This is a genomic window from Rhizobium sp. S163 (genome assembly GCF_030380805.1).
Classification (GTDB): domain Bacteria; phylum Pseudomonadota; class Alphaproteobacteria; order Rhizobiales; family Rhizobiaceae; genus Rhizobium.
Map to the genome: position 1 here is coordinate 1 of NZ_JAUDSA010000034.1, position 169459 is coordinate 169459.

General features: G+C 61.4%; 172 protein-coding genes and 4 tRNA genes. 75 read left to right on the top strand and 101 right to left on the bottom strand.

Annotated features, from left to right (window positions below):
- Positions 1 to 2076 (bottom strand): lytic transglycosylase domain-containing protein, encoded by a 2076-nt coding sequence (locus tag QTL96_RS23365; RefSeq protein WP_289729399.1) that lies wholly within the window; start codon positions 2074 to 2076, stop codon positions 1 to 3.
- Between the two features lie 216 nt (positions 2077 to 2292).
- Between QTL96_RS23365 and dapA the strand changes: the two genes are divergently transcribed.
- The gene (dapA, locus tag QTL96_RS23370) at positions 2293 to 3177 is read left to right on the top strand and encodes a 4-hydroxy-tetrahydrodipicolinate synthase (RefSeq protein ID WP_289729400.1); all 885 of its coding nucleotides are present in this window, start codon (positions 2293 to 2295) and stop codon (positions 3175 to 3177) included.
- 112 nt (positions 3178 to 3289) lie between these two features.
- Positions 3290 to 3769, top strand: coding sequence for an SsrA-binding protein SmpB (gene smpB, locus QTL96_RS23375; protein WP_018898818.1), 480 nt, complete (start codon positions 3290 to 3292; stop codon positions 3767 to 3769).
- Between the two features lie 69 nt (positions 3770 to 3838).
- Here the strand turns inward: smpB and QTL96_RS23380 are convergent, their stop codons facing one another.
- Positions 3839 to 4420, bottom strand: a complete 582-nt coding sequence (locus QTL96_RS23380; protein ID WP_018898817.1) for an NYN domain-containing protein — start codon at positions 4418 to 4420, stop codon at positions 3839 to 3841.
- 281 nt (positions 4421 to 4701) lie between these two features.
- On the opposite strand from QTL96_RS23380, the gene rpoZ reads away from it, so the two are divergent.
- The 11 genes from rpoZ (at position 4702) to recO (ending at position 13735) form a co-directional block, all read left to right on the top strand.
- Positions 4702 to 5100, top strand: coding sequence for a DNA-directed RNA polymerase subunit omega (gene rpoZ, locus QTL96_RS23385; protein WP_018898816.1), 399 nt, complete (start codon positions 4702 to 4704; stop codon positions 5098 to 5100).
- A 100-nt stretch (positions 5101 to 5200) separates the two neighbouring features.
- Complete coding sequence (locus QTL96_RS23390) at positions 5201 to 7447, top strand: bifunctional (p)ppGpp synthetase/guanosine-3',5'-bis(diphosphate) 3'-pyrophosphohydrolase (protein ID WP_289729401.1); 2247 nt, start codon at positions 5201 to 5203, stop codon at positions 7445 to 7447.
- 181 nt (positions 7448 to 7628) lie between these two features.
- On the top strand, positions 7629 to 7778 hold the full coding sequence (locus QTL96_RS23395) for a DUF3563 family protein (protein WP_112941369.1): 150 nt from the start codon (positions 7629 to 7631) through the stop codon (positions 7776 to 7778).
- A gap of 136 nt (positions 7779 to 7914) precedes the next feature.
- Entirely contained in the window at positions 7915 to 8505 is a 591-nt protein-coding gene (locus tag QTL96_RS23400; RefSeq protein ID WP_026283062.1) for a DUF2062 domain-containing protein, read from the top strand.
- The gene (gene acpS, locus QTL96_RS23405; RefSeq protein ID WP_289729402.1) at positions 8502 to 8906 is read left to right on the top strand and encodes a holo-ACP synthase; all 405 of its coding nucleotides are present in this window, start codon (positions 8502 to 8504) and stop codon (positions 8904 to 8906) included. Before QTL96_RS23400 ends, acpS begins: the two co-directional genes overlap by 4 nt.
- 127 nt (positions 8907 to 9033) lie before the next feature.
- Positions 9034 to 9777: a signal peptidase I gene (gene lepB / locus QTL96_RS23410; protein ID WP_289729403.1), complete on the top strand. Its 744-nt coding sequence runs from the start codon at positions 9034 to 9036 to the stop codon at positions 9775 to 9777.
- A complete protein-coding gene (rnc, locus tag QTL96_RS23415) occupies positions 9774 to 10493 on the top strand; it encodes a ribonuclease III (protein ID WP_113199063.1) in 720 nt (239 codons plus the stop codon). The genes lepB and rnc overlap by 4 nt, the downstream gene beginning before the upstream one ends.
- 8 nt (positions 10494 to 10501) lie before the next feature.
- Entirely contained in the window at positions 10502 to 11443 is a 942-nt protein-coding gene (gene era, locus QTL96_RS23420) for a GTPase Era (protein WP_018898809.1), read from the top strand.
- A 138-nt stretch (positions 11444 to 11581) separates the two neighbouring features.
- The gene (locus QTL96_RS23425) at positions 11582 to 12334 is read left to right on the top strand and encodes a Crp/Fnr family transcriptional regulator (RefSeq protein WP_026283061.1); all 753 of its coding nucleotides are present in this window, start codon (positions 11582 to 11584) and stop codon (positions 12332 to 12334) included.
- Between the two features lie 232 nt (positions 12335 to 12566).
- The gene (locus tag QTL96_RS23430; RefSeq protein ID WP_113008531.1) at positions 12567 to 12929 is read left to right on the top strand and encodes a response regulator; all 363 of its coding nucleotides are present in this window, start codon (positions 12567 to 12569) and stop codon (positions 12927 to 12929) included.
- 65 nt (positions 12930 to 12994) lie between these two features.
- Positions 12995 to 13735 carry a DNA repair protein RecO gene (gene recO / locus QTL96_RS23435; protein WP_289729404.1) on the top strand — a complete coding sequence of 247 codons (741 nt, stop codon included), beginning with the start codon at positions 12995 to 12997 and terminating at the stop codon, positions 13733 to 13735.
- Positions 13736 to 13743: 8 nt separating this feature from the next.
- On the opposite strand, the gene QTL96_RS23440 is transcribed toward recO, so the two are convergent.
- The 3 genes from QTL96_RS23440 to QTL96_RS23450 all read right to left on the bottom strand — a co-directional run bounded on the left by QTL96_RS23440 (position 13744) and on the right by QTL96_RS23450 (position 17110).
- On the bottom strand, positions 13744 to 14598 hold the full coding sequence (locus tag QTL96_RS23440) for an MOSC domain-containing protein (protein WP_289729405.1): 855 nt from the start codon (positions 14596 to 14598) through the stop codon (positions 13744 to 13746).
- Positions 14599 to 14608: 10 nt separating this feature from the next.
- The gene (locus QTL96_RS23445) at positions 14609 to 15253 is read right to left on the bottom strand and encodes an HD domain-containing protein (protein WP_289729406.1); all 645 of its coding nucleotides are present in this window, start codon (positions 15251 to 15253) and stop codon (positions 14609 to 14611) included.
- Positions 15254 to 15319: 66 nt separating this feature from the next.
- A complete protein-coding gene (locus QTL96_RS23450; protein ID WP_289729407.1) occupies positions 15320 to 17110 on the bottom strand; it encodes an EAL domain-containing protein in 1791 nt (596 codons plus the stop codon).
- A 452-nt stretch (positions 17111 to 17562) separates the two neighbouring features.
- Here QTL96_RS23450 and QTL96_RS23455 point away from each other — a divergent pair, with 452 nt between their 5' ends.
- Both QTL96_RS23455 and QTL96_RS23460 read left to right on the top strand, forming a co-directional pair.
- Positions 17563 to 17874: a hypothetical protein gene (locus QTL96_RS23455; RefSeq protein ID WP_112941360.1), complete on the top strand. Its 312-nt coding sequence runs from the start codon at positions 17563 to 17565 to the stop codon at positions 17872 to 17874.
- Between the two features lie 142 nt (positions 17875 to 18016).
- On the top strand, positions 18017 to 18532 hold the full coding sequence (locus QTL96_RS23460) for a superoxide dismutase family protein (protein ID WP_289729408.1): 516 nt from the start codon (positions 18017 to 18019) through the stop codon (positions 18530 to 18532).
- Positions 18533 to 18590: 58 nt separating this feature from the next.
- Here QTL96_RS23460 and QTL96_RS23465 read toward each other — a convergent pair whose 3' ends face one another.
- The 8 genes from QTL96_RS23465 to QTL96_RS23500 all read right to left on the bottom strand — a co-directional run bounded on the left by QTL96_RS23465 (position 18591) and on the right by QTL96_RS23500 (position 23530).
- Positions 18591 to 19400: a mechanosensitive ion channel domain-containing protein gene (locus QTL96_RS23465; RefSeq protein WP_289729409.1), complete on the bottom strand. Its 810-nt coding sequence runs from the start codon at positions 19398 to 19400 to the stop codon at positions 18591 to 18593.
- A gap of 82 nt (positions 19401 to 19482) precedes the next feature.
- Positions 19483 to 20004: a tyrosine phosphatase family protein gene (locus QTL96_RS23470; RefSeq protein WP_289729410.1), complete on the bottom strand. Its 522-nt coding sequence runs from the start codon at positions 20002 to 20004 to the stop codon at positions 19483 to 19485.
- Positions 20001 to 20570 (bottom strand): HD family hydrolase, encoded by a 570-nt coding sequence (locus QTL96_RS23475; protein ID WP_289729503.1) that lies wholly within the window; start codon positions 20568 to 20570, stop codon positions 20001 to 20003. The genes QTL96_RS23470 and QTL96_RS23475 overlap by 4 nt, the downstream gene beginning before the upstream one ends.
- 29 nt (positions 20571 to 20599) lie before the next feature.
- On the bottom strand, positions 20600 to 21436 hold the full coding sequence (locus tag QTL96_RS23480) for a folate-binding protein YgfZ (RefSeq protein WP_289729411.1): 837 nt from the start codon (positions 21434 to 21436) through the stop codon (positions 20600 to 20602).
- A gap of 60 nt (positions 21437 to 21496) precedes the next feature.
- A complete protein-coding gene (locus QTL96_RS23485) occupies positions 21497 to 22234 on the bottom strand; it encodes a hypothetical protein (RefSeq protein WP_018898796.1) in 738 nt (245 codons plus the stop codon).
- A gap of 13 nt (positions 22235 to 22247) precedes the next feature.
- Positions 22248 to 22505: a hypothetical protein gene (locus tag QTL96_RS23490; RefSeq protein WP_018898795.1), complete on the bottom strand. Its 258-nt coding sequence runs from the start codon at positions 22503 to 22505 to the stop codon at positions 22248 to 22250.
- Between the two features lie 100 nt (positions 22506 to 22605).
- Positions 22606 to 23037, bottom strand: a complete 432-nt coding sequence (locus QTL96_RS23495; protein WP_289729412.1) for a TIGR02301 family protein — start codon at positions 23035 to 23037, stop codon at positions 22606 to 22608.
- 73 nt (positions 23038 to 23110) lie between these two features.
- Positions 23111 to 23530: an NUDIX domain-containing protein gene (locus QTL96_RS23500; RefSeq protein WP_289729413.1), complete on the bottom strand. Its 420-nt coding sequence runs from the start codon at positions 23528 to 23530 to the stop codon at positions 23111 to 23113.
- 94 nt (positions 23531 to 23624) lie between these two features.
- Between QTL96_RS23500 and QTL96_RS23505 the strand changes: the two genes are divergently transcribed.
- From QTL96_RS23505 to QTL96_RS23515, 3 genes are all read left to right on the top strand, one after another.
- Positions 23625 to 23945, top strand: a complete 321-nt coding sequence (locus tag QTL96_RS23505) for a YnfA family protein (RefSeq protein WP_289729414.1) — start codon at positions 23625 to 23627, stop codon at positions 23943 to 23945.
- Positions 23946 to 24008: 63 nt separating this feature from the next.
- Positions 24009 to 24773, top strand: coding sequence for an SOS response-associated peptidase (locus tag QTL96_RS23510; RefSeq protein WP_113199076.1), 765 nt, complete (start codon positions 24009 to 24011; stop codon positions 24771 to 24773).
- Positions 24774 to 24810: 37 nt separating this feature from the next.
- On the top strand, positions 24811 to 25431 hold the full coding sequence (locus QTL96_RS23515; protein ID WP_113008443.1) for a LysE/ArgO family amino acid transporter: 621 nt from the start codon (positions 24811 to 24813) through the stop codon (positions 25429 to 25431).
- Here QTL96_RS23515 and QTL96_RS23520 read toward each other — a convergent pair whose 3' ends face one another.
- The 5 genes from QTL96_RS23520 to QTL96_RS23540 form a co-directional block, all read right to left on the bottom strand.
- Positions 25432 to 25569, bottom strand: a complete 138-nt coding sequence (locus QTL96_RS23520) for a hypothetical protein (RefSeq protein WP_018898789.1) — start codon at positions 25567 to 25569, stop codon at positions 25432 to 25434.
- Between the two features lie 159 nt (positions 25570 to 25728).
- Positions 25729 to 26577, bottom strand: a complete 849-nt coding sequence (gene pssA / locus QTL96_RS23525; RefSeq protein WP_018898788.1) for a CDP-diacylglycerol--serine O-phosphatidyltransferase — start codon at positions 26575 to 26577, stop codon at positions 25729 to 25731.
- A gap of 20 nt (positions 26578 to 26597) precedes the next feature.
- Positions 26598 to 27380 (bottom strand): phosphatidylserine decarboxylase, encoded by a 783-nt coding sequence (locus tag QTL96_RS23530; protein WP_354669143.1) that lies wholly within the window; start codon positions 27378 to 27380, stop codon positions 26598 to 26600.
- Positions 27381 to 27415: 35 nt separating this feature from the next.
- The gene (locus QTL96_RS23535) at positions 27416 to 29293 is read right to left on the bottom strand and encodes an ABC transporter ATP-binding protein/permease (protein WP_018898786.1); all 1878 of its coding nucleotides are present in this window, start codon (positions 29291 to 29293) and stop codon (positions 27416 to 27418) included.
- A gap of 201 nt (positions 29294 to 29494) precedes the next feature.
- Positions 29495 to 31480: an Ig-like domain-containing protein gene (locus QTL96_RS23540; protein WP_289729416.1), complete on the bottom strand. Its 1986-nt coding sequence runs from the start codon at positions 31478 to 31480 to the stop codon at positions 29495 to 29497.
- Positions 31481 to 31635: 155 nt separating this feature from the next.
- Here QTL96_RS23540 and QTL96_RS23545 point away from each other — a divergent pair, with 155 nt between their 5' ends.
- Entirely contained in the window at positions 31636 to 32259 is a 624-nt protein-coding gene (locus QTL96_RS23545) for a TIGR00730 family Rossman fold protein (protein WP_289729417.1), read from the top strand.
- Between the two features lie 11 nt (positions 32260 to 32270).
- Here the strand turns inward: QTL96_RS23545 and rarD are convergent, their stop codons facing one another.
- The gene (rarD, locus tag QTL96_RS23550) at positions 32271 to 33185 is read right to left on the bottom strand and encodes an EamA family transporter RarD (RefSeq protein WP_289729418.1); all 915 of its coding nucleotides are present in this window, start codon (positions 33183 to 33185) and stop codon (positions 32271 to 32273) included.
- Between the two features lie 114 nt (positions 33186 to 33299).
- Here rarD and QTL96_RS23555 point away from each other — a divergent pair, with 114 nt between their 5' ends.
- Positions 33300 to 34175 carry a methyltransferase domain-containing protein gene (locus QTL96_RS23555; RefSeq protein ID WP_289729419.1) on the top strand — a complete coding sequence of 292 codons (876 nt, stop codon included), beginning with the start codon at positions 33300 to 33302 and terminating at the stop codon, positions 34173 to 34175.
- A 6-nt stretch (positions 34176 to 34181) separates the two neighbouring features.
- Here the strand turns inward: QTL96_RS23555 and cimA are convergent, their stop codons facing one another.
- The 7 genes from cimA to cysS all read right to left on the bottom strand — a co-directional run bounded on the left by cimA (position 34182) and on the right by cysS (position 40389).
- Positions 34182 to 35795 carry a citramalate synthase gene (cimA, locus tag QTL96_RS23560; protein ID WP_289729420.1) on the bottom strand — a complete coding sequence of 538 codons (1614 nt, stop codon included), beginning with the start codon at positions 35793 to 35795 and terminating at the stop codon, positions 34182 to 34184.
- Between the two features lie 198 nt (positions 35796 to 35993).
- Entirely contained in the window at positions 35994 to 36950 is a 957-nt protein-coding gene (gene pip / locus QTL96_RS23565) for a prolyl aminopeptidase (RefSeq protein WP_289729421.1), read from the bottom strand.
- Complete coding sequence (locus tag QTL96_RS23570) at positions 36947 to 37423, bottom strand: GFA family protein (protein WP_018898779.1); 477 nt, start codon at positions 37421 to 37423, stop codon at positions 36947 to 36949. Before QTL96_RS23570 ends, pip begins: the two co-directional genes overlap by 4 nt.
- Complete coding sequence (locus QTL96_RS23575; RefSeq protein ID WP_289729504.1) at positions 37420 to 37890, bottom strand: GFA family protein; 471 nt, start codon at positions 37888 to 37890, stop codon at positions 37420 to 37422. Before QTL96_RS23575 ends, QTL96_RS23570 begins: the two co-directional genes overlap by 4 nt.
- 14 nt (positions 37891 to 37904) lie before the next feature.
- Positions 37905 to 38384, bottom strand: a complete 480-nt coding sequence (locus QTL96_RS23580) for a GFA family protein (RefSeq protein ID WP_289729422.1) — start codon at positions 38382 to 38384, stop codon at positions 37905 to 37907.
- Entirely contained in the window at positions 38384 to 38749 is a 366-nt protein-coding gene (locus tag QTL96_RS23585; protein ID WP_289729423.1) for an endonuclease domain-containing protein, read from the bottom strand. Before QTL96_RS23585 ends, QTL96_RS23580 begins: the two co-directional genes overlap by 1 nt.
- A 233-nt stretch (positions 38750 to 38982) precedes the next feature.
- Positions 38983 to 40389: a cysteine--tRNA ligase gene (gene cysS / locus QTL96_RS23590; RefSeq protein ID WP_289729424.1), complete on the bottom strand. Its 1407-nt coding sequence runs from the start codon at positions 40387 to 40389 to the stop codon at positions 38983 to 38985.
- A 351-nt stretch (positions 40390 to 40740) separates the two neighbouring features.
- Here cysS and QTL96_RS23595 point away from each other — a divergent pair, with 351 nt between their 5' ends.
- Positions 40741 to 41493 (top strand): GH25 family lysozyme, encoded by a 753-nt coding sequence (locus QTL96_RS23595; RefSeq protein ID WP_289729425.1) that lies wholly within the window; start codon positions 40741 to 40743, stop codon positions 41491 to 41493.
- A gap of 10 nt (positions 41494 to 41503) precedes the next feature.
- Here QTL96_RS23595 and QTL96_RS23600 read toward each other — a convergent pair whose 3' ends face one another.
- From QTL96_RS23600 to QTL96_RS23630, 7 genes are all read right to left on the bottom strand, one after another.
- On the bottom strand, positions 41504 to 42244 hold the full coding sequence (locus QTL96_RS23600; RefSeq protein WP_047513388.1) for an SDR family NAD(P)-dependent oxidoreductase: 741 nt from the start codon (positions 42242 to 42244) through the stop codon (positions 41504 to 41506).
- A 70-nt stretch (positions 42245 to 42314) separates the two neighbouring features.
- Complete coding sequence (gene purF, locus QTL96_RS23605) at positions 42315 to 43805, bottom strand: amidophosphoribosyltransferase (protein ID WP_289729426.1); 1491 nt, start codon at positions 43803 to 43805, stop codon at positions 42315 to 42317.
- A gap of 147 nt (positions 43806 to 43952) precedes the next feature.
- Positions 43953 to 44579, bottom strand: coding sequence for a CvpA family protein (locus tag QTL96_RS23610; protein ID WP_018898772.1), 627 nt, complete (start codon positions 44577 to 44579; stop codon positions 43953 to 43955).
- A 93-nt stretch (positions 44580 to 44672) separates the two neighbouring features.
- Complete coding sequence (gene radA, locus QTL96_RS23615) at positions 44673 to 46076, bottom strand: DNA repair protein RadA (RefSeq protein ID WP_018898771.1); 1404 nt, start codon at positions 46074 to 46076, stop codon at positions 44673 to 44675.
- Positions 46077 to 46252: 176 nt separating this feature from the next.
- Entirely contained in the window at positions 46253 to 46567 is a 315-nt protein-coding gene (locus QTL96_RS23620; RefSeq protein ID WP_289729427.1) for a type II toxin-antitoxin system ParD family antitoxin, read from the bottom strand.
- Between the two features lie 73 nt (positions 46568 to 46640).
- On the bottom strand, positions 46641 to 47810 hold the full coding sequence (gene alr, locus QTL96_RS23625; RefSeq protein ID WP_289729428.1) for an alanine racemase: 1170 nt from the start codon (positions 47808 to 47810) through the stop codon (positions 46641 to 46643).
- A 97-nt stretch (positions 47811 to 47907) separates the two neighbouring features.
- Complete coding sequence (locus QTL96_RS23630; RefSeq protein ID WP_018898765.1) at positions 47908 to 49401, bottom strand: replicative DNA helicase; 1494 nt, start codon at positions 49399 to 49401, stop codon at positions 47908 to 47910.
- Between the two features lie 329 nt (positions 49402 to 49730).
- On the opposite strand from QTL96_RS23630, the gene QTL96_RS23635 reads away from it, so the two are divergent.
- From QTL96_RS23635 to QTL96_RS23645, 3 genes are read left to right on the top strand one after another with little or no spacing between them, the layout of a single operon-like run.
- Complete coding sequence (locus QTL96_RS23635; RefSeq protein ID WP_026283054.1) at positions 49731 to 50174, top strand: MarR family winged helix-turn-helix transcriptional regulator; 444 nt, start codon at positions 49731 to 49733, stop codon at positions 50172 to 50174.
- 10 nt (positions 50175 to 50184) lie between these two features.
- On the top strand, positions 50185 to 51861 hold the full coding sequence (locus tag QTL96_RS23640) for an MFS transporter (protein WP_289729429.1): 1677 nt from the start codon (positions 50185 to 50187) through the stop codon (positions 51859 to 51861).
- A 15-nt stretch (positions 51862 to 51876) separates the two neighbouring features.
- Positions 51877 to 52941, top strand: a complete 1065-nt coding sequence (locus QTL96_RS23645) for an HlyD family secretion protein (RefSeq protein ID WP_289729430.1) — start codon at positions 51877 to 51879, stop codon at positions 52939 to 52941.
- Between the two features lie 75 nt (positions 52942 to 53016).
- Here the strand turns inward: QTL96_RS23645 and rplI are convergent, their stop codons facing one another.
- The 6 genes from rplI to QTL96_RS23675 all read right to left on the bottom strand — a co-directional run bounded on the left by rplI (position 53017) and on the right by QTL96_RS23675 (position 57942).
- Positions 53017 to 53592, bottom strand: a complete 576-nt coding sequence (gene rplI / locus QTL96_RS23650) for a 50S ribosomal protein L9 (RefSeq protein WP_018898761.1) — start codon at positions 53590 to 53592, stop codon at positions 53017 to 53019.
- 21 nt (positions 53593 to 53613) lie between these two features.
- Positions 53614 to 54600 carry a DUF2232 domain-containing protein gene (locus tag QTL96_RS23655; protein WP_112941330.1) on the bottom strand — a complete coding sequence of 329 codons (987 nt, stop codon included), beginning with the start codon at positions 54598 to 54600 and terminating at the stop codon, positions 53614 to 53616.
- A gap of 156 nt (positions 54601 to 54756) precedes the next feature.
- Complete coding sequence (rpsR, locus tag QTL96_RS23660; protein ID WP_113236586.1) at positions 54757 to 55005, bottom strand: 30S ribosomal protein S18; 249 nt, start codon at positions 55003 to 55005, stop codon at positions 54757 to 54759.
- 12 nt (positions 55006 to 55017) lie between these two features.
- Positions 55018 to 55476, bottom strand: coding sequence for a 30S ribosomal protein S6 (gene rpsF, locus QTL96_RS23665; RefSeq protein WP_018898759.1), 459 nt, complete (start codon positions 55474 to 55476; stop codon positions 55018 to 55020).
- Between the two features lie 287 nt (positions 55477 to 55763).
- Entirely contained in the window at positions 55764 to 56714 is a 951-nt protein-coding gene (locus QTL96_RS23670; protein ID WP_289729431.1) for a PHB depolymerase family esterase, read from the bottom strand.
- A gap of 184 nt (positions 56715 to 56898) precedes the next feature.
- A complete protein-coding gene (locus QTL96_RS23675; RefSeq protein ID WP_289729432.1) occupies positions 56899 to 57942 on the bottom strand; it encodes an aldo/keto reductase in 1044 nt (347 codons plus the stop codon).
- Between the two features lie 207 nt (positions 57943 to 58149).
- Between QTL96_RS23675 and fabD the strand changes: the two genes are divergently transcribed.
- The 7 genes from fabD (at position 58150) to gmk (ending at position 64687) form a co-directional block, all read left to right on the top strand.
- A complete protein-coding gene (fabD, locus tag QTL96_RS23680) occupies positions 58150 to 59094 on the top strand; it encodes an ACP S-malonyltransferase (protein WP_289729433.1) in 945 nt (314 codons plus the stop codon).
- 29 nt (positions 59095 to 59123) lie between these two features.
- Positions 59124 to 59861 (top strand): 3-oxoacyl-[acyl-carrier-protein] reductase, encoded by a 738-nt coding sequence (fabG, locus tag QTL96_RS23685; RefSeq protein ID WP_018898755.1) that lies wholly within the window; start codon positions 59124 to 59126, stop codon positions 59859 to 59861.
- 291 nt (positions 59862 to 60152) lie between these two features.
- Positions 60153 to 60389: an acyl carrier protein gene (locus QTL96_RS23690; RefSeq protein WP_003502080.1), complete on the top strand. Its 237-nt coding sequence runs from the start codon at positions 60153 to 60155 to the stop codon at positions 60387 to 60389.
- Between the two features lie 93 nt (positions 60390 to 60482).
- Positions 60483 to 61745 carry a beta-ketoacyl-ACP synthase II gene (fabF, locus tag QTL96_RS23695; RefSeq protein WP_112941326.1) on the top strand — a complete coding sequence of 421 codons (1263 nt, stop codon included), beginning with the start codon at positions 60483 to 60485 and terminating at the stop codon, positions 61743 to 61745.
- 117 nt (positions 61746 to 61862) lie between these two features.
- Positions 61863 to 63098, top strand: coding sequence for an endolytic transglycosylase MltG (gene mltG, locus QTL96_RS23700; protein WP_289729434.1), 1236 nt, complete (start codon positions 61863 to 61865; stop codon positions 63096 to 63098).
- 17 nt (positions 63099 to 63115) lie between these two features.
- On the top strand, positions 63116 to 64003 hold the full coding sequence (locus tag QTL96_RS23705; protein ID WP_289729435.1) for a YicC/YloC family endoribonuclease: 888 nt from the start codon (positions 63116 to 63118) through the stop codon (positions 64001 to 64003).
- A gap of 3 nt (positions 64004 to 64006) precedes the next feature.
- Entirely contained in the window at positions 64007 to 64687 is a 681-nt protein-coding gene (gene gmk, locus QTL96_RS23710; RefSeq protein ID WP_289729436.1) for a guanylate kinase, read from the top strand.
- Between the two features lie 44 nt (positions 64688 to 64731).
- On the opposite strand, the gene pstB is transcribed toward gmk, so the two are convergent.
- The 11 genes from pstB to QTL96_RS23765 form a co-directional block, all read right to left on the bottom strand.
- Positions 64732 to 65538, bottom strand: coding sequence for a phosphate ABC transporter ATP-binding protein PstB (gene pstB / locus QTL96_RS23715; protein ID WP_289729437.1), 807 nt, complete (start codon positions 65536 to 65538; stop codon positions 64732 to 64734).
- A complete protein-coding gene (gene pstA, locus QTL96_RS23720; RefSeq protein WP_289729438.1) occupies positions 65538 to 66386 on the bottom strand; it encodes a phosphate ABC transporter permease PstA in 849 nt (282 codons plus the stop codon). The genes pstB and pstA overlap by 1 nt, the downstream gene beginning before the upstream one ends.
- Before the next feature lie 2 nt (positions 66387 to 66388).
- On the bottom strand, positions 66389 to 67366 hold the full coding sequence (gene pstC, locus QTL96_RS23725) for a phosphate ABC transporter permease subunit PstC (RefSeq protein ID WP_289729439.1): 978 nt from the start codon (positions 67364 to 67366) through the stop codon (positions 66389 to 66391).
- An 84-nt stretch (positions 67367 to 67450) separates the two neighbouring features.
- Positions 67451 to 68473 (bottom strand): phosphate ABC transporter substrate-binding protein PstS, encoded by a 1023-nt coding sequence (pstS, locus tag QTL96_RS23730; RefSeq protein WP_289729440.1) that lies wholly within the window; start codon positions 68471 to 68473, stop codon positions 67451 to 67453.
- A gap of 297 nt (positions 68474 to 68770) precedes the next feature.
- Positions 68771 to 69598: a 16S rRNA (adenine(1518)-N(6)/adenine(1519)-N(6))-dimethyltransferase RsmA gene (gene rsmA / locus QTL96_RS23735; protein WP_112941319.1), complete on the bottom strand. Its 828-nt coding sequence runs from the start codon at positions 69596 to 69598 to the stop codon at positions 68771 to 68773.
- A complete protein-coding gene (gene pdxA / locus QTL96_RS23740) occupies positions 69598 to 70623 on the bottom strand; it encodes a 4-hydroxythreonine-4-phosphate dehydrogenase PdxA (RefSeq protein ID WP_289729505.1) in 1026 nt (341 codons plus the stop codon). Before pdxA ends, rsmA begins: the two co-directional genes overlap by 1 nt.
- A 5-nt stretch (positions 70624 to 70628) precedes the next feature.
- Positions 70629 to 71579: a peptidylprolyl isomerase gene (locus tag QTL96_RS23745; protein ID WP_289729441.1), complete on the bottom strand. Its 951-nt coding sequence runs from the start codon at positions 71577 to 71579 to the stop codon at positions 70629 to 70631.
- Positions 71580 to 71762: 183 nt separating this feature from the next.
- Positions 71763 to 74108 (bottom strand): LPS-assembly protein LptD, encoded by a 2346-nt coding sequence (locus QTL96_RS23750; protein ID WP_289729442.1) that lies wholly within the window; start codon positions 74106 to 74108, stop codon positions 71763 to 71765.
- A complete protein-coding gene (gene lptG, locus QTL96_RS23755; protein WP_112973534.1) occupies positions 74108 to 75196 on the bottom strand; it encodes an LPS export ABC transporter permease LptG in 1089 nt (362 codons plus the stop codon). Before lptG ends, QTL96_RS23750 begins: the two co-directional genes overlap by 1 nt.
- The gene (locus tag QTL96_RS23760; protein WP_289729443.1) at positions 75193 to 76359 is read right to left on the bottom strand and encodes an LptF/LptG family permease; all 1167 of its coding nucleotides are present in this window, start codon (positions 76357 to 76359) and stop codon (positions 75193 to 75195) included. Before QTL96_RS23760 ends, lptG begins: the two co-directional genes overlap by 4 nt.
- 97 nt (positions 76360 to 76456) lie before the next feature.
- Positions 76457 to 77233, bottom strand: a complete 777-nt coding sequence (locus QTL96_RS23765; RefSeq protein ID WP_289729444.1) for a phosphatase PAP2 family protein — start codon at positions 77231 to 77233, stop codon at positions 76457 to 76459.
- Positions 77234 to 77404: 171 nt separating this feature from the next.
- Between QTL96_RS23765 and QTL96_RS23770 the strand changes: the two genes are divergently transcribed.
- Positions 77405 to 78904 carry a leucyl aminopeptidase gene (locus QTL96_RS23770; RefSeq protein WP_289729445.1) on the top strand — a complete coding sequence of 500 codons (1500 nt, stop codon included), beginning with the start codon at positions 77405 to 77407 and terminating at the stop codon, positions 78902 to 78904.
- Positions 78901 to 79350, top strand: a complete 450-nt coding sequence (locus QTL96_RS23775) for a DNA polymerase III subunit chi (RefSeq protein WP_047513301.1) — start codon at positions 78901 to 78903, stop codon at positions 79348 to 79350. The genes QTL96_RS23770 and QTL96_RS23775 overlap by 4 nt, the downstream gene beginning before the upstream one ends.
- 21 nt (positions 79351 to 79371) lie before the next feature.
- Here QTL96_RS23775 and QTL96_RS23780 read toward each other — a convergent pair whose 3' ends face one another.
- From QTL96_RS23780 to QTL96_RS23805, 6 genes are all read right to left on the bottom strand, one after another.
- Positions 79372 to 79917, bottom strand: a complete 546-nt coding sequence (locus QTL96_RS23780; protein WP_112980259.1) for a GrpB family protein — start codon at positions 79915 to 79917, stop codon at positions 79372 to 79374.
- 60 nt (positions 79918 to 79977) lie between these two features.
- Positions 79978 to 80904: a Gfo/Idh/MocA family oxidoreductase gene (locus QTL96_RS23785; protein WP_289729446.1), complete on the bottom strand. Its 927-nt coding sequence runs from the start codon at positions 80902 to 80904 to the stop codon at positions 79978 to 79980.
- A gap of 119 nt (positions 80905 to 81023) precedes the next feature.
- On the bottom strand, positions 81024 to 81863 hold the full coding sequence (locus tag QTL96_RS23790) for a polysaccharide deacetylase family protein (protein ID WP_289729447.1): 840 nt from the start codon (positions 81861 to 81863) through the stop codon (positions 81024 to 81026).
- A 129-nt stretch (positions 81864 to 81992) separates the two neighbouring features.
- The gene (locus QTL96_RS23795; protein ID WP_289729448.1) at positions 81993 to 83876 is read right to left on the bottom strand and encodes an ABC-F family ATP-binding cassette domain-containing protein; all 1884 of its coding nucleotides are present in this window, start codon (positions 83874 to 83876) and stop codon (positions 81993 to 81995) included.
- A 53-nt stretch (positions 83877 to 83929) separates the two neighbouring features.
- Complete coding sequence (locus QTL96_RS23800) at positions 83930 to 84979, bottom strand: GGDEF domain-containing protein (RefSeq protein ID WP_289729449.1); 1050 nt, start codon at positions 84977 to 84979, stop codon at positions 83930 to 83932.
- A 141-nt stretch (positions 84980 to 85120) separates the two neighbouring features.
- On the bottom strand, positions 85121 to 85636 hold the full coding sequence (locus QTL96_RS23805; protein ID WP_289729450.1) for a DinB family protein: 516 nt from the start codon (positions 85634 to 85636) through the stop codon (positions 85121 to 85123).
- A 203-nt stretch (positions 85637 to 85839) separates the two neighbouring features.
- On the opposite strand from QTL96_RS23805, the gene ndk reads away from it, so the two are divergent.
- Positions 85840 to 86262, top strand: a complete 423-nt coding sequence (gene ndk / locus QTL96_RS23810; protein WP_289729451.1) for a nucleoside-diphosphate kinase — start codon at positions 85840 to 85842, stop codon at positions 86260 to 86262.
- Between the two features lie 71 nt (positions 86263 to 86333).
- Here the strand turns inward: ndk and QTL96_RS23815 are convergent, their stop codons facing one another.
- Together QTL96_RS23815 and QTL96_RS23820 are read right to left on the bottom strand one after the other, a co-directional pair.
- Positions 86334 to 86837 (bottom strand): hypothetical protein, encoded by a 504-nt coding sequence (locus tag QTL96_RS23815; RefSeq protein ID WP_289729452.1) that lies wholly within the window; start codon positions 86835 to 86837, stop codon positions 86334 to 86336.
- On the bottom strand, positions 86834 to 87385 hold the full coding sequence (locus tag QTL96_RS23820) for a CGNR zinc finger domain-containing protein (protein WP_289729453.1): 552 nt from the start codon (positions 87383 to 87385) through the stop codon (positions 86834 to 86836). Before QTL96_RS23820 ends, QTL96_RS23815 begins: the two co-directional genes overlap by 4 nt.
- A 64-nt stretch (positions 87386 to 87449) precedes the next feature.
- Between QTL96_RS23820 and QTL96_RS23825 the strand changes: the two genes are divergently transcribed.
- Positions 87450 to 88346 (top strand): branched-chain amino acid ABC transporter permease, encoded by an 897-nt coding sequence (locus QTL96_RS23825; RefSeq protein WP_289729454.1) that lies wholly within the window; start codon positions 87450 to 87452, stop codon positions 88344 to 88346.
- On the opposite strand, the gene QTL96_RS23830 is transcribed toward QTL96_RS23825, so the two are convergent.
- The 5 genes from QTL96_RS23830 to QTL96_RS23850 all read right to left on the bottom strand — a co-directional run bounded on the left by QTL96_RS23830 (position 88347) and on the right by QTL96_RS23850 (position 92572).
- Complete coding sequence (locus QTL96_RS23830) at positions 88347 to 88808, bottom strand: molybdenum cofactor biosynthesis protein MoaE (RefSeq protein ID WP_289729455.1); 462 nt, start codon at positions 88806 to 88808, stop codon at positions 88347 to 88349.
- Positions 88805 to 89059 (bottom strand): molybdopterin converting factor subunit 1, encoded by a 255-nt coding sequence (moaD, locus tag QTL96_RS23835; RefSeq protein ID WP_289729456.1) that lies wholly within the window; start codon positions 89057 to 89059, stop codon positions 88805 to 88807. The genes QTL96_RS23830 and moaD overlap by 4 nt, the downstream gene beginning before the upstream one ends.
- Positions 89056 to 89646 (bottom strand): CDP-diacylglycerol--glycerol-3-phosphate 3-phosphatidyltransferase, encoded by a 591-nt coding sequence (gene pgsA, locus QTL96_RS23840; protein ID WP_018898724.1) that lies wholly within the window; start codon positions 89644 to 89646, stop codon positions 89056 to 89058. The genes moaD and pgsA overlap by 4 nt, the downstream gene beginning before the upstream one ends.
- A 110-nt stretch (positions 89647 to 89756) precedes the next feature.
- The gene (uvrC, locus tag QTL96_RS23845; protein WP_289729457.1) at positions 89757 to 91808 is read right to left on the bottom strand and encodes an excinuclease ABC subunit UvrC; all 2052 of its coding nucleotides are present in this window, start codon (positions 91806 to 91808) and stop codon (positions 89757 to 89759) included.
- Positions 91805 to 92572, bottom strand: coding sequence for an SDR family oxidoreductase (locus QTL96_RS23850; RefSeq protein WP_209233132.1), 768 nt, complete (start codon positions 92570 to 92572; stop codon positions 91805 to 91807). Before QTL96_RS23850 ends, uvrC begins: the two co-directional genes overlap by 4 nt.
- Before the next feature lie 363 nt (positions 92573 to 92935).
- On the opposite strand from QTL96_RS23850, the gene QTL96_RS23855 reads away from it, so the two are divergent.
- Entirely contained in the window at positions 92936 to 93568 is a 633-nt protein-coding gene (locus tag QTL96_RS23855; RefSeq protein WP_026283045.1) for an outer membrane protein, read from the top strand.
- Positions 93569 to 93644: 76 nt separating this feature from the next.
- On the opposite strand, the gene QTL96_RS23860 is transcribed toward QTL96_RS23855, so the two are convergent.
- A complete protein-coding gene (locus QTL96_RS23860; protein ID WP_289729458.1) occupies positions 93645 to 94484 on the bottom strand; it encodes an oxidoreductase in 840 nt (279 codons plus the stop codon).
- 107 nt (positions 94485 to 94591) lie between these two features.
- Between QTL96_RS23860 and QTL96_RS23865 the strand changes: the two genes are divergently transcribed.
- A complete protein-coding gene (locus QTL96_RS23865; protein WP_289729459.1) occupies positions 94592 to 95497 on the top strand; it encodes a LysR family transcriptional regulator in 906 nt (301 codons plus the stop codon).
- Here the strand turns inward: QTL96_RS23865 and QTL96_RS23870 are convergent.
- Positions 95488 to 96084, bottom strand: coding sequence for a glutathione S-transferase family protein (locus QTL96_RS23870; protein WP_018898719.1), 597 nt, complete (start codon positions 96082 to 96084; stop codon positions 95488 to 95490). The two genes, QTL96_RS23865 and QTL96_RS23870, sit on opposite strands and share 10 nt — an antisense overlap.
- A gap of 73 nt (positions 96085 to 96157) precedes the next feature.
- Entirely contained in the window at positions 96158 to 97030 is an 873-nt protein-coding gene (locus QTL96_RS23875; protein ID WP_289729460.1) for a 23S rRNA (adenine(2030)-N(6))-methyltransferase RlmJ, read from the bottom strand.
- Positions 97031 to 97046: 16 nt separating this feature from the next.
- On the opposite strand from QTL96_RS23875, the gene QTL96_RS23880 reads away from it, so the two are divergent.
- The 3 genes from QTL96_RS23880 to QTL96_RS23890 all read left to right on the top strand — a co-directional run bounded on the left by QTL96_RS23880 (position 97047) and on the right by QTL96_RS23890 (position 101087).
- Positions 97047 to 99251, top strand: a complete 2205-nt coding sequence (locus tag QTL96_RS23880) for a molybdopterin oxidoreductase family protein (RefSeq protein ID WP_289729461.1) — start codon at positions 97047 to 97049, stop codon at positions 99249 to 99251.
- Entirely contained in the window at positions 99248 to 99847 is a 600-nt protein-coding gene (locus tag QTL96_RS23885) for an NUDIX domain-containing protein (protein WP_289729462.1), read from the top strand. Before QTL96_RS23880 ends, QTL96_RS23885 begins: the two co-directional genes overlap by 4 nt.
- Positions 99848 to 99923: 76 nt before the next feature.
- Positions 99924 to 101087, top strand: coding sequence for an alpha-D-ribose 1-methylphosphonate 5-triphosphate diphosphatase (locus QTL96_RS23890; RefSeq protein ID WP_289729463.1), 1164 nt, complete (start codon positions 99924 to 99926; stop codon positions 101085 to 101087).
- 13 nt (positions 101088 to 101100) lie between these two features.
- On the opposite strand, the gene QTL96_RS23895 is transcribed toward QTL96_RS23890, so the two are convergent.
- The 4 genes from QTL96_RS23895 to purM all read right to left on the bottom strand — a co-directional run bounded on the left by QTL96_RS23895 (position 101101) and on the right by purM (position 103536).
- Positions 101101 to 101502 (bottom strand): type II toxin-antitoxin system VapC family toxin, encoded by a 402-nt coding sequence (locus tag QTL96_RS23895; protein ID WP_289729464.1) that lies wholly within the window; start codon positions 101500 to 101502, stop codon positions 101101 to 101103.
- The gene (locus QTL96_RS23900) at positions 101502 to 101735 is read right to left on the bottom strand and encodes a type II toxin-antitoxin system prevent-host-death family antitoxin (RefSeq protein ID WP_289729465.1); all 234 of its coding nucleotides are present in this window, start codon (positions 101733 to 101735) and stop codon (positions 101502 to 101504) included. The genes QTL96_RS23895 and QTL96_RS23900 overlap by 1 nt, the downstream gene beginning before the upstream one ends.
- Before the next feature lie 71 nt (positions 101736 to 101806).
- Positions 101807 to 102466, bottom strand: a complete 660-nt coding sequence (gene purN, locus QTL96_RS23905) for a phosphoribosylglycinamide formyltransferase (protein ID WP_289729466.1) — start codon at positions 102464 to 102466, stop codon at positions 101807 to 101809.
- On the bottom strand, positions 102463 to 103536 hold the full coding sequence (gene purM, locus QTL96_RS23910) for a phosphoribosylformylglycinamidine cyclo-ligase (protein ID WP_289729467.1): 1074 nt from the start codon (positions 103534 to 103536) through the stop codon (positions 102463 to 102465). The genes purN and purM overlap by 4 nt, the downstream gene beginning before the upstream one ends.
- A gap of 245 nt (positions 103537 to 103781) precedes the next feature.
- On the opposite strand from purM, the gene QTL96_RS23915 reads away from it, so the two are divergent.
- The 4 genes from QTL96_RS23915 (at position 103782) to ppx (ending at position 109421) form a co-directional block, all read left to right on the top strand.
- The gene (locus QTL96_RS23915) at positions 103782 to 104903 is read left to right on the top strand and encodes an AI-2E family transporter (RefSeq protein ID WP_289729468.1); all 1122 of its coding nucleotides are present in this window, start codon (positions 103782 to 103784) and stop codon (positions 104901 to 104903) included.
- Entirely contained in the window at positions 104900 to 105613 is a 714-nt protein-coding gene (gene hdaA, locus QTL96_RS23920; RefSeq protein WP_047513239.1) for a DnaA regulatory inactivator HdaA, read from the top strand. Before QTL96_RS23915 ends, hdaA begins: the two co-directional genes overlap by 4 nt.
- A 67-nt stretch (positions 105614 to 105680) precedes the next feature.
- Entirely contained in the window at positions 105681 to 107885 is a 2205-nt protein-coding gene (locus QTL96_RS23925) for an RNA degradosome polyphosphate kinase (protein WP_047513236.1), read from the top strand.
- A 12-nt stretch (positions 107886 to 107897) separates the two neighbouring features.
- A complete protein-coding gene (ppx, locus tag QTL96_RS23930; protein WP_289729469.1) occupies positions 107898 to 109421 on the top strand; it encodes an exopolyphosphatase in 1524 nt (507 codons plus the stop codon).
- Between the two features lie 80 nt (positions 109422 to 109501).
- On the opposite strand, the gene QTL96_RS23935 is transcribed toward ppx, so the two are convergent.
- The 4 genes from QTL96_RS23935 to QTL96_RS23950 form a co-directional block, all read right to left on the bottom strand.
- Positions 109502 to 110860 carry an esterase-like activity of phytase family protein gene (locus tag QTL96_RS23935; protein ID WP_289729470.1) on the bottom strand — a complete coding sequence of 453 codons (1359 nt, stop codon included), beginning with the start codon at positions 110858 to 110860 and terminating at the stop codon, positions 109502 to 109504.
- A gap of 45 nt (positions 110861 to 110905) precedes the next feature.
- On the bottom strand, positions 110906 to 111976 hold the full coding sequence (locus QTL96_RS23940) for an adenylate/guanylate cyclase domain-containing protein (RefSeq protein WP_289729471.1): 1071 nt from the start codon (positions 111974 to 111976) through the stop codon (positions 110906 to 110908).
- A 162-nt stretch (positions 111977 to 112138) separates the two neighbouring features.
- Complete coding sequence (gene rnd / locus QTL96_RS23945) at positions 112139 to 113284, bottom strand: ribonuclease D (RefSeq protein ID WP_289729472.1); 1146 nt, start codon at positions 113282 to 113284, stop codon at positions 112139 to 112141.
- 84 nt (positions 113285 to 113368) lie between these two features.
- Positions 113369 to 114784, bottom strand: a complete 1416-nt coding sequence (locus tag QTL96_RS23950) for a multicopper oxidase family protein (protein WP_289729473.1) — start codon at positions 114782 to 114784, stop codon at positions 113369 to 113371.
- A gap of 268 nt (positions 114785 to 115052) precedes the next feature.
- Between QTL96_RS23950 and aspS the strand changes: the two genes are divergently transcribed.
- Complete coding sequence (gene aspS, locus QTL96_RS23955) at positions 115053 to 116843, top strand: aspartate--tRNA ligase (RefSeq protein WP_289729506.1); 1791 nt, start codon at positions 115053 to 115055, stop codon at positions 116841 to 116843.
- Positions 116844 to 116906: 63 nt separating this feature from the next.
- Here the strand turns inward: aspS and QTL96_RS23960 are convergent, their stop codons facing one another.
- Positions 116907 to 118073, bottom strand: a complete 1167-nt coding sequence (locus QTL96_RS23960; RefSeq protein ID WP_289729474.1) for a serine hydrolase domain-containing protein — start codon at positions 118071 to 118073, stop codon at positions 116907 to 116909.
- Between the two features lie 75 nt (positions 118074 to 118148).
- Between QTL96_RS23960 and QTL96_RS23965 the strand changes: the two genes are divergently transcribed.
- Positions 118149 to 118787: a TetR/AcrR family transcriptional regulator gene (locus QTL96_RS23965; RefSeq protein WP_289729475.1), complete on the top strand. Its 639-nt coding sequence runs from the start codon at positions 118149 to 118151 to the stop codon at positions 118785 to 118787.
- A 55-nt stretch (positions 118788 to 118842) separates the two neighbouring features.
- On the opposite strand, the gene QTL96_RS23970 is transcribed toward QTL96_RS23965, so the two are convergent.
- Positions 118843 to 120030 carry a hypothetical protein gene (locus QTL96_RS23970; RefSeq protein WP_113196827.1) on the bottom strand — a complete coding sequence of 396 codons (1188 nt, stop codon included), beginning with the start codon at positions 120028 to 120030 and terminating at the stop codon, positions 118843 to 118845.
- A gap of 224 nt (positions 120031 to 120254) precedes the next feature.
- On the opposite strand from QTL96_RS23970, the gene parC reads away from it, so the two are divergent.
- Positions 120255 to 122513, top strand: coding sequence for a DNA topoisomerase IV subunit A (gene parC / locus QTL96_RS23975; RefSeq protein ID WP_113008505.1), 2259 nt, complete (start codon positions 120255 to 120257; stop codon positions 122511 to 122513).
- Positions 122514 to 122680: 167 nt separating this feature from the next.
- Positions 122681 to 123193: an SRPBCC domain-containing protein gene (locus QTL96_RS23980; RefSeq protein WP_047513216.1), complete on the top strand. Its 513-nt coding sequence runs from the start codon at positions 122681 to 122683 to the stop codon at positions 123191 to 123193.
- Here QTL96_RS23980 and QTL96_RS23985 read toward each other — a convergent pair.
- The 4 genes from QTL96_RS23985 to hemB form a co-directional block, all read right to left on the bottom strand.
- Positions 123129 to 124019, bottom strand: a complete 891-nt coding sequence (locus QTL96_RS23985; RefSeq protein ID WP_289729476.1) for a DMT family transporter — start codon at positions 124017 to 124019, stop codon at positions 123129 to 123131. The genes QTL96_RS23980 and QTL96_RS23985 overlap by 65 nt on opposite strands.
- Positions 124020 to 124796, bottom strand: a complete 777-nt coding sequence (locus tag QTL96_RS23990) for an arginyltransferase (RefSeq protein WP_289729477.1) — start codon at positions 124794 to 124796, stop codon at positions 124020 to 124022. It abuts the gene before it with no gap.
- A gap of 176 nt (positions 124797 to 124972) precedes the next feature.
- A complete protein-coding gene (locus tag QTL96_RS23995) occupies positions 124973 to 125431 on the bottom strand; it encodes an RDD family protein (RefSeq protein ID WP_112941282.1) in 459 nt (152 codons plus the stop codon).
- 77 nt (positions 125432 to 125508) lie between these two features.
- Complete coding sequence (gene hemB, locus QTL96_RS24000) at positions 125509 to 126522, bottom strand: porphobilinogen synthase (protein ID WP_289729478.1); 1014 nt, start codon at positions 126520 to 126522, stop codon at positions 125509 to 125511.
- A gap of 148 nt (positions 126523 to 126670) precedes the next feature.
- Here hemB and QTL96_RS24005 point away from each other — a divergent pair, with 148 nt between their 5' ends.
- The 7 genes from QTL96_RS24005 to QTL96_RS24035 all read left to right on the top strand — a co-directional run bounded on the left by QTL96_RS24005 (position 126671) and on the right by QTL96_RS24035 (position 133373).
- The gene (locus QTL96_RS24005; protein ID WP_289729479.1) at positions 126671 to 127108 is read left to right on the top strand and encodes a DUF6163 family protein; all 438 of its coding nucleotides are present in this window, start codon (positions 126671 to 126673) and stop codon (positions 127106 to 127108) included.
- 130 nt (positions 127109 to 127238) lie between these two features.
- Entirely contained in the window at positions 127239 to 127754 is a 516-nt protein-coding gene (locus tag QTL96_RS24010) for a MarR family winged helix-turn-helix transcriptional regulator (protein ID WP_018898693.1), read from the top strand.
- A 459-nt stretch (positions 127755 to 128213) separates the two neighbouring features.
- Entirely contained in the window at positions 128214 to 129518 is a 1305-nt protein-coding gene (locus QTL96_RS24015; protein WP_112973538.1) for a L,D-transpeptidase family protein, read from the top strand.
- 154 nt (positions 129519 to 129672) lie between these two features.
- Positions 129673 to 130971, top strand: coding sequence for a serine hydroxymethyltransferase (gene glyA / locus QTL96_RS24020; protein WP_289729480.1), 1299 nt, complete (start codon positions 129673 to 129675; stop codon positions 130969 to 130971).
- A 9-nt stretch (positions 130972 to 130980) separates the two neighbouring features.
- Positions 130981 to 131457, top strand: coding sequence for a transcriptional regulator NrdR (gene nrdR, locus QTL96_RS24025; RefSeq protein WP_047513200.1), 477 nt, complete (start codon positions 130981 to 130983; stop codon positions 131455 to 131457).
- A 3-nt stretch (positions 131458 to 131460) separates the two neighbouring features.
- On the top strand, positions 131461 to 132753 hold the full coding sequence (ribD, locus tag QTL96_RS24030) for a bifunctional diaminohydroxyphosphoribosylaminopyrimidine deaminase/5-amino-6-(5-phosphoribosylamino)uracil reductase RibD (RefSeq protein ID WP_289729481.1): 1293 nt from the start codon (positions 131461 to 131463) through the stop codon (positions 132751 to 132753).
- Positions 132753 to 133373, top strand: coding sequence for a riboflavin synthase (locus QTL96_RS24035; protein WP_289729482.1), 621 nt, complete (start codon positions 132753 to 132755; stop codon positions 133371 to 133373). The genes ribD and QTL96_RS24035 overlap by 1 nt, the downstream gene beginning before the upstream one ends.
- On the opposite strand, the gene QTL96_RS24040 is transcribed toward QTL96_RS24035, so the two are convergent.
- A complete protein-coding gene (locus QTL96_RS24040) occupies positions 133336 to 133872 on the bottom strand; it encodes a GNAT family N-acetyltransferase (protein WP_289729483.1) in 537 nt (178 codons plus the stop codon). The two genes, QTL96_RS24035 and QTL96_RS24040, sit on opposite strands and share 38 nt — an antisense overlap.
- Before the next feature lie 17 nt (positions 133873 to 133889).
- Positions 133890 to 134393 (bottom strand): cupin domain-containing protein, encoded by a 504-nt coding sequence (locus tag QTL96_RS24045; protein WP_289729484.1) that lies wholly within the window; start codon positions 134391 to 134393, stop codon positions 133890 to 133892.
- A gap of 230 nt (positions 134394 to 134623) precedes the next feature.
- Between QTL96_RS24045 and ribH the strand changes: the two genes are divergently transcribed.
- From ribH to QTL96_RS24060, 3 genes are all read left to right on the top strand, one after another.
- Positions 134624 to 135079, top strand: coding sequence for a 6,7-dimethyl-8-ribityllumazine synthase (ribH, locus tag QTL96_RS24050; RefSeq protein ID WP_018898685.1), 456 nt, complete (start codon positions 134624 to 134626; stop codon positions 135077 to 135079).
- A gap of 3 nt (positions 135080 to 135082) precedes the next feature.
- Positions 135083 to 135565 (top strand): transcription antitermination factor NusB, encoded by a 483-nt coding sequence (gene nusB / locus QTL96_RS24055; protein ID WP_289729485.1) that lies wholly within the window; start codon positions 135083 to 135085, stop codon positions 135563 to 135565.
- 215 nt (positions 135566 to 135780) lie between these two features.
- The gene (locus QTL96_RS24060) at positions 135781 to 137919 is read left to right on the top strand and encodes a sodium-translocating pyrophosphatase (RefSeq protein ID WP_289729486.1); all 2139 of its coding nucleotides are present in this window, start codon (positions 135781 to 135783) and stop codon (positions 137917 to 137919) included.
- Between the two features lie 77 nt (positions 137920 to 137996).
- Here QTL96_RS24060 and QTL96_RS24065 read toward each other — a convergent pair whose 3' ends face one another.
- Positions 137997 to 138527, bottom strand: coding sequence for an outer membrane protein assembly factor BamE (locus QTL96_RS24065; RefSeq protein WP_111561165.1), 531 nt, complete (start codon positions 138525 to 138527; stop codon positions 137997 to 137999).
- Positions 138528 to 138714: 187 nt separating this feature from the next.
- Between QTL96_RS24065 and QTL96_RS24070 the strand changes: the two genes are divergently transcribed.
- From QTL96_RS24070 to QTL96_RS24100, 7 genes are all read left to right on the top strand, one after another.
- Entirely contained in the window at positions 138715 to 139305 is a 591-nt protein-coding gene (locus tag QTL96_RS24070; RefSeq protein WP_289729487.1) for a ubiquinol-cytochrome C chaperone family protein, read from the top strand.
- A gap of 10 nt (positions 139306 to 139315) precedes the next feature.
- A complete protein-coding gene (locus QTL96_RS24075) occupies positions 139316 to 139870 on the top strand; it encodes a DUF177 domain-containing protein (protein ID WP_289729488.1) in 555 nt (184 codons plus the stop codon).
- Positions 139871 to 139973: 103 nt separating this feature from the next.
- Positions 139974 to 141020 carry a phosphate acyltransferase PlsX gene (gene plsX, locus QTL96_RS24080; RefSeq protein ID WP_026283034.1) on the top strand — a complete coding sequence of 349 codons (1047 nt, stop codon included), beginning with the start codon at positions 139974 to 139976 and terminating at the stop codon, positions 141018 to 141020.
- Positions 141021 to 141039: 19 nt separating this feature from the next.
- Positions 141040 to 142011 carry a beta-ketoacyl-ACP synthase III gene (locus QTL96_RS24085; protein WP_047513177.1) on the top strand — a complete coding sequence of 324 codons (972 nt, stop codon included), beginning with the start codon at positions 141040 to 141042 and terminating at the stop codon, positions 142009 to 142011.
- Between the two features lie 109 nt (positions 142012 to 142120).
- The gene (locus QTL96_RS24090; RefSeq protein ID WP_018898677.1) at positions 142121 to 142459 is read left to right on the top strand and encodes an integration host factor subunit alpha; all 339 of its coding nucleotides are present in this window, start codon (positions 142121 to 142123) and stop codon (positions 142457 to 142459) included.
- 230 nt (positions 142460 to 142689) lie between these two features.
- On the top strand, positions 142690 to 143223 hold the full coding sequence (locus QTL96_RS24095; RefSeq protein ID WP_018898676.1) for a MerR family transcriptional regulator: 534 nt from the start codon (positions 142690 to 142692) through the stop codon (positions 143221 to 143223).
- 71 nt (positions 143224 to 143294) lie between these two features.
- Complete coding sequence (locus QTL96_RS24100; protein ID WP_289729507.1) at positions 143295 to 143933, top strand: HAD family hydrolase; 639 nt, start codon at positions 143295 to 143297, stop codon at positions 143931 to 143933.
- Positions 143934 to 143936: 3 nt separating this feature from the next.
- Here the strand turns inward: QTL96_RS24100 and QTL96_RS24105 are convergent, their stop codons facing one another.
- Entirely contained in the window at positions 143937 to 144086 is a 150-nt protein-coding gene (locus QTL96_RS24105; protein WP_018898674.1) for a hypothetical protein, read from the bottom strand.
- A 232-nt stretch (positions 144087 to 144318) separates the two neighbouring features.
- Between QTL96_RS24105 and QTL96_RS24110 the strand changes: the two genes are divergently transcribed.
- Positions 144319 to 144395, top strand: a tRNA-Pro gene (locus QTL96_RS24110).
- Between the two features lie 254 nt (positions 144396 to 144649).
- The gene (locus QTL96_RS24115; protein ID WP_289729489.1) at positions 144650 to 144862 is read left to right on the top strand and encodes a hypothetical protein; all 213 of its coding nucleotides are present in this window, start codon (positions 144650 to 144652) and stop codon (positions 144860 to 144862) included.
- Positions 144863 to 144895: 33 nt separating this feature from the next.
- On the opposite strand, the gene QTL96_RS24120 is transcribed toward QTL96_RS24115, so the two are convergent.
- The 6 genes from QTL96_RS24120 to QTL96_RS24145 form a co-directional block, all read right to left on the bottom strand.
- Positions 144896 to 145045, bottom strand: coding sequence for a hypothetical protein (locus tag QTL96_RS24120; protein ID WP_018898672.1), 150 nt, complete (start codon positions 145043 to 145045; stop codon positions 144896 to 144898).
- Between the two features lie 66 nt (positions 145046 to 145111).
- On the bottom strand, positions 145112 to 145405 hold the full coding sequence (locus QTL96_RS24125; RefSeq protein WP_047513165.1) for a helix-turn-helix transcriptional regulator: 294 nt from the start codon (positions 145403 to 145405) through the stop codon (positions 145112 to 145114).
- A gap of 38 nt (positions 145406 to 145443) precedes the next feature.
- Positions 145444 to 146688 carry an O-antigen ligase family protein gene (locus QTL96_RS24130; RefSeq protein ID WP_289729490.1) on the bottom strand — a complete coding sequence of 415 codons (1245 nt, stop codon included), beginning with the start codon at positions 146686 to 146688 and terminating at the stop codon, positions 145444 to 145446.
- Positions 146685 to 148238, bottom strand: coding sequence for an undecaprenyl-phosphate glucose phosphotransferase (locus QTL96_RS24135; protein ID WP_289729491.1), 1554 nt, complete (start codon positions 148236 to 148238; stop codon positions 146685 to 146687). Before QTL96_RS24135 ends, QTL96_RS24130 begins: the two co-directional genes overlap by 4 nt.
- Positions 148239 to 148295: 57 nt before the next feature.
- Complete coding sequence (locus tag QTL96_RS24140; protein ID WP_289729492.1) at positions 148296 to 149465, bottom strand: glycosyltransferase family 4 protein; 1170 nt, start codon at positions 149463 to 149465, stop codon at positions 148296 to 148298.
- A gap of 6 nt (positions 149466 to 149471) precedes the next feature.
- Complete coding sequence (locus tag QTL96_RS24145; RefSeq protein ID WP_018898667.1) at positions 149472 to 150047, bottom strand: polysaccharide biosynthesis/export family protein; 576 nt, start codon at positions 150045 to 150047, stop codon at positions 149472 to 149474.
- A 188-nt stretch (positions 150048 to 150235) separates the two neighbouring features.
- Here QTL96_RS24145 and QTL96_RS24150 point away from each other — a divergent pair, with 188 nt between their 5' ends.
- On the top strand, positions 150236 to 152398 hold the full coding sequence (locus QTL96_RS24150; protein ID WP_289729493.1) for a Wzz/FepE/Etk N-terminal domain-containing protein: 2163 nt from the start codon (positions 150236 to 150238) through the stop codon (positions 152396 to 152398).
- On the opposite strand, the gene QTL96_RS24155 is transcribed toward QTL96_RS24150, so the two are convergent.
- Both QTL96_RS24155 and QTL96_RS24160 read right to left on the bottom strand, forming a co-directional pair.
- On the bottom strand, positions 152399 to 153643 hold the full coding sequence (locus tag QTL96_RS24155) for a GNAT family N-acetyltransferase (RefSeq protein ID WP_289729494.1): 1245 nt from the start codon (positions 153641 to 153643) through the stop codon (positions 152399 to 152401).
- Positions 153644 to 153760: 117 nt separating this feature from the next.
- Positions 153761 to 153970: a DUF2842 domain-containing protein gene (locus QTL96_RS24160; protein ID WP_018898664.1), complete on the bottom strand. Its 210-nt coding sequence runs from the start codon at positions 153968 to 153970 to the stop codon at positions 153761 to 153763.
- Positions 153971 to 154090: 120 nt separating this feature from the next.
- Between QTL96_RS24160 and QTL96_RS24165 the strand changes: the two genes are divergently transcribed.
- The gene (locus QTL96_RS24165; RefSeq protein WP_289729495.1) at positions 154091 to 155194 is read left to right on the top strand and encodes a COX15/CtaA family protein; all 1104 of its coding nucleotides are present in this window, start codon (positions 154091 to 154093) and stop codon (positions 155192 to 155194) included.
- Positions 155195 to 155647: 453 nt separating this feature from the next.
- On the opposite strand, the gene QTL96_RS24170 is transcribed toward QTL96_RS24165, so the two are convergent.
- Positions 155648 to 158545, bottom strand: coding sequence for a ribonuclease E/G (locus tag QTL96_RS24170; protein ID WP_289729496.1), 2898 nt, complete (start codon positions 158543 to 158545; stop codon positions 155648 to 155650).
- A 711-nt stretch (positions 158546 to 159256) separates the two neighbouring features.
- On the opposite strand from QTL96_RS24170, the gene QTL96_RS24175 reads away from it, so the two are divergent.
- The 3 genes from QTL96_RS24175 (at position 159257) to prfB (ending at position 164362) form a co-directional block, all read left to right on the top strand.
- The gene (locus QTL96_RS24175; protein ID WP_289729508.1) at positions 159257 to 160438 is read left to right on the top strand and encodes an N-acetylmuramoyl-L-alanine amidase; all 1182 of its coding nucleotides are present in this window, start codon (positions 159257 to 159259) and stop codon (positions 160436 to 160438) included.
- Between the two features lie 243 nt (positions 160439 to 160681).
- On the top strand, positions 160682 to 163129 hold the full coding sequence (locus QTL96_RS24180) for a penicillin-binding protein 1A (protein WP_289729497.1): 2448 nt from the start codon (positions 160682 to 160684) through the stop codon (positions 163127 to 163129).
- 101 nt (positions 163130 to 163230) lie between these two features.
- Positions 163231 to 164362 (top strand): peptide chain release factor 2 gene (gene prfB / locus QTL96_RS24185; protein WP_111561177.1). Its coding sequence is split into 2 segments (ribosomal slippage): positions 163231 to 163299 and positions 163301 to 164362, totalling 1131 coding nucleotides; the frame shifts between segments, so codons are not numbered across the junction.
- 86 nt (positions 164363 to 164448) lie between these two features.
- Here the strand turns inward: prfB and QTL96_RS24190 are convergent.
- The 7 genes from QTL96_RS24190 to rlmB all read right to left on the bottom strand — a co-directional run bounded on the left by QTL96_RS24190 (position 164449) and on the right by rlmB (position 167963).
- Positions 164449 to 164976 carry a hypothetical protein gene (locus QTL96_RS24190; RefSeq protein ID WP_289729498.1) on the bottom strand — a complete coding sequence of 176 codons (528 nt, stop codon included), beginning with the start codon at positions 164974 to 164976 and terminating at the stop codon, positions 164449 to 164451.
- A gap of 4 nt (positions 164977 to 164980) precedes the next feature.
- Positions 164981 to 165754, bottom strand: a complete 774-nt coding sequence (locus tag QTL96_RS24195; RefSeq protein WP_018898657.1) for an NAD kinase — start codon at positions 165752 to 165754, stop codon at positions 164981 to 164983.
- A gap of 212 nt (positions 165755 to 165966) precedes the next feature.
- Positions 165967 to 166254, bottom strand: coding sequence for a hypothetical protein (locus tag QTL96_RS24200; RefSeq protein WP_289729499.1), 288 nt, complete (start codon positions 166252 to 166254; stop codon positions 165967 to 165969).
- 151 nt (positions 166255 to 166405) lie between these two features.
- A tRNA-Thr gene (locus tag QTL96_RS24205) sits at positions 166406 to 166481 on the bottom strand.
- A gap of 92 nt (positions 166482 to 166573) precedes the next feature.
- Positions 166574 to 166711, bottom strand: a complete 138-nt coding sequence (locus QTL96_RS24210; RefSeq protein WP_181459189.1) for a hypothetical protein — start codon at positions 166709 to 166711, stop codon at positions 166574 to 166576.
- A gap of 68 nt (positions 166712 to 166779) precedes the next feature.
- Positions 166780 to 166950, bottom strand: a complete 171-nt coding sequence (locus tag QTL96_RS24215) for a hypothetical protein (RefSeq protein ID WP_289729500.1) — start codon at positions 166948 to 166950, stop codon at positions 166780 to 166782.
- 122 nt (positions 166951 to 167072) lie between these two features.
- Positions 167073 to 167963 carry a 23S rRNA (guanosine(2251)-2'-O)-methyltransferase RlmB gene (gene rlmB, locus QTL96_RS24220; RefSeq protein ID WP_289729501.1) on the bottom strand — a complete coding sequence of 297 codons (891 nt, stop codon included), beginning with the start codon at positions 167961 to 167963 and terminating at the stop codon, positions 167073 to 167075.
- Between the two features lie 205 nt (positions 167964 to 168168).
- Here rlmB and QTL96_RS24225 point away from each other — a divergent pair.
- Together QTL96_RS24225 and QTL96_RS24230 are read left to right on the top strand one after the other, a co-directional pair.
- Positions 168169 to 168253: transfer RNA gene (locus tag QTL96_RS24225), tRNA-Tyr, on the top strand.
- A gap of 26 nt (positions 168254 to 168279) precedes the next feature.
- Positions 168280 to 168353: transfer RNA gene (locus QTL96_RS24230), tRNA-Gly, on the top strand.
- 83 nt (positions 168354 to 168436) lie between these two features.
- Here the strand turns inward: QTL96_RS24230 and QTL96_RS24235 are convergent.
- A complete protein-coding gene (locus QTL96_RS24235) occupies positions 168437 to 168946 on the bottom strand; it encodes a hypothetical protein (protein WP_289729502.1) in 510 nt (169 codons plus the stop codon).
- Between the two features lie 264 nt (positions 168947 to 169210).
- On the opposite strand from QTL96_RS24235, the gene QTL96_RS24240 reads away from it, so the two are divergent.
- Positions 169211 to 169459 (top strand): GTP-binding protein (locus QTL96_RS24240; protein WP_289727192.1); only part of this gene is annotated, 249 nt, incomplete at its 3' end.

A 169459-nucleotide genomic window follows, 5' to 3' on the forward strand; every position in this document is an offset into this window, starting at 1 on the left:
TTACGACGCGTTGCGTCCGCCGATCAGGTCCTGCTGGATGCTAACGGGCTGACCCAACCGGGCCTTGTAGACCTCGTAGTTCTCTATCACCCGCTGCACATAGTTACGCGTCTCGGGGAACGGGATGCGCTCGATCCAATCGACGACGGCGTCGATCGATTTGCCACGCGGATCGCCATAGCGGCCGATCCATTCCGGAACGCGCTTCGGCCCGGCATTGTAAGCGATGAAAGTCATGATGTAGGAGCCGCCGAACGCGTCGATCTGTTCGCCGAGATAATGCGCGCCGAGCGTCGCGTTGTAGCCGGCGTCTGCGGTCAGCTTGTCCTTGGAATAGGCGATGTTGTGGCGCTTGGCGACTGCCATCGCCGTCCCGGGCAGGATCTGTAGCAGGCCGCGCGCGTCGGCGATGGAGACAGCCGTCGGATTGAAGGCGCTCTCCTGCCGGGCGATTGCATAGGCGAGCGCCTTGCCGGAGCCGGAGATGTTGGCGGTGCCGGGAATGACGCCGATCGGGAAGGCCAGCGCCGCGACATCGACGCCGCGCGCATAGGCGCTCTTGCCGATCTGCAGCGACAGATGGTGATCGCCGGAGCGCTCAGCCTGCGCCGAGAGGATGGCGAGTTCGCCCGGGCTCTGCATCTGTTCGCCGAGAGCGAGATAGAGAGCATTCGCCCGCCATCCGTGGCCGGCGGCGTCAAGCCGGGCGATCGCCTGCACGGCCTCGCGCGCCTGATAGCGCTGACGATCCGCCGGGCTTGGCGAGGGGTAGCTGACATTTATCGTCTTGCGGCCGAGCTTCTCGCCCGCAAGCTGGCCGTAGAAGGTCGTCGGATAGCTCGCAGCCTTGGCGTAGAACTCCGCCGCCTTGCCGGCACCACCGGCCTCGGCCGAGCGTCCCATCCAGTAGTAGGCGCGCGACACGGAAATCGGGCCGTTTGAGAAGTCGAGAATCTTGCGGAAATGCGTCTGGGCCGTTGTCGGGTCTTGCAGCCCGCGCAGCGCGTACCAGCCCGCATGGAATTCCGCCTCGACGATATCGGTCGGCGTCGTCGCCGCGTACTTCGAGACGATGCCGTAGGCGAGCTTGAACTGCCCCTGGTCGACCAGCCCACGGCTGACGATCCGCTGCTCGTTCCACCATTCGCCGGCATTGACGAGTTCGTCGCGGTCGCGCGGCATCTGCTGCAGAAGCTTGGCGGCCTCGGGATACTTCTCCTGCTTGCGCAGATATTCGATGCGCGCGAAGAGATAGCCTGGATCACCGTTCCACTTGCCGTCGACGCCGGCAAGAAGCGCGCCTGCATTCGGCGCCTTGCTGGCGACGGCTTCCCACGCCTTGTAGAGTGATTGCGCCTGCCCGAGATCGCCGAAACGCTTGGCCTGCGCCGTGCGGTTGCGATACATCAGGTATTCCATGCGCGCCTTGTGATCGGCAACGGTGAGCAAGCCCGCGAATTCGGCCAGGATCTTGTCTTCCGTCGCCTTGTCCAGCGTCTCGCCACGCCAGACTTTGCGCATGTATTTCGCCGCCTGCTGCTGCTTGCCGGTGGCGACCAGCGCGCGCGACAGGATCATCGCGCCGGAAGTCGTCTCCGGAGCGGTTTCGCCGAAGGCCGCGAGAACGGCCGAGGGCGAGGGGTTTTCGTCATAGAGCGCACGTTCGGAGTATATCCTGAGCTTTGCCAGCCCAGGCCAGCCCTTCAATTCCTGGGCAGCGGTGGCGATCTCGACAGAGGGTACGCCCTTCTGCCCGGAGACGGCGATCGCCCAGGTCAGGATGTGACGGTCGAGCGTGCCTTGCGCCATGCCGTCGCGGATGGAGATCGCCTGCATCGGATCCTTTGCGGATAGCGCGTCGAGGCCGGTCTTCAGGTCGCTGTTGACGGGCGCGATTGCCTGGCTTCGCGGTATGGCCCCCGTGGTCATCGATTCCGGCAGCGAGGTCTGCGGCATGTAGCCGATTGGACGAACGTCGGGAACGGGCGCGTCTTCGCCTGGGAGCTGCGCGGCAAATGTGCCCCATGCGGCGGCCGTGAGGCCGAGCGCGGACAGGATCAGAACAGCTCTCTTCATCAGGGATACTCGCAATGGAAACGCGTCCCTACATTTGCTGGGACGCATATTAACGAAACCTTACCGAAGCCCTTCAATTTCATTCACATTTGCGATCGGAATTTGTTGCAACAAAGCTCTGTACGCTTGTCGGACCCTTTGTGGCGCACTATGGTGCGCTCCTTCGTATTCAAGGAATGCGGCCGAAGCATGGATTGCGGTCGTAAGGAGTTCTGCATGTTCCAGGGATCCATTCCCGCACTCGTCACGCCTTTCACCGATGCTGGCCTTGTGGATGAAGCGGCCTTCGCCGCCCATGTCGATTGGCAGATCAAGGAAGGCAGCAGCGGTCTCGTTCCAGTCGGAACGACCGGCGAATCCCCGACCCTGTCGCATGCCGAACACAAACGCGTGGTCGAACTCTGTATCGAGGCCGCCGCCAAGCGCGTTCCCGTCATGGCTGGTGCCGGCTCCAACAACACCCGCGAAGCCGTCGAGCTCGCGCAGCACGCCGAAAAGGCCGGTGCCGATGCGGTTCTCGTCGTCACGCCCTATTACAACAAGCCGACGCAGAAGGGCCTCTACGCCCACTTTGCAGCGGTCGCGGAAGCCATCAAGCTGCCGATCTACATCTACAACATTCCGGGCCGTTCGGTCATCGACATGACGCCAGAAACCATGGGCGCGCTTACGAAGGCATACGGCAACATCGTCGGCGTCAAGGATGCCACCGGCAAGATCGAACGCGTCTCCGAACAGCGCATCACTTGCGGCAAGGATTTCCGCCAGCTCTCCGGCGAAGACGCAACCGCGCTCGGCTTCAACGCCCATGGCGGCGTCGGCTGCATCTCGGTCACGGCCAATGTTGCCCCGCGCCTCTGTGCCGAGTTCCAGGCCGCGACGCTGGCTGGCGATTTCGCGAAAGCGCTCGAATATCAGGACCGCCTGATGCCGCTGCACAAGGCGATCTTCCTGGAGCCAGGCCTCTGTGGCGCCAAGTACGGCCTCTCGAAGATCCGCGGCATGAACCGCACGGTTCGCTCTCCGCTCGTCTCCTCGCTGGAGGCAAGCACGGAAGCCGCACTCGACGCAGCGCTGCGCCAAGCCGGCCTTTTGAACTGATAGCCTGCTGAACCGATAAAACGCGCGGCCTTCACAAAGATGGGCCGCGCCTCTACATAAAGCCGAGAAGTGCGGGCGCGGATATCGCGCCCCCGAGCAATTGGAATTTGTCATGGCCCCCAAAGGCAGCCAGCGCGTCGTCAAGAAGATCGTCGCCGAAAACCGCAAGGCGCGCTACAACTACGAGATCGTCGATACCTACGAGGCTGGCTTGGTGCTGATGGGCACCGAGGTCAAGTCGCTGCGCGAGGGCAAGGCCAATATCGCCGAATCCTACGCCTCGGACGAAGGTGGCGAGATCTGGCTGATCAATTCCTATCTTCCGGAATATCTGCAGGCCAACCGCTTCAACCACGAGCCGCGCCGCCGCCGCAAGCTCCTGCTGTCGGGCCGCGAGATCAACCGTCTGCGTGCCGGTATCAACCGCGAAGGCATGACGCTCATCCCGTTGAAGATCTACTTTAACGATCGCGGCCGCGCGAAGATGGAACTTGCTTTGGCGAAGGGCAAGAAGCTGCACGACAAACGCGAGTCTGAAAAAGAACGCGATTGGAACCGGCAGAAGAGCCGGCTTCTCAAGGATAATGGCTGATCAAATAGCGGCCTGAATCAAAACCGCGGCAAGTGCCGCGGTTTTCTTTTGGAGCATTGGTTGCTCGCGTCAGCTTTCGAAGTCGCTGGATGCCGCTGGCTCAACCGGACGGGCAGGGCGCTCGGACGGGTCGCGGCCTATTTCGCTCTTCAGGGACAAGAGGTCGATGAAGTGATCCGCCTGACGGCGCAGGTCGTCGGCGATCATCGGCGGCTGGGTTGCCATCGTCGAGATGATCGAGACCTTGCGGCCCTTGCGCTGCAGCGCCTCGACCAGCGTCGTGAAGTCGCCGTCGCCGGAGAAGATCACCAGGTGGTCGACGGTTTCGGATTGCTCCATCGCATCGATCGCGAGCTCGATATCCATGTTGCCCTTGATCTTGCGGCGGCCCATGGAGTCGGTGAATTCCTTGGCGGGCTTGGTCACGACCTTGTAGCCGTTGTAATCCAGCCAGTCGATCAGCGGGCGGATCGAGGAATATTCCTGGTCCTCGATCAGGGCCGTGTAATAATAGGCGCGCAGCAGATAACCGCGCTTCTGGAAGGCTTTCAGAAGTTTTCTGTAGTCGATATCAAAGCCGAGACTCTTGGACGCCGCGTAGAGATTGGCGCCATCAATGAAAAGTGCAATTTTTTCTCGCGGGTCGAACATCGCGTACCAATCCACTTTGAGTAATCTATTATGCGGCTGCAGATAGCCCACGAAAACAATGGGTTATCTGAAAAATTCAGAACAATTCTTACTTTATGAACTATTCATATAAGTCAGATTTAGGACAGGATTCGGCATATTCCAAGCAACTTTTAGTGGAAACCTCTAAAATTAGAAAGTTCCCACAGGCTCGAACGGCTCCTTCACTAAAAACTTGAATTCGCCTGCTTTTAATTGTATCGCCGTGCTAATCCCGAGATCCCGACCGTAAAGGACAGGCAATGGCCCGTGTCACAGTAGAAGATTGCATTGACAAAGTTGAGAACCGCTTCGAGCTGGTTCTGCTTGCCAGCCACCGTGCCCGGCTGATTTCCCAGGGCGCCTCGATCACCATCGATCGCGACAACGACAAGAACCCGGTCGTCGCCCTTCGCGAGATCGCCGACGAGATGCTGTCTCCCGACGACCTGAAGGAAGACCTGATCCATTCGCTGCAGAAGCACGTCGAAGTCGACGAGCCCGAGCCCGATCCGGCAAGCCTCATCACCACCGCGGCTGCTGCCGATGGCGAAGAGCAGGAAGACGCTCCGGAGACGATCACCTTCGACCAGATGTCGGAAGAAGAGCTTCTGGCCGGTATCGAAGGCCTCGTGCCGCCGGAAAAGAGCGACGATTACTAATCGTCAATCTTGCGCCATTATTGCTTCGGCATATGATTGAGTATCACGTGCGCCAATCTGTGATTGGCGCGCTTTTCTTTTGTGATGGAGTGGTTTCGGCATGATGCGGCAGTACGAGCTCGTGGAGCGGGTTCAGAAATACAAGCCCGACGCCAACGAAGCCCTGCTCAACAAAGCCTATGTCTATGCCATGCAGAAGCATGGGCAGCAGAAGCGGGCAAGCGGCGATCCCTATATCTCCCACCCCCTCGAAGTCGCCGCCATCCTCACGGACATGCATCTCGACGAGTCGACGATCGCCGTCGCCCTGCTGCACGACACCATCGAAGACACGACCGCGACCCGCGCCGAGATCGATGAACTCTTCGGCGAAGACATCGGCCGCCTCGTCGAAGGCCTGACGAAGATCAAGAAGCTCGATCTCGTCACCAAGAAGGCCAAGCAGGCCGAAAACCTGCGCAAGCTGCTGCTTGCGATCTCCGACGACGTGCGCGTCCTCTTGGTCAAGCTGGCCGACCGCCTGCACAACATGCGCACCCTCGACCACATGTCGCCGGAAAAGCGCGCGCGCATTTCCGAAGAGACGATGGATATCTACGCGCCGCTCGCCGGCCGCATGGGTATGCAGGATATGCGCGAGGAGCTGGAGGACCTGTCCTTCCGCCACATCAACCCCGAGGCTTACGACACTGTCACCAAGCGCCTCGAGGAGCTGTCGCGACGCAACGAAGGTCTGGTCAAGAAGATCGAGACCGAGCTGCGCGATCTTCTGGTCGCCAACGGCCTGACCAATGCCTACGTCAAAGGTCGTCAGAAGAAGCCTTATTCGGTCTTCCGCAAGATGCAGTCGAAGTCGCTCTCCTTCGAACAGCTGTCGGATGTCTATGGCTTCCGCATCATCGTCGACGATATTCCGTCCTGCTATCGCGGCCTTGGCATCGTCCACACCCGCTGGCGCGTCGTACCCGGCCGCTTCAAGGATTACATCTCGACGCCGAAGCAGAACGACTATCGTTCGCTGCACACCACCATCGTCGGCCCATCCAGCCAGCGCATCGAGCTGCAGATCCGCACCAAGCGCATGCACGAGATCGCCGAGTTCGGTATCGCCGCCCACACGCTCTACAAGGACGGCGCCACCAACGCCGATAGCGACATCCTCTCGCGCGAATCCAACGCCTATTCCTGGCTCCGCCACACGATCGAGGCGCTGGCCGAGGGTGATAGCCCGGAAGAGTTCCTGGAGCACACTAAGCTCGAGCTCTTTCAGGACCAGGTCTTCTGTTTCACGCCGAAGGGCAAGCTGATTGCGCTTCCGCGCGGCGCCACCCCGATCGACTTTGCCTACGCCGTTCACACCAACATCGGCGACACCACCGTTGGCGCCAAGATCAACGGCCGCATCATGCCGCTCGTCACCCGCCTTGCGAATGGCGATGAGGTCGAGATCATCCGCTCCGGCGTGCAGGTGCCGCCGGCGGCCTGGGAAGAGATCGTCGTGACCGGTAAGGCACGCGCCGCCATCCGCCGTGCCACGCGCATGGCCATCCGCAAGCAATATGCCGGCCTTGGTCACCGCATTCTCGAGCGCACTTTCGATCGCGCCGGCAAGGTGTTCTCCCGTGAAGCGATGAAGCCGGCGCTGCACCGCCTCGGCCAGAAGGATGTCGAGGACGCGATTGCCTCCGTCGGCCGCGGCGAGATGTCGTCGCTCGACGTCTTGCGCGCCGTCTATCCCGATCACCAGGAAGAGCGCATCACCTCCAAGCCCTCGGGCGACGATGGATGGTTCAATGTTCGCAGCGCTACCGGCATGATCTTCAAGATCCCGGATAAGGGCAAGGCGACCGAGCATGCACCAAACGGCCCGGAGGCCTTGGGTGATGCCGAGGCCGTGCCGATCCGTGGCATCTCGAGCAATATCGACGTGCAGTTCGCCCCGACGGGCGCTGTCCCCGGCGACCGCATCGTCGGCATCACTAACACGACCGAAAACGCCAAGGGCATCACGATCTATCCGATCCAGTCCCCCGTGCTGCAGCGGTTTGACGAGCAGCCCGATCGCTGGATCGATGTGCGCTGGGATCTCGATGAGGCCAACAAGTCGCGCTTCATGGCCCGCATCCTGGTCAACGCGCTGAACGAGCCCGGTACGCTCGCAAAGCTTGCCCGCACAGTCGCCGATGTCGACGTCAACATCCGCGTCTTCAACACGGTTCGCGTCGCCACCGACTTCACGGAGATGGCGCTCGATGTCGAAGTTTGGGATCTTCGCCAGCTGAATCAATTGCTTGCACAGCTGAATGAGCTGGATTGTGTTGCGACTGTGCGCCGGCTTTACGAGTAAAGCGGGCGCATCTGCACCCGGTTTGCACAATATGTGATCGTTTTATGGTCAAATTGTCGCAGATGAGGGGCCAGATATGCGTTTGGCGCATGGCTGACTGAGAGTTAGAGCGTTGGTAAAAACGCTCGTCTCCGCCTATCTTCTGGTCATCAACAAGTGACCGAAAGAAGGAGGCATCCAAATGTTTACACCGATCAAGAAGTTCGCTCGTGCCCTGCGCGCTCCGAGCGCTGAAGAACGCGAAACCGCATACCTGAACGGCTCGTTCGACCGTATCGATCTCGAATACCGCCAGCGTCAGGTTGACCGTGGTCTGTTCCGTACCCGTTAATCGGTTACTGGATTTGCAAGTGGGAAGGGGCGTTTGAGTTACGCCCCGGTAGATACTCAGTCGGCGCACATCAAATAGCGACTGAGGAGGTCTGGCGCTCTTGTCAGGCCTGTGCGGCATGCACTACATACGCGCCATGTTATTTCGTCGTCGGAAACCCGCTGGATTTCGTGAAAAGCTGCGTGAGCTGCTTTGGCCACGAAAGGGATTCCTGAGGCCTCCGCGCTATCTCGTGATGCGCGTGCTTCGCCTGAGGGCATCGCCACATGCGGTGGCCGTTGGCGTTGCGGCCGGGATCTTCGTGTCCTGGACCCCGTTCATCGGCGTCCATTTCATCATGGCCTTCGTCATCACCTATCTGTTGTCAGGCAATATGGTCGCCGCCGCTCTTGGCTGCGCGGCCTTCGGCAATCCGCTGACCTATCCCTTCATCTGGGGAACGACCTGGGAAATCGGGCACCTGCTCCTGAGCCGCAAGGATACGATGCAGGGCAATGCGGTCGATCTTCCCGCACTCTTCCACGAGCTGCATTTCAGCGAGCTTTGGCGCCCGGTGTTGGAGCCGATGCTGATCGGTTCGCTGCCGCCGGCAGCCGTCACCGCCGTGGCCATCTACTTCGCGACATTCTACACGGTGAGGGGCTTCCAGGGACGCCGCCGTGCCCGCCTGCTTGAGCGTGCGCGCCTGCGCGTCGCTGAGCCAGTTTCGCTTGAGGAAACAGTATGATCATCGGTATCGGCAGCGATCTCATCGATATCAGGCGCGTGGAGAAATCGCTGGAGCGATTTGGCGAGCGCTTTACCAATCGCTGCTTCACCGAGATCGAACAGCAGAAATCCGACCGCCGCGCCAACCGCGCCGCCTCCTACGCCAAGCGCTTCGCCGCCAAGGAGGCCTGCTCAAAAGCTTTGGGCACGGGTATCGCCCAGGGTGTCTTCTGGAAGGATATGGGCGTCGTCAACCTCCCGAGCGGCAAGCCGACGATGAAACTGACAGGCGGCGCTGGCGAGATTTTGCAGAGGATGTTGCCGGCGGGGCATCGCGCCGCCATCCATTTGACAATTACCGATGATTATCCCTTGGCTCAGGCCTTCGTCATCATCGAGGCTCTGCCGCTGGGCAGCTGACCGCCCAGCAACTGACCGTTACCTGTCTGGCTTTTAATGTTCGTGGCATTGCCGCAATCAGCCGAAGCCGCTACACAGAACCGATTAAAGACTTGCGCCGTTTTGGCGCTCTGAAGGAATAGACTGCGTGTCCGAAAAAGTTCAAGCCAAGCCGAACGCCCTCTGGGAGAACATCAAGGTCATCGTCCAGGCATTGGTCTTGGCGATGGTCATCCGCACGGTCCTGTTCCAGCCATTCACCATTCCCTCGGGCTCGATGATGCCGACGCTTCTTGTTGGCGACTATATCTTCGTCAACAAATTTTCTTACGGCTACTCGAAGTATTCCCTGCCGTTCTCGCCAAACCTGTTCAGCGGTCGTATCTTCGCAAGCGAGCCGAAGCGCGGCGACGTTGTCGTCTTCCGCTTCCCGCCGAATCCCGATGTCGATTACATCAAGCGTCTCGTCGGTCTTCCCGGCGACCATATCCAGGTCACCGATGGCGTGCTTTACGTCAACGGCAAGGCTGTTCCGAAGGTGCCGGATGGCACGTTCAACTCCGATTACGCGCAGGACCCGGGCCAGGACGTTCCGGTTTTCCGCGAAACCCTCGATAACGGTGTGACCTACGACACGCTCGACCAGTCTCCGGTATCGCGTGGCGACAACACTCGCGAGTTCATCGTTCCCGAAGGTCACTACTTCATGATGGGCGACAACCGCGACAACTCACTCGACAGCCGCTTCGACGTCGGTTTCGTACCGGCCGAAAATCTGGTTGGCCGCGCCAGCGTCATCTTCTTCTCGCTTGGCAACGACACCTCCTTCCGCGAAATCTGGAAGTGGCCTTCCAACATGCGTTGGGATCGACTGTTCAAGGGCGTTGAATGAGCAAGTCGCCGACGCTTTCGGCGGCTGACCGAACAAAGCTCGAGGCGCTGATCGGCCATGTCTTTGCCGAGAAGGAGCGCCTCGATCGTGCACTGACGCATGCAAGCGCCCGCACCCAGAAGGGTGCGAACTATGAACGGCTTGAGTTTCTTGGCGACCGGGTTCTTGGCCTGTGTGTCGCCGAGATGCTTTTCAGGACCTTCGGCGCCGCCACGGAAGGCGAGCTGTCTGTCCGCCTGAACCAGCTGGTCAGCGCCGACACCTGCGCCGAAGTTGCCGACGAGCTCGGCCTGCATCTCTACATTCGCACCGGTGCCGACGTGAAAAAGCTCACCGGCAAGCGCATGATGAATGTCCGCGCCGACGTCGTCGAAAGCCTGATCGCCGCGATCTATCTCGACGCCGGCCTCGAGGTCGCGCGCCACTTCATCGTGAAGTATTGGGAGAAGCGGGCGGTGCGCGCCGATGGCGCCCGACGCGACGCCAAGACGGAACTACAGGAATGGTCGCATGCCAAATTCGGCGTGACGCCAAACTACCGGGTTGAAGAGCGCACCGGACCGGATCATGATCCGCGCTTCACGGTGACGGTCGAAGTCGCCGGCGTGAAGCCGGAAACGGGCGTCGAGCGCTCCAAGCGTGCCGCCGAGCAGGTGGCCGCGACGAAGATGCTCGAACGCGAAGGCATTTGGCAGAAATCGTCTGCCGGAAATTGACGGGAACAATGACCGAAGAACACGACATCGCGGATAGCGCCGCTGAACCCGCTGGCCCGACGCATTCCGGCTTCGTCGCCCTGATCGGGCCGACCAATGCCGGCAAGTCGACCTTGCTGAACCGCCTGGTTGGCGCCAAGGTCTCGATCGTCAGCCACAAGGTGCAGACGACGCGCGCGGTCATCCGCGGCATCGCCACCCATGACAACGCCCAGATCGTCTTCATGGACACGCCTGGTATCTTCAAGCCGCGTCGCCGGCTCGATCGCGCCATGGTAACCTCCGCCTGGGGCGGCGCCAAGGATGCCGATATCATCATGCTCCTGATCGACAGCGAGCGTGGCCTGCGCGGCGATGCCGAGAAGATCCTTGAGAGCCTGAAGGACGTGCCCCAGCGCAAGATCCTCGCTCTTAACAAGATCGACCGCGTCAAGCGCGAGGATCTGCTGGCTCTGGCCTCCGCCGCCAACGAATACGTCGCTTTCGACCAGACCTTCATGATCTCGGCCGAAAACGGTTCGGGCTGTGACGACGTCATGGACTATCTCGCCAAGACGCTTCCCGAGGGGCCGTGGTATTATCCGGAAGACCAGATCTCCGATCTGCCGATGCGCCAGCTGGCCGCCGAAATCACCCGCGAGAAGTTGTTCCTGCGCCTGCATCAGGAGCTACCCTACGCATCGCATGTCGAGACGGAAAAGTGGGAAGAGCGCAAGGATGGATCCGTTCGCATCGAGCAGGTGATCTACGTCGAGCGCGATAGCCAGAAGAAGATCGCTCTCGGCAAGAACGGCGAAGCGATCAAGGCGATCTCCACCGCATCGCGCAAGGAACTGTCGGAAATCCTTGAGCAGACCGTGCACCTCTTCCTCTTCGTGAAGGTGCGCGAGAACTGGGGCGACGACCCCGAGCGTTTCCGCGAGATGGGCCTGGAATTCCCGCGCCAGTAAGCGGCCCCGGTTATGGCGCAAGTCCCTCGTTTCCTTGGAAAAATCCAAGGGTCGGCGGAACAAAGTTGCAAGTGATGAGTTCTTAGAAAGCGGCGTCCCGATTTCGGGGCGCCGCTTTTTCTGGATTATGGGACACGCATGGCGACATCACGGCCGACGCATTCGTTCAAGACACCCTGCGAACAGTGTCCCTTGCGGCCGCTGCCGCATTTCCGCGAGTTCACCGGCGACGAGCTGGGCTTCATTTCCAAGTTCAAGAAGGGTGAACTGGCGGCCGATGCAGGCGCCACGATCCTGGTCGAAGGCGCCCACAGCGCCCACCTGTTCACGGTGCTGTCCGGCTGGGGCTTTCGCTACAAGACGCTCGAAGACGGCCGCCGCCAGATCCTGAACTACATCATGCCCGGCGATCTGATCGGCCTCCAGGGCACCATCATGGGCGAGATGCAGCACTCGATCGAGGCGCTGTCGCCGGTATCGCTCTGCGTATTCGAGCGCGACAAGCTGATGACGTTGTATAACAAGCATCCGTCGCTCGCCTTCGACATCACCTGGATGGCGGCGCAGGAAGAGCGGATACTCGACGAACACCTGCTGAGCATCGGCCGGCGAACGGCGCTGGAGCGCGCCGCCTACCTGATCGCCTTCCTCTATCAGCGCGGCAAGCAGCTCAATCTCTTCAACGGCCATAGCGCCATCCCGATCACCCAGCAGCACATAGCCGACACGCTCGGCCTCTCGATCGTGCACACCAACAAGACCTTGAAAAAGCTTGCTTCGCGCAATCTTATCCGCTGGCAGGAGCGCGCCTGCGAGGTGCTGGATGGCGAAACGCTCGCCAAAATTGCTGCCTGGGATGGGCTCGACGAAAGGGTGCGCCCCTTCCTCTAAGCGGTTCTATCTATGTCTTTTTTAAATGCAAATTCCAGGGCCGGACCCTAATGTCCAGCACGAGTCATTCTTGTGTCGAGATTCGCTAATATCGACCGGGAGTGAAAAAGCCGCTATGCAAGCATAGGCGGCGTGAACTTTTCGGCTGAGGCCGTGGGTTGTCAGGGGTAGAGATGCGATTTTGGGATATATGGTGCGTCGATGGCGGCGCCCGGAAGAGGGCTTTCTGATCATGGTCGCGAGACGTGTTCTGGTTCTCGAGGATAGCTTGATCATCGCGATGGAGGCGGAAGACATTCTGCGCGCCGTCGGTGTCGAGACCATCGATATTTGCAATAGCGTCGAGCAGGCCAACGAGGCGATCCAGGCCGACAGCTATGATTTCGCCCTGCTTGACGTCAATCTCGGCGAGGTCATGAGCTTCGACTTCGCCCGCCGGCTGGTCGCCGCCGAAATCCCCTTCGGCTTCGTCAGCGGCTACTCCGACACGCTGGATTTCCCAGAAGACCTGCAAAACAGGCCGCTTCTCGTCAAGCCGTTCGACGAGGACGCGATGCGGGACTTCCTGCGCCGGCTTTTCCCCTCCGAGTCCTGATAGGCTTTCATGACAGGGCTTGCGCCATGCGCTAGGATAGCGCGTGGTCGGAAGGTCGATTTGTAATGCAGTGGCAAGGTCGTGCAATTATTCTTGGCGTTCGGCGCCATGGCGAGACAAGCGTCATCACAGAGGTGATGACGCCGGATCGTGGCCGTCACTTGGGCATGGTGCGATCCGGGCGTTCGCGCGCCATGCAGCCGGTGCTGCAGCCCGGCAATGAGGTCGAGGTCACCTGGCGCGCGCGTCTCGATGAGCATATGGGTGAGTTCAAGATCGAGCCCCTTACGCTGCGCGCCGCCCGGCTGATGGAAACGGCGACCGCGGCTTACGGCGTGCAGGCCATGGGTGCCTTGCTCAGGCTTCTGCCCGAGCGCGATCCGCATCCACATCTCTTCGAAGCCCTGGAAGTCATTCTCGACAATCTCGATAACCCAGCCGATGCGGGCGAATTGTTCGTTCGCTTCGAACTCGCCGTGCTCAACGATCTCGGTTTCGGTCTCGACCTCAACGAATGTGCTGCAACTGGCACCCGCGCAGATCTTGCCTATGTCTCGCCGAAGTCGGGTCGCGCGGTCAGCCGCGACGCCGGCGCACCCTGGGCCGACAGGATGTTCGCCTTGCCGGCGTTTCTATCCGTGGAGAAGCGACAGGCCGCCGATTTCGACAGCCTGTCTGAGGCATTTCGCCTGACGGCTTTCTTCCTGCATCGCCATGTCTATGAGCCGCGCGGTCTGGAGCCGTCGACAGCCCGCGAGGGCTTCGTGCAGGCCGCGCTCAAGGCGCTGAAGCCCGCCGCTGCTTAGCCCACCGTTCAGGCGCGCTTGCGCACCTTGAACGCCCATCCATCCGGCCGCTCGTCGAGCACTTTCACCGTATCGCCGATTGCGATAGCGCCAGCCGCGCGCGGCGTGACGTTCCAGCCAAACAGCGGGCCGGGGACACGGCGGTCTGCCGACATGCGGATGCGGCCCATGGCCGGCATCGGGTTCGCAACCTCGCGCGAACCGGTCTGCTGGTCCTGCGTGGTCATGATGCAGCGCGCGCACGGCTTCACCAGATCGAAGCGGATGCCGCCGATCTCGATGGCCGCCCAGCGATCCTCCGGCCAGGCTTCGTCCGTGTCGATGACGATGTTCGGCCGGAACCGCTCCATCCCGACGCTGCCTTCGCCGTGCGCCTCGATATCGGCGTTGAGTGCCTTCAGCGACCCCGTCGTGGTCACCAGGATCTGGTAACCATCCGCGAAGGTCACCGGCGTGTCGTCACCCGCCCATTCCGGGCTCGCGATGCGATTGGCGTCCTCGTCGAAGAACACGAATTTCAGGTCCCGGCCGAACCAGCGCGAGAGCACTTGGTTGGAGTGGTCGTCGGCGACAGCGGCATTGACGATCGACTTCCAGATCGAGACATCGATGCGCTTGTTGCCATCGGGCAGGGGGACGAACAGGGTCTCTCCGTTCATGCCGAGATGAAAGCCGTTGGGTTCTTGGCGAACGTCGAGCCGCGCCAGATCCGTCATTTCGCGCTGGGTGATGAAGCTGCCATCCGGATTGATCAGCATCGCGCGCCGGTCTCCGGGCAGGCCGAAGGCGTTGATCTCGGTGCTTTGAAGCGCGATGCCACGGGCGCTCTTGAGCGGATAGATGAAGAGATCGCTGACGCGCATGTAAGTCCTCCTAGATTTCGTCCATGAAGGCGTCGAGAAAATCTCGCAGCCTCTTGTCGCGCTCCGCAGCGAGCGCCCGGCCAGCGACCGTCTTGAACCCATCGGCCAGCTTGAACAGTTTCGTCTGGAAATGGTCGATGACATAACGCCGATCGTCAAGCGGTCGTTCGTTTCCAGCCGGGTCGAGCGGGTCGTAAAGCGACGACGCCATGCGCCCGCCGATATAAAAACAGCGGCCCGCGCCGACCATGCCGATCGCATCCAGCCGGTCTGCATCCTGCAGGATCTTTGCCTCAAGCGTCTCGGGCTCGATATTCGCCGAGAAACTGTGCGTCAGGATCGCGTGGGCGACGGCGGCAATGTCGTCCTTCGACCATCCAAGGTCTGCCAGCACCCCAGAGGCCTTCTCGGCAGCAAGCGCGGACGCCTGTGCTCTGAGCGGCGAGCTCTTCTCTACGGCCACGCAATCATGCAGCAAGACTGCAGCGGCAAGAATGCGGCCATCTCCGCCTTCGCTTGCCTGGATGCGCATGGCGTTCTTGAAGACGCGCAGGATATGCGCGAGATCATGCGAACCATCGTCGCCTTCGTGGGAATGCGGGATAAGCGCTTCAGCAAGCGTTTCGTATGGACGGAAGGCCTGAGCCTCTTTCATGTGCGCACCAAGAGTAGACGGAGACCGCCTCTCTTAGAGCGGGCGGTGACGAGTCGCAATGCAGTGTCACACCGCCTGGGCTTTGCCATCTGCGTGGGCGCCTGCGAGCATCTTGGGCACGTCGAAGGCGGGGCGAGGGGAACTGATGTGATAACCCTGAATCTCGTCGCATGCTTCTTGAGCGAGCAGATCCTGCTGCTGCGCCGTTTCCACGCCTTCGACGGTGACCCGCATGCCGAGCGCGTCGCCGAGCAGAATGATGGCGCGCATGATCGCGAAGGCTTCCTTGTTGTCCACAATGTCGTTGACGAAGGACTTGTCGATCTTGATCTTGTCGAAGGGGAAGCTGCTCAGATAGCTCAGCGACGAATAACCGGTGCCGAAGTCGTCCATGGAGATGTGAACGCCGCGCTGACGAAGCGCATGCAATACCGGCAGCGCCTCGTCGCGGTTCTCCATCAGCACGCTCTCGGTGATCTCGATTTCCAACCGTCCCGGTGAGAGTTCGGATACGGCAAGCGCTGCGGAAACGTCGTCTTCCAGGTTGCTGGAGATAAATTGAATGGCCGAAACGTTGACGGCAACCTTGATCTCGGCGGGCCATGTCGCGGCGTCCATGCAGGCGCGCTTGAGCACCCATCGCCCGATATCGACGATAAGCCCCACCTCTTCGGCCAGTGGGATGAACTCCAACGGTGCGATCCGGCCGCGTGTTGGGTGGTTCCAGCGAAGCAGGGCCTCGAAACCGCAGATGCGCCGTTCGGCCATATCATAGAGCGGTTGGTAGTGAAGCTCGAATTCCTCGTTGTGGATGGCCCTGCGCAAATCCGCTTCAAGCGCTCGCCTCGATTCGAGCTGCGCTTCCATCTCCGAGGTGAAGAAGCGCTCGCCGCGTCTGCCGCCGCTCTTGGCATGTGACAGTGCGACGCCGGCATGTTTCAGCAGCAGTTCGGTCTCCGTGCCGTCCTTGGGGCATATGGCGATCCCCATGGACACGCTGAGTTCGACGGCTTTGTCGCCGCGGAAGAAGGGCGCCGAGAGCTCACGCCTGATCTGGTCGGCAAGCGCCATGACATTCCACGGCTGCTCGCGCCCATGTTGCAGGATGGCGAATTCGTCGGATCCCAGGCGTGCGAGAATGTTGTTCTTGCCTGCAAGGGCACGCAAACGATCGGCGACCTGCCGCAGGATCTTGTCGCCCGCCGAAACGCCGAGCGTGTTGTTGACGGACTTGAAGCGATCGAGATTGAGATGGATGAGCGCGATCTGATCGTCGGCCTTGCGCGCGGCAAGTGCCGTATCCAGCTGTTCACGGAACCGGATGCGGTTGGGCAGGCCGGTGAGGGGGTCGTGATGCGCCAGGAACGCGATGCGATCGGCTGCCTTTCGGTCTTCGGTGATATCGGCGTGAATGGAGATGTTGCTGCCATCGGGAAGCACGGTGACGACGCTTTGAATGATACGGCCGTCATTCATCTCCCATTCGCGGCGGCGGATACGCCCCGCATCGGGCCGGCTTTCGTGGCTGGCGGCTTTGACGTCCTGCTTCTCCAGTCCGTCGATCTTCGCTATCAGTGAACTGATCGATGTCCCGGCTTGCGTGTCCTCTCCCGTCAGCCCGAACAATTGCTGGAAGCGAATGTTGGATACGACAAGTCTCTGGCTCGAATCGAAAATGCACAGGCCAAGCGGCAGGTGGTTGAGGACGATTTCAAGAAGTCGGCTCTGTTCGGCAAGGTTCCGGTTTGCTTTTCGGTAGGTGTCCAGAACGAGTTTGATCAGGCGCTGCCCGTCGGCCGTGCCGTCTTCATTCAGAGATGCCGCGCATTGGCGCTTGAAGAGCGCTTCAGCTTCCATGGACGCCGCTCTCCGTCGCGCACGAAAGCGCGAACAGGCTAAAATGAACTGACTGCCTTGATGTTGAGATCCCGTGTGGCACACGCGACATGCGAAGACATTCCTGAAGCATTTAGAGCAATATAAAATTGCAATCGAAGGTTGATTTTGTGTGGCAAATCCAGCGGGCATAATCCTTTGGTCGCATTAATATTTGGTTCCCTCGAAAAAAGATATATCAATAGCGCTATATTTATTAGCTGGCGTGCACCCTCGCGCCCAGCGTCTTGCGGTGGATCGAAGTCGAGCGTCGGCAGCGATCAAAAGGTCAGATTTTGTCAATCATGGTTAATGCGGCATTAACAACTTATTGACCGGCCTCGCAAATCAGTTTAACCACCGGCTTAGTTCCGATTTTTCCCTATTCGTATTGCGTACAAACATCATCGGTAATGCGGTGAACGGAGGTTTGTATGAACCGTATTTCGTCTGCAGTTGATACGTCCTATGCGTATCTCGGCACTCTTTCGAGATTGGATTCCAACAGTGACGGCGTGTTGAGCCGGAGTGAGCGTGCGGCTGATGAGAAGCCGGGAATCCTGTCCGTTGCGAGCCAGTCCCAGAATACCCAGGAAGCGCCCAAGCTGTCGAATGGCGTGCTCGCATTCATGATGAGTGCACGTCAGTCCGGCGCGTTGAGCTCCGGTTATGAAAGCCAGGCAAATTCGGCCAATGTTCTCTATCAGAACACCTATGGCCAGTACGATCTCGACATCGCGTCCTGATCGCTTATCTTGGATTAATCGAAGATGAAGCCGGCCGGTTGGCCGGCTTTTTCTTTGTCTGCTCTTACCCGGAGCACCAGCCGCTTGGAACACCGACACGCGGGATGCGTTTGTCAGAGAGGGCCAATAGGAGGGAAACACGATGAGACGACTTCTATCCATGACATTCGCGACCGTCGCGGCCTTGGCAACCGTTGCCTTCGCGCAAGACAAGCAGACTGCGCAGGCGAATTTCGTCGGTGCCGATGGCAAGGACGATGGGCGCGCCACATTGACGGCGGCCGCCGCCGGTGGCGTCTTGATCGAGCTTGAAGTATCCGGTCTACCGGCAAACAAGTGGGTCGCATTCCACGTCCACGAAACCGGCAAGTGCGACGCCGCCAGTCATCACGAATCGGCCGGCAAGCACTTCAACCCGACCAAGGCCGAGCACGGTCTGCTCGCCGCCAAGGGTCCGCATGCCGGCGATATGCCGAACCAGTATGTCGGGCAGGACGGTGTCTTGAGGGCGCAGGTCTTCGATGGGATGGTGACCCTCGATGGCAAGGATAACGGCATTCGCGGCCGTGCCCTGATGATCCACGAATACTCGGATGACTATCGTAGCCAGCCAGCCGGCGATGCCGGCGCTAGGCTCGCATGCGCCGTCATCAAGTAGCATTGACCCCTGCCATGGCAGAAACAAAGGTGGCCGCCAGCTTGGCGGCCACCTTTTTTTACAGAATAGGCAGGCCCTTCTCGTCGAAGCTGGCCTTCACCCGGCCGAGAATCTCGCGGCGGGCATCGTCCCAGTCGCCGGTCTTTGCCCAGTAGCGCAGCGTCAGCGTGATCTTGTCCGACGTCACCGCATCGATATAGGTCTTCGGCTGCGGCGACTTCTCCACCCGCGAATCGGCCTTGGCAATATCCGTCAGCGTCTTCATCGCCAGATCGACATCGTCGCCCGCCCGCACATTGATGGTGAGATCGTTCTTGCGCGTCTTCTCGCGGCTGTAATTGGTGATCGGCGTATTCCAGAGCGTCGAATTCGGCGCCAGCAGATAGAGCCCGTCGGCAGTGCGGAACTCGGTCGCGAACAGCCCGATCTCACGCACGGTGCCGGCGACGCTGCCCGTCGCGATATATTCGCCGACCCGGAAAGGCCGCAGGATCAGCAGCATGATTCCCGCGGCGATATTCTGCAGCGTACCTTGCAATGCCAGGCCGATGGCCAAACCGGCCGCACCAAGAGCCGCGATGATCGACGCCGTCTGTACCCCGAACTGCCCGAGCACGGTGATGAAGACAAGAATTAGCAACGCGTAGTGCAGGACATTGGTGAAGAAACGGGCCAGCGTCTCGTCGATCCCACGCACCCGCGAGATGCCCTCGAACGCCCAGCGGCTGACGAAGCTCGCCATCAACCAGCCCAGCACCAGCAGGATGAGCGCGCCAAGGATAGAGAATGAATATTGGACCGCAAGCGCGCTTGCCTGGCTCAAAGCCGTTCGGGTTGCCACGATTACGTCGGTTGCCTGTTGTTCCATGATCTCGCCAAATATCTGAAATGATTATCGGTTGACCTGCGTAGATGGGACAGAAGGCAGGCGCGTCAACCGTTTAAAACGGTCACGCTTTGTCAAGCGCAAGCACGAAGGGCGCGTTTCCATCCGCATCGGCGCCGCGGCCGATCGCCTTGATCGCCTTGACCAGCCGCCCATCGCGGCCAAGCAGTTGGTCGCCGATCTCGATGACCCGCATGTTCGGCGTGGCATAGGGCGAGGCCGCACGAAGACGCTGCGCCAGTGCCTCTTCGCTCTGGTCCGGCCTCAGCGACAAGGCCGCGATCACGGCAGCAGCCGGCGAGCGCGATACGCCCATCCAGCAATGAACGATGAGCGGTGCCGTCTGATCCCACTCAGCGGCAAAGTCGATAATCTCCCGCACATGCGTTTCATCGGGCGCCACGAGATTGCCCGTGCCCTTGAAGGCGATGTCGTTCATGTGGAGCAGCAGATGCCGGTGCGCCTGAATGACCGCCGGGCGATGGAAGCTCTGCTCCTTCGCCATCAGGCTGATCATTTCGCGGGCACGGTGCCGCACGGCCATTTCGGCGATGCGGGCAAGCGGGGTCACGACGATCGATGTCATGACTTTCCTCGCAGGCCGTCGATAACGGCGAAGCGCTCGCAGAACAGCCGCTGCGCCTCGACCGCCGGCAACGGCGTCAGCAAGAGCATCTCCTTGGTGATCCCGCGCGGTTGCCCGAAAAGCTTCTGCGCCTCGCTGGCGCTGAAGCCGGCCAGTTGCGACGCCTCGAAATAGGCCGCGATCGTGTCGGCCTTCTTGATGTTGTCCTTGAGCTCGCGGGACGCATGCGGCGGCAGCCCGAACCGCAGGTGGATCGCCGCTTCAAGCCGTTTCTCGACGGTCTTGTAGCCACCCCCGACCACGGATTTGAAAGGCGAGATCATATCGCCGATGACGTACTCGGGCGCATCGTGAAGCAGCGCCATCAGGCACTGATCCGGCGTCGCCTCGTTCAGCCGCCGGAAGATGTCCTCGACCACGAGACTGTGCTGCGCGACCGAAAAGGCGTGATCGCCCGATGTCTGCCCGTTCCAGCGGGCAACGCGCGCCAGGCCGTGGGCAATGTCGCTCACCTCGACATCGAGAGGCGAGGGGTCGAGCAGATCGAGCCTGCGCCCGGAAAGCATGCGCTGCCAGGCGCGAGGAGCCTTCGTGGTCAAGCGCTGGCCTCATCGGAGGCGGCCGGAAAGACGAGCGCCGACCATGCGGGCAGCGCAACCGTCACGGCAACGTCGCCGGCAAGCAGCGGCGTGCCAGAAGACATGGCCTCACCGGCGCGATCGATTCGGACGATAGCCAGCCCGCCATGTCCCGAGACCGAGCCAAGTGTGCCGACAGGCTTGCCGTTAGCGGTGATTTCGGTGCCGGAGGCGGGAAGCGGCTCGGTGCTGCTCACGGTCACGACGCGACGGCGCGCCGTTCCCCGGTGCTGCATGCGTGAAACCACTTCCTGGCCGACATAGCAGCCCTTCTTGAATGAGAGCCCGCCATTCAGGTCCATCAGCACGTCATGCGGAAAGGCGTCCTGAAGCGCATAGTCCGATCCGGAAACGGCAACGCCATGGGTGGCGCGCAGCGCGTCGTAAAGTGCGACATCGTCGCTGCCGTACTCGCCCGGACGGCGGAAAACGTCGATGCCCGCCTTGGCGAATCGGCTGTCCTTGAAGCCATTGGTCGACGCTTCATCCCACGAGACGGTCACGCCATTGCCCTCAGTGGCGAGCGCCACGGCGGCGCGCAGCTTGTACATCGTCAGGCGCTTCGTCAGGGCCTCGCGTTGGCTTTCGTCGGTCTCGATGATGAAGTCGTCGCCATCGCGCCAGATCATGAAGTCGAACAGGATCTTGCCCTGCGGGGTCAGCAAGGCACCGGGTCGCGCCTCGGCTGCATCCAGAGACACGATATCGGTGGTGATGAGGTTCTGCAGAAAGGACTGAGCCTCTGCGCCGCTCACCCGAATGAGCGCGCGGTCTTTCAGAAATACGGCTGGCATGGCGCACCTGTCGCGTTGTTATCGCTCAGAAGTATGTCGTCGGAGCGGGGATCGCAAGCATCAGTCGCCGGCGGTGAAGAACTTCCACTTTCCATCGGCAGTGATGCCGAGGCGATAGAAATTGTAGCCGCCGAACTCCTGCATGTCGGCGAGATCGCCTGCGGTGACGATGCGCAACAGCTCGACACGCTCGGGCGGCGTCAGCTTCTTCAGGTCCTTCTCAGCAAAGTAAGGCCAGACATACATCTCATCAGGGGTACCCTGGCCGACATGGACGAAGCCCGTCGAGATGATGTCGAGAATGATCGCCAGGATCTCGTCGCCATCGGGATCGCCAGAGAGATCCTTCAGCGCGCCGATCGGATCGTCGGTTGCCTCGCCCACGCTGACCTGCGTCTGCGTCGCGCCAGTGCCGAACAGCGGCCGCAGCCGCTCGAGATCGCCGGAGGCGGCGGCTTCGACGATCTGCTCGCGCATGTGGCGAACCGGTTCCGGCACCTTGCTGATGTCGTAGAGAACCTCGACCGGCTTCGAGCTGTCCTGTGCGCCAGGCGTCGTGTCGGGACTCTGGCCAGCCGGCTTGCTGATGACGGGGCCGGGCGCGGGCACGCCCGACGATGCGTCGGGCGCGCTTGGCGGCTTGTCGGTGGATGTGCCGTCGGAAGCGGTGGGGGTCTTTTGCAGCTCAGACAGCGCAAACGCCGATGGGGCGCTCATCAGGCTGCTGGCACCGAGGCTGATTGCAAGCAAAAGCGGCGCGATCGCGGGCCGCGAAGCATTGTTCATATCGGTGCGCATGGAACTCTCTGTGTTATTGCAGGGTGCGGGTCGGAGAAAACTCACCGGCCAGCATGCGTTCTCGCAACGATTCCAGCAAGGCTTCCGCGTTCTTTTCGCCGTGCAGGCGAATGGTTTCGCGAAGCGCGTGAATGATCGCCGTGTCGGCGATAATCTCGGGTTCGATACCGTCGGCCATGCCGTCGGCCCAGGCTTCGTTATGGTACTCCAGCGCCGCCTGCATCTTTTCGTGGACGATCATGTCGTCGATGTCGTTGAGGCTCGGTTCCATTAGCTTTTCCTCGAACTGCATGCCTTACTGTCTGGTTAACAACACTATCAGCCTTTTCCCAAAACGACACGTCCCCCTGTAAAAAGAGGTTAATTTATCGTTAATTTCCAAAGCGTGACGTAATTTCCGTGGCGAGTGTTGCGCCTTCGTTACGGTAGCGTTCTTCTGCCATGATCGCCGCCGGTGTGCAATCGGTATAAACGGAGGCAAAGGCGCGGTATCCGCGATTGAAGGCCGCCGTCAGTTTCTCTTTCCATGCGGGCTCATCTTTCGCTTCAGAATCAAGCAGTTGCTGCATGCGCACCCGCCATTCCTCGCCGTTCTGAGCCTTGCAAAGCGTTCTCAGGTAATGCACCGACCCGAGCACCTCGGCCAACCGGCCAAGCTTGTCGTCGTAGGGAACGGTGACATCCTTCGGCGCAACCGGTTCGTCCGGCGCAACCGCTGTCGGCCCCTGCGCCGAGACAAATGTCGGTATCGCCGTGGAGACGCCAAGAACAACACACAACAAAACGCGGCGAAAGGGAATCATGTGCGTATTGGACACCCTGAAGATGACGGGGACAAGGTGCGGGGTTGCCTTTCCCCTTGCTTATTCCCCTTCCTCATTTCTGGGCGGCTGCCAGCCGTTCGGCGCACTCAAGCACGCTTTGCGGCGTCGGCAGGCGGCGAATCTCGTCCACTGTGAACCAGCCGAGCGCCGCCGCATCGTCTGCCGCGACGGCAACCGAATCGGCATCGGCCTCGACGCGGAAAACCGAGAGAAAGAAGTGGCTGGTGAGCCGCCCGTCCGTGCCATGCTGCTTCAGATCGTAGGTGGCGAAGATCTCGGGGTTGCGGGCACGGATACCTGTCTCCTCCTCGAACTCGCGCAATGCGGTCTGGTCAGGCGTTTCCCCAGGCTCCGCCCTGCCGCCCGGAAAGGCGTACATGTCCGCCGATGGCGGATTGCGCCGGAGCACCAGCAGGAACCGCCCGTCGCGCTCGAGAATCGCGGAAGATGCAGCTGTCGGATTGGAAGTCATCAGAAATGCCGTTTGTTGCTTGCCGGTGATTGCCGTCGCGTGCCTATCTCAATCAGGAAAACAATCTGATCCAAGCGATTCGAAGGCACGTGCCGTGACTTATATCATCTACGCCGCCGCGGCCCTCTTCGAGATTGCCGGTTGCTTCGCTTTCTGGGCGTGGCTGCGCATGGCAAAACCGATCTGGTGGCTGGCGCCCGGTATGGTGTCGCTAGCCCTGTTCGCCTGGCTCCTGACGCTGGTGCCGAGCGAAGCGGCGGGCCGCACCTTCGCGGCCTATGGCGGCATCTACATCGTCGCGTCGTTGATCTGGCTGTGGCTTGTCGAGCACCGCGTTCCTGACCGGTGGGATATCAGCGGCGCTATTGTCTGCCTTGCCGGCACTGCGATCATCCTCTTCGCGCCGAGAAGCTGATCCGACGGGACCATACCTGGCCGGTCCCTTGACCCTGAAAGGGCAGGGTGCAAATAGATTGGCATGTGTGGACGCTACGCCCTGACCATATCCCCCGAGGAGTTGAAGGAAGTTCTGGGTATCCTCGACCTCGAGGATTTTCCCGCGCGCTTCAACATCGCGCCGACTCAGCCGATCCTGGTGGTCGTCTCGGGTGAGGGACAGGAGAGGGGTAGCAATCTGCCGGACCGCCGTGCGCTTCTCGTTCGCTGGGGCTTTACGCCGGGTTGGGTGAAAGACCCCAAGGCGTTTCCGCTTCTCATCAACGCCCGCTCGGAAACAGCGATCGGCAAGGCATCGTTCCGCGCCGCCATGCGCCATCGCCGCGTGCTCATTCCAGCCTCCGGCTTCTATGAATGGCACCGCCCTTCCAAGCAGAGCGGCGAGAAATCGCAGGCCTACTGGATCAAGCCGCGCCACGGCGGCGTGGTCGCCTTCGCCGGGCTGATGGAAACATGGTCCTCGGCCGACGGTTCCGAAGTGGATACCGGCGCGATCCTCACCACATCAGCCAACGCCGCGATCTCCCCGATCCACGACCGCATGCCTGTGGTGATCAAGCCCGAGGATTTCGCCCGTTGGCTCGATTGCAAGACGCAGGAACCGCGCGAGGTGGCCGATCTCATGCGGCCGGTCGAGGAGGATTTCTTCGAGGCGATCCCGGTCTCCGACAAGGTCAACAAGGTGGCCAATATGGGGGAGGACCTGCAGACCCCGGTGCCGCTGGAAAAGCCGCTGCCGCCCGCTGACAAGAAAAAGCCGGATGACGGCCAGCTCAGCTTCTTCTGATTCTGTATTCCCACCGCAGTCACATCCGGAAAATCACATGTTCTCCATCTCGGCCGCGCTCTCCGGTCTCTTCCTCGGCGCTTCCCTCATCATCGCCATCGGTGCCCAGAATGCCTTCATTCTGAGGCAGGGGCTGCTGCGCTCGCATGTCTTCATCCTGTGCCTGATCTGCGCGCTGTCGGATGCGCTGCTGATTGCAGCAGGGGTCGCCGGTCTCGGCACGCTCGTCTCGCAATCGCCGACGCTGATCACCGTCGTCAGCCTCGGCGGCATGCTGTTTCTCGGCACCTATTCATTCATGGCATTCCGGCGCGCGCTTCATCCCGGCGCGATCGAGGCGGGAACGCCGGAGCCGTTGGGGCTGAAGGCCGCGGTGGCCACGTGCCTCGCCTTCACCTTCCTCAACCCGCACGTCTATCTCGACACGGTCGTGCTGCTCGGCAGCTTGTCGGCCGCCTATCACGGCGCGGATCGCCTGGCTTACGGCCTTGGGGCCGCGGCTGCGTCATTCATCTGGTTTTTCGGTCTGGGCTACGGTGCGCGTCTGCTGCAACCGGTCTTTGCCAAACCCGCCGCATGGCGGGTTCTCGACGTGCTCATCGGCATCGTCATGGCGCTTCTGGCCATCAGCCTCGGCGCCCGTGTCCTGACGTCGTGATCAGGCGATCTTCTTGGCGAGCGCCGGCTTCTTCAGCATCAGCGCTGCGGCCAGAACGGCCTTCAGGCCGAGCGGGCGGTAGTGCGCGCTGAGATCGGTCTTTGCAGGCTGTTCCACATTCGTCTTCTTCGGGGTCACGTTACTCTCCTTAACTTCTGTCCCTAGACTCTTATATTTATTGCTCTTTTGCCCGAAATAGCGACAAAATGGAGGCAAGACACATCATGATTTGTGTCGGCAAACCATAATTCGCGAGGCTTGAGCGGAGCGGGATAGATTAGGATTGTCTGGAGAAACTCAGATGTGACGGCCGATATCGTCTTCGCCGACACCCGGCTCTTCGATCGTCAGCGTCCCGTACTTGCGCTTCCATTTGCGCGCACCGAACGGCAGCGTGCAGAGGTAGACCACGGCGGTGAGCGACATGACTTCCCAGGTGAAGCTCGACAGCATGGCGACATAAAGCACCACGCCAAGCATCATCGGCAGCACCAGATCACGCCGAAGCTTCGTGCCTTCCGATTTGCCCGACCAGACCGGCAGGCGGCTGATCAGCAGGAAGGCGATGAGCACCGTGTAGGCGGCGGAGAGATAGCCGAAGGTTTTGTCCGTGGTCATCCCGAGGAAGCCGAGATAGACGGGCAGAAGCACCAGCATGGCGCCGGCAGGAGCCGGCACGCCGACGAAATATTCCGACTGCCAGCTCGCCTTGTTTTCGCGCTCCGACATGACATTGAAGCGCGCCAGCCGCAGGCCGGCGGCGATGGCATAGATGAGAGCCGCGATCCAGCCGAGCGAACGCGCCTGATCGAGCGCGAAGACATAGACGACCAGCGCCGGCGCCACGCCGAAATTGACGATGTCGGCCAGCGAATCCATCTGCGCGCCGAACTTCGACGTCGCCTTCATCAGCCGCGCGACGCGCCCATCGATGCCATCGAGGAAGGCGGCGACGAGAACCATGCCGACGGCAAGCTCGTATCGGTTTTCGAAAGCAAGTCGAATGCCCGTCAGGCCGGCGCAGATTGCCAGGATAGTGATCAGATTGGGAACGACCAGCCGCAACGGAATCTCACGAAGCCGTGGACCGCGACCCGAATCATCGGGTGGGCCATTGGGTTCGAAAGGCGGGAAGGGCGTTTCCATGATCGCGCTCCTAGTGGTTCTCAGGCGCGGCGGCTGACGACGGGGCCCTTGGCGGAGCCGAATTCGGCCAGCACCGTTTCACCCGCGATTGCCGTCTGGCCGAGCGTGACGCGCGGCTGCGCGCCCTCGGGAAGGAAGACGTCGAGGCGCGAGCCGAAGCGGATCAGGCCGAAGCGCTCGCCGGCATCCAGCGGCTCGTTGGCATTGGCCCAGCAGAGAATGCGGCGCGCCACGAGGCCGGCGATCTGCACGACGCCGATCTGGCCATGGGCGGTCTCGATGACGAGGCCGTTGCGCTCATTGTCTTCGCTGGCCTTGTCGAGCTCGGCGTTGACGAAGCTCCCCGAGCGGTAATTGACGCTGACGATGCGGCCGCGCATCGGCGCGCGGTTCACATGGCAGTTGAAGACGTTCATGAAGACGGAGATGCGCAGCATCGGCGACGAGCCGAGATTGAGCTCCGCCGGCGGCACGACCAACTGCACGGACGACACCTTGCCGTCCGCGGGCGAGATCACCAGATCGTCGTCCTGCGGCGTCATGCGCTCCGGATCACGGAAGAAATAGGCGCACCACAGCGTCAGGATCAGGCCGATCCAGAACAGCGGCTTGAAGATCCAGCCGAGAATGAGGGAGGCCACGAAGAAGGCCGCGATGAAGGGATAACCTTCCTTGTGCACCGGAACGATCGTGTTGCGTACCGTATTGAACAAGCTCATGTATGCCGCTCTCCTAGCGTTTTCGTCTCCGCTGGTTACAGGGAAACACTCCTGGGGGCAATGCCGATGCCCTCTCATGCACATCTAAGCGTGCTGATGGACAGCAAGCGTTTGCAGGCTCAGGTGGCCGGCGCCAGCCGGTTGACCACGCCGAGATCGTCGTTCTCGCGCACCTGCTTCAGATGCTCCTCGGCCTGCGTTGCCTCGCGCTGGCGGCTCCACATCGAGGCGTAGAGGCCGTTCTTCAACAAGAGCTCCGCATGCGTCCCGCGCTCGGCGATCTCGCCGGCCTTCAAGACGATGATCTCGTCCGCGCCGATCACGGTCGAAAGGCGGTGCGCGATGACAAGCGTCGTGCGGTTCTTGGAGACGACGTCGAGCGCGGTCTGGATCTCGCGTTCCGTGGTCGTGTCGAGCGCCGACGTCGCCTCGTCGAGAATGAGGATCGGCGGCGCCTTCAGGATCGTGCGGGCAATCGCCACGCGCTGCTTCTCGCCACCCGAAAGCTTCAATCCGCGCTCGCCGACCATGGTGTTGAACCCTTCAGGCAGAAGGTCGATGAAGTGGGCGATCTGCGCGATCTCGGCCGCGGTCTTCACTTCAGCCTCAGTGGCCGATGGCCGACCATAGCGGATGTTGTAGGCAACCGTGTCGTTGAAGAGTACGGTATCCTGCGGCACCATGCCGATCGCGGTGCGCAGGCTCTTCTGCGTGACCCCACGCACATCCTGGCCATCGACGGTGATCGACCCGCTCTGGATATCGTAGAAGCGATAGAGCAGCCGCGACATGGTCGACTTGCCGGCCCCTGAGGGCCCGACGATCGCCACCGTCTTTCCAGCCGGCACGTCGAACGAGATGCCCTTCAGGATCGGGCGCGCCGGGTCGTAGGCAAAATGCACGTCCTTGAACGAGATGGCGCCCTGCTCGATGTTCAGCGGCTTGGCATCGGGTGCATCCTTCACCTCGGCCTGCACTTCGAGCAGGTCGAACATCTGCTCGATATCGGTCAGGCCTTGGCGGATTTCACGGTAGACGAAGCCGATGAAGTTGAGCGGCACGGAAAGCTGCAGCAGCATCGCGTTGACGAAGACGAAGTCGCCAACGGTCTGCTCGCCGCGCTGCACGGCCAGCGCCGAAAGAATGAGCATCACTGTCGTGCCGAGGCCGAAGATCACGCCCTGGCCGAAGTTCAGCCAGCCGAGCGACGTCCAGACGCTGGTCGCAGCCTTCTCGTAACGCTCCATAGAGGTATCGAAGCGCTTGGCTTCCATGTCCTCGTTGCCGAAATATTTGACCGTTTCGAAGTTCAGAAGCGAATCGATCGCCTTGGTGTTGGCGTCGGTATCGCTGTCGTTCATCGTCTTGCGGATGGAGATGCGCCAGTCGCTGGCCCGGATGGTGAACCAGATATAGGCCCAGACGGTGAAGGCGGTCACCGCGAGGTAGGAAAAGCCGTAGCCCCACCAGAAGATGATGGCGGTCAGCAGGAACTCGATCAGCGTCGGCACGGAGTTCAGGATCGTGAAGCGCACGATCGTCTCGATGCCCTTCGTACCGCGCTCGATGATGCGCGACAGGCCGCCCGTCTTGCGCTCCAGGTGAAAGCGCAGCGACAACTCGTGCATGTGTACGAAGGTCTTGTAAGCAAGCTGGCGCACCGCATACTGGCCGACGCTGGCAAACAGCGCGTCGCGCAGCTGGTTCAGGCCGAGCTGGATCAGCCGCGTCAGGTTATAGGCGATGACGAGCGCGATGGCGCCGACGAGAAGATCCGGCACCTTGCCCGCAAGGTCGGACTTGCCGTTCAGCGCATCCGTCGACCACTTGAAGAAATAGGGCACGAGCAGCAGCACGAACTTCGATATGAGCAGGTAGACCGACGCCCAGACGACCCGCATCTTCAGATCACCACGCCCCGTCGGCCACATGTAGGGCCAGAGATTGAAGAGGGTCCGCAACAGATTGGAGTCTGAAACTGTCTTGCCGTTTGCCATGCATGTCTCCGGCCTGCGTCAGGCTCTGGAAGTGTCGCGTTGTCGGCAAAGAGGGGAAGGGCGCAGCGTAAGGGCCGCCGCCTGACATGATCGCCGTCAACGCCAAATAGGGTTGCGGGCGGAGCAATACAACATAAGAAGATCAAAGGAAAAGAGAGGCCGGCAATCATATCGATGCCGGCCCCTGTATTATTGTATGTTCTAGAGATGCTCGCCCGACATGCGCTTGCGGTGCATCTCTTCAGCGTTGGGCAAAGCGTCCTTCGGAAGGCCGAAAACCTGGCCTGGCAGGATGCGATCCGGATTGACGATCTTGTCTTCGTTGGCGACGTAGATCGTCGTGTAGCGCACGCCCGCGCCATAGATGCGGCGTGAGATCTGCCACAGCGTATCGCCACGGCGGATGATCACGGTTTCCTTGCTTTCCTGCAGCGGCGCCTGCTCGATGGTCGCGGGACCGGCGTCGCCGCTCGCAACCTCGTTCGCGGGGGCAGCCGGTGCCGCGGGTGCAGCCGGCGGTGCCGTCAGATCGGCCACCATCTGGCCGAGCTTTGCGAGTGCGGCGCCGACCGAGCTGGCGTCGCGCGGCAGCGATTGCAGCAGCTTCAGCGCATCGCTGGCCTTCATCGAAGCGGTGGTGACCCGCTCCTTGAAGTCGGCGGTCGCATCGGCAGCGGCGCGGAAATCGACGATCGATTTTAGCGCGAACTCGTTGGCCGAGCGGGCGGCCGCGAGCTGCTCGTTGCCGGGCACCTTGCCGTCGCTGAACAGGCCGCTCAGAAGCGCGAATGCCTTGGCCGCGTCGTTCTTCAGCTTGCCGAGCGCGCCTTCGTCGAGCGAGATCATCGGCGTCGCCGCGTTGCCCGTGGGCGTGCCGGACTGCGCGGCCACCGTGACCTGGTTGCCTTCGGGGCGGTTGAAGTTGACCGAAGCGCGAACCAGAACCTTGCCGGCCGCATCGACGACGTCGACGCGGATCTTGTGGTCGCCGACGGCAAGCGGCATCACGCCGTCGATGACGAAGTGGCCATCCTCGCCGGCCTTGGCCTTGCCGATCAGCTTGTCGTCGGCATAGCCGAAGACGTTGGCCTGAGGCTTCGCGGTGCCGGCGACGAAGATCTTGTCGCCTTCGATTTCGACGGCATTGACCCGGACGTCAGCCGGTGCGGCTGCGGTTGCCGGCGCGGTTGCCGTGTCTGATGCCGCGGGAGCCTGTGCCTGTGGCGCTGCAGAGGCCTGGTCGGTCGGGGTGGCGTTGTTGGCGGTATCAGGAGGCGTCACGCCAGGCGCGGTGATAATGCGGCTGGCGGCGCCCGGCTTGGAGACCATGGCGAGCAGCTGCGATGCATTGCCGTCCTTGGGGATCGAGATCGTGGCGATCTCTTCCGAAGTCGTCACCTTGCCGTCCTTGGCAGTCGCGCGCAGCTGCAGCTGGTGGTCGCCGGCGGCAAGCGGATTGTCGAGAACCGCGACGAAATCGCCATTGTCGCCGACATCGGTCCCCATCAGCACCTTGTCGCCGTCGAGGATTTCAAGCTTGCTGTTCGGCTCGGCGGAACCTGCGATGACCGTGGAGCCGTCGGGCTCGACACGCAGCACGTCGAATGTCGGCAGCTTCGGGCCTTCGGCAACCGGTGCGGCTGGGTTGTCCCGCGTCTGAGGTGCCGCTGGCTCCGGCGCGCCCGTCAGGGCTGCTTCGGCGCGTGCAATCGCGGCGGCTGCGTCGGCGATGTTTTCGGGCAGCGACTGGATGATGGAGAGCGCCTTGGCGGCGCCGGCCTTGGCCTTGTCGATCGCGGCCGTGGTGATCGGGTTGGTGCCCTCGGGGGTCGCGAAATCGGCGAGTGCCTGAAGCGCTCCGATCGTCTTCGTCTTGGCGCTTGCGAAAACGTCGTCTGTCGGGCCCTTGCCGTCGGCAAACAGCGCCTTAAGTTCGCCAAGTGCCTGTCCGGCTGCCGTCGTCAGGCCGCCGAGCTTCTGCGCGGTCGCGGCATCGTCGGGTGCCGACGGACGCGAGGTCTTGGCGGATTCGGTTACGGTTTTCTTGACCTCGGAGCTTGCCTGATTGATTGCGTCACCAACCTTGCCGGCATCGCCACCGATACGGGGCATGACGACAAAGACCATCAACAGAATTGCGATTACAAGCACTGCAAGGGCCAGCAAGCCGGCACGGTTTTTCATCATCAGGTCTCCCCAAGCGGCAATCTTGCCAGACTTCCTGAAATTGCTAGCGATTCCCGTTGCTTTGCACAAGCAGTCAAAGTAGCCGGGCAAATGTAAGATGTATGTTTTCCGTCATTTTTCTTGACTGGACCCAGAGAGAATAGTTGTTTGCTCCCATGACAGATCAATCTCATTCCATTCGCTCCATCTGTGTCTATTGCGGTTCGCGCCCCGGCAGCGACCCGAGCCACATGGCCGCCGGCCGTGCGCTGGGCAAGGAGATCGCCGATTACGGCCTGCGCCTGATCTATGGCGGCGGCACCAAGGGGATCATGGGGGCGGTTGCGAGCGGTACGCTTTCGAACGGCGGTCAGGTGACCGGCATCATTCCCGAATTCCTGATCGACATGGAGGCGACCCGCCACTCCCTCGGCCAGCTCAACGAGCTGATTGTAACGCCTGACATGCATGCGCGCAAACACACGATGTTTGAACGCTCGGATGCCTTCGTGGCGCTTCCCGGCGGTATTGGTACGCTGGAGGAAATCATCGAGATCATGACCTGGGCGCAGCTCGGCCGTCATGAAAAGCCGATGATCTTCGCCAATATCAACGGCTTCTGGGACCCGATGATGGAGCTCTTGCGCCACATGACGGACGAGGGCTTTATCCACACTGCTCACCGGGTGCAGCCGCTGGTGATCGACATGATCGAGGAGATTATCCCTGCGATCATGGCGCAGGCCGCCGAATTTGCCAGCGACCGCGACGGCGAGGAAGCCGTTATCTCGAAATTGTAATAAGCGGGGGCTTATCGCCCCCGACTGCCTCTCAGCATCGACCATGTGTAGAGGAAAAGCCCCGCCCATATCAGCGGGAAAGCAATCATGCGCGCGGTGCCAAGCGGCTCCTTGAAGATGAAGACGGCGATGAGAAAGATCATCGTCGGCGCGATATACTGCATGATGCCTATCGTCGACAGCTTCAGGAGCTTGGCGCCGTTGGCATAGATCATCAACGGGACAGCTGTGATCAAACCGCAGCCGAGAAGGAGCGCCGTATCGCTCCAGCCGGTACGATAGAAATGCCCGTCTCCGGTGCCGAGCTCCAGATAGAGAACATAAAAGAAGGCCGGGATGCTGAGGATCAGCACCTCGAGAAAGAACCCCTGGTTCGGGCCGAGCGGCAGCGTCTTGCGAAATAGCGCGTAGAGGCCCCAGGTAATCGTTAGCGTCAGCGAAACCCACGGAATACCGCCGCTGTCGACTGCGAGCACCACGACGGCGAGACCCGCCAGCACGATCGCGCCGATCTGCGCCGGCCGCAGCTTTTCTTTCAGCACGACGGCGCCGAGGAAGATGCTGAAGAGCGGATTGATGAAATAGCCGAGTGCGGCATCCAGCGAATGGCCGGCACCGATCGCCCAGACATAGGTTCCCCAGTTGACCGTGATCAGCGATGCCGTGAGTGCGGCCATCGCCAGCATACGCGGAGAGCGCAGAGCGATGTGGATGTCCTGCGTGCGCCCGAGCACGATGAGCACGATGCCGGCCAGCGGCAGCGACCAGAGGATGCGATGCGCGATAACCTCGGCCGGCGAAATATGCGCGACCGCCTTCATGTAAATCGGCAGAAAGCCCCAGAGCAGATAGGCCGTTAGCGCAAAGGCGAAGCCACGCGGACTGTCCTCGTTTTTCACGAGGGGAATGCTTGCATCGGCGGACATTGGGTGTTTCCATTGGTTCTTATGATTGGCACCCGATTAGCGCAAAGGCCGTGAATAGGCCAATTCATTTCATTGAAGCGATATTCGCTATTGCTGAATTATCAGGATCAGACCGTGGATGAAGCCGAGCTGAAAATCTGCCGCCGTGCATACGCCGCGCAAATGCTGGCCAAAGCCGGCGTCGATCGGGATGATGAACTGCTGAACGCGTTCTCCACTGTGCCGCGCGAGGATTTCCTGGGGCCGCCCCCTTGGAAGATGCGGGACTGGAAGCGTTACGTCGAGGTGCCGTCAAGCGACCCGGTCGTTCTCTACCAGGACCTGCTCTTCGCGCTCCAGGCTGATCGCCAGGTCAACAATGGCAGCCCGAGCCTGCACGCGGGCGCCTTGCACCGTCTCGCGCTGCGCAAGGGCGAGACGGTCTGCCACATCGGCGCCGGCAGCGGCTATTACACCGCGATCATCGCCGAAATCGTCGGCGAGACCGGCCGCGTCGTGGCCGTCGAGTTCGATGCGGAGTTGGCGCAACAGGCCAGGCGCAATCTCGCGCGCTACGCAAATGTCGAGGTCATCAACGGAGACGGTCTCGAATGGCCCCACGAGCCGGCGGATGCCATCTATGTGAATTTTGCGCTGCACCACCCGGCCGAACCTTGGATCGACAAGCTCGCGACCGGCGGGCGCCTGCTGTTTCCGCTCGGCACGCCCGCCATGGGCGCCGAAGGCCGGCTGCTTGGGGTGACCTCGCAGGCCGCCTTCTTCCTCATCGGCAGGCAAGGGGATGAATTGAGTGCCCGCTTCCTGCAGCCGGTCAATTTCGTCTGGGGCGAGGGGATCTCAGGCGAACTCTCCACCTACGCCGCGCTTGATCGCGCCTTCCACGCAGGAGGGCTCAACCGCATTCACGCGCTGCGCTGGAATGCGGTCAAGACGGAGCAGGAGTGGTACTCGCAGGAGCGCTGGGGCCTCGTCATGGCCGCGCTTCATTGAGCGTTCCTATTCCGCCGCGATCTTTCCCGCCAGCTGCCGGTTCTTCATCAGCTTGTAGATGACCGAATCCATCAGCGCCTGGAACGAAGCGTCGATGATGTTCTCCGACACGCCGACCGTCCACCACCGCACGCCGTCGCTGTCGGTGGATTCGATGAGCACGCGGGTGATCGCTTCCGTGCCGCCATTGAGGATACGCACCTTGAAGTCGGCCAGAACCAGATCGTCGATCTCGTGCTGGTACTTGCCGAAATCCTTGCGCAGCGCGAGGTCGAGCGCGTTGACTGGGCCATCGCCCTCCGCCACGGACATGATTGTCTGGCCATCGACGCTGAGCTTCACGACGGCCTCGGAAACGATCTTCACCTTGCCGTGCGAATCGAAGCGGCGCTCGACCATCACCCTGAAGCCCTCGACCGAAAAGAACTCGGGGATTGTGCCGAGCGTGCGCCGTGCCAACAACTCGAAGCTGGCATCCGCACCCTCATAGGCATAGCCGGATGCTTCGCGCTCCTTCACCAGCGAGATCAGCCGGTCGAGCTTCGGATCGTCCTTGCCCACCTCGATACCGCGCCGCTTCAGCGCGTTGATGAAGTTCGCCTTGCCACCCTGGTCCGACACCATGACCTTGCGGAAGTTACCGACGCTCTCGGGCGTCACATGCTCGTAAGTCCGCGGGTCTTTCAGAAGCGCCGAGGCATGGATGCCGGCCTTTGTCGCGAAGGCGGAGGCGCCCACATAGGGCATCTGGTGATCGGGCGAACGGTTCAGAAGCTCGTCGAAGGCATGCGACAGCCGCGTCAGGTTGAGGAGACGATCAGGGTCGATGGCGGTCGTGAAGCGTGAAGAGTAAGTCTCCTTCAGCGCCAGCGTCGGGATCAGCGTCACCAGATTGGCATTGCCGCAGCGCTCGCCGATGCCGTTGAGCGTGCCCTGGATTTGCCGCACGCCGGCCTCGACGGCGGCAAGCGAATTGGCGACCGCCTGGCCGGTGTCGTTATGCGCATGGATGCCAAGACAGTGACCGGGAACGCCCGATGCGATCACCGCCTCGACGATCTCGCGGATTTCGGGCGGCTGCGTGCCGCCATTGGTGTCGCAAAGCACGACCCACCGCGCGCCGGCATCATGGGCCGCCCTGGCGCAGGCCATCGCATACTGAGGATTGGCCTTGTAGCCGTCGAAGAAATGCTCACAATCGACCATCGCCTCCTTGCCCGCCGCGACCACGGCCTTGACGCTCTCCGAGATGCTCTCGAGGTTCTCTTCGTTGGAACAGCCGAGTGCCACCTTGACGTGATAGTCCCAGCTCTTGGCGACCAGACAGACCGCATCGCTCTTCGCCTGCAACAGGCTGGTGAGCCCCGGATCGTTGGAAGCCGAAACGCCGGCGCGCTTGGTCATCCCGAAGGCGACGAAGGAAGCGTTGCGGGTGCGCTTCTCGTTGAAGAACGCCGTATCTGTCGGGTTCGCACCCGGATAGCCGCCCTCGATATAATCCAGCCCGAACTCGTCGAGCATGGTGGCGATGGCGATCTTGTCCTCGACGGAAAAATCGATGCCCGGCGTCTGCTGTCCGTCGCGCAGCGTGGTGTCGAAGAGATAGATACGGTCTTTCATTGCCAAGCCTCCCAGGCCTCGAATGCTTTCATGTGGGGCCACCCCCCTGTGTCCTGCCGGACATCTCCCCCACAAGGGGGGAGATCGATTTGTGGCGAGCGCGTGCGCCCAGCCAATCTCCCCACCTGTGGGGGAGATGCCCGGCAGGGCAGAGGGGGGCGTCCACCCACCAGCGCCAGCTCACTCGCTCCGGAGAACTTACTTCCCCGCAAACATATCCGTCGCCCGGATCAGCCTGTCGAGGATTCCCGGCTCCGAATAGGCATGCCCCGCACCCTCGATCAGGTGGAAATCCGCCTTCGGCCAGGCCTTGTGCAGCGCCCAGGCATATTTGGCCGGGCAGGGCATGTCGTATCGGCCGTGGACGATGAGGCCGGGAATGTCCTTTAGCTTGTGCGCGTCGCGCAGAAGCTGGCCTTCCTCCATCCAGCCGGCATTGACGAAGAAGTGGTTCTCGATGCGCGCGAAGGCATAGGCGAACTCGGCGTCCTCGAACTTGCCGCTGGTAGAAGGCTCCGGCATCAGCGTGATCGTCTCGCCTTCCCAGATGCTCCAGGCCTTGGCGGCTTCGAGCCGCACCGCCTTGTCCTCATGGGTCAACCGGCGATGATAGGCGTGCATCATCTCATGCCGCTCGTTCTCAGGAATCGGCGCGATGAAGCGCTCCCATTTGTCCGGAAACATCTCGGAGACGCCGAACTGATAGTACCAGTCGAGCTCGGCCTTCGTCAGCGTGTAGATCCCGCGCACGATCAGCTCCGATACGCGCTCCGGATACTTCTCTGCATAGGCGAGCGCCAGCGTCGATCCCCAGGAGCCGCCGAAGACCTGCCATTTCTCGGCGCCCGCCATCTCGCGCAGCCGCTCTATGTCGGCAACGAGATACCAGGTGGTGTTGGCGTTGAGATCGGCATGCGGCGTAGAGCGGCCGCAGCCGCGCTGGTCGAACAGCGTCACGTCGTAGAGCGCGGGATCGAACAACCGGCGATGGCTCGGCGCGATGCCGCCGCCGGGACCGCCATGCAGGAAGACTGCCGGCTTCGCGCCCGGCGTGCCCGAGCGTTCCCAATAGATCACATGCCCATCGCCGACATCGAGATGGCCCGATGCATAGGGTTCGATTTCGGGATAGAGCGTTCTCAGAACTTCGGTCATATTTTCACGCCTTGGGCTGGCCAGATATTGGTATCGTGATCGGGATGCTGGAAGGAGATGATCGCCTCCTGCCGCGCGTAGAAATCGGGGTCGGTATGAACCGGCTGGTCGAAGATCGTCTCGACCCAGGGGATGCGCGCCTCGTAGTTCACCTGGACCTGCGGCGCGAGATCGCTGCGGTCGTCGAAGGTGCCGATCGCAAGCTCGAGCCCGCCGGGATGCCGGTAGATCATCGGCGTGCCGCAATCCTTGCAGAAGCCGCGCTCGATGTTGACGGAAGACTGGAAATAGCTCGGCGCCCCACGCGTCCACTCCATGCCTTCCTCCGGCGTCGTCACCAGCGCCGAGAAGAACCCGCCGAACTGCTTCTGGCACATGCGGCAATGGCAGATCGACGGTCGCCCGAGCTTGCCCGAGATACGAAAACGCACTGCGCCGCATTGGCATCCGCCGGTTCGGATGGGTTCGCTCATGATGATGCTCCAGATGGCCATTCGGCCGTGTCGTGGTCGGGATGTTGATGATTGCTCGCGGCAATCGCATTTTCGCGATCGGGCGTCTCTTCGTCGGGTTCGATGGGCAAATTGTCGAGGTCATGAAACCAACGCATCTTGCGCCCGGTATTCGATTGCGCCACCGGCTTGACCGCCTGCGGATCGTCGAGCGTGCCGAGAACGAGGTTGACGAAGTCAGCCTCGGGTATGTCGTAGAACAGCGGCGTCCCGCAGGCCGCGCAAAAGCCGCGCCGCACGAGGCCAGAGGATTGGAACCACGCCGGCTCCCCGCGCGTCAGTGTAAACTCGGATCGTTTCGCGGCCGCCAGCGGCATGAAGTAGTTGCCGGACGCCTTCTGGCACATGCGGCAATGGCACAGATGCGGATAGCCGAGTTCGCCTGCCGCGTGATATCGAACCGCGCCGCACTGGCATCCTCCACTCATCGCCGCTGTTGTCGTCACGGACGCGTTCCCTCGGGCCAGGTTGCGGTGTCGTGGTCGGGGTGTTGGTAGGAAACGAGATCGAGCACGAAGGGTGCCGCCTCGGCATCGTCCTCGGTCACACGGGCCGGCAGTTCGTGCAGGTGGTCGACGAAATCGATCTTGCGCTCGGTGCCGAACTGGATAACGGGCGGCAGCGCCGAGGGATCGTCGAAGGCACCGGCAGCAATCGCGATCCCATCCGGCGCCTCATAGGTGAGCGGCGTACCGCAATCGGCGCAGAAGCCGCGCTCGACGACGTTGGACGACTGAAACCGCTTCCGCTCGCCCCGCGTCCATTCAAGCTCCGCGCCACGCACCGATACCAGCGGCGCATAATAGGCGCCGAATGCCTTCTGACACATGCGGCAATGACAGATCGAGGAGTCCTTGAGCGTCCCCCGGACCCGGAAACGGATCGCGCCGCACTGGCAGCCGCCGGTGTAGGTTGAGGTCATCAGCTGTGCCTTCCTATGATTGTCAGGATATGCAGGCAGACATTGTCGATATCGCGCAGGACGTCGTCGTTCCAGAAGCGCAGGACTGTCCAGTTATCGGCCTCGAGGCGACGGGTCCTTGCTTCGTCATAGACAGCATTCGGCTCGCGCGCGTGCTGCGAGCCATCGATCTCGACGATCAGCCGATGCTGGGGGCAGGCGAAATCGACGATGAAGCCGGCGACCGGGACCTGTCTGCGAAAGCCGAGACCCATCAGCCGATGGGCGCGCAGTTCGTTCCCAAGTTTGAGTTCTGCTTCGGTCAGGGCCTTGCGCATGCGCTTGGCATTGGCGCGGCGACGCGGGGGAACGGGGGCATGGGTCATTGCATGCTCCTTCGTTAGCGCAGCGGGCGTGTTACCCCCCTCTGTCCTGCCGGACATCTCCCCCACAAGGGGGGAGATCGGATAGTAGCGATGGCGCTGCCCCACGCAACGTTGCATGGATTTGAAACGCTGGTAAGGGAGCGATGCGGCCACGCCCAGCCGATCTCCCCCCTTGTGGGGGAGATGCCCGGCAGGGCAGAGGGGGGTATCGCGAGCCGCAGCGCTGACCATGGCTACCGCTTCACCTCCCACGTCGTCACCCGCTCGCCGGTTGCCGCATCCTTGCCGTCCTTCAGCTGCACGCCCTCGGCCAGCAGCGTGTCGCGGATCTTGTCGGCTTCGGCGAAGTTCTTGGCCTTCAGCAGTTCCAGCCGCGCCTTTACGCGCCGGTCGATCTCGATCGCCACCGCCTCGTCGATCTCCGCCATTTCAGGCAGAAGACCGAGCAGGGCGGCGCTGGCGGCGTAGGCCGGCAGCAGCGATTTGTCGGCGTTGGCTTCCTGTGCCAGCGCATGCAGCGCCTGCACGGCCGCGACCGTGTTGAGATCGTCGCGGAGCGCGCCGAGGACCGCCTCGGAAGGGGCGGCATCGGCGGCTTCCGCCGCCGGCCACTTTGCCAGCAGGCGTTCAGCCTCTTCCAGACGCTTGACCGAGAAATCGATCGGCTCGCGGTAGTGCGTCATCAGCATGGCAAGGCGCAGCACCGCGCCCGGCCACTTGCGACCACCGAATTTCTCCGTCGCCAGCAATTCGTTGATGGTGATGAAGTTGCCTTCCGACTTCGACATCTTGCGGCCTTCGACCTGCACGAAGCCGTTGTGCATCCACACATTCGCCATCACCTCGGTGCCATGCGCGCAGCGCGACTGGGCGATCTCGTTTTCATGGTGCGGGAAGATCAGGTCGAGCCCGCCGCCATGGATATCGAAGACGTCGCCGAGGTAGCGCTGGCTCATTGCCGAGCACTCGATGTGCCAGCCCGGACGGCCGCGGCCCCAGGGGCTTTCCCAGCCGGGCTCGCTGTCGCTGGAGGCCTTCCAGAGAACGAAGTCGCCGGGGTTCTTCTTGTGCGCGTCGACCGCGATGCGGGCTCCCGCCTGCTGTTCGTCGAGCGGCCGCTTCGAAAGTTGCCCGTAATCGGCCATCGACTTGGTGTCGAACAACACCTCGCCCTCGGCCTCATAGGCGTGGCCACGCGCAATCAGCCGCCCGATGATCTCGATCATCTGCGCAATGTTATCTGTCGCGCGCGGCTCCACCGATGGCTCAAGGCAGCCGAGTGCGGCTACATCCTCGTGGAACTGCCGCGCCGTCTTCTCGGTCACGGCATGGATCGCGTCGTTGAGTGAGAGGCTCGGATGATCGCGCAGCGCCCGTGCGTTGATCTTGTCGTCGACGTCGGTGATGTTGCGCGCATAGGTGACGTGATCGTCGCCATAGACATGCTTCAGCAGCCGGAAGAGAACGTCGAAGACGATGACGGGGCGGGCATTGCCGATATGGGCGAAGTCATAGACGGTCGGGCCGCAGACATACATGCGCACGTTGTCGGCGTCGATCGGTGCGAAAACCGTCCGTTCGCGCGTGAGCGTGTTGTACAGCTTGAGTTCCGGCGTCTTCGATCGCGACTGGCCGTCCATGTCTATTCTCCCAAAATGCCATAATCCGAAAAACAACGTATCGCGACCGGCGGGCCGGGGCGTTTGTCATCTTGGCGTATTGGGAGACGAAAACGGCCAGGCCAGCGAGCGCGCTAGCGAATAATCTTCCGGCAGATGATGCAGGTAACCGTCTTCATGGCGGGTTTTATGGCCCGGCTTCGGGCATTGGTCAAGGGGGGTGAGACGCGGTCGGGCTGAGCCCGAGCAATCGATCCGGCGAATCGATTGCAGCGTCGAACGCCCGGAGCGCAAGCGAAGGGCCGGGCGGTCACGACATCGCTCAAGTCCGCCCTATATCAGGCAACAACGAAGGGCAAAGCGGAGCCACCATTGAAGCGAATATGTCAGGCATTGCTTGCCGCCATCCTTCTGGCTGTCGCTTCAGCCGCCTATCTGGCATACGATCGCGCCATGGCCCCTTTCTCATCTCCCTCGCTCACCGATTATCCGATCCAGGGCATCGATATCAGCCACCATCAGGGCGCGATCGACTGGAACGCTCTGGCGACGCAGCCGAATGTCCGTTTTGCGATCATGAAAGCGACGGAAGGCGGGGATCACCGCGATACCCGCTTTGCCGAGAACTGGCAGGCGGCGAAGGATGCCGGCATCGTCAGGGGCGCCTACCACTTCTTCACCTTCTGCCGCCCGGGTCGCGAGCAGGCGCAGAACGTGCTGGCGACGGTCCCCTTAGAACAGGGAACGCTGCCGCTCGCCATCGATCTCGAATTCACCGGCAATTGCGGCAAGGTGCCGACACGCGAGGAACTGAGCGCCGAGCTCCAGGCATTCTTTGATGAGTTGAACGGCGCCTATCCCGGCAAGCCGATCTTCTACGTCGATCAGCCCTTCTTCGATCAATATCTGAAAGGGCACGAGGAGATGTTTCCCGCGCACCATCTCTGGCTACGCAGCATAGCGGAGGAGCCGTCGGCGGGCGATTGCTCGATATGGTCGATCTGGCAGTTCGCCGACACCGGCAGCCTTGCCGGCATCCAAGGGCCTGTCGATCTCAACGCGCTCTGCCCGGACGAGCCCGACCTATCGGGTCTCTTCGAGGCAGCAGCGCAAACGTCGCGCTAGCCGAAACGGCTTAGCCAGGCATCTGGTAGCCGACGAGCTTGTTTTCGCGCACGATGAACAGCTTGCCAGTCTCGGTGTAGTCGGGAGCGAGAAGCGGCATCATAGCCTTGGCAACCTCGGACGGATGCGGCAGCGTTTCCGGATCTTCGCCCGGCACGGCCTGCGCGCGCATTGCGGTGCGCGTGGCGCCCGGATCGACGCTGGTGACGCGAAGCGCTGTACTCTGCGTTTCGCCAGCCCAGGTGCGCGCCAAAGCCTCAACCGCAGCCTTGGACGCCGAATAGGCTCCCCAGAACGGACGACAGCGATGGGCGGCGGCGGAAGACAGAATGACGGCGCGTCCGCCTTCGGAGCGCGTCAGCAGCGGATCGACCGAGCGGATCAGCCGCCACGTCGCCGTGACGTTGATGGTCATCACCTTCTCGAACACCTTCGCCTCGATATGGCCGATCGGCGAGATCACCCCGAGCACGCCGGCATTGGCGACGAGAATGTCGAGCTTGCCCCAGCGTTCGAAGATCGAGGCGCCGAGCGCATCGATGGCGTTCATGTCGGCGAGGTCGAAGGGCACCAGCGTCGCCGAGCCGCCGACAGCCTTGATCGCGTCATCGAGATCCTCGAGACCGCCGACCGTGCGTGCGCAGGCGACGACATGGGCGCCGGCCTTGGCCAATTCGAGTGCGGTGAAATAACCGATCCCGCGCGATGCGCCGGTGACGAGTGCGACCTTGCCGGTGAGATTGACGCTCATTGTAGCCTTATCCGTATGCGCGGGGAGGCGAGGGGCGCGATCGGCCCCTCGATCGAAAGGTCAGTCGAGATCAGCCGTTGCTCGCCATGACGGCCAGCTTGCGGACATTGCTGGTGCTGTCGTTGTCGAGAAGGCGGGTCGGGTAGTCACCGGTGAAGTAGTGGTCGGTGAACTGCGGATTGGCCGCATCGCGGTTCTCGCCGCCGACGGCGCGGTAGAGGCCGTCGATCGACAGGAACTCGAGCGAGTCCGCGCCGATATAGTCGCACATCGCCTGCAGGCTCGAATACTGGTTGGCGAGCAGCTTGTCGGCATCGGGCGTGTCGATGCCATAGAAATCGGGGAAGTAGATCATCGGGCTGGCGACGCGGATATGCACTTCCTTGGCGCCGGCATCGCGGATCATCTGCACGATCTTCAGCGAGGTCGTGCCGCGAACGATCGAATCGTCGACGAGCACGACGCGCTTGCCTTCGATCATCGCGCGGTTGGCGGAATGCTTCAGCTTCACGCCGAAGGCGCGGATCTGCTGCGTCGGCTCGATGAAGGTGCGGCCGACATAGTGGTTGCGGATGATGCCGTATTCGAACGGAATGCCGCTCGCCTGGGCAAAGCCGAGCGCTGCCGGCGTGCCGCCATCCGGCACCGGCACGACGACGTCGGCCTCGACGGGAGCTTCCTTGGCGAGGTTGATGCCCATGTTCTTGCGCGCCGTGTAGACGCTGCGGCCGCCGACGATGGAATCGGGACGAGCGAAGTAGACATACTCGAACAGGCAGAGGCGTTCCGGCTTCGGCTGGTCGGCCTTGCGGCTGTCGATGGTGATCGAACCGTCGGGCTGGATTTCACAGATGATGACTTCGCCGTTCTCGACGTCGCGAATATATTTCGCGCCGATGATGTCGAGCGCACAGGTCTCGGAACAGAAGATCGGCTTGCCGTCGAGCTCGCCCATGACAAGCGGGCGGATACCGATCGGGTCGCGCGCGGCGATAAGCTTCGTGCGAGTCATCGCCAGCATCGAGTAGCCGCCTTCCATCTGGCGGATGGCGTCGATGAAGCGGTCGGAGGACGAGGTCTGCTTGGAGCGGGCGATCAGGTGCAGCACCACTTCTGTGTCCGACGTCGCCTGGAAGATGGCGCCATCGGCGATCAGCATGCGCCGCATCGTCAGGCCGTTGGTGAAGTTGCCGTTATGGGCAACGGCGATGCCGCCGACTTCGAGTTCGGCAAACAGCGGCTGCACGTTGCGCAACGCCACTTCGCCCGTCGTGGAGTAGCGCGTATGGCCGATCGAGATGAAGCCCGGAAGCTTCGCCAGCGTTGCCGGATCGGTGTAGTGGTCGCCGACGAGGCCCATGCGCTTTTCGGTATGGAACTGCTTGCCGTCGAATGTGACGATACCGGCCGCCTCCTGTCCACGATGCTGCAGGGCATGCAGCCCGAGCGCTGTCAGCGTTGCGCCATCGGGATGGCCGAGAACGCCGAAGACACCGCATTCCTCATGCAGCGTATCGCCATCGAGTTCGTCGTTGAGCGTGGAGGAATGGGACTGGTTCATTGCTGCGGGCCTTTGCTCTCACAAGAATGGTATGGCACTTCCGAAAACGGCGTAAGCCCGGCGGAGCGTGTGCCCGGCCGGACCTTTATTCGCGTCCCCCTCAAATGGCAACTGCCACAGGCTGGGTCAAGCTGTTGAACACTGCGTTCAATTAGACGGCTGCTGTGCACCATTGGCCGGGGCGGGCGCGGCATCCTCGGCCGGCGCCTGATCGGAAGCCGGCGCATTGTCGCCTTCCGCATTGCCGCCCTGCGGCTGTAGTTTCTCCATCACGCTCGCGCGGATCACCTGGGCGAATTCAGCAGGCAGAACCGACTGCAGCTTCGTCACCATCGAATCCAGGAACGGCTTGGACTTGGCGTTGTTCACCCAGTTCGGGCGGTGATCGACATCGACGAGCCAGTTCCAGAAAGCGGTGGCGACGACGAGCAGAAGTATGCCTCTTGCCGCGCCAAACAGGAAGCCCAAAGTACGATCGAGCGCGCCGATACGGCTGTCGATGATGAAATCGGCAATCTTCATGGTGATGAAGGAAATGACGATCAGCGCGATCAGGAACACGACCGCGGCCGAGCCGACGAGCGCGATGCGGTCATCGTCGGTGTACTTCTTGGCGTAGGGCACGAGATAGGGGTAGAAATAATAGGCTGCGGCAGCCGAGCCGCCCCAGCTTGCGATCGAGAGCACTTCGCGGGAGAAGCCGCGCACCATGGCGAGCACGGCGGAAAAAAGCACGACGCCGATGACAATACCGTCGAAAATCGTAATGGGCATATAAATCCAACTCCAGGACGGCCGCCAATTCGCAGCTCAGTCGCGCCTCATTGCGTGCATCCTATATCATCACCTGTTGCGGCGATGAAAGGATCAAACCTCTTCTTCCACACGTCTCAAAGCGCCCTTCGAGCCGGCGATCCGGGCGACCAGATCCGGCAGGCTTTCGATCTCGCTCCAGCGCCCGCCCGTGCCCTTTGGCAGTTCGGCGGACCCCGATGGAAGCAGCGCTGCAGAAAATCCGAGCTTCTCGGCTTCTTTGAGGCGCTGGTTCGTGTGCGCAACCGGCCGGACGGCGCCCGACAGGCTGACTTCGCCGAAATAGACACAATCGGCGGGAAGGGCAATACCAGCAAGCGACGAAACCAGCGCCGAAGCGACCGCCACATCCGCTGCCGGCTCTGAAATCCTGTAGCCGCCGGCGATGTTGAGATAGACGTCGTGTTGACCGAGTTTGACCCCGCAATGCGCTTCGAGCACTGCAAGGATCATCGACAGTCGCGCCGAATCCCAGCCCACGATCGCCCGTCGCGGCGTGCCGAGCGATGTCGGCGCCACCAGCGCCTGCACTTCGACGAGGATCGGCCGCGTGCCCTCGATGCCGGCGAAGACGGCGGCTCCCGGCGATTTCTCGTTGCGCTCGCCGAGGAAGAGCTCGGACGGGTTCGCCACTTCGCGCAGGCCCTTGTCCGACATCTCGAACACGCCGATCTCGTCGGTTGGCCCGAAGCGATTTTTGACCGTGCGCAGGATGCGATAGTGGTGACCCCGGTCGCCCTCGAAGTAGAGAACGGCATCGACCATGTGCTCGACCACGCGCGGACCGGCGATCTGCCCGTCCTTGGTGACGTGGCCGACGAGCACCATGGCGGCACCCGTCTGCTTGGCGAACTTGATCATCGCCTGCACACCGGTGCGCACCTGTGTTACCGTGCCCGGCGCGGATTCGGCCAGATCGCTCCACAGCGTCTGAATGGAATCGATGATGACGAGATCGGGCCGCTTGCCTTCGGCGAGCGTCGCCAGGATGTCCTCGACATTGGTCTCCGCCGCGAGCAGCACATCCGTATCCGCTGCCCCAAGACGCTGCGCCCTGAGCCGCACCTGCGCAACGGCCTCTTCGCCCGAGACATAGATGATCCGGTGCCCGCGCCGCGAAAGCGCCGCCGCTCCCTGCATGAGCAGCGTCGACTTGCCGATGCCGGGATCACCGCCGATCAGCACCGCCGAACCGCGCACGAAGCCGCCGCCCAGCGCCCGGTCAAGCTCGGAAATGCCGGTATGGATGCGCGGCGCTTCCTCGATCTCGCCCGACAGCGCGGTCAGCGCCACCGGACGGCCTTTCTTCGGCGTCTTCGCCGGCCCGCCGCCGATCCCGCCCATCGGGTCTTCCTCGACGATGGTGTTCCACGCGCCGCAACCCTCGCATTTGCCGGCCCAGCGGCTGTGGATGGTGCCGCAGCCCTGACAGATGAATTGTGTTCTTGCTTTTGCCATGAGGAAGGATCAGTCTTCTTGTTCTGTCTGATAAAAACGCAGGAAATGTGAGAGCTCGATCTTCTGCCGTCCATGCAGCACGCGCACGACGGAAAGCGTCTCATCATCAATGAAGAAATAGATACAGCGATTACGATAAGGGAAAGCCCGCAACCCGGGAATGAAGTCGCGCGGACTTATACATGCCGAGAAGATCGTCCAGCGCCTCGAACGACATTTTCAGCTGACGCGGCCGCATTCTTCCGTTCCTCCGCCATCATGAGAATGTGCTTTGTCAGATCTTCGGCGTTTTCGAATGTGACGGCGCGTCCGGCATCGATGTCATCGATGCCCTGTTGGATCAGATGGCGCAGTTCCTGTATCTCGCCTTCTTCGCTGCCAAGCAGTCTCAACCCGGCCGCAATAACGTCTTCGGCGTTTCGGTATCGTCCGTCTGCTATCTGCTCCTCGATGAAGGTGAGGTCTTGCTCGCTGAGATGGATCTCGGTCATTTCGATCTCCTTTTGTTCTCTTTTAGCACGAAGATTTCCGGCTTCCAAGAGGCGCAGGCAGGGATTCCAAGCCCTAGCCGTCGTCCTCGCTCAGATACCGCCGCTCATGGCGCAACCCCATGCTGGTCAGCACTTCGTAGCCGATCGTGCCGGCCGCGCGCGCGACCTCGTCCACCGAGATGTTCTTCCCGAAGAGCTCGACATAATCGCCGGCGCTCACCGCGTTTTCGGGCAGGTCAGTGACGTCGAAGATGGTCATGTCCATGGTCACCCGCCCGGCAATCGGCACCTTGCGTCCGGCAATAAAGCCATGACCGCCCTGCGGCGCCACTTGGCGCAGGGGGACACCGCCGCTGGACTGGCTGCGCAGATAGCCGTCGGCGTAGCCGGCCGAGACGATGGCGAGCCGGCTGTCGCGGGTAAGTTCCAGCGCGCGGCCATAGCCGACGCCTAGGCCGGCCTTGGCATCACGCACCTGAATGACACGCGCCTCCGCCGTGACCACCGGGCGCATCGGATTGGCCATGCCGTTGACCGCCTCGCCGCCATAGAGAGCGATGCCGGGGCGCGTCAGGTCGAAGTGATAATCGCTGCCGAGGAAGATGCCGGCGGAGGCCGAAAGGCTTGAATCGATACCTTCATAGGCGGCGCTAACCTTGCGGAATGATTCAAGCTGTTGCCGGTTCATCGCCGAGTTCGGGTCGTCGCCGCAGGCAAGGTGGCTCATGACCAGCACGGGCGCGAAACTCGCCGGACGCGACACGTCGTCGGCGAGCGCGATCGCCTCGTTCATATCGAGGCCCAGCCGGTTGAAGCCGGTATCGACATGCAGCGCGCAAGGGTAGTCGCCATACTCGGCCAGCACCGCCATCCAGAAGGCAAGCTGTTCCTCGGACGATATGACCGGCACGAGATCGTTCTCGAAAAAGCGCCGCTCGGTCCCCGGCCAGATGCCTGCGAGCACGAAGATACGGGCGTCGGGAGCATATAGCCTAAGCGTTACGCCTTCATCGACGGTCGCCACGAAGAAATCCCGCGCGCCCGCCAGATAAAGCGCCTCTCCGGCGTCCTCCATCCCGGTACCGTAAGCGTCGGCCTTGACCACGGCTGCGGTGCGCGCCTTGCCGGAACGCCGCGCCATGTCACGCCAATTGTCGGTCAGCGCGGCAAGATCCACCGTCAGGCGCAATCCGGCAGAGGCAAAACGGTCTTCTTCTTCGTAGTCGTCGGCAAAATCGGTCATGGTTCACATCAAGAAAGTTGGCCGGCAGATGCAATCTCCGGCCAGTTTAGAGAGCAAGTGTGATGAGTGGAAGACCAGTCGGGCGCGTGCTCAGCCCTTACTGCTCTTCGTAATGCGTGAAGCTCGGCTCGGCCAGATCGGCGAAGCGGGTGAACTCCGACTGGAAGGCGAGCTTGACAGTGCCGGTCGGTCCGTGGCGCTGCTTGGCGATGATGACGTCGGCGGTGCCCTTCACCTTGTCGAACAGCGCTTCCCACTCCGGATATTTCGGATCGTGGATGTCGCGCGGCTCGAGGTTCTTGACGTAATACTCCTCGCGGAACACGAAGAGCACGACGTCGGCGTCCTGCTCGATCGAGCCCGATTCACGAAGGTCGGAGAGCTGCGGGCGCTTGTCCTCGCGGCTTTCGACCTGACGCGACAGCTGCGACAGCGCGATGATCGGCACGTTCAGTTCCTTGCCGAGTGCCTTGAGGCCCGTCGTGATCTGGGTGATTTCCTGCACGCGGTTGTCGCCCTTGCCGGCGCCCGTCATCAGCTGGATGTAGTCCACCACGAGGCAATCGAGGCCGCGCTGGCGCTTAAGGCGGCGCGCGCGGGCGGATAGCTGGGCGATCGAGATGCCACCGGTCTGGTCGATATAGAGCGGCACTTTCTGCATCATCATCGAGCAGGCGACGAGCTTTTCGAAATCGGCGTCGTTGATGTCGCCGCGGCGGATTTTCGACGAGGAAACCTCGGTCTGCTCGGAGATGATACGGGTGGCCAGCTGTTCGGACGACATTTCGAGCGAGTAGAAGCCGACGACGCCGCCTTGCTTCGCCTTCATGCTGCCGTCGGACTGCACTTCGCCTTCATAGGCGGCGGCGATGTTGTAGGCGATGTTGGTCGCAAGCGAGGTCTTGCCCATGCCCGGGCGTCCGGCAAGCACGATCAAGTCGGACCGCTGCAGGCCGCCCATCTTGCCGTCGAGCGACATGATGCCGGTCGAGATACCGGAAAGGCCGCCATCGCGCTCCTTGGCGACAGCCGCCATGTCGATCGCCAGCGCTACCGCGTCGTTGAACGCCTGGAAGCCACCGTCGTAGCGCCCGTTTTCGGCAAGCTCGAACAGGCGGCGCTCGGTGTCTTCGATCTGCGCCTGTGGCGGCATGTCGAGCGGCGCGTCATAGGCGATGTTGACGACGTCCTCGCCGATGGTGATCAGCGCCCGGCGCAGCGCCAGATCGTAGATCGCGCGGCCGTAGTCCTCGGCATTGATGATGGTCACGGCTTCGCGCGCCAGACGGGCGAGGTACTCGGAGACCGTCATGTCGCCGACCTTCTCGTCGGCCTTCAGGAAGGTCTTGATCGTCACGGGATTGGCGATCTTGCCCATGCGGATGATATCGCCCGCAACCTCGAAGATCTTGCGGTGGAGCGGCTCGTAAAGATGCGGCGGCTTGAGGAAGTCCGACACCCGGTAATAGGCGTCGTTGTTCATCAGGATCGCGCCGAGAAGCGCCTGCTCGGCCTCGATGTTGTTGGGTGCTTCGCGGTAGTGCTGCTCCGGCTGGGCAACAGCGGCGATCTTTCGGGCGGCGTCGTTCATCTTGATCCGTTCTGTCTTATTCAGCTTCGGGTTTGCAATTCACCAACGGCAAAATCAAGTGCTGAACATGGCGAGCGGCCAAAACGCTTTGGCTTTGGCACGTTGTTCGACTTCTCCACAGCGCATCTTGCCATCACGCGAAAATACCGGCGGTGTAGCCTTCCGGACACGGTACAAAGCGACTCACGCGAATCAACGCGTTCGTGGTATTTTAGGCATTGATAGGGGAGTGTGCATTGAGACTCTCGTCATCACCGCTTGAAAAACGCGGAAAATGACTGTAGGTATAAAACAAATAATAAGCACGCTAATTAAATGGACTGATAAATATGACAAATGCGCCTCTCGGACGAGAGTTGATTGAAGATTTGGCGGCTTTCAACCGGAAGCTTAGAGCGGTTTTCGACAAGATCGTCCGGGAACGGAACATGACGCTGCCGCGGGCGCGGGTGTTTTTCACGCTGAACAAGAAGGACGGCATCAACCAGCGGGAGCTTGCCGATCGGCTGGAGCTGGAAACGCCGACATTGGTCCGTATCCTGGACGCGATGGAAGGGCAGGGGTTCGTCGAGCGCCGTGTCGCAGGCTCCGATCGCCGCGCCAAGGAGATCTATATTACCGAGACAGGCAAGGTCGTCGCCGGCGAGATCGACGACATCGCCGTCAGCGTGCGTGCCCAGGTGATCGCAGGTATTCCCGAACGCGATCTGAGAACTACCTTGGATACGATACGGGCCATGCAGGCGAATTTGCAGGGCATCCGCGGAGTGTGAGGAAATAGTAATGAGCCTCGTCCAGGCGTCCAGCGAAGGTGTTGCGCCAAAAGCCGCGGACGAGGCGGCGGCACAGGAACCGCAGCCTGCGCCCCCGCCCGTCGTGGCGATGGCCGGCTGGAAGAAGCCCTTCTACATGGCCGCATCGGTCCTGCTCTTCGTCACGCAGGGTCTCGGCATGAACCTCGTGAATGCCAATATCTACCAGCTCCAGGGGTCGTTTTCGGCGACGACGGCTGAGGTCTCGTGGCTGTCGGCGGCCTATATGGCGCCATATGCCAGCCTGTCGATCGCGCTGTTCAAGATCCGCACGCAATATGGCCTGAGACGTTTCGCCGAGTTCAGCATCATCTGCTTCGTCTTTGCGGCGGTGCTGAACCTTCTCGTGACCGATCTGCACTCCGCCATCGTCGTCCGGGCGCTGAGCGGCATCGCGGCGGCGCCGATCTCCACGCTCGGCTTTCTCTACATGCTCGAGCTGTTCCCACCGGAGCGCAAGCTTACGACAGGCATCAGCCTTGCACTGATGTGCACGCTATTTGCCGCGCCGATCGCACGTATCATCTCGCCGCCGCTGCTTGATCTCGGCGGTTACCACGCGCTCTATACGCTGGAAATGGGGCTGGCGCTGCTGGCCTTCGCCATCATCTACACCATGCCTTTGACCTCGCCGCCACGCGCGGTCGTCATCCAGCGCATGGATATTCTGAGTTATCTCCTGCTGGCCACCGGTTTCGGCTGTCTCGCGGTCGTCCTCACACTCGGGCGTCTCTACTGGTGGTTCGAAGCGCCGTGGATCGGCGTTCTGCTTGCGGTCGCTGCAGGCTGTCTGGCGCTCGTGGTGGCGATCGAGCTACCGCGCGAAAATCCGATGCTGGATATCCGCTGGGTATTGTCTGGTCCCAATCTGAGGATGGCGGGCGTGCTTCTGATGTTCCGCTTCGTCTCGTCAGAACAATCCTCGACCGCTGCCAATTTCTATCAGCAGCTTGGCCTGCTCAACGATCAGACGACGAAGCTGTACGCCATCGTTCTGGTCGCCTCGGTGCTCGGCGGATTGTTCTGCACGCTCTTGATGACCACGCGCTACGTCAGCACCGCGCACTTGATATCGCTGGTGCTCATCGCGGCCGGCGCCTATCTCGACAGCCAGTCAACCAGCCTCACACGGCCGGAGCAGATGTATCTCAGCCAAGCCTTGGTCTCTGCTGGCGCGGCGATGTTCCTGCCGCCGGTGATGGCGAGCGGCTTCAAGGCGGCCATGGCCCGTGGAATGCCCTTCATCGTCAATTTCCTGGCGATCTTCCTCTTTACCCAGAGTATCGGCTCGCTCTTCGGCTCGGCCATGCTCGGCACCTTCGTCACCATCCGCGAGAAGTTCCACTCGAACGTGCTGGTCGAGCATATCCTGCTGCAGGATCCGCTGGTGGCCCAACGCGTCTCGCAGCTGTCCGCCGGCTACGGCAAGGTCATCACCGACCAGACATTGCTGAATGCCGAAGGGCTGGCATTGCTGTCCCAGCAGGTCACGCGCGAAGCCTATACGCTTGCCTATAACGACACCTTCCTCGCAATTTGCGTGGCATCTCTTCTCGGTCTCCTGGTCATGCTTCTTCATCAGGCATGGCTGCGCCTCTCCGAGCGCGGGGCCGCCGAGCCGAATGCCTCCGCAGCCGTTCAATCCTGATCACGAGTTCACCGCATGTCGAAATTCTTCCGGTCGCCTGCCAGCCTCATCGCCATTATCTCCGGTATCGCGGGCATCCTGCTCGTGCTTTACGCCTGGCGCCTGCCGCCCTTCGTCACATCGGTCGAAACGACCGATAACGCCTACATCAGGGGTTACGTGACGATCATGAGCCCGCAGGTGAACGGCTATATCGTCGATGTTCCGGTGAAGGACTACCAGCAGGTCAAGCAGGGTGACGTGCTGGCTAAGATCGACGACCGCATCTACACGCAAAAGCTCGCCCAGGCCCGCTCGGCACTTGAGGGCCAGAAGGCGTCGCTGGAGAACTCCCGCCAGTCGGAACTGTCGGCAAAGGCGACCATCGCCTCCAGCCAGGCGCAGATCGATAGCGCAAATGCGTCGCTGAAGCGCGCGCAACTCGCCTGGGATCGCATCAGCAACCTCAACGACAGGGGCATCGCCTCGGCAAGCGAATCCGAGCAGGCGCAGGCAACGCTTGAGGAGGCGAAGGCCGCGTTGAACCAGGCGCAGTCGGCGCTGGAGGTGTCGAAGCAGAATCTGGCGACCATCATCGTCAATCGCTCGCTGCTGGAGGCCAATGTCGCAAGCGCGGAAGCCACCGTGCATCTGGCCGAGATCGATCTCCAGAACACGTCGATCCTGGCGCCGCGCGACGGCCACCTCGGCGAGATCGGCGTTCGCCTCGGCCAGTACGTCGCCGTAGGCACGCAATTGATGGCGGTGGTGCCCGAAGAGATCTGGGTTGTCGCCAATTTCAAGGAGACGCAGCTTGAGGGCATGCAGGTCGGTCAGCCCGTCTCGATCGTGGTCGATGCCCTGGGGCGCCAGCGGCTCACCGGCCGCATTGAACGCTTTTCGCCAGCTGCCGGCTCCGAATTCGCCGTGATCAAGGCCGACAACGCCACCGGCAATTTCGTCAAGATCGCCCAGCGCGTCGGCGTTCGCATCAGCATCGATCCGGATCAGCCGGCCGCCAAGAACCTTGGACCAGGTCTCTCGGTTGTCGTCAGCGTCGACAAGAGCGCTGAGCCCGAGCAGAACACGGCGGCCAATTAGTCTTCAAAATAGCGGACAGCAAAAAGCCGGGCGCGAGGCCCGGCTTTCGCATTCTGGAGATTGCTCTCCCGAACCTTATTCGTCTTCGGCGTTGCCGTCGGCTTCCGGATCGAAGAAGTCTTCCGGACGCAGAGCGTCTTCGTCGACGCCGTAGATGGCGTCAACCGACGTCAGGGTTTCGCCCTTGGCCTGGCGCTCAGCTTCGTCAGCCGAACGAGCAACGTTGAGCTCGATCTTGATCTCGACTTCAGCATGCAGCTGCAGTTCGACCTGGTGCAGACCGATCGTCTTGATCGGGGTGTTCAGGTGAACCTGGTTGCGGCCGATGTTGAAGCCTTCGGCAGCTAGGATTTCAACGACGTCGCGAGCAGCGACCGAGCCGTACATCTGGCCGGTTTCGCCAGCCGAACGAACGACGATGAAGGACTTGCCTTCGAGAGCGTCGGCAACGGTCTGTGCTTCCGACTTGCGCTCGAGGTTGCGGGCTTCGAGCGTTGCACGCTCGGATTCGAAGCGCTTCTTGTTGGCGTCGTTGGCGCGCAGAGCCTTGCCGAGCGGCAGCAGGTAGTTACGGGCAAAGCCGTCCTTGACCTTTACCACTTCGCCCATCTGGCCGAGCTTGGAGATGCGTTCGAGAAGAATGACGTCCATGTCAGTTTTCCTTTCGTGTTCCTAGAGTTTCGAATCTGTCTGTTTGGGGGCATCAGCATCCTTGTTCGGGGTGAGCGCGATCGCCTTGCGGGTATCGCTGAGCCCCAGAACGAGGATGAAAAAGGCTGGCAGCATCAACATGAGAGATGCCAGGTAGCAGAGGATAAGCGCCGGCAGGCGCCATTCCTTGCCGCGCGTGCGAAAATGCAGCGCGGCGAAACCGGAGAGAAGGAAGCCGGCACCGAACGTGCCGACGACGGTTGCTCCGACCATCGCTGGGATGCCGCCCAGAAAGGTAGCGGCAAGCCCGAGAAGGAAGATGAAGATCGTGTTGCGGTTCATCCGGAGCGACGAGGGGATATCCTCGCGCGGCCGAAGGCCGCCGCCGGATGCAGCAACGATGCGCGTCGCGATGTAATAGGCGGCAAACAGCATCACCACCCACATACCGCCCTGGATGGCCGGCAGGAGCAGGAGAACGAGCGACTTGGTCTGCGCGATCACGGCCGCGTCGGGCGCGAAGTCGGACTGCTGCTGCGCCACCGAGGTGAAGAGCACGTCGACCAGACGGTCGATCAGTTCGGGGCCGTAGCCGATCATCACGCCGACGACGATGACGGCGAACGTCACGAGGCCGCAAAGATGCAGCAGGATATCCGACAGCGGATACCACGCCATCAGATGATCGGGACCACCGAGTTCGGAAGCGGGGCGCGCGAGATTGGCGAGGTGGCTGATCCAGCCTGCCGGCAGAAGCGTGACCAGCGTCATCATCAGCGCGAAGGACGGCGAGATGGCGATCGCGCCGAGGACGGCAGCGGTAACGACGGCCGAGATCGCCGCCATGTTGCCCCAGCCGAGGCCGACAAGAAGAATGGGAAGCGCGGAAGCCGCGTAGAGAACAGCACTGAAAGACGACGGCTGCCGGCCAGCGCCCAGCACCAGAAGTGCGGCGACGAACCCGGCGAGGGCTCCAACGCCCAGCATTTTTGCATTCAGTGGTTTCACGGTCGCTGTCCTGCTTCATCAAGCAGTTAGAGGGCGTTTCCTGAATCAGTTTCAGAAAGGCCTCAACATGGGTTTTAAGGGTTCCGATCCGCGCCCATCGCGAAAGGGAGAAGGGAAGGCATTGCTGCCTTCCCTCGATTTGGTCTCGTCAGCTGATTAAGCGACGACGTACGGCAGCAGGCCGAGGAAACGAGCGCGCTTGATCGCCTGAGCGAGTTCGCGCTGCTTCTTCTGCGAAACAGCCGTGATACGGGAAGGAACGATCTTGCCGCGCTCGGAAATGTAGCGCTGCAGGAGACGAACGTCCTTGTAGTCGATCTTCGGAGCGTTTGCGCCGGAGAACGGGCAAGTCTTGCGACGACGGTGGAACGGACGACGTACCGGTGCGGAGGAAGATTCAGACATTCTCAGTTCTCCTTATGCACGGTCTTCGCGCGGGGCGCGATCAGGACGCGGGCCACGCTGGAAGTCGCCATCACGACGCGGCGGACGATCGCCGAATTCGCGACGCGGGCCACGGTCGGCGCCATCACGCGGGCCGCGGTCGTCGCGGTCGCGCTTCTGCATCATGGCAGACGGGCCTTCTTCGTGAGCTTCAACAGCGATGGTCATGTAGCGAAGGACGTCTTCGCTGATGCGCATCTGACGTTCCATTTCCTGCACGGCAGCAGCCGGGGCGTCGATGTCGACGAGAACGTAGTGAGCCTTGCGGTTCTTCTTGATGCGGTAGGTCAGGGACTTGAGGCCCCAGTTTTCTACGCGCCCGACCTTACCGCCGTTAGCTTCGAGTACGCCCTTGTACTGTTCTACGAGGGCTTCTACCTGCTGAGCGGAAATATCCTGTCGGGCAAGGAATACATGTTCATAAAGAGCCATGACAGCTTTGCCTTTCTTGCGTTTATTCAACCCGATATTCGGCGGCTAAGCCTCAACGACTGCTCCTGATTGGGTAGACCCAGGCAAGAAAAGCGTTCCGAGACGGTCGAGAGCGGAGACACGGGAGGCTGGAACGCTTCCGTTCCGAACGATTTCCCGCGGGAAACCGGCCCTCCGTTCAGCCACCAGCCAGAAGACCGGGTTTTGCGAACAGGGCGGCTTATACGGATTTCTGACGAAAACGCAAGGCCGCCCCGGAAAACATATCGCCACCGGCAAAAACGTACTTACCGCGGCGGTTGCGACAGGAAGAAGTCGGCGATCGAGCGGCTGGCATCGATTTGCCGGCTGGTCACGCCAACGAACAGACGTCGGGCATATTGCACGCCACCTGGCCAAGTATGGCCGCCACCGGTAACCGTCAGCACCTCCACGGCGCCCGATGGTCGGCATCCGTCGTATCGCGTGGCGACGACGCGCGTGCGGTCGAGTCGAGCGGTCGGAGCGAGCGGCGCCGATTTCCCTGGCAGAGCGCATCCATTGGTTCTGGCCCAGAACGCCGCCGTGTCGCGGACGGACAAGACCTTGCCTCCTTCGCCCGCGCCCCCGAAATCGGCGACATCACCGCCCTTGAACGGCATGATTGGATCGGCAGTGCCGTCGATCTGCAATACGGCGACCGGACGTTCGGGGCTGCATTTCGCGGCTATGTCGCTTGGCAGTGTTCCAGCGACCGGCGCAATCGCGGCGATGCGTCGGGAGAGGTCGCAGCCGAGCCGTTCGGCAAAGAGTGCGCCGTTCGAAATGCCCGTCGCGTAGACGCGCTTGCTGTCGATATCATAGCTCCGCTGCAGCTGATCGATCAGCGCGGAAACGAAGCCGACGTCGTCTTGAGGATTGCGGATAGTCGAACGTCCGTCGTTCCAGTGCTTGTCGATGCCGTTGGGATAGGCAACGATAAAGCGTCGGCTGTCGGCGACGGCATCAAGACCGCTCAGCCGGCGCATGGCCGGTCCCTGCTGGCCGCCGCCGTGAAAGGCAAGCACCAGGGGAAAGCCACCTGGCGGGCGCGGGCCATCAGGCACATGCAGGGTGAAGCTGCGAACGGTGCTGCCGACCGTCACCTGACCAGAAGGATCCGCCGCCGAGGCAGCGGACGCGACGGCGACACCGGCCAGAAGCGCGGCAAATCCAAGAATGATCCTGTGAGTGAGGGACCTGTAAAGCGAACCAGTCATCTGAGTTTCCATAAAGTATTGAAATATAAGCAATATGAAATGATCGCAGGCCGAAATTCTGGTGCTGCGGTCAGTGCCGTCAGGCAAAAACGAAGTGAGCCGCCATTGCGGGTAAACAATGACGGCTCCTGTTAAATTCGGGTGATTTCGCACATTCGCGACAGACTGCCGCGGCGGGCCGATATCAGATCGGCATCGGATACTCGCGATGCACCTTGTCGATCTCGGCGAGGATATCGCTCGAAAGCTTGATGCCGGCCGCGTCTATATCGGTTGTCAGTTGCGCCATGGTCGTGGCACCGATGATGGCCGACGTCATGAAGCGGCGCGTCAGGCAGAACGCGATGGCCATGGCCGATGGGTCCAGCCCGTGGCGCTTGGCGATCTCGACGTAAGCCTTGGTCGGCGCTTCCTGCAGCGGCTGCAGACGTCCGCCGATGTCGCCGTTGATCGAGCCGCGCGAGCCACCGGGTACGGCGCCGCCGATATACTTGCCGCTGAGGATGCCGCCGGCGAGCGGCGAGTAGGCGAGCAGGCCCACATCCTCATGGTGCGACATCTCCGCCATGTCGAGATCGTAGTGGCGATAGAGCAGGTTATACTCGTTCTGGATGCTGACGACGCGCGGCAGGCCGAGCTGCTCGGCGATCGTAAGATACTTCTGCGTGCCCCAGGTCGTCTCGTTGGAGAGGCCGATCGTCCGGATCTTGCCTTCCTTCACCAGTTCGCCAGCCGTTTCCAGGATGCCGGTAATGTTGGCGACGGCCTTGGCGCGATCCTGCTTGAAGGGGTCGTAGTGCCAGTTCTGGCGGAAGTGGAAATGACCGCGAACCGGCCAATGGATCTGGTAGAGATCGATATAGTCGGTCTTCAGCCGCTTCAGGCTGGCCTCGATCGCCAGTCGCATGTTCTTGGCATCGGCGCCTTCGCCGCCACGGATATAGGAACGACCGGGGCCGGCAACCTTGGAGGCGAGGACGATATCCTTGCGCTTGCCCGTCTTCTCAAGCCAGGTGCCGATATAGTCTTCGGTCAGGCCCTGGGTCTCGGGGCCAACGGGCGTGGTCGGATAAAGCTCGGCGGTGTCGAAGAAGTTGACGCCCTTTTCGAACGCATAGTCCATCTGCGCGTGCGCTTCCGCCTCGGTGTTCTGCGTGCCCCAGGTCATGGTGCCAAGGCAGATTTCGGACACCGAAATATCGGTGCGGCCAAGTTTCTTATGCTTCATTGGGGAGCCTTAATCGTGATCTTAAAAGAAAGAGGTCTTGGAAGGACGGCGCGAATTTAGGCCGGAATTGAGCAAGCGCAAGAGCAAAAGTGCTGCTTTGTTGCAGTCGCGAAAGCCTTGGAACGCAGGCCTCCGGTACTTGACTCTCAGGGAAAGAATGTCAATTGGAGGCGAAATGACCGCGGGTCCATATAAAAAGGACATAGGATGACCATCGCTTTCACGTTCCCTGGCCAGGGCAGTCAGGCCGTCGGCATGGGCAAGGATCTTGCCGAGAATTTTGCCGAAGCGCGCGCCGTTTTTGCAGAGGTCGATGACGCTCTCGGCGAGAAGCTGTCCGAGACCATGTTCAACGGTCCGGAAGAGACGCTGACGCTGACCGCCAATGCGCAGCCGGCGCTGATGGCCGTGTCGATGGCCGTCATCCGTGTGCTCGAAGCCAAGGGCGTCGATCTCAAGGCCAAGGTTTCCTACGTCGCCGGCCACTCGCTCGGCGAATACTCCGCTCTCTGTGCCGCCGGCATGTTCTCGATCGCCGATACCGCGCGCCTCCTGCGCATTCGCGGCAACGCGATGCAGGCGGCCGTGCCCGTCGGCGTCGGCGCCATGGCCGCCATCATCGGCCTCGAACATGCCGACGTGATCGCCGTCTGCGAGGAAGCCTCGGCACTCGGCGCCTGCCAGATCGCCAACGACAACGGCGGTGGCCAGATCGTGATTTCGGGCGAGAAGGCACCGGTCGAAAAGGCTGCTGCTCTCGCCACCGAAAAGGGCGCCAAGCGCGCGATCCTGCTGCCGGTCTCCGCACCCTTCCATTCCGCGCTGATGGCGCCGGCCGCCGATGCGATGCGCGAAGCGCTGGCAGGCGTCGTGAAGTCGAACCCGGTCGTGCCTGTTATCGCAAACGTGCGCGCCGCGCCCGTCACCGACGCCGAGGAAATCGCCAAGCTGCTCGTCGAGCAGGTCACCGGCCAGGTTCGCTGGCGCGAGACGGTTGAATGGTTCGCGGCAAACGGCGTGACCACGCTTTACGAACTCGGCGCCGGCAAGGTTTTGACCGGCCTCGCGCGCCGCATCGACAAGAACGTGACCGGCGTCTCGGTCAACACACCGGCTGATATCGACGCGGCGGTTGCCGCTCTTCTGGCCTGATTGATTTAACGATTACAAGGAATTCTTCCATGCTCGATCTTTCCGGCCGCAAGGCTCTGGTAACCGGTGCCTCTGGCGGCATCGGCGAAGAAATCGCCCGTATCCTGCACAAGCAGGGCGCCATCGTCGGCCTGCACGGCACCCGCGTCGAAAAGCTCGAGGCGCTGGCGAACGAACTCGGCGACCGCGTCAAGATCTTCCCGGCGAACCTTGCCGATCGCGACGAAGTCAAGGCGCTCGGCGTCAAGGCTGAAGCCGAACTCGACGGCGTCGATATCCTCGTCAACAACGCCGGTATCACCAAGGACGGCCTCTTCGTGCGCATGTCGGACGAGGACTGGGACAGCGTCATCGAAGTCAACCTGACCTCGATGTTCCGCCTGACCCGCGAGCTGACGCACCCGATGATGCGCCGCCGCTATGGCCGCATCATCAACATCACCTCGATCGTCGGTGTCACCGGCAATCCGGGCCAGGCCAACTACTGCGCCTCCAAGGCCGGCATGATCGGCTTCACCAAGTCGCTGGCGCAGGAGATCGCGACCCGCAACGTGACGGTCAACTGCGTGGCTCCGGGCTTCATCGAAAGCGCGATGACGGGCAAGCTGAACGACAAGCAGAAGGACGCGATCATGGGCGCGATCCCGATGAAGCGCATGGGCACCGGCGCCGAAGTGGCCTCCGCGGTTGCTTACCTGGCTTCGTCGGAAGCGGCCTACATGACGGGCCAGACTTTGCACGTAAATGGCGGCATGGCCATGATCTGAAACGGAAAACTGGCTTTCGGGCCGTTTTTCCCCGCAATAGCCTGTTCACCAACGCTATGGGGTTGATTTTCTGGCTTTGCGGCAGACATAAACCGTGTTAATCGGGCCATGACTGTGAACAGTCTCCCGAGAAAGAAGACGGACCGGCGGGCTTTCCAAGCAAGCCTGGGACATCTCTGGTAGCCGGGTACAACGAGTTTGCCGAAGGTGGCTTTAGGGCGCCGCAGGCTGAAACAGGGTAGGGTGCCATAAAGGCTCTCTGATCAGGATTATAAGGTCGAGGAAACCGACATGAGCGATATCGCAGAACGCGTAAAGAAAATTGTTATTGATCATCTTGGCGTCGACGCCGACAAGGTTGTCGAAGGCGCAAGCTTCATCGACGATCTGGGCGCTGACTCGCTCGACACCGTCGAACTGGTCATGGCGTTCGAAGAAGAATTCGGCGTTGAAATTCCTGACGACGCTGCGGACTCGATCCTGACGGTCGGCGACGCCGTTAAGTTTATCGAAAAGGCCCAGGCTTAATCCTGAGCACTTTAGAAAGGGCGGACCCGGAGTCCGCCCTTTTTATTTCTGGCATGGTCTCCATAGAACACAAAAGGCGGGGGAATGCAGTCGATGAGACGGGTGGTTATTACGGGCACTGGCATGGTGTCTCCCTTGGGATGCGGCACGGAAGTGACCTGGGCTCGCCTGCTGGCGGGCGAAAACGGCGCACGCCTCGTGACCGAGTTCGAAGTCGATGACCTTCCGGCCAAGATCGCATGCCGTATTCCCGTCGGCGATGGCACCGGCGGCACCTTCAATCAGGATGATTGGATGGAGCCCAAGGAACAGCGCAAGGTCGATCCCTTCATCATCTATGGAATGGCCGCGGCCGACATGGCGCTCAACGATGCCAACTGGCATCCCGAGAGCGACGAAGACCAGATTGCCACCGGCGTCCTCATCGGCTCCGGCATTGGCGGCATCGAGGGTATCGTTGAGGCGGGCTATACGCTGCGCGACAAGGGCCCGCGCCGCATTTCTCCATTCTTCATTCCCGGCCGTCTGATCAACCTCGTATCCGGCCAGGTATCGATCCGTCACAAGCTGCGCGGACCGAACCACTCCGTCGTCACTGCCTGCTCGACCGGTGCGCACGCCATTGGCGATGCTGCCCGTCTGATCGCTTTCGGCGATGCTGATGTGATGGTCGCCGGTGGCACCGAATCGCCGGTCAGCCGCATCTCGCTCGCCGGCTTCGCGGCCTGCAAGGCGCTCTCCACGCAGCACAACGACGATCCGACGAAGGCCTCGCGCCCCTACGACAAGGACCGTGACGGCTTCGTCATGGGCGAGGGCGCCGGCATCGTCGTTCTCGAAGAGCTCGAACATGCCCTGGCGCGCGGCGCACGGATTTACGCCGAAGTCGTCGGCTATGGCCTGTCGGGCGACGCCTACCACATCACCGCGCCGTCGGAAGACGGCGAGGGCGCCGGCCGTTGCATGGCGATGGCGCTGAAGCGCGCTGGCCTGACGCCTGCCGATATCGATTACATCAACGCGCACGGCACATCGACCATGGCCGACACGATCGAGCTCGGCGCCGTCGAGCGCCTGGTCGGCGACGCCGCGTCGAAGATCTCCATGTCCTCGACCAAGTCCGCCACCGGCCACCTGCTGGGCGCTGCCGGTGCAATCGAGGCGATCTTCGCGACGCTGTCGATCCGCGATAACGTCGTGCCGCCGACGCTCAATCTCGACAACCCAGAGCGCGAGACGAAGATCGATCTCGTCCCGCACAAGGCGCGTCAACGGGAAGTGAACGTGGCGCTGTCGAATTCCTTCGGATTCGGCGGTACAAACGCATCGCTGGTGCTGCGCCGCTACGTCGCCTGAGACTGACCCACGACGTCCGCAACGGGCAGGGCAGTCCAATCCGATGGCTGCCCACCCGCATTTCGCCGCATTGCTTCGCAAGAAGCAGCTTTTGGGGCCAAATTTAGAGGATTGCCGGTGAGCGATACGAACCAGAGCAACGACACGACCGGCCAGCAGGGCCAGCAGTCGCAGAGTGGCCCGATCATTCCGAAATCGCCAACCGAAGCGCTGCGCCCGGAGCGCGTGCCGGAGCCGCCGAAGCGCTCCAAGAAGGCCAGAAGCCAGGTCGTCATCTTCCTGAACTTCCTGATGACGCTGGTCGTGCTCGGCTGCGCCGCCGCGGTCGTCGTCTTCTACTATGCGATTTCCACCTACCAGAGCCCCGGTCCGCTGGAGGCCAACACCAATTTCATCGTGCGCAACGGCGCAGGGATCACCGAGATCGCGTTCAATCTCGAGCGCAACAACATCATCTCCGATGGCCGCGTCTTCCGCTATCTCACCGCCACCCATCTGAACGATGGCGAAAGCCTCAAGGCCGGTGAATACGAGATCAAGGCGCATGCCTCGATGAACGAGATCATGGAACTGCTGAAATCCGGCAAGTCCATCCTCTATTCGATCTCCTTCCCCGAGGGCTTGAGCGTCCGCCAGATGTTCAACCGCATGAACGAGGATCAGGTACTTGAGGGCGATCTGCCGACCGTCCTGCCGTCGGAGGGCAGCCTGCGCCCTGATACCTACAAGTTCTCGCGCGGCACCAAGCGCGCCGAGATCATCGAGCAGATGGCCGCTGCCCAGCAGAAGCTTGTGGACCAGATCTGGGACAAGCGCGATCCTTCGCTGCCCTTCAAGTCGAAGGACGAGATGATCGTTCTCGCCTCCATCGTCGAAAAGGAAACCGGCGTTCCAGACGAGCGCGCCCATGTGGCCTCGGTCTTCCTGAATCGTCTCGGCAAGGGCATGCGCCTGCAGTCGGACCCGACGATTATCTATGGATTGTTCGGTGGCGACGGCAAGCCGGCCGACCGGCCGATCTACCAGTCGGACCTCAAGAAAGAGACGCCCTTCAACACCTATGTGATCAAGGGCCTTCCGCCGACGCCGATCGCCAATCCCGGTCGCGATGCGCTGGAGGCCGTTGCCAATCCCTGGAAGACGCAGGACCTTTACTTCGTGGCCGACGGCACGGGTGGCCATGTCTTCGCCGCCACGCTTGAGGACCACAACGCCAATGTCCGGCGCTGGCGCAAGCTGGAAGCCGACAAGGGCGCCGATCCGAATATCGCGGTCGACGGGCAGCCCGATGCGGCAACGCCCGCCGATGCGCCGGCAGCGCCTGCTCCGGCTCCGAAGAAAAAGAGAAACTGATAATATCGGAGGCTTCCATGGCTTTGCAGTCCATGACGGGTTTTGCGCGGCGCGAAGGCACGACCGATCGCTGGCGCTGGGCCTGGGAACTGCGCTCGGTAAACGGCAAGGGCTTGGATATCCGCCTGCGCCTGCCGCCGGGCCTCGAGCGACTGGAAAACGATGTCAAGCGGCTTGCCGGCGAGCAGTTCAGCCGCGGCAACATGCAGGTGTCGCTGTCCGTCTCGTCTCCCGAGAGCCGCGTCGAGACCGTCCTCAACCAGGAAGCGCTTGCCGCCGTTCTGTCGCTGCGTGATCAGCTGGCTGATATCATCGATCCGGCGCCGTTGAAGCTCGATACGCTTCTCGGCATCCGTGGCATCGTCGATTTCCGCGAGACCGAGGATAGCCCCGAAGCCATCGCCGCGCGCGATGCCGAGATCATGAATGGCCTTGCGCTGGCACTTACCGACCTCAGGCATATGCGCGAGCAGGAGGGGGCGGCTCTGTCCCGCGTGCTCCTCGACCAGGTGGCGATCATCGAGCGTCTGACTGGTGTCGTGGAAAACGACCCGTCGCGTTCGCCGCGCGAGATTGCGGCACGTCTTGCGGCCCAGGTTGCAATGCTGATGGATGCATCCGGCAAGTTCGATCAGGACAGGCTCCATGCCGAGGCGGCGATCCTGGCGACCAAGGCGGACCTGCGCGAAGAGATCGACCGCCTGAAGGCGCACGTGGCCGCTGCCCGGGACCTGCTCGCCAAGGGCGGCCCTATCGGCCGCAAGCTCGATTTCCTTGCACAGGAATTTAACCGGGAATCGAATACAATATGCTCGAAGTCCAATGCGGCCGCGGTGACAGCGGCCGGTATTGAGTTGAAAGTGGTCATCGACCAGTTCCGCGAGCAAGTTCAGAATTTGGAGTGAACCATGAGCCCGACCCCGTCGAGCCCCCCAACGTCGAGCAGCCCCACCGTGATCCCCCGTCGCGGGCTGATGCTTGTCCTGTCCTCGCCCTCGGGCGCCGGCAAGTCGACCATCGCGCGCAATCTCCTGGAGCGCGATCGCAGCCTTGAAATCTCGGTGAGCGTGACGACGCGTCAGCGTCGCCCGAGTGAGATTGCCGGCACGCACTACCATTTCATCACCATCCCGCAATTCGAGCGTATGCGCGACAGCGGCGAGCTGCTCGAATGGGCGGAAGTGCATGGCAATTTCTACGGCACGCCGCGCGAGCCGGTGGAGGCCGCCATGGCCGATGGCCGCGACATGCTGTTCGATATCGATTGGCAGGGGGCGCTGCAGCTGCAGGAAAAGATGAAGGCCGATATCGTATCGATCTTCGTGCTGCCGCCGACCATGACCGAGCTTCAGTCGCGCCTGCATCGCCGCGCCGAGGACGCCGAAGAGGTGATCGCGACGCGTCTGGCCAACTCCCGCGCCGAGATCGCTCACTGGCGTGAATATGACTACGTCATCGTCAACGACGACCTGAACACCGCCTTCGAGGCCGTGCAGTCGATCGTCCGCGCCGAACGCCTGCGCCGCGACCGCCGCCATGGCATGTTCGACTTCGTGACCGGCCTGATCGAAGAGACGCCGGTTCTCTGATCCATCCGCCGGCGCCTTTGCGCCGGCGTCATTCCTTGAAATGATCAGCCGTAGCGACCGGTGATGTAGTCTTCGGTCCGCTTGTTCTTCGGCGCTTCGAATATCTGCGATGTCGGGCCATGCTCGACAAGCTCGCCCAGATACATGAAGGCGGTATTGTCCGAGATACGGCCCGCCTGCTGCATGTTGTGCGTCACGATCACGATCGTGAAATTCGCCTTCAGCTGCGCGATCAATTCCTCGACCTTGGCGGTCGAGATCGGGTCGAGCGCCGATGTCGGCTCGTCGAGCAGCAGAACCTCCGGCCGCAACGCCACGCCGCGCGCGATGCACAGACGCTGCTGCTGACCGCCGGATAGGCCGAGACCGCTCTGCTTCAGTTTGTCCTTGACCTCGTCCCACAGAGCCGCCTGCCGAAGCGCTTCCTCGACACGCCCATCCATCTCCGTCTTCGACAGCCGCTCATGATGGCGAATGCCATAGGCGACGTTGTCGTAGATCGACATGGGGAAGGGGACCGGCTTCTGGAACACCATGCCGACGCGGGCGCGCAGTTCGTTCATCGGATAGCGGGGGTCGAGAATGTTGTCGCCATCGAGCTTCACGGCACCCGTTGCCCGCATGCCCGGATAGAGCGCGTAGATGCGGTTGAGGATACGCAGCAGCGTCGACTTGCCGCAGCCGGACGGGCCGATCAGGGCCGAGACTTGCCGCTCCGGAAAGCTGATGCTGACATCGCGGATCGCCTGCGTCTTCCCGTAGAAGAAGTTGACGTTTTCGAGCGTGATCTTGTCGGTCTTCATGGTATTCGCGGTCCTGCCGGTATCGAGTGTGCTGGAAGATTGCAGCATTATTTCCCCCGTCTGCTCAGGATTACTCGTGATCCGACACTGAGCAGCAGCACGATGGCGGTCATGACGAAGGCGCCGGCCCAGGCGAGCGTATGCCACTCGTCATAGGGGCTCATCGCGTACTGGAAGATGACGACCGGAATGTTGGCCATCGGCCCGGACATGTCCGTGCTCCAGTACTGGTTGTTGAGGGCGGTGAAGAGAAGCGGTGCGGTCTCGCCCGAGATGCGGGCGACAGCAAGCAGCACGCCGGTCAGGATACCCGCGGACGCTGCGCGATAAAGCACATGCACCGTCACCTTCCAGCGTGGGATGCCGAGCGACAGTGCCGCCTCTCGCATCACGTCCGGCACCAGCCGGAGCATCTCGTCCGTGGTACGCACCACCACCGGAAGGAAGATGAAGCCGAGCGCGATACCACCGGCATAGCCCGAGAAGCGCCCCGTCTGGCGCACCACCAGCTCGTAGATGAACAGGCCGATGATGATCGACGGCGCGCTGAGCAGGATGTCGTTCACGAAACGAACGAGATCGCCGATCTTCTTGCCGCGGCTGTATTCCGAAAGATAGGTGCCGGCGAGGATCCCGATCGGCGTGCCGAGAACGACGGCCATCAGGACGATCATCAGGCTGCCCATGAAGGCATTCGCCAGGCCGCCGTCTTCGCCGGGTGGCGGGGTCATTTCGGTCAGCAGGCGAGGGCTGAGCGCCGTGATGCCGTTGATCAGCGTCGTCCACAGGATCCAGACGAGGAAGATGAGGCCGATGACCGTTGCGACGGTCGCGAGAGACAAGGCGATGGCGCTCTTGATCTGCCGGTAGCGGTAAAGGGAGTTGGACGTCGTCATGATTATTCTCCCTTCTGCCTGGCGATCCGGAGCAGCATCAGCTTGGCGGCGGCCAGCACGATGAAGGTGACCACGAAGAGGATGAAGCCGAGGCCGATCAGCGACGACAGATAGAGATCAGTGTCGGCTTCGGTGAACTCGTTGGCGATGGCCGCGGCGATCGAGTTGCCGGGCTCCATCAGCGAGATCGCGATATTATGCGTATTCCCGAGCACGAAGGTCACGGCCATGGTCTCGCCGAGCGCGCGGCCAAGGCCGAGGAAGATGCCGCCGACGACGGCGGTGCGCGTATGCGGGATGACGATATCGCGTACGACTTCCCATTTGGTCGAGCCAAGCGCGTAGGCCGATTCCTTCAGCTGCGCCGGGACGACGAGGAAGACGTCGCGCATGACCGAAGCGATATAGGGGATGATCATGATGGCGAGCACGATGCCCGACGTCAGCATGCCGATCCCCATCGGTATGCCTGAGAACAGCGCTCCGATGACAGGCAGCGGACCGAGCCAGTCGATCAGGACCGGCTGGATATAGTCGGACATGAACGGCGCGAAGGTGAAGAGACCCCACATGCCGTAGATGATGCTTGGAATGCCGGCGAGCAGCTCGATGGCGCCGCCGATCGGTCCGCGCGCCCAGCGTGGCGCCACCTCGGTGACGAACACCGCGATGCCGAGGCTGACGGGAACGCCGATGATCATCGCGAGCGCTGAGGTGACCAACGTTCCGTAGATCGGCACGAGGCCGGCGAATTTCTGTGCGACGGGGTCCCATTCGGTGCCGTAGATGAATTCGAGGCCGAAGGTGCGGAACGCCAGCAGGCCGCCCCAACCCATGGAAAAGGTCGCTGCCAGAAGTGCAATCAGTACGAACATGCCGCAGCACAGCACGATTGCGGAAAATACCATGTCGCCGGTCGCGCCATGGCGACGCTTCACGCCGACACTCTCGGCGCGCTGCGATGCCAAAACTTGGCTCATTGTCTGTTCTCTAATCTTTGAGGGGCAATCAAAGTTAAGCCGGCCGGAAAGCAGAGCTCTCCGGCCGTTTCGACAGTGTGGGGATCAACCCTTGAACTGGGCGGTCCAGTAGGCTTCGATCTGCTTCACGAGGCTATCGGGAAGCGGAACGTAGTCGAGCGAGGAAGCCTGCTTCTGGCCGTTCTCGAGCGCCCACTTGAAGAACTCGAAGGCAGCCTTGGAGCGAGCCTCGTCCTTGGCCTGCTTGTACATGATCGCCCAGGTCGTAGCCGTGACCGGCCATGCCTTCTCACCAGGTGCGTTCGTCAGGATCAGGTTGAAGTCTTGGGCCTTGTCCCACTCGGCGCTTGCTGCGGCAGCAGCGAAGCTTTCCGCATTCGGCTTCGGATACTTGCCGGCGGCGTTCTCCATAAGCACGTAGGGCAGCTTGTTCTGAAGCGCGTAGGCGTATTCGACGTAACCGATCGAGTCCTTCACGCGCGTTACGTAGGCGGCGACGCCTTCGTTGCCCTTGCCACCGATGCCGACAGGCCAGTTGACGGCGGTGCCTTCGCCAACCTTGGACTTCCAGTCAGCATTGACCTTCGAGAAGTAGTTGGTCCAGTTGAAGCTGGTGCCAGAACCGTCCGAGCGGTGAACGACGGCGATCTGCGAATCCGGCAGCTTGACGCCCGGGTTCAGGTCGGCGATGGCCTTGTCGTTCCACTTGGTGACGTTGCCGAGGTAGATGTCGGCCAGAACCTTGCCGGTCAGCTTCAGTTCGCCCGACTTGATGCCCTTGACGTTGATAACCGGAACGATGCCGCCGACAACCAGCGGAAACTGGCCGAAGCCGGCATCCGTCAGTTCCTTGGATTCGAGCGGCTTGTCTGATGCGCCGAAATCGACCGTTGCGGCCTTGATCTGGGCGATACCGCCGCCGGAGCCGATCGACTGATAGTTCAGCTTGTCGCCGGTCTTCTTGTTGTAGTCAGCCGACCACTTGGAGAGAACCGGGTAAACGAAGGTGGAACCGGCGCCGGTGATATCGGCGGCGGAGGCGGAAGCGGCCATCACGGCCGCGAGGCCGATGCCGAAACAGGTCGATAAAAATGTGTTGGTACGCATAGGAGTTCGCTTTCCTAAAAGCTGAAGGATGGCGACGAGCCGTATGGGGGATACGGTTTTGCGGATGCAAAGAAACCTCGTCGCGGAACGGGCTATTCTCCCTGGATAACAGTTTCATGACAGTTGCCAGCCGAATCGCAGCCGGGCGGCTCCGAACCACAAAGGTGTCGGGCTTCATGTCGGAGCAACGCGAGAAAGAACGAAGATTTTCGCGCAGGCGGATGTCTCCACGCGCGGCGCGATAAGCAACACGGTAGTCGTTTGAGAAAAGCGCGCTGTTTGCCCGAAAGCAGGGCGTCAGAGGCTGTTTGCCAGACGGCAGAACTCTTCGACGGAAAGCGTCTCAGCGCGTCTCTGCGGATCGATGCCGGCCTTTTCGAGCAGCTTCTCGCCGCCGATCGGCTTCAGGCTCTGTCGCAGCATCTTGCGGCGCTGTCCGAATGCTGCCTGGGTCACTTTTTCGAGATTGGCAACGGAGCAGGGGATCGGGTTCTCGTTCGGCGTCAGATGCACCACCGTCGAGGTGACCTTCGGCGGAGGCGTGAAGGCCTGCGGCGGGATGTCGAACGCCATGTGCGCGTTCGTACGCCAACCACAGAGCACACCGAGACGGCCATAGTGATCGTCTTCCTGATCGGCGACGATACGCAAGCCCACTTCCTTCTGGAACATCAGCGTCAGCGATTGCCAGAACGGCGGCCACTGCTTCGGCAGCAACCAGTTCACCAGGAGTTGGGTTCCGACATTATACGGAAGGTTGGCGATGATCTTCACCGGCCCCTCAGGCGCCAGCGCCTCGAAGTCAGTGGTCAAGGCGTCGCCTTCGATCACCTCGAGCCTGCCGGGATAGTGCGCGGCCACTTCGGCAAGCGCCGGTAGACAACGCGGATCGCGCTCGACGGCGATAACCTTCTTGGCCCCGAGCGCCAGGATCGCCCGCGTCAGGCCGCCGGGACCGGGGCCGACCTCGAACACCGTCGCGTCTTCGAGAGGGCCTGCGTTGCGCGCCACCTTCTGCGTGAGGTTGAGGTCGAGAATGAAGTTCTGCCCGAGCGCCTTGCGCGCATCGAGACCATGCCGCCTGATGACGTCGCTCAGCGGCGGCAATCCGTCGAGTGCGGCCATCAGGAATTGCTCTTGGAGGCGCGACCGAGATGCCCGGCAAGCTTCAAGGCGGCAACCAGGCTGCTCTCGCGCGCCAGCCCCTTGCCGGCGATGCCGAAGGCGGTGCCGTGGTCGGGCGATGTGCGGATGAAGGGCAGGCCAAGCGTCACGTTGACGGCATCGTCGAAGCCGAGCGCCTTGGCCGGGATCAAAGCCTGATCGTGATACATGCAGACCGCGACGTCGTAGCGCGCACGCGCTTCGTCATGGAACATGGTGTCTGCGGGCAGGGGGCCGATTGCATCGATACCCTCGGCGCGCAGGAACTGGATCGCGGGGTGGATGACGCTGGCGTCTTCCTTGCCGATGGCGCCGTCTTCGCCGGCGTGCGGATTGAGCCCCGCAACGGCAAGGCGCGGGTTGGCGATGCCGAAACGCTCTACGAGATCGGCATGTGCGATTCGGCAGGTCTCAACGATGAGCTCTGCCGTCAGCGCCTGCGGCACATCCTTGATCGGGATGTGGATTGTAACAGGGATCGCCCGCAGCTTCGGCCCGGCGAGCATCATGACGGGCGTCACAGGCGTGCCGGTTGCACGTTTCGCAAGCTCGGCCAGAAACTCGGTATGGCCAGGAAAACGGAAGCCGCTCTCGTAGAGGACGGACTTGGCGATCGGGTTGGTGACGACGCCGAGCGCTTCACCGCCGATCGTCAGCGACACAGCCTGCTCGATTGCGGCGATCGTTCCTCTGGCTGTGGCCACGTGGGCTTCGCCGGCGGTGACCTCGACGCCTGCGGGGATCGGCAGAACGGGAAGGGCATCGGCGAAGACGTCGATCGCGCCGGCGCAATCCGTCTCGCGGATGGCAACGGTCAAATCCAGCATCCGTGCGCGGGTGGCAAGGACATCAGGATCACCGATGAAAATAAAAGGCGGCAGGCCAAGCTCGCGGCGGCGCAGCCAAGCCATCAATGTGACGTCAGGGCCGATCCCGGCGGGATCGCCCTGGCTCAAAGCAAGCGGGCGGGAGAACGCGAGCGTCATCGACATCAGCGGCGAACGATCTGCGCTTTCTTGCGCAGTTCGTCGAGATACTTGGTAGCGTTGGCGTTTTCCGGCGGAGCGTTCTTGTCCTTTGCCTTGTTCAGGTCTTCTTCGCGGAAGACCATTTCGGCCGCCTGGTCATCGGAAACCTGACGCTGGCTGCAGATCGCCAGATACTCGACACCCTTTTCGGTGACGCGCGTCGCGGTCGTGTTGCCCTTGGCCTGTTCGACAAGCGGCTTCCACTCAGGCGGCAGTTCCGGCGCCAGCATGCGGCCGAGGTCGCGAACGGAAACGTCACGCATCGTGGCGGCGAAAACCTTGGCCTGTTCGCAGCCCGGATACTTCGAGCGCGAGGCTTCCGCTTCGCTCTTGCGCTTACCGACGATACCCTTCTTGCTGGCGGGCACGACGAAGATCATCTGCTGCAGAATATATTCGGTTGTCTCAGGCTTCTGCTTGTTGTTTTCCATCATGCGGGCAACGAGGTCGGCGTTCGACATCTTGTTGCTGTTGCCATAACGGGCGTTCACAAGGCGCGGCCAGCTCATCTGCACGGCAATGAATGCCTTGAAGTGATCGACGCCGACGCCGGCCTGGTTGAGGATCTGCGTCATCTGCGCAGGCGTCAGCTTGTTGCCGGTGGCGAAGCGCGCGAAGGAAGCATCGACGTCGTCCTTGGACACCGACATGCGAACGCGCGAGATTTCCTGTTCCTTCAACGTCTGCTCGATAAGCTGGTCTTCAGCAGCCTTGGCATCCGCCTTTTGGTGCTGCAGGCGCAGGAAGGCCTGACGCTTGGCCACGTCACCGCTGGTCAGAGCCGTGCCGTTGACGACCACTCGGACTTCGCTCGCGGCATAGGCCATGTTGGCCTTCGGCAGTGCCAAGCCCGCGACAGTGGCGAACGCCAAGCCTGCGATCATCGTTCTTACGGTGTTCTTCGCGCCAATCATCTGTCGACCCTTCCCATTAACGCCGCGCTTCGCGTCGCGGCGCGCCTATCTTACCGAGATAACGTCAGCGTTGCTGCCTTCGAGACGCAGCAGCATATGCCGCATATATCCAATGGCCACAATGTCCTGCATAGCGTTACGGCGAAAGAAAGGCTCCTTTCTTTCGCCGTGCTACAAAATCGATCAGTTGTTGTAGATGTTACCGTATCCGAGATCGCTGGCATCACCGAGATTGATGTCGCCAAGCGTACGGAATGTCAGCCTCGCGCCGATCGTCCAATCGCTTGCCGACTGGTCGCTGGTGTCGCGCTTGTCGGAGTAGGCGATGGTGAAGATCGTGCACTCGTCCTCATAGGTAAGGCCGATGGTCTGGCGCGTGAACGTGTTGTTGTTCAGATCGTATGCGATACCGCCGAAGATCGACCAGTAGTCCTTGAACTTGATCTGAGCGCGCGTCTGGAGTTCGTCATTATCCGTGTCGTAGCCATATTCCGGCTGCGCGGAGAGATGCGTGTAGAGAAGCTGGCTCTGGAACGTGTCGGTCTGGAAGCCGGCCGTCAGGTCGCCGCGGCGAAGCTCGAGGCTTTTCTCGTCGAGACGGTACGAAGCGGCAAAGGAAAAGCCCTGCGGCGTTTCGATGCCACCGAGACCGACATAGTCGGACCGCGTGTTTTCAAGGCCGGAATCGGCGCCGACGTTCACGAGGTCAGCCGTGTCGAACGAATTCTGGCCGGCCAACTGGAAGGACTGTCCGAAGATGCCATGCAGCTTGTAGCCGTTGTCGAACGTGCCGGTGTACTGGAAGCCGATATTCGCGCGCGTACCGCCTTCGATACGGTCGTAACCGGAGAACTTGTCGCGTTCGAACAGATTGGTCGCGTCGAAGACCATGCTCTGCGCGTCTTCGTTCGGCAGTCTGCCGGCCAGCGATTCGTTCGGACGGGCGTAGATCTGCATGATCGGCTCGAACACGTGCGTGCTGTTGTCGGTCGTGGCCAGGATCGGATATCGCATCTCGAGGCCAGCCGTCACCATGCCGCGTGTTGCAGCATCGCTCGTGTCGTAGTTGCCGCCGTAGCCGGCCGGGTCGTCCATGTTGAGCGACAGCGCGTCGCCACGGGCCGAAAGCAGCGGCGTGATCAGAACGCCTGCAGGCGTCACGAACGTACGCTTCCACGTCAGTTCACCCGTCAGGCGCGACGTCTGGCCGCTAAGGCCACGATAGCGATCAAAGCCGGCGACATCGTAGAAGTCGTCATGCCCGCGCGAGAGGTTGGTGAAGTTCACGTCGGCCGAGACCTCGCCGCCGGCGAGCGGCTGAGGCGCCACGTAGTGGTAGTCCATCACCGGATAGACGATCGCCTGCTTCTTCTCGGCGGTGTTCGACGGATCGGCGTCCTGTACATCGAAATAGAAGGAGCGCAGGTCGAAGTAGTTCCGCTTCCCGAGACCGGTCAGGTAGATCTGGTTGGTCTGCGTCGAGTTGTCGTAGCCCTTGAGTTTGTAGGTGCGCGCAAAGTTGTTGTCGCTCTGCACCATTACATCCCAGCCGAAAGCCCAACGAGGGTTGATCTGGAACGCTCCCTTCGAGGCGATCATGCCGCGAGCATCGTTCTGCGCGTCGCTGGTTCCTTCAGTGAACTGGCTGGAATTCATCTGGTTGATGCCAGCCATACGCAAGGTGTGCGTACCGTTCTCGAAGCGCTGGCGGAATTCGGCGTCGGCTAGGAAGCCTTGCGTCGTATACCCGGTACCCGTCACCGTCGCGTCCATGCTGGGCGAGATCACGTAGTAGTAGGGGACGGACAGGCCGAATCCAAGATTCTGCGCGCTCACGAAGCTCGGGAACAGGAAGCCCGATTTGCGCTTTACGGTATTGTCGGGAACGACGAGCCACGGAACATAGGCGATCGGATGGCCCAAAAGCTCCATGCGTGCGTGCTCGAGGCGGATAGTGTGCTTCTCGCCGTTCTGGATGACGCGTTCGGCCTTCACCTGCCAGAAAGGCGGCTTCTCGGGCTTTTCCGCGCAGGGCAGACAGGCGGTGTAGACGCCCTTGTTGAGAATCATCTCGGTCCCACCGACCCGCTCGCCGGTTTCGGCGACGATGCGCGTGTTGTCGGGTGTCTCGATTCGGAGCGAATTGATGAAACCGTTCGCGAAGTCATCGGTGACGTCGAGCTTGTCGGAATACATGCGCGTGCCGTCGGGGCTGACGAGCTCGACATTGCCGAGCGCCATCATCCGGCCGGTCTTCTGATTGTACTCGACCCGCTGCGAGACCATCTTGTAGCCGGCGTAATTGATCTGCACGCCACCTACGGCCGAAACGACCTCAGCGTCTTTGTTATAGACGAGCTCATTGGCCAAAAGAAGCATCTTGGCTTCCTTCGAAACATTGGGCTTCATGTTTTGCAAAGCGTCTTGAGCGATAGCAACGGGCACGTTGCCGGTATAGCCGCACAGGGCTACGCCTGCGAACAGGGCAACCAACTGCTTACGAACACTTTTGCGGTTGCCTGCCGCCACTAGCCATCCTCCTGATGAAGCAGAATTGTTGCACCCAAAGCCAAGGCGACGATGACCGGAATCCACGTCGCCACGAAAGGCGGGACAACCCCACTGCTTCCGAATGCTTTCACAAGCACGGTGACCACATAAAGCACGAAGCCTGCCAGGATGCCACCCAGAATCACGGACCTCGATTGGTTGAACCGGCTAAATTTTAGGGACACTGTTGCAGCAATGAGAGTCATCGCCACGAGCAACAATGGTTGGGACAACAAAGAGTGGAATTGAGTCTCAAGAGCCTTGGTCGGAATCCCGAAGGATTTGGCAATGTTGATTCGGTTCGAGAGATCAAAAAATGCAATGGTTTCAGGGGCGGTAAGCCTCTGTTCCACGAAATCCCGTTTCAAATTGGTACGGACCTGTACCTCATCCTTACGCTGAGCGATTTCGCCGGGGCGACGCTCGATAACGTTCTTAAGAAGCCAGTAACCATCTTCCAATTTTGCGGACGCCGCGTCCTGTCTGAGCGCGATGTGATTGCTCGAATCGAAGTGCACCAGCACCGCGTCGACGAGCAGCGTTCCGTCCTCGAGAACGCTTCGCGCACCGATGATGACATCGTCCTGACCACTAATCTGGCGGATCCACGGCACCTGAGGGCCGCCCTTCGAGGCGCCTGCATCGCCGCGCCAATTGCTTTCGACGCTGGCTGCCTGCCTCTGACCCCATGCCGCAAGCGGATTGAGGATCGTCATCACGCCGATGCCGAGCAGAAACGCACCAGCGATGAAAGGCGACATGAACTGCCAAGCGGAAATGCCGGCGGCGCGCGTCACGACCAGTTCGTATTTGCGATTGAGGCCGATCAGCACGGTCATGCCGACGAAAAGTGCGATGAAGGGAACCGTCTGCTGCAGGATGAGCGGCAGACGCACGGCGGTCATCAGCAATCCGCCGGTGACAGTATAGCCGGGCAGGCCGGACATGCGGCTCGCGGTCTCGCTGAAATCGACGAGGTAGACGATGCCGATGACACCGAGGAAGAACCACATCGCCGTCGTTGCATAACGGCGGAAGAAGTAGCGGCCAAGCGTACCGAAAATCATGCGTCACCTCCGGCCGAGCGGGGGAAGCGCTGCTGCAGCTTGCGCCAGCCGATGGCGATCCAGTTGCCGATGAAGCCAAGCAGCGAGATTCGTTTATGCGAAACCAGCGAAACAATCGCCAACGCGCTGATCCCAAGCGGCAGGGCGTAGAGGATGCCGATGAATATCGGTTTCGTTTCGATCTGGTTGGCGGCGTAGAATGTCGCCCATCGAACCGCAAACGCGAGAACCAGTGCCGATACCATCGGGTGCAGCCGTGCCTCGCGATGCGAGCGCGCATCGCCGGCAATCGCAAGCGAAATCAGCGAAAAGACAAGCGGAAGCATCCAGTCGGTCAGGCGCCTGTGAAGCTCTGCAGTGTAGCTGCCGGGTTTGGCGATATAATCCTTGTCCGCAGGATCGGGATTGAGCAGGAACGGCAGCTCGCGGTCGGACGCGCGCAGCGTCGACTGGCCGCGGTTCTGCGTGAGGTCGGAGAGGTCGAACGAATAAGAATCGAAGCGGATGATGGATACGTCGCCGGTCGTGGTTTTCCGGTGGACCTCGCCATCATGCATGATCAGCGACGTGCCCTTTTCGTCCACAGCGCCTTCGCGGGCATAGTAGATCAGCTGGAACGCCGGGTCGCGTTCGTCCACGACGAACAGGCCCTTGAGCACGCGTCCGGCGAGGCGCTCGGATATCTGCACATAGAGGCCGGTATCGATCTGGCGGAAGTTCTTCTCTTCAATCACGGTTGAGAGCAGATCGGCGTAAGCCGCTGCAATCATTTGCCTTGCACCGGTCTTTGCTTTCGGTTCGACGACGTTGTCGACCAAGAAGGAGAAGGCGCTGATGACGGCGGCGAGAATGATGATCGGGCGCCAGATGATGCTGCGGCGCGCGCCGGCGGCATCGATAACGGCTAGCTCCGAATCGTTGTTCATCGTCGTCAGCGTCTGCGTGACGCCGATAACCAGCGCGAAGGGCAGGACGACGGGAATGATCGAAGGCAGGATAAGCGTGGCGAGCTTGGCGAACGAGCCGACCGACTGGCCGCTATCCGTCACCAGATTGATGCGCTGAAGCACCTGCGTCGTCCAGATGATCGCGAGCACGGGCAACAGGGCGACGAGAAACATCTGGCCCACGCGCCGCAATATGTATGTTTCAAGCAGTTTCATGCACGCCCTTGAACGCTCTTCGCGAATTCTTGCCGCCACGCAGCGAAAACCATCTACGCTTTTTGGTTTGCTTTTGCGACAAGCTACCGTCGAAAATTCATTCAATTTTCAGTTTTTTTTCCCGCTGTGGCGAATCGGTCAGCGCCAGGATGCCGGCAAAAACAACGAAGGATGACAACCATCCAAGAATGACGTCGGACAGATAGTGCGCGCCGAAGGCCAGACGCAATGCCGGCGCCAGTAACGAAATCGTGGCCAGCGGCAAAAATAGCGCGCGTCGCGACGCGCGCGGCATGATGAAGAGAAGACAGAGCAGCCAGCCCGCTCCGGCCGCTTCGCCTGAAACGAAAGAACAGTTGGACAGGCATTTGCCCGCTGTCGACCCCGCCGGAACGAAGTCGAGCGCGCCGCCGAAATCGGTTGTGGAAAATGGACGAGGGCGCCCCCAATGGTCCTTGAGGATGAAGTTGACGAGAACGATCGGACCGGCGATCAACGAACCGAGGGCGATCTTCAGCCTGCGCGCGCGCTCGGCGTCGAAGGTGGCGCCGAAATGGCCATAGCAATCGATGAGCTTCCACAGCAGCACAAACGCGGCGATGTAGGGAAGACGCAGGAAAAGCGTACGCAGGACCTGCAGCGTGAATTCCTGGCGATAGGGAAAGTGCCCGCAGACCTCGCGAAGCGAAACGCCGACATTGCAGGCTTCACGGGTGAAGAAATGCGCTGAGATTTCTTGGTCGATCTGTGGAAACAGATTGAAAATGACGAGCAGCGCGAACCAGGTGATGAGAAGGACTTTGAAGATGTCGGGGGCGCTGTAATCCGCGCCGCGTATGGCAGTCGGACTGAAAGCCTTCAATATGGAGTTCAAGACCGATCCTCATCCTGTCAATTCGCTGGGATCAATAGTCGTCATCCATGACGCTTTGTTGACGCAACTCCCGCGATCCTGAACGTGATGGCCGCGACAAAGACTTGTCTTCAGTGGTGAAAACCTGAATGATCGGGCAAGAGGATTTAAAACGATCCCACTGGAGAAGACATGTCAGCCAAATTCGATATCTCGTTTGAAAACTCTGCCGAAATTGCCGGTGGATACGCCATTCTGTTGCAGGCCAAGGGGCAGGATCTAGCCGCCGGCGCAAGTGTCGCCGACCCATCGGGCGTGGTGGCCAAGGCCGCCAAGATCGCCGCCTTCTCGGCCAAGCTCGCCGGCGCGCTCGATATCGTGGCGCCCGAGGGATCGAAGGCCGAGCGCATCTTCGTCATCGGTCTCGGCAAGGCCGACGCCCTGGTTTCGTTCGATTGGCTGAAGGCTGGTGGTGCTGCCGCCTCGAAGATCAAGAACACGACGGATGTGACGATCTTTGTGGACGCGCCCGGCGTGTATGTCACCGCCACGCAGGCCGCCGACTTCGCGCTCGGCATGATGTTGCGCGCCTATGGCTTCGATAGCTATAAGACGAAGAAGTCGGACGACGACAGCAACAGCAAGGACGGCAGCGCGCCCATCAAGGTCCGCATCGTAACCGCAAAGGCATCTGAGGCCGCCAAGGCTTTCGAGGTCTCGCAGGCGGTTGCCGATGGCGTGAATCTGGCGCGCGACCTCGTCAACGAGCCGGCCAACGTGCTTGGCCCGGTCGAGTTCGCCGCCAAGGCCAAGGAACTCGAGAAGCTTGGCGTCGAGGTCGAGATCCTGACGGAAAAGGAAATGGGCAAGCTCGGCATGGGCGCGCTTCTCGGCGTCGCTCAGGGCTCCGTACGCCCGCCGCGCTTGGCTGTCATGCAGTGGAAGGGCGGCAAGAGCGGCGATGCGCCGCTGGCCTTCATCGGCAAGGGCGTCGTCTTCGATACCGGCGGCATCTCCATCAAGCCCGCCGGCGGCATGGAAGACATGAAGGGCGACATGGGCGGTGCTGCCGCCGTCACCGGCCTCATGCATGTCCTGGCCGCCCGCAAGGCCAAGGCGAACGTCGTCGGCATCATCGGCCTGGTCGAGAATATGCCTGATGGCAACGCACAGCGGCCCGGCGATATCGTCACCTCCATGTCCGGCCAGACCATCGAGGTCATCAACACCGATGCCGAAGGCCGCCTCGTGCTCTGCGACGCCGTCTGGTATTGCAACGATCGCTTCAAGCCCAAGTTCATGATCGATCTCGCGACGCTCACGGGTGCGATTCTCGTGGCGCTGGGCAATATCCAAGCCGGCCTGTTTTCCAACGACGACAAGCTGTCGGGTGAGTTGATCGCGGCTGGAACCGAGACCCACGAGCGCCTCTGGCGCATGCCGCTGGGCAAGGAATACGACAAGATGATCGACAGCAAGTTCGCTGACATGAAGAACACCGGCGGTCGCCATGCCGGCTCGACCACGGCGGCGCATTTCATCGGCCGCTTCGTCGGCGAGACGCCCTGGGCGCATCTCGATATCGCCGGCACCGCCATGGGCTCGCCGCTCGACGAGATCAACCAGTCCTGGGGTTCCGGCTATGGCGTGCGGCTGCTCGATCAGCTGGTGCGCGCCAACTACGAATCATGACCGAGGTCCTGTTCTACCATCTGACTGAATCCAAGTTGGAAGACGCGCTTCCGCCACTGCTCGACAAAAGCGTCGAGCGCGGTTGGCGCGTTGCGGTTCAGATGAAGGAAGCGACTCACAGGGATGCGCTCGATGCGCATCTCTGGACCTTTCGCGAAGACAGCTTCCTGCCGCATGGCACGGATGAGGGCGAGCTCGCCGGCAATCAGCCGGTTCTCCTGACCGTCGCTGACGACAACATCAACGGCGCCACTGTCCGGTTCATCGTCGCCGGCGCCGAACCGCCTCCGCTCGATCCCTATGAGCGAGTCGTCTTCATGTTCGATGGCTATGACCAGGAGCAGCTCGAAGGTGCACGCGCGCAGTGGAAGAAGCTGAAAGGCGAGGGGCATAGCCTCACATATTGGCAGCAGACGCCCGAAGGGCGCTGGGAAAAGAAGGCCTAGCCGAGACAGACGCTGGCGGGATCAGCCGATGCCCGCATCCTTGACCACCTTCTCGATGAAATCGTGCTTGGCTCGGGTATACTCCGCCCGGCTTGCCGCATGCGTGCCGGCGAGGTCGATTTTCAGCTGTTCATAGGCGCGGGCGAGATCGGGGTCGGCGCGCAGCGCATCGCGAAACGCCAGCATGCGGTTCCAGTTCTCGCCGCGATATTCCACGACATGCACCAGATGCGTCCTTGTCTCGCCCTTGATGCCGCGCCCGAAGATGTGGTCATCAGGAACGAGATCGGTGCCGGCATAATCGTAGCCGATGCTCTCCATCGCGCCGACGCAGGCGGGGCCATCGGCGAAGTAGCGAATGCCGACCATGATGTCGATGATCGGCTTGGCCTTGATAGCGGGAATCGATGTGCTGCCGACATGCTGGATGTCGATAACGGTGTCGCCGAGCGCCTGGCGGATCGCCTCGGCCTCTTCTTCATAGGCCTCATGCCATAAGGCATTTGCGTCGGAGAGCGATACCGTCAGGTTTTTCAAGCCTAGACCGAAAGCTTCATCGTCGCGCATGCCGAACCTCTGAGATACCCAAGATGACCTTACTGTATCACGAGGTTCGGCAATTTCGAATCAATCGTGGAAGGCTTCCACGAACTTGCGGCGGCCGAGCATGAAGGCATCGGCGACGTGGCGCAGCGGTGCGAGGTCGACGTCGGACTTGCCGGCTTTGACGATCTCCGCGAAGCGGCGATAGAGCGAAGGATATTCCTCTTCCGGCGCCTCGAATTTCAGTTCGCCGTTGATCGACAGCTTCGAGCCGCCTTCGGCAAGAACCATCTTGCCTGCTGACGTCTCGGCGAAGATATCCCAGCTCTGCTTGCCGGTCTGGCGCCAGTCGAATTCGACATGCGCGGGCACGTTATCGGCGTTCTTGAAGTGCAGATCGGCTGCGATCGGCGCGTCGCGGTTCTCGGGGAACTCCAGCGTTGCGCTCGTCAGGAAGATCGCCTTCGGCAGGATGTGCGTGACGATCGACAGAGCGTTGATGCCGGGATCGAACACGCCAAGGCCGCCGGCCTGCCAGATCCAATCCTGATTCGGGTGCCACTGGCGCACGTCTTCCTTCCAGACGACGTGAACGCTTTCGATGGTCGTTGACGCGAGGAAGGACTTGGCAGCCTCTACGGCCGCCGCATAGCGCGAATGCCAGCTGGCAAATAGCGAGACACCCTTGGAGGCTGCCAGCGCCTCGAGATCGGCCACTTCGCTCAGCGTCGCGCCCGGGGGCTTTTCAAGGAACACGTGCTTGCCGGCCGAAAGCGCCTTGTGCGCGGCCTCATAGCGATACTGCGGCGGCATGCACAGCGACACCGCGTCGATCTCGGGCACGGCGTCGAGCATCGCGTCGATCGCTGTAAAGCTCTGGACGCCATCGACGGTGCCGTGACGGCTCGCCGTGGCGATCAGGTTGAAATCCGGATTCTTGGCGATGGAGGGAAGGTGCTGGTCGCGGACGATCTTGCCGACGCCGACGATGGCGAGGTTGATGGGTGACATGCTGTTGGCTCGCTTCGGTGTTTCGCTCAAAAGTATGATTATTGGGCGCTTGTTTTAACAGAAAGACGCCGGCGGGCAAGCGCCGGCGTCTGCCGTGAACCTCGAATTCCGCAGTCGATTTAAAGCGACGCCATAACGGTCGGCGCGGCCGGCTTCTTGAATTTCAGCGTCACCACCTTGTAGCCCTCGGCCTCGAGCTTGGTGAGCAGGGTGGGGAGCATGGTTGCCGTGCGATTGTGGATGTCGTGCATCAGGATGATGCCGCGTCCGCGCTTGTGGAGAAGGTCGAGCGTGCGTTTTGTCACGGCGACGGGCGTCGTGTTGAAATAGTCCTTGCTGTCGACATCCACGTCCATCACGATCATATCCCGCATGGCGATCGCGGCGCGCAGTTTGTGGCTGTCGGCGAGGTAGGGGAAGCGGAAGAAGTTGACCTCGACACCCGTGGCCTTCGTCACCGCCGCTTCGCCGCGCATGACTTCCGCCATCGCCATGTCGAAGGTCAGCGAGGCCAAGTTGTCGTGCTTGTAGGTGTGGCTGCCGATCGCATTTCCGTCCATCGCAACCTTGCGGGCGAGTTCGGGATGCAGCGCCGCCATCTCGCCGACCATCATGAAGGCGCCCTTGACGCCAAACTCGTCGAGCGTCGCCAGCACGCGGTCGGTGCGGCCGGGGATCGGGCCGTCGTCGAAGCTGAGAATGACTTCCTTGTCTTGCAGCCGGATATCGTGGATCGACGAAACGGTCATGGTGCGGCCGGCGAGATGGTGCTGTTTGCCGAACCCACGTGCGCGCGGCTGCTCGGCCGCATCGCTACCGATCGTGTCCTGCTTGCCTTCGGGCGCCACGATCGACGAGGTCTTGATCGTCTTGTCGGGCGCGGGCTGCTTTGTAGTCTGGCAGCCGGCGAGGGCGGCGGCGCACAGAATAAGACCGGAGTAAAAAGCGAAACGATGCATGAAGAGTGTCTCAACAAATCAGTAATGAATGTTGAGACAACCTTGATGATTATGGTTAACGATCGGTTTCTTTCGACCGTTCGCGCGCTAACAAATGTTAATTTCGAAGCGCTCGAATAAAGACTGTGGCTATCCGGCTATAGCCTCTTCGTATTCGGACGAAAGCTCCAGCCATTGCTCTTCGGCGGCGGCCAGCTTGGCGGCCGCTTCGCCGCGCTGCTTTGCCTTCTCCGCGGCCTTCGCCGGCGCCTTTTCGTAGAGCACCGGATCCGCAAGTTCCGCATCAAGCCCCTGAATCAGTTTCTCCAGCTTCCCCGTCAAGGATTCGATTTCGTTGATCTTTTTCTTGAGAGGGGCGAGCGAGGCGCGCCGGTCGGCGTTGAGCTTGCGCTGGTCCGCCTTGGTCGCCGTCTCCTCAGTCACTTGCGGCTTTTCGTCTTTTTTTTTGCCGGAGGCGACGATCAGGTCGCGGTACTCGTCCATGTCGCCTTCGAAGGTGGTGACCGTGCCATTGTTGACCAGCCACAGCCGGTCGACGGTGGCCTCGATCAGGTAGCGATCGTGCGAGATCAGGATCACGGCGCCGTCATAGTCGTTCAGAGCCTCGATCAGCGCCCGGCGGCTGTCGATGTCGAGATGGTTGGTCGGTTCGTCGAGAATGAGCAGGTTCGGCGCATGGAAGGCGGCAAGACCCATCAGCAGGCGTGCCTTTTCGCCACCGGACAGATCCTTGGCGGCCGTCGCCATCTTTTCCGTCGCCAGCCCCATCTGCGCGACGCGGGCCCGCACCTTGGCCTCCGGCGCTTCCGGCATCAGCCGGCGCACATGCTCGACCGGCGATTGGTCGGGGATCAGATCGTCGAGCTGGTGCTGGGCGAAAAAGCCGATCTTCAGGCTCGGCGCCAGCTTCACTTCGCCGCTTTCGGCCGAAAGTCTGCCGGAGATGAACTTCGCGAAGGTCGATTTGCCGTTGCCGTTCGAGCCGAGAAGCGCGATGCGGTCGTCATTGTCGATGCGAAGGTTGAGCCCCTTGAGGATCGGCTTGCCCGGCTCATAGCCGACAGCGCCGCCCGAGATGGCGACGATCGGGGAGGCGGGCTGCTTTTCCGGTTCGGGGAATGTGATCGGCTGCACGTGATCCTCGATGACCGAGGCCACCGTGCCCATGCGCTCCAGCGCCTTGACACGGCTCTGCGCCTGCCGGGCCTTGGAGGCCTTCGCCTTGAAACGATCGATGAAGCTCTGCAGATGCTTGCGCGCCGCGTCGTTCTTCGCCTTGGCCTTGGTCTGCAGCTCGTCGGCTTCCGCCTTCTGCCGCTCGAACTGATCGTAGCCGCCGCGATAGAAGGTCAGCTTCTTCTGGTCGAGATGCACGATCGAGTTGACGGCATTGTTCAGGAGGTCGCGATCGTGGCTGATGATCAGCACCGTGTGCGGATAGCGTCGGACATAATCCTCGAGCCAGAGCGTGCCTTCGAGATCGAGATAGTTGGTCGGCTCGTCAAGCAGGAGCAGGTCGGGCTCGGTAAAGAGCACCGAGGCCAGCGCCACGCGCATGCGCCATCCGCCTGAGAATGACGATGCCGGCCGCGCCTGCGCTTCCTGGCTGAAGCCGAGGCCGGACAGGATGCTGGCTGCGCGCGCTTCGGCCGAATGCGCGTCGATATCGACAAGGCGCATCTGGATCTCGGCGATGCGGTGCGGATCGCTGGCCGTCTCCGCTTCCGCCATTAATGCGGCGCGTTCCTTGTCGGCGGACAGCACGATTTCGATCAGCGAATCTTCCGTGCCCGGCGCCTCCTGGGCGACCTGGCCGATCCGCGCATTCTTGGGGATCGTGATCGAGCCGGTCTCAGCCCCGAGATCGCCGGTGATGATGCGAAAGAGAGTGGACTTGCCGGCGCCGTTGCGGCCGACAAGGCCAGCCTTCGTGCCCGCGGGCAGCGAGACGCTGGCATGGTCGAGGAGCAGGCGGCCGGCAATGCGGGCGGAGATATCGCTAATCGTGATCATGCCCGGCGTTTTGGCCGAAAGCCGCGATCAGCGCAAGAGCTTGAAGAGGCCTCTCAGCGCCCGAATGCCTGTACCGGCAGGCGTCGGTTCGATTGGGCGGCATGCAGCGCGATACGGGCATTGGCCTGCAGCTGCGAGGCGGTCGCGGCATCGGCACTCAGGGCAACGCCGAGCGACACCGTCAGCTTGGCGTTCTGTCCGGCTTCCGAGGTCGCGAAGACCACGTTTTCTTCCACGGAATTGCGCAGGCGTTCGGCGATCGCCATCGCCTCCTGCATGCCGACATTGGCGAACAGGAAGGTGAACTCGTCGCCATCGGTGCGGGCCACGAAGTCGTGCTTCTTGATCGACTTGCGAAACAGGTCGGCAAGCTTCTTCAAAAGACGGCTGCCGGTCTGCGTGCCGTAGCGGCTGTTCAGCGCCTTGAAGTCGTCGATATCCATCATGATCAGCGCGCTTCCGGCCGAGCCTTCCTCGCGCTCATAGAGATCGAGCACGGTCTTGTTCAGCGCGGTGCGGTTGGGAAGGCCGGTGAGGCGGTCGGTCGAGGACGCCGTTTGAGCAGCGGCAACGCCGCGCTCGAGCGCTTCCATCCGGTCGACGTCGTGGCGCAGCTTGGTCTCAAGATCGGTCTCGGCAGTCAGGAGGCCGGCGAGCGACGTCGACAGGAACTCCATCTCGCTCATGAAAGAGGAGAGGCTCTGGTCCGGGCTACCGGTGATCGATTTAAGCGCGGCTTCCGCCGCCCGCATGAAACTCTGCTTCTGCTTTACGCCCGATGTCAGGCGCTCGACGGCATCGCGCATCATCTTGCTCATCTCGGCCTGCGAGGTCTCTCCGACCAGTCCGCAATGGCTGACGAGGCGATATTTGAGGCCGAGTTCATCGAGCGATGGCTGCCGGGGTGCAGCGCCGAGCGAGGCGATATCCTGGGCAAGGGCGGCGTTCTGGCCGACGATGGCCTCATGAAAAAGTTCGTAATTGCGTGGCAGGCCGGAAACGCCGAGGCGCGTCATGTGCTGGCTGATCCGCTGGATATCCGTGACCGGAGCCGGACGGGATGTCTCGCGTTGAGCCTGCGGGCTTGATGCTGAACTTGCCATGTTGCACTCCTCGCTCGTCGGCCCTGTCCGGCCTCGTTCTCTCCCCTATGCACCGGACTATTTAAGATGGGCTGAATTTGCACCTTTGCCGAGTAAAACCATTTCCGGTATTTCGCCAACGCGGTTAATGCCGCGTTTCCGTCATGCGCTCAGCCAGCGCTTGCCGTCGCTGTGCAGGAAATAGCTGAGATCGAGCGACAGGCTGGGCTTGCCGAGCGAGGTCAGCGTCATGTGGCACTGGCCGCGATGATGCGTCTGGTGGTTGAACAAATGCGACAGCGCCGGCCACAGAGGCTGGGTGATCGCGCCGGGGCGGGTGACAGGGGTATAGGTGAACGTACCCGCGAGCGCCTCGGCATTAAGCGTATCGACCCAGTCGCTGATCCTGCGATCCTCCCGCTCACGCGCGGCACGCAGGCCAGCGAGGTCGTCATAGAGGATACTGTCGAGCGTCGTCGGCGCGTCGCCGGACCCGGTGAAGCGCTTCATCCAGATGCGGTCGGCCGACAGGATGTGGTTCAGCGTTGCGTTGAGCGAGCCGAAGAAGGCGCCGCGGTTTTCGCGGTATTCGGCATCCGTCAGTTCCGAGGCCGCCGCATAGACCAGCCCGTTGGCCCAGCGGTTGTAATCCGCAAACATCGCATATTGCTTCTGCATTTTGCCCTCCATCTCGTTATCCGTTCTATCCTATGGAGCTTTGCCAGCAATGGTGCTGATGGCTTCATGAATTTCCGTCATCGCCTCGCACCAAACTGTCCCGCTCTGTGACGGACGCGTGAAATTCGCGCAGCCCCCTTGTTTTCAGCCTATCGGACGGGTAAACACCGCCCACTTTTCCCCGATGAATGAGGATTATTACAATGGCGATTGAACGCACCTTCTCGATGATCAAGCCGGACGCAACGAAGCGCAACCTGACCGGCGCCATCACCAAGGTATTCGAAGACAACGGCCTGCGCATCGTCGCCTCCAAGCGCGTATGGATGTCCAAGCGCGAAGCTGAAGGCTTCTACGCCGTTCACAAGGAACGCCCCTTCTTCGGCGAACTGGTTGACGGCATGACCTCCGGCCCGACCATCGTTCAGGTCCTGGAAGGCGAGAACGCCATCCTGAAGAACCGCGAAATCATGGGCGCTACCAACCCTGCCAACGCTGACGAAGGCACGATCCGCAAGCAGTTCGCTCTGTCGATCGGCGAAAACTCGGTTCACGGTTCGGACGCTCCTGAGACCGCTGTTCAGGAAATCGCTTACTGGTTCGCAGAAACCGAAATCGTCGGCTGATTCAAAAGCTCAGCCTCACGGCTGAACCTTTTGAAATGACTCAGAAAGCCCGGCCACCGCGCCGGGCTTTTTCACGTCTTGGGGCAGGTGTCGGCGCTGTCGTAATCGACGGTCCCATCCGCTTTGAAGACCTCAGGGTTCTTGGTGTAGAGCGGCCCCACCACCAGCGGCTTGCCGGGCATGATCGACTGATCGACATCGGATGTGACCGTCGTCTTCAGGCTCTGCAGCTCTTTTCCGGTGGCATCGACCAACCGGATGCTCACGGCGTAGGGCCTGTCCTTCTTCACGCAATGGATGGGCGGACTTTGCAGGCTGATCTTCTCCCACGCCGGGAAGATCTTCTCGTTGATCACAAGCGGCGCACCGCCTGCCGGGTTCTCGAACTCGGCGATCGCCACCGCCCCCTCAGGCAGCGGTGCCTTCTTGCTCAGCGTCACCAGATAGGTCGCGATCGCGATGCGGTAGTTGAACACGAAGATATGGCCGCTGACCTGCACCAGCGTATCGCTCTCGCGCTGGCATCCGGCAAGCACCAGCATCGCCGACATCACGGCCGCTCCAAGCGCTTTCATGACCCGTTCTCCTCTTTCCGGCGCCGATAGTGCTTGATCGCCTTGGCGCGATTGCCGCAGACCGCCATGTCGCACCATGTCCGGCTCCTGTTCTTGCTGCGATCGAGAAACAGCCAGCCGCAATTGCCGCAGATCTTCATTCGCTCCGGCTCCGGCGAGGCGATCAGCCTCAGCACAGAATGCGCCGTGGCCCGATCGATTCCGGCGGCACCCGAGCTACCGCTCAGCACGACCGCTACCGTGTCCAGCAACTCCGCCAGTAGTTCATCGCTGCCGCCCAACAGCACGCGGTCACGGAAATAGCGATCGGTCGCCTCGCGCAGCGCAATGAACGCAGGTCTGTCACCAGGCGAAGCCGGCGCGACGTCCCCGAAAATCGCCCGCTCGGCACAGAAATTCGCCGCCGCCTGCGGAAAGGCATGCAGCTGCGCATCAACGGCAAAGCGATCGATACGGCGCGTTTCGTCGTGCCGCAGCACGACGCTGTTGGCGACATCGAATGCGAGCGCGCCGCCCGAGAAGCGGTGAGGGGTCCACGAGAAGGTCATCGGTAAAATATAACTGGTAAAAGCAATTTTGCCAGTTATGATTTCGTGGAAATAGGATATGTCGATGGCCTATCTCTTGCAGCAATTGGCGAATGCGGTGCCGCTGGCGGCTCTCTATGCCGCGCTTGCCTTCGGCTATGCGGTCGCCTTCGGCGTCACCAAGCGCCCCGACATCACCTATGGCGCGCTCTTCGCCTTTTCCGGCCAGATCCTGCTGCTCTTCACCGATTTCGGCTACAACAAGCTTTGGCTGGTCCTGCCCGCGGCACTCGCGCTCGGTGCTGCGGCCTCGTTGGTTTACGCGATGGGGGCGGGGGTCTGGATCGGCCGCTCCGTCATGCTGCCGCTGGTGCGTCAGTCCTCGAACACGGTCATCGTCGCGGCACTTGGCGTCACCATCGTCCTGATGGAGACGGCGCGCCTGGCATCCGACACCCGCAGCCTGTGGCTGTCGCCGTTTCTGAACGGCCATGTCATCTTCTGGCAGAACGCCGGCTTCGAGGCGGTGTTGACCGAGATGCAACTGATCAACACGGCGCTGATGTGCGGCTTCGTGGCGATCGGCGCCGTGATCCTGAGGCGAACGTCCTGGGGCCGCGCTTGGCGCGCGGTCACGGATGATCCGAAAGCCGCCGAACTCTGCGGCGTCAGCGCCACCAGCGTCTTCCTCGCGGCCTATGCCGCCGCCGTCCTGATGGCGACGCTCTGCGGCATCCTCTCGACCGCCTATTACGGCACGATGGATTTCGGCGCCGGGCTGATGTTCGGGCTGAAGGTCCTGATGGTGGCTGCCGTCGGCGGTTACTCGGACCCGCTGAAATCGGCGGGCGGTGCTGCCGGTCTCGGTCTGGTCGAGACGCTGTGGACCGCTTACGGCCCGTTCATCTGGCGCGACTTCGTGGTCTTTTCGCTGCTTGTGCTTCTGCTGGTGCTCAGCCGGCGTGAACGGGTGATCCCGTAGTCACTTCCATTTGTCGCGCGCGGCATCGTCGTGGCCCTTGGCCTCGACCCATTCCCGCGCAACGCCGTCCTTGCCGTGCTCCTTCTTCCAGAAGGGTGCGGAAGTCTTGAGAAAGTCCATCACGAAATTCGCGCCGTCGAAGGCGGCCTGGCGGTGCGGCGCGGCCGCAATGACGAGCACGATGTTCTCGCCCGCCGCGATCTTTCCGTAGCGGTGAATGGCGGTCAGGCCATTGAGCTTGAAGCGCTCGATCGCCATCTCGGCGATCCGCGTCATCTCCGCCTCGGCCATGCCAGGATAGTGCTCGAGCTCCAGCGCATCAAGCGTCCCGCCTTCGTCGCGGCAAAGGCCGGAGAAGGTGACCACGGCGCCGATACCCGGCTTTCCCTTGCTCAACAGATCGACTTCGGCCTGCAGGTCGAAATCCTCGCGTTGGACACGGACGGTGGGGGAGGTGGTCATCCGCCCGTCATCGGCGGGAAAATGCCGATCTCCCGGGCGTCGCCGATCGGCTCGTCGTGCTCGACATGTTCCTGGTCGAGCGCGACGCGGATCACGTCGGGAAACTGCAAGGAGGTCTCGTATTCCTCGCCAAGCGTCTTCAGGTGATCGAGAAGATCGGTGACGGTGACGACGGAAGCAGGTAGAGCAATGTCTTCCTCGGCCTTGCCGATCCGCTCACGCACCCAGGCGAAATAGATGAGCTTGGTCATTCGTCGTTTTCCACGATGTGCTTGATGCCGGCGCGGAAGTAATCATAGCCGGTATAGATCGTCAGGATGGCGGCGAGCCACAGAAGCCCGATGCCGGTCATCGTGGTGTAGGGGAAGATTTCGTCGCCGGCCGGTCCCGCGAGCAGGAAGGCGATTGCCACCAGCTGCACCGTGGTCTTCCACTTGGCGATACGAGTTACCGGCACGCTGACCTTCAGCGCCGCGAGATATTCGCGCAGGCCCGAGACCAGGATCTCGCGGCAAAGGATGGTGATGGCGGCCCAGATCGACCAGCCGGCGATTGTCTGGTCCGCGGCCACGAGCAGAAGGATCGAGGCGACCAGCAGCTTGTCGGCGATCGGGTCGAGCATGCGGCCGATGTTCGACGTCTGGTTCCAGATGCGGGCGAGGTAGCCGTCAAGAAAGTCGGTGATCGACGCGATGACGAAGATCCACAGCGCAACCCAGCGGGCCGTATTGCTGATCGACAGTTTTCCTTCGACGAAGAAGCACAGGACGATGAGCGGAACCGCAAGAATGCGGCCGTAGGTCAGCAGGTTGGGGATATTGTATGCGCGCGATGCCATGAAATCTGTCTCTGGTTTGATACGTCCGTAGATGACGGCTTTGACCGCAAAGCGTCAACATTCTTTCTGTTTTTTCGCTGCCTTTGCGTGGAATTTGCGACCGACGCCACCTATTTCGCGGCGTCGTCGTGAAAATGATTGTAAACCTGCTTGGCAACCGTCTCCGAAATGCCCTCGACGGCCATCAGATCCGACAATGCCGCCCGCGAAACCGCCTTGGCTGTGCCGAAATGCTGGAGCAGCGCACGTTTGCGTGATGGGCCGATGCCGCCGATTTCGTCGAGCGGGTTCTTGACCATCTCCTTCTTGCGCCGCGCCCGATGCGAGCCGATGGCAAACCGGTGCGCCTCGTCGCGCATGCGCTGGGTGAAGTAGAGCACCGGATCGCGCGGCGGCAGCGTGAAGCTTTCGCCGCCGGGCAAGAAGAAGCGCTCGCGCCCGGCATCGCGGTCGACACCCTTGGCGACGCCGATGGCGGTGACGCTATCGGTGATCCCAAGTTCTTCCAGGATCGCCCGCACCGCCGTCATCTGCCCCTGACCGCCGTCGATCAGGATCACGTCCGGCCAGGCGGGGAAGGGCATGTCGGCGGCATCCACTGCCGCGACCGGCTGGCTCCTGTCGGGGATGCCTTCTTCCTTGAGCAGACGTGTAAACCGCCGGGTCATCACCTCGCGCATCATGCCGAAGTCGTCGCCGGGCGTGATGTCGGTCGATTTGATGTTGAACTTTCGATACTGGTTTTTCACGAAGCCTTCCGGCCCCGCCACCACCATGCCGCCGACGGCATTCGTGCCCATGATATGCGAGTTGTCGTAGATTTCGACGCGCTGCGGCACGTAGGAAAGCTTGAACGTATCCTTGAAGCCTTCGAGCAGCCGTGATTGCGACGCGGTCTCCGCAAGCTTGCGTCCATGCGCTTCGCGCGCATTGCCCATGACATGGTCGACCAGATCGCGCTTCTCGCCACGCTGCGGCACCAGCACGGAAATCTTGTGGCCTGCCTTTTCAGCGAAGGCTGCGGCGAGCAGCTCCATCTCGTCCACCGTTTCCGAAAGCAGGATCTGCTTCGGCACCGGCTTGTCGTCGTAGAACTGCGCCAGGAAGGCGCTCAGCACTTCGGCGCCGGTCAGTTGCGGGTCGGCCTTCGGGAAATAGGCGCGGTTGCCCCAGTTCTGCCCGGTGCGGAAGAAGAACACCTGAATGCAGGAAATCCCGCCCTCGTGATAGATCGCGAAGACATCGGCCTCCTCGACGCCGGCGGGGTTGATGCCCTGGTGGCTGGACACATGCGACAGCGAGGCAAGACGGTCGCGATAGACGGCGGCCTGCTCGAAATCGAGATCCTCGGCCGCCTGGTTCATCGCGTCCGCCATATGCGCCTTCACCTTCTGGCTCTTACCGGAAAGGAAGTCCTTCGCCTCCTGCACCAGTTCGCCATACCCCGCATCGCTGATCTCATGCGTGCAGGGCGCCGAACAGCGCTTGATCTGGTAGAGCAGGCAGGGGCGAGTGCGCGTCTCGAACACGCTGTCCGTACAGGTGCGGATCAGGAAGGCGCGCTGCAGCGAATTGATCGTGCGGCCGACGGCGCCTGCCGAAGCGAATGGACCGAAATAATCGCCCTTGCGGGCGCGCGCGCCGCGATGCTTCAGGATGGCAGGGGCGCGGTGGTCGCCCGATATCAGGATATAGGGAAACGACTTGTCGTCGCGCAAAAGCACGTTAAAGCGCGGCCGCAACCGCTTGATCAGATTCGCTTCGAGCAGAAGTGCCTCGATCTCGGTCCTCGTCGTCACGAACTCCATATGCGCGGTCTGCCGCACCATCTGCGCGATGCGGTTGGAGTGCACGCGGCCGAGCGCGTAATTGCTCACGCGCTTCTTCAAGCTGCGCGCCTTGCCGACATAGAGCACGTCGCCGGCCTCGTTGAACATGCGATAGACGCCGGGGCTGTTCGGCAGCCGCTTGACGAATTCCGCGATCAGGTCGGCGCCGACAAGCCCGGTCTCGTTGCTTCCGCCTTCGTTCCAGTCGATGGCAGAGGCAGCCGGCGCGCCAACGGGCGAGGCAGAGCTTTCGCTTTCCACCTCGATATCGTCGTCGGTCTCGTCATTTTCGTCGTAAAGAACGCCGCCATCCGGCAGCTTCCTTGAATTCATTCCGTAATCTCCGCCACATCGGGCGTCTGCCAGGCAAGATGCTGGCCGCCGTCGAGGGCAATCATTTGGCCGGTGATGGAGGGCGTATCATAGAGGAAGCGGATCGTCCGTCCGAATTCGCCGAATCCCGGCCCCGCCTTCATGATAAGGCCGTCGACCTGCTGCTGGAAGTCCTCTTCGCTCTGTCTAGCACTTCGAACCGTCGGCCCCGGCCCGAGCGCATTGACGCGAATGCGTGGCGCGAAGCTCTGCGCCATCGTCTGCGTCGCAGTCCACAGCGCCGCCTTGGACAATGTATAGGAATAGAAGCCCGGATTGAGCGCCCAAACCCGCTGGTCGATGATGTTGACGATCAGCCCCGCGGCACTCTTGGGCAGCTGTTCGGCAAAGGCGGCAGACAATATCGACGGTGCGCGCACGTGCAGCGCGAAATGATCATCCCAGGCTGCCGCGTCAAAGTGGTGCGCCGAATCATTATGGAAGGCCGAGGCGTTGTTGACGAGCAAATCGAGCGGTCCGAGCGCCTCAAACGCCTTTTTTATCAGTCCGTTGGTGGCCTCGACATTCTTCAAATCGGCGTGAAGCGCGATCGCGGTTTTGCCCTCTCGCCGCAATTCCGCCGCAAAATTTTCCGCCTCGGCGATGGAACCATTCGCGTGGATCGCAACCGAGAAGCCGCTCGCTGCAAGATCTTCGACTATCGCCCGGCCTATTCTCTTGGCCGAGCCCGTCACCAACGCTGTTCGAAGTCTTGTCTCGCTCAAAATCCTGCCTCTTCATCCCGCAAATCTCTGCGGTGCTTATATAGGCGGCCGATCAGATCTTATAAATAGGCGTCTTGATTGCGCACGGAACTTGGATATTGTGCGTATTATTTAAGAATATAATTCGATAAAATAAGTATTCATGATTTAACGCTTGGTTAGGGTTAATGAATTGTTTGTTGCGATAAAGCAACATCGAATTTCAGCCACCGCTAAGCCACAATCAAATCACATTTTGGCTCTTCCAAATCCTCATTTGCGCATCAATTTCCCTCTCGATCCGAAAGGGACATGCGTAATTGCTCGCGAATGCTTCACGTTAACACAGTTGATGAAGGGCGCGGGTTCGATAAGGAGATGAGTATGCGTACGTTTATTGCTAGCCTGTTGGTTTCGACCGTTGCCCTTGGTGGCTTTTCCGCTGCTTACGCGGCCGATGCCGTCGATCAGATCCCGGAAGCTCCGGTCGCCCAGAACGATGTAGCGCCTACCGGCAACTGGCAGGGCTTCTACCTCGGTGGCGCCGGCACCTACAACATGGGCGGCTTCGCTCACGACTATAACGCTCGCGCTTTCGGCGGCCAGATCTACAGCGGTTACAACTGGCAGCAGGGCCAGATCGTATACGGTGTCGAAGGTGACATCGGCTACTCCGGCGCTGACGGCGCTGTCGATGGCGGCACTGCCAAGAACGAAGTCAACGGCTCGATCCGCGGCCGTATCGGTTACGACCTGAACCCCTTCCTGCTCTATGGTACGGCTGGTCTGGCCGCCACCAAGAACAAGTTCAGCAACGCCGCTGGCTCTGACAGCGACAGCGCTCTGGGCTACACGGTTGGCGCCGGTGCCGAAGCCATGGTGACCAACAACATCACGGCTCGTATCGAATACCGCTACACCGATTACCAGAAGAACGACTTCAACGTCGGCGGCGCGAACATCTCGCGCGGCTATGACGAGCACAGCGTCAAGGTCGGTATCGGCATGAAGTTCTGATCATCCGATCAGGGAAATGAAAAAAAGCCGGGGCATCGCTCCGGCTTTTTTGTTGCGTATCGTTTGGTGGGGACCGTCATTCCCCCTTGGGAAAGTCCGTCGACACCGCGAGTTCCCGCCATGCGGCCAGTTCCTCGGCAACGCTTGCGTTCTTCTTCTCGATCGCAGCCACTGTGTCGCTGCCGAAGGGCATGCGCAGCGGCGGATTGTCGGAATGCGCCAGCGTGATCATCGCCTTGGCGAAGCGGGCAGGGTCGCCTGGCTGCTGGTGGTTATGGCTGGCGGCAAAGTCTCGCATCGCGCCGACGGGTGTCTCGGCGTAGTCGGCGATCGAGCTTGGGCTGACCGACAGCGAGGTTTCGTCGAGGAAGTCGGTGCGGAAGAAGCCGGGCTCGACGACCGTCGCCTTGATGCCCAGCGGCGCGACCTCGGCGGCAAGCGCTTCCGTCAGTCCTTCGACCGCGAACTTGGTCGAGCAATAGACGCCCCAGCCGGCATGTGAGACATAGCCGCCGATCGACGAGATGTTGAGGATATGGCCGGAACGCTGGCGGCGCATATGCGGCAGCACCGCGCGCGTCACCTTAAGCAGGCCGAAGACGTTGGCCGCGTAGAGCTTCTCGATCTCGTCGTTGGTTGCTTCCTCGACTGCACCGAGCAGGCCGAAGCCGGCATTGTTGAGCAGGATGTCGATCCGGCCGAAGCGCTTGACGGCCTGCTCGGCGGCGGCGTGCGCCGAGGCTTCATCCGTCACATCAAGCGCGACCGTCAACAGATTCGAATGATTCTGGAATTTTTCCTGCAGACCTTTCGGATTGCGCGCCGTGGCGACGACCGCATCGCCGGCATTGAGAGCTTCCTGGGTGATAAGGGCGCCGAAACCGCGCGACGCACCAGTGATGAACCAAACACGCATGACGTTTTCCTTTCGGGTTGTGATTTGCTGACACCCCGAAACTAGCCTATGCACATAAGTGAGAGAATTTACCTTCTACTCCATGGGCTAGTGAGAAATACTCATCAATGAAGCGTGTGCGCTCCACCGACCTTGCCATTTTCCTGGCGATCGCCAATCACCGAAGCTTTCGCAAGGCCGCCGTCGAGCTCGCCGTCACGCCTTCGGCGCTGAGCCACGCGCTGAGAGCGATCGAGGAGCGGCTGGAAGTCCGCCTCGTCAACCGCACCACTCGTGGCGTGGCGCTGACGGAGGCAGGCGAGCGCCTTTTCGACCGCATCCGCCCGGCCTTCCTCGATATCGACGCCGCGCTGGATGATCTCGACACATTCAGCGGCCAGCCCTACGGCAAGCTGCGCATCAACGCGCCACGCGCTGCAGCCAAGCTCGTGCTGCTGCCGATCGTCTCGCGCTTCTTGAAAGCTCATCCATCCGTCGAGGTCGATATCGTCATCGACGATGCGCTTATCGATATGGTCTCGTCAGGCTTCGATGCCGGCATACGCTTCGGCGAAAGCATCGCGGCGGATATGATCGCGATCCCGATCGGTCCACGCCACAGCTTCGCGGTCGTCGGCACGCCGGGCTATTTCGAGGGCAGGGGCAGGCCGCAGACGCCGCATGATCTGAAAGACCACGTCTGCATCCGGTTCCGCTTTGCCGGCGGCGCCTTCTATCATTGGGAGTTCGAGCGCGGCGGTATCGAAGTGGAGATCGAGGTGCGGGGCCCGCTAACTCTGGGCGACCAAGACATCATGCGCGACGCGGTGTTGCAGGGCGACGGGCTGGGCTATCTGTTCGAGGATCAGGTGCGTGACGAGATCGAGAGTGGCAAATTGGTGCGGGTTCTTGAGGATTGGTGCCCCTATTATCCGGGCTTCTTCCTCTACTATCCGAGCCGCCGGCAGCTGCCGACGGCGTTACGCGCCTTCATCGATTTCGTGAAAGCGGAGCGCGATCGCGCTCAGCCCTGAGGCTTGAGCTCCGCGTAGGCGGGGAATTTCTTCTCGAAGGTCCGGAGCCAGCCGATCAGCTCTGAGTGCTCGGCCTCCCACTGGCCATGGAAACGCAGGTCGAGATAGCCGAGCGTTGCCGCCAGCGCGAAGTGGCCGCCATGCAGCTTCTTGCCGATCTTCGGCAGGTGGACACTCAGGTGATTGAGGCCGCTCACGACCTTCTTCCACTGCCGGTCGATCCAGGGCTGGTGGATCTTCTCCTCGTCGCGGAACCGGCGTTCGTAGACGATGGCGAGCAGGCAATCGCAGATGCCGTCGCAAAGCGCCTCAAGCACTTCGGCTTCCGTCCGCTTGCCGTTCTTCGACGGATAGAGCTGCTTGCCCTTGAGGCGACCGAAATAGTGCATGATCGCGACGCTGTCGAAGACCGAAACGCCGTCATCCGTCAGCACGGTCGGGATCTTTCCGAGCGGATTGTTGTCGACGAGGATCGCCGGCCCGGCATTGGTATCGACGCGGATCTCGGTCGCGTCGAGTTCGAGATAGCGCGCGGCCATCCGGACCTTGCTGGAATAGGGGGAGGCGGGCGCGCAAAGGATCTTCATCGTCGGTCTCTTTCAAAATGCCTGGCAACGGACTTGGAATGTGGCCGGACTATTTCGCGCCGCAAAGAGTCGGTCAATCCTCTTTCACGGCCTTGTTCTCGCCGCGCAGCCAGAACGCCCGGTGCGAGGCATAGCGGTCCTGCGCCATGTGATCCTTCAGCGCCGGCAGCAGCTGGTGCAGCTCGTCCTTCAGCGTAAAGGGCGGGTTGACGATGATGAGCCCCGAGCCGGTCAGTCCGGTCACCATCCCCCGGTCGCTGCGCACGGTGAGCTCGGCGCAGAGTGTCTTCGGAATATCGAGCGCCTGCAGCGCCTCATGGAATTCCTTGATCGGCGCGCCCTTCTTGATCGGATACCAGAGGCAATAGGTGCCGCCGGGAAAGCGGCGATAGGCCTTGGCGAGGCCGTCGACCAGCCTCTCATACTCGCCGCCTTCCTCGAAGGGCGGATCGACAAGCACGATGCCGCGCTTCTCCTTCGGCGGCAGATGTGCTCCGAGCGACAGCCAGCCGTCGAGCTCGGTGATGCGGGCATGATGATCGCCCTCGAACAGGCGATGCAGCCGCTGGAAATCCTCGGGATGCAGCTCCATCGCCGAGAGCCGGTCCTGCGGACGGAAGAGCATGCGCGACAGCTTCGGCGAACCGGGATAATAGCGCATGCCGCCGTCAGGATTGAGCTCGCGAATCGCGGTCAGATAGGGCTCGAGCAATTCGGCCACCTGCGGCGAAAGCTCGGCTTCCATGATCTTGCCGATCCCGTCGCGCCATTCGCCTGTTTTCTGCGCCTCTTCCGAAGAGAGGTCGTAGAGCCCGATGCCGGCATGCGTGTCGAGCACGCGAAAGCCCGCGTCCTTCTTCTGCATGTAGCGGACGAGGCGCGCGAGGACCGCGTGTTTCAGGACATCGGCAAAGTTGCCCGCATGGTAGATATGGCGGTAGTTCATTTTCGCTGATGCCTACATGAATTCGCGTGGGGGACGTCGTTTCCGGCTTTTGGCCGGTTTCCGGTTGGAATATAGAAACTCCATGAACATTGCGACCCCCATCGAAGCCAAATCCCCGAAGTCCTCCGTCCGGATCGGCCACACTGCCTGTCCGCACGACTGTCCCTCCACCTGCGCGCTGGAAGTGGAGGTCACTGATGATGGCAGGATCGGCCGCGTACGTGGCGCAAACGACCACAGCTATACCTCGGGCGTCATCTGCGCCAAGGTCGCCAGATACGCCGAGCGTCTCTACCATCCCGACCGGCTGATGCACCCGCTGCGCCGCAGGGGCGCCAAGGGGGCGGGTGAGTGGCAGCAGATTTCCTGGGACGACGCGCTGGATGAAATCGCCGAAGCCTTCGTCAAGGCCGAGGCCAAAGACGGCAGCGAGGCGATCTGGCCTTATTACTATGCCGGCACCATGGGCTGGGTGCAGCGCGACAGCATCGACCGCCTGCGCCATGCCAAACGCTATTCCGGCTTCTTCTCGTCGATCTGCACTAACCCGGCTTGGACCGGCTTCACCATGGCGACAGGGGTATTGAGAGGCCCGGACCCACGCGAAATGGCGCGCACCGATTGCGTCGTCATCTGGGGCACCAACGCGGTCGCCACCCAGGTCAATGTGATGACCCACGCGATCAAGGCGCGCAAGGAACGCGGCGCCAAGATCGTCGTGATCGATATCTACGACAGCCCGACGATGAAGCAGGCCGACCTGGCGCTGATCCTCAAGCCGGGCACCGATGCAGCACTCGCCTGCGCCGCCATGCACATCGCCTTCCGCGACAGCTATGCCGACCGCGCCTATATGGCGAAATACGCCGATGATCCCGCTGGCCTCGAAGCGCATCTGAAAACGAAGACGCCGGAATGGGCCGCCGCCATCACCGGCCTTTCGGTCGAGGAGATCGAGGCCTTCGGCAAGCTCGTCGGCACGACGAAGAAGACCTTCTTCCGCCTCGGCTATGGCTTCACCCGCCAGCGCAACGGCGCGGTCGCCATGCACGCGGCGGCCTCGGTCGCAACCGTTCTCGGCTCCTGGCAATATGAAGGCGGCGGCGCCTTCCATTCGAACAGCGACATCTTCCGCATGAACAATGCGGAACTGACCGGCAAGTCGATGAAGGATGCCGACATCCGCATGATCGACCAGTCGCAGATCGGTCGCGCCTTGACGGGCGATGCCGTGGCGCTGCGCCATCGCGGCCCCGTCACCGCCATGCTCATCCAGAACACAAACCCTGTTAATATCGCGCCCGAGCAGCGGCTGGTGAAGCGCGGTTTCGCCCGCGACGACCTCTTCGTCGCCGTCCACGAGCAGTTCATGACCGATACCGCCGAGATGGCCGATATCGTCATCCCCGCCACCATGTTCGTCGAGCATGACGACATCTACCGCGCCGGCGGCCAGAACCACATCCTGCTCGGCCCCAAGCTGGTCGAGCCGCCGGAAACGGTGCGTACAAATCTCTTCGTCATCGAGGAACTCGCCAAGCGCCTCGGCGTGGCCGATCGCCCGGGTTTCGGCTTCACGGCGCGCGAGATGATCGACCGCGTTCTCCAGTCTAGCGAACTGCCCGGCTACGACCATTTCCTAGAACACAAATGGTTCGACCGTCAGCCTGATTTCGACGACGCGCATTTCATCAACGGCTTCGCCCACGCCGACGGCCGCTTCCACTTTCGTCCAGACTGGCGCAATCAGCCGGCGCCGAACCGCCCGCCGGAGGCAGTCGGGCTGCTCGGCCCTTATCCGGAGCTGCCGCAGTTCCCGGATCAGGTCGACGTTATCGAAGTGGCCGATGCAGAGCACCCGTTCCGCCTCGCCACATCGCCCGCCCGCAACTTCCTGAACTCCAGCTTCGCCGAGACCAAGACCTCGCGGCAGAAGGAAGGGCGGCCGGAGCTGATGATCAATCCCGTTGATGCGGAAGCCCAAGACATTGCCCACGGCGATCTCGTCCAAGTCGGCAACGCCAGAGGCGAGGTGCGCCTGCACGCCAAGCTGACGATCGAGGTCAAGCCGGGCGTGCTGATCGCCGAGGGCCTGTGGCCGAACAAGGCGCATGTGGATGGAGAGGGCATCAACGTTTTGACCGGCGCCGACCCCGTCGCGCCCTATGGCGGCGCTGCCGTCCACGACAACAAGGTTTGGCTTCGCAAGGATGCGGCATGACGAAATTTGAAAAGGCGAAGGCCGAGATCATCCAGGAAAGGACGCTCTCGGATGGTTGGACGCGGCTCAGCACCTACGAGATCGATTACACCAACTCCGACGGCGAAACGCACCGCATCCATCGCGAGATCTACCACCGCACCCCGGCCGCGACGATCCTGCTGCACGACCCCAAGCGCGACACCGTCGTCCTCGTCCGCCAGTTCCGTCTGCCCGTCTATCTTCACGGCGAGCCGGCCTGGATACTGGAGACGCCCGCCGGCCTGCTCGATGGCGACGAGCCCGAGGCGGCCATCCGCCGCGAAGCCATCGAGGAAACCGGCTTCCGCGTCCGCGACGTGCGCTTCCTGTTCAAGGCCTACAGCTCGCCCGGCGCCAACGCCGAGCTCGTCCACTTCTTCGCGGCCTCGATCGACACCGAAGACCGCGTCTCCGAAGGCGGTGGCTTGGCCGAGGAGCACGAGGATATCGAAGTCGTCGAAATCCCGCTCGACGAGGCGGTGCAGATGATCGCCAGCGGCGAGATCATCGACTTCAAGACGATCATTCTGCTGCAATGGGCGGCCCTGAACAGAGCTGCCTTGAATAAGCCCTGAGACGTTCATTCGCATGTCATGAATCGGGGCTATCGGCTCCGGCTTGTCATAATTGCCTGATATGAGGAGAAAGCCGATGTGGCTCAGCAATTTCACGATCGTTCTGCCGGATGAGGTCGTGAACAACGGCTCGGTTCGCATCGAGGATGGCGTTATCGCCGAGATCCGCCCTGAGACGGTCGCCAATGCCGCAATCGATGGCGAAGGCCGCCTGTTGATGCCAGGGTTCGTCGATCTCCACGGCGACATGATCGAGCGCGAGATCGCGCCGCGCCCCAACGCGATGATGCCGATCGGCTTTTCCATCCACGAACTCGACAAGAAGCTCGCCGCCCATGGCGTGACGACGGCCTATGCCGCCGTCTCCTTCGCGACCGAAAGTGTCTACGGCCATGTCCGCTCGCTGGAAACCACCTGCGCGGTCATCGAGGGCGTCAGCCGCTTCAAGGATGATCTCCTGATCGATCACCGCGTTCACGCGCGCTACGAGATCACCAATGTCGGCGCGGCCCCTGCGCTCGAAAAGCTGCTGGATGCCGGCCATGTCGACATGGTCTCTCTGACCGATCATACGCCGGGGCAGGGCCAGTATAACGACATTCAGAGCTATATCCTGAGCATGGCCGAGCGCCGTGCCATCTCCGAGGAAATGGCAGCCGAGATGGTCGCCAAGCGCATCGCCATGCGTGACAATCCCGAGATCGAGACCAGGCTTCGCCAGATCGTAGACCTGTCGCTGCGCCACAAGCTGTCGCTCGCCTCGCATGACGACGACAGCGCCGAGAAGGTTGCTGAGATGCATGCGATGGGCGTCACGATCAGCGAGTTCCCGGTAACGTTGCCGGCAGCCGAGGAAGCGCGCCGCCGTGGCCTCTGGACGCTGATGGGCGCGCCGAATGCGCTGCGCGGCCAGTCGATGTCGGGCAATCTGAGCGCTCTCGATGCCGCCCGCGCCGGCGTCCTTTCCGTCATCGCCGCCGACTACCATCCGGCCGCCTTCGTGCCCGGCATCTTCAAGATCGCCGAGGCCACCAGCCTGCCGACCGCCGTTGCCATGGCAACGAAGAACGCAGCGCGCTCCGCAGGCCTTACCGACCGCGGCGAAATCGCCATCGGCCAGCGCGCCGACCTCGTGGTCGTGGAAGCCGGCGACATCCACCGCATCCGCGCCACCTTCCGCGGCGGCCGCTTCGTTTATAGCGACGGTACGCTGCATCAGCCGCGGGCGATTGCGGCGTAACGATTAGGTCAATTCAGCGGAGCAGCGGCACGCCTTGATGGGTCGCTGCTCCCATCAGCTTCTTGTCCACGGTGACAAGCGGCAGCTCCAAGTCGATAGCAAGCGCTAAATAGGCCGCATCATAGGCCGACAGCTGATGGCGTTCGGCCAGATCGAAAACGGTCACACTATCGGTAATAGTTCGGGTGACGAGTGGAAGTTGAGTAAGACGCGATAGAGAAAGTCTTGCCTCGTCGCGTGACAATCGTCTTCGGCGACATGAGGTGAGCAACACGTTGCGCATTTCGTGCCAAAACAGGTCTGGCACGTAGGCGCCCTCATGCGCCACACGCCTCAAGATATCATCGGCAGCCTGGTTGGCTTCATCTGGAAGAAACCAGGCAAGCGCAAGCGACGCATCGACCACAAATGTCATCAGCGCCGTCCGATTTGCTTCCACTCGGCTATTTCGGCCTGCGTCACCGGTTTGCGACCGGCACGCTCGCGAATGATGGCGTCGACAAGTTCCTGGTTTTGACGTGGCGCGTTGACGGCCGCCATCCTCGCCACCGGCAAACCATCGCGCAGGATAACGATCTCCTCGCCAGCTTCGACCTTGGCAAGGAGTTCGGGAAGGCTTGCTTCATCGATGTTGACTGTAATGGTCATGGCGTCGCTCCGTGGGCCACGCACATGATGATCCGCATCATCTCGCCGGTCAATCGCCGGCCAATCGCTTGTCAGGCGGAGATAACGGCACCGGTTGCGGTGGCATCGGACGCATCGGCCGTTCTAACAGCCTTGCCACCGTCCATCCGCACCTTGCCCTCGGCGAACAGCCTCAGCGCTTGCGGATAAATCTTGTGCTCGACCGTCAACACACGTGCTGCAAGCGTATCAGCGGTGTCGTCGGAGAGTACCGGCACGGCGGCCTGGCCGATGACCGGACCTTCATCCATGCCCTCGGTGACGAAATGCACCGTGCAGCCGGCGATCCGCATGCCGGCGTCGATGGCGCGCTGGTGCGTGTGCAGGCCGGGGAATAGCGGCAGCAGGGAAGGGTGGATGTTGATCATCTTTCCCTCGTAGCGCTGGATAAACGTCCCGCTCAGCAGACGCATATAGCCCGCAAGGCAGAGAAAGTCGGGCGACAGCGCGTCGAGAGCGGCGAAGATCGCTTCCTCGTGCGCTTCCTTGCTGGCGTAGTCCTTGCGCGGAAAGGCGAAGGTCGCGATGCCCTCGGCTGATGCCTTGGCAAGCCCGCCAGCATCCGGCTTGTCGGAGATCACGCCGACGATTTCGGCCGGGAAGTCCGGAGCCTTCGCGGCGGCGACCAGCGCCATCATGTTGGAACCGCCGCCGGAGATGAAGACGACGACGCGTTTGCGCGGAGACGTCATATGGCGAGCGTGCCCTTGTAGAGCGTGCCGTGAGCGCCCTCGGCGCGCGCAATCATCCGGCCGAGCCGCACGACGCTTTCGCCCTGGGCTTCCAGCGCCGATATGACGGTGTCGGCATTCTCGGCGGAGACGACGGCGATCATGCCGATGCCGCAGTTGAAGGTGCGCAGCATCTCGGTTGCTTCCACGCCGCCGGTCTTCGACAGCCAGGAAAACACGGCCGGAACCTTGACGGCCGCAAGATCGATCTCGGCGGCGAGGTGCTTGGGCAGAACGCGCGGAATATTCTCGGGGAAGCCGCCGCCGGTGATGTGCGCCAGCGCCTTGATCGCGCCGGTCTCACGGATGACACTGAGGAGCTGCTTCACATAGATGCGGGTCGGGGTCAGCAAGGCTTCGCCGAGCGTCTTGCCGTCCGCGAAGGGTGCCGGCGCATCCCAGGCGAGGCCGGAAATGCCGACGATCTTGCGCACCAGCGAGAAGCCGTTGGAGTGGACGCCCGAGGAGGCGAGGCCGAGGATGACGTCGCCTTCGCCGATATCACCCGAAGGCAGCAGCTTGCCGCGCTCGGCAGCACCGACGGCAAAGCCGGCCAGATCGTAATCGCCGGAGGAATACATGCCCGGCATCTCGGCGGTCTCGCCGCCGATCAGCGCACAGCCCGCGTCGCGGCAGCCGGCGGCAATGCCTTCGACGATCGCCGCACCCTGGTCCGGATCGAGCTTGCCGGTCGCAAAGTAGTCGAGGAAGAACAGCGGCTCGGCGCCCTGGACCACGAGATCGTTGACGCACATGGCGACGAGGTCAATGCCGACGGTGTCGTGATAATCTGCGTCGATCGCGATCTTCAGCTTGGTGCCGACGCCGTCATTGGCGGCAACCAGAACCGGATCGGTGAAGCCTGCGGCCTTGAGATCGAACAGGCCGCCGAAGCCGCCGATTTCGCCATCGGCGCCGGGGCGGCGGGTCGAGCGTACGGCGGGCTTGATCTTTTCGACGAGAAGGTTGCCAGCGTCGATATCCACGCCTGCATCGCTATAGGTGAGACCGTTTTTTCCGGACTGGCTCATACTGCTCTCCGATGGCTGTCGTCGGGCGGGAAATATCCCCGCGTCACATGCGGGTCGCAATTGCATGACAGGGGCCTTTATGCAAGGCGTTGCGTGGCAAAAGCCCCAATTTCCCGCTCTTTTGAACGGAGCTTCTGGGAAATTGGACGCTGGGGTTGACCATTCTCGCGGGTGCATCCTATGTGGCTCGCAGGCCGTATCGCTGCGATGCGGCAAGTACCGACGTTCGATCAGCGGAGAACATGATGCCACACCAGGTTAGCGGCGCCGGTCTGAAGCGCCAGGTTATCTTCTGGCTGTTCGTGCTTGCCGCCTTCATCGCCTTCCTATTGGTGTTCAGCTCCATCCTGCTGCCGTTCCTGGCCGGCATGGCGATCGCCTATTTCCTCGATCCGGTCGCCGACCGGCTGGAGCGGCTCGGCCTCAGCCGCCTGATGGCGACCATCGTCATCCTGATCGCCTTCGTCGTCCTGATCGTGCTGGCGCTGATGATCCTGATCCCGATCCTTGCCAGCCAGTTCGCCGATTTCGCCGGCCGCCTGCCTGGTTATATCGATCAGCTGCAGACCTTCATCGCAAAGCAGCAGAACTCGATGCTGCCGGATTGGATCAAGAACCAGCTCGGTACCATCAAGAACAATTTCTCCGAAATCCTTTCGCAGGGCTTCGGCCTGCTCACCGGGCTGTTCAGCCAGGTCTGGAGCTCCGGCCTCGCTGTCGTCAACGTGATCTCGCTGATGGTCGTGACACCAGTTGTCGCCTTCTACATGCTGCTCGATTGGGACCGCATGGTCGCCAATATCGACAAGTATATCCCCCGCGATTATGTCGCCAACGTTCATCAGATCATGAGCGAGATCGATGATGCGATCGCCGGCTTCATTCGCGGGCAGGGATCTCTCTGCCTGATCCTCGGTATCTGGTACGCGGTCGGCCTGTCGCTGGTCGGGCTGAATTTCGGCCTGTTGATCGGCCTCTTCGCCGGCATGATCAGCTTCATCCCCTATGTCGGCTCCATGGTCGGCCTGATCCTGGCGGTGGGTGTCGCGATCGTGCAGTTCTGGCCTGACTATATCTGGGTCGGCGCGGTTCTCGTGGTCTTCTTCAGCGGCCAGTTCATGGAAGGCAACATCCTGCAGCCGAAGCTCGTCGGCCATAGCGTTGGCCTGCATCCGGTCTGGCTGATGTTCGCGCTCTTTGCCTTCGGTGCGCTGTTCGGCTTCGTCGGCCTGCTGGTCGCGGTGCCGGCCGCCGCCGCTGTCGGCGTCCTTGTTCGCTTTGCGCTTTCACGGTATCTTGAGAGCGACCTGTATGCGGGCGAGGCGAAGGCCACCCCGGTACGGAAGACAAAAGCTGGCCCGAAATGACTGACGTGAAAAACGCTGACTCAAGGCGCAAGCCCGTGGAGCAGCTGCCCTTGGCCTTTTCTCATGATGCCGCGACCGGTCGTGACGATCTCCTGATCTCCGAGCGGCTGGCGGCGGCTGTCGAGATCGTCGATGCCTGGCCGAACTGGCCGTCGCCGGTCGTCATCCTTGCCGGCCCGGTCGGATCGGGCAAGTCGCACCTCGCCAACATCTGGAAGGATCACAGCGGCGCCACGATCATCCATCCGAAGGCCGGCGCGAATGCGGCGGTCGATGCAGCCAACGGCCCGGTCTTGTTTGAGGATGTCGATCGCCTCGGCTTCGACGACACCGAACTGTTTCATGTCATTAACAGCGTGCGCGAAAACGGCCACAGCCTGCTGATGACCAGCCGCCTCTGGCCGATGTCCTGGCCGGTCGAGCTGGCCGATCTGCGCTCGCGCCTGAAGGCGGCGACCGTCGTCGAGATCGGCGAGCCGGACGAGGAACTGCTGTCGCAGGTCATCGTCAAGCTCTTCGCCGACCGCCAGCTTTATATAGATGACAAACTGGTGCTCTATATTGTCGTCAGGATGGAGCGATCGTTGAACGCCGCGCAGACGATCGTCGAGCGGCTGGATCGGCTGGCGCTCTCAAGAGGCACCAAGATCACGCGCGCGCTTGCCGCTGAAGTGTTGAATGAATTGGGCAATTCCGATCCGGCTGATTGACTGTCACAGTTCCGTCGTGAAACTGATATATTCGGCTTGGCGCAATAATTGAGGGGACGATCGAACGATGGACAGTGCAGTCGCGGGAAACCAGGAAACGGCTCCCGAAACCAAGGCGAACGTTCCTCCGCTTGAAGAACTGCTCTCCAGCCCCGAGCGCTTCATCAACCGGGAATTTTCCTGGCTGCAGTTCAATCGCCGCGTTCTCGAGGAGACGCTGAACACCGAGCATCCGCTGCTAGAGCGCGTTCGCTTCCTGTCGATTTCGGCTGCCAACCTCGACGAATTCTTCATGGTGCGCGTCGCCGGTCTCGAAGGGCAGGTGCGCCAGAACATTGTTGTGCGCACGCCCGACGGCAAGACGCCGGCCGAACAGCTCGAATCCATCCTGCAGGAAATCGACAATCTGCAGATGGAGCAGCAGGCCTCGCTGGCCGTGCTGCAGCAGTACCTCGCCAAGGAAGACATCCTGATCGTGCGCCCCGGCGCGCTCAGCGAGAGCGATCGCAATTGGCTTGCGACCGAATTCGAGCAGGCGATCTTCCCAGTGCTGACGCCGCTCTCGATCGACCCCGCGCATCCGTTCCCCTTCATCCCCAATCTCGGCTTCTCGATCGGCCTGCAGCTGGTCAGCAAGAATGGCCGCGAGCCGATGACGGCGCTTCTGCGCCTGCCGCCGGCGCTCGATCGTTTCGTGCGCCTGCCCGATGACGGCAACACGATCCGCTACATCACGCTGGAGGACGTCGCCAACATCTTCATCTACCGGCTCTACCCCGGCTATGAGGTGCAGGGTTCCGGTACGTTCCGCATCATCCGTGACAGCGATATCGAAGTCGAGGAAGAAGCAGAAGATCTCGTCCGCTTCTTCGAAACCGCGCTGAAGCGCCGCCGCCGCGGTTCGGTTATCCGCCTCGAAACCGATTCCGAAATGCCGGCGTCGCTCCGCCAGTTCGTGGTGCAGGCGACCAACGTGCCCGATAACCGCGTCGCGGTTCTGCCGGGTCTGCTGGCGCTGAACACGCTGTCGGAGATCACCAAGGCGCCGCGCGACGATCTGCGCTTCCCCTCCTACAATGCGCGATTTCCCGAACGCGTCCGCGAACACGCCGGCGACTGCTTCGCCGCCATTCGCGAAAAGGACATGGTGGTTCACCACCCCTACGAGTCCTTCGATGTGGTGGTCCAGTTTCTGCTCCAGGCTGCGCGCGATCCTGACGTCCTGGCGATAAAGCAGACGCTCTACCGCACCTCCAACGACAGCCCGATCGTTCGAGCGCTGATCGACGCCGCTGAATCCGGCAAGTCGGTTACGGCGCTGGTCGAACTGAAGGCGCGTTTCGACGAAGAGGCCAACATCCGCTGGGCGCGCGACCTCGAACGCGCCGGCGTGCAGGTGGTCTTTGGCTTCATCGAATTGAAGACCCACTCGAAGATGTCGCTGGTCGTTCGCCGCGAAGAGGGCAAGCTGCGCAGCTACTGCCATCTAGGCACCGGCAACTATCACCCGATCACTGCGAAGATTTATACCGACCTGTCGTTCTTCACCTGCAATCCTGTCATTGCCCACGACATGGCCAACATCTTCAACTTCATCACCGGCTATGGCGAGCCGGAAGAGAGCATGAAGCTCGCCGTGTCGCCCTATACGCTGCGCTCGCGCATCCTTCGTCACATCAACGAAGAGATCAAGCACGCCAAGAACGGCGCGCCGGCGGCCATCTGGATGAAGATGAACTCGCTCGTCGATCCCGAAATCATCGACGCGCTCTATACGGCGAGCCACGCCGGCGTGGAGATCGATCTCGTCATCCGGGGCATCTGCTGCCTGCGCCCGCAAGTTCCCGGCCTGTCGGAAAACATCCGCGTCAAGTCGATCGTCGGCCGCTTTCTCGAGCACAGCCGCATCTTCTGCTTCGGCAATGGTCATGGCCTGCCGTCGGACAAGGCGCTCGTCTACATCGGCTCGGCCGATATGATGCCAAGAAATCTGGATCGCCGCGTCGAAACGCTGGTTCCGCTCATCAATCCGACCGTGCACGAGCAGGTTTTGTCACAGATCATGCTGGGCAACCTCATTGACAATCAACAAAGCTACGAGATATTGGCCGACGGGACGTCAAGGCGCATGGAGGTGCGCAAGGGCGAGGAGCCGTTCAACGCGCAACAGTATTTCATGACCAATCCCAGCCTTTCGGGCCGTGGTGAAGCGTTGAAATCCAGTGCGCCAAAGCTGATCGCCGGCCTTCTTTCCGGCCGCACGAAACGATAAAACTGGACCTGCATGGTTGAATCAGAAGCCCAGGGGCGCCTTCCAGGGATTGCTCCGGTCTCCGTTGTCGATATCGGGTCGAACTCGATCCGTGTGGTCATCTATGAGGGCTTGTCGAGGTCGCCCACGATCCTTTTCAACGAAAAGGTTCTCTGCGGTCTCGGTAAGGGCATAGCGCTCACAGGCAAGATGGACGAGGCCAGCGTCGAACGTGCGCTTTCCGCTCTGCATCGCTTCAAGGCGCTGTCCGATCAGGCGCGTGCGGCCACCATGTACGTGCTGGCGACGGCTGCGGCCCGCGAGGCCTCGAATGGCCCGGATTTCATCCATCGCGCCGAAACCATCCTGCAGCGCAAGGTGCGCGTTCTGTCTGGTGAAGAAGAAGCCAAGTTCTCCGCGCTCGGCATCGTCAGCGGCTTCTACACGCCGGATGGTATCGCCGGTGACCTCGGCGGCGGCTCTCTCGAGCTGATCGACATCAAGGGCAAGGAACTCGGGCAGGGCGTGACGCTGCCGCTCGGCGGCCTGCGCCTGTCGGAATATGCCGGCGGCTCGATGGAGAAAGCCCGCACCTTCGCCCGCAAGCACGTGAAGACCATCTCCAAGCTCCTGGCCAAGGGCGAGGGCCGGACGTTTTATGCAGTCGGCGGCACCTGGCGAAACATCGCCAAGCTGCACATGGAGATGACCAACTATCCGCTGCACATGATGCAGGGCTACGAGATTTCGCTCGAGCAGATGATGCTGTTTCTCGACCAGGTCGATGCCGCGAGGGACTCCAAGGATCCCGCCTGGGCCGCCGTTTCGAAATACCGCCGTGCGCTCCTTCCCTATGGCGCGATCGCCATGAAGGAAGTGCTGAGCGTCATGAAGCCCTCGGTGATATCCTTCTCCGGCCAGGGCGTGCGTGAAGGCTATCTCTACTCGCTTCTCTCCGAAAGCGAACGCCGCGCCGATCCGCTGCTGGAGGCGGCTCGCGAACTGGCAATCCTGCGCGCCCGCTCGCCCGAACATGCCCGCGAGCTCTCGGAATGGACCGGCCGGATGATGCCGTTCTTCGATATCGCAGAGACGCCGGAAGAAGCCCGCTATCGCCAGGCTGCCTGCCTGCTTGCCGATATCAGCTGGCGCGCCCATCCCGATTATCGTGGTCTTCAGGCGCTGAACATCATCGCCCACACCTCCTTCGTCGGCATCAGCCATCCCGGCCGCGCCTTCATCGCGCTCGCCAATTACTACCGCTTCGAAGGCCTGCACGATGACGGCGCGACCAGCCCGCTGGCGACGATCGCAACGCCGCAATATGTCGAGCGCGCCAAGCTCTTGGGCGGCATGCTGCGCGTGGTCTACCTGTTCTCGGCCTCGATGCCCGGCATCGTCCGCAACCTGACCTTCCGGAAGTCCAACGATCCCGATCTCGACCTCGAATTCGTGGTGCCCGCGGAGTATCGCGATTTCGCCGGCGAGCGTCTCGATGGCCGCCTGCAGCAGCTTGCCAAGCTCACGAACAAGCGCCTGGCCTTCCGCTTCGAATAGCGCTGCCGCCGCTCAATCCCATACCATAGAAAACGGCCCCCGCTCTTTCGAACGGGGGCCGTCTTGATTTCGATCGATGCTTACTTGGCGTTCAGCAGTTCGCCGACTTCGAGTAGGCTGAACTCGTTGTCGTCAGCCTTGTCGACGGCGCGACCGGCCGAGAAAGGCAGGTTGTTGTCGTTGCCGACCACGATGTGGGTGGCATCGACGCGGTCGACGTTTTCGATCGTCACGAACGGCATGTCGTAGACGCCATCCTTGGTGCCGGCCTTCTTCTTGTTGTCGGGATCCTTGATGTCGAGAAGATCGATATAGCCGATCTTGCGAACGGCGCCGTTTGCGTTGGCGTCGTTGAACTCGATCTTGTAGATGCGCTTCAGCTCGGCGGGAGCCTCGAAGCAATCGGCCTTCGGCTGCTTCGGATCGGCGCAAGCCTTGTCCTTGCTACCGGCGCCGTTGTCACGCTCGATCACCAGCGCAGTGCTGTCGTCGAGCATGTTGAAGTCGCCGATTGCGATGCCCTTTTCTTCCAGCGGGTAGAGCCAGCTGCGGCCGGTCCAGTTCTTGGCCACCGTGTCGAATTCAACGATGCGCAGGCCCGTGCGGCCATCGACCGCCTCAACCTTGCCGTCGTCCTGGAAGAGCGGCCCTTCGAGTAGGCCGTAGAGCTTGCTTCCGTCCTTCGACATCGCAAGGCCTTCGAAGCCGCCGGAACGCTTCACGTTGAAGGCGGGCATCTTGGCAACCGGGTTTGCCGGAACCGAGAGCGTCGGGTGGTCGGGCGACAGCACCGGCTTGCCGTTGACGACGGTCGAAACGACGTCGGTCAGTTTGCCCTCGGTGTCGAACTTCAGGATGTAGGGCCCGAACTCCTCGCCGATCCAGAAACCGTCGGCGACCGGCTGGATGGATTCGATGTCGAAATCAGCGCCTGTGAGGTAACGCTTCTCGGCACCTTCAAGCACGATCGGGAAGGGTGCCTTCTTGTCCGGATCGGACAGGAACAGGTTCTTGACGACCTCGACCTTACCGGTGGCCCAATCGAACTTCACCTGATGCAGGAAAAGCATGGCGTCGCTGGAGTTGGCCTTCGAGCCGAAGCCGTTGTCGGACAGCGTCCAGAATGTGCCGTCTTCCATGGTCTTGATGCCGGAGAAGCCCTGGATAGGCTGTCCGTCGAAGGGAAGCTTGAGGTCGGTCACGCGCGCGCCGTCCTTGCCCGGAACGGTGCCGAGCGCCTCGGTGCGCTTGCGATCCGGCGTCGTGAACTTGCCGGAGTGCTTGAGGAACTCAGGTGCATCGGTGGGAGCCGGCACCATGGTGTTCGCCGGCAGAATAGCCTGGCCGGCAAGCTTTGCGGGAAACTGCTGCTGGTCGGCCATGGCCGAACCGGCGATCAAAAGAACAAATGAAACAGAAGCAAGAAGAGCATTTTTCATCGAAACCCCCATGTACTAGAATGCGGGCTTCGATTAGCAGGCCTCTTATGTCGGCGCTTTGACACCCGCGTGAAGCTTTGGTGACGCTATGCGGTCGTCCGCCTTAACGAGCGAGATCACCCCGAGGCTCTGTCCGCGTCCCTTGACCGCGTGCTGGCCGAGATCCTCCGCCACAACCTTGGTCGGCAGCTGGATCCGCTGGGCGAGGTCGGTCGAGATCAGCACCGAGCGATTCAGCGTCTTGCAGAGCGATTCAAGCCGCGATGCCGTGTTGATGGTGTCGCCGAAATAGGTGATTTTGTGATGGTCGACGCCGATTTCCGCGGTGATGATGCTTCCGCCATGCAGCGCCGCGCGCAGCCTCGGCACTTGCCCATAGGTCGTCAGCCAGCTCTCGGCATCCGCCTCGATCGCATTGATGATGTCGAAGATACAGTTAACGCATCGCGCGAATTTGACGCCGCGGTCCAGCGGCCAGGTAATGATGGCGGCATCGCCGACATAATCGACAATCGTTCCCTTGTACTTGCGCACCGGCTCGGCAAAGGCAGCAAACAGCGAGCTCAGCATCTGCTGCGCGCGCAGATCGCCATGCTTCTCAGCGAAGGTCGTCGAATCGACGAGGTCGATGAAGAGAAACACCCGCTCTTCGCTGACCGGCTTGCGGTAGCGGCTGATGAGCATGCTGGTGAACACCTCACGGCCCAGCAACTCGCGAACTCTGAGAACGAAGATCATCAGCGAGCAGACGGCAAGCGCGTAAAGAAAAGCGTTGAACGGCAGCACCACCATGTCGACCCAGGAATGGGGGATGACGATGCCCGTTCCCCACAAAGAGAGGCCTGCGGCTGCGAAACCGATGCTCATCAGCACTTCGTAGATGAAAAGCTCGGCGAGGAAGAAGGTGAGCGTCGGCAGCGCCTCGACCCGGTTGCGCAGTCCGCGAAAAATCACTTTTCGCTCGAAGGCGATGATCGGCATGCCCATGCAAAGCGCGAAGACGGCGCCGACGAGCGGGCGGCTGTCCTGGAAGAACATCACGCTATAGAGCACGCCGCTTCCCGCCATGACGAGCATGATCAGAAGCCAGTTCTGGACTGGAGATACTTCTCTCATAAGGGTCTTTTCGTTCAGCCTTGGCCAGCGTGCGTCTGAAGCAATGTAGGCGCGCGTAAGCCCTTTCGGAAGGGGACTGGAAGTCCCTCCCGAAAAGATTTAGCTGAATGATTGGGCGCAGTTATGGCCTGAAGCGAGGCGACGCAAAATTTGCGTCGCGACTTACAGAGCGACCGTCTCGACCTTCTTGCCGACGAAGCGCAACGCGACGTCGCCCTTGATCAGCTGCAAAGCGGGATCGCCGAACAGCTCGCGGCGCCAGCCGCGCAACGCGCCCACATCGGCGTTCTCACCCTCCGCGGCGATCTTGTCCAGATCCTCGCTGTTGGCGATCACCTTGGGCGCGACGCCGTGCTTTTCCGAGATCAGCTTCAACAGCACCTTCAAGAGCTCGGCTGCGGCCGCGGCCCCCTCCGGCGCCTGGGTCTGTCTCGGCGCATGCGGCATCTCGGCCTTCGGCAGCGCGAGAGCCGTATTCACCGCCTCGACGACGGCGGCACCAGCGGACGACCGTTCCCAACCCTTGGGGATGGTGCGCAGACGACCGAGCGCTTCGGCGTCCTTCGGCTGCTGCTGGGCGATCTCGTAAATCGCGTCGTCCTTGATGACGCGCGAACGCGGCACGTTGCGGCTGCGTGCTTCACGCTCGCGCCACGCGGCCACGTATTTCAGCACGGCAAGCTCCTGCGGCTTGCGCAGGCGCATCTTCAGGCGCTGCCAGGCGTCGTCGGGATGAATGTCGTAGGTCTCTTTCGCCTCGAGCACATCCATCTCCTCGGAGAGCCACAAGGAGCGGCCTTCGCGCTCGAGCTCTGCCTTGAGATAGAGGTAGACGTCGCGCAGATGCGTCACGTCGGCCAGCGCATAGTCGAGCTGCTTTTCGGAAAGCGGACGGCGGCTCCAGTCGGTGAAGCGCGAGGACTTGTCGATCTGCACGCCCTTTGTGCGGCTGACCAACTGGTCGTAGGAGACGGAATCGCCGAAGCCGCAAACCATCGCCGCGACCTGCGTGTCGAAGATCGGATGCGGAATGAGGCCGCCCCGATTGTAGATGATTTCGATGTCCTGGCGCGCGGCGTGAAACACCTTCAGCACGCTGGCATTAGCCATCAGCTCGAAGAAGGGTTTCATGTCGAGACCCTTGGCCAGCGGATCGACAAGCACTTCCGTCGTCGGGCTCGCCATCTGGATCAAGCAAAGCTCCGGCCAGAACGTCGTCTCTCGCAGAAACTCGGTGTCGATAGTAATGAATTCTGACTTGGCCAGCTCGATGCAGGCCGCCTCCAAATCGGCGGTTGTTTCAATCATCTCAATTCATTCGCAGGATAGACATAGTTGAACCTTTCCTTCTCCTTTCGGCCCAATATGTCAACCGCTACCGGCAAAGAGTGGTCAAACAACCCTGACATAACTCGTCATGCCGGTCTTCTGATGCTCGATGATGTGGCAATGCAACAGCCAATCGCCGAGATTGTCGGCCACGAAGGCAAGCTGCACCTTCTCGTCCGGCTGCACCAGATAGGTGTCGGTGACGAGCGGTATGACCTCGCGCGTGGACGATGAGAGCACCGTGAAGCTCATCCCGTGCAGGTGGATCGGATGCGTATGCGGCGTCACGTTCTCCAGCTGCAGGATATAGCTCTTGCCGAGCTTCAGTTCCGAAAGCGGTGCTGTCGGGTCGCTCGTGTCGCCCGGCCACGGCACCTTGTTGATGGCCCAGAAGCTGTAGCCCAGCGTGCCGCAGATGCTGTCGACGGGCGCATTCTCGGCCGTGGCGCTGAGCACGACCGAGATCTTTTCCGCCGTGGAGAGGTCGGCCTTGGCGACTGGGTTCTCCGCGAGCGCTGCAAGATCGCCGACATTTCGCTTCAGGGAGGTGCCCACCGAACGCAGCTTGGCGATCGTTTTCGGTGTGGTGCCGCGAATGTCCTCCAGCGTCGCAACCGCGCCTTCGGAATCTGGCATGCGAACGGCGAGATCGAGCCGCTGGCCCGGGCCGATCAGCAGCAGGTCGAGCGGGAAGCGCTTCGGAACGGGATTGCCGTCGATCGCGATCACGGTCGCTTCGGCGCCCTCCATCTTCAGCGAGAAGATGCGTGTTACGTCGGTGACGGCGATGCGCAGGCGGATCAGTCCGCCGGCCGGCGCATCGTATTGCGGTTCCTGGTGCCAGTTCGCGGTGCGCACCGTGCCATAGGTGCCAGTCTTCGCCGCATCGCGCGGCCGGAACGCCGCAATGAACTGGCCATCGCCGCCAAGGCGCCAGTCGCGCAGGTTGAGCACCACTTCGGAATCGAATGTCGGGTCGGCCGCATCCTCGACCACGATCACGCCGGTCATGCCCTGACCCATCTGTGCAAGCGTGTTGCAGTGCGGATGATACCAGAAGGTGCCGGCATCGGGCGGCGTGAAGGCATAGTCGAAGCTGTCGCCGGTATAGACGTAGGGCTGCGTCATGAACGGCACGCCGTCCATCTTGTTGGGAATGCGCAGGCCGTGCCAGTGAATGGTGGTGGGTTCGTCGAGCGTGTTGGTCAGCCGCGCCGCATAGGGCTTGCCCTTGGTCATGCGCAGCACTGGCGGCATTCCCGCACCGCCCTGCGCGTCACCCCCCACAGCACCCCACGTCATGATGTTCTTGGTCACACCGGCATCGGTCAGCGTCGCCTGTGTCTTCAGTGCTTTCAGCACCTGCGGCTCGGGTGCCGCCTCCGCCATGCCGAACTTACCCGCGATGCCGATGCCCACCCCGTAAGCGCCGGCGACGGCGGAAGCCTTCAGAAGGTTGCGGCGGGTGAGGAGGGACATGGCGGAACTCCGGAGAAGAATGATGCATCCTCTTTAAAGTTGACCACGACCTTCAGCAATATGCCTCGTGTAGCCAAACTGCCGCAGAGCTTGGCATATGATAAGGTTGCAGCCGCGTCGAAAACCGCGCGCAAAGCACGCCTGAGCCGTGCCAAGTCTTGACAAATCAGGCCGTCCATGCGCTTTTCCGCCCGATTTTCTTGTCGGCGCGAGAGAGCTTTTGAAGCCCCTGCTGCCGTCTTCAAGCCAAATACTGGAAATTGAGATGATGCATCGTTACCGCAGCCACACATGTGCAGCCCTCCGCAAGTCGGATGTCGGCGCCAATGTCCGGATTTCCGGCTGGGTCCACCGCGTTCGTGACCATGGCGGCGTTCTCTTCATCGACCTTCGTGACCATTACGGCATGACCCAGGTCGTCGCCGACCCGGATAGCCCGGCCTTCAAGATCGCCGAGACCGTCCGCGGCGAGTGGGTCATCCGCATCGACGGCGTCGTCAAGGCGCGCTCGGAAGACACCGTCAACAAGAACATGGCGACCGGCGAGATCGAACTCTACGCTCAGGAGATCGAAGTCCTTTCCGAAGCCAAGGAACTGCCGCTGCCGGTCTTCGGCGAGCCGGATTATCCTGAGGACATCCGCCTCAAGTACCGCTTCCTCGACCTGCGCCGCGAGACGCTGCACAAGAACATCGTCAAGCGCAGCCAGATCATTTCCGACATCCGCAACCGCATGACGTCGGCCGGCTTCGGCGAATACACGACTCCGATCCTGACGGCGTCCTCGCCGGAAGGCGCGCGCGACTTCCTCGTGCCGTCACGTATCCACCCCGGCCAGTTCTTCGCCCTGCCGCAGGCGCCGCAGCAGTACAAGCAGCTCCTGATGGTGGCCGGTTTCGACCGCTACTTCCAGATCGCGCCGTGCTTCCGCGATGAAGACCCGCGCGCCGACCGCCTGCCGGGCGAATTCTACCAGCTCGACCTGGAAATGAGCTTCGTCACCCAGGAAGACGTCTGGGACACGATGGCCCCGATCATGACCTCCGTCTTCGAGCAGTTCGCCGAAGGCAAGCCGGTCACCAAGGAATGGCCGCGCATCCCCTATGACGTCGCGATCCGCAAGTACGGTTCCGACAAGCCCGACCTGCGCAACCCGATCGAGATGCAGGCCGTCACCGAGCACTTCGCAGGCTCCGGCTTCAAGGTCTTCGCCGGCATGATCGCCTCGAACCCGAAGGTCGAAGTCTGGGCGATCCCGGCCAAGACGGGCGGCTCCAGAGCATTCTGCGACCGCATGAACGCCTGGGCGCAGTCGCTTGGCCAGCCGGGCCTCGGCTACATCTTCTGGAAGGAAGAGGACGGTAAGGTCGGCGGCTCCGGTCCGCTTGCCAAGAACATCGGCGAAGAGCGCACGGAAGCGCTCCGCGTCCAGCTCGGCCTTGAAGCAGGCGACGCCGCCTTCTTCGTCGCCGGCGAACCGGCGAAGTTCTACAAGTTCGCGGGCGAAGCGCGCACCAAGGCGGGTGAAGACCTGAACCTTGTCGATCGCGACCGTTTCGAACTGTGCTGGATCATCGACTTCCCGTTCTACGAATGGAGTGAGGAAGACAAGAAGATCGACTTCGCCCACAACCCCTTTTCGATGCCGCAGGGTGGTCTGAAAGCGCTGCAGACGCAGGATCCGCTTTCGCTCAAGGCCTACCAGTACGACGCCGTCTGCAACGGCTTCGAAATCGCCTCGGGCTCGATCCGTAACCAGTCGCCGGAAGCCATGGTCAAGGCCTTCGAACTGGTCGGCCTCAGCCAGACGGACGTCGAGGAGCGCTTCGGCGGCATGTACCGCGCCTTCCAGTACGGCGCGCCTCCGCACGGCGGCTGCGCCTTCGGTATCGACCGTGTCGTGATGCTGCTGCTCGGCGCGAAGAACCTGCGCGAAATCACGCTGTTCCCGATGAACCAGCAGGCGCAGGACCTCCTGATGAACGCCCCGTCGCAGGCAACGCCGAAGCAGCTGATGGAACTGTCGCTGCGCGTCATGCCGCCGGTCAAGAAGGACTGAGCGGACATCGCTTGAATGAGAAAAGCCCGGCGCGAGTCGGGCTTTTTTCATTTCCGGGCAATGTCAGAGAGCCGCGTAGATCGCCTGTTTGAGGTCGACGGTGAACCGGCCCCACATGCCCTCCAGCGCCGTATTGGTGAGCGCGACCACCGTCAGCTTCTTTGTCGGATCCACAAACCAGCTGTGGCCGTAAACCCCGCCCCATTGCAGGCTGCCGCGAGACAGCGGAACCTGCGCGGCATCAGGATCGGTCACCACGGCCCAGCCGAAGCCGAAGCCCGAGCCGGGCTCTACCTGCTGCCGCAGACCGCTGGCTTGGTCGGTCATCATGGTCGCGACCGTTTCCTCAGATAGCAACGCGCCGCCGCCCTGGCGGATGGTTTCGAGAATGCGGAGTATATCGTCCGCCGTGCCCGCCATTCCTGCGCCACCCGAGTGATAGGAGGAAGGGTCGAAGATCCGGTCCGGCGCAAACCGCACTGAGCCCGTCAGCGCTGGAATGACGGCTTCCTGACCCATCCGCTCCGGCTCGGGCGAGGCGTTGAAGTACGCGGCCGCCAATCGCTTCCGGTCGCGCACCGAAAACGCGGTGTCTGTAAGCCCGAGCGGGCCGGTGACGAGTTCCGCGACCGCATCGTCGAGCGACATGGCCATTTCCTGCTCGATGACGCCGCCGAGAACGTCGATCGCCAGAGAGTAGCACCAGCCTTCACCCGGCGCGAACCGCAGCGGTGCACTCGCAATGCGCTTCAGGTTCTCCGCGAGCGCCATTCCAGGCTCGCCGATGCCGTCCGAGACGCCGGCGCGGGTATAGGGGCCATCCTCGTCGATGAAGCAGTAGCTGAGACCGGCGGTGTGGGTGAGCAGATGGCGAAGGCGGATGACCGCTTCCCCGCCATCGGCAAGCCGAGGGCGGAAGTCGGGCAGCCAGCGTGTGATCGGATCGTCCAAACCCATCCGGCCCTGTTCGACCAGTCGCATGGCGGCAATCGTCACGATCGGCTTGGTGACCGAGGCAAGGCGGAAGATCGTGTCCTCCGTCATCGCCAGTCCGGCCTCCCGGTCCGCCAGCCCGGCTGCGCGCCGGTAGACCGGCTTTCCATCTTGCATGATCAGGACCACGGCGCCCACTAGCCGCTTGTCGGCAAGTGCGGCATCGATCGCCTTATCGACGCCCGCGCCGAAGGATACCGCTGCGTTATCAATCTTGATGTCTGGGGGAAGACTCATGAGATCAAACCTTCTATAATCACAATGATCATTCCTGAATATAATGGATCGCAAGATAATTCCAGAGTGAACGTTGTGAAAAATACAGAAAGCTCGAAACCCGAAGCTCAACGCAAGCGCGGCCGCCCGCCCGCTTTCGACAGGGAGGTCGTTCTCGCGGCGGCGCGTGACGTCTTCTGGCAGCACGGCTACGATGGTTCGTCGATCGCCGACCTGACGGCGTCCATGGGGATTACCCCTCAAAGCCTCTACGCGGCCTTCCGCTCAAAGGCTGATCTCTATCGCGAGACGCTCGATCAGTACCGCCGCATGCCACGGCAGGAGCCGGGCAACCCGTTGCAGGAAAAGATCGATACGGTAACGGCTTTCACGCGTTTTCTGCGGAACTCCGCGTTCCTGTTCACGGCACCCGAACACCCCAAGGGCTGCATGATCTCGACGGCGGTGCTGAACTGCGCGGCGGAAAACGAGGACATCGCCTTTCACGTTTCATCCCTGCGGCTGCAGACGCTCGGCGCGTTCCAGGCGCGTATCGAGCGTGGGGTAGAGGAGGGCGATATGCGCGCCGACACCGATGCCGGCTCGCTTGCCCGTTTTCTCGGCGCCATGGTTCAGGGAATGTCGGTCCAGGCGCGTGACGGTGCGGGCGCCGACGAGCTCATGGCAGCAGCCGATCACGCGATCAGCGAATTGAAACGCCACAGCATACGATGAAAAAAGACCCGGCGAGCAATGCGCGCCGGGCCTTCCTGAATTCACATCAAGGCGATCAGTCGTTCGCCGAAACCTTCACTCCGAGCACCTGCGGCAGCGTGTTCGGTGCACCCATGGCGGCGCCCATGATCATCGGGAACGGCACGGGCTTTTCCGGTGCGGCGTTGACCGTCAGGCTCTTCGGGTCGTCGAGGAAGGTGTTGACGGCGGCCGATACGGCGTTCTGCAGTTCCGGGATGTTCAGCTGCGCCAGCATGATCGGCGCCATCGCCTTCAGCGAGTCGGCCATCTGCTTGCCCGACATGCCCTGCTGGCTGCCGGCGTAATCAAGCGCGCGCTTGGTGATCGAGGCGTCGTCGAAGCGGATCTGGGCGCTTTCGAAGGACAGCTGCTGCAGCAGGCCAAGCATGGCAAGGCCGAAGGCCTGCTGGGCCTGATCCTTGTTCTGGTTGGCTTCAGCCTGCTGGGCGGCTTCCTGCAGCGACTTCACGAAGGCGAGCGTATAGCCGTTGACCTTGAAGGCGAGGTTGAGCTTGCCGACATTGCTGAAGTCGAAGGCGAACTCGGACACGTCGATCGTGCCCGGTGCTAGGTCCCAGGCGCCCTTCATGGTGATGTCGCCATTGACCTGCTGCAGCGCCAGCTTCTCGATCGCTTCCTTGCTCTGCGGATCGGCCGCCTTGCTGAGGTCAGCCTTGAGGCTCTTGAAGGCGCCGTCGAAATCGAAGCCGGACTCGTCTTCGCGCAGCGTCAGGTTCACATCGCTGCCGCCGAGCGAGAACACTTCGGCGCCATCCTTGACGACCTTCAGCGGGCCGCTGTGGGCGCTCTCGTAAAGCAGCATGGAGGAGAGGCCTTCGCCCTTGGGATCGGCCGGGACAGAGATGCCGCCGAGTGTCAGTTCGCTGACGGTCAGCGTCGCGCCGTCATTGGTTGTGTTGATGTCGGGGAAGGCTGCTTCCTCGATATAGTAGCCACCGTCGTCATCTTCTTCGACGCCCGAGAGCGTGATTTCGCCGATCGGCAGAGCGCCGCCATTGTTCGGCTTGAAGCTGGCGTTCTTCAGCGTGACGGTCTTGCCGTCGACATCGACGCCATCGGCTGCGAGCGTGCCGCCCTGCAGCGTGTAGGCGGCATTGATCTTCTTCAGCAGGTCCTGGCCATCGAGCGCGAAAGCGGAGCCTGCGAGAGAAAGGAATGCCACGCCCGAAAGCATGAGCCGTGTCGTCCGGTAAAATGTCATGGGTGTTCCTCAGATCCAGGTGGGCGGTTGGCCATAATCTACGGTGGATTTGTGCCGGTTTATATTTCGTGTTTTCTAAAATTATGTTGAAGGGATAAGCAAACAAAGTCCAAATTCGGGCAGAAAGGTTTTAGCGGTCGTTTTCTTTCTGTTCGGAGACTTCATCCACAGCCGCAATGCCCGGATTCCTTGCTCACATCAACCATCTCGGTTAGTCAGAAGGTATGGGACAAGAGATTTTGCCGCCCTCTGGCGGAGACGATGACAGCATTCTTCCGATCGACCTGAAGGCGGCGCTCGAAGAGCGTTATCTCGCCTACGCGCTGTCGACCATCATGCATCGCGCGCTGCCCGACGTTCGCGACGGCCTGAAGCCGGTCCATCGCCGCATCATCCACGCGATGAGCGAGATGGGCATCCGCCCGAACTCGGCCTTCAAGAAATGCGCCCGTATCGTCGGTGACGTCATCGGTAAATTCCACCCGCACGGCGACCAGTCGGTCTACGATGCGCTGGTCCGTCTCGCCCAGGATTTCTCGCAGCGTTATCCCGTCGTCGACGGGCAGGGGAACTTCGGCAACATCGATGGCGACAGCGCTGCTGCCTATCGATACACCGAAGCCCGCATGACCGATGTCGCCGGGCTGCTGCTCGAGGGTGTCGATCAGGACGCCGTCGATTTCCGGCTGACCTACAACGAGGAAGACCAGGAGCCGACGGTTCTCCCCGGCGCTTTCCCGAACCTTCTCGCCAACGGCTCGTCGGGCATCGCCGTCGGCATGGCGACCTCGATCCCGTCGCACAACGCGCATGAACTGTGCGACGCGGCGCTGCATCTGATCAAGCATCCGGATGCGACGGTCGAGACGCTGGTGGAGCAGTTCATTCCGGGCCCGGATTTTCCGACCGGCGGCATCATCATCGACGACCGCCAGACGATCATCGACGCCTACAAGACCGGCCGCGGTGGCTTCCGCACGCGCGCCAAGTGGGAGACCGAGGATCTCGGCCGCGGCGGTTATCAGATCATCATCACCGAAATTCCGTTCCAGGTGCAGAAGTCGCGCCTGATCGAGAAGATCGCCGAGCTCTTGATCGCCCGCAAGCTGCCGCTGCTGGAAGACATCCGCGACGAGTCGGCTGAAGATGTCCGCGTCGTGCTGGTGCCGAAGAACCGCACCGTCGACCCGACGATCCTCATGGAATCCATGTTCAAGCTGACGGAACTCGAAAGCCGTTTCCCGCTGAACATGAACGTTCTCTCCATGGGCCGCATTCCGCGCGTCATGGCCCTGAACGAAGTCCTGAAGGAATGGCTGGACCATCGTCGCGACGTGCTTCAGCGCCGCTCGCGCTTCCGCCTTGCCGCCATCGAGCGTCGCCTGGAAGTCCTGGGTGGCCTGCTGATCGCTTATCTCAACATCGATGAGGTAATCCGCATCATCCGCGAGGAGGATGAGCCGAAGCCCGTGATGGTCGCGCGCTGGTCGCTGACCGAGATCCAGGTCGAAGCCATCCTCAACATGCGCCTGCGCTCCTTGCGCAAGCTGGAAGAATTCGAGATCCGCACCGAGTTCGACGCTCTCAGCAAGGAAAAGGCCGAGATCGAAGCGCTGCTCGCCTCCGAGGACAAGCAGTGGCAGACCGTCGCCTGGGAAATCGGCGAGGTGAAGAAGAAGTTCGCCAAGGCGACCGAACTCGGCCGCCGTCGCACCCAATTCGCCGAAGCGCCTGATGCCGACGAGCAGGCGATCCAGCAGGCGATGATCGAGAAGGAACCGATCACCGTCGTCGTCTCCGAAAAGGGCTGGATCCGCGCGCTGAAGGGCCATATCTCCGACACCGCGACGCTGACCTTCAAGGAAGGCGATGCGCTGAGGATCGCGTTCCCGGCGCAGACGACGGACAAGATCCTTGTCATCACCACTGGCGGCAAGGCCTTCACGCTCGGCGGCGACAAGCTGCCGGGTGGCCGCGGCCATGGCGAGCCGTTGCGTATCATGATCGACATGGACAACGACCAGGACGTCTTGACGGCCTTCGTCCACGATCCGCAGCGCAAGCAGATGATCGTTTCGACGGCTGGCAACGGCTTCGTGGTCGCGGAGACAGACATGGTCGCCAATACCCGCAAGGGCAAGCAGATCATGAACGTCTCCATGCCCGACGAGACCAAGCTGCTCGTGCCCGTATCCGGCGACCACGTCGCCGTCGTCGGCGAAAACCGCAAGCTTCTCGTCTTCCCGCTGGATCAGGTTCCGGAAATGTCGCGTGGCAAGGGCGTTCGCCTGCAGCGCTACAAGGATGGCGGTATTTCCGACGTTCGCTGCTTTGCGATCGCGGATGGCCTTGTCTGGGAAGACAGCGCCGGCCGGACGTTCAGCAAGAATAAGGAAGAACTCGCCGAGTGGCTTGCCGACCGCGCTTCCGCCGGCCGCACGGTTCCCAAGGGCTTCCCCCGCAGCGGCAAGTTTGCCGGCTGAAATATATCAGCGCCCCGCTCTTGGCGAGCGGGGCAATTCCTCTAGTTTTGTCCTGTAATCACAACATGGACAAACATCATTCCGAAGGCGGACGGAATGATCGTATATGGCGTCTTCGTGGAAGGCGGCATGTCCGATCATGGAGGTCCGATCACGGAGGAATGTTGATGAGCGCCTGCAAGACCATTACGCTTTCAGTTGGCCACACCTACAACGCCTCGCCCTGCGAGGTTTACGACGCCTGGCTCAATCCCGAAATCGCCAAACGCTTCCTCTTCGCCACCGATGATGGCCGGGTCATCCGCGCCGATATCGAGCCTCGCGTCGGCGGCCATTTTCTCGTCATCGACAGACGGCCGACCGGCGATGCCGTTCACTATGGCGTGTTTCTCGAAATGCGTCGGCCGCGCCTGATGGTGTTTTCATTCTCGGTCGCCGAACACGATCACAACGCCGATCGCATCCGTGTTGAGATCGAGCCGCTGGGCGAGGGCACGCGCCTGACGCTGTCGCACGAAATGTGTGCTGAATGGTCAGCCTTCGAAGAGCAGACCCATCGCGGCTGGACACACGTTCTGAACGGGCTGGAGCGCGAGCTCGATGCGGCTCACACGGTCAAGCTGCCGGAGCTTGTTGCGTCGCAGGCTGTTTCCGAACCATCCAAAGCGAGTGCGCCATAATCGCGATGACGAGGATGGAGCCGCCGATCAACGTCATGACCGGCGGCGTTTCCGCGAAAATCAGCCAGATCCAGATCGGCGCCAGAATGGTCTCGAGCAGGTAGAACATCCCGACCTCGGGCGCCCACAGATAGCGTGGCCCGCTGGCAAGACACCAGAACGACACCGGCATCAAGACGGCGCCGTTGAAGATGATCCAGGCTGGATGCTCGATCACGAGACCTGCCGGCAGGGCGTTGGCGAGGCCAAGCGCGGCGGGAAAGGCCGCGGCAAGCAGTGGCACGAAGCCCATGGCGCGACGTGACGCGCGCCCGACGGTAATCGCGCCAGCAAGCACCAGCGCCGTCAAAAGCGCCATCGCATCACCGAAGCTGTGGCCGCCGGCCAGCCCGTCGCCGACGATCAGGCCGACGCCGACAATCATCACCGCCATCGTCACCAGCGTCGATATGGATGGGCGCTCCTTCAGGAACAGCCAGGAAAGCAGCGCTCCGAACATCGGATTGAAGGCGACGATAAAGACCACGTTAGCGGTGGTCGTGTTAAACACCGCAAGCAGGAATGTTATAGTCGATAGCCCGTAGAGAAATCCGGCGAGCAGGCCCGGCTTGCCGGGCACCATCGCCGGCCAGCTTCCCTTCATCCACCGGATCGCGCAAAGGATCAGCAACGTCACGGCAACCGTCGTGATGCTGCGCATGCCGACGATCGACCACATGTCGCCATGGGCGAGGCGTACGAGCGGAATGTCCATGGAGAGCGCAAGGCCGCCGATCGCCGTCAGCAGCAGGCCCTTCCGATGATCGGAAAGGTGAGGGAAACTCATTTAGGGCTGGCTACCTTCGGGAAGGGATGTGGGATCGAAGCGCTCCCAGCCGCGCGCGGTCAGGTGTTCCTGCGGCTGGTAGCGGGTCTTGTAGTCCATTTTCCGTGAGCCTTGAACCCAGTAGCCGAGATAGACATGCGGCAGGCCGAGCGCCTTTGTCCGTCTGATGTGATCGAGGATCATGAAGGTGCCGAGCGAGCGCTTGTCGAGATCGGGATTGAAGTAGGAATAGACCATCGAGAGCCCGTCGCTCATCGTGTCGGTCAAGGCCGCCGCGATCAGCTCGCCACTTGGCCGCGTTTCCAATCCTGATCCCTCGACACGCCGGCGATATTCGATGATCTTGGTGTTGACGTGCGTATCCTCGACCATGATCGAGTAGTCGAGCACCGTCATGTCTGACATGCCGCCCTGCTGGTGGCGATAGTCGAGATAGCGGCGAAACAGCGAATATTGCTCGCTCGATGGCTGCGCCGGAAATTCGGTCGAGATGATATCGGAATTGGCGGCAATGACCCGCTTCATCGACTTGGTCGGCTCGAACTCGTCGGCGAGGATGCGGACCGAGACGCAGGCCCGGCAGGCCTCGCAGGCCGGACGGTAGGCGATGTTCTGCGAGCGGCGAAATCCGCCTTGCGTCAGGATGTCATTCATCTCGGCGGCGCGCGGCCCAACGAGATGCGTAAAAACCTTCCGTTCCATCTCATGCGCAAGGTAAGGGCAGGCAGCCGGGGCCGTCAGATAAAACTGCGGAGATGGCGTGGTCTGCGTATTCATCTGCTGCGGAGATGTCCTTGGGTTGCATGCTGAAATGACAGCATGACTTAAGAAAAGAAAACGTCAACAGCGCGGCAGTCAGCCGCGCTTTCTGATCGATTATACTTTCGGATATTGGCCGAAAATTTCCCCTCAAAAGGAGGGGAAATCCGCTTATTTCAGAGGCTTGAGCGAACTCAGGCGGTTCTGACCGTCACCGTGCCGACGAGAAAATCGTGCAGCAGGCGGCTGCGTTCGGTGAACAGGCCAACCAGCAGAATCAGCGGCGTCAGAACCGAGTTCAGGATCCAGAACAGCGCCAGGTGAACGATCGCCGTCAGGAAATCCATCTCCCGCCCGTCGACGCGCACGATCGCAATCCCCATCGCCCGCATGCCAAGCGATGCCTGGCTCGAGCCGCCGACCGTAAAGCCAAAATAGAGGCCCGCGACGATCACGAACAGCGCCGGGTAAAGAAAGAAACCGAGGCCGAGCGTGACGATCGACAGGAAGAACAGGATCACCGCCGCCGGAATGCAGAGCAGCAGGACGATCACATAGTCGAGGATGAACGCAAAAACGCGCCGGCTCAGCGTACCGCTATAGGCGCGCCAATCGTCAGGTGCGGCATAAAGCGGGTTCGGGTTGAGCGACATCGTTACGATCTCCTTTCGAGAGTGGCTACCGCTGATATGGTGACGCTCGCCCCGAATGCAATATTGGCGCGAAGCGATCAGCGCTTGGCGAGAATCTTGGCGACTTCGATGGAGAAGTAGGTGAGGATGCCATCGCAGCCGGCGCGCTTGAAGGCGAGCAGGGTCTCGAGCATCGCCTTTTCGCCGTCGATCCAGCCGTTCATCGCCGCCGCCTTGATCTGCGAATATTCGCCCGATACCTGATAGGCGAAGGTCGGAAGACCGAAGGCTTCCTTCATCCGCCAGCAGATGTCGATATAGGGCAGGCCGGGCTTGACCATCAGCATGTCGGCGCCTTCCTCGACGTCGAGTGCCGCGTCGCGGATCGCCTCCGTGCCGTTGGCCGGGTCGATATAGTAGCTCTTCTTGTCGCCCTTCAGCAGCCCGCCGGTAGAGATCGCCTCGCGGTAGGGGCCATAGAAGGCGGAGGCGAACTTCGTCGCGTAGCTCATGATCCCGACATCCTGGTGCCCGGCGGCGTCGAGTGCCCGGCGGATGGCGCCGATGCGACCGTCCATCATTTCGGACGGCGAGATGATGTCGGAGCCGGCGTCGGCCTGCATCACGGCCGCGCGCGCCACCTGCTCGACCGTCTCGTCATTGACGATTTCGTTACCGCGCAGGATGCCATCATGGCCATGGCTGGTGAACGGATCGAGCGCCACGTCGGTAATGACGCCGATATTCGCCACGGCCTTCTTGATGGCGGCCGTCGCCTGGTTGATCAGATTGTTCGCTTCCAGGCTGTTGGAGCCGGTCTCGTCGCGCAGCGACATCTCTATGTTAGGGAAGGTCGCGATAGCGGGGATGCCGAGATCGGCCGCTTCCTTGGTGGCTTCCACCAGCTTGTCGACGCTCATGCGGTTGACGCCAGGCATGGCGGGGATCGGCTCGACGATGCCGGAGCCCGGAACCACGAAGACCGGCCAGATCAGATCGTCGACCGTCAGCCGGTTTTCCTGCACCATCCGGCGCGTCCAGTCGGCCTTGCGGTTGCGCCGCATCCGGCGGTGGCCCGTGATTTCATCGACGAGGTGTGTCTTGTCCTGCATGATCGTTCCAGCTCTTGGCAGTTCCAATTGTTGCTGCGCTCATTATCATGCCATCCGACAAATCCAAACCGGGCGAATGGCCGCAACCAATCAACAGCTTGCGATCAACCGCTGGCGAAGACGCCGCAGCACTCTTATTGTCTGACCCATGAACGCTGATTCTCCGACCATACCGAAAAGCACGCTCACCGGCGTTCTCTTTGTCCTGTTCCTGCGCATGATCGCGATCTCGTGTTTCTGGTTCGGATTGCAGTATTGGGCGATGCTGGTCGGCTACTCGCTGATCGGTGCGGGACGCTTCGATCTTCTGAGCCTGCCGTGGAAGGTGGCGAGCACCAGCCTTGCGGTTTTGTTTCCCGTGGCTGCCCTCGGGCTCTGGCTGGCTGTCTCCTGGGGACCTGTCATCTGGGTGCTCGCGGCCGGTGGCCAGATCATAATGTATGGCTTTCTTCCGGAGATTTTCGGAGCCAACAAACTCATCATTCTCCTGCATGCGGCAGTGGCCGTTATCTATGCCGTTTTCCGCTTTTTGCTCTGGCAGGAGAAGCGCCGGCGCCGGCAGCAGGTAAGCGTTGATTTACCCTGATACAACAGCGCGTTTTGGTAAGGCACTGTTAAGCCTGCAGTTTAAGTAGAATTTTATCTGTATTCGATAGGGTCTGTCTCAAGGCGGGAAGACAACCAACACCGCCAAACAAAACAGTGAGGCAGTCACCATGAATACGAAAATCAAGCCGCAGGCGGTATCGAACTTCCGTGAACAGCAGGACCTGGGTATCCGCGATCTTTACATGGAATCCCTTCATCTTGTTGAACGTCTTCACCGTCGTCTTCTGGATGTCATCAAGGACGAATTCGACCGTCAGGGTCGCAGCGACGTCAACGCCATCCAGGCTCTCCTCCTCTTCAACATCGGCAACTCGGAACTGACCGCCGGCGAACTTCGCTCTCGCGGTTACTACCTGGGCTCCAACGTTTCCTACAACGTCAAGAAGCTCGTCGACCTCGGCTTCATCAACCACCAGCGCTCGCGCATCGACCGTCGCTCGGTCCGCATCAGCCTGACGGAAACCGGCCAGGAAATCGCCGAGACGGTTGCCAAGCTCTATGAGCGCCACACGGCATCGATCGACAAGGTCGGCGGCATCGGCACCGACGAGTTCGCGCAGATGAACAAGCTGCTGACCCGTCTCGACCGCTTCTGGAACGACTCGATCATGTATCGTCTCTAAGCAACAAGACCCCTCCAAGGTCAAAGAAAGCCGGATGCGTTTCCCTGCGCGTCCGGCTTTGCCGTTTGCGCCGACGTGGCATCTTTGCAACGCATGGCCGGCCAACCGCGCTTCAAGCGGTAAACCCCTGTATTCAAGTCGCCTTTTAGCCGCTATTAGCCGGCAGAAACCTTGCAATGGTTTGGTTCATTCTTCGCTTCGATCGCTATCGAAAGTTGCACTTTTCGGCGGAGACACGAATTGGCCATATTAGCATGGCAGCGGAAATACACGGCAATCGGCGCTTTTCGAATCCGGGGTTTTGAGAACCTCGCCTTTCCTGCTCGCGATCATGTGATCGCCGGCAGCGAGAATTTGAGGTGCGCCGTGGCAACGGATGGGTAGTGACTGCGTTATTCGCGGTGACGAAGGGCAAAGCCACCGGTCTCTCAAGCGGCGGCATTATTGTGGTTGGGATGCATGTCTAAAAAAACAGGTACTGAAGCTCTCTCTCGGCGGGCATTTCTTGCTTCGGCCGCAGCCGTTGGCGCAAGCTCGGTAGCGGCGCCAGCTCTGGCGCAATCGGCGATCGATTCGCTTATCAATGCACCGGAGCGCGGTGACTGGGACGACCAGTTCGATGCGAAAGCCGCGTCCCGTACGGCAACCGCCGTGGTGTCGAACACCCCGATCCTCGGACCGCAGTCCGTCCCCAGCATTCAGCAGGCGATTGCCCAGTATCAGCAGATCGCATCCGCAGGCGGTTGGCCGCAGGTCAATCCGGGCCAGCAGCGCCTGCAGATCGGCGTCACCGATCAGTCCGTCCAGGCCCTGCGCCAGCGCCTCTTCGTCACCGGCGACCTGCCGCAGGAAGCCGGCATGTCCTCGTCCTTCGATTCCTACGTCGATGGCGCGGTCAAGCGCTTCCAGGCGCGTCACGGCCTCCCGGCTGACGGCGTGCTCGGTGAATTCACGCTGAAGGCGATGAACATCCCGGCCGACGTGCGCCTGCAGCAGCTGAACACCAACCTGATCCGCCTGCAGACCTTCCCGGAAGAACTCGGCCGTCGTCACGTGATGGTCAACATCCCGGCCGCTTATGTTGAGGGCATCGAGGACGGCAGCGTCGTCACGCGTCACAACGCCGTTGTCGGCCGTCTCAGCCGCCCGACACACCTGGTCAACTCGAAAATCTACGAGGTCATCCTCAATCCTTACTGGACCGCGCCGCGCTCGATCGTCGAAAAGGACATCGTGCCGCTGATGCGTAAGGACCCGACTTATCTCACGAAGAACAACATTCGTCTGATCGACGGCAAGGGCACGGAAGTGGCCCCTGAGACGATCGACTGGAATGCCGAAAAGGCGCCGAACCTGATGTTCCGCCAGGACCCGGGCAAGATCAACGCCATGGCCTCGACGAAGATCAACTTCTACAACAAGAACGGCGAGTACATGCACGACACGCCGCAGCAGGGCCTGTTCAACAAGCTCATGCGCTTCGAATCGTCGGGCTGCGTGCGCGTTCAGAACGTTCGCGACCTGACCACCTGGCTGCTGCGCGACACGCCTCCGTGGTCTCGCCAGCAGATGGAGCAGGTGATCACCACCCGCGTCAACACGCCGATCAAGCTGGCCGAGGAAGTGCCTGTATACTTCGTCTACATCTCCGCCTGGGGCATGCCTGACGGTATCGTGCAGTTCCGCGACGACATCTACCAGATGGACGGCAATGCCGAACTCGCGCTCGACACGACCGCGGGCATGGAGCAGCCGGTTCAGTAAGAGCCGCAAGCTGCGTTTGAGTTACAAAAAACCGCGTCTTTCATGGCGCGGTTTTTTGTTGCGCGTGGATTGCCCAGCAAATGTCGCTCTCCGTATTGCCCTTGGCGGGGCAGGGCGCTAATAGCCTAGCGCATTCCAGTTGAGGAGCCCGCCGATGACCAATGCTTCTACCCAGACCTTCTTCAATCGCTCGCTTGCCGATACCGATCCGGAAATCTTCGGTTCGATCCAAAAGGAACTCGGTCGCCAGCGTCATGAGATCGAGTTGATCGCTTCGGAAAACATCGTTTCCCGCGCGGTTCTGGAAGCCCAGGGCTCCATCATGACCAACAAGTACGCCGAGGGATATCCGGGCAAGCGCTACTATGGCGGCTGCCAGTTCGTCGATATCGCGGAAGAACTCGCGATCGAACGCGCCAAGAAGCTGTTCGGCGTAAACTTCGCCAACGTCCAGCCGAACTCCGGTAGCCAAATGAACCAGGCCGTCTTCCTCGCGCTGTTGCAGCCGGGCGATACCTTCATGGGCCTGGACCTGAATTCGGGCGGTCACCTGACCCACGGTTCGCCGGTCAACATGTCCGGCAAGTGGTTCAACGTCGTCTCCTACGGTGTTCGCGAAGGCGACAACCTGCTCGACATGGACGACGTTGCCGAGAAGGCCCGTACCCACAAGCCGAAGCTCATCATCGCCGGCGGCACCGCTTATTCCCGTATCTGGGATTGGAAGCGCTTCCGCGAGATCGCCGATGAAGTCGGCGCCTATCTGATGGTCGACATGGCTCACATCGCCGGTCTCGTTGCCGGTGGCCAGCATCCGTCGCCGTTCCCGCACTGCCATGTCGCGACCACCACGACCCACAAGTCGCTGCGCGGCCCGCGCGGTGGCGTCATCCTGACCAACGACGAAGATCTGGCGAAGAAGTTCAACTCGTCCGTCTTCCCGGGCCTCCAGGGCGGTCCGCTCATGCACATCATCGCCGCCAAGGCCGTTGCCTTCGGCGAAGCGCTGCAGCCCGAGTTCAAGGACTACGCGGCTCAGGTCGTCAAGAACGCCAAGGCGCTGTCGGATACGCTGATCGCAGGCGGCCTCGACGTCGTCTCCGGCGGCACCGACAACCACCTGATGCTGGTCGACCTTCGCAAGAAGAACGCCACGGGCAAGCGCGCGGAAGCCGCGCTCGGCCGCGCCTACATCACCTGCAACAAGAACGGTATCCCGTTCGACCCTGAAAAGCCCTTCGTCACCTCTGGCGTGCGCCTCGGCGCGCCTGCCGGCACGACGCGCGGCTTCAAGGAAGCGGAATTCAAGGAAATCGGCAATCTCATCGTCGAGGTTCTCGATGGCCTGAAGGCCGCCAACTCCGACGAGGGCAATGCCAGCGTCGAAGCAGCCGTACGCGACAAGGTGATGAACCTCACCGGCCGCTTCCCAATGTACGACTACATCGGCTAAGGATAGCGCATGCGCTGCCCATTCTGCGGATCGGAAGACACACAGGTAAAGGATTCACGCCCGGCGGAGGACAATACGTCCATCCGCCGCAGGCGTATCTGTCCTGATTGCGGCGGTCGTTTCACGACCTTCGAACGCGTGCAGCTGCGCGAGCTCATGGTCTCGAAGAAGACCGGCCGCAAGGTGCCTTTCGATCGCGACAAGCTGGTGCGTTCCTTCGAGATCGCACTGCGCAAGCGCCCCGTCGACCGCGACCGCATAGAGCGCGCGGTCTCCGGCATCGTCCGGCGACTGGAAAGCTCCGGCGAAGTCGAGATCAGCTCGGAGCAGATCGGCCTGCAGGTTCTCGAAGCGTTGAAGAGCCTCGATGACGTCGGCTTCGTGCGCTACGCATCGGTCTACCGCGACTTCTCTCACGCCGAGGATTTCGAGAAGGTGATCTCGGAGATCAACGCCAAGATCGCTCGCGATCCCTTGGATAGCTGAGCGATGAGCGCCTCGCCAGACGACGCGCAATTCATGCAGGAGGCGATCCGCCTGGGTCTCCTCCATCTCGGCCAGACATCCACAAACCCCTCCGTCGGTTGCGTCGTCGTGCGCGACGGCAAGATAGTCGGCCGCGGCACGACCGCTGTCGGCGGCCGTCCGCATGCCGAACCTCAGGCCTTGGCCGAGGCAGGTGAACTCGCCAGCGGCGCCACCGCCTATGTGACGCTCGAGCCATGCTCCCACCACGGCAGGACGCCGCCCTGCGCCGATGCGCTGATCGCATCCGGCGTGTCCCGCGTCGTCATCAGCGTCACCGATCCCGATGAGCGCGTGTCGGGCAGGGGCATATCCATGCTCCGCGACGCCGGCATCACGGTCGAGACCGGGTTGCTGGAAGAAGAGGGCCGCCACTCGCTCGCCGCCTATCTCACCCGCCAGACGAAGAACCGCCCCTATGTGATTCTGAAGCTTGCCGTTTCTCAAGACGGCATGATCGGCCGCATGGGCGCGGGCCAGATCGCCATCACCGGTCCGGCGGCTCGCGCCGAGGTGCAGCAGCTGCGCGCCGAGACGGATGCGATACTGGTCGGTATCGGCACCGCCGTTGCGGATGATCCGGAACTGACGGTGCGTATTCCGGGGCTTGAGGGGCGCTCGCCGGTGCGTGTTGTGCTTGATCCCTTGCTGGAGCTGCCGTTGACGTCGAAGCTGGTGCGGACGGTGCGGCAGGTGCCGGTCATCGTGGTGGGGCGTGAGGAGGTTTCAGAGGCGTGGGAGCAAGATTTACCCCCCTCTGTCCTGCCGGACATCTCCCCCACAAGGGGGGAGATCGACTCGCTGCAGCCGTCCGGCCAGAAAGTCGATGTTGAAGCGAGCGGCTCCACCCAGCCAATCTCCCCACCTGTGGGGGAGATGCCCGGCAGGGCAGAGGGGGGTATCCCGACCGCCGACGCCAACGAAACCACCGCCCAACTCGAATCCCGCCGCCAATCCCTCGAATCCGCTGGCGTCGAAGTCGTCTACTGCCACCCCTACCACCCGGAGCAGCTTCTCCCGGCACTCGCCTCCCGCGGCATTTCCTCGCTGCTGGTCGAAGGCGGCGCCAAGACGGCGCGGCTTTTCCTTGAGGCCGGCTATGTCGACCGCATACTGCTCTACCAAGGACCGGGCACGATTGGGCAAGGCGGTATTGAAACGCCGATCCGCAAAACCGATATTCCATCCGATTTCAAGCATGTGGGCACGCGCAGAGTTGGCGACGACAGCCTGGACGAATACGAAAGAGAAGTTTGATGTTTACAGGCATTGTCACCGACGTCGGCACGATCGAATCCGTTTCGCCTCTCAAGGAGGGTATCAAGCTTCGCGTCACGACCAGCTATGATCCCGCGACCATCGACATGGGCGCTTCGATCTCGCATTCCGGCATCTGCCTGACCGTCACCGGCCTGCCCGAAGAAGGCAGCAACGGTCGCTGGTTCGAGGTCGAAGCCTGGGAAGAAGCGCTGCGCCTGACGACGATCGGCACCTGGACAGAGGGCAGCCCCGTCAATCTCGAGCGCTCGCTGAAGATCGGCGACGAATTGGGCGGGCATATCGTCTCGGGCCATGTCGACGGCAAGGCCGAGATCCTCTCCGTGACCGAAGAGGGCGATGCCACCCGTTTCCGCATCCGCGCGCCGGAGCATCTGGCAAAGTTCGTCGCGCCCAAGGGCTCGATCGCGCTCGATGGCACATCGCTGACGGTCAATGCCGTCGATGGCACCGACTTCGACGTTCTGCTTATTCGCCACACGCTCGAGGTCACGACCTGGGGCAAGCGCCAGGCCGGCGATTTCGTCAATTTCGAGGTCGACACCATGGCGCGATATGCCGCTAGATTGGCCGAGTTCCCGGTCGCGAAAGCAGAATAACCTCGCCATTGTAGTTCGTACGCCTCGCATCGCCAAAGCCGAGCTTTTCGGCAAGGCGCAGCGAGGCCGCATTGTCGGGATCGATGATGCAGCTCATCGGCCGTGCCGGAAAGCGATGCTCCGCCCAGCCGATCAAAGCCCGCAGCGCCTCGGTCGCATAACCCTTGCCTTGAACCTCCGGCATCAACGCCCAGCCCGTTTCCAGCGTCCCCTCGGTGCTGACGGGCTGCATGTCGCGCTTCATCTCCAGAAAGCCCGCTTCGCCCACGAACCGGCCGCTCTCTTTCTCTTCGATGGCGAGGAAGCCGAAGCCCATGTGGTGCCACATTCCCGCGACGCGCAGCATGCGTCCCCAACTCTGCTCCCGTGTCGATGCTGCCCCGCTGATGAAGCGCACGACCGCATCGTTGCTCCAGAGCGCGTGATAAGCCTCGAAATCCTCAACTGTGTGCGGCCGCAGGATCAGCCGCTCGGTCTCGATCGTCGGTATCTCGTTCATCGCGATCTCATTGTTCGTCAGGCCCCAGGCTCGCCATCCCAGTAGTCGAGATCGTCGCCGGCCCGGCCCATGACGCGAAACGACTGGTCGGGCGATCCCTCGCGGCGCGTCTTCGCGAGAAACTTGCCCGAGTCCGGGTATTCGACGATATCGGTTGCAGCCTTTGTCGAGATGCCGAGATAGATCAGCGGGGTCTCGCCGGTGTTGATGATCTGGTGCGCCGTCTCCGGCCCTCCCGCCGGCCCGCCGAGCACATCGCCCTTGCGGATTGGATAGCGCTCCGTTCCGAAACGATACTCGCCGGTCCCTTCGATCACGAAGAACATCTCGTCCTCTGCATGATGGTTGTGGAAGGGACAGCCCGATTTGCCTGCGGGTACCTCGTTATAGCTGACGCCGAGACCTTTCAGCCCGAGCATGGCACCGAACGAAATGTCGGCGCTCTCGTAAAGCTCTCCCTGCTTCCAGCGATCGAGGCTGAGTGCGTTCACGTTGACGACGGGTGTTTGCTGATCGTTCATTCTCGTCTCCCTTTGCCCCGAGGAATTATGAGTTTGTGCGGGAAATCAACCCGTTATCTATCAAGGTTCGGCGTTTTCGCCCCTGTGGTCCGCCAGCACCTCGGCACCCGCCGGGACGATTCGCGATTTTGCACCGCAGCCATGAGCCGAATTTGCTTGCCATTCTGCCGAAGGCATGTTTTGACCGCCGCCTGTCGAACGGCAAATCCTCTAGGAAATGAAGGTGACCCATGGCGCGAGAAACCGCTCCTCATATCTTGATCGTTGAAGCACGTTTCTACGACGACATGGCTGATGCTCTCCTGGAAGGCGCAACCTTCGCATTGACCGAAGCCGGCGCGACCTATGACGTCGTCACCGTTCCCGGCGCGCTGGAAATTCCGGCTGCGATTGCAATGGCTCTCGATGGAGCGGATAATGACGGCACGAACTACGACGGCTACGTCGCGCTCGGCATGGTCATCCGCGGCGAGACCTACCACTTCGATATCGTATCGAACGAATCCTCGCGCGCTCTGATGGACCTGTCTGTCAGCGAATCCATTGCCATCGGCAATGGCATCCTGACGGTCGAAAACGACGAGCAGGCTTGGTCGCGCGTACGCCGTTCGGATAAGGACAAGGGTGGCTTTGCCGCTCGCGCAGCTCTCACCATGATCGAGCTGAAGAAAAAGCTGGGTGCATAAGGCATGAGCAACGAAAACGTAGAGCGTCCGGTCAAGGCAGCGAACCAGCGTGGCGCCGCGCGTCTCGCCGCCGTTCAGGCGCTCTATCAGATGGATATCGGCGGCACCGGCGTTCTGGAAATCGTCGCCGAATACGAAGCCCATCGTCTCGGCCAGGAACTGGATGGCGAGACCTACCTGAAGGCTGATCCTTCGTGGTTCCGTTCGATCGTCTCCGGCGTCGTGCGCGAACAGAAGCGCCTCGATCCGCTGGTCGCCTCGGCGTTGCAGGACGATTGGGCGCTGTCGCGCCTCGACAGCACCGTTCGTGCCATTCTTCGCGCCGGCGTTTTCGAGCTTCTCGACCGCAAGGACGTACCGGTGGCGGTCATCGTCACCGAATATGTCGAGATCGCTCAGGCGTTCTTCAGCGATGATGAGCCCAAGCTCGTCAACGCTGTTCTCGACCGCATCGCCAAGCAAGTTCGCGGCGAGCAGAAAAAGTAGCGTTTCGCGCGCAAGAAACAGCCCCTTCCTCCGTTCGGCTAATCTCCTCTTTCCCATTGCTCCGTAAGGGTTTTCAGCCCTTGCGGGCTTGACGTCCCGTTTTCCTCCCCGCAATCTCCACTCGGCGTTGCAGCATTTCTGTGGGAGGAAATGAGGACGGCGTGTTCGCAGCCGGAGAGGGAGTGAGCTCCGGCTCTTTTGGAGGAAAGAGCGAAATGACGATTCTTTTATGCGTAATAGCGTGCGGCTTGCTTTCGGTGGTCTATGCCATCTGGGCAATCCGGTCGGTGCTATCAGCCGATCAGGGGAACGCCCGCATGCAGGAAATTGCAGGATATATTCGCGAAGGCGCGCAGGCCTATCTGACGCGCCAGTATACGGCAATCGCCATTGTCGGCGTCGTCGTCTTCATCGCCGCCTGGCTGCTGCTCTCCGCCACGGCCGCGATCGGCTTTCTGGTGGGGGCCGTGCTTTCGGGTGCCGCGGGCTTCATCGGCATGCACGTTTCGGTTCGCGCCAACGTGCGCACCGCGCAGGCCGCCTCGCATAGCCTTGCCGCCGGTCTCGGCATCGCCTTCAAGTCGGGCGCCATCACCGGCATGCTGGTTGCGGGCCTGGCGCTGCTTGGCGTCTCCATCTACTATCTGATCCTCACCGGCGTGCTCGGCCACGATCCTGCCTCGCGTGAAGTCATCGATTCCCTGGTAGCCCTCGGCTTCGGCGCATCGCTGATTTCGATCTTCGCCCGTCTCGGCGGCGGCATCTTCACCAAGGGCGCCGATGTCGGCGGTGACCTCGTCGGCAAGGTCGAAGCCGGTATCCCGGAAGATGATCCACGCAACCCCGCGACCATCGCCGATAACGTCGGCGACAATGTCGGCGATTGCGCCGGCATGGCGGCCGACCTTTTCGAAACCTATGCCGTCTCCGTCGTCGCGACGATGGTTCTCGCCGCGATCTTCTTCGGCGGCACGCCGGTTCTTGCGTCGGCGATGATCTATCCGCTGGCGATTTGCGGCGCCTGCATCATCACCTCGATCATCGGTACCTTCTTCGTGAAGCTCGGCAGCAACGGCTCGATCATGGGCGCCCTCTATAAGGGGCTCATCGTCACCGGCCTGCTGTCGATCCTGGGTCTTGGTGCTGCAACGTCGCTGACAGTCGGTTGGGGTCCGATCGGCGCGGTCGCTGGTCATGACGTTACCGGCATGAACCTCTTCATCTGCGGTATCGTCGGCCTCATCGTCACAGCGCTGATCGTCGTCATCACCGAATACTACACCGGCACCAACAAGCGCCCGGTCAATTCGATCGCCCAGGCATCGGTCACGGGACATGGCACCAACGTCATCCAGGGGCTTGCCGTATCGCTGGAATCGACAGCACTTCCGGCGATCGTCATCGTCGGCGGCATCCTGGCGACCTTCCAGCTGGGCGGTCTGTTCGGCACCGGCATCGCCGTCACCGCCATGCTCGGCCTTGCCGGCATGATCGTGGCGCTCGACGCTTTCGGTCCTGTCACCGACAACGCCGGTGGCATCGCCGAAATGGCGCACCTGCCGCCGGAGGTTCGCAAGTCCACGGACGCGCTCGATGCGGTTGGCAACACCACCAAGGCCGTCACCAAGGGCTACGCGATCGGCTCGGCCGGTCTCGGCGCCCTCGTGCTCTTCGCGGCCTATTCGAACGACCTGCAATATTTCGCCTCGCATGGTGATCAGTATCCGTACTTCGCCAATATCGGCGCGATCTCGTTTGATCTCTCCAATCCCTATGTCGTCGCCGGACTGCTCTTCGGCGGCCTCATCCCTTATCTCTTCGGCGGCATCGCCATGACGGCCGTCGGACGTGCGGCTGGATCGATCGTCGAGGAAGTGCGCAAGCAGTTCCGCGAAAAGCCCGGCATCATGCAGGGAACCGAGAAGCCGGATTACGGCAAAGCGGTCGACCTTCTGACCAAGGCCGCCATTCGCGAAATGATCATTCCGTCGCTTCTGCCCGTCCTAGCGCCCATCGTCGTCTATTTCGGCGTGCTGTTGATCTCCGGCTCCAAGGCCTCGGCTTTCGCAGCCCTTGGCGCATCGCTGCTGGGCGTCATCATCAACGGCTTGTTCGTGGCGATCTCGATGACCTCGGGCGGCGGCGCATGGGACAACGCCAAGAAGTCCTTCGAAGACGGTTTCGTCGACAAGGACGGCACGCGCCACATGAAGGGTTCGGAAGCCCACAAGGCATCCGTAACCGGTGACACCGTCGGCGATCCCTACAAGGATACTGCGGGTCCCGCCGTCAATCCGGCGATCAAGATCACCAATATCGTGGCGCTGCTGTTGCTTGCCATCCTTGCGGGCTGATCGGCCTTAGATCGATAACCAATGAAAAACCCGCCGGAGCGATCCGGCGGGTTTTGTGTGGGCGAATGACTTGGCGCTTAGCGCAAGCTGGCCGGGTTCTGCGGCGAGGGACGATCGCCGGCGCCGAACAGGCCCTTGGCCATGTTCGCGGCGCTGCCGCCAGAAAGCAGCTGCTGCAGGAAGGTAAGATCCTTACCACCAGTCGGCGTAACGCGCGTGATCGTGTCGAACGGCTTGCCGTCCTTGAGCGTGTAGTTGGCGCGGCGGACTACGACGCCGTCCTTGTCGAAGTAGATGGCGAGAACGCTCTGGTCCACGACCTTCAACTTCTGGAACGCCATGGAGCGCTCGCGGCGCTGTGAGATGTAATAGAAGACTTCGCCATCGAAGGTGGCGGTCGTCGAGGGCGTGCCCAGCGACAGCAGAACCTGCTCGCGGCTCGAACCCTCGGGAACCAGGTTGAGCGACTGCTCGTCGGCGACGTAGCCGCCGTTGAGAACCGTACCCGTTTGGCAGCCGGTCAATCCGGCGGAGGCGATCATGATGGCAATGGCGGCATTGCTGAGGAATTTCTTGTCAGACTTGAAATACCGTTTCTTCAACGACATCTACTCCCTTAACGTATCGATACCAGCCATCGGCCATGCAATGTTACGCTGATGCAAAACCATTGTGGCCTTTCCGGGGTCGGACGTGAGCCATCTGCCGAGTGGCCATCGTCGAAGCGCTGTCCCGAAAGTGGCCACCTTCGCCATTGCAATTCGCGCATGCTTCGGTAAACCAGCTTTCGAAATCATGCAACAAGGCCGGACGCAGGTTGGCGCCAAGAACGAGGCCTTTCCGGAAAAAACAATGATATTCGGGCTCTTCGGCAAGAAAAACAACAACCAGGCGATCGTCGACCGACAATATGAGGCGCTGACATCGGCCGCCCGCATGCCTGCTCTTTACGAGAGACTCGGCGTGCCGGATACGGTCATGGGTCGCTTCGAAATGCTATCGGCTGTCATGATCCTGTTTTTTCGCCGCACGCGTGCATCCGAGACGAGTGGCCAGGAAATCGCGCAGGAAATCGTGGATGCATTCTTCCAGGATATCGATTATTCGATCCGCGAACTCGGCATCGGCGACAACACCGTCCCCAAGCGCATGAAGAAACTCGCCGGCATGTTCTACGGCCGGCTCGAAGCCTATTCCAAGGCGATGGATACTGGCGACGCCGAGGCTCTCGCCGTGGCGCTTGGCCGCAACATTCATCCGAAGGAAACAGATCCGGTCGATATGCGCGCGCTTGCCGATTGGATGTTTTCCGCTGAAAAACACCTGTCGGCACAGTCCGAAGATACGATCGCGACCGGCTCGGCAACGCTGCCGGCCGTCGCGTGAGGAGACAATGATGAAGAATTCAAACGAAGACACGCCTTTCTCCTACTTGGTCAAGGTCGGTAACGTCTCGGCCAACCCGGTCGACGTCCATCTGGAAGCCGACAAGAACGAGTTGCAGGCGCTCGCCGAAACCTGGGATGTGATCGCCGTCGACGATTTCCGCGCCGATCTGCAGATCGCGCGATGGAAGAAGGATGGCATCCGCGTGAAGGGCAGGGTGCGGGCGAGCATCGTCCAGAGCTGCGTCGTCACGCTGGAACCGGTGCCGTCGAAGATCGATGAGCCCTTCGAGCAAATCTTCGTTCCCGAGAACTCCAAGCTTGCGCGCCGCCCGGCCAACGATACCGGCGAGATGATGCTGGACCCCGATGGTCCCGATCTGCCGGAAAGCTTTGTCGGCGATACGATCGACGCCGGCGAAGTGGCCACCGAATTCGCCGCCATGGCGATCGATCCGTATCCCCGCAAAGAGGGCGTTGCCTTCGATGGTCACATAGAAGACACCGGAGAGAACGATAAGAAGCCTTCCGCCTTTGCTGTTCTGAAAGACTGGAAAAAGGACTGAAAGCCGCTCGCGGTTTGACATAATTCAGTTGTCAGCGACGGTAAAACCGGTATTTTGGCCAAAATTTCGCCCTCCTGGGACGAAAAAAAAGGATCAGGGACGCGTGATCAGAATTTCTCTCGACCTCATGGGTGGCGACTTTGGTCCCCAGGTAGTCATCCCCGGTGCCGCAAAGGCGCTGGAACGGCATCCGGACATTTCGTTCGTGATGTATGGCTTGAAGGAACAGTGCGAGCCAATCCTCGACCAGTTTCCGAAGCTGAAGGAGAAATCCGTTCTCCACGATTGCGAACTTGCCGTGCGCATGGACGAGAAGCCGAGCCAGGCATTGCGCCGCGGCCGCTATGTCTCCTCCATGTGGCGTTCGCTCGAGGCCGTGAAGACCAAGGACGCCGACGTCGCGGTTTCCGCCGGCAATACCGGCGCGCTGATGGCGATGGCCAAGTTCTGTCTGCGCACGATGGCCAATATCGAGCGCCCGGCGATCGCGGCGATTTGGCCGACCATGCGCGGCGAAAGCATCGTGCTCGATGTCGGCGCGACGATCGGCGCCGATAGCCAGCAGCTGATGGATTTTGCGCTGATGGGCGGCGCCATGGCGCGCGCGCTGTTCGAGATCGACCGTCCGACGATCGGCCTGCTCAATGTGGGTGTCGAAGAGATCAAGGGCCAGGAAGAGGTCAAGGAAGCCGGACGCCTGCTGCGCGAGGCCAATATCGACTCGCTCGACTATTTCGGTTTCGTCGAGGGCAATGACATCGGCAAGGGAACCGTCGATGTCGTGGTCACCGAAGGCTTCGCCGGCAACATCGCGCTGAAGGCCGCAGAAGGCACGGCTCGCCAGATCGGCGAGTACCTGAAAGCCGCGATGTCGCGCACCCTGCTTGCCAAGATCGGCTATATCTTCGCCAAGAGCGCTTTCGACATGCTGCGCGAGAAGATGGACCCGAGCAAGGTCAATGGCGGCGTGTTTCTCGGCCTCAACGGCGTGGTCATCAAGAGCCACGGCGGCGCCAATGCCGAAGGGATCGCATCTGCGATCGAGGTCGGCTACGACATGGCCAAGAATGGCCTCAATCAGAAAATAGAAAACGATTTGCAAAAGTATCATGCCAAGCGGCTGCCCCCTATCGGGCCGGAAGCGGCATGAGCGACGGGATTTGAAGAATATGATCCGTTCAGTGGTTCGCGGTTTCGGATCCGCGCTTCCGAAACGCGTTATGACCAATCGCGACATGGAAGATGTCGTGGACACCTCCGACGAATGGATTGTCCAGCGCACGGGCATTCGCCAGCGTTATCTCGCCGGAGAAGATGAGACGACGTCCTCGCTCGGCGCGGCGGCGGCTCTGGCCGCGCTCGAAAAGGCCGGCATGACGCCCGATGACATCGACATGATCATCTGCGCGACATCGACGCCGGACAACACCTTCCCGGCAACCGCCGTCAGCATCCAGAACCGTCTCGGCATGAGCCACGGCTTTGCCTTCGACGTGCAGGCGGTTTGCACCGGTTTCGTCTACGCGGTCACCACCGCCGACGCCTACATCCGTGGCGGCCTCGCCAAGCGCGTGCTCGTCATCGGCGCCGAAACCTTCTCGCGCATCCTCGACTGGAATGACCGCACGACGTGCGTGCTCTTCGGCGATGGCGCAGGCGCGATCGTGCTTGAAGCAGCCGAAGGCGAGGGGACCACTGATGACCGTGGCGTTCTCACCGCGCATCTGCGTTCAGACGGCTCGCACAAGGAAAAGCTCTTCGTCGATGGTGGACCATCGACCACCGGCACCGTCGGCAAGCTGCGCATGGAAGGCCGCGAAGTCTTCAAATATGCGGTCGGCATGATCACCGACGTCATCCAGGCAGCCTTCGACAGCACCGGCACCACCTCGGACGATCTCGATTGGCTGGTGCCGCATCAGGCAAATCGTCGCATCATCGATGGCTCCGCCAAGAAGCTGAACATCGCGCCTGAAAAGGTTGTCGTCACTGTCGACCTGCACGGCAACACGTCGGCGGCTTCGATCCCGCTCGCGCTCGCGGTTGCAGCCGGCGACGGACGTATCAAGAAGGGCGATCTCGTCATGCTCGAGGCGATGGGCGGCGGCTTCACCTGGGGTGCTGTCCTGCTGCGCTGGTAACGGCCTAAAAACCCAAAAAGCTGACAACGAACAAGGGCTTGACCGTAAGGCGCAAGACAAATACTCTTTGCTCGTCCTCACAAAACAAAACCGATGGGCAGGGAAAAAGATGACCGGCAAAACAGTCACGCGCGCAGACTTGGCGGAATCCGTTTTTCGCAAAGTCGGTCTGTCCCGCACGGAATCGGCGGAGCTCGTGGAGACTGTGATCGACGAGATCTGCAACGCCATCGTTCGCGGTGAGACGGTCAAGCTTTCCTCCTTCGCGACCTTCCAGGTCCGCGACAAGAACGAGCGCATCGGCCGCAACCCGAAGACCGGCGAAGAAGTGCCGATCTCTCCGCGCCGCGTGATGACTTTCAAGGCATCGAACGTCTTGAAGACCCGCATCCTGAAGGCGCACACCCTGCGCAAGGTCAAGACCAAGCCGGCCAATCCGGCCGCCTGATCGCTTTCCGATATCGTCGCCCCACGAGGCCGATCGACGCTTCCCGTGAATTTTCCGCAACGTTTTCTGTGCGAATTCGAGACGTGACTTGAATTAACGCAAGCAAACCGTTGAAATATGATGAGTCGCGGCTCGGACATGTCAGGTGCGAGCCCCTTCGCCTTGCCGATAAACGGTAAGCGCGACGCGCTGAAGATCGCGTGCTGAAAATCGCGTAGGGAGTGAGAACCTTGGATAAGAGCCCGGATGCTTTTCGCACCATCAGCGAAGTAGCGGATGACCTCGATCTTCCGCAGCACGTGCTGCGCTTCTGGGAGACCCGCTTCCCGCAGATCAAGCCGATGAAGCGCGGCGGTGGCAGGCGATACTACCGGCCGGAAGACGTGGATCTGCTGAAGGGCATCCGGCACCTGCTCTATGATCACGGCTACACCATCAAGGGTGTGCAGAAGCTCCTGAAGACCAATGGCAACAAGTTCGTCATCGCCATCGGCCATGGCGATCTTGCGAGCGTCCAAGCGCTGACAGGGCAGAGCGAAGGCGAAGCCGGCGAACCCAGGGTCGGCATGTCCGAGGAAGATCAGCTGGTCGGACGCGCCAAGGCGCCCGCTTCCCGCCGCTTCTTCAACTTCGGCGGTGGCGACGACGAGGCGGCCGAGGTGTCGCTCGGCAAATCGAGCGTCGGCAAGGAAGATCGGGCGCTGTTGCAGGAGGCGCTCTATGATCTCCTGGAATGCAAGCGCCTTCTCGACCAAGTCCGCTAAGGCCGGCGTCAAGCCGTCCGGGATGATACCACATTGCCAGCCAGGAGCTTAGCGTGCCGGTTCCCACAAAAATGTATGACGCCTTCCTCTTCGACATGGACGGAACGCTGCTCAATTCCATCGCCGTGGTCGAGCGCGTCTGGACCGGCTGGGCGGTGCGCCATGGATTTGAGCCCGAGGTTTTCCTGAAGACCATTCACGGTGTTCGCGCCAGCGACGTGATCTGTGGCCTGTCGCTGCCGGGTGTCGATCCCGAGCACGAAGCAAAATTGCTGCTGCAGGAAGAACTTGAGGATGTGAACGGGATCATCGAGATCCCGGGCGCCGTAAAATTTCTGAACAGCCTGCCGCCGGAGCGCTGGGCCGTCGTCACATCGGCGCCGACAGAGCTTTTCAAGCTCCGAATGGCCGCAGCCGGCATCCCGATGCCGAAAGTGATCGTGACGGGTGAAGAGGTTTCATCCGGAAAGCCAAGTCCGGAGGGCTATCGCCTTGGCGCCGAACGCCTCGGCGTCGATCCGGCCAAGTGCCTCGTGTTCGAGGACGCGGTCGCCGGCATTCTCGCGGGCGAGGCGGCGGGCGCGGATGTGGTCGTTCTGACCCAAACCCACGCCACGCCCTTTGAGACCCCGCATATGTCGATCGCCGATTATCTCGGCTGCGGTGTTGCGATCGCCGAAGACGGGCGTATCGGCTTTACGCGCGGCTAGCGCTCACTGCTTGCGCGGCAGGCCTTGCTTCTGCATCCGCTCAAACGCAGCCATCATCTTCGCCTTGACGGAACCGAGCGTTCCGAGCTCGTGGCCGCAGGTGAAGCACGTCAGCATGTCGCTATCCAGCGGCTGCGGGCGTTCGAACTTCATTCTGGTGTTCCTGCACTTCGGGCAGGGGATCTCGATTTCCATGCTATGTCTCCCTGAGCAATCTGACGTCCCAATAGTCAGATGAGCGCGGCAGGGCAAGCTCTTTACGGCGGCGGAGAGCTTCGTCGCACGCGGTCTGCCGAAAAGAACTGGTGAATTTCTGAGTGATGTCGATTTTTCGCTTGCGCCGAAAATCCCAAAAGACTAACAGGATCAGGCCGTAAAGGCAGGTCGGGGCGTAGCGCAGCCCGGTAGCGCACTTGACTGGGGGTCAAGGGGTCGCAGGTTCAAGTCCTGTCGCCCCGACCATTTAATCAGATTTTCGGCAGCCCCCAGGAGCCGAGATCACAATCAAAACTCTGATGAATAACTGGATTTGGCAGCCGCGTCGCGGCGCAACGCGAATTCTTGATTCGATATCTGTCAACAACATTTGACGTGGATATCCAGTATTAAATTGGATTAAGCCGACGCTGAGAATAAATCAGCTGGTAAACCTATGGTCGTCTCGAATATCGCGCCGATTTGTGGCATGGATATACAGGAGATGCATGAGGTTGTTCATGATTGATATCGCTGGAAGTCAATCTATTCGTGAGTGGATGTCAGAGGCAATTTCGAAGTTGATCGATAATGCTATTCAGGCCGGTTGGCCGGAGCATGATGTCGCGCTGTTGCTGATGGAGCTTGCAGAGGATCATTTCATGAGGGTTACGGCCGGTGTCATCATTGAGGACGCGCTGTATTCCCAGCGCGCCGCCAATATCAAGAACTGAGCGCGGTCGCGTCGCGCCAGTCGCTTGCAAGTGTCATTTCTGCTCGATGGACACGCCGTTCTGGCCGATGCTCATCTCGACGCCCTTGGGCTTCGTCTGTTCGTGATAGATATAGGCGCCAAGCCCGGCGACGACGACAATCAGAGCGCCGATAACAACATAAAGACCGTTCGAGTTTCTCAAGAAACATCCCCCAACATTTTGATAATGCGCGGGAATAACGCGAAACCTCGATTTTGGTTCCAGCGTTCAGTCGTCGTTTGCGGAGTTCAGGTTTTCCGGACGGATACCCTCGTCGCTGCCGGTGCGCGCCTTCAGCCGGACGCCTGGGCCACCCTCGTCATGATTGCCGCTGGCAATGAACAACACGCCACCCGTTTCGAGCGCCTGCTTGACCGCCAGCAGCGCCTGCGGCTCGCCTTGCGTCTCGTCGCGCTCAAGAGTTTCGAGGGTTGCGACGGGCAGGCCGGATGCGGTTGCCAGTTGCTCTATGGAGATGCCCATCATGGCGCGGGCGGCGCGTATCTGCATGGCTGTGATCATAAGGAAAGACTAGCGCGCCGGTGGCGGTTCGCAAGGGCTCAGTGGCGGTCGCGAGCGTTTGGATCGCGCATATGCCGCGCCTCGAGCGCAGCGCAGCCCCAGACGACACCGAAGAGGAGGTAGACATGGCGCCAGTGGTCGATGTCGATGACGTTGCCGATCGCGGCGTGGCCGAGAACACCGATCCAGGCGATCATCAGATAGGGCTGCCAAGGCCGGTTCTTCAGCAGGTTCTTGAAGCCGAGATAGAAGGTCCAGAAGAGCATGCCGACATAGCTGACGAAGCCAAGCCAGCCGTAGGTCGTCAGCGATTTCAGCCAGATGTTGTGCTCGTCTTCGGGAAAGATGGTGCCGAACACCATCGGCCCGATGCCGAGCGGTCGCTCCATCATCATCGTGAAGCCGATCCGGTGGCGATCGAAGCGCCCGAGATGCTCGCCGTCGTATTGCTGCACCAGCTGCGCGCGCGTCGAGAACAGGTCGCTGACCTTTGGAAACTGCAAGGCGATGACAAGCGACGCGACCAGCATCAGGATCGCGGCCAGCGACAGAACGAGAATGCGCAGCCGGAAGGCGCCGCTGCGTTCCTTGAGCAGCATCACGAAGATCAGGAGGATGATGGTGAGCAGGAACAATCCCCATGCCGCGCGCGAGAACGACAGGAAGACACCGAGCGCGAGGATTAGCAGCGCCGCAGCCTTGATCGGCGCGGCCCGCAGGTTTCCCGTCAGGATGCCGTGCACGAGATAGAGGGAAGGGGGCACGAGGAAAGGTCCGAACACGTTGGGGTCCTGAAAGGCACCCTTGGCGCGGTCGTAAAGCGTGAAGACCTCGGAGCCCGGAAAGGCGTGAAAATAGCCAAGAATGCCGAGCATAGACGTGATGACGGCCGCGAATGTCCAGGCATTGAAGATGAGCGGCAGTCGGCGATGACTATCCTCGATGATCGCGGCGTAGAAGACGGCCGTCAGTGCGAGGAAGGTCGAGACCGCCACATACATCGGACCATCGGCGAGATCCTTCATTTGCGTCAGCGACAGCATGCCGCCGACGTTGAAGGTGATCAGCAGGGCGAGAAGCGGAACGGTATAGCGGGAGATTCTGAGGCCGAGGATGAACCACAGCCCGACTAGGCCGGCCATCCAGAGTTCATAGGGGGCGGGCTCGCTGATGACGAAGCCGGACAGGAACACGCCGACCGTCACGGCCGCCGAGCCGATCAGCCGTAGTGTTGCCCGTTGTGGATGGGCGACGCGTGGGTATGTCGCCTCGATCGCGCTCAATAGGCGTTTTCCGTGTTGAACAGGCGAAACGGCGTGAGGAACAGGATCTTCAGGTCGAACCAGAGCGACCAGTTCTCGATGTAGTAGAGATCGTAGGCCGTGCGGAACTTGATCTTGTCGTCATTGTCGACTTCGCCGCGCCAGCCGTTGATTTGCGCCCAGCCGGTGACGCCGGGCTTGACGCGGTGGCGCGCGAAATAGCCCTCGACGACATCGCCGAAGGCGCGGTCGCGGGCCTGTGCAAGCACGGCATGCGGGCGCGGGCCGACGAGCGACAGATTGCCAAGAAGCACGTTGAACAGCTGCGGCAGTTCATCGATCGACGTCTTGCGGATGAAACGGCCGACGGGGGTGACGCGCGGGTCGCCCTTGGTGACTGCCGCCTTTCCGGTCGGGTCGCTCATGTTGGTGTACATCGAGCGGAACTTGAAGACGTTGATGACCTCGTTGTTGAAGCCATGCCGCTTCTGCATGAAGAAGACGGGTCCCTGCGACGTCGCCTTGATGGCAATGGCTGTCGCCAGCATGATCGGCCAGAGCACGAGAAGCGCAAGCACGGCGAAGAAGATGTCGAAGCAGCGCTTGGCGACCGAATCCCAGTCGCGAATGGGCTTGTTGAAGATATCGAGCATCGGCACCGAGCCGACATGCGAATAGGCGCGCGGACGGAAGCGCAGCCGGTTGGAATGCGCGGCGAGACGGATATCGACAGGCAGAACCCACAGCTTCTTCAACAATTGCAGGATGCGCGCCTCGGCGCTGAGCGGCAGCGCGATGATCAGCATGTCGATGCGTGTCAGGCGAGCGAACTCGACGAGCTCGCCGATCGTCCCTAGCTTCGGATAGCCCGCGACCATCGCCGGCGACCGCTTGTCGCCGCGGTCATCGAATATGCCGCAGATGCGGATGTCGTTGTCTGGCTGCTGTTCGAGCAGACGGATGAAATCCTTGGCCGGCTGGCCGCCGCCGACGAGAACCGCGCGACGCTCCATGATGCCGTTTCGCGCCCAGTTGCGGATGCCGTAGGCAAGCAGGAAGCGCGATGCGAGCAGGAAGACGCCACCGAGGATGAACCACGAGAGATAGGACCGCAGCTGCGCCGCATCGACAGGGCTAACGATCGCGACAATGGCGACCATGGCACCAAAGACTAGCGTCCATGTCAGGAGCACCTTCGGCAGCGGGCGCGTGCGGGCGCGTAGCGCCGGGATCGTGTAGCAATCAGCCGTCTGCAGGGCGAGCACCAGCGCGGCGCCGACGCATATGGATGCGACCGCGCGCATGGAGATCGTTTCCTCGGTATCCATCCACAGCAGGAAGGAGAGGAGGCCGATGCCGAACTGCGACAAGAACTCGATCAGGCGAAACTGGCCGATCATGATCGCGGGCGTGCGTGTTCCATCGCTGAACTGCTCGGCGATCTGACGCGCGTAGTCGTTGAGCGGCTCCGAGGTGGTTTTCTCAGTGCCGCCGCTGCGTCGATTGACGTCGGAAACTTGCTTGCGCAGGGTTTCCAGATCAAATTGATCGTTGTTCTCTGCCTTGTTCATGAGGCTACCGCCGCTGTTTCACCAGTCGGCAATAGCAGAAAGCCCCTAAGAAACGTTTTACGAAGTGGCTTTACTTGTCTTTGCGGCCCGGCGCTCAAGCAGTTCGCGATAGAGTTTCAACACATCCTTGGCCATGACGGTGGCAGAAAAGACCGACCGCACCTCATCGATCGGAGGCATGGTTTTCTCATGCCATTCGGGAACGCGGATGGCATCGGCCATCACCCGTGCAAGGTCGTCGGCATTGTCAGGGGCGACCAGCGCCTCGCTATCCTTGCCGAGCGCTTCCGGAATGCCGCCGACGCGGGTCGCGATGATCGTCTTGCCGGCGCCAAGCCCCTCAAGCACGATATAGGGCATGGCTTCGGCCCGCGAGGGTACGACGAGGTTCTGCGACATCGCGAACGCCTGCTGCACGCGCATCGCAGGCAGCATGCCGATACGCTTGCCGAGGCCGCGCTCGACCATCATTTCGCGGTAGCGATCCCGATCCGGCCCGTCGCCGATCATAAGAGCAGAGAGCGGCCGGCCGATCAGGCGTTCGGTCTTTGCAAACGCGTCCACAAAAAGGTCGGGACCCTTAAGGTCCCGCAACATGCCAACATAGATGAAGTGGACGGCGTCGGACCGGGTCGGGACGAGCTCGAAGTCTCGCTCGCTGATCCCGTTGTAGATCAGCCGCGTCTGCGTCCGCGGGCGGCCGACCCTCTTGGTGTAGGTGTCGCGCTCGTACTCGCAGATGAACACCAGGGCGTCTGTCAGATATTCCTGCAGCCGCTCCATGCGGAGCACGAACTGCCCCAAAAGCGACGAGCGGGAATAATGCAGGCTTCCGCCATGGGCAGTGTAGAGGCGGGCTACGCAATACCTGTTCACCCGCAGGGCCGAGCCGGCTAGCCGCGCGAGCACACCGCCTTTGGCGCCGTGTCCGTGCAGCACATCCGGCCGCAAACTTTTGATCTTCTTGTAGGCGTCCCAAAGCACGCCGATATCCGAAGGGCTGATCGAGCGCCGGATCGGCACACGCGTCAGCCCCAGCGCCAGATAAGGCCTGATGTCGTCGAACAGTGCGTCCTCATGCTCTCCGCCGGTCGAACTGTCGCAAAGAATGCCTACTTCATGGCCGGCCTTGCTGTGCTCAATCACCAGATCGCGCACGTGGCGGAAGATGCCGCCGACCGGGGACCTGAAGCAGTGAATGATGCGAAGGGGCCGCTGTTCGCTCATCTATGATCAGAACAGCCGTTCGCGGACATAGAGCGTATCGCCGGCAATGATGGCGGACGAGATGTTGACGCGTCCGGTCATCACCTGGCCGTTGATCTTTCTGGTCACGTCGACGGCGCTCTGGTTGGCGCGCGGCGTAAAGCCGCCGGCAACGGCAATCGCGTTCTGCGCCGTCATGCCGGGAACATAGGCGTATTGGCCGGGCTGGCCGACTTCACCCATGATGAAGATGGAACGATAGCGGTCGACATCGATGGTGACGTCGGGATCGCGGAGGTAGCCCTGCTTCAGCTTCTGCGCGATCTGGCCGGAGAGCTGCTGCAGCGTGCGGCCACGCGCCGGCACCTGGCCGACAAGCGGGAAGGCGATGTAGCCGGCCTGGTCGATCGTGTAGGTGTTGGTCATGCTCGGCTGGTCGAACACGGTAATACGAAGCCGGTCGCCGCTATCCAGCGAGTATGGCTGGATCGTTGCCTGGTTGAATGCGCGCGGCGCGGGCTGATAGCTGTTGCAGCCGCCCAAGACTGCTGTCATGGCGGCGAGGCTCAAAGCCATCAGAAACTTGGGCTGTGCAACAGGCATCTGCTTCTCACAGGAAACGAAACTCTTGCCCCGTTATCGATCCGTTAGGGTTAATGACCGGTAAAGACTGCCGTCAAATTCGCTCCTTCTTGAGCTGCGAAGGCTGTCAGCCCTGCGCCCGCAAGCATTAACCCTTGAGTTACTATAGTCATTTACCCTCGCGGCACCTTTGTTCTTGGAGTACGAGCATGTCCGGCGTGACGGGTAATCAGGATGTCGATATCGATCTTGCCCAGCTGGTTCGCGGCGTCTGGGCCCGTCGGCTCAAGGTCGTGGCGATCACCTTGCTCGGGGCAGGGGTGGCCTTTGCCGGCGCCAAGATGATCTCGCCGAAGTATCGCAGCGAGACCCGCATTCTGATCGAGCCACGCGCGCCGGCCTTTGCCACCGCGCAGGCGACGGATGCGAATGCAGGCCAGCTCCTCGACGAATTGAATATCTCCAGCCAGGTGCAGCTCCTGCAGTCGGCCGATCTCATCAAGCAGGTCATCAGCAGCCAGAAGCTCTACGATCTTCCGGAGTTTGACGCAGCCGCCAACAGCTCCGCGCTCGGCGACATTCTGATCGCGCTGCATTTGAAAAAGAGCCCGCTTGCGAACCCGCCGGAAGAGCGCGTCATCGACGCCTTCGTGGAGCGCCTGCAGGTCTATCAGGTCCCCGGTTCCCGCGTCATCGGCATCACCTTTACCTCCAAGGATCCGGCGCTTGCGGCAACGATCCCCAACGCCATGGCGGCTGCCTATCTCGCCAAGCAGAGCGGCGCCAAGCTCGATTCCAACTCTGAAGCCACGCGTTGGCTGGAACCTGAAATCGAGAACCTCCGCACCAAGGTCAGCGACGCCGAGCAGAAGGTTGCCGAATACCGCGCCGCCCATGGCCTGCTGCCGACCAATGGCGGCGGCAATTTCCAGACACAGCAGCTGAACGATATCTCCGCCGAACTCACACGTGTCCGCGGCGAGAGGGCCAATGCCGAGGCGCGCGCGCAGTCCGTGCGCAATGCGCTGTCCTCGGGCGAAGCGTCCGATACGCTGCAGGACATCATGTCGTCTCAGTCGATCCAGCGGCTGAAGGGAACGGAATCCGGCCTGCAGTCGCAGATCTCGGACCTTCAGACGTCACTGCTCAACAACCATCCGCGCTTGAAGAGCCTCCGCGCCCAGCTGGTCGATATCAAGACGCAGATCCGTCAGGAAACGCAGAAGATCCTGGCCAGCATCGAAAACGAAGCCAAGGTCGCGACGCTTCGCGAACAGGAGCTTGAGCAGCAGTCCAACAAGGTCAAGGCCAACAGCGCCCAGGCTGGTGAGGATGAGGTCGGCCTGAACGCGCTTGAGCGCGAGGCAGCCGCCCAGCGTCAATTGCTCGAAACCTACCTGTCGCGCTTCCGCGAGGCCGCCTCGCGCGCCGACAAGAATTCCAGCCCGGCTGACGCCCGCATCGTCTCGACCGCTGTTCAGCCGGTCGATCCCTACTTCCCCAAGGTCGTCCCGATCGTTGTCGTCGCAGCACTCGCGACCTTCATCATGACCTCGATCGCCATCATGCTGGCCGAGCTTTTCAGCGGCCGCGCGCTGCGGCCGACGTCGGGAGCCGAGGTCGAGGAACGCATCGAACGGGAAACGGTCGAAGTTGTCGTCGCTGCGCCACCGGCACACACACCGGCGTCGAGCATGCTCGCCGTCCAACAGGAAGAGAAGGACGAACAGCAAGACGAAGTCGCCGAAGAGCTCGTCTTGGAACAGCCTGAGGAGGAGAACGAGTTCTCCATCGCTTCTGTCGCGCATTACCTCATCGGTAGCCGCGCGCCGCTGGCGATCGCAATTTCACCGACCGGTGACAATGGGTCGGTCGCGACCGTAGCCTTGGCGCGCACGCTTGCGTCCGCTGGCTCTCGTGTCGTGCTCGTCGACATGACGGGCTCCGGTCACCCAACGGAACTGATGGCGCAGGGCCGCTCGCTGCCTGGCGTCACCGACCTTTTGTGCGGTGAGGCAGCCTTTGGCGACACCATCCATGGTGATTACCTCTCCGACGCCCACTTCATCCCGCAGGGCACCAGCGACATGCGCCGCGCCATGCGCGGGGCCGACCGCCTCTCGCTGCTGCTCGACGCTCTCTCCTCGGCCTACGATCTGGTGCTAGTCGAATCCGGCGCTGCCGATGTGGCCGGCGTCTCCAAGCTCACGCAGAGCAAGACCGTCGAAATCATCCTCTCCATGCCCGAGATCGTCGAGGAAGAGTTCGTGGCCGCCATGACCAGCTTCGAGGAGGCGGGTTACGAGCGCGTCGTGCTGATGTCCGGCGGCAATACGGATGGCAATGCGACGGTCGCTCAGCAGGCGGCCTGATCAGACGCCGGCGAACCGGCGCAGGCGCTGGGCGGCGCGATAAAGCCGCTGTTGCGATTTGACGTAGGCCTTGGCGCGGGTGATGAGCCGATGCACCGCGCCGGCGACCATGCCGCGAGCGGTGAGGGGCAACACCACATCGTAGTGATCCGTTTCGGCAGGCGCCCAGGAGCGCTTGTAGCCCTGGTCACCCAGGCCGAAATCGAACATGCTGACGCCCTTGCCGTGCAGGCCGGATATCATCTGCCAGAACAGAAACTCGCCCGGGCTGGCCTCGGCGCCTATGTTCTCGTCGATCGCGCTGAACTGGCAGATGACGTGATCACCCTTGCGCGAGATGCCGGCGACGGCCGCCACGTGACCGGCATGCTCTCCTTTCAGCTGGATCGCATGCATTTCGAGACCTGACAGTTCCTTCTCGGCATCACGGACATCAATCGCGCCGTGCAGAAAGGCCTTCGTCTCGGCGTCGGCGAAGACATCGGGCAGTCCCATCGCCTTGAAGCGTTCGCTTTTAAGCCGGAAGAACTGGTCGAGAAGCGCGTGCTGGCTCTTGGCATCCGTGCCATGGACATAATCGAAGCCACCCAGCTCCTCCAGCCGCTTCGACTGCACCCGGAACTTCTTCCGTCGGCTCTTGGCGTTCAATTGCTTCAGCGTTGCTTCCATCATGTCGAAAAGCGGCAGTTGATAGGCGTGGTTCTGATTCTGCACCATCGGCAGCAGCGCCAGCGGATTGCGACGGCCGCGCCATGTCAGGGGAATGTTTTGCAAGAGCAGGAGATCGGCTTTGCCCTTGAGCGCGCCGGAGATACGCGCGGCAAGGTCATGCGCATCGAGTGCCTCGAAGCCATCCGCGAGATCGGCGGCAAACAGCCCCGTATTGATATTGCTGTGGTCAGCCCCGATGAACTTCGCGACACGCACGCCGCGCGAGCGGATGATCTCGACGGGGAGGATGAAGACGGTTCGTGTTCCGGACCGGCCACGGATGATGGCGGCAGGATTGCCGTAGGCCTTCATCCAGGATGCGCACCAGTCATAACCCTGGTGCAGGGAATTCAGATTGTCACGCTCGAGCGCCCGCCATTCCGGCTCGATAGCAGCGATGGAATCGACAATGTCGATCTCGATCGCATCGAAGGACAGCCGTGCATTGATCTCCCTGAGCTTCGCCAATCCGGCATCGGCGTCTGCGGCGATGTCTCGCGGCGCGGATTCCAATGGAAGCTTCTGCGTTTGCACGGGCGTTCTCCGGGAAAAGATACTGCCCGCGAAAATAGCGCGGCAGCGCGTCGATTTCCTTTACACGCGCGATGCCGACGGCTTTTCCGTCAATCACGGTTAGTCCGCGATTAATGCCTATTGCTGCTTCGGTCCGGCCATCCACTTGATGATGACCATCGCCGGCAACACCCAGAGCAGTCCCGTCAACGAGAAATAGAGCAGGTGCCCCCACCAAGGTGCATTGCCGAGCGTCGCAACCGCGATTGTATTCGCAACCAGCGCATAGACCAGAACGAGGACGACGATGAGGATGGTGCCGATGAACTTGCGAAGGCGGACAGGCATCTGGTGAATTCCGGTATGGGATGTGCAGGCAGGCCACCGCGACGGCATGCCGCAAATGTTCGGACTTGTTTTGCATCAGTGGCTAAGGCAAATCAACTGTCGGAACGAAGGAGTCCGTCCATGGCCGTCGCCGATCTCACGACTGAACAGGAAATTCTGCGCCAGGTGCGCAAGCAGGATAGCAATCGCAAAGCCATACGAATTTGGCTCGGCATCGTCCTTCTCGCACTGTTCTGTCTGGTGATCGTTGGCGGCGCGACGCGCCTGACCAATTCCGGCCTGTCGATCACCGAATGGAGGCCGATCCATGGGGTCATTCCGCCGCTGAACGCCACGGAATGGGAAGAGGAATTCAAGCTCTACCAGCGCATTCCCGAATTCCAGCAGATCAACAGCGACATGACCGTCGATGAGTTCAAGGGTATCTTCTGGTGGGAATGGGCCCACCGCCTGATTGCCCGCGGCATCGGCGTGATCTTCGCGCTGCCGCTCCTTTACTTCTGGGCAACCGGCAGGATCGAGCGCCGCCTGCGCTGGCCTCTCGTCGGCATCCTGGCGCTCGGCGGCTTCCAGGGCGCCATCGGCTGGTGGATGGTCTCGTCGGGACTGACCGCGCGCACCGATGTCAGCCAGTACCGCCTGGCGACGCACCTCATCACCGCCTGTCTGATTTTCGCATCCTGCATGTGGATCATGCGCGCGCTCTCGCCGCATTCCGAAGACACGGCACCGACCAAAAGCGCGCGTGTCTGGGCCGGCGTGATCGCCGCGCTGACCTTGTTCCAGATCTATCTCGGCGCGCTGGTCGCCGGTCTCGATGCGGGCTTCACCTACAACACATGGCCGCTGATGGACGGCGCCATCGTGCCGTCCGATCTGCTGATCCAGCAGCCCGCCTGGATCAACTTCTTCGAAAACCCGAAGACGGTGCAGTTCATCCACCGCATCGGCGCCTATACGCTGTTTGCCGTGACGCTGATCAACATGATCATGCTGCTGCGCGCAGCACCGGCAACGACCCACGCGCGCCGCGCCGTCGTCATGTTCGCCCTCGTCACCATCCAGGCCTCGATCGGCATCGCCACTCTGCTGCTCGAAGTCCCGCTCGACTGGGGTCTGCTGCACCAGGGCGGCGCACTCGTCGTCTTCGGCTTCGCCATTGCCAACTGGCGCGGCTTCTACGGCGAATACCCGCACGCGACGGTTATTTCCGAACGCGATTGATTCGGAGCCACGACCTGCAGCGCTAATGCGCGGGTGCGGCTAGCCTTGCGCGGCTGACGCGCCTTGCAGCAATCATCAAGTTTGCCTCAGCGAGATCTGGCGGAAGCCGATCTCGCTGTCTGCTTATCTGCCTATCGCTAAACCGTTGCAGCTTCCGGCTGGAACCAGTTTCCCGCTCATGACAGCCGGCGGCGTCGGTGTGCATAGCCGAGCTAGGCGTGAGCGATGGTTGCTGGCAGGGTAGGGATGAGACGCCGCCGCGTGTGGAAAGCGCTCAGGCATCCGGAGGGCGGATATAGCGCGCCCTGTTTGCCGTGGCGGCAAGACTGACATCCAGTCCCCGCCACCGGGCAACCGATGCGTCCAGGATCTCTCAACACATAACCCGTGAACGAAAAAATCCGGCTGCGTCGCCGCAGCCGGATTTCAATCAGTCACGTCCGAAAATCAGTCTCAGAAAAAACCGCGGCGCTGCCACCAGCCGGCCTTCTTCGGCTTGCCATCGCTATCAGCCGCTTCCGTGGTCGACGACTTGACGGTTGGTTCGGAGGAGGCAACGTTTGCGCCGCGATTGGCGCGAACGGGCTTTGCGTCTTCTTCAGCGGGCGCTGCCAGATCGGCAGAGGCTTCAGCCACTTCCGGCTCGGCGGCAGGAGTTGCTTCGGCAACCGGTGCGGCTTCCACGGCAGGCGCCACTTCTGCTTCGACGACAGGCTCTTCGACCGGCGAGGCCTTGCGGCTGCGGCGAGCGCGCTTCGGCTTTACGTCTTCGGTCACCGTGGCGCCGGCTTCGACGGCGGCCATGGCCGAAGAGGCTTCGACAGCTTCCGCTGCGGCAGCTTCGACGACAACATCGACCGGCGCGCTGTCTTCGGTTGATGCTGCGGCTTCGTCCGTGGTCTCAACTGCTTCCCCGCTTGCGGCAACATCGCCATCAGCTTCGGCGACATCGTCGCCTTCTGCGCCTTCGGCACCTTCCTCGCGGTTGCGGCGACCGCCGCGCTTGCCGCGACGGCGGCGCTTGCGGCGCTGTGCGTCATCGCCTTCGGCGCGTTCTTCGGAGCCGGCAGCGGACGTGGTTTCGGCGTCGTCGCCGTCCTCGTCACCACCATCCTCGTCGCCAGCCTGTTCGGCACCGTTCTCGTCAGATGCCTGCTGCTCGCCATTGCCGTTACGGCCACGACGACGACGGCGACGCTTGCGCTTGCGTCCGTCACCTTCGCCCTCTGCACGGGCAGCAGCAGCCGGACGTTCCGACGCCTGCTTTTCTTCCAGTTCTTCGTCTTCTTCCTCGTCGATCTCGATAACGACGTCATCGTCGTCATCTTCGGGGATGGCCGCGAAGTTGAAGAGCGTTTCGATCTTGACCGGGTTCTCGACGGCTTCGCCGCGATCGATCGCGAAGTGCTGCGCGCCAACGGCGCCATCGGCATCGATGATGATGGCGACGCCGAAGCGGGCTTCATAGTCAACGATCGTCTGACGCTTGTGGTTGAGGATATAAAGGGCGATCTCCGGCGTCGTGCGAACCGTGATGTCGTGGGTCGTGTTCTTGAGCAGATATTCTTCGATACCGCGCAGCACGTGCAGGGCAACGGAAGACTGTGAGCGAACGTGACCGGTGCCGCCGCAATGCGAGCAGACCTGCGTCGTCGATTCGAGAACCGATGCGCGAATACGCTGACGCGACATTTCGAGCAGGCCGAAGTGCGAGATGCGGCCGACCTGGATGCGGGCGCGATCGTTCTTCAGGCAATCCTTCAGCTTCTTCTCGACAGCGCGGTTGTTGCGCTTTTCTTCCATGTCGATGAAGTCGATGACGACAAGGCCGGCCAAGTCGCGCAGGCGCAGCTGGCGAGCGACTTCGTCGGCGGCCTCGAGGTTGGTCTGCAGTGCCGTGTCTTCGATCGAGTGCTCGCGGGTCGAACGACCGGAGTTGACGTCGATCGAAACCAGCGCTTCCGTTTGGTTGATGATCAGGTAGCCACCCGACTTCAGCGTCACCTGCGGCTGCAGCATACGGTCGAGCTGGGCTTCGATGCCGGAGCGCGAGTAGATCGGGTGAATGTCGCGGTAAGGCTGGACCACCTTGGCGTGGCTCGGCATCAGCATCTTCATGAAGTCTTTCGCTTCACGATAGCCTTCTTCGCCGGAGACGATGATCTCGCCGATATCCTTGTTGTAGAGGTCACGGATCGAACGTTTGATCAGCGAGCCTTCCTCGTAGACGAGGCAAGGCGCGGTCGATGCGAGCGTCAGCGTACGGACGTTTTCCCACAGGCGCATCAGATATTCGAAGTCGCGCTTGACCTCGACCTTGGTGCGGTTGGCGCCGGCGGTGCGCAGGATGACGCCCATGCCCTGCGGCACTTCGAGCATCTTGGCAATTTCCTTCAGGCGCTTGCGGTCCTGAGGGCTGGTGATCTTGCGGGAGATGCCACCGCCACGTGCGGTGTTCGGCATCAGAACCGAATACCGGCCGGCAAGCGATAGGTAGGTGGTCAGGGCGGCGCCCTTGTTGCCACGTTCTTCCTTGGCGACCTGAACGAGCAGGATCTGGCGACGCTTGATGACTTCCTGGATGCGGTACTGCTTGCGCGGCTTGCGCTGCACCCGATCGGGAACCTCTTCCATGGCGTCTTCGGCGCCGACGTTCTCGATCACTTCTTCTTCGTGATCATGATCGTCGTCGTCCTCGTCGTCACCGCGGCGGCGCGCATCGACGTCTTCGGAAATCGTGTCGGTCTCGACCATGGCGGCCATCTCGCCGCCGGTGGAACCTTCGTCGTCGGACGATGCCGCGGCGTCAACTTCAACCGTCGCTTCGTCAGCGGCGGGAACGACCTTCTTACGGCTCCGGCGGGGCTTGGCTGCCTTCTTTACAGGCGCCTCCTCGACGGCTTCGACAACCTCTGCAGCTTCGAGGGTCTCTACGACCTCTACAGCGGCTTCGACAGGCGCATCAGGCTCGTCCTTGGCAACGATGCCGACATCGGGTTGGTCCTGGGTCGCGGGGTCGATCCGTGCCGTATCAACATGCTCGACATCGTCGTCGCGGCGATGCTCTTCGGCTTCGGCGCGCAACAGGGCCTGACGGTCGGCAAGCGGGATCTGGTAATAATCGGGATGGATTTCGGCAAAGGCCAGGAAGCCGTGCCGGTTGCCGCCGTAATCGACGAAAGCAGCCTGCAGCGAAGGCTCGACCCTCGTTACCTTTGCGAGGTAGATGTTGCCGCGAATTTGCTTCTTGTGTTCCGACTCGAAGTCAAATTCTTCTATGCGGTTTCCGCGAACGACAACGACGCGCGTCTCTTCCTCGTGAGACGCGTCGATAAGCATTTTGTCTGCCATGTAAGCTGAGCTCCTCGGCGCGGTCGATCGTCGGCAGTCTCCGCAGTCGATAAGACAAGGGGAGTGCGGACCGTCATAGCAGCGCCGGATAGTGAAAGTCGCGATTGGTTCGGTGTGGAAGGCAGCAGCCAGACAGCAGCGGGGAAACTCTTTTCCCGGGGTCTGTAGACTTTAGATAAAACCTGCTGCGACACCATAAAAGACCAAGCGAGATCGACAAAACAAAGACCTTATTCAGGCCCGATGAGTTTGCTCTCTCTTTAAAGAGCGGTTGGTGGCAATCCACCGATGAAGTTTCCGCATACTCCGGAAAAATCAGGATCCATTGTCGAGTGGAAGCATGTAAGACGGCGGACGATTGCCGGTTGTGGCGCCAGGTCCTTTGCGGTTGGCTGCCTTGTCGGCGACTCTATCCCGTCAGTGCTTCTACCCTAAAATTGCTTGTATGTTTTCTCCGTCACAATAGCAAGGGAAAAGCCAAATGTGCCATAATATTGATGGATTTGCAGCATCATAAAAAATAGCGGTGGACGAGGTGATTCCGGCGCGGCGACCATGGCAATTGTTCTCGGTCGCAATCGCGTGTATCGCGGGATCCGGCATTGATGACAATTGGGGCATGACAGTCGGTTGTATAGCGAGACGCGGCGCGCAACGGTGAAATCCAGCTTGCGGACGAAAAACTTCAGGGCTTGGCTGGTTGCCGCGGTAATGGCCGTGGCTGTTCCGTTGGTTGGTCATTCGGTGGCGACCGCGGCCGGTGAAGATCGCTTGCTGGCCTATGGCGCGCGTATCGTCGGCGACGACGCAAGGACCCGCATCGTCATCGATTTCGATCGCCCCCCGAGCTTGTCCATTCACTACATCGCCAATCCGGAACGCGTCGTCGTCGATCTTCCGGCGACCGCTTTCGGTTTCCCAGCCAAGGATCTGGAGGCGAGGGGCCTTTTCAAGGATATCCGCTACGGCACCATGGATGGCGACAGCGCCCGTATCGTGTTGACAGCGACAAAGCCCGTTCGCATCGGCATGGCGAAGGTTCAGGCCGATGAAAACGGCAAGGGACAACGCCTCGTTCTCGAAGCCGAGATGACCGACAAGGCGACCTTCGCCGAACTGGTGAAAGCCCAATCCTGGAACGAGCCCGAGGCCGCGCAGACAACCAGCGCCATACCAGCGCCCGAAAAGGCCGAGCCCGGCGACTTCATCGTCGCCGTCGACGCCGGCCATGGCGGTATCGATACCGGCGCGATCGGTGTCGACACGAAGACCCAAGAAAAGGATGTCACGCTGGCATTCGCCAAGACGCTCGCGGACCGGCTGAACCGCGAGCCCGGCATCAAGGCCTTCCTGACCCGCAAGGATGATTCGTTCCTGTCGCTGTCCGAGCGCGTACAGATCGCGCGGCAGAACCACGCCGCACTCTTCGTCTCGATGCATGCCGACACATTGCGCCAGAAGGATATTCGCGGCGCCACCGTCTACACAATCTCCGACAAGGCGTCCGACAAGCTCGCCGCCGATCTCGCCGACCGTGAAAACCTGTCCGACCAGATCGCAGGCAAGGCGGCCGCGACCGAGCCGCCAGAAGTGGCCGACATCCTGCTCGACCTGACGCGCCGCGAGACGCAGGCGTTTTCGATCTCGATGGCCGAAAGCGTGCTGGCCTCCTTCAAGGATCAGGTCGGGACGATCAACAACCCGCACCGCCACGCCGGCTTCCGCGTTCTGCAGGCGCCCGATGTTCCCTCCATCCTGCTAGAACTCGGCTTCCTCTCGAACAAGGAAGACGAGAAACTGCTGCTCGACGACACCTGGCGCGCCAAGATGGGCGACCTGTTGACTGAGGCGGTGAAGCATTATCACGCATCCATGGTCGCCAATGGCGGCTGACGGGCGGCCGTTGCTCAGATGTGACACTTGCGTGGGTAAACATGTATGCGTGTGGAATTGCAGGCAAAAGCCCTACTTTCCTCACATTCAGGCCATTACTCACGGCTATGTTTCCGTGTGCAAAACGGAATTGGCTTGTGGCCGCATCCGGCATGGAGTAATTCGCGCAGCGTGCAAAGTGCCGCGGTTCATGCGATTGTTATGCGCGCGCCGATCGACAATTGAGATACCGGTAGCTTAGATATGATCAGACTTCTTGGATATTTCTTCGGAGCGGCTTGCGTCCTGTTCCTGGGCGTAGCGGCGGCCGTTGCCGTTTATTTGGCAACGGTGACGAAGGACCTTCCTGATTACGCGGTGCTGAGCAGCTACGAGCCGCCGGTGACGACGCGGGTTCATGCCGGCAACGGCGCGCTGATGGCCGAGTACGCCAAGGAGCGTCGCCTGTTCCTGCCGATCCAGGCCGTGCCCGATCGCGTCAAGGCCGCGTTTCTCTCCGCCGAAGACAAGAATTTCTACCAGCACCCTGGCATCGACGTCACCGGCTTCGGCCGCGCCGTGGTCGCTTATCTGACCGGCGGCCCGACGCAGGGTGGCTCCACGATCACGCAGCAGGTCGCCAAGAACTTCCTGCTGTCGAGCGAACAGACCATGGAGCGTAAGGCCAAGGAAGCCATTCTCTCCTTCCGCATCGAGCAGGCCTACAGCAAGGACAAGATTCTCGAGCTATATCTCAACGAGATCTTCTTCGGCCTGAACTCCTACGGTATCGCCAGTGCAGCACTCACCTATTTCAACAAGTCGGTCAACGAACTGACCATCGCCGATGCCGCCTATCTGGCCTCGCTGCCGAAGGGCCCGGCGAACTACCACCCGTTCCGTCATCCGGAAGCCGCGGTCACCCGCCGCAACTGGGTCATCGACCGCATGGTCGAGAATGGCTATGTCAGCCAGTCGGATGGCGCTGAAGCCAAGAAGCAGCCGCTCGGCGTTACTGGCCGCACCAGCGGTCCGTCGCTCTTCGCATCGGGATACTTCGCCGAAGCCGTCCGCCGTCAGCTGATCGACCAGTACGGCGAGAAGATGCTCTACGAGGGTGGCCTCTCGGTTCGCACATCGTTCGATCCGCAATTGCAGGTCTTCGCGCGCAAGGCGCTGCAGGATGGCCTGATCAACTATGACGAACGTCGTGGTTTCCATGGCCCGATCAAGCAGATCGACACGACGTCGGACTGGGGCAAGGCGCTCGCCGATATCCCGGCTCTCTCCGACGTTCCGGAATGGGACCTCGCCGTCGTGCTTGCTGTTGCCAGCGACAGTGTCGACATCGGCCTGCAGCCGCAAAAGGATGGCGCGGGCAAGATCGGCGCCGACCGCCAGCGCGGCACCATTGAAGCCAAGAACATGCAGTGGGCCTTCCGTTCGGCCACCGGCGGCAAGACCTCCAAGTCGCCGCAGGGCGTGCTGCAGCCGGGCGACGTCGTCTTCGTCGAGCGCCTTGGCGGCGACAGCTCCACGTCCTACCGTCTGCGCCAGCCGCCTAAGGTCGGCGGTGGTTTCGTCGCCATGGACCCCAAGACCGGCCGCGTGCTGGCCATGGTCGGCGGCTTCTCCTATGCGCAGTCGGAGTTCAACCGCGCGACGCAGGCGATGCGCCAGCCCGGTTCGTCCTTCAAGCCCTTCGTCTACGCAGCCGCGATGGACAACGGCTACACGCCGGCCTCGGTCGTCAGCGATGATCCGCTTGAGATTCAGGTCGGCAACGGCCAGGTCTGGGCGCCTGATAACTACGAAGGCGAGGGCGGTGGCGCCAACACGCTGCGCTTCGCGATCGAGCACTCGCGCAACCGCATGACGGTGCGGCTCGCCAACGACCTCGGCATGAACGTCGTTGCCGAATATGCTAACCGCTTCGGCATCTACGACAAGATGATGCCGGTATTGGCCATGTCGCTCGGCTCCGGCGAAACGACCGTGCTGCGCATGGTTTCGGCCTATTCGGTCATCGCCAACGGCGGCAAGCAGATCAAGCCGACGCTCATCGACCGTATCCAGGACCGCTACGGCAAGACCATCTTCAAGCATGAGGAGCGCGTCTGCGAGGCCTGCAACGCCAGCGACTGGCAGAACCAGGAAGAGCCGAACGTGGTGGATAACCGCGAAACCGTTCTCGACCCGATGACCTCCTACCAGATCACCTCGATGATGCAGGGCGTTATCCAGCGCGGTACCGCCGCCGGCAAGGTTCAGCTCGGCGAACGCGACGTCGCCGGCAAGACCGGCACGACCAACGATGAAAAGGACGCCTGGTTCGTCGGCTTCACGCCTGATCTGGTCGCCGGTCTTTATATCGGTTTCGATTCGCCATCGACGCTCGGCCGCGGCGGCACCGGCAGCTCGCTGTCCGCGCCCGTCTTCAACGAGTTCATGCAGGCGGCCGTCAAGGACACGCCGGTATCGAAGTTCGTGATCCCTGCCGGCATGAACCTGATCCCGATCGACCGCAAGACCGGCATGGCCGCGACGCAGGGCGATCCGAACACCATCATCGAAGCCTTCAAGCCCGGCACCGGCCCGGCCGACAGCTACTCCGTTATCGGCATGGACAACACCATGGCGCCGGAGGAAATCCTGAAGACCTCGCCGCAGGCAAACCAGGCGGTTCAATCCGGCGCCGGCGGTCTCTACTGACATTTTCGACTGATAGCGTGGCGGTCGCGGCTCTTTACATCCGCGGCCGCCACAACTATTTGACGGACGACTTTTGAATACAACGCAAAAGAAGCGGGACAATGCGAGCGGAAATCCAGAACGTAGTCGATGAAACCAAGCAGGCTATCACCCTGCTGAGGAGGCATCTTTGACTGGGACCAGGCGATAAGACGACTGGACTGGTTGAACAACAAGGCAGAGGACCCGAACCTCTGGAACGATGCCACCGAAGCACAGAAGCTGATGCGCGAGCGCCAGCAACTCGATGACGGCATCAGCGGCGTACGCCGCTTCGAACAGCAGATCAAAGACAACATCGAGCTCATCGAGATGGGCGAGGACGAGGGCGACGAAGCCATCGTCAAGGAAGCCGAAGACGCGCTGAAGGCACTCAAAGCCGAAGCCGCGCGCCAGCAGGTCGAAGCGATGTTGTCTGGCGAAGCCGACAGCAACGACACCTATCTCGAAGTTCACTCCGGCGCCGGCGGCACGGAAAGCCAGGACTGGGCGAACATGCTTTTGCGCATGTATACCCGCTGGGCCGAACGCTCGAAGTTCAAGGTTGAACTGCTCGAAGTGCACGATGGCGAAGAAGCCGGCATCAAGTCTGCGACGCTGCTCGTCAAGGGCCACAATGCCTATGGCTGGCTGAAGACCGAATCGGGTGTTCATCGCCTGGTCCGCATTTCGCCCTATGACAGCAACGCGCGCCGCCACACCTCGTTCTCGTCCATCTGGGTGTACCCGGTCGTCGACGACTCGATCCAGATCGACATCAACGAAAGCGACTGCCGCATCGACACCTACCGCTCGTCCGGTGCCGGTGGTCAGCACGTCAACACGACCGACTCCGCCGTCCGCATCACCCACATGCCCTCGGGCATCGTGGTGCAGTGCCAGCAGGAACGCTCGCAGCACAAGAACCGCGCCAAGGCCTGGGACATGCTGCGTGCACGTCTCTACGAAGCGGAACTGAAGAAGCGCGAAGACGCGGCCAACGCCGAAGCGGCCTCCAAGTCCGATATCGGCTGGGGCCACCAGATCCGCTCCTACGTCCTGCAGCCCTACCAGATGGTCAAGGACCTGCGCACCGGCGTTACCAGCACAGCGCCCGACGACGTGCTGGATGGAGAACTCGACGAGTTCATGGAAGCAGCGCTCGCCCACCGCATCAGCGGCAAGGCGGATGCCGTGGTCGACGACGTCGACTGATCAATCCTAATCGATATGATATCGAAAAGGCCCCATCCGGGGCCTTTTCTGATTCTGGCTGTGGGTCTTTCGAAGCGCGACGGACTTTAATGCCCCGACTTTTCGACGCTGATATCGCCGAATTCGTCGATAATGACGGTCCAGCTATTCGCGTCGCTATCCGGATCGGTCTTCAGATAAACCATCGCGAAAAGCCCCGGCTCGTTCAGCCGGCCGGTCGAATTTTCAGGGCGAATATCCGTCACATAGGGATTGAGGTCGTTCAGTTCCTGAACCTCGACCGTTGAGACGATTTCGGGCCCCGTCTCGGTCTGCGCGATCTGCTGTAGATAGACCTTGGCGGTGCGATCGGCCTGGCGAACCGCAAACAGCTTGTAATAGCCGTGGCGGGGTTGGCTTGGCGCGGCGGGCGTCGCCGTCGCTGGCGCGTTCGGGGTGGCGGCAACCGGCGGGCGCGTCACCGCCGGCGCATTGCCGTCGTCCGCCCAGTAACCCGTGCTCGTGGCAAATGTGATGCTCGCGGGCAATATGGGATCCGTGGTCTCCGCCGCATGCGCGGCAAGCGGAACTGCGGCGATCAGCAGCGCGCAGGCTGTCAGTCCGAAACGCTTCATCGCCTCAATCCTCGAATTGCTCGGATAGAATACGGTCGGACCAAGAGCGGTCGGGGTCGGAGAGAATGCGAGCCGTCATGTGCTCGGATTGAGCAATGCGCACATGCAGCACCGATTTGACCTCGGAATTATCGGCAACCGCGTTCACCGGCCGCTTTTCCGATTCGAGAATATGAATGTCCACGGTCACCTTGTTCGGCAACAACGCACCCCGCCAGCGGCGGGGACGAAACGCGCTCACCGGCGTCATGGCCAAAAGCGGCGCGTCCAGAGGCAGGATCGGCCCATGCGCCGAGAGATTATAAGCCGTCGAACCGGCCGGCGTCGCCACCATCAGCCCGTCGCAGATCAGTTCCTCAAGCCGAACGACTCCATCCACTTCGACCCTGAGCTTGGCGGCCTGGTAGGACTGGCGAAACAGCGAGACCTCGTTGATCGCAAGCGCGGTATCGCTCGTCCCATCGGCATTCGTGGTTGTCATCCTCAGCGGCCGGAATGTGTTCTCAACGGCGGCATTGATCCGCTCGCGCAAGGCATCGGTGCGGTACTCGTTCATCAGAAAGCCGACGGAGCCCCGGTTCATCCCATAGACGAGCCTGCCGGAGTTCATCGTGCTGTGCAGCGTCTGCAGCATGAAGCCGTCGCCGCCGAGTGCCACGATCACATCGGCATCCTTTGCGGGCACATCCCCGTAAACACGAATCAGTTCGTCGCGCGCCGCCAGCGCCTCAGCGGTAGGGGAAGCCAGAAAACAGAGGGTCTGAAAGGATACGCTCATGCAATGCCCTTTGATAAAGTCCGCCTAGCTAAATGATAATGGGCTGGCGCGACAAGGCATTTTAAGGTCGCAGCTGTTCGCCGGGACTACTCTCTGCATAGGTGAGGAGAGGGCAGAAGGGTGCCAATTTCATGGCGCCCCCTGTTTGTGATCGGCTTCGAGCGGGTCTTGGTTGACTCGCGCCCGTGGCTCGTCGGCTTGGCGACAGCGCCTTACTTGTTCTGAAGCAGCCAGATCTTTCCGCCCATGGTGATGCCATAGGTATCGGTGGTGCCATCGTCGGTGAGATTGCGGCGCTCCAGGAAGCCGTGCTCGCAAAGGTCCACAAGCGTCTTCGCGGTGACCGTCTTGATCTTCTGCGGGCGCTCTTTCCAGCGGTCCGTTTTCGCGTAGGTCACGGTTGCGTTCTCATGCGTCCACTTGCCGGCCGCCTGCGGATGGAGATCGCCATCACGGGCGAGTTTAAGTCCCGCGATCTGCGCCGGGGTGAGTTCAGCCATTTCAATAACCTCTTGGCATGTTGCACGGATCAGCCGTGAATGCAGGGGAACCCTGGGAAACCAAGGGCAATAGGAACCAAATGTTGCAACGCGAGCATCTCGTTTACCGAGGCCCGTCGGTGTGGCAACAATCGATTCCTTCGAAGAATTGTGGTGCCCCCGGCAGGGTTCGAACCCGCGACCCCCTGATTACAAATCAGGTGCTCTACCAACTGAGCTACAAGGGCAACGCCCGCCAATTAGCAGATTTTGCTGCTCTGTAAAGGAAAATCGGCCACGATCTGATTTCGCTCAGTGATTTCAACAGGCCGTACGTAGGCTAGTTTGGAGTGGTCTGCCGAACGGTCGATTGCAGGTGGCCGCCATTCTCGCCCATGCCATCGCCGGAAGACGGCATGGCAGCGATGCTGAGAACCGAAACAACCATGAGAGCGATGACAGCGATCATTATTCGCACGCGATTTCTCCTTTTGAACGAGGAAGAAACGCAAATAAGGCAATTGAGTTCCGGAGCGGGCTTGGTGGTTATTGCGCTGGCGGCGGTGCTGTCGTGGTGGGATTGGCGCCTGAGGCTGCCGGGGCGAGTGGATCGGGCTGGTGCACGGGTTGGGTCTTGTCGATCCAGCCGATGCTGAGAATGATGGCGACGAGGATGCCGATGAAGAGAATGCCGATGATGAGGGGACGAACTGCCATGTCGGATGCTTCTCCTTGTTGGTCGGAGCATTGCTGGATGATAACCGCTGCTGACGTCAAAACCGAGGCGGTCGAGGATCAGCAGCGGCATCTTTCGGCATGGTGGCCCGTTCGTGAGCCTGTCAGCCCTTCAGATGAATGCGCGCCGCGTAGAGCGCGATCGCCGCAGCGTTGGACACGTTGAGCGACTTGATTTCGCCGGGCATATCGAGCCGCGCCAGCGCATTCACTGTCTCGCGCGTCTTCTGGCGCAATCCCTTGCCCTCGGCGCCAAGCACCAGCGCGACCTTGTCGCCGGAGAAGGTGCCCTCGAGAGGAGCCGGGCCTTCCGAATCAAGGCCAATGGTGACGAAGCCGAGCTTGTGCAGTTCGCCAAGCGCATCGGCGAGATTGGTGATCTGGATATAAGGGATGAGTTCCAGCGCGCCGGAGGCGGATTTGGCAAGCACGCCCGATTCGGTCGGGCTGTGGCGCTGCGTCGTGATCAGCGCGCCGGCATTGAAGGCGACGGCAGAGCGCATGATGGCGCCGACATTGTGCGGATCGGTCACCTGGTCGAGCACCAGGATCAGCGGGCTGTCCTTCAGCGCTTCCAGACGGCGCACGGGCAGGGGACGCGTTTCCAGCATCACGCCCTGGTGAATGGCGTCGGGGCCAAGCACCTTGTCGAGATCCTGCGGCGAAACCATCTCGTACGGTATGCCGAGTTTCTCGACATCGATCTCAAGGCGGGCCAGCGCGTTCGGCGTCACCGACAGCTTTATCTTCTTGCGCTCTTTATTCTCGAGAGCGGCGCGCACCGTATGCAGGCCATAGAGATGGACCTGATCAGGAGCGAGTGCCGGCGGCTTCCAGTCATCGCCGCCACGCTTGCGCTTCTGGAAGCCGGGAGTTGGAATTTCGCCGCGTTCGCGCTTGTTGTCGCGATGCGCACGACGCAAATTCGCGTAGTGCGTATCCTTGGCGGATTTTTCGTCGGAGGGCGGGCCCCCGGTTTTGTTGTCTTTGCTCATGCCGCTTTATAGCGGTGGCATTTCTTTCCGCATAGGATTTCTTTGTCCACAGGGGCTTTCCATCGCCGATGACATTTTTCGCATATTTTCCATCGTCATCATGTTGACATAGGCAATCGGGCCCGTCATATACGCGGCGCAGACCGAGGGGCGGCAACGCTTCGAAAGTCTAGCAGACTTGGTCTAACGATCCGGACGAAAAACTGGAGAGATGCCCGAGTGGTTAAAGGGGACGGACTGTAAATCCGTTGGCTCAGCCTACGTTGGTTCAAATCCAACTCTCTCCACCATTCGTCCTCGGATCGGACCAAACCCCGCGGGTATAGCTCAATGGTAGAGCAGCAGCCTTCCAAGCTGAATACGCGGGTTCGATTCCCGCTACCCGCTCCATTTCAAGTCGAAATCAAACGTTACCCACAGCGCGCAAGCGCTTGTTTGCGTTACCGTATCGCACTGACGCACTGTGCCCGATCTCAGCCCCAGAGCAAAACGAAGGGGGAGGCGAGCGCGATGATGCCGGCCGCCATCCAGCGCGTGCGCCCATCCATCGTGAATTCGTCCCGCGACGGCCATTTGCGCACGGCGACATAACCGACGGCGATGACGGCGCTATAGATGAGCGCCCTTAACAGGATCGACCAGCCGCCACCGAAGAGCCCGATCGCGATGCCGAATCCTGTGAGTGCACCGAGGATGCCGTAGCCGACATCGAACATCATCGTCGTCGTGGTCGATAGCGGCCTGAGAACACGTGGAAACGCGATGGCGACGGCGGCCGTCAGCAGCCATATGGCGACGATCGCCTGCAGCGTCGACGAGCTGACTATGGAGGCGGCCAGCGCCGGTAGCCGCTCGGGCGTCGAGAGCCGCACGACCTGCGCGATCCAGTCGATCGCGGCCGCCAATATCCACAATATGAATGCGCAGCCGGCAAAGATCAGAAAATTGCCGGCCGATCGTTTCGCGATGTCCTTCGGTTCCATGCCATGCTCTCCCCAAGCGATCGCCGGCGTGGCTCCGACAAGGCAAGTAATATCACAGCATCAATCGCTTGTGGCGGCTTATGGTGAAATCGCGCACGCTTCGTCGCACTTCTATATTGCCGATCGAATGCTTCGTTCCCATATGCGGCGGCAGTGCGGAATAGCGTCCGCAATTAAGTCTTGCGCAATTCCGCCGAAAGCCTTAAACGGCGGCACTAAACCGGTTCGCCGGGGTCATCCATTTCGTTCACAGGAAGCATTCAAATGGCAAAGAGTAAGTTTGAGCGCAACAAGCCGCACGTTAACATCGGCACGATCGGCCACGTTGACCACGGCAAGACGTCTCTGACGGCAGCGATCACCAAGTACTTCGGCGAGTTCAAGGCGTACGACCAGATCGACGCTGCACCGGAAGAAAAGGCACGCGGCATCACCATCTCGACGGCACACGTCGAGTACGAGACGGCTAACCGTCACTATGCCCACGTTGATTGCCCCGGCCACGCCGACTAC

Bases quoted from the DNA above. Each gene is read 5' to 3' on its own strand.
- pip (WP_289729421.1), bottom strand. From the start codon at position 36,950: ATGACCGAAGTTCTGAGAACGCTCTATCCCGAAATCGAACCCTATGCA.
- QTL96_RS24015 (WP_112973538.1), top strand. From the start codon at position 128,214: ATGTCTAAAAAAACAGGTACTGAAGCTCTCTCTCGGCGGGCATTTCTT.
- QTL96_RS23995 (WP_112941282.1), bottom strand. From the start codon at position 125,431: ATGTCGCTCAACCCGAACCCGCTTTATGCCGCACCTGACGATTGGCGC.
- QTL96_RS24160 (WP_018898664.1), bottom strand. From the start codon at position 153,970: ATGCCTGTCCGCCTTCGCAAGTTCATCGGCACCATCCTCATCGTCGTC.
- QTL96_RS23500 (WP_289729413.1), bottom strand. From the start codon at position 23,530: ATGACTTCCAATCCGACAGCTGCATCTTCCGCGATTCTCGAGCGCGAC.
- QTL96_RS23675 (WP_289729432.1), bottom strand. From the start codon at position 57,942: ATGAAGCATAAGAAACTTGGCCGCACCGATATTTCGGTGTCCGAAATC.
- pstC (WP_289729439.1), bottom strand. From the start codon at position 67,366: ATGAGCCAAGTTTTGGCATCGCAGCGCGCCGAGAGTGTCGGCGTGAAG.
- QTL96_RS23610 (WP_018898772.1), bottom strand. From the start codon at position 44,579: ATGCCCATTACGATTTTCGACGGTATTGTCATCGGCGTCGTGCTTTTT.
- QTL96_RS23535 (WP_018898786.1), bottom strand. From the start codon at position 29,293: ATGGCAAACGGCAAGACAGTTTCAGACTCCAATCTGTTGCGGACCCTC.
- QTL96_RS24200 (WP_289729499.1), bottom strand. From the start codon at position 166,254: ATGGCTGAACTCACCCCGGCGCAGATCGCGGGACTTAAACTCGCCCGT.
- QTL96_RS23785 (WP_289729446.1), bottom strand. From the start codon at position 80,904: ATGTCACCCATCAACCTCGCCATCGTCGGCGTCGGCAAGATCGTCCGC.
- QTL96_RS23470 (WP_289729410.1), bottom strand. From the start codon at position 20,004: ATGACATCGATCGTCGTGACCCCGCTTGCCCGCATCGCCGAAATGGCC.
- fabF (WP_112941326.1), top strand. From the start codon at position 60,483: ATGAGACGGGTGGTTATTACGGGCACTGGCATGGTGTCTCCCTTGGGA.
- QTL96_RS23445 (WP_289729406.1), bottom strand. From the start codon at position 15,253: ATGAAAGAGGCTCAGGCCTTCCGTCCATACGAAACGCTTGCTGAAGCG.
- QTL96_RS24215 (WP_289729500.1), bottom strand. From the start codon at position 166,950: ATGGCAGTTCGTCCCCTCATCATCGGCATTCTCTTCATCGGCATCCTC.
- ppx (WP_289729469.1), top strand. From the start codon at position 107,898: ATGGTTGAATCAGAAGCCCAGGGGCGCCTTCCAGGGATTGCTCCGGTC.
- acpS (WP_289729402.1), top strand. From the start codon at position 8,502: ATGATCATCGGTATCGGCAGCGATCTCATCGATATCAGGCGCGTGGAG.
- pstB (WP_289729437.1), bottom strand. From the start codon at position 65,538: ATGCTGCAATCTTCCAGCACACTCGATACCGGCAGGACCGCGAATACC.
- QTL96_RS23465 (WP_289729409.1), bottom strand. From the start codon at position 19,400: ATGGAACAACAGGCAACCGACGTAATCGTGGCAACCCGAACGGCTTTG.
- QTL96_RS23580 (WP_289729422.1), bottom strand. From the start codon at position 38,384: ATGACCTCAACCTACACCGGCGGCTGCCAGTGCGGCGCGATCCGTTTC.
- QTL96_RS24065 (WP_111561165.1), bottom strand. From the start codon at position 138,527: ATGTCGTTGAAGAAACGGTATTTCAAGTCTGACAAGAAATTCCTCAGC.
- QTL96_RS24090 (WP_018898677.1), top strand. From the start codon at position 142,121: ATGACCGGCAAAACAGTCACGCGCGCAGACTTGGCGGAATCCGTTTTT.
- pgsA (WP_018898724.1), bottom strand. From the start codon at position 89,646: ATGGCATCGCGCGCATACAATATCCCCAACCTGCTGACCTACGGCCGC.
- QTL96_RS24135 (WP_289729491.1), bottom strand. From the start codon at position 148,238: ATGAACAAGGCAGAGAACAACGATCAATTTGATCTGGAAACCCTGCGC.
- pstS (WP_289729440.1), bottom strand. From the start codon at position 68,473: ATGCGTACCAACACATTTTTATCGACCTGTTTCGGCATCGGCCTCGCG.
- QTL96_RS23440 (WP_289729405.1), bottom strand. From the start codon at position 14,598: ATGCGCGTCAGCGATCTCTTCATCTATCCGCTCAAGAGCGCCCGTGGC.
- QTL96_RS23455 (WP_112941360.1), top strand. From the start codon at position 17,563: ATGAACCGTATTTCGTCTGCAGTTGATACGTCCTATGCGTATCTCGGC.
- QTL96_RS23640 (WP_289729429.1), top strand. From the start codon at position 50,185: ATGAGCCTCGTCCAGGCGTCCAGCGAAGGTGTTGCGCCAAAAGCCGCG.
- QTL96_RS23860 (WP_289729458.1), bottom strand. From the start codon at position 94,484: ATGCGTGTTTGGTTCATCACTGGTGCGTCGCGCGGTTTCGGCGCCCTT.
- glyA (WP_289729480.1), top strand. From the start codon at position 129,673: ATGACCAATGCTTCTACCCAGACCTTCTTCAATCGCTCGCTTGCCGAT.
- QTL96_RS23890 (WP_289729463.1), top strand. From the start codon at position 99,924: ATGTGGCTCAGCAATTTCACGATCGTTCTGCCGGATGAGGTCGTGAAC.
- QTL96_RS23830 (WP_289729455.1), bottom strand. From the start codon at position 88,808: ATGACCACCTCCCCCACCGTCCGTGTCCAACGCGAGGATTTCGACCTG.
- smpB (WP_018898818.1), top strand. From the start codon at position 3,290: ATGGCCCCCAAAGGCAGCCAGCGCGTCGTCAAGAAGATCGTCGCCGAA.
- QTL96_RS24040 (WP_289729483.1), bottom strand. From the start codon at position 133,872: ATGAACGAGATACCGACGATCGAGACCGAGCGGCTGATCCTGCGGCCG.
- rpoZ (WP_018898816.1), top strand. From the start codon at position 4,702: ATGGCCCGTGTCACAGTAGAAGATTGCATTGACAAAGTTGAGAACCGC.
- hdaA (WP_047513239.1), top strand. From the start codon at position 104,900: ATGACTGACGTGAAAAACGCTGACTCAAGGCGCAAGCCCGTGGAGCAG.
- QTL96_RS24125 (WP_047513165.1), bottom strand. From the start codon at position 145,405: ATGATCACAGCCATGCAGATACGCGCCGCCCGCGCCATGATGGGCATC.
- QTL96_RS23915 (WP_289729468.1), top strand. From the start codon at position 103,782: ATGCCACACCAGGTTAGCGGCGCCGGTCTGAAGCGCCAGGTTATCTTC.
- QTL96_RS23870 (WP_018898719.1), bottom strand. From the start codon at position 96,084: ATGAAGATCCTTTGCGCGCCCGCCTCCCCCTATTCCAGCAAGGTCCGG.
- QTL96_RS23540 (WP_289729416.1), bottom strand. From the start codon at position 31,480: ATGATGAAAAACCGTGCCGGCTTGCTGGCCCTTGCAGTGCTTGTAATC.
- lptG (WP_112973534.1), bottom strand. From the start codon at position 75,196: ATGATTTTCGGTACGCTTGGCCGCTACTTCTTCCGCCGTTATGCAACG.
- nrdR (WP_047513200.1), top strand. From the start codon at position 130,981: ATGCGCTGCCCATTCTGCGGATCGGAAGACACACAGGTAAAGGATTCA.
- fabG (WP_018898755.1), top strand. From the start codon at position 59,124: ATGCTCGATCTTTCCGGCCGCAAGGCTCTGGTAACCGGTGCCTCTGGC.
- QTL96_RS23815 (WP_289729452.1), bottom strand. From the start codon at position 86,837: ATGAAAGCGCTTGGAGCGGCCGTGATGTCGGCGATGCTGGTGCTTGCC.
- QTL96_RS24045 (WP_289729484.1), bottom strand. From the start codon at position 134,393: ATGAACGATCAGCAAACACCCGTCGTCAACGTGAACGCACTCAGCCTC.
- QTL96_RS24085 (WP_047513177.1), top strand. From the start codon at position 141,040: ATGATCCGTTCAGTGGTTCGCGGTTTCGGATCCGCGCTTCCGAAACGC.
- QTL96_RS23600 (WP_047513388.1), bottom strand. From the start codon at position 42,244: ATGAGCGTCAATCTCACCGGCAAGGTCGCACTCGTCACCGGCGCATCG.
- QTL96_RS23970 (WP_113196827.1), bottom strand. From the start codon at position 120,030: ATGACATTTTACCGGACGACACGGCTCATGCTTTCGGGCGTGGCATTC.
- QTL96_RS24195 (WP_018898657.1), bottom strand. From the start codon at position 165,754: ATGAGCGTATCCTTTCAGACCCTCTGTTTTCTGGCTTCCCCTACCGCT.
- QTL96_RS23800 (WP_289729449.1), bottom strand. From the start codon at position 84,979: ATGGCAAGTTCAGCATCAAGCCCGCAGGCTCAACGCGAGACATCCCGT.
- QTL96_RS23490 (WP_018898795.1), bottom strand. From the start codon at position 22,505: ATGGAACCGAGCCTCAACGACATCGACGACATGATCGTCCACGAAAAG.
- uvrC (WP_289729457.1), bottom strand. From the start codon at position 91,808: ATGAATTCAAGGAAGCTGCCGGATGGCGGCGTTCTTTACGACGAAAAT.
- rplI (WP_018898761.1), bottom strand. From the start codon at position 53,592: ATGGACGTCATTCTTCTCGAACGCATCTCCAAGCTCGGCCAGATGGGC.
- QTL96_RS23895 (WP_289729464.1), bottom strand. From the start codon at position 101,502: ATGACATTTGTGGTCGATGCGTCGCTTGCGCTTGCCTGGTTTCTTCCA.
- purM (WP_289729467.1), bottom strand. From the start codon at position 103,536: ATGAGCCAGTCCGGAAAAAACGGTCTCACCTATAGCGATGCAGGCGTG.
- QTL96_RS23530 (WP_354669143.1), bottom strand. From the start codon at position 27,380: ATGTGCATGAGAGGGCATCGGCATTGCCCCCAGGAGTGTTTCCCTGTA.
- QTL96_RS24170 (WP_289729496.1), bottom strand. From the start codon at position 158,545: ATGGCAGACAAAATGCTTATCGACGCGTCTCACGAGGAAGAGACGCGC.
- QTL96_RS23900 (WP_289729465.1), bottom strand. From the start codon at position 101,735: ATGACCATTACAGTCAACATCGATGAAGCAAGCCTTCCCGAACTCCTT.
- ribD (WP_289729481.1), top strand. From the start codon at position 131,461: ATGAGCGCCTCGCCAGACGACGCGCAATTCATGCAGGAGGCGATCCGC.
- QTL96_RS23430 (WP_113008531.1), top strand. From the start codon at position 12,567: ATGGTCGCGAGACGTGTTCTGGTTCTCGAGGATAGCTTGATCATCGCG.
- gmk (WP_289729436.1), top strand. From the start codon at position 64,007: ATGAGCCCGACCCCGTCGAGCCCCCCAACGTCGAGCAGCCCCACCGTG.
- QTL96_RS24175 (WP_289729508.1), top strand. From the start codon at position 159,257: ATGGCCGTGGCTGTTCCGTTGGTTGGTCATTCGGTGGCGACCGCGGCC.
- QTL96_RS24070 (WP_289729487.1), top strand. From the start codon at position 138,715: ATGCAACAAGGCCGGACGCAGGTTGGCGCCAAGAACGAGGCCTTTCCG.
- rpsR (WP_113236586.1), bottom strand. From the start codon at position 55,005: ATGTCTGAATCTTCCTCCGCACCGGTACGTCGTCCGTTCCACCGTCGT.
- dapA (WP_289729400.1), top strand. From the start codon at position 2,293: ATGTTCCAGGGATCCATTCCCGCACTCGTCACGCCTTTCACCGATGCT.
- QTL96_RS23390 (WP_289729401.1), top strand. From the start codon at position 5,201: ATGATGCGGCAGTACGAGCTCGTGGAGCGGGTTCAGAAATACAAGCCC.
- QTL96_RS23855 (WP_026283045.1), top strand. From the start codon at position 92,936: ATGCGTACGTTTATTGCTAGCCTGTTGGTTTCGACCGTTGCCCTTGGT.
- QTL96_RS24115 (WP_289729489.1), top strand. From the start codon at position 144,650: ATGATTGATATCGCTGGAAGTCAATCTATTCGTGAGTGGATGTCAGAG.
- QTL96_RS23365 (WP_289729399.1), bottom strand. From the start codon at position 2,076: ATGAAGAGAGCTGTTCTGATCCTGTCCGCGCTCGGCCTCACGGCCGCC.
- QTL96_RS23925 (WP_047513236.1), top strand. From the start codon at position 105,681: ATGGACAGTGCAGTCGCGGGAAACCAGGAAACGGCTCCCGAAACCAAG.
- QTL96_RS23940 (WP_289729471.1), bottom strand. From the start codon at position 111,976: ATGAGAGAAGTATCTCCAGTCCAGAACTGGCTTCTGATCATGCTCGTC.
- QTL96_RS24005 (WP_289729479.1), top strand. From the start codon at position 126,671: ATGAACGCTGATTCTCCGACCATACCGAAAAGCACGCTCACCGGCGTT.
- rarD (WP_289729418.1), bottom strand. From the start codon at position 33,185: ATGTCCGCCGATGCAAGCATTCCCCTCGTGAAAAACGAGGACAGTCCG.
- QTL96_RS24060 (WP_289729486.1), top strand. From the start codon at position 135,781: ATGACGATTCTTTTATGCGTAATAGCGTGCGGCTTGCTTTCGGTGGTC.
- radA (WP_018898771.1), bottom strand. From the start codon at position 46,076: ATGGCAAAAGCAAGAACACAATTCATCTGTCAGGGCTGCGGCACCATC.
- QTL96_RS23770 (WP_289729445.1), top strand. From the start codon at position 77,405: ATGTCAGCCAAATTCGATATCTCGTTTGAAAACTCTGCCGAAATTGCC.
- pstA (WP_289729438.1), bottom strand. From the start codon at position 66,386: ATGACGACGTCCAACTCCCTTTACCGCTACCGGCAGATCAAGAGCGCC.
- QTL96_RS23805 (WP_289729450.1), bottom strand. From the start codon at position 85,636: ATGCAGAAGCAATATGCGATGTTTGCGGATTACAACCGCTGGGCCAAC.
- QTL96_RS23820 (WP_289729453.1), bottom strand. From the start codon at position 87,385: ATGACCTTCTCGTGGACCCCTCACCGCTTCTCGGGCGGCGCGCTCGCA.
- hemB (WP_289729478.1), bottom strand. From the start codon at position 126,522: ATGCAGGACAAGACACACCTCGTCGATGAAATCACGGGCCACCGCCGG.
- rnd (WP_289729472.1), bottom strand. From the start codon at position 113,284: ATGATTGAAACAACCGCCGATTTGGAGGCGGCCTGCATCGAGCTGGCC.
- QTL96_RS23790 (WP_289729447.1), bottom strand. From the start codon at position 81,863: ATGCATCGTTTCGCTTTTTACTCCGGTCTTATTCTGTGCGCCGCCGCC.
- QTL96_RS24075 (WP_289729488.1), top strand. From the start codon at position 139,316: ATGAAGAATTCAAACGAAGACACGCCTTTCTCCTACTTGGTCAAGGTC.
- QTL96_RS24190 (WP_289729498.1), bottom strand. From the start codon at position 164,976: ATGAAGCGTTTCGGACTGACAGCCTGCGCGCTGCTGATCGCCGCAGTT.
- QTL96_RS23620 (WP_289729427.1), bottom strand. From the start codon at position 46,567: ATGACCGAGATCCATCTCAGCGAGCAAGACCTCACCTTCATCGAGGAG.
- QTL96_RS23395 (WP_112941369.1), top strand. From the start codon at position 7,629: ATGTTTACACCGATCAAGAAGTTCGCTCGTGCCCTGCGCGCTCCGAGC.
- nusB (WP_289729485.1), top strand. From the start codon at position 135,083: ATGAGCAACGAAAACGTAGAGCGTCCGGTCAAGGCAGCGAACCAGCGT.
- parC (WP_113008505.1), top strand. From the start codon at position 120,255: ATGGGACAAGAGATTTTGCCGCCCTCTGGCGGAGACGATGACAGCATT.
- cimA (WP_289729420.1), bottom strand. From the start codon at position 35,795: ATGAAAGACCGTATCTATCTCTTCGACACCACGCTGCGCGACGGACAG.
- QTL96_RS23570 (WP_018898779.1), bottom strand. From the start codon at position 37,423: ATGAGCGAACCCATCCGAACCGGCGGATGCCAATGCGGCGCAGTGCGT.
- QTL96_RS23985 (WP_289729476.1), bottom strand. From the start codon at position 124,019: ATGAGTTTCCCTCACCTTTCCGATCATCGGAAGGGCCTGCTGCTGACG.
- QTL96_RS23485 (WP_018898796.1), bottom strand. From the start codon at position 22,234: ATGCGCACCGATATGAACAATGCTTCGCGGCCCGCGATCGCGCCGCTT.
- QTL96_RS23480 (WP_289729411.1), bottom strand. From the start codon at position 21,436: ATGCCAGCCGTATTTCTGAAAGACCGCGCGCTCATTCGGGTGAGCGGC.
- QTL96_RS24180 (WP_289729497.1), top strand. From the start codon at position 160,682: ATGATCAGACTTCTTGGATATTTCTTCGGAGCGGCTTGCGTCCTGTTC.
- QTL96_RS23780 (WP_112980259.1), bottom strand. From the start codon at position 79,917: ATGCGCGACGATGAAGCTTTCGGTCTAGGCTTGAAAAACCTGACGGTA.
- QTL96_RS23510 (WP_113199076.1), top strand. From the start codon at position 24,009: ATGTGTGGACGCTACGCCCTGACCATATCCCCCGAGGAGTTGAAGGAA.
- QTL96_RS23495 (WP_289729412.1), bottom strand. From the start codon at position 23,037: ATGATTCCCTTTCGCCGCGTTTTGTTGTGTGTTGTTCTTGGCGTCTCC.
- ndk (WP_289729451.1), top strand. From the start codon at position 85,840: ATGGCGATTGAACGCACCTTCTCGATGATCAAGCCGGACGCAACGAAG.
- QTL96_RS24035 (WP_289729482.1), top strand. From the start codon at position 132,753: ATGTTTACAGGCATTGTCACCGACGTCGGCACGATCGAATCCGTTTCG.
- QTL96_RS23585 (WP_289729423.1), bottom strand. From the start codon at position 38,749: ATGACCCATGCCCCCGTTCCCCCGCGTCGCCGCGCCAATGCCAAGCGC.
- QTL96_RS23670 (WP_289729431.1), bottom strand. From the start codon at position 56,714: ATGACTGGTTCGCTTTACAGGTCCCTCACTCACAGGATCATTCTTGGA.
- ribH (WP_018898685.1), top strand. From the start codon at position 134,624: ATGGCGCGAGAAACCGCTCCTCATATCTTGATCGTTGAAGCACGTTTC.
- era (WP_018898809.1), top strand. From the start codon at position 10,502: ATGACCGAAGAACACGACATCGCGGATAGCGCCGCTGAACCCGCTGGC.
- QTL96_RS24010 (WP_018898693.1), top strand. From the start codon at position 127,239: ATGAATACGAAAATCAAGCCGCAGGCGGTATCGAACTTCCGTGAACAG.
- cysS (WP_289729424.1), bottom strand. From the start codon at position 40,389: ATGGACGGCCAGTCGCGATCGAAGACGCCGGAACTCAAGCTGTACAAC.
- QTL96_RS23795 (WP_289729448.1), bottom strand. From the start codon at position 83,876: ATGATCACGATTAGCGATATCTCCGCCCGCATTGCCGGCCGCCTGCTC.
- QTL96_RS23980 (WP_047513216.1), top strand. From the start codon at position 122,681: ATGAGCGCCTGCAAGACCATTACGCTTTCAGTTGGCCACACCTACAAC.
- QTL96_RS24105 (WP_018898674.1), bottom strand. From the start codon at position 144,086: ATGAAGTTCGAACGCCCGCAGCCGCTGGATAGCGACATGCTGACGTGC.
- QTL96_RS23875 (WP_289729460.1), bottom strand. From the start codon at position 97,030: ATGAACTACCGCCATATCTACCATGCGGGCAACTTTGCCGATGTCCTG.
- QTL96_RS23935 (WP_289729470.1), bottom strand. From the start codon at position 110,860: ATGAAAAATGCTCTTCTTGCTTCTGTTTCATTTGTTCTTTTGATCGCC.
- fabD (WP_289729433.1), top strand. From the start codon at position 58,150: ATGACCATCGCTTTCACGTTCCCTGGCCAGGGCAGTCAGGCCGTCGGC.
- QTL96_RS23450 (WP_289729407.1), bottom strand. From the start codon at position 17,110: ATGGAAGCTGAAGCGCTCTTCAAGCGCCAATGCGCGGCATCTCTGAAT.
- moaD (WP_289729456.1), bottom strand. From the start codon at position 89,059: ATGACCAAGCTCATCTATTTCGCCTGGGTGCGTGAGCGGATCGGCAAG.
- QTL96_RS23865 (WP_289729459.1), top strand. From the start codon at position 94,592: ATGAAGCGTGTGCGCTCCACCGACCTTGCCATTTTCCTGGCGATCGCC.
- QTL96_RS23825 (WP_289729454.1), top strand. From the start codon at position 87,450: ATGGCCTATCTCTTGCAGCAATTGGCGAATGCGGTGCCGCTGGCGGCT.
- QTL96_RS23460 (WP_289729408.1), top strand. From the start codon at position 18,017: ATGAGACGACTTCTATCCATGACATTCGCGACCGTCGCGGCCTTGGCA.
- QTL96_RS23400 (WP_026283062.1), top strand. From the start codon at position 7,915: ATGTTATTTCGTCGTCGGAAACCCGCTGGATTTCGTGAAAAGCTGCGT.
- QTL96_RS23990 (WP_289729477.1), bottom strand. From the start codon at position 124,796: ATGAATACGCAGACCACGCCATCTCCGCAGTTTTATCTGACGGCCCCG.
- rpsF (WP_018898759.1), bottom strand. From the start codon at position 55,476: ATGGCTCTTTATGAACATGTATTCCTTGCCCGACAGGATATTTCCGCT.
- QTL96_RS23515 (WP_113008443.1), top strand. From the start codon at position 24,811: ATGTTCTCCATCTCGGCCGCGCTCTCCGGTCTCTTCCTCGGCGCTTCC.
- QTL96_RS24150 (WP_289729493.1), top strand. From the start codon at position 150,236: ATGTCCGGCGTGACGGGTAATCAGGATGTCGATATCGATCTTGCCCAG.
- QTL96_RS23690 (WP_003502080.1), top strand. From the start codon at position 60,153: ATGAGCGATATCGCAGAACGCGTAAAGAAAATTGTTATTGATCATCTT.
- QTL96_RS24235 (WP_289729502.1), bottom strand. From the start codon at position 168,946: ATGGAACCGAAGGACATCGCGAAACGATCGGCCGGCAATTTTCTGATC.
- QTL96_RS23745 (WP_289729441.1), bottom strand. From the start codon at position 71,579: ATGATTGGCGCGAAGAACACCGTAAGAACGATGATCGCAGGCTTGGCG.
- QTL96_RS24100 (WP_289729507.1), top strand. From the start codon at position 143,295: ATGTATGACGCCTTCCTCTTCGACATGGACGGAACGCTGCTCAATTCC.
- QTL96_RS23775 (WP_047513301.1), top strand. From the start codon at position 78,901: ATGACCGAGGTCCTGTTCTACCATCTGACTGAATCCAAGTTGGAAGAC.
- aspS (WP_289729506.1), top strand. From the start codon at position 115,053: ATGCATCGTTACCGCAGCCACACATGTGCAGCCCTCCGCAAGTCGGAT.
- QTL96_RS23635 (WP_026283054.1), top strand. From the start codon at position 49,731: ATGACAAATGCGCCTCTCGGACGAGAGTTGATTGAAGATTTGGCGGCT.
- QTL96_RS23950 (WP_289729473.1), bottom strand. From the start codon at position 114,784: ATGTCCCTCCTCACCCGCCGCAACCTTCTGAAGGCTTCCGCCGTCGCC.
- QTL96_RS24165 (WP_289729495.1), top strand. From the start codon at position 154,091: ATGGCCGTCGCCGATCTCACGACTGAACAGGAAATTCTGCGCCAGGTG.
- QTL96_RS24145 (WP_018898667.1), bottom strand. From the start codon at position 150,047: ATGCCTGTTGCACAGCCCAAGTTTCTGATGGCTTTGAGCCTCGCCGCC.
- alr (WP_289729428.1), bottom strand. From the start codon at position 47,810: ATGACCGATTTTGCCGACGACTACGAAGAAGAAGACCGTTTTGCCTCT.
- QTL96_RS23380 (WP_018898817.1), bottom strand. From the start codon at position 4,420: ATGTTCGACCCGCGAGAAAAAATTGCACTTTTCATTGATGGCGCCAAT.
- rsmA (WP_112941319.1), bottom strand. From the start codon at position 69,598: ATGGCCGCACTCGACGGATTGCCGCCGCTGAGCGACGTCATCAGGCGG.
- QTL96_RS23425 (WP_026283061.1), top strand. From the start codon at position 11,582: ATGGCGACATCACGGCCGACGCATTCGTTCAAGACACCCTGCGAACAG.
- purF (WP_289729426.1), bottom strand. From the start codon at position 43,805: ATGAACCAGTCCCATTCCTCCACGCTCAACGACGAACTCGATGGCGAT.
- QTL96_RS24140 (WP_289729492.1), bottom strand. From the start codon at position 149,465: ATGAGCGAACAGCGGCCCCTTCGCATCATTCACTGCTTCAGGTCCCCG.
- pdxA (WP_289729505.1), bottom strand. From the start codon at position 70,623: ATGACGCTCGCGTTCTCCCGCCCGCTTGCTTTGAGCCAGGGCGATCCC.
- recO (WP_289729404.1), top strand. From the start codon at position 12,995: ATGCAGTGGCAAGGTCGTGCAATTATTCTTGGCGTTCGGCGCCATGGC.
- QTL96_RS23475 (WP_289729503.1), bottom strand. From the start codon at position 20,570: ATGCTTTCCGGGCGCAGGCTCGATCTGCTCGACCCCTCGCCTCTCGAT.
- QTL96_RS23630 (WP_018898765.1), bottom strand. From the start codon at position 49,401: ATGAACGACGCCGCCCGAAAGATCGCCGCTGTTGCCCAGCCGGAGCAG.
- QTL96_RS23645 (WP_289729430.1), top strand. From the start codon at position 51,877: ATGTCGAAATTCTTCCGGTCGCCTGCCAGCCTCATCGCCATTATCTCC.
- QTL96_RS23960 (WP_289729474.1), bottom strand. From the start codon at position 118,073: ATGAGTCTTCCCCCAGACATCAAGATTGATAACGCAGCGGTATCCTTC.
- purN (WP_289729466.1), bottom strand. From the start codon at position 102,466: ATGACGTCTCCGCGCAAACGCGTCGTCGTCTTCATCTCCGGCGGCGGT.
- QTL96_RS23885 (WP_289729462.1), top strand. From the start codon at position 99,248: ATGACGAAATTTGAAAAGGCGAAGGCCGAGATCATCCAGGAAAGGACG.
- QTL96_RS23705 (WP_289729435.1), top strand. From the start codon at position 63,116: ATGGCTTTGCAGTCCATGACGGGTTTTGCGCGGCGCGAAGGCACGACC.
- rnc (WP_113199063.1), top strand. From the start codon at position 9,774: ATGAGCAAGTCGCCGACGCTTTCGGCGGCTGACCGAACAAAGCTCGAG.
- QTL96_RS23760 (WP_289729443.1), bottom strand. From the start codon at position 76,359: ATGAAACTGCTTGAAACATACATATTGCGGCGCGTGGGCCAGATGTTT.
- QTL96_RS23880 (WP_289729461.1), top strand. From the start codon at position 97,047: ATGAATTCGCGTGGGGGACGTCGTTTCCGGCTTTTGGCCGGTTTCCGG.
- QTL96_RS23575 (WP_289729504.1), bottom strand. From the start codon at position 37,890: ATGAGTGGAGGATGCCAGTGCGGCGCGGTTCGATATCACGCGGCAGGC.
- QTL96_RS23545 (WP_289729417.1), top strand. From the start codon at position 31,636: ATGACAGATCAATCTCATTCCATTCGCTCCATCTGTGTCTATTGCGGT.
- rlmB (WP_289729501.1), bottom strand. From the start codon at position 167,963: ATGAGCAAAGACAACAAAACCGGGGGCCCGCCCTCCGACGAAAAATCC.
- pssA (WP_018898788.1), bottom strand. From the start codon at position 26,577: ATGGAAACGCCCTTCCCGCCTTTCGAACCCAATGGCCCACCCGATGAT.